Origin of the sequence: Bacteroides sp. D2 (assembly GCF_025147085.1) — a bacterium.
Lineage (GTDB): Bacteria > Bacteroidota > Bacteroidia > Bacteroidales > Bacteroidaceae > Bacteroides.
Window position 1 is genome coordinate 5478523 of sequence record NZ_CP102261.1, and the last position, 230686, is coordinate 5709208.

The 230686-nt window shown below is 42.2% G+C and carries 191 protein-coding genes and 2 pseudogenes (1 of these 193 cut by a window edge); 71 read left to right on the top strand and 122 right to left on the bottom strand.

Annotation, left to right across the window (positions count from 1 at the left end):
* The 9 genes from NQ505_RS20615 to NQ505_RS20655 form a co-directional block, all read left to right on the top strand.
* Positions 1–4746, top strand: partial view of a DEAD/DEAH box helicase gene (locus tag NQ505_RS20615; RefSeq protein WP_008998486.1) — the 3' portion only. The gene continues 1557 nt to the left of window position 1, outside the view; the window shows 4746 of its 6303 coding nt (coding positions 1558–6303); its start codon lies off the left edge, out of view; it ends in the stop codon at positions 4744–4746.
* A 78-nt stretch (positions 4747–4824) separates the two neighbouring features.
* On the top strand, positions 4825–5856 hold the full coding sequence (locus tag NQ505_RS20620) for a helix-turn-helix transcriptional regulator (RefSeq protein WP_008998487.1): 1032 nt from the start codon (positions 4825–4827) through the stop codon (positions 5854–5856).
* Between the two features lie 40 nt (positions 5857–5896).
* Entirely contained in the window at positions 5897–6649 is a 753-nt protein-coding gene (locus NQ505_RS20625; RefSeq protein ID WP_008998488.1) for a LemA family protein, read from the top strand.
* 10 nt (positions 6650–6659) lie between these two features.
* Positions 6660–8390 carry an NfeD family protein gene (locus NQ505_RS20630; RefSeq protein ID WP_008998489.1) on the top strand — a complete coding sequence of 577 codons (1731 nt, stop codon included), beginning with the start codon at positions 6660–6662 and terminating at the stop codon, positions 8388–8390.
* A 7-nt stretch (positions 8391–8397) separates the two neighbouring features.
* Positions 8398–9036, top strand: a complete 639-nt coding sequence (locus NQ505_RS20635; protein WP_008998490.1) for a hypothetical protein — start codon at positions 8398–8400, stop codon at positions 9034–9036.
* A 108-nt stretch (positions 9037–9144) separates the two neighbouring features.
* Positions 9145–11265 (top strand): AAA family ATPase, encoded by a 2121-nt coding sequence (locus NQ505_RS20640; protein WP_008998491.1) that lies wholly within the window; start codon positions 9145–9147, stop codon positions 11263–11265.
* Positions 11262–12575, top strand: a complete 1314-nt coding sequence (locus tag NQ505_RS20645) for a 5-methylcytosine restriction system specificity protein McrC (RefSeq protein ID WP_008998492.1) — start codon at positions 11262–11264, stop codon at positions 12573–12575. The genes NQ505_RS20640 and NQ505_RS20645 overlap by 4 nt, the downstream gene beginning before the upstream one ends.
* 87 nt (positions 12576–12662) lie before the next feature.
* A complete protein-coding gene (locus NQ505_RS20650; protein WP_008998493.1) occupies positions 12663–14126 on the top strand; it encodes an agmatine deiminase family protein in 1464 nt (487 codons plus the stop codon).
* Positions 14127–14131: 5 nt separating this feature from the next.
* A complete protein-coding gene (locus tag NQ505_RS20655; RefSeq protein WP_008998494.1) occupies positions 14132–14659 on the top strand; it encodes a hypothetical protein in 528 nt (175 codons plus the stop codon).
* A gap of 81 nt (positions 14660–14740) precedes the next feature.
* On the opposite strand, the gene NQ505_RS20660 is transcribed toward NQ505_RS20655, so the two are convergent.
* From NQ505_RS20660 to NQ505_RS20700, 9 genes are read right to left on the bottom strand one after another with little or no spacing between them, the layout of a single operon-like run.
* On the bottom strand, positions 14741–15418 hold the full coding sequence (locus tag NQ505_RS20660; protein WP_008998495.1) for a hypothetical protein: 678 nt from the start codon (positions 15416–15418) through the stop codon (positions 14741–14743).
* Entirely contained in the window at positions 15415–15978 is a 564-nt protein-coding gene (locus tag NQ505_RS20665; RefSeq protein ID WP_008998496.1) for a hypothetical protein, read from the bottom strand. Before NQ505_RS20665 ends, NQ505_RS20660 begins: the two co-directional genes overlap by 4 nt.
* Positions 15975–16520 (bottom strand): topoisomerase C-terminal repeat-containing protein, encoded by a 546-nt coding sequence (locus NQ505_RS20670; RefSeq protein ID WP_008998497.1) that lies wholly within the window; start codon positions 16518–16520, stop codon positions 15975–15977. Before NQ505_RS20670 ends, NQ505_RS20665 begins: the two co-directional genes overlap by 4 nt.
* 32 nt (positions 16521–16552) lie before the next feature.
* Entirely contained in the window at positions 16553–17272 is a 720-nt protein-coding gene (locus tag NQ505_RS20675) for a hypothetical protein (protein WP_008998498.1), read from the bottom strand.
* 35 nt (positions 17273–17307) lie between these two features.
* Positions 17308–18492, bottom strand: coding sequence for a toprim domain-containing protein (locus NQ505_RS20680; RefSeq protein ID WP_008998499.1), 1185 nt, complete (start codon positions 18490–18492; stop codon positions 17308–17310).
* Between the two features lie 27 nt (positions 18493–18519).
* Positions 18520–19848, bottom strand: a complete 1329-nt coding sequence (locus NQ505_RS20685) for an ArdC family protein (RefSeq protein ID WP_008998500.1) — start codon at positions 19846–19848, stop codon at positions 18520–18522.
* Positions 19832–20062, bottom strand: a complete 231-nt coding sequence (locus NQ505_RS20690; protein WP_008998501.1) for a hypothetical protein — start codon at positions 20060–20062, stop codon at positions 19832–19834. Before NQ505_RS20690 ends, NQ505_RS20685 begins: the two co-directional genes overlap by 17 nt.
* Positions 20063–20091: 29 nt before the next feature.
* On the bottom strand, positions 20092–21363 hold the full coding sequence (locus NQ505_RS20695; protein WP_008998502.1) for a DNA mismatch repair protein MutS: 1272 nt from the start codon (positions 21361–21363) through the stop codon (positions 20092–20094).
* Between the two features lie 12 nt (positions 21364–21375).
* Positions 21376–22161, bottom strand: a complete 786-nt coding sequence (locus tag NQ505_RS20700; RefSeq protein WP_198286886.1) for a DUF4099 domain-containing protein — start codon at positions 22159–22161, stop codon at positions 21376–21378.
* An 82-nt stretch (positions 22162–22243) separates the two neighbouring features.
* On the opposite strand from NQ505_RS20700, the gene NQ505_RS20705 reads away from it, so the two are divergent.
* Positions 22244–22852, top strand: a complete 609-nt coding sequence (locus NQ505_RS20705) for a glucosaminidase domain-containing protein (RefSeq protein ID WP_032853385.1) — start codon at positions 22244–22246, stop codon at positions 22850–22852.
* Here NQ505_RS20705 and NQ505_RS20710 read toward each other — a convergent pair whose 3' ends face one another.
* The 20 genes from NQ505_RS20710 to NQ505_RS20805 all read right to left on the bottom strand — a co-directional run bounded on the left by NQ505_RS20710 (position 22853) and on the right by NQ505_RS20805 (position 40981).
* Complete coding sequence (locus NQ505_RS20710; RefSeq protein WP_008998505.1) at positions 22853–23533, bottom strand: TraX family protein; 681 nt, start codon at positions 23531–23533, stop codon at positions 22853–22855.
* A gap of 2 nt (positions 23534–23535) precedes the next feature.
* A complete protein-coding gene (locus NQ505_RS20715) occupies positions 23536–25845 on the bottom strand; it encodes a type IV secretory system conjugative DNA transfer family protein (protein WP_008998506.1) in 2310 nt (769 codons plus the stop codon).
* A 29-nt stretch (positions 25846–25874) separates the two neighbouring features.
* Complete coding sequence (locus NQ505_RS20720) at positions 25875–26348, bottom strand: hypothetical protein (RefSeq protein WP_008998507.1); 474 nt, start codon at positions 26346–26348, stop codon at positions 25875–25877.
* A gap of 3 nt (positions 26349–26351) precedes the next feature.
* Positions 26352–27224: a conjugative transposon protein TraN gene (gene traN / locus NQ505_RS20725; protein ID WP_008998508.1), complete on the bottom strand. Its 873-nt coding sequence runs from the start codon at positions 27222–27224 to the stop codon at positions 26352–26354.
* 36 nt (positions 27225–27260) lie between these two features.
* Entirely contained in the window at positions 27261–28448 is a 1188-nt protein-coding gene (gene traM / locus NQ505_RS20730; RefSeq protein ID WP_008998509.1) for a conjugative transposon protein TraM, read from the bottom strand.
* Positions 28445–28936 (bottom strand): hypothetical protein, encoded by a 492-nt coding sequence (locus tag NQ505_RS20735; RefSeq protein WP_008998510.1) that lies wholly within the window; start codon positions 28934–28936, stop codon positions 28445–28447. The genes traM and NQ505_RS20735 overlap by 4 nt, the downstream gene beginning before the upstream one ends.
* A 22-nt stretch (positions 28937–28958) precedes the next feature.
* Positions 28959–29555 carry a conjugative transposon protein TraK gene (gene traK, locus NQ505_RS20740; RefSeq protein WP_008998511.1) on the bottom strand — a complete coding sequence of 199 codons (597 nt, stop codon included), beginning with the start codon at positions 29553–29555 and terminating at the stop codon, positions 28959–28961.
* 18 nt (positions 29556–29573) lie between these two features.
* Complete coding sequence (locus tag NQ505_RS20745) at positions 29574–30701, bottom strand: membrane protein (protein ID WP_008998512.1); 1128 nt, start codon at positions 30699–30701, stop codon at positions 29574–29576.
* A gap of 25 nt (positions 30702–30726) precedes the next feature.
* Positions 30727–31413, bottom strand: a complete 687-nt coding sequence (locus NQ505_RS20750) for a DUF5045 domain-containing protein (RefSeq protein ID WP_008998513.1) — start codon at positions 31411–31413, stop codon at positions 30727–30729.
* On the bottom strand, positions 31403–32071 hold the full coding sequence (locus NQ505_RS20755) for a hypothetical protein (protein WP_032853386.1): 669 nt from the start codon (positions 32069–32071) through the stop codon (positions 31403–31405). Before NQ505_RS20755 ends, NQ505_RS20750 begins: the two co-directional genes overlap by 11 nt.
* Positions 32072–32113: 42 nt before the next feature.
* Positions 32114–32854, bottom strand: coding sequence for a hypothetical protein (locus tag NQ505_RS20760; protein WP_008998515.1), 741 nt, complete (start codon positions 32852–32854; stop codon positions 32114–32116).
* Positions 32848–35682 carry a TraG family conjugative transposon ATPase gene (locus tag NQ505_RS20765; RefSeq protein ID WP_008998516.1) on the bottom strand — a complete coding sequence of 945 codons (2835 nt, stop codon included), beginning with the start codon at positions 35680–35682 and terminating at the stop codon, positions 32848–32850. Before NQ505_RS20765 ends, NQ505_RS20760 begins: the two co-directional genes overlap by 7 nt.
* 11 nt (positions 35683–35693) lie before the next feature.
* Positions 35694–35984 (bottom strand): DUF4133 domain-containing protein, encoded by a 291-nt coding sequence (locus tag NQ505_RS20770; protein ID WP_008998517.1) that lies wholly within the window; start codon positions 35982–35984, stop codon positions 35694–35696.
* A 20-nt stretch (positions 35985–36004) separates the two neighbouring features.
* Positions 36005–36361, bottom strand: a complete 357-nt coding sequence (locus tag NQ505_RS20775; RefSeq protein ID WP_008998518.1) for a DUF4134 domain-containing protein — start codon at positions 36359–36361, stop codon at positions 36005–36007.
* Between the two features lie 85 nt (positions 36362–36446).
* Complete coding sequence (locus tag NQ505_RS20780; RefSeq protein ID WP_008998519.1) at positions 36447–36896, bottom strand: hypothetical protein; 450 nt, start codon at positions 36894–36896, stop codon at positions 36447–36449.
* 8 nt (positions 36897–36904) lie between these two features.
* Positions 36905–37492: a MarR family transcriptional regulator gene (locus tag NQ505_RS20785; protein WP_198286883.1), complete on the bottom strand. Its 588-nt coding sequence runs from the start codon at positions 37490–37492 to the stop codon at positions 36905–36907.
* Between the two features lies 1 nt (position 37493).
* Positions 37494–37898, bottom strand: a complete 405-nt coding sequence (locus NQ505_RS20790; RefSeq protein WP_008998521.1) for a hypothetical protein — start codon at positions 37896–37898, stop codon at positions 37494–37496.
* A gap of 20 nt (positions 37899–37918) precedes the next feature.
* Entirely contained in the window at positions 37919–38791 is an 873-nt protein-coding gene (locus tag NQ505_RS20795; RefSeq protein ID WP_008998522.1) for a ParA family protein, read from the bottom strand.
* Positions 38792–38998: 207 nt separating this feature from the next.
* On the bottom strand, positions 38999–40564 hold the full coding sequence (locus NQ505_RS20800) for a relaxase/mobilization nuclease domain-containing protein (protein WP_008998523.1): 1566 nt from the start codon (positions 40562–40564) through the stop codon (positions 38999–39001).
* A 30-nt stretch (positions 40565–40594) separates the two neighbouring features.
* Positions 40595–40981, bottom strand: coding sequence for a plasmid mobilization protein (locus NQ505_RS20805; RefSeq protein ID WP_008998524.1), 387 nt, complete (start codon positions 40979–40981; stop codon positions 40595–40597).
* Positions 40982–41804: 823 nt separating this feature from the next.
* Between NQ505_RS20805 and NQ505_RS20810 the strand changes: the two genes are divergently transcribed.
* On the top strand, positions 41805–41978 hold the full coding sequence (locus tag NQ505_RS20810) for a hypothetical protein (protein ID WP_157179068.1): 174 nt from the start codon (positions 41805–41807) through the stop codon (positions 41976–41978).
* A 78-nt stretch (positions 41979–42056) separates the two neighbouring features.
* On the opposite strand, the gene NQ505_RS20815 is transcribed toward NQ505_RS20810, so the two are convergent.
* Positions 42057–43553 carry a tyrosine-type recombinase/integrase gene (locus NQ505_RS20815; RefSeq protein WP_008998525.1) on the bottom strand — a complete coding sequence of 499 codons (1497 nt, stop codon included), beginning with the start codon at positions 43551–43553 and terminating at the stop codon, positions 42057–42059.
* Between the two features lie 201 nt (positions 43554–43754).
* The gene (gene ppdK, locus NQ505_RS20820) at positions 43755–46475 is read right to left on the bottom strand and encodes a pyruvate, phosphate dikinase (RefSeq protein ID WP_008998526.1); all 2721 of its coding nucleotides are present in this window, start codon (positions 46473–46475) and stop codon (positions 43755–43757) included.
* Positions 46476–46722: 247 nt separating this feature from the next.
* Here ppdK and rlmD point away from each other — a divergent pair, with 247 nt between their 5' ends.
* Together rlmD and NQ505_RS20830 are read left to right on the top strand one after the other, a co-directional pair.
* Positions 46723–48093: a 23S rRNA (uracil(1939)-C(5))-methyltransferase RlmD gene (gene rlmD, locus NQ505_RS20825; protein WP_255344620.1), complete on the top strand. Its 1371-nt coding sequence runs from the start codon at positions 46723–46725 to the stop codon at positions 48091–48093.
* Positions 48094–48129: 36 nt separating this feature from the next.
* Positions 48130–49050 (top strand): RluA family pseudouridine synthase, encoded by a 921-nt coding sequence (locus NQ505_RS20830; protein ID WP_004303559.1) that lies wholly within the window; start codon positions 48130–48132, stop codon positions 49048–49050.
* A 74-nt stretch (positions 49051–49124) separates the two neighbouring features.
* On the opposite strand, the gene NQ505_RS20835 is transcribed toward NQ505_RS20830, so the two are convergent.
* Positions 49125–49523, bottom strand: a complete 399-nt coding sequence (locus NQ505_RS20835) for a hypothetical protein (RefSeq protein ID WP_008998528.1) — start codon at positions 49521–49523, stop codon at positions 49125–49127.
* A gap of 111 nt (positions 49524–49634) precedes the next feature.
* Between NQ505_RS20835 and NQ505_RS20840 the strand changes: the two genes are divergently transcribed.
* From NQ505_RS20840 to NQ505_RS20855, 4 genes are all read left to right on the top strand, one after another.
* Positions 49635–51275 carry a B12-binding domain-containing radical SAM protein gene (locus NQ505_RS20840; protein ID WP_008998529.1) on the top strand — a complete coding sequence of 547 codons (1641 nt, stop codon included), beginning with the start codon at positions 49635–49637 and terminating at the stop codon, positions 51273–51275.
* A gap of 111 nt (positions 51276–51386) precedes the next feature.
* Entirely contained in the window at positions 51387–52010 is a 624-nt protein-coding gene (locus NQ505_RS20845) for a DUF4858 domain-containing protein (RefSeq protein WP_008998530.1), read from the top strand.
* 100 nt (positions 52011–52110) lie between these two features.
* A complete protein-coding gene (gene map, locus NQ505_RS20850) occupies positions 52111–52965 on the top strand; it encodes a type I methionyl aminopeptidase (protein ID WP_004295607.1) in 855 nt (284 codons plus the stop codon).
* Positions 52965–54200: a DNA recombination protein RmuC gene (locus NQ505_RS20855; protein WP_008998531.1), complete on the top strand. Its 1236-nt coding sequence runs from the start codon at positions 52965–52967 to the stop codon at positions 54198–54200. The genes map and NQ505_RS20855 overlap by 1 nt, the downstream gene beginning before the upstream one ends.
* 155 nt (positions 54201–54355) lie before the next feature.
* On the opposite strand, the gene NQ505_RS20860 is transcribed toward NQ505_RS20855, so the two are convergent.
* From NQ505_RS20860 to NQ505_RS20875, 4 genes are all read right to left on the bottom strand, one after another.
* Positions 54356–55534 (bottom strand): hypothetical protein, encoded by a 1179-nt coding sequence (locus tag NQ505_RS20860; protein ID WP_008998532.1) that lies wholly within the window; start codon positions 55532–55534, stop codon positions 54356–54358.
* A 139-nt stretch (positions 55535–55673) separates the two neighbouring features.
* Positions 55674–57455: a translation elongation factor 4 gene (lepA, locus tag NQ505_RS20865; RefSeq protein ID WP_008998533.1), complete on the bottom strand. Its 1782-nt coding sequence runs from the start codon at positions 57453–57455 to the stop codon at positions 55674–55676.
* A gap of 128 nt (positions 57456–57583) precedes the next feature.
* Positions 57584–57784, bottom strand: a complete 201-nt coding sequence (locus NQ505_RS20870; RefSeq protein ID WP_004295603.1) for a winged helix-turn-helix domain-containing protein — start codon at positions 57782–57784, stop codon at positions 57584–57586.
* A 153-nt stretch (positions 57785–57937) separates the two neighbouring features.
* Positions 57938–58396, bottom strand: a complete 459-nt coding sequence (locus NQ505_RS20875; protein WP_008998535.1) for a C-GCAxxG-C-C family protein — start codon at positions 58394–58396, stop codon at positions 57938–57940.
* Between the two features lie 94 nt (positions 58397–58490).
* Between NQ505_RS20875 and NQ505_RS20880 the strand changes: the two genes are divergently transcribed.
* Complete coding sequence (locus NQ505_RS20880; protein ID WP_008998536.1) at positions 58491–58757, top strand: hypothetical protein; 267 nt, start codon at positions 58491–58493, stop codon at positions 58755–58757.
* Positions 58758–58768: 11 nt separating this feature from the next.
* On the top strand, positions 58769–59176 hold the full coding sequence (locus tag NQ505_RS20885) for a secondary thiamine-phosphate synthase enzyme YjbQ (RefSeq protein ID WP_004317958.1): 408 nt from the start codon (positions 58769–58771) through the stop codon (positions 59174–59176).
* Here the strand turns inward: NQ505_RS20885 and NQ505_RS20890 are convergent.
* The 6 genes from NQ505_RS20890 to dnaB form a co-directional block, all read right to left on the bottom strand.
* The gene (locus NQ505_RS20890) at positions 59171–59932 is read right to left on the bottom strand and encodes an exodeoxyribonuclease III (RefSeq protein ID WP_004303567.1); all 762 of its coding nucleotides are present in this window, start codon (positions 59930–59932) and stop codon (positions 59171–59173) included. The genes NQ505_RS20885 and NQ505_RS20890 overlap by 6 nt on opposite strands.
* A gap of 29 nt (positions 59933–59961) precedes the next feature.
* A complete protein-coding gene (locus NQ505_RS20895) occupies positions 59962–61215 on the bottom strand; it encodes an Nramp family divalent metal transporter (RefSeq protein ID WP_008998537.1) in 1254 nt (417 codons plus the stop codon).
* A 197-nt stretch (positions 61216–61412) separates the two neighbouring features.
* The gene (locus NQ505_RS20900) at positions 61413–61658 is read right to left on the bottom strand and encodes a TIGR03905 family TSCPD domain-containing protein (RefSeq protein WP_004295596.1); all 246 of its coding nucleotides are present in this window, start codon (positions 61656–61658) and stop codon (positions 61413–61415) included.
* Positions 61659–61667: 9 nt separating this feature from the next.
* Complete coding sequence (locus NQ505_RS20905; protein ID WP_004317957.1) at positions 61668–62408, bottom strand: YebC/PmpR family DNA-binding transcriptional regulator; 741 nt, start codon at positions 62406–62408, stop codon at positions 61668–61670.
* A 30-nt stretch (positions 62409–62438) separates the two neighbouring features.
* Positions 62439–64901: a phenylalanine--tRNA ligase subunit beta gene (pheT, locus tag NQ505_RS20910; protein ID WP_008998538.1), complete on the bottom strand. Its 2463-nt coding sequence runs from the start codon at positions 64899–64901 to the stop codon at positions 62439–62441.
* A 177-nt stretch (positions 64902–65078) separates the two neighbouring features.
* Complete coding sequence (gene dnaB / locus NQ505_RS20915) at positions 65079–66638, bottom strand: replicative DNA helicase (RefSeq protein WP_004295592.1); 1560 nt, start codon at positions 66636–66638, stop codon at positions 65079–65081.
* 238 nt (positions 66639–66876) lie between these two features.
* On the opposite strand from dnaB, the gene ispE reads away from it, so the two are divergent.
* Positions 66877–67707, top strand: a complete 831-nt coding sequence (gene ispE / locus NQ505_RS20920) for a 4-(cytidine 5'-diphospho)-2-C-methyl-D-erythritol kinase (RefSeq protein ID WP_004317955.1) — start codon at positions 66877–66879, stop codon at positions 67705–67707.
* A 32-nt stretch (positions 67708–67739) separates the two neighbouring features.
* Here ispE and NQ505_RS20925 read toward each other — a convergent pair whose 3' ends face one another.
* The 11 genes from NQ505_RS20925 to NQ505_RS20975 form a co-directional block, all read right to left on the bottom strand.
* Positions 67740–68102 carry a type II toxin-antitoxin system HigA family antitoxin gene (locus NQ505_RS20925; protein ID WP_008998539.1) on the bottom strand — a complete coding sequence of 121 codons (363 nt, stop codon included), beginning with the start codon at positions 68100–68102 and terminating at the stop codon, positions 67740–67742.
* Between the two features lie 10 nt (positions 68103–68112).
* Positions 68113–68412, bottom strand: a complete 300-nt coding sequence (locus NQ505_RS20930; protein ID WP_004295589.1) for a type II toxin-antitoxin system HigB family toxin — start codon at positions 68410–68412, stop codon at positions 68113–68115.
* A gap of 324 nt (positions 68413–68736) precedes the next feature.
* On the bottom strand, positions 68737–69771 hold the full coding sequence (galE, locus tag NQ505_RS20935) for a UDP-glucose 4-epimerase GalE (RefSeq protein ID WP_004325755.1): 1035 nt from the start codon (positions 69769–69771) through the stop codon (positions 68737–68739).
* 224 nt (positions 69772–69995) lie between these two features.
* Entirely contained in the window at positions 69996–70568 is a 573-nt protein-coding gene (gene rsxA, locus NQ505_RS20940; protein WP_004295587.1) for an electron transport complex subunit RsxA, read from the bottom strand.
* 96 nt (positions 70569–70664) lie between these two features.
* Entirely contained in the window at positions 70665–71252 is a 588-nt protein-coding gene (locus NQ505_RS20945) for an RnfABCDGE type electron transport complex subunit E (RefSeq protein WP_008998541.1), read from the bottom strand.
* Between the two features lie 14 nt (positions 71253–71266).
* Positions 71267–72013, bottom strand: a complete 747-nt coding sequence (locus tag NQ505_RS20950; RefSeq protein WP_004309218.1) for an RnfABCDGE type electron transport complex subunit G — start codon at positions 72011–72013, stop codon at positions 71267–71269.
* A complete protein-coding gene (locus tag NQ505_RS20955; RefSeq protein WP_004303572.1) occupies positions 72010–73002 on the bottom strand; it encodes an RnfABCDGE type electron transport complex subunit D in 993 nt (330 codons plus the stop codon). Before NQ505_RS20955 ends, NQ505_RS20950 begins: the two co-directional genes overlap by 4 nt.
* Positions 73003–73007: 5 nt before the next feature.
* Positions 73008–74345: an electron transport complex subunit RsxC gene (gene rsxC, locus NQ505_RS20960; RefSeq protein ID WP_008998542.1), complete on the bottom strand. Its 1338-nt coding sequence runs from the start codon at positions 74343–74345 to the stop codon at positions 73008–73010.
* Positions 74346–74358: 13 nt separating this feature from the next.
* Positions 74359–75324: a Fe-S cluster domain-containing protein gene (locus NQ505_RS20965; RefSeq protein ID WP_008998543.1), complete on the bottom strand. Its 966-nt coding sequence runs from the start codon at positions 75322–75324 to the stop codon at positions 74359–74361.
* Between the two features lie 7 nt (positions 75325–75331).
* Positions 75332–75757: a SoxR reducing system RseC family protein gene (locus NQ505_RS20970; RefSeq protein ID WP_004303573.1), complete on the bottom strand. Its 426-nt coding sequence runs from the start codon at positions 75755–75757 to the stop codon at positions 75332–75334.
* A gap of 372 nt (positions 75758–76129) precedes the next feature.
* Positions 76130–76270: a hypothetical protein gene (locus NQ505_RS20975; RefSeq protein WP_004295577.1), complete on the bottom strand. Its 141-nt coding sequence runs from the start codon at positions 76268–76270 to the stop codon at positions 76130–76132.
* A gap of 170 nt (positions 76271–76440) precedes the next feature.
* Here NQ505_RS20975 and NQ505_RS20980 point away from each other — a divergent pair, with 170 nt between their 5' ends.
* A complete protein-coding gene (locus tag NQ505_RS20980; protein WP_008998544.1) occupies positions 76441–77070 on the top strand; it encodes a BT4734/BF3469 family protein in 630 nt (209 codons plus the stop codon).
* Between the two features lie 27 nt (positions 77071–77097).
* Positions 77098–78969, top strand: a complete 1872-nt coding sequence (locus NQ505_RS20985) for a DUF3987 domain-containing protein (RefSeq protein WP_008998545.1) — start codon at positions 77098–77100, stop codon at positions 78967–78969.
* Positions 78970–79101: 132 nt separating this feature from the next.
* On the opposite strand, the gene NQ505_RS20990 is transcribed toward NQ505_RS20985, so the two are convergent.
* A complete protein-coding gene (locus tag NQ505_RS20990; protein WP_004295574.1) occupies positions 79102–79320 on the bottom strand; it encodes a DUF4248 domain-containing protein in 219 nt (72 codons plus the stop codon).
* Positions 79321–79539: 219 nt separating this feature from the next.
* On the opposite strand from NQ505_RS20990, the gene NQ505_RS20995 reads away from it, so the two are divergent.
* From NQ505_RS20995 to NQ505_RS21005, 3 genes are all read left to right on the top strand, one after another.
* A complete protein-coding gene (locus tag NQ505_RS20995; RefSeq protein ID WP_004303576.1) occupies positions 79540–80028 on the top strand; it encodes a DNA-binding protein in 489 nt (162 codons plus the stop codon).
* A gap of 187 nt (positions 80029–80215) precedes the next feature.
* The gene (locus tag NQ505_RS21000; RefSeq protein WP_004303578.1) at positions 80216–80323 is read left to right on the top strand and encodes a smalltalk protein; all 108 of its coding nucleotides are present in this window, start codon (positions 80216–80218) and stop codon (positions 80321–80323) included.
* 4 nt (positions 80324–80327) lie between these two features.
* Positions 80328–80756 carry an N-acetylmuramoyl-L-alanine amidase gene (locus tag NQ505_RS21005; RefSeq protein WP_008998546.1) on the top strand — a complete coding sequence of 143 codons (429 nt, stop codon included), beginning with the start codon at positions 80328–80330 and terminating at the stop codon, positions 80754–80756.
* Positions 80757–80968: 212 nt separating this feature from the next.
* On the opposite strand, the gene NQ505_RS21010 is transcribed toward NQ505_RS21005, so the two are convergent.
* The 25 genes and pseudogenes from NQ505_RS21010 to NQ505_RS21130 form a co-directional block, all read right to left on the bottom strand.
* A complete protein-coding gene (locus NQ505_RS21010; RefSeq protein WP_008998547.1) occupies positions 80969–81406 on the bottom strand; it encodes a WbuC family cupin fold metalloprotein in 438 nt (145 codons plus the stop codon).
* A gap of 5 nt (positions 81407–81411) precedes the next feature.
* Positions 81412–82401, bottom strand: coding sequence for an MraY family glycosyltransferase (locus tag NQ505_RS21015; protein ID WP_008998548.1), 990 nt, complete (start codon positions 82399–82401; stop codon positions 81412–81414).
* Between the two features lie 175 nt (positions 82402–82576).
* Positions 82577–83689, bottom strand: coding sequence for a glycosyltransferase family 4 protein (locus NQ505_RS21020; protein ID WP_008998549.1), 1113 nt, complete (start codon positions 83687–83689; stop codon positions 82577–82579).
* A gap of 14 nt (positions 83690–83703) precedes the next feature.
* Positions 83704–84759: an EpsG family protein gene (locus NQ505_RS21025; protein WP_008998550.1), complete on the bottom strand. Its 1056-nt coding sequence runs from the start codon at positions 84757–84759 to the stop codon at positions 83704–83706.
* Between the two features lie 15 nt (positions 84760–84774).
* Positions 84775–85908: a CapA family protein gene (locus NQ505_RS21030; RefSeq protein ID WP_008998551.1), complete on the bottom strand. Its 1134-nt coding sequence runs from the start codon at positions 85906–85908 to the stop codon at positions 84775–84777.
* 5 nt (positions 85909–85913) lie between these two features.
* The gene (locus tag NQ505_RS21035) at positions 85914–87050 is read right to left on the bottom strand and encodes a glycosyltransferase (RefSeq protein WP_008998552.1); all 1137 of its coding nucleotides are present in this window, start codon (positions 87048–87050) and stop codon (positions 85914–85916) included.
* Positions 87051–88076: a glycosyltransferase family 2 protein gene (locus tag NQ505_RS21040; RefSeq protein ID WP_008998553.1), complete on the bottom strand. Its 1026-nt coding sequence runs from the start codon at positions 88074–88076 to the stop codon at positions 87051–87053.
* Between the two features lie 4 nt (positions 88077–88080).
* A complete protein-coding gene (locus tag NQ505_RS21045; RefSeq protein WP_008998554.1) occupies positions 88081–88902 on the bottom strand; it encodes a glycosyltransferase family 2 protein in 822 nt (273 codons plus the stop codon).
* Positions 88903–88907: 5 nt separating this feature from the next.
* Complete coding sequence (locus NQ505_RS21050; RefSeq protein ID WP_157179070.1) at positions 88908–89831, bottom strand: ATP-grasp fold amidoligase family protein; 924 nt, start codon at positions 89829–89831, stop codon at positions 88908–88910.
* Positions 89832–90120: 289 nt separating this feature from the next.
* Positions 90121–90906, bottom strand: coding sequence for an acyltransferase family protein (locus NQ505_RS21055; protein ID WP_008998556.1), 786 nt, complete (start codon positions 90904–90906; stop codon positions 90121–90123).
* Entirely contained in the window at positions 90903–91901 is a 999-nt protein-coding gene (locus NQ505_RS21060; RefSeq protein ID WP_008998557.1) for a glycosyltransferase family 2 protein, read from the bottom strand. The genes NQ505_RS21055 and NQ505_RS21060 overlap by 4 nt, the downstream gene beginning before the upstream one ends.
* 149 nt (positions 91902–92050) lie before the next feature.
* A complete protein-coding gene (locus tag NQ505_RS21065) occupies positions 92051–93499 on the bottom strand; it encodes a lipopolysaccharide biosynthesis protein (protein WP_198286884.1) in 1449 nt (482 codons plus the stop codon).
* 161 nt (positions 93500–93660) lie between these two features.
* Positions 93661–94929, bottom strand: coding sequence for a nucleotide sugar dehydrogenase (locus NQ505_RS21070; RefSeq protein WP_008998560.1), 1269 nt, complete (start codon positions 94927–94929; stop codon positions 93661–93663).
* A 34-nt stretch (positions 94930–94963) separates the two neighbouring features.
* The gene (locus NQ505_RS21075; protein ID WP_008998561.1) at positions 94964–95938 is read right to left on the bottom strand and encodes an SDR family oxidoreductase; all 975 of its coding nucleotides are present in this window, start codon (positions 95936–95938) and stop codon (positions 94964–94966) included.
* Between the two features lie 17 nt (positions 95939–95955).
* Positions 95956–97035 carry an NAD-dependent epimerase/dehydratase family protein gene (locus NQ505_RS21080; protein ID WP_008998562.1) on the bottom strand — a complete coding sequence of 360 codons (1080 nt, stop codon included), beginning with the start codon at positions 97033–97035 and terminating at the stop codon, positions 95956–95958.
* 4 nt (positions 97036–97039) lie between these two features.
* Complete coding sequence (locus NQ505_RS21085) at positions 97040–98356, bottom strand: nucleotide sugar dehydrogenase (RefSeq protein ID WP_008998563.1); 1317 nt, start codon at positions 98354–98356, stop codon at positions 97040–97042.
* Between the two features lie 34 nt (positions 98357–98390).
* A pseudogene (locus NQ505_RS21090) lies at positions 98391–99812 on the bottom strand (UDP-N-acetylglucosamine 4,6-dehydratase family protein); the annotation flags it as partial.
* A 101-nt stretch (positions 99813–99913) separates the two neighbouring features.
* A complete protein-coding gene (gene tnpC / locus NQ505_RS21095; protein ID WP_008998565.1) occupies positions 99914–101689 on the bottom strand; it encodes an IS66 family transposase in 1776 nt (591 codons plus the stop codon).
* A gap of 77 nt (positions 101690–101766) precedes the next feature.
* The gene (gene tnpB / locus NQ505_RS21100) at positions 101767–102102 is read right to left on the bottom strand and encodes an IS66 family insertion sequence element accessory protein TnpB (protein WP_008998566.1); all 336 of its coding nucleotides are present in this window, start codon (positions 102100–102102) and stop codon (positions 101767–101769) included.
* On the bottom strand, positions 102096–102470 hold the full coding sequence (locus tag NQ505_RS21105) for a hypothetical protein (RefSeq protein WP_008998567.1): 375 nt from the start codon (positions 102468–102470) through the stop codon (positions 102096–102098). Before NQ505_RS21105 ends, tnpB begins: the two co-directional genes overlap by 7 nt.
* A 228-nt stretch (positions 102471–102698) precedes the next feature.
* Positions 102699–105113: a GumC family protein gene (locus NQ505_RS21110; protein WP_008998568.1), complete on the bottom strand. Its 2415-nt coding sequence runs from the start codon at positions 105111–105113 to the stop codon at positions 102699–102701.
* A 9-nt stretch (positions 105114–105122) separates the two neighbouring features.
* Positions 105123–105956 (bottom strand): polysaccharide biosynthesis/export family protein, encoded by an 834-nt coding sequence (locus NQ505_RS21115; RefSeq protein WP_008998569.1) that lies wholly within the window; start codon positions 105954–105956, stop codon positions 105123–105125.
* 16 nt (positions 105957–105972) lie between these two features.
* The gene (locus NQ505_RS21120; RefSeq protein WP_008998570.1) at positions 105973–107907 is read right to left on the bottom strand and encodes a polysaccharide biosynthesis protein; all 1935 of its coding nucleotides are present in this window, start codon (positions 107905–107907) and stop codon (positions 105973–105975) included.
* Positions 107908–108059: 152 nt separating this feature from the next.
* The gene (locus NQ505_RS21125) at positions 108060–108629 is read right to left on the bottom strand and encodes a UpxY family transcription antiterminator (RefSeq protein ID WP_008998571.1); all 570 of its coding nucleotides are present in this window, start codon (positions 108627–108629) and stop codon (positions 108060–108062) included.
* A gap of 259 nt (positions 108630–108888) precedes the next feature.
* On the bottom strand, positions 108889–110397 hold the full coding sequence (locus NQ505_RS21130) for a DUF3078 domain-containing protein (protein ID WP_008998572.1): 1509 nt from the start codon (positions 110395–110397) through the stop codon (positions 108889–108891).
* A gap of 188 nt (positions 110398–110585) precedes the next feature.
* Between NQ505_RS21130 and NQ505_RS21135 the strand changes: the two genes are divergently transcribed.
* The 4 genes from NQ505_RS21135 (at position 110586) to NQ505_RS21150 (ending at position 117689) form a co-directional block, all read left to right on the top strand.
* Positions 110586–112211 carry a CTP synthase gene (locus tag NQ505_RS21135; RefSeq protein ID WP_008998573.1) on the top strand — a complete coding sequence of 542 codons (1626 nt, stop codon included), beginning with the start codon at positions 110586–110588 and terminating at the stop codon, positions 112209–112211.
* Positions 112212–112269: 58 nt separating this feature from the next.
* Positions 112270–114123, top strand: coding sequence for a membrane protein insertase YidC (gene yidC / locus NQ505_RS21140; protein ID WP_008998574.1), 1854 nt, complete (start codon positions 112270–112272; stop codon positions 114121–114123).
* Positions 114124–114206: 83 nt separating this feature from the next.
* Positions 114207–115538 (top strand): multidrug efflux MATE transporter BexA, encoded by a 1332-nt coding sequence (gene bexA / locus NQ505_RS21145; RefSeq protein WP_004309255.1) that lies wholly within the window; start codon positions 114207–114209, stop codon positions 115536–115538.
* A gap of 48 nt (positions 115539–115586) precedes the next feature.
* Positions 115587–117689, top strand: coding sequence for an alpha/beta hydrolase family protein (locus NQ505_RS21150; RefSeq protein WP_008998575.1), 2103 nt, complete (start codon positions 115587–115589; stop codon positions 117687–117689).
* A 134-nt stretch (positions 117690–117823) separates the two neighbouring features.
* Here the strand turns inward: NQ505_RS21150 and NQ505_RS21155 are convergent, their stop codons facing one another.
* The 4 genes from NQ505_RS21155 to NQ505_RS21170 form a co-directional block, all read right to left on the bottom strand.
* A complete protein-coding gene (locus tag NQ505_RS21155; protein WP_008998576.1) occupies positions 117824–118330 on the bottom strand; it encodes a flavin reductase family protein in 507 nt (168 codons plus the stop codon).
* 24 nt (positions 118331–118354) lie between these two features.
* A complete protein-coding gene (locus NQ505_RS21160) occupies positions 118355–119353 on the bottom strand; it encodes an MBL fold metallo-hydrolase (protein ID WP_008998577.1) in 999 nt (332 codons plus the stop codon).
* A gap of 154 nt (positions 119354–119507) precedes the next feature.
* The gene (locus NQ505_RS21165) at positions 119508–120605 is read right to left on the bottom strand and encodes a PspC domain-containing protein (protein ID WP_008998578.1); all 1098 of its coding nucleotides are present in this window, start codon (positions 120603–120605) and stop codon (positions 119508–119510) included.
* Between the two features lie 21 nt (positions 120606–120626).
* On the bottom strand, positions 120627–120953 hold the full coding sequence (locus NQ505_RS21170; protein ID WP_004299980.1) for a PadR family transcriptional regulator: 327 nt from the start codon (positions 120951–120953) through the stop codon (positions 120627–120629).
* Positions 120954–121117: 164 nt separating this feature from the next.
* On the opposite strand from NQ505_RS21170, the gene NQ505_RS21175 reads away from it, so the two are divergent.
* Positions 121118–121615, top strand: coding sequence for a GNAT family N-acetyltransferase (locus NQ505_RS21175; RefSeq protein ID WP_008998579.1), 498 nt, complete (start codon positions 121118–121120; stop codon positions 121613–121615).
* A gap of 76 nt (positions 121616–121691) precedes the next feature.
* Here NQ505_RS21175 and NQ505_RS21180 read toward each other — a convergent pair whose 3' ends face one another.
* The 3 genes from NQ505_RS21180 to uvrA form a co-directional block, all read right to left on the bottom strand.
* The gene (locus NQ505_RS21180; protein WP_004299982.1) at positions 121692–123206 is read right to left on the bottom strand and encodes a peptide MFS transporter; all 1515 of its coding nucleotides are present in this window, start codon (positions 123204–123206) and stop codon (positions 121692–121694) included.
* A gap of 98 nt (positions 123207–123304) precedes the next feature.
* Positions 123305–123784 (bottom strand): Cys-tRNA(Pro) deacylase, encoded by a 480-nt coding sequence (gene ybaK / locus NQ505_RS21185; RefSeq protein ID WP_004309260.1) that lies wholly within the window; start codon positions 123782–123784, stop codon positions 123305–123307.
* 104 nt (positions 123785–123888) lie between these two features.
* The gene (uvrA, locus tag NQ505_RS21190) at positions 123889–126714 is read right to left on the bottom strand and encodes an excinuclease ABC subunit UvrA (protein WP_008998580.1); all 2826 of its coding nucleotides are present in this window, start codon (positions 126712–126714) and stop codon (positions 123889–123891) included.
* A 158-nt stretch (positions 126715–126872) separates the two neighbouring features.
* On the opposite strand from uvrA, the gene NQ505_RS21195 reads away from it, so the two are divergent.
* Positions 126873–128639, top strand: coding sequence for a LysM peptidoglycan-binding domain-containing protein (locus NQ505_RS21195; RefSeq protein WP_008998581.1), 1767 nt, complete (start codon positions 126873–126875; stop codon positions 128637–128639).
* Positions 128640–128646: 7 nt separating this feature from the next.
* Positions 128647–129381, top strand: a complete 735-nt coding sequence (locus NQ505_RS21200; RefSeq protein ID WP_008998582.1) for a porin family protein — start codon at positions 128647–128649, stop codon at positions 129379–129381.
* A gap of 132 nt (positions 129382–129513) precedes the next feature.
* On the opposite strand, the gene NQ505_RS21205 is transcribed toward NQ505_RS21200, so the two are convergent.
* The 5 genes from NQ505_RS21205 to NQ505_RS21225 form a co-directional block, all read right to left on the bottom strand.
* Positions 129514–129957 (bottom strand): DUF4293 domain-containing protein, encoded by a 444-nt coding sequence (locus tag NQ505_RS21205; protein WP_004299988.1) that lies wholly within the window; start codon positions 129955–129957, stop codon positions 129514–129516.
* A gap of 108 nt (positions 129958–130065) precedes the next feature.
* Positions 130066–130401: a DNA-directed RNA polymerase subunit omega gene (locus NQ505_RS21210; protein WP_004299989.1), complete on the bottom strand. Its 336-nt coding sequence runs from the start codon at positions 130399–130401 to the stop codon at positions 130066–130068.
* 14 nt (positions 130402–130415) lie between these two features.
* Entirely contained in the window at positions 130416–131219 is an 804-nt protein-coding gene (locus NQ505_RS21215) for an outer membrane protein assembly factor BamD (protein ID WP_004299990.1), read from the bottom strand.
* A gap of 329 nt (positions 131220–131548) precedes the next feature.
* Positions 131549–131974, bottom strand: a complete 426-nt coding sequence (locus tag NQ505_RS21220) for an amino acid-binding protein (RefSeq protein ID WP_004299992.1) — start codon at positions 131972–131974, stop codon at positions 131549–131551.
* A gap of 19 nt (positions 131975–131993) precedes the next feature.
* Positions 131994–133292, bottom strand: a complete 1299-nt coding sequence (locus NQ505_RS21225; RefSeq protein ID WP_008648218.1) for a phenylacetate--CoA ligase family protein — start codon at positions 133290–133292, stop codon at positions 131994–131996.
* A gap of 135 nt (positions 133293–133427) precedes the next feature.
* On the opposite strand from NQ505_RS21225, the gene uvrB reads away from it, so the two are divergent.
* On the top strand, positions 133428–135458 hold the full coding sequence (uvrB, locus tag NQ505_RS21230) for an excinuclease ABC subunit UvrB (protein WP_004303633.1): 2031 nt from the start codon (positions 133428–133430) through the stop codon (positions 135456–135458).
* A gap of 250 nt (positions 135459–135708) precedes the next feature.
* On the opposite strand, the gene NQ505_RS21235 is transcribed toward uvrB, so the two are convergent.
* Positions 135709–136458: a DeoR/GlpR family DNA-binding transcription regulator gene (locus NQ505_RS21235; protein WP_008998583.1), complete on the bottom strand. Its 750-nt coding sequence runs from the start codon at positions 136456–136458 to the stop codon at positions 135709–135711.
* 226 nt (positions 136459–136684) lie between these two features.
* On the opposite strand from NQ505_RS21235, the gene NQ505_RS21240 reads away from it, so the two are divergent.
* Complete coding sequence (locus NQ505_RS21240) at positions 136685–137194, top strand: 5' nucleotidase, NT5C type (protein WP_008998584.1); 510 nt, start codon at positions 136685–136687, stop codon at positions 137192–137194.
* A gap of 114 nt (positions 137195–137308) precedes the next feature.
* Here NQ505_RS21240 and NQ505_RS21245 read toward each other — a convergent pair whose 3' ends face one another.
* Positions 137309–138013, bottom strand: a complete 705-nt coding sequence (locus NQ505_RS21245) for an SGNH/GDSL hydrolase family protein (protein ID WP_008998585.1) — start codon at positions 138011–138013, stop codon at positions 137309–137311.
* 660 nt (positions 138014–138673) lie between these two features.
* Here NQ505_RS21245 and NQ505_RS21250 point away from each other — a divergent pair.
* The 6 genes and pseudogenes from NQ505_RS21250 (at position 138674) to NQ505_RS21275 (ending at position 145199) form a co-directional block, all read left to right on the top strand.
* The gene (locus tag NQ505_RS21250) at positions 138674–139618 is read left to right on the top strand and encodes a tyrosine-type recombinase/integrase (RefSeq protein ID WP_259826158.1); all 945 of its coding nucleotides are present in this window, start codon (positions 138674–138676) and stop codon (positions 139616–139618) included.
* 349 nt (positions 139619–139967) lie between these two features.
* Complete coding sequence (locus NQ505_RS21255; protein ID WP_008998590.1) at positions 139968–142325, top strand: PL29 family lyase N-terminal domain-containing protein; 2358 nt, start codon at positions 139968–139970, stop codon at positions 142323–142325.
* 471 nt (positions 142326–142796) lie between these two features.
* A complete protein-coding gene (locus NQ505_RS21260; RefSeq protein ID WP_008998591.1) occupies positions 142797–143432 on the top strand; it encodes a vancomycin high temperature exclusion protein in 636 nt (211 codons plus the stop codon).
* A gap of 108 nt (positions 143433–143540) precedes the next feature.
* A pseudogene (locus tag NQ505_RS21265) lies at positions 143541–143933 on the top strand (KilA-N domain-containing protein); the annotation flags it as partial.
* A gap of 89 nt (positions 143934–144022) precedes the next feature.
* Entirely contained in the window at positions 144023–144499 is a 477-nt protein-coding gene (locus NQ505_RS21270; protein ID WP_008998593.1) for a hypothetical protein, read from the top strand.
* 271 nt (positions 144500–144770) lie between these two features.
* Positions 144771–145199 (top strand): Hsp20/alpha crystallin family protein, encoded by a 429-nt coding sequence (locus NQ505_RS21275; protein WP_004300008.1) that lies wholly within the window; start codon positions 144771–144773, stop codon positions 145197–145199.
* 97 nt (positions 145200–145296) lie between these two features.
* Here NQ505_RS21275 and NQ505_RS21280 read toward each other — a convergent pair whose 3' ends face one another.
* From NQ505_RS21280 to NQ505_RS21300, 5 genes are all read right to left on the bottom strand, one after another.
* Positions 145297–146412 carry an ABC transporter permease gene (locus tag NQ505_RS21280; RefSeq protein ID WP_004303641.1) on the bottom strand — a complete coding sequence of 372 codons (1116 nt, stop codon included), beginning with the start codon at positions 146410–146412 and terminating at the stop codon, positions 145297–145299.
* A gap of 77 nt (positions 146413–146489) precedes the next feature.
* Positions 146490–147593 (bottom strand): ABC transporter permease, encoded by a 1104-nt coding sequence (locus NQ505_RS21285; RefSeq protein ID WP_004300010.1) that lies wholly within the window; start codon positions 147591–147593, stop codon positions 146490–146492.
* 2 nt (positions 147594–147595) lie between these two features.
* A complete protein-coding gene (locus NQ505_RS21290; RefSeq protein WP_008998594.1) occupies positions 147596–149065 on the bottom strand; it encodes an ATP-binding cassette domain-containing protein in 1470 nt (489 codons plus the stop codon).
* 24 nt (positions 149066–149089) lie between these two features.
* Positions 149090–149995, bottom strand: coding sequence for an HlyD family secretion protein (locus tag NQ505_RS21295; protein WP_008998595.1), 906 nt, complete (start codon positions 149993–149995; stop codon positions 149090–149092).
* A 16-nt stretch (positions 149996–150011) separates the two neighbouring features.
* Complete coding sequence (locus NQ505_RS21300) at positions 150012–151271, bottom strand: TolC family protein (RefSeq protein ID WP_004325719.1); 1260 nt, start codon at positions 151269–151271, stop codon at positions 150012–150014.
* A gap of 161 nt (positions 151272–151432) precedes the next feature.
* Between NQ505_RS21300 and NQ505_RS21305 the strand changes: the two genes are divergently transcribed.
* Positions 151433–152329 carry a helix-turn-helix domain-containing protein gene (locus tag NQ505_RS21305; RefSeq protein ID WP_004325718.1) on the top strand — a complete coding sequence of 299 codons (897 nt, stop codon included), beginning with the start codon at positions 151433–151435 and terminating at the stop codon, positions 152327–152329.
* 3 nt (positions 152330–152332) lie between these two features.
* On the opposite strand, the gene NQ505_RS21310 is transcribed toward NQ505_RS21305, so the two are convergent.
* From NQ505_RS21310 to glmS, 6 genes are all read right to left on the bottom strand, one after another.
* On the bottom strand, positions 152333–153379 hold the full coding sequence (locus NQ505_RS21310) for a mannose-1-phosphate guanylyltransferase (RefSeq protein WP_004325717.1): 1047 nt from the start codon (positions 153377–153379) through the stop codon (positions 152333–152335).
* 173 nt (positions 153380–153552) lie between these two features.
* Positions 153553–153954: a hypothetical protein gene (locus tag NQ505_RS21315; protein WP_229036750.1), complete on the bottom strand. Its 402-nt coding sequence runs from the start codon at positions 153952–153954 to the stop codon at positions 153553–153555.
* Positions 153955–153997: 43 nt separating this feature from the next.
* Positions 153998–157225, bottom strand: coding sequence for a carbamoyl-phosphate synthase (glutamine-hydrolyzing) large subunit (gene carB, locus NQ505_RS21320; protein WP_004325715.1), 3228 nt, complete (start codon positions 157223–157225; stop codon positions 153998–154000).
* A gap of 2 nt (positions 157226–157227) precedes the next feature.
* Entirely contained in the window at positions 157228–158373 is a 1146-nt protein-coding gene (carA, locus tag NQ505_RS21325; protein WP_004303689.1) for a glutamine-hydrolyzing carbamoyl-phosphate synthase small subunit, read from the bottom strand.
* A 27-nt stretch (positions 158374–158400) separates the two neighbouring features.
* Positions 158401–160284 (bottom strand): amidophosphoribosyltransferase, encoded by a 1884-nt coding sequence (locus tag NQ505_RS21330; protein WP_008998596.1) that lies wholly within the window; start codon positions 160282–160284, stop codon positions 158401–158403.
* 28 nt (positions 160285–160312) lie between these two features.
* Positions 160313–162157 carry a glutamine--fructose-6-phosphate transaminase (isomerizing) gene (gene glmS / locus NQ505_RS21335; protein ID WP_004325713.1) on the bottom strand — a complete coding sequence of 615 codons (1845 nt, stop codon included), beginning with the start codon at positions 162155–162157 and terminating at the stop codon, positions 160313–160315.
* 362 nt (positions 162158–162519) lie between these two features.
* Between glmS and gltB the strand changes: the two genes are divergently transcribed.
* From gltB to NQ505_RS21355, 4 genes are all read left to right on the top strand, one after another.
* Positions 162520–167070, top strand: a complete 4551-nt coding sequence (gltB, locus tag NQ505_RS21340) for a glutamate synthase large subunit (RefSeq protein WP_004325712.1) — start codon at positions 162520–162522, stop codon at positions 167068–167070.
* A 126-nt stretch (positions 167071–167196) separates the two neighbouring features.
* Positions 167197–168540, top strand: a complete 1344-nt coding sequence (locus NQ505_RS21345; protein ID WP_008998597.1) for a glutamate synthase subunit beta — start codon at positions 167197–167199, stop codon at positions 168538–168540.
* 39 nt (positions 168541–168579) lie between these two features.
* Positions 168580–170247, top strand: a complete 1668-nt coding sequence (gene asnB / locus NQ505_RS21350; RefSeq protein ID WP_008998598.1) for an asparagine synthase B — start codon at positions 168580–168582, stop codon at positions 170245–170247.
* Positions 170248–170418: 171 nt separating this feature from the next.
* On the top strand, positions 170419–171186 hold the full coding sequence (locus tag NQ505_RS21355; protein ID WP_004300081.1) for a glycerophosphodiester phosphodiesterase family protein: 768 nt from the start codon (positions 170419–170421) through the stop codon (positions 171184–171186).
* Positions 171187–171432: 246 nt separating this feature from the next.
* Here the strand turns inward: NQ505_RS21355 and NQ505_RS21360 are convergent, their stop codons facing one another.
* Positions 171433–171729 (bottom strand): thioredoxin family protein, encoded by a 297-nt coding sequence (locus NQ505_RS21360; RefSeq protein ID WP_004300083.1) that lies wholly within the window; start codon positions 171727–171729, stop codon positions 171433–171435.
* A gap of 414 nt (positions 171730–172143) precedes the next feature.
* Between NQ505_RS21360 and dapF the strand changes: the two genes are divergently transcribed.
* From dapF to NQ505_RS21390, 6 genes are all read left to right on the top strand, one after another.
* Entirely contained in the window at positions 172144–172953 is an 810-nt protein-coding gene (gene dapF / locus NQ505_RS21365; protein WP_008998600.1) for a diaminopimelate epimerase, read from the top strand.
* Positions 172954–173013: 60 nt separating this feature from the next.
* The gene (locus tag NQ505_RS21370) at positions 173014–174246 is read left to right on the top strand and encodes an LL-diaminopimelate aminotransferase (protein WP_004303699.1); all 1233 of its coding nucleotides are present in this window, start codon (positions 173014–173016) and stop codon (positions 174244–174246) included.
* A 72-nt stretch (positions 174247–174318) separates the two neighbouring features.
* A complete protein-coding gene (locus NQ505_RS21375) occupies positions 174319–175044 on the top strand; it encodes a hypothetical protein (RefSeq protein WP_008998601.1) in 726 nt (241 codons plus the stop codon).
* Positions 175045–175188: 144 nt separating this feature from the next.
* Complete coding sequence (locus NQ505_RS21380; RefSeq protein ID WP_004300089.1) at positions 175189–175545, top strand: P-II family nitrogen regulator; 357 nt, start codon at positions 175189–175191, stop codon at positions 175543–175545.
* Between the two features lie 48 nt (positions 175546–175593).
* Complete coding sequence (locus NQ505_RS21385; protein ID WP_008998602.1) at positions 175594–176982, top strand: ammonium transporter; 1389 nt, start codon at positions 175594–175596, stop codon at positions 176980–176982.
* A gap of 46 nt (positions 176983–177028) precedes the next feature.
* Positions 177029–179218 (top strand): glutamine synthetase III, encoded by a 2190-nt coding sequence (locus NQ505_RS21390; RefSeq protein ID WP_007761654.1) that lies wholly within the window; start codon positions 177029–177031, stop codon positions 179216–179218.
* A 79-nt stretch (positions 179219–179297) separates the two neighbouring features.
* On the opposite strand, the gene NQ505_RS21395 is transcribed toward NQ505_RS21390, so the two are convergent.
* On the bottom strand, positions 179298–179876 hold the full coding sequence (locus NQ505_RS21395) for an HdeD family acid-resistance protein (RefSeq protein WP_004303713.1): 579 nt from the start codon (positions 179874–179876) through the stop codon (positions 179298–179300).
* Between the two features lie 173 nt (positions 179877–180049).
* Between NQ505_RS21395 and NQ505_RS21400 the strand changes: the two genes are divergently transcribed.
* The 3 genes from NQ505_RS21400 to NQ505_RS21410 all read left to right on the top strand — a co-directional run bounded on the left by NQ505_RS21400 (position 180050) and on the right by NQ505_RS21410 (position 183844).
* Positions 180050–182119 (top strand): RNA degradosome polyphosphate kinase, encoded by a 2070-nt coding sequence (locus NQ505_RS21400; RefSeq protein ID WP_032853437.1) that lies wholly within the window; start codon positions 180050–180052, stop codon positions 182117–182119.
* A complete protein-coding gene (locus tag NQ505_RS21405) occupies positions 182116–183039 on the top strand; it encodes an exopolyphosphatase (RefSeq protein WP_004300094.1) in 924 nt (307 codons plus the stop codon). The genes NQ505_RS21400 and NQ505_RS21405 overlap by 4 nt, the downstream gene beginning before the upstream one ends.
* Positions 183040–183196: 157 nt before the next feature.
* Entirely contained in the window at positions 183197–183844 is a 648-nt protein-coding gene (locus NQ505_RS21410; protein WP_008998605.1) for a GNAT family N-acetyltransferase, read from the top strand.
* A gap of 2 nt (positions 183845–183846) precedes the next feature.
* Here NQ505_RS21410 and bglX read toward each other — a convergent pair whose 3' ends face one another.
* From bglX to NQ505_RS21465, 11 genes are all read right to left on the bottom strand, one after another.
* Complete coding sequence (bglX, locus tag NQ505_RS21415) at positions 183847–186138, bottom strand: beta-glucosidase BglX (protein WP_410492472.1); 2292 nt, start codon at positions 186136–186138, stop codon at positions 183847–183849.
* A gap of 26 nt (positions 186139–186164) precedes the next feature.
* Positions 186165–187691 carry a cellulase family glycosylhydrolase gene (locus tag NQ505_RS21420; protein WP_008999718.1) on the bottom strand — a complete coding sequence of 509 codons (1527 nt, stop codon included), beginning with the start codon at positions 187689–187691 and terminating at the stop codon, positions 186165–186167.
* Positions 187688–189535, bottom strand: a complete 1848-nt coding sequence (locus NQ505_RS21425) for a sialate O-acetylesterase (RefSeq protein WP_008999717.1) — start codon at positions 189533–189535, stop codon at positions 187688–187690. Before NQ505_RS21425 ends, NQ505_RS21420 begins: the two co-directional genes overlap by 4 nt.
* Before the next feature lie 8 nt (positions 189536–189543).
* On the bottom strand, positions 189544–191367 hold the full coding sequence (locus NQ505_RS21430; RefSeq protein WP_008999716.1) for a cellulase family glycosylhydrolase: 1824 nt from the start codon (positions 191365–191367) through the stop codon (positions 189544–189546).
* A gap of 12 nt (positions 191368–191379) precedes the next feature.
* Positions 191380–193002 (bottom strand): SusD/RagB family nutrient-binding outer membrane lipoprotein, encoded by a 1623-nt coding sequence (locus NQ505_RS21435; RefSeq protein ID WP_008999715.1) that lies wholly within the window; start codon positions 193000–193002, stop codon positions 191380–191382.
* Between the two features lie 11 nt (positions 193003–193013).
* On the bottom strand, positions 193014–196226 hold the full coding sequence (locus NQ505_RS21440) for a SusC/RagA family TonB-linked outer membrane protein (protein ID WP_008999714.1): 3213 nt from the start codon (positions 196224–196226) through the stop codon (positions 193014–193016).
* A 37-nt stretch (positions 196227–196263) separates the two neighbouring features.
* On the bottom strand, positions 196264–198081 hold the full coding sequence (locus NQ505_RS21445) for a glycoside hydrolase family 2 protein (RefSeq protein WP_008999713.1): 1818 nt from the start codon (positions 198079–198081) through the stop codon (positions 196264–196266).
* Positions 198082–198258: 177 nt separating this feature from the next.
* A complete protein-coding gene (locus NQ505_RS21450) occupies positions 198259–202224 on the bottom strand; it encodes a hybrid sensor histidine kinase/response regulator transcription factor (protein ID WP_008999712.1) in 3966 nt (1321 codons plus the stop codon).
* Positions 202225–202939: 715 nt separating this feature from the next.
* Complete coding sequence (locus tag NQ505_RS21455; protein WP_008999711.1) at positions 202940–203404, bottom strand: hypothetical protein; 465 nt, start codon at positions 203402–203404, stop codon at positions 202940–202942.
* A gap of 128 nt (positions 203405–203532) precedes the next feature.
* A complete protein-coding gene (locus tag NQ505_RS21460) occupies positions 203533–205872 on the bottom strand; it encodes an LruC domain-containing protein (RefSeq protein WP_008999710.1) in 2340 nt (779 codons plus the stop codon).
* 360 nt (positions 205873–206232) lie between these two features.
* Positions 206233–208092: an SLC13 family permease gene (locus NQ505_RS21465; protein WP_004300098.1), complete on the bottom strand. Its 1860-nt coding sequence runs from the start codon at positions 208090–208092 to the stop codon at positions 206233–206235.
* Positions 208093–208429: 337 nt separating this feature from the next.
* Here NQ505_RS21465 and NQ505_RS21470 point away from each other — a divergent pair, with 337 nt between their 5' ends.
* Complete coding sequence (locus NQ505_RS21470; RefSeq protein WP_032853665.1) at positions 208430–210055, top strand: ATP-binding protein; 1626 nt, start codon at positions 208430–208432, stop codon at positions 210053–210055.
* 76 nt (positions 210056–210131) lie between these two features.
* On the opposite strand, the gene NQ505_RS21475 is transcribed toward NQ505_RS21470, so the two are convergent.
* Both NQ505_RS21475 and NQ505_RS21480 read right to left on the bottom strand, forming a co-directional pair.
* A complete protein-coding gene (locus NQ505_RS21475; RefSeq protein ID WP_004300100.1) occupies positions 210132–211277 on the bottom strand; it encodes an iron-containing alcohol dehydrogenase in 1146 nt (381 codons plus the stop codon).
* A gap of 79 nt (positions 211278–211356) precedes the next feature.
* Positions 211357–211497 (bottom strand): hypothetical protein, encoded by a 141-nt coding sequence (locus NQ505_RS21480; RefSeq protein WP_004300101.1) that lies wholly within the window; start codon positions 211495–211497, stop codon positions 211357–211359.
* A 360-nt stretch (positions 211498–211857) separates the two neighbouring features.
* On the opposite strand from NQ505_RS21480, the gene trpB reads away from it, so the two are divergent.
* The 7 genes from trpB to trpA are packed head-to-tail and all read left to right on the top strand — an operon-like array spanning position 211858 to position 218382.
* Positions 211858–213045 carry a tryptophan synthase subunit beta gene (trpB, locus tag NQ505_RS21485; RefSeq protein WP_004303719.1) on the top strand — a complete coding sequence of 396 codons (1188 nt, stop codon included), beginning with the start codon at positions 211858–211860 and terminating at the stop codon, positions 213043–213045.
* A gap of 48 nt (positions 213046–213093) precedes the next feature.
* A complete protein-coding gene (locus NQ505_RS21490) occupies positions 213094–214500 on the top strand; it encodes an anthranilate synthase component I family protein (protein WP_004300104.1) in 1407 nt (468 codons plus the stop codon).
* Between the two features lie 45 nt (positions 214501–214545).
* Positions 214546–215112 carry an anthranilate synthase component II gene (locus NQ505_RS21495; protein WP_085938557.1) on the top strand — a complete coding sequence of 189 codons (567 nt, stop codon included), beginning with the start codon at positions 214546–214548 and terminating at the stop codon, positions 215110–215112.
* Between the two features lie 4 nt (positions 215113–215116).
* Positions 215117–216112 carry an anthranilate phosphoribosyltransferase gene (trpD, locus tag NQ505_RS21500; protein WP_004300106.1) on the top strand — a complete coding sequence of 332 codons (996 nt, stop codon included), beginning with the start codon at positions 215117–215119 and terminating at the stop codon, positions 216110–216112.
* Positions 216113–216160: 48 nt separating this feature from the next.
* A complete protein-coding gene (trpC, locus tag NQ505_RS21505; RefSeq protein ID WP_008999707.1) occupies positions 216161–216943 on the top strand; it encodes an indole-3-glycerol phosphate synthase TrpC in 783 nt (260 codons plus the stop codon).
* Positions 216944–216969: 26 nt separating this feature from the next.
* Positions 216970–217593: a phosphoribosylanthranilate isomerase gene (locus tag NQ505_RS21510; RefSeq protein ID WP_004300108.1), complete on the top strand. Its 624-nt coding sequence runs from the start codon at positions 216970–216972 to the stop codon at positions 217591–217593.
* Positions 217594–217611: 18 nt separating this feature from the next.
* Positions 217612–218382 carry a tryptophan synthase subunit alpha gene (trpA, locus tag NQ505_RS21515; RefSeq protein ID WP_004300109.1) on the top strand — a complete coding sequence of 257 codons (771 nt, stop codon included), beginning with the start codon at positions 217612–217614 and terminating at the stop codon, positions 218380–218382.
* Positions 218383–218566: 184 nt separating this feature from the next.
* Here the strand turns inward: trpA and NQ505_RS21520 are convergent, their stop codons facing one another.
* Positions 218567–218923, bottom strand: a complete 357-nt coding sequence (locus tag NQ505_RS21520) for a hypothetical protein (protein ID WP_008999706.1) — start codon at positions 218921–218923, stop codon at positions 218567–218569.
* 208 nt (positions 218924–219131) lie between these two features.
* Between NQ505_RS21520 and NQ505_RS21525 the strand changes: the two genes are divergently transcribed.
* The 6 genes from NQ505_RS21525 (at position 219132) to NQ505_RS21550 (ending at position 226131) form a co-directional block, all read left to right on the top strand.
* Positions 219132–220172 carry an asparaginase gene (locus tag NQ505_RS21525; RefSeq protein ID WP_004300111.1) on the top strand — a complete coding sequence of 347 codons (1041 nt, stop codon included), beginning with the start codon at positions 219132–219134 and terminating at the stop codon, positions 220170–220172.
* A gap of 241 nt (positions 220173–220413) precedes the next feature.
* Positions 220414–222798 (top strand): LruC domain-containing protein, encoded by a 2385-nt coding sequence (locus NQ505_RS21530; RefSeq protein ID WP_008999705.1) that lies wholly within the window; start codon positions 220414–220416, stop codon positions 222796–222798.
* A 234-nt stretch (positions 222799–223032) separates the two neighbouring features.
* Positions 223033–223398 (top strand): PleD family two-component system response regulator, encoded by a 366-nt coding sequence (locus NQ505_RS21535; RefSeq protein ID WP_004300114.1) that lies wholly within the window; start codon positions 223033–223035, stop codon positions 223396–223398.
* Between the two features lie 17 nt (positions 223399–223415).
* Positions 223416–224573, top strand: coding sequence for a sugar transferase (locus NQ505_RS21540; protein ID WP_004300115.1), 1158 nt, complete (start codon positions 223416–223418; stop codon positions 224571–224573).
* A gap of 11 nt (positions 224574–224584) precedes the next feature.
* A complete protein-coding gene (locus tag NQ505_RS21545; protein WP_008776583.1) occupies positions 224585–225532 on the top strand; it encodes a glycosyltransferase family 2 protein in 948 nt (315 codons plus the stop codon).
* Positions 225484–226131 (top strand): acyltransferase, encoded by a 648-nt coding sequence (locus tag NQ505_RS21550; protein WP_004303727.1) that lies wholly within the window; start codon positions 225484–225486, stop codon positions 226129–226131. Before NQ505_RS21545 ends, NQ505_RS21550 begins: the two co-directional genes overlap by 49 nt.
* A 543-nt stretch (positions 226132–226674) precedes the next feature.
* Here the strand turns inward: NQ505_RS21550 and NQ505_RS21555 are convergent.
* Both NQ505_RS21555 and NQ505_RS21560 read right to left on the bottom strand, forming a co-directional pair.
* On the bottom strand, positions 226675–227286 hold the full coding sequence (locus NQ505_RS21555) for a helix-turn-helix transcriptional regulator (protein ID WP_004300118.1): 612 nt from the start codon (positions 227284–227286) through the stop codon (positions 226675–226677).
* A complete protein-coding gene (locus NQ505_RS21560) occupies positions 227276–227980 on the bottom strand; it encodes a hemerythrin domain-containing protein (protein WP_008651739.1) in 705 nt (234 codons plus the stop codon). Before NQ505_RS21560 ends, NQ505_RS21555 begins: the two co-directional genes overlap by 11 nt.
* Positions 227981–228188: 208 nt before the next feature.
* Here NQ505_RS21560 and NQ505_RS21565 point away from each other — a divergent pair, with 208 nt between their 5' ends.
* From NQ505_RS21565 to NQ505_RS21575, 3 genes are all read left to right on the top strand, one after another.
* Complete coding sequence (locus tag NQ505_RS21565) at positions 228189–229364, top strand: phosphoribosylaminoimidazolecarboxamide formyltransferase (RefSeq protein WP_004303728.1); 1176 nt, start codon at positions 228189–228191, stop codon at positions 229362–229364.
* A 131-nt stretch (positions 229365–229495) separates the two neighbouring features.
* A complete protein-coding gene (fldA, locus tag NQ505_RS21570; protein ID WP_004311873.1) occupies positions 229496–230002 on the top strand; it encodes a flavodoxin FldA in 507 nt (168 codons plus the stop codon).
* A gap of 33 nt (positions 230003–230035) precedes the next feature.
* Positions 230036–230398 carry a DUF2023 family protein gene (locus tag NQ505_RS21575; protein WP_004300123.1) on the top strand — a complete coding sequence of 121 codons (363 nt, stop codon included), beginning with the start codon at positions 230036–230038 and terminating at the stop codon, positions 230396–230398.
* The last annotated feature ends 288 nt before the right edge of the window (positions 230399–230686 follow it).

The following is a 230686-nucleotide window of genomic DNA, read 5'->3' on the forward strand; positions in this document are numbered from 1 at the left end:
ATTGCTACTGGTGACAACAATACCTCTATGATGGTGGAGGGCAAGAAGTTAGTGCCCGCCAGTGCAGGAAGTGGCGCTTGGCATTTGGTAGTGAATACTCAGTGTAGTTGCCCATATTGTAATAGTAAGCTGGCTCATAAGAAAAATAATGAAGAGGAAGTAACAGCCGATGCGACTGAAGAGATGGAGAGTGCTTATCTCCAGAAGTTTCGAACTTCAGCCGACTTTATCTCTCGCCAGATGGCTCCTTCTGTTTTGAATCAGTTGGAAAAAGGTTCATCAAAGGACCCTGCCAAGATAATGCTGCATGATGGTCAGCAGTTTATCAGCTTTGCGGATAGCCGACAGTTGGCGGCCAAAGCAACTTTGAAACAAAATTTGGAACAAGAACGGCTGTGGGTCTATAGTACAATCTTCCATGCACTGTCAAAGCAAAAGGCAGAGAGTGGAACGGTACAGCAAGAAATCGATAAAGTATCTGCTGAATTAGTTGCTTTGGCCTTGAAAGGTGATACTGATCAATTGGCTGAAGCAAGCAAAAAAATACAAGCTCTGAAAGCCCAAATGAAAAAATATTTCACTTGGCAGGAAATTGCTGATTTACTTATGAAGAGTAAATATTGCACGGTGTTCTGTAGGCAGTTTGTGAAGCGTTCTGGTGATAGTGATGAGCTGGGTCAGGATGGCAATATCCCTAAGGGAGTGTTGGAGAAGTATGTTCACTCTCTGATGGTGATGTATCTATCTACCCGACCTGCATCGGCTGCAGCTCCTGAAACTATGGGATTATTCCATACCCATTACCCACAGTTGCAGGACATCGCATTACCAGAAGCAGTTGAAGCATTCAATCAAGTGCTGGACATAGAATCCAACCGTATTTCTCAAGAAGATTGGCATCACTTATTGCAAATCTTTATGGATTATACGGTGCGTTCTAACCAGTCTTTGTTTTTGAAGCTTTCTAATACCAATCCGATAGACATCTTTGCTTGTGAACGATTTGCGACAGAAAAACCTCGCCGTCGTCCTATCAAGAAACCTGTGGTAGAAGTCGGCAAGCCTTCTCATTCACGTATCGTTCGCTATCTGTGTGGCTTGATAAAACGCGAGAAACCTGAATTGAAGACGGGTGACGTGTATCGTCAATATTTCAACCAATTGGCAGCCGTGGTAGATGCTTTGTGGGAGGATGTAAATGCTCCTAAGAATCATCTATTGGAGGAATCTGTTCACTGGAATAGCTCCAACCAACAGTTTGAACGTGATAGCAACGAAGCCACTCGTTTCAATTTGGCTAACCTCTGCTTCAAGCTCTATGAGGATGTTTATCTGTGCGATACAAACTCAGATTCATCTACACGTCATACGGTATGTCTCCGCCCCATCGAGAATTATTTCAAGGGATTTGCTCCTTATCTGATTGGAAACGAGGTTGTAGAATTGTCTAACGACTTACATGAAGTTTGGGAGGTGTATCCATATTATGAAGGAACATCCGAAGAGGTAACTATTGAAAAGGTAGAAGCTTGGGCAGAAACGCATCGCTCACTCTTGTGGAACCATCACATTTGGGGTAAAGAAGGTGTATTTGGTAATCGCCTGACTGAAATTCACCAAGTACCTAATCTCTTCATTCAAGCTGAGCATACGGCACAAGTAGATAAGGAAGTATCTCGTTCCTTGCAGTCGGAATTCAAGGATCATGCCATTAACATCTTGGCTTGTTCTACAACTATGGAAATGGGTGTGGACTTGGGTAACTTGGAGGTTGTCATGCTGAGTAGTGTGCCACCACAACCATCTAATTATAAACAGCGTGCGGGTCGAAGCGGACGTAATAATAAGGTTTGCAGTGTCTGCATTACGCTCTGTGGAAGTGATGCCATCGGTTTGCGTACTTTGTTCAATCCGTTGGAGAATATCATCAATCGACCGGTACAAGTACCCATGGTGGACCTGATGAGTCCGCAGGTGGTACAGCGTCATGTCAATTCATACCTGGTAAGAGCCTTTGGCGTGTTCAAAGATGGTGATGAGGGTGGTAAACTGACTCAAAAGGTATTGAACTACTACACGAACTTCATCTTCATTCGTGAGGATAAGAAGACGGTAGTGGTGGATCCCGCAACCAATAGCACACAGGAACCAACCGCCAAGTTGGGTGACGAGACTGGTACCATGTATGCCAGATTCAACTTGATGTGTAGCCAGGCTTTGGACGAAACTGTACGTGACGAACTGAACCAGCTTTTGAAAGGTACTCTCTTTGAAGGACATCCCGACTTCGTAATCAGCAAAGCCAGAGAGAACAATGAACGCTGTTATGCTGAGTTGAATAACCGACTGGAAGATTACTGCATTGCTTTCAATAACTCCAACGCAAAGAAGTACCCCAAGTTCCGCAACCTGTTGAAGATGCAATACATGGAGGTGCTGAATGAACGATTGCTCAATTACTGGGCAACCAGCCGCTTCACACCCAATGCGAATATGCCTGTAAATGTGCTTACCTTGGATTTGAGTGACAGTGGACAGATTGATTTCTCTACACCTGCCACTTCTTCCAACCCATCGTATGGTCTGCGCGATGCCATTGCGCAATATGCACCCGGTAATAACATTGTGGTGGATGGAGTAGCCTATGTAGTGCGTGGCATTCAGTTCACTAATATGTATCAAGGAGTACGAGCCTTTAAACAGATATTCCGTAATTCTGATAAATGTGTGATTGATGATCCTTCTCTTGATGGTAAGATTCGTTGGGATGTGAATGACAAAGAATCGGTAGAATTGGTACAACCTGTAGGCTTTGTGCCGGACATGAACGACGGAAAAACGCGTATCATGGAGACCAATAGTTTCACTCGCGTAAGTGCACAACTGTTAGATACTACTGATTGGGACAATAACGTGACTGAGCCACACCTCTTCTCTGTTAGAAGCAACAGAGAAACCGGTAACGCCAAAATTCTTTACTACAACGAAGGATTAGGCTATGGTTACTGCTTCTGTAGTCGCTGTGGCCGCATGACGCTGGAGACAGGTGTTGCCGATGGGCCAAGTGTATTAGACAAACTACCTGATGATATGAATACCCTGAAGCCAAAAACAGAAGGTCGTCCCCGTTATCATCATGCGATAACCGGTAAGGAATTGCATTCAGCCTGCAGTGGGTCAAATAATAAGGATTGCATCCGTCGTAATGTAATTATCGGAGATTTGGTTCAAACAGACTACGCAGAGATTCGCATTCGACATAAAGGTGCCAAGCGTTGGATGAATAGTCGTTCTGAAGATAATTTACTCTTCACACTGGGTATCGTGTTTACTCAATCCTTACTTGATATCTTAGGTAAAGAAAGAGGCGCTATTGATTTTGCTGTGATGCCCAACGGTCATCTCTGCTTGTTCGATACGAATCCAGGTGGTGCAGGTTATGCCAATCAGATGGCAAGCGTACCCCTTATGAAGGATGTTATTACCGCCTCCAAGCAGATATTACTTCATGCCAAGGAACGCAACTCAAAGGATATGCTACTCGATAAATTCACGCTTCGCTTCATGAAGTACGTGGATATTGATGCTGCATTAGACTGGATTGAGGAAGAGGAAGTTTCACGAGGTGAGACGCCTGAGGAAATCGCGTTCGTATCTAAAGATGCGACTGAAACGGATATCGTGAATCTGGAGAGAGCCTTTGCAGCGTCTTCTGGTGAATCTATCTTGTTCGTAAACGACAGCTATGCTCATTGGAACTATAACGACTCGGAACACGGTTGGCGCACGCATTATCTACATTACTTTAATACCCATCAAGGTATGACCACTGTTTGTGTAGTTCGTACGAATCATGATGCCATGCCCGAACCTATATTGGATATGGTGCGTTCTATCAAGAGTGGATGGGCTAAGGATGTAGTCATGATGGACTCTCCGTATGGAGATAAGTCGGTCTATCCCATTGCCTATATTGATGGAAACCTGTATTTCACCAATAATGCTGAAAATGCGACATTAGATGATGCGTGGGGTAATAAGACGCTCTATTGTGCAAGAGTTGAGAATATATTGCTTCATGCCAAATCGATTGATTGCTCTTACAAAGATTCGACCAAGGTATTCATCTTGAGCGGTCATGATACGCAGTTGGTTAAGACCAAAGAACTGGGTGAAGTCATTCAAAACCACTCAGGCAACATCATCAATGGTTTTGTAGATTATTGCAAAAGCAATGGCGGAAAAATACACATCAGCTATCAAGATGAACATTTGAAAAGTGTCATGGGCATGGTGCTTACGCTACAAACAATAGGCCATCTGATAAAGCAAATTGGCAAAGAATTCGAATTAGAGTTCTTGGTTGAGCGATTTGAGGATAATTGCTATAAGGCAAGTATTATGGCCAATTTGAAAAATTCATCGGAACGCGATATGCGTCTGGGTGATTTGTGCGAAGGTTGGTTGGCTGATATGGAGCATAATGTTGGTGTCCACGGCGAACTTGTTCCCATTGAATCGCGTAAAGAAAGGAGTCTCACTCATTGGCGTGTTCTTTCATTCGAATGTGGAAACAAACGATTGCACATCTATCCTGATGGAGGCTTCGCTAATGGCTGGAATCTGCAACATGGTAAGGAAGTTCACAATAAGTTCTACACATTGGATAATACAGATACCAATGATAACATTGCCTTGGAACGAGCACAAGACATCAAGTTTGATGTGAGTGTGGAAGATATTTAATGGTTTTGTTTCATCTGTGCACAAAGACTGCACAGATGGAACTTTATTTTGTCCTATAATTTAAAAACAAGAAAGATTATGCCCATCAATAAGAATGCAATGATAAGGTATCAGGCCCTTGACAGATGCTTACAGAACCGCCAGAAGCGGTTTTATATGCAGGACTTGATTGATGCTTGTAATGAGGCATTGGCTGATGTTAATGGCAGCCGTGGTACAAAGGGAGCAGAAGGTGTCGGTCGCAGACAAGTTTACGATGACCTGAATTTTATGGAAGATCCTATGGGATTTGGAGTGACGATTGAGAAAGTGAAAGATGGTCGTAAGACCTACTATCGCTATGCTTATGACTCTAAGACTATCAAGGATCAGCCGATTAAGCAAGAGGAAATTGATATGATTCATGATGCACTGATGCTGCTGAAGCGATTTGACGGTGTGCCTCAGTTTGAATGGCTGAATAACGTAGAGACTTGTCTTTACACAACCAGCAAGTTAGGTAAAAACACAGAGTCTGTAGTTAGTTTCCAGCATAATCCTTACTTAAAGGGAATGAAATGGTATCAGCCTCTATTTGATCTGATTGTCAATCATCGAGTGATTGAACTTGAATATCAACCTTTTGGCAAAGAGGATAGAATCGTCAAAGTTAGTCCTTACTATTTGAAGCAATACAACAACCGCTGGTTCTTGATTGCTAGACGTGAGGGTTATACTTACTTGTCGAATTACGCTATTGACCGTATCGTCAATATCACTGAACTCGCTGACACATTTGTTCCTTTGGATGATGATTTCAGCTTTGAGGAATATTTCGGTGATGTGGTGGGTGTTTCAGTAACAAATTCTCCTGTTGAGGATGTTGTTCTTCATGTGACAGATAAAGCATTAGGATATATTGTAACCAAGCCTTTACATGAGTCACAAAGCACTCGTCCAGAACCTCTTGAAGATGGCAGATGGAAGATAACGCTCAAAGTGCAAGAAAACTATGAGCTGATGTCTCTCCTGCGTTCTTTTGGTGATGGAATTGAAGTCGTTCAGCCTCTTTCTCTGCGTGATAAGATGAAGGAGATGCTTCGTCGCATGACGGAAATATATGCAGATTAATGTTCCTATAATTATTTTATAACTAAATTTTGATACGAATATGGCAAATTTATTAGATGAAGTGACTAGGCCGGTCAATGATAATGGCCGTGACATCCACGTAATCGATCGTCAACTTCCCGTGAAGATTGGCATCGGTTCTACGATTTTTGAAATCGCACTTTGGGTAACTATTCCCGTGCTGGTATTGTTGTATGTACTCATCATGGGTGCTACACTTGAAAATGCATTGCTGGTAGGTGTTGTTGGTTGTTTGGCTGGCATCTTGCCAGGGGTGATTTTTATCTTCATGAAAATCTCAGCTCGCAACTATTTCCAACAGCTTGAGCAACGCATTCAGGCGGAAGCTTCTAACATCGACAACTTCTTGGAACAGCGTGTACAAATTCTTCAGAACGTGGTAGGACTTGTAGAACGCGCTATCGACTTGGACAAAGATGTGATGAAAGCCGTAGCAGCGCTTCGTGGCGGTGGTAGCATCAATGCTGAGAATCGTAATGAAAGGAGCCAACAAATCAATTCTGTTTGTGCTCATCTCTTTCCTCAAGTAGAAGCATACCCTGAGTTGAAAGCTCATAATGCGATTGCTGATGCTATGCAGCAGAACAGTTACCTTCAGCGTGAGATAACTGCTGCACGCACCGTTTATAACAGTCGTGTGACACAATGGAATACTGACATCTTCGCTTGGCCAACCAAAATGATTGTAGCAGCTCGACAGGGTTACACTACGCGCATACCATTTACAGCTTCGGTGGAGACTCGTGAGATGGCCAGAAGTAAGTTCTTTTAAGTAGAAAGCTATGTTGAAAGACATCTACGACCCACTAACAGAGTACATCAATGTGTTTCGTGACCGCTTCAAGGTTGTTTCAGAAGAGACGTTTGCTGAATTAGCAGCAGAGGCGAATGTGAACATTGAGGCAAATCATGAGACTTGCCGCCAGCTATATGCAACTGAAGATGTACTGTCTTCTGTAAAAACGTGTATTGGCTGGTGGACAGCTCTGTCTGTACTCTTATGGTTGGGCGTAGCGGCTGGTGTTGTTGCGGCTCTCTTCTTTCATCAAGAGCTGGAATCACAAGTTCTTGTTTGTATAGCGATAGCTGCACTGGTGGCCACCATATTTCTTTTTGTGAGTGTGCATCCTCGATTAAAGAAGCTGAAAGCTGAGCGTGATGATTTGGCTTCAAAAGCTGAGCAACTGAAAAATGAAGCTTGGGAACAGATGGCCCCACTCAATCGGTTGTATGATTGGGATGTGCTCACCCGCATGATGACTAAAACTGTACCTCGCTTAGAGTTTGACCCCTATTTCACTACGCAACGTCTGGCTGATTTAAAGATGACCTATAATTGGGATGACTCTTTCAATGCCGAACGCTCTGTGGTATATTCTCATTCAGGCTTAATTAATGGCAATCCGTTTGTGATATGCAGAACGAGGAAGATGGAAATGGGTTCCAAAACTTACTATGGTTCGAAGACTATCACATGGACTAGACGTGAGCGTGGTGCTGATGGGAAGTATCATACTGTGCGTCACTCTGAGGTTCTGACCGCAAGCGTCACCGCCCCTTATCCAGAGTATTTTGAGAAGACGCGCTTAATCTATGGCAATACAGCTGCTCCTGATTTAATATTCTATCGGAAGCAAAGCGGATTAGCTGGAAAGGAAGATTCGCTGTCTTTTAAATGGAAAAAGCATTCACTGCGTAGGAAGGCACGAAACCTAACAAATGCAGATTTTGCTATGATGACCAATGAAGAGTTTGAAGTAGCCTTTAATACAAGTAATCGTAACAACAATCAGCAGTTCGCCCTTCTGTTTACGCCCTTGGCTCAAGAGAGTATGCTCAAGCTATTGGAGGATAGAGAAGCTGGCTATGGTGATGATTTTGACTTTGATAAGAATAAGATGATTAACACCATCACTCCAAATCACATGCAAGAGTTGAATCTAGACATGAACCCTGATCAATATCGGCATTTCGATTATGATAAGGCCAAGGCCGACTTCTATACGATTAACGCCAGATATTTTCGTGCCATCTATTTCAGCTTAGCTCCTCTGCTGTGTGTGCCCATATACCAGCAGATACGGCCTTTGAGCGATATATATGGCCGTGACATGCAACGTCACAGTTCATTTTGGGAACATGAGGCCTTGGCTAACTTTTGGGGACAAGATCATTTCAAGCATCCAAGTTGTGTGACTGATTGCATCCTCAAAACAGAACAAACTCAAGGTAGAGATGATAGCTCTACCATTACCGTACATGCTTATGGTTATCGCTCTGTTCAAAGATTAACCTACATCAGCAAATGGGGTGGCGATGGACGCTCACACCGTGTTCCTGTCTATTGGGATGAATACCTTCCTGTAACTGGTCAGGGCAACATCTATATGAAGGAAGATAATGACTTTCAAGATGTTTCAATCACTCAACGTCAGCGTCTGAATCATATTAACAATGTGCTTGGACAGACAAATCTTGATTTGTACAGAAAGCATATTGCTTCCAAAATCTAATTATCATATGAGCAACTATTACGACGAAGATAACTATCGCGATTATCAAGACTATCATGAACAGGGACTTGAAGGCGAATATAAGGGTGATCCACCTCCCGGTTATGAGAGTTGGGCTGAATGGCACTATATACATGGTGACGAACTTCCAACAGATGCGGATTATGGCATATATGCTGATGACTATATTCCTGTGGAATCTAGTACCGATGAATATGTCTATGACCCGAATTCCGATACATACTATTGCCCAAGGACTCACAAAAGGCTGACCCAACGACAACTGGATGCTGAAGCCGAGCGAGAAACGGAAAAGATTAATGCCCTTGCTGCTCGGATTGAAGCTCAGAATAGACGACGAACCGAAAGCCGAAAACCAAAGTGGGACAAGAATGGTATGATGAAAGGTAATGAAGCACACCAAATTAGAAATTCAAAGGAATCAATTCTAAAACTTGCAGCTGAGCAAGGCGTTCATCCAGATATATTTTTTCGTACTGATGAGGATTGCAGTAAATGGGTACAAGATTATAATACGTGGCTTTACAAACACCCTCGCTTCTATACCATCTATAAATATACATGCCTATCAATAGGTTGCTTGTGTATAGTCATCTTCTTCCTGGTGATGTTGTTCGGGTGCTAATCGTATAACACAGCTACGAAAATTTCGTTAACAACTCGTCGGCCATCTAGCTATTAGAAAATAACATTCAAACTTACATATAATAAGAACCATAATCTCAATAATGATATGAACTATACATGGATACCATACTATCAAGAGTTCGCAGAAAAGCTCTTGCCCTTTCGTAATGACAGAAAGTCGTTGCTGAAGTTGATTTATGACCGACGAGAGGAACTTCTTGCCGGCTATCTGCATGATGAGGATGGTTATGACGATCTCTGTTCGGACATAGACCCTTTCACTACATTTGGACTCTTCAATAGAGGCATCAAATCTCAAAACAGAATTCATACGACCGAAGTGTTTAAAACACTACTAGGTATAAAAGCTGAAGTACCGAAAGACTTCAGAGGTATTCCTGTGCTCAACAATCAAAAATCTCATTTCTTTGGCTTTAGAAGCAAAAGAAAAGCCAATGACATCGAGAGCCTTTGGGCGCTATTTGAGAAGGTGGTAAAGAATGAAGGTTTTGAGGATGAATACAATGCAGTTGTAAGTCAATTCATTATCAATGTTAATGTCACAATGGCATTGTTTTGGATTCGTCCGAACGATTTCCTCGCTTTTGATAGTACTAACAGAGATTATCTCAAGAAGCAATATGGTATTGATTTACCCAAGAGAGTACCAGACTACAAAACGTATATGAGCTTGTTAAAGGGTATCAAGGAAAAGATTGCTTCTAAAGAAATCAAGGAAAAAGCATTCTATGAACTTTCTGCAAACGCAAATGAAGGTGAGCATACAACAGACAGAGATACCAATCACACATGGTATGACGATGTTGTACGCATTCTCAGCAGACGAAAGAATATCGTAATGTATGGCGCTCCTGGCACGGGCAAAACTTATGATGTTCCTGAAATTGCCGTAAGGCTTTGTGATCCTGATTTTGACTGCTCTTCAAGAGAAGATTTAATGAAACGCTATAACCAATTAAAGCATGATAAGCGCATTGCATTTACGACGTTCCACCAATCAATGGATTATGAAGACTGGATTGAAGGATTAAAGCCTATAGCAGACAACAATCAGGTGACCTATGAAATAGAATCCGGCATTTTCAAACAACTCTGTGAGGAAGCTGCACGTCCTATCGTGAAAGATAAGCACATTGGTATAGCTGACGATGCTGTTGTATGGAAGGTTTCTCTTTGTGGAACTGGTGATAATCCGGTACGCAAAGAATGTATGGATAATGGACACATACGTATTGGATGGGATGACTATGGCCCTGTCATTTCTGATGAAACCGATTGGAGTATCTACAACGGTGAAGGCAAACGTATCCTTGATGCCTTTCTGAACAGTATGAAGATTGGTGACATTGTAATGAGCTGTTATACTAATACTACCATTGATGCCATTGGTGTCGTTGTTGGTGATTACGAATTTATTGATTCATACCACGACTATAAGAGAGTTAGGAAGGTCAATTGGGTTCTAAAAGGTATCAATGAGAATATCGTTGAGATGAATGATGGCAAGACGATGACATTAAGTACTGTGTACCGTTTGAACTCCATCACTTTAGATAATGTGAAAGCGCTCTTAGATAAGTATCAGAAGCCAACCACGATGGAGGTCAATACTAAGCCCTATGTGATGGTTATTGACGAGCTTAACCGTGGTAACGTTTCAAAGATATTTGGCGAACTGATCACGCTGCTGGAAGCAGACAAACGCAAGGGAAGCAAAAATGCTGAGAGTGCGTTGCTTCCGTATTCGAAAAAGTCGTTTATGATTCCCAGCAACGTATTTATTATAGCCACGATGAATACGGCAGACCGCTCTTTGGGGACATTAGACTACGCCATCAGAAGACGATTTGCCTTTATCCCCTGGAAGCCTTATTCTCTTGAGGGTGAAGTAGAAGGATTTGATGAAGAGTTGTTCAAAGAAGTAAGTGCTTTATTTATTTCCAACTATGAGGACTATGAAGCAAGTGAATGGGATCCTAACTTTACTTTAGAACCAGCTGAAACTCTATCGGAAGAATACAAACCTGAAGATGTGTGGATTGGCCAAAGTTATTTCATAATGGAGGAAAATGGAGAATACATCACAAGTGATCGTATTCTCTATGACATCATTCCACTACTACAGGAGTATGTGCGCGATGGTGTACTTACCGAAGAGGCACAAGATACTATTGATAACTTATACCAAAAAGCAATCGAGCAATGACTATAATACAACTTCAAGAGCAAATACTGGAGAATACACCACTTCTTCGGCAAGATGCAGACTTCATCCTCCCATATCTGGAGGATGGAGAAGAAGTTGTGTACACTGTCAAAAGGGGACGTGAGGAAAAAACGCCTTGCCTATTGCTTAAACGTCAATCGGAACAGATTGCTGCAAGCGGTTCCTATTTTGTAGGAATAGACTGGCTTCGTGAAAACGAACTTGCCGTACAAGTAAGCCCCAAACTGAACAATGGTTTTGAGGTTGACTATGTGAGAATGCTCAATGATGCTCTTCTTGAACCTGAGAACTTTGAACATCTAACAGACTTGATTACAATCAGATTTGATAAACCATCGATAAAGGTAAGTCAACAGCAAGACATACTCAGTATATTTCTCATTACAGAATATCTGAGCATTTTGCATCGCATAGTAAGAAAGGGATTAAAGCGAAGTTACTACACAGTTGAAGAAAACCTTGCTAAAAAGGTTAAGGGTAAAATTATTATAGGAAAGAATATCCGTAAGAACCTTTCGAGAGGTAATATTACAGATAACGTCTGTCGCTATCAAGTTTATGATATTGATTCTCCAGAGAACCAAATTCTCAAAATGGCACTTAGGTTTTGCAGCAAGCAGCTTGAAATCTACAAAAATGCAGTCAATATAGAGCCCCTAAAGAAAAAAGTTCGCTTGATTGCGCCATACTTCGATAGTGTCAGTGATGAGATTAGCGTTAAGTCTATTAAAAGCTATAAAGGCAATCCTGTATTTAAGGAATACAACCAAGCAATAAAGTTTGCACAATTATTGCTACGCCGCTATAGCTATGATATTACAGTTGTTGGTAAGCATGAGATTCAGACACCACCCTTCTGGATTGATATGAGTAAGCTCTTTGAACTGTATGTTTTCCATCATCTGCGTCAGGTCTTCACAGTTAAGGGGGAGGTTCGTTATCATGTAAACGCATACTATCAAGAGCTGGACTACTTGCTGAATCCTGCAGAATGGCCAGAGCCCTATATTATCGATGCGAAATATAAGCCTCGGTATAAATCGTCAAAAGGAATATCCATCGATGATGCAAGAGAAGTTGGTGGATATGCGCGGCTTAGTAGCATCTACACCAAACTGGGCCTTGATGAGAATACAGCTCCACCCATAAAATGTCTGATAATCTATCCTGACCAAGAGCAGGAAGAGCGTTTCACATTCACTCGATACAAGGAACCTCAATTTGAAAAGGTGTGCGGATATGTAAGGTTTTATAAAGTTGGAATTAAATTGCCTGTAATCAATGAATAAAAGGAGAAATGATAGCATAAAAGCGCCTATAATTGCCATTGACCGATTACGGATTGAAATCAATTATTCCAATTAAAGGTATTAGCTATGATCAAACTTGAACAACGATTGAGAGGCTTTTCTCTAAGTGAATCCTCTCACCAAAACATAATCAGCGGAAGTTATGAAGCTCCCACAGAATTTGCGGCAATAGCCCAAACGACTTTGGCCGGACACTTTTGTGTCAAAGGCAAAGAAGGTAACGTTCTTGTACGCCCTACCTGCGTGGAGTTCTATTATCATGAAGAGGCCGAACACGGAATTAAGGATTATATTGTGTACCACCGCAATATGAAAGATAATCCCAAGCCTGCTTTCGATTTCGGAACTTTACATAATCATGTGTCTGGTATTGATATTGCCTTTGAAAAAGGTGACTCACCAGATAATGCCATTCGAGCTTCTATGCTAATTCGTGAGTTTGAAATTGACGGAAGGAATGACGACCGCTCAACGATGCTTTACGAAGCACTTTACCAGCAATCATCAGTATTTGAAGGCATTTCCGTACAGTGGGTTGATGGCAATGTGCCAGTTGAAGTTACTGCAGATGTTCGTAAGAATGTGGCTCTATTCGATACCAATGGAGAAAAGAAGAAAACTTCTGATTATCCGGAACTATTAGCTACAGAAGACAAGAAGTATGTACAAGACTTACGCAAATGGCAGTTCAAGCGCAAACAGATTGTAGACTCAGATACCAATAAAGTGTATATCTCTTCTTGGCTAAAAGACGAATGCCCAGATTTCTATGGGCGCTTTATCTCCTTGCTTCAAAATAATGGAATAGTATTTCAAGTAATGCAGTCAACCAATGATATATGGGCTCGTGATTACATGCCCATACAAATTTATGATGACCACTTCGTACAGTATTGTTATAATCCAGACTATCTGCAAAAGAGTGAAGAAGACAAAGAGAGCATTACTGATGTTGATTCTGTATGTAATGAGCTAGGCATACAAACTTATAAAACGGATTTGGTGATAGATGGTGGCAATGTGGTGAAAGCAGGGAAATACATCATTATGACGGAAAAGGTCTATGTTGAAAATAGCCATCTAAAGCCTGCTGAAGTTAGAGCACAACTTCGTTCAATCTTCCATCGTGATGTTATCATGCTGCCATGGGATATAAAAGAACATTATGGACATGCAGACGGAATCATTAAGGCTATCGACGACAACACAGTTCTTCTGACCAATTACGATGATTTTGATTTTCATTACGCAAAGAGGTTTGAAGAAATCTTGAGTAAATACTTCACAGTGAAAAAACTTAGCTACCATGTGGAGTATCCTAATAAGAATAACTGGGCTTACATCAACTTCTTGCGCATTGGTGATACGATTTTCATACCAGGATTAGGTGCAGAAGAAGATGAACAAGCACTTCAACAAATCAAAAGTTATTATCCTGAATGTAAAGTGCTACAGATAGAAGCTTCTGAAGTTGTCGAGAAAGGTGGCGCTTTGAATTGTATCACTTGGAATATCAAAGAGAAATTATAACGCTTATGTTAGACAATAAGAAACCACGTATCATCAATGTAACACGTAAACCCTCAAAATGTCCTGATTGTGGTAGTCAGGTGGTAGATATAATCTATGGCACAGGAGACATGACTGAGATTGAGTTTGTGCTGGAGTACCGAAAGGATGCCATCATGGGTGGTAATAATATACCTCGTCGGCCACCGATATGGAGCTGTTCTTGTGGTTGCAAGCGCTTTCGCAAAGTCAATCCAGATGGGTCTGATGCTGCTGTAAAGGTAAAAATGCTGAAGAATATGCGTAAGGCACCTGCCACTAAGATCAATTGGACTTCAGATTTGGCAAGTCGAGCATTGGAAGATAATCGACACGAAATCATGCACCACTATGAAATGGAGATTACTACAGAATTGGATGAACATGAGACTTTGAGCATTACAGCCGTCAGTGGTAGTGATGCAGAAGACCAAGCAACAGAATTGGTGGCAAAGGGATTTGTCGGACTTCGAGGACGTAAATGTGTGGCCATCGAAGTATTTGACGCTGAATAGACCGAATTGTAGTATTATAGTAAATCCATGCTGCAGATTGATGACGCGACTCATCTTCTGTCAGCATGGATTTGTCTATGCCTACTCCACATGATAGATGGAGATTATCGGTCTGAACCGATGCGCCTGATTCTTTGGCGTTTCCTGATAAGTACCAGACTGCATGGAGAACAACCAAGCCTTGTTTTCCGTTTGACCTTCCACTTCGGTAGATGACCATAACCAACAGTCGCCTGGCTCCAGACTGATGGGCTCGCCACCCACAGCCTTTATTCGTTCGTTCACAGCATATCTGACTGGAAAGAGGTAACTCAACTGGCGAATAGAAGGAACGAAGGCCGACTGGCCATAGCTCCACATGTCAAAGACCTTGATGGCCATTGAAGAAGAAACATCTTCGCAATGGTATAAGGCGTAAGTATTTGCATTACCATCCTCGTCAGTAAGTGAAGCAGATGTTTCCTGTTCCACACCGAGACTATCGGCAAAGGTTTGAGGAGCCATATCGTGGATGTAAACAGCATAACCGAGGCAGTTGATTTCAGAATTTTGGTTCACATGATATATGATGGCAACCGGTTCTTTGCCCGAGTTACTGAAATCTGTAGCGGAAATCACGGTACCATCGGCACACACCACATTCCCCACTTGAAGGGAAGAAGTAAAAGGTGTTACGATGTCATGGTTGCACTCACAAGAGGTAGTTACCCAAAGTGAGACCACCAGCATCAGCGATAAGATGATTTGATTTAGTCTCATAACAAGGGAATTTCAAATGATTTGACAACGAATTGGGCAGACTTATCGAGAATGAACCAATGTTCCGAACGGCACAGCTTCCCTTCAGCATTGGGTGCTTCAACTTCCACCTTGACCTTCCAACCTGAGAAGGGAGCTTGCGGTTTCTTCTGTCCATGTACCTCCGGTTGAATGTCCCCAAAGGCCACTAAGGCACGAAGTGTAGTCATGGCTTCCATTTGACGTTCCACCAACTCATTCATTTCCCTGTTGTCGGGATTGAAATCCTCGAAATTGTTCGTGGTTTTCATCACCTGCTCATTGATTTTCATCATCATTACGGAGAGTGCCATTCTCTCTTCCATGGTCACATAGTTCTTGCCAAAGACGGAATCTGCTTTGCTGAAACCCAGTATTTTGACCGATTCCGGATGATCCACGGTAGCCATCAAGGCTTTTTCAGCTACCTTTACCGCCAAGTCGTTCGGTTTTTCCGAACAACTGACACAAGCTACTAACATGCCGCCCCAAAAGAGAACGGCTGTGACCAAGATGATCACGATTTTCATACCCGGTCTCATATCTTCACGATTTGAAGTTTATCCGGAGAAAGGCCGAGACGTTTGCGATAGATGGCTCCATCCTCACGATACATCTCCAGTTCTGAATTCGTTATTTCCTTTTCACAGATTTCCTTGGCTTCGGCTAAGGTCAGCTGATGACCACCGATGTTTCGCCAGATGGAGAAGGTGCAGGGAGCTGACTGGTTGCTGTAGTTGGAACAGTTGAAGGCACGCGAACTGACACGGACATCACCACCGCAATGGGGACATTTGCCGATAACGTACAGCATGTTGATAGCCCCATCATTGGCCAGCTCCAGTACAGCAGGGAATGCTTTGCCTTCTTTGGTAGCGAAGCCATCCAAGAGGATGCTACGCTTCTCCAGGAGTTCAGTCACTTCCTCATCACCCATCTTCCGATTACCGATGATGCTATTGATATTGAGGGTACAAGTGGGTTGTTCACCCAAGTTATTCTCACAGCGATAACCCTTGCAGGTCTTCACTACGTTGCCGCCACACAAAGGGCAGCGACCGATTGTTTTCTTTTCTGTTTCCATTTTTCTAATGTTTTTGATTCTTGATTTGATTTTTACCATTTCAGCACGTACCCTTGGTTCCAGTCTGCGATGATGCCGCCAATGATGTTCTTACCAGACATTACGTTAGCCCATCCTTCAGGGTCAAGGGAGAACCAAAGGTCGTTCCAAGAGAGGGTACGGACTTGCCATGCCAAGATGAAGAGGTCTGTGTTAATGGCTTCGAGCCTTGTCACCACTTCATTGGCCACATAATAGCGTTCCGAAGAGTTGAGCAGGTTGACCTTGTGCTTCTCCTTATTGCCATCAGAGTTCGTCACATTGTAGCTACCCGAAGTCACCAACTGCTTCATGAAAGGGTAGAGAGCCGCCATTTGTGTAGCGGCATCGGTCAGTTCATCGGACACGATGGCCGCAATGGCCGTTCCTTTCAGGTTGCCACCTACAGACTTGGTCAGTAAAGAGATGTTCTGCGGTATCTCCTTTGTGACCAACTCTCCTGCCCGCTTGATTTGATACAGATTCTGCATGGCACCTTGCGCATTGGATAGGTACTCCAGCATTTTGTCTTCGACCCGATGTACCCGATCGAGGGCGATGCTTACGGCTGCTTCGGCTGCAATTATTCTCTCTTGCGTCTTCTTGCGCTTCTGATGAATGTCATTCAGCACCACCGTTTGCGCCACTACCTCAGCAGTTAGAGCTGGGTCGGTTTGTTGGGCAAGTACAGGAGTACCAGTAAACGCAAAGCTTAATGTAACCACCAGAGCCATTGCTTTTGTATGAATTGAGATTGCTTCCATATTCGTTAGATTTTGAGACCGGCATTTCTACGCTCTGCCAATTTTTGTTCACGTTCTTCCTTACGAGGAGTCATTATCACTTCCACGGGCTTATTCAACAGACAATCGTTCCAGTCTTTGAAAGCCTTGGGTGGTAACCGTTGTCCCATACGGTAACGAATGTGTAAGTGTTCACTCAACTGTGCAGTCAATGAACGGTCCTGACTCAAAGAGAATGCCTTTCCTTTGGCTTCCACCAGAATCCCCTCGTTGGTTTTATTGATTTTCATCGGTATCTCTTCCAATAAAGCCAACATACGAAGGCCATAGATACGTCCCGCTAAGTCGTTATCAAAACAGTCGTAGGCTTTGGCTTGCGGAAAGCGCTGCATCACGTTTGTTATCTGCTCATCAGAGAAAGTTCCGCCCAAGGACACCAAGGCTATATCAGTAGAGAGCTGCAAGCGATTTAGTTGATAGAAAGCCATGGCATCGAAAGCGGATTCGCAGAAGAAAACTTGTTTGACAGCATCGTGATTACCCCTTGAGAGGTCGGCTACCCATGCCGCAGAATTGGAATTACTTCCTGCGGCTTTGGATTTATAACCGCCATAGCCTCGTATCTCGTAACCCTTGACTGTGGTATCATCCCCTTGGGTATAAGGAAAGCCAATGTTGAAGCCCTCGAACTTCTCATTCTTCTTATCTCGTATCAAGGAGATAAAAGGAGAAAGTGCTTGGACTGTTTCTGCGGATAAGCCTCGCTGAGCGAACAAAGGAGGTAGCTTATTCGTATCAATCGGTTTCACCTCATACCTGGCGCTGTCAAAGACGGCATCCACTTTAGCAGACCTGACATACTCCCGGTCTTCATGATAATCAGGTTCAGGTGCGTTGGCAAATCTGGCCAGTACTTTAGCGATGCGGTGCCATTCGTCTTTGCCGGACACGTTGAATGCGTTCAGATTCTTGCGGATGAGGGTAACTACATCCCCTTTGGAGCCATCTCTGCGAAAGAAAGTCTGAGCAGCTTTGTTGTTGGGATTACTGATGATGATGGTGTCGCTTTTGGTTCTACCATCACTCAACACCAGCTCAATATAGCGGCCCACACCGGCTTTCTTATTCAGCTTGTACCCCAAATCATAAGCCACATCATCGATGCCTACCTTAGATTTCAGCTCCCTAAAGTTAATCTTGTAATCAGTCATAGTCTGCCGTCTATTAAAAGGTGAATATTAGATTCTTAATCCTGCGCTGGCCTTCTGCGTCTGACGCATCGTGGCCAGTTCCGGTCCGTAAGTCTTTTGGGCAGTCATCACCAAGAAAGCGTTCTTGTCCTTCATATCTGTGAGCTGGAAGTAAGTTCGAGCCGTTTCCTTCGATACCTTTTTCAAACCTAACTCCACGCCATCATAAGATGCACGAATGCCATAGTCTCCATTTCGAGTCTTGACAATCGCTGCATTCTTGAAAGGTAGTTCTACACCATCCAAAGGTGCCAGCGGATCGTTCTTGGCCAAGTACGGTTGCTTGTTCAGCTGTAGGCGTTGCTTATCTACATGGTCTAGGATTAGTTCCGAAGCCTTGTTGACATCCGCCATCACCGACACAATGAACTTAGGTTCCTTCTTCAGTACCCCAATCCAAGAATCCAGATAGGCTGCTGAGTTATCGGTTATCTTGGAGTCAAAGCCCATGGAGTGACTAATCATTGCAGCAGTCAACTCAGCTACCAACTCCTCTTTGGCATACAATGGATCACCGAATTTACCGCCAATCTCACGATTCAGTCGTTCCGGAGTCATGGTGGAGTGCGTCATCTCGTGCAGCATGGTGGAATAGTACTCCATACCGCCCCGATAGGTTTCATCGGGACTATTGCCAATATTAAATTGAGCCTTCATCGGAAGTACTACAATATCTTTACTGGGCGAATAGTAAGCACCATTCTCACGCTTATCAGCCTGAATGGGACAAAGCCAACCTTGCGTTTGAATCATGCGGTCAAGAGCAGCATGTTCGTACATGCCTTGCGTATCGCGAAGCTCAGGCATTTTGAACTTATCCAATAGCTTCTGCATCCGCTCGGGTTGCACTTCGGCCAGATTAGTCTGCGCCACATTATAGACCGGAAAAGCTTTGATGAACGGAATCGCTTCCAGTCCTTGCTTCTCGTCCTTACTCATGGCACGGTATTCCTCTGCACTGATACGTTGTCCATGTTGGTCTCTGACCAGCATATCCCAATAGACCACCGGAAACGCCTTCTCGCCTTTCAGCACATGCGCCTTGAGATTCTGCGCCTGCTTGAAGGTGAGATAGACCGGAAGTTGATAACCCATGGCAGCTGTCTGGAGTTGGAGGAAGAAAGAGTTGGAGCCGGAGTAGTTACGTCCCCCGACATTTTGAGGAAGACCGGCATAACCGGATGCTCCTCCTATCCAACCCTGCTTCCAATCCGCACTCTTCATCTGCTCCATACGGGCAATCATCATCTCGGCAAAGCGATCGATGGCCACCTGCCCTGCATTGCCGGTGGAGGAAGTATTAGTGCCATATGCCATACGCTTCGTCATTCATGACCTGACTGTCCATTTCAGCGATGTCGGTCTGTCCTACATAAAATTCTGCGGACTCATCGGTAGGGTCAGTACCATGCTTCTGGCACCAATCCAAATAATCCTGTGAGTTTTCTCCGTCCATAACGAAACGGAGATAGCCTATCTTACCGTCTTGCAGGAGTTCTACCAACTCCTCGTGATTCATTTTTGCTGACATAATCTTTGTTCTTTAAGTGGATAATGATATTACATCTTCATGGAGGCTGATTTCTCCATTTTGGCAGTGGGAGCTGCGAGTAGTCCGGTGATTTCTGTATGCAGGTACTTGGCTGCAATTTGCTCACGGGTAGCCGTTTTTGACTTGAAGAGCGAATAGCCATCGTCAAAGGATATCTCCTTCTTAGAGGTCTGACCTTTATCGCCCAAGTCCATAGATACTTTCCATTTGTTGTCGTTATGGTCTTTGGCTACTCGAATGCCGTTTGCATCGGCACCCTCAGGAAGTTGGTACTTCTCATAGGCAGACTTCAAGTGAAGTCGTTCGCCAAAATTTTTCTCTACCAGTTGTGTGGGGGCAATCGTTCGATCAAAGTAGGCATTCAAATCCTGACGAGAAGCTACAGCAGACATCTTGGTATCTCCTACCTCGACATAGAATTTGTATTTGCCAAAATCTGGACGTTGCTCATCTTTCTCCTTATAGACATTGAACTTGTCGATATTGATGGCACCATCGGGACCGGCTATCTGCTTCGGGAACTTGAAGGCTTCTTCAGATACTTTCGGTTGGAGCTTACTGGGATAGTAACGCTCCATCAGCTGGGGCACCGTCATCTCTTTCTTCTGATAAGCGGCCAGGTCGGCAGCATCCATCTTTTGTGGTTTCAGTTGTTGACCATCAATCTTAGCAGTGAAATACCATTCATTGGGATTGGTAGTGTTTTGGTAAGCATGACCATGCGTCACTTTCTCCCCATTGGCTGTTATCATCTGCGGTTCACGGGGTTTACGCTCCTGCTTGGCTTCAAATTGTTGCTCACTCTTGACATCTGCCTTAGTTTCCACTGTAGCTTCAGCCTTCGATTTCTTGGCAGGCTTTTCCTCTGCAGCACTTTTGACCGCCTGAGTAGGTTCTTCCTGCGTACCTTGTTCTTTCTTTTTCTTCGCCATAGTTTCGTTGTTTGAAAGGGTGGATTCTTTTTTGATTTGTTTAGGAGCTTCGAGCGCATCACAGATAGCCACTCGCATACCCGCTCGGATAAGTTTGGGTAAGTAGGCATCCAAAGCATGGTAAGGGAAAGAGGCGACTTTTATCGGCTCTTTCTCCATAGGGAAGATTCGATCAGCAATGGCAATAGCCAACACCGTTGCTGCCTTGACCGCATCTTGTTTGAAAGTCTCATAGAAGTCGCCATGACGGAAGAGGAGAACCGCATCCGGATGCTTCTTCTTCAAATTGTCGAACTGCTGGAGAATACCCACATCTTTGTCTTTCTCTGGAGGTGATTGTTTGGGCATAGCTGTAAAGGGTTAAAGTTTGAGAGATTGAGATTTCGATTCTTTCTGAGTGGATGACAGTCTCAAGGCTCGTTCTTGGGATTGCTTATCGACTACCTGCTGGTATTCCCATCGGTTCTTGTCCGTCATCACCAGGCCCAAGTATTCTGGGTGGAGGTCATCGTAGCGCAGTTTCTGCTGTCTGTCCCATTCCTTCATATCGCCCTGAATCACTTTGAATCCTTGCGGCTCTTTGAGGTCTATACCTACAGCCACCTTCTCGCCACCTACATTCAGTTCTACGGGCTTACCCTCACGAACCTGCTGCTTCTGTTGCATTCCCAACTCAATGTCGTTGACCTTCTCCATGTCCTTGAGTTGTTGCTCCAGTTTGATGTCCGTCACACGGCGATGGATAACCGACTTCGTTTCAGGGTCGAGTTGAAGGTATTGTTGTGTCTTCTCCCCATTCACATCCACCGCCTTCTGAATCACTTCCCCTTTCGTTAAACGCTCCGCTTCTTGCTCAGTGAGACGAAGCGCCTGATTGCGTTCCACTTCGAGGGCTGCACGGACGGGATAAGCCATCAGTGCCGGCGCGCCATTTTGGTCTGTAGTCAGCTGGAGTTTGAGGGGGATGGTGATTACGTCACCATTTTGGGCACTTATCGACACCTGCATAAGTGGTGTGACTTCACCAGCGACTAGCTTTTCCTTTACCTCAATGGGTAAACTATCAGCCTTTTCGCGGTCAATGCCCAATACTGCCAATTTCTCATAAGGCAGCATTTCTGATTGATTTCTGTTGTGCATTTCCATATCCATTTATTTAGGAGTTAATTTTGCGGTCGTAACCGCTTGTCCGTCACAAAAGTATGGGCGGAAGCCTACTCCTACAGAAATGCGCAACACTATTTTGATAGCATCACTCTTGATGCTCAACGCCCAGATGGTATCGGCTCAGTTCTATACCATCACCAAGGAAGCTGCCATCGAGGCGGTTTCCTCAAAGAATGTGGCTGTACATAAGGGAGAGAAAGATTCTTTAGCTCTTGAAATGGGCAAGAAGGTTGCTAACGATACACCAGCAGATACTTTGGTCAAAGTCCAAAAATGTGACCAAAGGGTGTCCCTCAATCAAGTAAAAGCGAAGGTTTCAAAGAAGGGGCAATTGAGAGGACTTTCTGAATTGACCATCCCTAATCTTTATGCGGAAATCAAGCGGCATGACATCCAACATCCAAAAATAGTCTTAGCACAAGCTATCTTGGAAACTGGATGGTTTACTTCACCTCTATGTCGGAATCGGCACAATCTATTTGGTCTGACTAATCCTCGAACGGGAGATTACTATGAGTTTAATCACTGGACGGAAAGCGTCCGTGCTTACTATACCAAGGTACAATACCGCTATAAAGGTGGCAACTACTTGGTATGGCTCAGAGATATAGGATATGCGCAAGATCCAAACTACATTCGGTCGGTGATTAAGGTGTTGAAGATGCTATAGTCAGCGTATAAGCCAGATAAGCAAGAAATGTACGGGATAAATGCCATAAAATCCATACTTGGCGACTCTCCCTTGTATAAATCCTCTGCTCTCATCATACATAAAAAGAACCAAGCAGGCAAGCATTGCTCCTACCATACCATAGTGCATCATCAAGGGGAAGGAAAATACTAGCTGAAGCACCCGACTAAAGGGTGAATGAGAAGCACCTTTACTCTTCAAAATAAAGAAGATAGCCATCATTAGCATACCTCTCCAATCATAATCTACCCCTAAGTAATAAGCAAGGTAAGCCATCACAAGCACTACCGAAATACTCAATGTTCGGTTACTCTTGATTAGCTTATCCAAGAATATCAGAGTAGTTACACCCAAAGCTAACGTGAACAATACATTATGTGTCCCATCGTTCCCATTGAGTAGTAACCAAGGAACTTCGCTTACTACGGCAAAACCCAGTAACGTGTGAAGATAATGCATTCGGTTCCTCGTATGCAGAAATCCTTCCACGGCCAAAAAGGCAAAAACAGGAAAGGCGATACGACCCAAACACCGCATCACCTCATACTGCCTCGTGTCTGACGTCATTAAGAAGTAGGCGCAATGGTCTATCACCATAGAGATTACGGCGATGGTCTTCAATGTGCTACCATTTAATGTTGGTAGTTTGAAAGTACTCATAATCAGCCAATACCCAATAATTCCTTGACAATATTTTCTACTTCTTGATTTACCCGCTTGAAATTGCGATTGAGCAAGACCTCCTTCTCTCGATCGTTCTTGAACTCATAGATTTTGGGAAGAGAAACATAGTGATTCTCTTCGTCCTTAATCTGCTTCATGTCGAAATGAGTTTTACAGAAGTACTTCGTCGTCTTGAACTCTTCAGACTGCTCAATGTCAAAGCGGTCGAGCATACTGTCATCGGTAGCGGTGAAGTCACGGGCAGTTTGACCGGCCAACCAGCCGGTGGCCATGTCGGCAATTTTGGCGGCTGGCACCAAGTAGTCCATCTTCTCTGAGATGGTGGTCGATACCTTTTGGTCGTTGATGGAGATAGAACGGGAAGTCTGCTTGGCTTTACCAAACACATCATTCTGCGCCCATTCCAGCGTTTCCTTGTTACGGGCTGCACCCATGAAGATGTTGCCACAGGTCGTGATAATCTTTTGCATGCCCACCTTGCCATAATCGGCCTCCAGCTGAGGAAGTTCCTGAAAGCCCAAGGTCACGGCCACCTTATTGGAACGTGCCGTACCAATCAAGCGGTCTATCTTATGGAAGTAGAGCGTAGGCAATTCATCTACGATGATGCTCACTGGAATGTTCCCTTTCGAGTTGACTCGTGTAATCAGACGGTTAAGCACCAACGCATTGAGTGAACCAATTACTTGCTCCTTCTCGGGGTCATTGGCAATGACCAAGTAGCTGGGATTGTTGCGGTCTGAAATTTTCAAATCGAAATCATCCCCGGTAAACACCCAATAAGCCTCTGGAGATACCAATCGGGCTGCATTCACACGAAGTGTACCCACCATACCTTCCAACTGATCGTTTGCTTTGTTCTCGTAAGCACTCTTGAATGGAGCCATCAGTGATGATATTTTGTCGTCTTGCATCAGGATATTGAACACCTGATCATAAGGTCTGCCCAAGAAAGAAAGTACATGAGGCATATCTGAATATTCACCCGTAATGGTATCGGGTTCTACCTCTTGACCATTCTCATCCTCATACCAGCATCGATCAATCTTGACTTCTTGGCCGTTACGGTCTTTGTAACGATAGCCATTCAAATCCACAAACATACGGTCTTCATCGGTAGAGACATCATTTCCATGCTCATCCACAAAGTCCAGAATCACGTAACCGTCCTTGTCGATGGCATTGAAGTCATCCCAATTACGAATCACAATTTCCAGTTTTTGTCCATTTACTGAAACAAACCGTTTCAGTTTCTTGCCGTTCCGGAAACCCACAGGATGGAAATTGACAAAGAAGTAGATGATGGCTGCCAAGAAATTCTCTGCTGAGTTGGTGAAGAATGCCTCTGAACCTCCTTTCTTCTCCCCACCTCCCTTATTAAGGGAAGCCAATAGTGTAGCTGCTGTTTCTGAAGCTGCTGCCAAATCCGGAATGTACTTCCGCTGAATCGGGTTGATACGATTGGAGTACTCTATATCGGTAAAATTGACAATGCGAAAGCCACAGTTGACAGGCAAGCGTCCAGCCTTGCGGTTCTTACAATACTGATAGAAAAGCGTCTTGGCAAGCGTTGGAAACTTAAAGTCATAGACCATAAGGGTAAACCCTTTGGCTGCATGTTGCCGAATGAACGGGTCGATGATGCCGAAGGACTTACCAGAGCCAGGCGTACCTAAGACGATCGTCGCTCTGAAGGGATTGATGATGTTGATCCACCCTTTGTGCATCTTCTGCTTCCAGTAGTAAATCATGGGGATATTCACGGAATAGTCGTTATTGACCAATACCTCAGACTGCTGAAACGACTCATTTTCGAAGTTGAAGCGGTCTTCGCCTACCTTGTAGTTGTAATACTTGGCGATGCCATCGAGGCCTTGATGCACCAGCATGGTACCCACTACGGAACAGACTGCATAGAGAATGCGATTGGCAGGGAAGCCCATCCAGCTAATGCCCATGCTCATGTTATGGAAGACAAAGCAAAGTCCCACTAAGGTCAGTCCGGCCAGTACAGGATAGACGACCATGGTCTTGAGATTGAATTTTAACGCCTTCTTAGCTTTAGTACCAATGCAGACTACACAGATACAAATCAGTTCGGTAATCTTGCAACCTGATACCGAATTGAAGACCTTGAACCGTCCCAGAAGGTCGATGATGAATTGCGTGATGCGATTATCCGCTGTCACTGGCAGATTCATCACAATCTCAATGATGAGAAAGATATAGATGCAGCTGCGGAAGTAGTTGTACATCTGCTGCTGTTCGCGAGTTTCTTCGAATGCCATAAGCAAAGTGGTTTATGTGAGTAAAGAGGTCAGAACGGTATCTTGAAACCTATCAACAAGCCATTGCGAAAGGTATCTCCATGCAGGAAGTTCACGTTATTCTTTTGGATCAAGGTGAACTCACATCCGTTTTGGAAAACATAGCTATATTCAAAGCCACCTTCCAATCCCATGAAGAACTTGCGCTGGACAGCACCGAACTGAGGGCCGAAACGGAAGCGAAGCATTCCATTCTTGTAACGAACCAGTCGATGCTTATAGACCAGTCCACCATCCCAATAGTAATCCTCCCAAAAGCGATGACAAGTAGGCGATTGCCAATGTGTACCCGCTTCGCCATACAGTTCAACTGCATTCCCATAGCTTAATGGGTATTCATAACCCACCATGGCATTTAACGTACTGGGGAACAGAAAGCCCGCATTCACAGTGAGTTTCTTATCTTGTGCAAATGTGCCCATAGCTGTAAAGGCACAAAGCATGAGTAGGATGATCTTCTTCATGGCTTAATCGGATATATAGTAATACGGATAGTAAGGAGTGAGCTTCATGAGGTTGGCATCAAAGCCATCAGCATTGAGGATGTCCTCGTATTCGATGGTCAGGATGATAACACGACCACTGATTTGGTTCTCGGAAATTTCCAAGCGCAATACTTTCTCTTCAGGAAAGGTGAGCTTGGGTAGCACCAGCACATTGCGATAGTTCTTCTTGAACTTCTTGACATGATTGAGCGAAAAGACCGGAGTCAGCTCGATGGTTTGTGAGTTAGTGGCCTTGGTCTCTTTCTTATCGGCCAACTTCACTCGTAATTCCTCGATGTCATAAGCAATCTTGGTTTTGTTCTGTAAAGAATAGTCAATAAAAAAGTAATCTCCGATGGAGTAGATATTGTTGACCACCGCCTTCATACCATGAGCTTTTGATACGACCTGATTGTACTTGCGTTCACTACCATAAATAGCCCAGGCATAGCGAGCCATTTCTGCCATGGGCATGGTTACTTCCGGATTGATGTAGGACTGCGTTTCACTATAGGCAACCCGATAGATGGAAGCTGCCATTTGCTGAGAGTGCGTATAGACGATGTCGTATTGAGCGATGCGTCGTTCACCAATCAAAGTTAGCGTCGCCAATAATTCGTTCTCCGCATAGGTACAGGTATGGGTTGAATCATTATCCTGAAAGGGCTTGATACGCACAATGTTATCAGCACATTGATTACCTATTACTTTAGGTGTAGAGATGTCCACCATCTTGATGTTTTCAGGCATCACGATATGGGTCGTCACTTCGCGGTTTACATAGATTTTCTCGTTGGCAACAGCAGATAGTGTGCAGAGAAAAGCGAATACGACTAAAAGAATCTTCGTGTTCATATATTCTAAATTTTAGGAGTTACAAATGGGATTGAGTTATCGGGCTTCTTCTGAGTTAATCAGATACACGATGGTGTTATACTTGATTTTGGCCTTGTTCTTCCTGATGTTGGAGGAGATAGCCGAGGAAGCGGAGTTGTACATATTTTGCAATGCTTGCAAGGCAATAGTTTCTCCGGATATTCCAGTCTCACCATTCTCAGAATCAAAGCTGATATTCTGTTGAACAGTGCTGGAACCGGCATCCTTGACAAAGTCACGGAAGGCAGACTCTGGCACATAGAAACCCTCCATACCATCGTTGTCGAAGACTGATAGCTTGACATTGATGAACTTATCGCCAATCAGAATGCTGGTAATGGTGGCACGTACCCGTTGCTGGCCAAATCCTGTTACCGTACCATAGAGATAGGTGCCTTTCTTAAGTTTAGTACCACTCACCGTTACATCATCGAGGAGTTTGAAGCGAAGACGGGTACCTTCTCTGGCTTTGGTCGTTTGGTCAATCATCGCCCTAATCAGTTTCGCTTCTACTGCTTCTTCATCACCCGAAACGGTATGGAACTTCTCTGCATTGGTATCTTTGGACTTCATCACCAGTTTAGGCCGATTACGTTCCTTCTCTTCCTGACGTACCTTGGCAATGGAATCCGCTCGCAACTTCTTTTCCCTCTCGTCGGCATCAGCTTGACCAAAGCCTAAGCCACTTTCAATGGCCTTCTGACGTTCATAGCTACGGCGCTGGATGTCTTCGAGGTCACGGGCGAAGTCATCGGTAGAATTAGATGAAGGATTGGAATTCTGATCACCTCCATAAGCATAAGAATTGATATGCTTCTTGGATTCAGCCAAAGAACGCTCCAGTTCTTCAAGTTCCTTTTGTTGACGAAGTCTTTCCGCTTCGGCTGCATCCAGACGATTCAGTTCCTCTTCGCTGTAGCCATGCTCCAGTTCTTCTTCCTCTTTCTTATCCTCACCAATACCACCCACGGCAGTAAAGGCATCTTCGTCACCAAAGCGTCGAGACATTTCATACATTTTGTCACCGGCTTCCTCGGCATTGGCCTTGGGAAGCTCCATATTGATGCGGTCGGTTGCTACGGCTTGTTGCTCGTCGCTACTCCCGCCAAAGGTCTGCATCACAAAGTATATCAAGGCGCATAGAGGGACGAAGATGACCAGCGGAAAGATATACTTGGGCTGTTTAAAGTTGATTTTCATCATGGGGTATCGTTGTTTTTGAGTGAATTGACTATGTTCTCCAATTGCCTATAGCTTTGGATAATACGGATAGAATCCATATGCGACTTATGCGGAATGGCTATCATGGAATCCAATTTTTGCCGTAACACTTGACCCTCTAAAGCCATATTCTGCAAGGTGTGTCGATGCACATCCTTATTGGCTTGAATGGTTCGAAAGCCTTCAAACATAGGTTCCATATTGGCAATCATACTGATATTAGGCCCATTTTCTTTGTCGGCATGTAGCTGATCCAAAGCTACGGTACTCAACAACAGGAGTGATAAAGAACTTACCACAGTGGCGAAAGTTCGTTTGGGATGCTTTCTTGCCCAGCAATTGGCCAAACGGATTCGGGCGGCCAATCGGTATCTTGTACCCAGTCGTCCCAACTTTGGTTGTAACCAACTTCGAATCTGTTCATGCGTCTTGAGCCGGTGCTCACGCAATGTCTTTCTGAATGATTTCATAAGCGTATATCCGTAATCCGTTTTAGTAATCCAAATCCTTGTTTTCCAGCGTTCTCCAGTTGGTAATCATCAACCCATGTGGATTGTTTCTCGTTCTCGGCACTGTTTCGATAAAGCCTGTAGTTACCATGGAACGTTTCAAATCCGTGGTACGACGCTTGATAAGCTGTGTACCATAATAAGTAAACCTCCGCTCCTGTTCATCAAACTGGATTGAATCGCAAATGATGGTACAGACTGCTGAGGAGGAAATTATATCTGAGTAGAAACCATTCTCATCCATAGCTTGCTTTTGCTTCAAAGCCGTACCATCGGCCATATACATCGCTTTGCCTAACGTCCACTTGATGTAATCGTTATCCGGTGGCAGGTTGAAGAAGTATTGATGAAAGAGTTGGATGTGAGCCTTGGCTTCCATCGTGAAGTTGGCCTCCAACTGGGCGCGTTGGGCTAAGAAAGGGATTTCACCATCCAAGATGTAAATCTGTTTCCTTTCTTGGGTGACCAACGAGATACAACACCATACGGTAAATCCACAGATGACCACACAACCACCGATGGTGGCCAAGACTGTCATCATGGCGAGTTTGGTTTTCTGAGCTAATGATTCTATAAGCATATCTTATCAGTTTTGAGATTATTTGAACGCTGATTTGACCATGGAACCCGTACTACCGACTACAGAACCAGCCGCACTGCCTGCCATCGCACCTGCAGTAGTAGCTATGCCCATTACGGTGGCACCTGCTGCTGAACCTGTACCGGAACTTACACCACCGGGAATCAACCAAGAGGCAACTTCGGGCACAAAACGGATGATGTAGGCACCCACTAACATACCCATGGCATACATGCAGTTGGATCCGATGCCTTGCAAACCCAAAGCCCCGATTTGTGACCACGAATTTACGGAACCATGCAGGAGGTGATTGTAGGCAACCATATCCTGTTGCAGGTTGTAGAGCAGAATGAAGTCGATGTAGTAGAGGCACATGTATGTCACAAAGCCCCATAACGAGAGGGAAAGGTATTTGGACATCCACTGGCTCCATGCGGAGTTCCATGGTGGTGCCAAGGAAAGGGCAAACATGATGGGACAAAAGATGACCATAATGGCCATGAAGATGCGTTGTGCCACCAGAATGCCATAGTAGGACATCTGAAAAATGAGTTCACCCACAAAGCGCACCACATCGTTGATCCATTCGCTCATCTTGGTTTCGGCTGCTACAGCTGCCCGTTGGGCGTAGTTATTGATAGTGTTACCCAGATTCTCTACGTTGTAAATGAGTTTGTCCCACCAAGCGGCATCCTGGCCAATGGCGGCTACTTGTTGAGCGGTGGAGATAGAATCTTGCACGGCTCTTAAACGGTCCAGATACTCACTCTGCTTCTGGGCTACCTTTAGCTCGAAAGCTGCTACTTCTCGGTTCTTGGCCTTGGCCATGGCATGAGTAGCGGATTCCAGTCCCTTGCCCGGGACCTGCAGGGCAGAACATATCCAAGAGGAAGAGGAAATGCAGATAGAAATGCCAATGATACGCAAGAGTTTCATCACATCCATCCCCCGACGGCCCAACATCATCATCCAACACTCATAGGAGCCTACACAAAGTGCTAGACACAGTCCCAACGCCCGAGCCATGCTGACAGCATCGCCTAGTACCGCAACATTCGGAAAGGTCTCCATGGCGACCAACAGTTTCTCCAGACTCTCGTCAATGGCAGGTAGGCCAATGGTCAGTATTACAGTTAATATGTTCATGCGTATATCTTTAATGATTAGTGATTCAATAATGGGTACTGGCTACGGCACAGAGGTGAGCCGTTCGGTCCACCAACTTACTCATCTTCTCTTTGGCTTCTTCGTAAGCCTGTTGGCGTTTGGCATTCTCAAGGCCATAGCCGATACCTGTCTTATGGATATAAGCGATGTCGGCACAGAGCACTTCGTTCTGACGACTCAGCTCATCCACTTGGTATTGGAGTTTGCCTTTACTTTTAGTCAAGCAGTAGAGTAGGCCCTCGGTGATGCAGTCCTGCATTCGATTGAACTCGCCTTTGTAGGTCGCATACATAAGGTCAACCGAACGATCAGCTTCACGTAGCAGTTCCTCTTTATAGAGTTCTTCGATGTAGGCTCGCTCCTCTTCTGCCTTTTTCATTTTCTGTCGTTGGGTTTCCTCCGCAGTTACACGTACCGGCATGATGCGTTTGACATTGGACTTGTGTTCCTTGAAACGTACCCGCCAGCCAGACTTGAATCCGGCCCATTTCCAATAGGTCTCAGCTCCAGAGTATTTCTTGTGGAAGAAATAGTAGAACCAGTCCGGGGCAAAGTCCCAAGGGCCATTTTCCATCGACTTCCATTGTTTCTCTTTCTCTTCATCATGCACCATAGCTTGTGCGCTTCCCTTGAGTGGAAAGCTTATGCTTATAATGGTCAGTAGAGCAATAATGATTGTCTTAACTTGCATATCCTTTGTTCCATTGATTGATTACACGATTGGCTATTTCATCAGTCACGTCTGAATTGAGTATCTCCCAGATATAGTCCGGCTTCCATCCGCAGTCGGTTATCAGGTAGCAATAGAGATTGGCATTGTCTATGATATACCTTGCACGGTCGATAGAGGCTTTGAGGGTCATCACAAGGTCTAGCTTCTCATCCATGGAGGCTTTCATCAGGTTAATACCGGAAGCAGCTACCGAAGCATAGAGTTTATAGCAATGCTTCACCTCTCGGGCGATAGCTAAATTGGCTTCGGTGTAGTACCAGGCAACAAATGGTTTCTGAGAAACATGTTTGAAGGTACTACCCGTGAAGTTCTTATAGTCCCTGATAAGCTGATAAAGCGAATTGGCCGTAGAGGAAACTGCACCTGCCAAGACCAAGTAGGAATTAGCATTACTGAGTTTGGTGTCCAAAGTGGTGCGCACCTCATTGAACTTATTCGCCCCTTTGGTAATCATCGATTGCTCTCCAAAGCTGGTGGTCACTCGTTGCAAAGCTTTATCTTCATCTTTCTTGATGGCCTTATGAAGATTGATAAGCGCTTCAATGGTAGGCAAATCATTGGGAATAGGTATGCCGCCTGCTGATAACTTGAGAGGTACGATGAAGACCATGACCATATAAAATGCGATTCTTCGTATCATTGTTTCCTATTTTTGAGGTTAGTAATTCGATGCCACCAGACCATTCCAGTCTTGAATCAAGCCGTTTACAGCACTTTTCATCGTCATGATATTGGCCCATCCTTCTGGATCAATGGCAAAAAAGAGGTCGTTGAGCGTGGCGTATTGTGCCATCATTATCATGCTGTCCACCTTGTAGCGTATCTCCATCAAATCGGTATAGATGCGGTTGGCCAAAGTGAGCCGTTCGTATCGATCCAGCAAGTTATAGCCATCATTCTTTTTCTCGGCTGTACCTTGACCTTTGAGAGGATTGGAGACTTTGGCATTGTTCACAATATTGACAAAGTTGCCGACCAACTGCTGCGTTTCCATCACCAGTCCACTTAGCTCCGTCAAACAATAGAGCTTATTGGTGAACTTCGCTTTGCTCACGGTCTTGACCAATTCAGGAACATTCTGCAGAATATCAAATGCACAGGATCCAATTTCTTTGTAGTAGATACTCTCGGTACCGAAGCCCTTAATATTCTCCATCGACATCTTGTAGAGTTCTTTGATGGTGGCCATGCTCACCGTATAAAGTTCTACTTTGCGCTGCTTCTCGGCTATCGAGTCCAAACGAGCATTGTGTTGGTCTTCGATGAGCTTTTGAGAAGCCATATTCGCTGACACGGCTGCCAAACTACGGCGGTCGATGACGATGCGCCATGCGGCATGTAGGTGTGTTGAAGTGACTGCCAATAGCGTCACCAGCAACAAGAAACGAAGCTTTACCATAACGACATTACTTTTTGTTGTTGATTGACTTTACGTGCAAACTCGAGATAGAAGTGATTGCCGTCTTTCTTGCGGTCTATCTCAATATGAGTGATGGCCTCCTGCATGGTGCCATAGTGTCGAAGATAAATCTTCAACGCTTCCTTCTCACTACGCTCTGTAGTATAGGCCCAGTAACATTCAGGGGCTTCTTCTACACCATAGACATCGGAGTTCTGACCTCTACATATCCAGACTTCTTTGAAGTAGCTGCGGTTCTCACGGTTGTTCAAGGCATTGATGGTGAAGATTTGCTGGCGCTGGATAGGTGTCAAGCCCAAGATGGCGGCAATATCCTCGTATCGGTCTTTGAACTTGGTTTGGTCAAGTAGGATCTTTACGTCTGAGTTATTGATGATAGCCTCCTTGACGATAGGTGAATCAATCACATCGTTGAGTTCCTGCGTTACTACACCGGCTATTCCATGGAATTTGCGAACTGTCTTGTATAGATATTTGATATACTCTGCCATGGTAGGTGAAGCAATCGCTTTCCAGGCTTCCTCAATAATGAGTGCTTTTCTACCTTTCTTGATACGCATCTTCTGAAGGAAAACGTCCATGATGATGAGCACCACAATGGGAAAGAGCACGGGATCATCCTTAATCTTGTCTATCTCAAACACGATGAATTGCTCATCGAAGAGGTTGACATCCAAATCGGAGTTCAACGTCACTTCCAACTCACCACCTCGATAGAATTGTTTGAGGATAGCCGCAAAATCACGGATATTGAATTGGATCTTCTCCAAGGTGGTTATTTGCGGAATACGCTCCAGAGCAAACTCATAATAAGAGTTGAAAGAAAGTTCTGATACTTTCAATCGCCTCTTCTGTTCCTCTATGTGATTGATTTGCTTATCTATCTTGATGAGCAAGGTGTCGTTGTACAACTCCTTTTTATGCGATTCGATGATGCGAAGGGCGCGTTCCTTTTCCGAAGCAGTAGCAGCTTCATCGTGAAGCAAAGCTGTGAGCGAACGACATTGGCGGATTAGTTTCAGGCGACGTACTTCTGAGGGAAGCAACAAGCTCTTTTCCTCGGCCTTTTCGCTTTTAGGTTCTTCATTGATTTGCTTATCAATGTCCTCCATCTGATGGGCAAAGGTCTCGTAATCATCTTCCATCTTGGCAGCAACCAATAGTTTCTGACGTAATCCTTCACGCTCCTTGTCTGAGAATGCTTCAAACGGGTGGAAGTAGGTTTCATAATACTCCACGATAGTCTGATTGATGAGCATATCCTCAATTTTCGAAGGAAAATCGTTGCCTTTATAGATAAGGAAGATGAGTGACTTCAAGAAATTCTTCTTCTCTCCAAAGTTCAGGTTGTATTCCTCTCTAGTTACTTTGAACGGATTCATCGAGATGGGTTTCTCCTTCGAATATGAAATGTAAGTGCCTTTGTAATAGCCACAAATACCCTCATACGAGTCACCCGTATCTACCATCACCACGTCCGTTTTTTGCTCCAAAAGTTGACGAACGACCGTATTCATGTGGAAGCTTTTCCCACTTCCCGAAGGCCCGATACAGAAAAAATTAGCGTTGTCAGTCATCTTTACTTTGCCTTCCTTGCCGGTGATGTCGATGCAGACGGGAAGTCCCTGACGGTCTGTATAGTAGGTCGTCAAAGGAGTATTCTCAGATGCTTTCAAATGCTCCTTGAAGAAAAAACACAAGGCGGCATCTGACAGGGTTAGGAAGAGGTCGTAATCGGGATTGAACGCATAGGCATTTCCGGGGAAGCTATCCGTAAAGAGTTCCAACTGGTTGTAAGCCGTACGTGAAGGCAAGATGCCACACTCATACAGTTTGGTTTCCAAATAGGAAGTCACGGGCGTTACCTGCTCGGGTAGGCAACTCACCAAGATATTGAAGTTGGTATAGACCAGCTGGGTACTATCAATCGCCAATCGGTTCAAGACTTCTTCGATGTCAGCCTTGGCAATCTTGTTGCTCGGATCCGGCATCGAGCCATGACGCTTGGCCTTGGTTTGCAACTTACGAAGAAGTTTGCGCTGATTCGGAATCTGCACCACTTGATTGAATACCACGCAATCGGCATGAGGTACACTTGCCAAGAAGGATAGTACATCGGTAGCAATGCCATAACCATTGATGCTCATCTGCGTATAGGGCTTTACCATCGTGGGCAGGTTAATCTCATCTATGTCCACCAGAGGATAAGAGCGAACCACACGGTCACCAATCTTCAAATACTCATCAGAGGCTTTGAAATTGGTCATGGAGAATGGCCCATGCCGGAACTGGAAAGCCATGAAACGGTGACAATATTCATTCACCTCTTTCTTAGTCAATTTCCGATGCTTAATACGTTTTTCTGTCAAAATATCATCCACCTTTGAGACCTTGGAATGGAAGTCCAACCAGGTTTTCGGGTCATACTGTACAAACTGGCTACGCACGGCTTCCTGCGTAATAATCAGGTAGGTGCGTATCTCGGTAAATTCTCTTCCCTCAAAGTACTTGAAGTAACTTCGGGTCAAGAACTCCGCATCTTTAGGTACCTCATGGTGGTAGGCTTGCTTACAGAAAACATCCTGCTTTTGCAAGGCATAGCCCTCGCCAAGTGTCTGTACTACATTGGAGAGCACATCCTGAAACAGTTGGTATTGCTCCGCATCTGTACAGAGTTGCTGTACGGGATTGGTTATCTCGAAGATGACAGACGGCTCACCTTTGGCTGAGAACAGCACAACATTGCCGTTGGTCTCTTCCAACTGCGCATAAAGCCCATCAAAGATTCGTTTCTTGTGGCGTGCCATAGATAGGAGAATTATGTTTGACGATGAATACTCTTGTAAATAAATATTCCTTTTGCTCTCTTCTTGTTATGAAGCCCGCCTCGTTGCTTGACATAGATAGTAATGAGGCCTGCTATCGCCATCACCAGCATGGCAATAAACCCAGCGAGTTTTCCCTGTGCAATGGAGAAGACGATAAAGCCGACGAAGGAGACACCGATGGCTGCCGCCGCCAAAGTGAGGAAGCGCCCTCGGATGCCCATGAACTCTAACGGTTTCTGCAATCCTTTGAAAACGGGATAGCCCTCTGGATTCATTGCCATAGCTGTAATATATGATGGTTTTACTTAAAGAAAAGCGGTAGAGCCTCTGAGAGTGCGATGAAAGCAATACAGCCACCAATGGTCAACATGATGGTCTTTTTCACATCCTGATCACCATTCTGCATCTTGAAATAGACGTTGAAAGCACCGACCAACACAATCACGGCGGCAATGGCCTTCATCAGGTTGGAGACCGGAGTTTGATAGGAACTGACTTCTTGCGTAGCCTTGGTAAAGCCGGCTGCACCTTTGCTGGCCGCCATCAGATTACCGACTGATAGCATCAGAGCTACCAAAAGCGTCATGCAGAATTGGGCCAATCGCGTACTCAAAAGACGATTCCAAGCTCGTTGGAATCCAGTTTTAATCTGTTGCATTGTTTTGAAATGATTTGAAAGGTTTCATCGCCAAAGGAACAGAGGTCGCTAAAGAAACGGTATAGAGTCTAATAAGCATTCCTGCTTATCGTGCGTGCTCACAGCTGAAGATGACAGCACCCAAATCGCAGGTGCCAGTTTCGGCCAGTTGGTTGACTTCATGAATGATTTTCTCGACTACGATACCATCAGTCATAATGGCTTCTCGGTAAATGATTCTGTCTTCAGTGGGTGTCTCAGGCTCAGGCTGTTGTTTTGGTGCTTGCTCAAGCTCAGCATCTCCATCATCTTCTCCGCTATCACCTCCAGCATCACCAACTTCATTTCCCTTTGGTTCCTTAGGAGGTTCATCACGGCTTACCTGAACAGGTTGGAAGCTCTGTGCTTCGTCTGTAATGTCTATATCTTCTTCGGAATGGAGATCATGCTCTGCGGCACGTGCTGCTTTCGCCTTACGAATATCCATGACGATGAGTGCTGCATAATAGCACATCATCACAATGAAGAGTAGAAATACGATTTGACTATACTGCATAGCTGTAGTTATATAGAGGTGGGTAATAGCGATGATTCACACTGAAAGGGTAAGAAACGTAGGCCTAACTTCATACCACGAGTTTCCAAATGATTCTTTCGTTCGACATCGCGGGTATAGAAGAGGACGTTGTGTTCTTCACTCACAATATAGCCCTTGGATTTCAATCGTGAGCGAAGGCGTACCTTAGCCCGATTGGAAACCACTTTGAGTTGTGTAATGGGTTCCAAGCCAAAGATAACCCGTCTCCGTTCCCGACGTATCATGTCCAAACGAATGCGAGAAGCTACTTGGTAGCTTTCTGCTTTGGTACGTGTCAGACCTAACTTGGCGGCAATGCGGCTAACGCTCATCTTGGTAATGCCTAATTGCTTGGCCATTTCAGAAAACGAACATTGATGAAAGTGGTTCTGTACATGCTCAGCACGTATCATCCACTTGGATTTAGCAATCTTGCTCAGGCCCAGTTTGCGAGCTTGATTCTTGACAGCAGTTTCACTCATTTGCAGACAGGCTGCGGTGTAGGATGTGGTCTCTACGGGATAGAGTTCCGAAAGAGCATTCAGCATCTTATCGGTCCATTTGGTCTTTCTCATGTCATTCGTCTTTGAGGTTCGTAAACAGGGATTTCTTCTCTCGTCGATATTGAGCTAACTGTTGAAGGTAGTTTTCGAAGAAGGATCGTACAATGGCATTTACTAAATCGCTGCGACATCGGTTGTGAATGTTGCAATCATCCAAGGAGTCAGCCAAGTCCCTGTCCAGTTTGCAAACCAAGCGGTCGCTCTTATCTTTCTGTTCGTCAGAAGACTCTAAGAAACCCATAAAAACGTTCCAACATTTGTCTGTAACTTCAGCTTCAGCTTCTCCTTCTTTAAGAGTTGGTTCGGTCTTCATTTGTTGGGCAGGCTCTTCAACATCTTCTTTGGGTTTGCCTAAGAAGAAATCGGAATCGTTGATACCTTTGGTAAGGTCGTCTATTTGAGGAATATCATTAGTCATCGCTGTTATTCGTTTGAGGGTTATGAATTTTGTGAATTATCGTGGGTAAGTTCATTGCCTGTTTCTTCTGAAGTCTCTTTGCTAACATCTTCCGTGTCGTCATCAGATTCTTCAGTTTCTATCGGTGACTCCTTTTTCTTCTTCTCTGGTTTAGTAATCACGTTTTCAGTAAGCTGTATGCCCGTAAGAGCTGTCTCTCGAATCGGATTGAGTGTATTGAACATACTGAGATAGATTTTATCAAACACCGGAGTCACAATGGTGGCTTGCATATCCAAAGCGGCCATGGTGCTGAATCTTTCCATATCAGCCCGCTTGGGTATCTTGGGAGTGACATAGCCATAATTGGAGAAGGTATCTCGGGTATTGTCCCAGATAACCAACTCTGAGCGTTTACCAACTCTGCCATCGTTCAAGTTGGGAATAATGAAGAGTTGGGCTTTCATCCGGTCGCCAACGGCTTTGCGTAGTCTATCCACAAACATGAGGAAACTAGCGGTGGATGGGACAGTCACAAGGTCATAATGAAACGGCACTACAATGATATCCGTGTTGACGAACATGGGAACCAGTCCTTCGGCTTTCAGACTACCTGGAGAATCCATTAGTACCACGTCGATTTCAGGATCATTGTGCAGTTTCTCCATCAAAGAGGTCATCATTTCCTTATCATTGGCTTCATAAGCCCATACTTCATAGGGCATCTGCTGTTCACCATATTTATTGATGTCTGCCGTACGGCATTTCATAATGGAGTGTTGGAAATCGCAATCAATCACCACTACACGCACGCCCTTCGTCACCAAGTAGTTGGCGAAGGTCACGCAGAGGGTTGTTTTACCGACACCTCCTTTCTGGTTGGCGAATGTTACGATAATTGGAGTCTGTATCATAGTTCCTCATTACATTTTGATTCACTGGCAAATATAGATGGGGAGCAACATGAGAAACGAAATACACAACACTTTTGTGTTTTGGGTTAAATCAACCTAAGATATAAGGGTGGTATTGACCAAGGATTGAAGGTTGATAAAAGCTGAAAAGGTTACAATAGAAAGTCCGTGACAACCTCTATTGCAACCTTTTCTATACTTGATGCTTTATCTCTTCAAGCTACGTTCATCATCAACGGTATCGTAATTTCCCTTTTGACCAACTTCCCATTCACGTTTTTCACTTTGACTACCACCACCGCCATCTTTGAACTTGGGTAAGTGGGGTAGCTTTGAACCAGCTTGATTCTTCGTCTGAGGAACAGGCTGGTTCTGTGTTTGTGGCTTCCACTTCAGGCGTTCCAGATTGAAGCCTTCTGTGGTTAAGTTGATGATGACATGCTCATGGAAGTTGATGGCATAGACAGCATCTTCCTCCTGACGAATGATAAAACCTTCGGCTCGAAGCTGGCTTCTGACTGAGGCGGTGGCTGTTTCATCCTCGAAGATTTCACGTAAGCGATTGACGCTTGGTTCGTAGTTCTTTGGCCATTCTGACGAGAGGGAAACAAGGTCAGGACGATTAACCTTGAAGATGCAGCAAAGCAAATCTCGTTCGGCTTCGGTAGTGGGTTTGAACTTCTCAACCCATTCAATACGGTTGTTATGGTCGATAGCTTCGGCCATAAAATCCTTGAGTGGCCGCGATTGGCCATCAAAGTAGACGACACCTTTCTTTATATAGGCACGCTGCTTTCTTAGTTTCTGATAAATCTCGCCTTGGGTAATCTTGGGATTGAGGGTAAGCAACTGGTCGATGTAGTTCTCGATACGATCAAAGCGTTGTTCGGGAGTGGCGAAATCAAGCAGTTCCTCCATGGAAAGGACTTTAGCTCCATGGATAACCGTCTTATTGGCATGATCCACAATCATATAACCAAAGGGAGCGTCTTTCTTACCGAAGAAGATGATGTCGATACCGAACTTACTCTTCAGTTCCTTCTGTAACCCTTCCTTGTTTGCACTTACATCCCGATACTTTTTGAGGATGCTACGTAGTTGGCGGCAACGTGCTCTCTCTCGACAACCGCTTTTGTACAAAGCTTCCAGCTCTGACAGAGGCATCATCTGTTGCACTTTGCCACCACGTTTAATGAATACCGTTCCTTCTTTCTGATAGGCCTCATAGCCCATAGACTGCATGATAGCCTTGTATTGGGCGAAAGAAGAGAAGGTGTATTCTTTGGCTACATCTATATCATTCTTCGTTGATTTCTTCCGGTCATTGCCCAAGATGCGGTCGATAATCTCTTGAGACCGTCTGCGTTCATGGTCGTGGGCTATCTTCTTGCCATCGGGAGCGACGCGTGAGGTGACGATGTGCAAGTGCGTATTGTCGGTATCATAGTGAGAGTAAACCAGCAGCGGTTGGCCATCTTCGCCATAGCCCATCTCGGACAAGTAGCGATGGGCAAAGTCCAGCACTTCTGTTTCTGACATCTCACGACCTTTGCAGGAAAAAGCCACATGAAACTGGGCTTTCCGGATTCTATCGTTTCGGGATGTATAATCCTGAAGATATTGAACCAATTCATCAGGGGTTGGTTTACCGAAGGTTCCAAGTGCTCCGAAATTCTGAATCTCGAGCAATCGGGCGACACCTTTCGCGACCTTTCGTTCATTGTAACCCACAGCATGGAAGTTCGAGCTACCTGGTAATATTGTCGCAATCATCTGAGTGTTCTTGGTAATTGAGTATTTGAGTCACTTGGACTTGATGGCCTTTTGTGTTACAGCATCAAGTCCTCGCTTTATCTCGTTTAAGGTTCTCTGAGTCTCCTGTATCTGAGGTATCAGGACCTCCTGAACATAGCTGGGCGCAAGTAACCCTGCAACCGAAAGTTCATTGGCTCGCCTGACCGATTGATTGAGGTTGCTGCCTATCCAGGATAACTCGTTCTGGTATTTACGGTAGAATGCACCAAGGTTATTGACGAGTTCGAGTCTTTGCTTGGCATTCACATGGGAGTATTCCGCTATCGCCGAGCGAATATAGTGGCTCACAGAGGAGTAATAGGCTGCTTTTTCCCTTATGTATTCGGCTTCCGCTGGGGTTAGTCGTAACTGAAAGTACTTGGTTCGTTGGTTCATCTTCTTCTGATTAGTGGGTGGACAAATATCCCGGACACCCTTTCGCAAAGCGAAACAAGATGCAATCGTCCCGCTGCGGTAGCAGTCGGCAAGTCACCTTTGGCATGGAGAAACGCAGTTTTGTAATGACAAAGGTACAACTTGCTTAGCAAATCCTGCAACGCAGTTCGATAGTATCCAGGAAGCTTTATAGCACCAAAGTTATCGAAAGAAACGCCTTGCGAAGAAATGGGCAACACAATAGTGATATAAACCAAGGTATCGAAGATTCAAGTAGCCAAAGTATAGAGAAGCAGGATTTCAAAGAATCAGATTGTAAATATCTTAGGATAATAGAATTATCAGTTATTCAAACGATAGCAACATGAACCAAGATACCCATAGTCCTAAAAAAATCGTACTAAGTATCTGAAATAACCAACGTTCCGATGATTTTGTGCCCCAATGATTAGTTACCAAGTAAACGAGTTCAGTTGGCCGTTTGATAATTAGGGTAAGTGATTCTGGTTATCAAGGTGGGTTTAATCAGATTCATTAGGCATCATGAATCCTTTTGCTCATGGTAAACCTCACCAAGATTATTCGGTTATAATATCCGAAACCTCAACATATCACATTTGCTAAATATTTGGAATAGTGGCACTTAGTCACTGAAAAATATGGCAAAATATTTCGTTATTTCGTTGAAAATCAGTATATTTGTATGGAGAAGTGCGACCTGATTGTTGAACGATGTACCTGAACTTATGTTGTACGGATTACTCTTATTTCTATACTTGCTTCCAGTATGTTTGGTGGCAATATTGCTTTTCAAATTTGTGTTATGGATTGTCTTGAGCACAATCAAACTGGCCATCAGATTGGTGAAGAATATCTTTGTGCTTTTGTGGAAAGGACTCTTATTGTCGTTTGCTATCGCATTGGGCAGGAGAACCTCTGGTTGAAACCTTATGACATCATCATCATAGAAGAAGGGCAAAAGCCGTATAAGTCATAGCGACCTATACGGCTTTTGTGCACCAACTAAGTTTTTCCCTCTACGTTGGGAAGTTTACTTGGGGGACTGTAAGGGAGATTAAAAGCCTTTGCCTTTGCTTCGTTCATATACGGCCTCACGTTGCGTATCACAATTGGTTAGACGGAATTGAACGTTGCAGCCGGTAGGGATGTCCTTGGGCAACTGATTTACCAATCTAGCTATCACCTCATCCACATTACTGAAACCGATGTCAGTCATCTCAGCTACCACTTTACCTTTGAAATAAGCTCGTCCGTAAATCATCTTCTTTTTTGTGATACGGAAAAGAACATCCTTAGGCTCATCCCAATCTCTGGCTTTACCTTGCTTGCTCTTCTGATCGCTGAAAAATATGAAGTCAATCACCTTAGCATTCAGCTCCCATGCTGGAGTGAAGTCTATCTTTACATAACCACGAGTAACATTGAATCCATGGCTATGGTTCATGCCAAAAGCAACTTCATACAGATTGGCATCGCAGTCATTTTGGGCGATAGTAGCCCATGTATGACGGAAGGTGTAGTAACAATACTTGTCCTCTTTAGCCATACCCATGTCCTCACAAATTTTTCGAATGCCGATATTGATGTTGGCATTGAAGCTATCCGAATTACTATAACGCTGATGAAAGTTAAACAGATACTCGTCCTTGCTATCCTTCGAAAGGTATTTCTCAAAGGTAGAGAGAATGAAAGGTTCAACTCTCATTTCCATATAAGCATCATCACTACGGCTATTGCGAGTCTTTGCTCGTTTATAGCCAATGATGCCATTTTTGTAGTCTTTCTTTTTGAGTTCATAGAGGTCAACCGAATTGATACCACCTAAGCAAAGCGAAAGAAGTGCCAGGTCTCTCCCCAGTTCAGGAAGGGGAGAAATCATCTTAGATACAGGAAGCGGACGATTAAAGAACTCGCGACATGCTTCTGCACTGATAGCTTTTTGTGCTCCTCGATCGGACTTCGGAATCGCTATCTTCAACCAAGGATTAAACTTGATACGAATTCGACCACGCTCCTCATCATTGAATTCTTTGATAGCCTTCTTGAAGATTTGACGGATGCAAGTAGGATACATTTCTTTAGCTCGGTTGGTCTGCGCAAGACTGTCTATCCATTTGGATAAAACGGCAGAAGTTAAAATGGGAAACATAATCTTGTTTGTACCCAAATAACGCTCTAGATGGTTCACGGCCAAACGGTAGTTCTTAGCATTACGCTCGTGCCCCTCATTTATCATGCGTGAAATAAATTGAGTAGCATAATCGCTGAAGCAAACTTCCTCCTCAGATTTGAGTAGAAAGTTGATGAGTTCAGTTATGGTATATTGCGACACATCATGACGATTAATCATGTCCATGTAATGCAATATTTCACGTGAGCAATACTCATTAACTACCGGATCTTTAATTTCTCCGGACTTTGAGAGCTGCTTCTCAGTTACGAACTTATCAGTCTTGATATAGCCTGATTTAGTACGATGGACGACTCGTATGTACACTTGGTAAAAGCCGTCAGTTCGCTTGTAACGAACCATAGTTTTAAAAGTTGCCATAATCAATTGATTTACAGTTATTTTCTTTTGTAAGTTCTTTGTAAGTGCACCCTCAAATTTTCGTAAGCTATTTGTAAGTTTTGCCGTTCATTTGGCTCATTTTCTGCGGTCAAATGCACGAACCGTCTAAAAATAGATTAGGCTGTAACGTCTGATTATCAGTCCATTACAGCCTAATTCAATAATTAGCTATATCTCTAATCATTCTTCAATGGCTGCCTGCGCCGCCGCCAATCTGGCAATCGGCACTCTGAATGGAGAACAACTAACGTAGTTCAAACCTACCCGGTGACAGAACTTCACTGAAGAAGGCTCACCACCATGTTCACCACAAATACCACATTTCAGATCCGGACGGATAGCACGGCCCTTTTCTGTAGCCATACGTACCAACTGTCCCACGCCATTCTGGTCGAGAACCTGGAACGGGTCTACTTTCAAAATCTTCTTTTCCAGATAAACAGGAAGGAAAGAAGCTATATCATCACGAGAATAACCGAAGGTCATCTGCGTTAAGTCATTTGTACCGAATGAGAAGAACTCGGCAGAAGAAGCGATACGGTCGGCAGTCAAAGCGGCACGCGGAATTTCGATCATTGTACCCACTTTGAAGTCAATGCTATCTCCTACTTCCTCAAACAACTTCTTAGCTTCCGCACGGATTACATTTTCCTGCTCCTTGAATTCATACAAGATACCAGTTAATGGAACCATGATTTCCGGATGAGTTTCCACTCCTTCTTTCTTCAATTCGAGTGCAGCACCCAAGATGGCACGTGTCTGCATCTGCGTAATTTCAGGATAAGTATTTCCCAGACGGCAACCACGGTGACCCAACATCGGGTTATGCTCACACAATGATTCTACACGTTGCTGGATATATTGCAGGCTCACACCCATAGTATCTGCCATTTCCTGCTGTCCCTTCAAATCATGAGGAACGAACTCATGCAAAGGAGGATCGAGCAAACGAACAGTTACCGGGCAACCAGCCATTGCTTTAAAGATGCCCTTAAAGTCTTCCTGTTGGTATGGAAGAATCTTAGCCAATGCTTTACGACGTCCTTCCGCATTTTCCGCCAGAATCATTTCACGCATTGCCTTGATCTTTTCACCTTCGAAGAACATGTGTTCCGTACGGCAAAGCCCAATACCTACTGCACCGAAGTTACGAGCCACTTCCGCATCATGAGGAGTATCCGCATTTGTACGTACCTGCAGACGAGTATACTTATCAGCCAGCGTCATTAATTCGGCAAAGTCACCGGAAAGTTCTGCAGCCTGTGTTTCTACCTTACCATTATAAACTACACCTGTACTTCCGTTCAGAGAAATATAATCGCCTTCTTTCAACACAACACCGTCAATTTCTACGGTACGGTTTTTATAATCGATATTCAATGCACCTGCACCCGATACACAACATTTACCCATACCACGAGCCACAACAGCAGCATGAGAAGTCATACCGCCACGAGCCGTAAGAATACCTTCGGCAACTGCCATACCGGCCAAGTCTTCCGGAGAAGTTTCGATACGAACCATTACCACACGTTTACCGGCAGCATGCCATTCAGCAGCGTCGTCAGCAAAGAACACCACCTGACCGGTTGCAGCACCCGGAGAAGCCGGAAGACCACGAGTCAACACTTTGGCTTTCTTCAAAGCATCCTTATCGAATACAGGGTGAAGCAATTCATCGAGTTTATTCGGTTCCACGCGCATCAAAGCAGTCTTTTCGTCAATCATGCCTTGACGGAGCAAGTCCATAGCAATCTTCACCATGGCAGCACCTGTACGTTTACCGTTACGTGTCTGAAGGAACCAGAGTTTACCTTCTTGTACGGTGAACTCCATGTCCTGCATATCTTTATAATGATTTTCCAGTTTAGTCTGGAGAGCATCTAATTCTTTATAGATTTCCGGCATTGCCTCTTCCATGGAAGGGAACTTTGCTGCGCGAACATCTTCGGTCACACCAGCCAATACAGCCCAACGTTGAGAACCAATCTTGGTGATCTGTTGCGGAGTACGGATACCGGCCACTACATCTTCACCTTGTGCGTTAATCAGATATTCACCATTGAAAAGGTCTTCACCCGTACCGGCATCACGTGAGAAACAAACACCAGTAGCCGAAGTTTCACCCATATTACCGAACACCATAGCCTGTACATTGACAGCTGTACCCCATTCATCAGGTATACTTTCCATCTTACGGTAAAGGATAGCGCGTTCATTCATCCATGAATCAAATACGGCACATATAGCTCCCCAAAGTTGTTCGTATGCACCAGTCGGGAAATCTTTTCCGGTCTGTTCCTTTACGGCAGCTTTAAATTTCTTTACGAGTTCCTGCAAGTCTTCCACTTTCAACTCGTTATCCAGTTCTACCCCTTTCTCTTTTTTCACCTCTTCGATGATTGCTTCGAAGGGGTCGATATCTTCTTTATTGGTAGGCTTCATGCCCAATACTACGTCAGCGTACATCTGCACAAAACGACGATAAGAGTCCCATGCAAAGCGTGCATTACCTGTCTTACGGATAATACCTTCTACCACTTCGTCATTCAATCCCAAGTTCAGAATCGTATCCATCATACCCGGCATAGATGCGCGCGCACCGGAACGTACAGACACCAACAAAGGATTTTCAACGTCACCGAATTTAGATTTCATCAACGTTTCCACGTGAGTGATTGCTTTTACCACTTCATCTTTCAGCAGCTCAACCACTTTATCACGTCCTAACGTATTGTATTCCGTACAAACATCTGTAGTTATTGTGAATCCGGGAGGGACAGGAATTCCGATTAAATTCATTTCTGCAAGGTTGGCTCCCTTACCACCGAGCAAATTCTTCATGTCAGCCTTTCCTTCTGCCTGACCATTACCAAAGGTATAAACTCTTTTTTTATCCATAATATTGTGTTTAAAGTTACATTATGATTTTTTTCTGTTCGCAAATCTAAGGATATTTCGCAAACTTGAAAACTTTTTGCGAAAAAACTTTCTATCAAAATGCAATTTCGACATTACAATCCGGAATATTTCTGTATACCCGAATTTTTTCCAAAAAAAATACCTACTTTTGCAAAGTAATTATTAGACTGGTGTAAAAGTGGCAAGAAAGAAAAAAGAGCTTCCCTTATTGGAGAAGGTAACAATCATGGATGTGGCTGCCGAAGGAAAAGCCATCGCAAAAGTAAACGACCTGGTGATTTTTGTTCCCTATGTAGTGCCGGGTGATGTCGTAGACCTGCAAATCAAGCGTAAAAAGAATAAATATGCCGAAGCTGAAGCGGTGAAGTTTCACGAGCTGTCGCCCAATCGTGCTGTTCCTTTCTGCCAACACTATGGCGTATGCGGTGGCTGCAAGTGGCAAGTGCTCCCCTATTCGGAGCAGATTAGATATAAGCAAAAGCAAGTGGAAGATAATTTGAGACGTATCGGAAAGATCGAACTTTCCGAAATTTCTCCGATTCTCGGTTCTGACAAGACGGAATTCTACAGGAACAAACTGGAATTCACCTTCTCAAATAAACGCTGGTTGACAAACGAAGAAGTTCGTCAGGATGTGAAGTATGACCAGATGAATGCGGTGGGTTTCCACATTCCGGGAGCCTTTGACAAGGTGCTGGCTATTGAGAAATGCTGGTTACAGGATGATATATCCAACCGTATCCGCAACGCTGTACGTGACTACGCTTACGAGCACGATTACTCTTTCATCAATCTGCGCACACAGGAAGGTATGCTGCGGAATATGATTGTACGCACCTCTTCAACTGGCGAACTGATGGTAATCGTCATTTGCAAGATTACAGAAGATCACGAAATGGAACTGTTCAAGCAGTTACTCCAATTCGTAGCGGACTCTTTCCCAGAAATCACTTCTCTTCTATACATTATTAATAATAAGTGCAATGACACAATCAATGATTTGGATGTGCATGTATTTAAAGGGAAAGATCACATCTTTGAAGAAATGGAGGGACTGCGTTTCAAAGTGGGACCGAAATCATTCTATCAGACCAACTCGGAACAGGCTTATAACTTATATAAAGTAGCCCGGGAATTTGCCGGATTAACAGGCAACGAACTGGTATATGACCTCTATACAGGAACGGGAACAATCGCCAACTTCGTATCACGCCAGGCTCGCCAGGTAATCGGTATCGAATATGTGCCGGAAGCTATCGAAGACGCAAAGATAAATGCAGAAATCAATGATATCAAGAATGCATTGTTTTATGCCGGTGATATGAAGGATATACTGACGCAGGATTTCATCAATCAGCATGGACGCCCGGATGTAATCATTACTGATCCTCCTCGTGCCGGTATGCACCAGGATGTAGTTGATGTCATCTTGTTTGCCGAACCGAAACGGATTGTGTATGTAAGTTGTAATCCTGCCACTCAAGCACGGGATTTGCAATTACTCGATGAGAAATACAAGGTGAAAGCCATTCAACCGGTAGATATGTTCCCTCACACCCACCACGTAGAAAATGTGGTGTTGCTGGAACTTCGATAATCCGTGGTGATAATAGAATTTCAAAAGAAAAAAGAAATGGGAAAAAGACCTAGAAGAACTCCTGCTGAAAAAGCACGTGCTCAATATACCAATTATGCAGTGAAAGAACCCATGGAACTAATGGAGTTTCTGGCTGCCAAAATGCCGGACGCAAGTCGTACGAAATTAAAATCGTTGCTAAGCAAACGGGTTGTATTTGTTGATAATGTGATAACCACACAATTCAACTTTCCTCTTGAAGCGGGCATGAAAGTGCAAATCAGCAAACAAAAGGGAAAGAAAGAATTTAATAACAGACTGCTGAAAATCGTGTATGAGGATGCCTATATCATTGTTGTCGAGAAGATGCAGGGACTTTTATCAGTCAATACAGAAAGACAGAAAGAGCGCACAGCCTATACAATACTTAACGAATACGTGCAACGTTCCGGACGTCAATTCCGTGTGTTTATCGTTCACCGCCTGGACAGGGACACTTCCGGCCTGATGATGTTTGCTAAAGACGAAAAAACACAGCGGACACTACGTGACAACTGGCACGATATCGTGACTGACCGTCGATATGTAGCTGTGGTGGAGGGAAGTATGGAAAAAGATTATGATACAGTCGTTTCCTGGCTGACTGATAAAACGCTTTATGTAAGTTCCAGTGAATATGATGACGGTGGATCAAAATCTATTACCCACTATAAGACCATCAAACGTGCCAACGGATATTCTCTGTTGGAACTCGATTTGGAAACCGGCCGAAAGAATCAGATTCGTGTACACATGCAAGATTTAGGACATCCTATTATCGGTGATGGAAGATATGGAAGAGAAGATGCTCCCAACCCTATCGGACGACTGGCACTCCATGCTTTCAAACTTTGTTTCTACCATCCGGTAACGGGAGATTTGATGGAGTTCGAGACGCCTTATCCGGCGGAGTTTAAGAAGTTGTTTCTGAAAAAATAAAGAAAATACGTTCAAAAAGAAAAGGAGTTAAATCAATTGATTTAACTCCTTTTCTTTTAAAATCATATCTTATTCTATTGCATCTGCAACTCAATATAATCAATATATTCTCCATCAAGATACAAGTCACCTTGCAAATAACGTCCTCTAACACGAACGCCTCTTATCTCACGTAAGGCAAAATCACGTCCATAATCAAGGTACAATGTGCCATAATCAACCCACCACCGAAAAGGCAAATCACCTGCAGGTCTACCATCATAATCATAAACCTGATAGTCTATTCCCAGTCCATTATTATCTAAGCGAATACGACTTTCTATCGGATTATAATCAGAACCGAACCACAAATCACCCACCCAGGTGCGTCCCATCAAATCATCATAAATATCTTCATCGTCTTCACACGAAGTAAAGCCAACCAATAAAGTCAGCATCATCAAGATACCTGCATATCTCTTTATCATTTTCATAATTCTCTAGTTTATTGCGTTTATTAATACAAAATTAGCATTTTATATTTACTATACATCACAAGCCACAAGTTTTTTGTACCTTTGCAAAGATAATATTAAATTTTCCACATGAAACTTCTTTGGCTTGATTTAAATAGTTCGTACGCTCATTCTTCGCTGGCATTGCCAGCCTTACATGCCCAGATAGCAAATAATACAGACATTGAATGGTGTACGGTCTCCGCCACTATCAATGAAAATACCGGTAGTGTCGTCAATCAAATCTACCGCCATCAACCGGACATCATTGCAGCTACCAACTGGCTATTTAATCACGAGCAACTCCTGCACATCGTTTCACGCGCAAAAGCGTTACTACCTCACTGCTGTGTTATACTCGGAGGTCCCGAGTTTTTAGGAGATAATGAAGCTTTCTTATATAAAAACAAATTTGTAAGCGGAGTGTTTCGCGGAGAAGGCGAAGAAGTATTTCCTTTATGGTTAAAAGTGTGGAATCAGCCAAGAAAAGAATGGAAATCAATCACAGGACTCTGCTATCTGGATGAATCGGAAGCATACCATGACAACGGGCTCGCCCGTGTCATGAACTTTTCCGAATTAGTCCCTCCTGAAGAGAGCCGTTTCTTCAATTGGAGCAAACCCTTTGTGCAATTAGAAACTACCCGCGGATGTTTTAACACCTGTGCCTTTTGTGTCAGTGGAGGTGAAAAACCGGTTCGCACCCTATCTCTTGAAGCAACCCGGAAACGTCTTGACGTGATACACCAACACAGAATCAAGAATGTACGGGTACTGGACCGCACTTTCAATTACAACAACAAACGGGCAAAAGAATTACTAAATCTATTCCGCGAATACCCGGATATCTGTTTTCATCTGGAAATTCATCCTGCACTCCTTTCTGATGAACTCAAACGGGAATTAGCCACCCTTCCTAAAGGACTGCTACACCTGGAAGCCGGAATCCAAAGCCTTCGGGAAAACGTGCTTGAACAAAGCCGGAGAATAGGAAAACTCTCCGATGCTCTGGCCGGACTCAAGTATCTATGTTCACTTGAAAACATGGAAACTCATGCCGACTTAATAGCAGGGCTCCCACTCTACCATCTATCAGAAATTTTCGATGATGTCCGTACTTTAGCAGAGTATGGCGCAGGAGAAATCCAACTGGAATCCCTCAAATTACTTCCGGGCACCGAAATGAAAAGAAGAGCGGACGAGTTAGGCATACAGTACTCTCCACTCCCTCCATACGAAGTTCTTCAAACTCGTGAGATCACCGTAGATGAATTACAGACAGCACATTATCTGTCCCGCCTGTTAGACGGTTTCTATAATACCCCAACTTGGCGAAGCATCACACGGATACTCATTCTCGAAAACCCTCATTTTATACATGAGTTACTCGATCATTTAGTTCAAACAGATGTGATTGACACCCCTCTTAGCCTGGAAAAAAGAGGATTAATCCTCTATGACTTCTGCAAGAATCATTATCCCGACTACCTGACACAAGTCAGCATTGCATGGATAGAAGCAGGTATGTCATTAAAAAAAGCTCCGGCAGAAAAAGTAAGAACCAAAAGACAGCTACCACCTGAAAGCTGGGAAATAGAATACGGAGCATATCGCGAGAATCTACGATTATGTTTCCTTCCCACCGATGAAGAAGGACATGGTTACTGGTTTGGTTTTGAGTCGGAGATTCAGAAGATACAACCGGTTTTCAAGGCTAAAAAACTATCATAAATAAAAGAAAAGTATTCTCATATTATGTGAAATTATTACCAGTCACTAATCGTTTAGAGCAGCATTTCCTGTTTTCCACCGTCCATACAATAAACTTTACTAGCACAGTGTATGGACATTCGAAAATATCAATTCAATATTTTTTGCCTATTATTGTTTCCCTTAGCCGCAACAGGACAAGAATGGAACAAACAGGATTCATTGAGACTTCAGCAAATGCTGGAATCCGATCAGGAGATCAAGATAAATAGAAAGTTTATCGAAAAAGTAGAGCAAAACATGTACTCTCGAAAACCATTCGTAGATTTTGATCCCACACTACCGACTTTAAAATCTTCCATGATTTTTTCGAAACCTTCCATTCGCACTTATCAGACATTCCTAAAACCGGGTTCCACCTTTTTACCCACTTACTCCTGGTTAAGAATAAACAAGAATCTTGTGCTGCACAGTAAAAGTAATTTTGCAGAAAATTCCAGTTGCTTTCATATCCAAAGCCAAATAGAATATAATTTATCTCCCAAATGGTCTCTCAACATATATGGCGTACAAAACCTTGATACCCGAAAACATCGGGGCCTCCCTTCCGAAGTGGAACCCACCCAATTGGGTAGTAATGTTGTTCTCAAAATAAATAAAAACTGGAAAATAAAAACAGGGGTACAATACCAATACAATGTCCTCCGCAAAAGATGGGAATGGATACCTCAAATTAGTGTTTCATACGAATGGTAACCCGTGCCGACAATCAGGAATCGAAAAGTTTTAGAAAACAAGAAAGCATATTTTCCATTTATTCTCGTACCTTTGTCATACGATTAAATATGCTATAATAATGAAGAACTTTATCAAGGGATTCCGGTTTACCCCCTCCAATTATCCGGCAGAAGTAGAAGCAAAAATACAGAAATACAGAAAGCAAGGTTATAAACTTCCACCGCGCAAAGTACTCCGTACTCCCGAGCAACTGGAAGGTATCCGGGAAAGTGCCAAAATCAATACTGCACTGCTGGACTATATTTCAGAGAATATCCGGGAAGGCATGTCCACCGAGGAGATTGATGTACTAGTGTATGATTTCACTACCAGTCACGGTGCCATCCCTGCCCCACTCAACTACGAAGGATTTCCCAAAAGTGTCTGTACCAGCATCAACGATGTAGTGTGCCACGGAATACCCAATAAAAATGAGATTCTGAAAAGCGGAGATATTATCAATGTGGACGTTTCCACCATCTACAAAGGATATTTTTCCGATGCATCCCGTATGTTTATGATTGGAGACGTCAATCCTGATATGCAAAAGTTAGTACAGGTAACCAAAGAATGTATGGAAATAGGAATTGCTGCCGCACAACCCTGGAAACAGCTGGGTGATGTAGGCGCCGCCATCCAGGAACATGCAGAAAAGAACGGATTCAGCGTAGTCCGTGATCTCTGCGGACATGGTGTAGGGATGCAATTCCATGAAGAACCGGACGTAGAACATTTCGGGCGCCGGGGCACAGGCATGATGATCGTTCCGGGCATGACCTTCACCATCGAACCCATGATTAATATGGGAACCTACGAAGTGTTTGTAGACGATGCCGACGGATGGACCGTCTGCACCGACGACGGACTGCCTTCCGCCCAATGGGAAAATATGATTCTGATAACTGAAACCGGAAACGAAATTCTGACATATTGATGGAACTGATTCTACTTATTGTTATTGCCGTGTTAGTGATAGTCCTACTTGTATTATCACTAACCAAAGGCAACAATCAAACTCAAGCAGAACAATTACAAATAGCCTTGCGCCAGCAAATGCAGGAAAACCGGGAAGAGCTGAACCGCAGCATCCGGGAACTTCGCATGGAAATGACGCAAACGCTGAACCAGAATATGCAACAGCTCCAAGATGTTCTGCACAAGAATATGATGACTACCGGAGAACTGCAACGACAGAAATTTGACATGATGGCCCGCCAGCAGGAAGCATTACTGAAATCCACCGAGAAACGACTGGATGATATGCGCCTGATGGTGGAAGAAAAGCTCCAGAAAACCCTGAATGAACGTATCGGCCAATCATTCGAAATCGTCCGTTCACAACTTGAGAACGTACAAAAAGGACTGGGAGAAATGAAATCTCTCGCCCAAGATGTCGGCGGACTAAAAAAGGTATTGAGCAACGTAAAGATGAGAGGAACGTTCGGCGAAGTCCAACTGGGTGCACTCTTAGAACAAATGATGAGCCCCGAACAGTACGACGCCAATGTCAAAACCAAAAAGAGCGGAACCGAATTTGTAGAATTTGCCATCAAACTTCCGGGAAAAGATGACGCCAACAGCACCGTCTACCTCCCCATCGACGCCAAATTTCCGAAAGATGTATACGAACAATATTATGACGCATTCGAAGCGGGAGACGCAGCATTGATGGAATCGTCCGGCAAACAATTGGAAAATACAATCAAAAAGATGGCAAAAGACATCCATGATAAATATGTAGACCCGCCTTTTACCACAGATTTTGCCATCATGTTCCTCCCGTTTGAAAGCATATATGCCGAAGTAATCCGACGCACCAGTCTCATCGAAACACTCCAAAAGGAGTATAAGATTGTAGTTACAGGTCCGACAACATTAGGCGCCATCCTCAACAGTCTCCAGATGGGATTCCGCACGCTTGCTATCCAAAAACGTACCGGAGAAGTCTGGACCGTATTGGGAGCTGTCAAAACAGAATTCAGTAAATTCGGAGGATTACTTGAAAAAGTACAAAAGAACTTGCAAAGCGCCGGTGACCAACTCGAAGAAGTCATGGGAAAACGAACACGTGCCATCGAACGCAAACTGCGGCAAGTGGAACAGTTGCCACACGAAGAAAGCCAAAAGATTCTCCCTATTGACGTAGAGGACGATTTGACAGATTACTAACTGATATTATTTAGGCACGGATTACACGATAAACACGGAAAGAAAATAAACTTATCCGTGCAATTCGTATAATCCGTGCCTAAAAAAATTAGAGAAAGTGTTTCGACACACCTCCACACTAAACAGAAAATGCTCTACAACATTTCCATATCACATCAATCCGCATAACTCCGCAAAACCAAATTCTTCACCCAAAGAACGAAGATACCCGTCAGAATCAGATTCAATACCAGAGTAAGCACTGAAATAACCAATGCCGGACCACCCAAGTTATATCCCAATGCAATGAAAATGATTCCGGCCCCTACCTCACCACGGGTAAACATACCGATGGAAAGAGCCAGTCGCTCACTTAATTTCCGGTCACGATAGAAGAACATCGGACAAAGCTTTCCTATATTCGACAATAAAGAGACAATCACCACATGAAACATAATCATTCCCCACGACATCATCTCCTGTGATCCCGTTACAGAATAAGAACCTGCATGAGTCTCCGCAAAGTTCACTCCGATAAAATGCGGCATACTCATTCCCACCAGAAACATGAAGAAAAATGAAATCCCGGTAGACACCTTTCGTTCCACAGGTGTGTCATGTTCCTTATGTTTCATAATCATACCCAGAACAAATGCCGGCAACAGGACTTCAATATGAATACTTCCCTCGTCCCCATACAATTCTTTACTCCCCAGATACAGTATTTGAGTAGCCAGAAATATAATCACTGAATAAAAGAGGATAGCCTTCCAATCCTGACGCCAATCATACTTATTCAATCTTTGCCAGCCGATCGACAATAACAAGAACACAATCACCACCACAATAATCAACTGCCAGCGCAGCCCGATCATCATAATCTGAAGAGGAATCATTAAAAGAATCGTATCCAAGTCATCGAAAATTGCCAATACCTGTATTTTCTTATAAATCCAACTGGACTTCAGTCCGATAGCCGCCAACATCGTAAACAGAATACCGGCTGATGTAGGTGCAGCAAAACGGCTTAACAATAAATTCTCCTTCCATGCTTCCCAACTATTCCAAAACTCGGGCGGAAGCAAAATAAACACATAATAAATAGCAATCATAAACCATGGTAAAGCAGCCGTAGCCATTGCAATAAAATAATCTTGAGCGTAACTTTTCCACCGCGTTTTATCAAGGACGAACTCACGGCCTACATTAATCATTATAAAACTAAGGCATACATAGAGTAGTACATTCGATATGGATTTAACAGCTCCATACCCATCTCCTGCCATCATCGGCAGGAATTGCGAAACCACGAGCCCCAACATCAGGAAGCCCGAAAAAGACAGAACTTTTCTCATATTTATAGTTGTTTGTTGCTAAAAAGTAATTGCCAAGGAAAGCTCTCCAGACAGAAGGCAATCACCTGGTGTATTAAAAACTAACCGCAAGTCAATTTGTTCAGAACAGATCTCTGAAAAATTGCTTGCGGCAGTATTTTTAATCCAGCTTCAGTACGGCGAGGAAGGCTTTTTGCGGCACTTCCACGTTACCGATTTGTTTCATTCGTTTTTTACCTTTTTTCTGCTTTTCAAGCAGTTTACGTTTACGGCTCACGTCACCACCATAACACTTCGCTGTCACATCCTTACGAACAGCCTTAATCGTTTCACGGGAAATAATCTTAGCCCCGATAGCTGCCTGAATGGCAATATCAAACTGCTGGCGCGGAATAAGCTCTTTCAGCTTCTCACACATCCGGCGTCCCATATCGTAAGCATTGTCAATATGTGTCAAAGTAGAAAGTGCATCCACAGGCTCACCGTTCAACAAAATATCCAGCTTCACCAGCTTCGAAGTACGGAAACCATTCGGATGATAATCAAACGACGCATACCCTTTAGAAATACTCTTCAACTTATCATAAAAGTCAATCACAATTTCTCCCAAAGGCATATTGTAATAGATTTCCACCCGGTTACCGGAGATATATTCCTGTTTAATCAATTCACCGCGTTTACCCAGACAAAGCGTCATAATCGAACCGATATAATCAGTCGTTGTAATAATAGACGCTTTGATATACGGTTCCTCGATATGGTCAATCATCGTCGGGTCGGGCATACCACCGGGGTTGTGCACCTCCTTCATATTGCCCTGCTTATCATATATATGGTAGGACACGTTCGGTACCGTAGTAATCACATTCATCTCAAACTCACGGTCCAGACGCTCCTGCACAATCTCCATGTGGAGCAATCCGAGGAAACCACAACGGAAACCAAAACCCAAAGCCAATGAAGACTCCGGCTGGAAAGTCAACGACGCATCATTCAGCTGCAACTTTTCCAAAGACGCGCGAAGATCTTCGAAATCTTCCGCCTCAATCGGGTACACTCCGGCAAACACCATCGGCTTCACCTCCTCAAACCCGGCAATAGCCTTGTCACACGGACGGGCAATATGTGTAATGGTATCTCCCACCTTCACCTCTTTGGAAGTTTTGATACCGGAAATTATATATCCTACATCCCCCGTACGAAGTTCGTTACGAGGCACCATATCCATTTTCAACACCCCTATTTCATCGGCATCATACTCTTTTCCCGTATTGAAAAACTTCACCTTGTCGCCCTTGCGAATCGTGCCGTTTTCAATCTTGAAATAAGCTATAATTCCACGGAAAGAGTTGAATACAGAGTCGAAAATCAAAGCCTGCAACGGCGCCTCTTCATTCCCTTCGGGATGAGGAATACGTTCAATCACAGCAGCCAGTATCTCTTCCACTCCCATACCCGTTTTACCGGATGCACGGATTACCTCCTCGCGCTTGCAACCCAACAGTTCAACGATTTCGTCCTCCACTTCTTCGGGATTGGCGCTCGCCATATCGCATTTATTGATAACCGGAATAATCTCAAGGTCGTGTTCAATGGCCATATACAGATTCGAGATCGTCTGCGCCTGCACTCCCTGCGAAGCATCGACAATCAGCAATGCCCCTTCACATGCAGCGATAGAACGTGACACCTCATACGAAAAGTCCACGTGTCCCGGAGTATCAATCAGGTTAAGGACATACTTCTCCCCCTGATAAGTATATTCCATCTGGATCGCATGGCTCTTGATAGTGATCCCTCTTTCTTTTTCCAGATCCATATTATCAAGCATCTGCCCTGAAGTCACCTGAATGGTGTTAGTAAACTCCAACAGACGGTCGGCCAACGTTGACTTACCGTGGTCAATATGAGCAATAATGCAAAAGTTGCGAATATTCTTCATTCTGAATTCTTATTATTTTAGCTTTTTGGTGTGCAAAGATACGTAAATGGCGGAATAAAAAAAAATGCGTTGATAACATTATGATCATGTACCAACGCATTTTTTTATTGCTTAAGTGAGTTACTCGCTTAGATCAATTTGATGAAGAGTTCACCTTCAACTTCTTCCACAGAGACTTTGTCTTCTCTCAATAACCAGCCAAGGCCGAGGAACAGATCTTTGTCAACCAATTTAGTTGCTTTTTTAAGCTGCTTGGCAGTCATTCCTTCTGTTTCGTTCAGTGCATTCCAGATAGTACCTGCAATTACACCAGCTTTTTCTTTCAACATTTGCTTTGCAATTTTAGTTAGACATGCTTAAAATCATCCGGTCAAAAAGACTTTCAGATTTTATTTCGGGGACAAAGATAGTTATTTTCATGTTATATAACACTTTATTGAGCACTTTTTTATCGTTTTTGTAATAAAAAAGCATTTTTTCTTTCATTTAGGATGCTTTTCGAGATATTCAGACCAAATTCTTGCCGCTTCTTCCACCATTTTAGCGCAGGGACGCTTGCTATAATATTGAGCAGTACGCTCTTCCGGAATCGTTGAAACGGAATCTTTTTTCTTTAATCCCAACAATTCGCCACAAATCAGCGAGCCGTTACGCTTCTTAAATTCAGCCGCCAGTTCTTGCACTACCGCATAATTGGCAGCTTTTCCTTCCCGGTCTGTCGCTTCCGTAGCGCCGGTTTCCAAGCCCGCCACCAAAAACATGCCGCAGGCAGCTCCACACGTTTCACGCATTCGCCCTATCCCCCCGCCAAAGGAAGCACCCATACGCAACGCCTGTTCCTGTGTAAATCCATACATATCCGCAAAGGCCGCTACTACCGACTGTGAGCAGTTGTATCCGCTCTTAAAAAGCTCCACTGCTTTCTGTATTCTATCTTCCATAAACTATTTTGCATTTTTATTTCGCACAAAAATATAAAAAAGTATCTTTGCATCGGATATTGTAGCAAAGATAAAAATCAAAACCCCGGAAAATATGAACAAAACAATTACTTATAAGGATTCGACTGCCCTCGCCATCCAAGCTATGATGAGCGCAGCCCGCAAAGACGAATACGCTGATAGAAAAAAAGGGAACAGTTTCCCTCAAAATAGAAAGAAACGTGATGTCACTCTCAAAGATGTACGTGAATGGAACAAGAGAAGAAATTATAAAGAGGATGCAGGAATTGCCGTCAATGCAATGATGGCGTCAGCTATCAACGACCCCTATGTGGACCTGAATCCACCCTCCAAATTCTAAGAGATAAAACAATGGCTACAACATTCGATATTCAACTCCCTCATTACTCGCGTGGATTTCATTTAATCACGCGTGATATCATTTCACAACTACCAGCACTTCCCGAAAGTGGCCTGCTGGTAATCTTTATCAAACACACCTCTGCCGGACTAACTATCAACGAAAATGCAGACCCGGACGTACGGCATGACTTCCAGACATTCTTTAATAAACTGGTTCCCGACGGTGCCCCCTATTTCATCCATACCCTCGAAGGCCCCGACGATATGAGCGCCCATATAAAAGCCTCCCTGATAGGAAGTTCGGTCACTATCCCCATCAAGAATCACCGCCTGAACCTGGGAACATGGCAAGGTGTCTACCTCTGCGAATTTCGCGACGGAGGAGACACCCGTAAATTGAGTATTACTATCCTATAATATTTCCAACGCCATCGGACAATGATCGGAATGTACGGCCTCATTCAGGATATACGCACGTTTCAACAGCGGGCGTACCGGCTCACTAACCATGCAATAGTCAATTCTCCAGCCCTTATTTTTGGCACGCGAATTAAAACGATAGCTCCACCAGGTATATTCCTGTTTTTCGGGACAAAGCGTACGGAAAGAATCAACATACCCCGCAGACAGGAAACGTGTCATCCACTCCCGTTCTTCAGGAAGGAAACCACTGTTTGTTGCATTCCGGACAGGATCATGAATGTCGATCGGCTCATGGCAGATATTATAATCGCCACAAAGAATCAAATTGGGACGGGACTTCTGCAACTCCATCACATACTTTTGAAAATCTTCCAGCCACACCATTTTAAAAGCCTGGCGTTCGTCCCCGCTCGTCCCCGAAGGGTGATAAACACTGACCACCGATAAGTCTCCGAAATCCGCCCGGATAAAACGTCCTTCATTATCATAAGCCTCCATTCCCATCCCATATTCCACATGGTCCGGTTCCTGCTTGGTAAGTATGGCCACTCCACTGTATCCTTTCTTCTGCGCCGAATACAAATAAGACTTGTAACCCAACGCTTCAAACACCTCTCCCGGATACTGGTCCGGTTGCAGTTTCGTCTCTTGCAGACAAAGAATATCAGGATTCTCCTGCGCCAGCCATTCCGGCAAACCTTTAGATACGGCGGCACGTAGTCCGTTCACATTATAAGTAATAATCTTCATCGATCTATATGTATTGATTTATATTCATTTTAAGAAAACAAAAGCATGATATTCAGTACCGAAACAATAATGGCAATCGAATACAACACAAACGTGCTCCAACGACTATTGACATAATCTCCCATCACCTTTCGGGAAGACGTCAGTCCCACCTGTAAAAATACCGTGAAAGGTAATTGAATACTAAGTATCATCTGCGAAATAATCAATCCTTTGAAAGGATCGCCAATAAAGAAAATCAGCAATAAGGCAATTCCCAGAGATAAAAGGACTCCTACCTGCGAGTGGCTGTCTTTGATATGATACGATTCACCGAAAATACCCGCAAAGATGGAACCTGCCGCCATTCCGCTCGTAATGGTGGATGAAATACCCGCCATCAGCAATGCCAGTGCAAATACGATGGCAGCATTACTTCCCAACAAAGGTTCGAGCAATGACTTAGCCTGTTGCAGTTCCTCTACCTGAATACCGCTTTTAAAGAAAGTAGCGGCAGCCAGAAGAATCATGGCACTGTTAATCGCCCAGCCGACAATCATAGAGAAAAGAGTATCAAACAACTCATATTTCAAAACCTTCTTAACAGAAGCATCATCTTTCTTATTATATTCGTGACTCTGTATCACCTCCGAATGAAGAAACAGATTATGAGGCATCACTACCGCTCCCAACACACTCATGATAATCAGCATACTTCCTTTCGGAAAAGAAGGAGTCACCCACCCTACTGTTGCAGCCGGCCAGTCTATTTCCACCAGAAACAGTTCGTAGATAAACGAAAGCCCGATAACGGAGACAAATGCAATGATGGAACGCTCTATCTTTTTATACGAATTAGTGAAAAGCATGATAGAGACAAAAAGCGTAGTCAACACAGCTCCCCATATAATAGGAATATCAAAGAGCATTTCCAACGCAATGGCACCTCCCAGAATTTCCGCTAAAGAAGTAGAAATCGACGCCAGTACCGCCGTACCAAGAATAGGTCGCGACACCCATTTGGGAGTGTATTTAGTGGCCGCCTCCGAAAGGCAAAGTCCGGTAACAATCCCCAGGTGGGCAACGTTGTGCTGAAGCACAATCAGCATAATAGTGGACAATGTAACCACCCAAAGTAAGGAATAGCCAAATTCGGAACCGGCGGCGAAGTTAGAAGCCCAGTTTCCCGGATCAATAAATCCTACCGTAACCAGAAGCCCCGGACCAATATATTTAAAAACATCCAGTCCACCCAGATAGCGTTTATGATCTTTGCGTTTTAAGTCTTGAAAAATATTCTTCATTTTTGCATAATAGTTTTAACCTTACAAATATACTTATAAATAACGAGTGAAGGTCAATTTTAGTTCAAAATACCGACAAGTAAGTAAACAACACCCGGATCCCCCCTCTATGGATTCCCGCAAAAAAAGACCCTCGACAAAATAAATTGCCGAAGGTCTTGAAAAATATCAAATTTTACAAAAATAAAAGAAGTCGATTAATATCCCATCTCATGTAATGCACGACACAATTGGTCAGGACATGAAGTCGGTCTGCCACCACAATGCACTCCTTCAAGTTTTGCGATAACATCCGCTACCTTCATTCCTCTCACAAGGCGGGAAATACCTTGAAGATTACCATTACATCCTCCCCAGAAAGCAACTTCTTTCACCACTCCATCTTCCACATTCAGTTCGATGTTGGTGCTGCAAGTTCCCTGGGTTCTATACACATATTCCATAACCTTGTCTTATTCTTCCTCTCCCTCTTCCGGCTGCATATTGGTATAAACAGTCTGCACGTCGTCAAATTCTTCCAAACGTTCGATCATCTTATCCAATGTTTCGCGCTGTTCCGGAGTCACCTCTTTCATGTCGTTCGGGATATAAGTGAAGTCTCCACCGACATCTTCAAAGCCACACTCCTCCAGGTGTTTCTGAATAGCGGCATAGCTCTTGGGATTACCATAGATAGTGATTGTTCCTTCTTCATCATCCTCTTCGTATTCATCTTCCACATCATAATCGATCAGATCCAGAATCAGTTCTTCCATATCCAATCCGTCTTTCTTCTTGAAAGTGAATACACATTTGTGGTCGAACAGGAACGCGAGAGATCCCATTGTACCGAGATTACCGCCAAACTTATTAAATACAGAACGAACGTCAGCCACCGTACGGGTTGTGTTATCTGTCAGCGTATCCACAAATACAGCAATACCGTGAGGACCGTATCCTTCGTAAGTCATGCTCTTGTAGTCGCTCTGGTCTTTACCCATTGCGTTTTTGATAGCACGTTCAATATTATCCTTCGGCATATTTTCACGCTTACAAGTAGCGATCACCGAACGTAAAGTCGGGTTATTTTCAGGTTCCGGACCGCCTGCCTTTACAGCTATCGCGATTTGTTTACCCAGTCTTGTAAATGTTTTAGCCATGTGGCCCCATCTTTTCAGTTTAGCGGCCTTTCTATATTCAAATGCTCTTCCCATTGGTTTATATTTTTAGATTGAAATTTTAAGTTATCTAAGTTTGGCACCCAGCTTATCTTCCAAGTTCTTCACCAGTTTCGACATGATCTTATCAATCATCTTATCATTCAAAGTCTGGCTCTCATCCTGAAGCAGGAAGCTCACCGCATACGACTTCTTGCCTGCTTCCAGATTCTTACCTTCGTACACATCGAAGAGTTCCACTTCTTTCAGCAGCTTCTTCTCTCTTTCGTAAGCAATCTTTTCAATTTCGGCAAACTGCACATTCTTGTCAAGCAACAATGCCAGGTCACGTTTCACAGCAGGGAACTTGGAGATTTCCTTGTAGCTGATCTTCACAGAACGGATAGCTTTCATCAGTTCCTTCCAGTTCAAGTCGGCAAAATACACTTCATTGTCGATATCAAATGCTTTCAATAGCTTCTTAGTCACGATACCGAAGGAAGCAAGACGCTTACCACCCTTCGTATTGATAGAAAGTGCGGCAGCAAAAATATCGTCCGTCAGATTACCGACAACCAGATTGTGCAAATCCAGTCCCAGACGCTTCAATATATTTTCTACATAAGCCTTCAATTCATATACCGAACTGTTCTCATCTGCATGTGCCCATGAATTGGAAACCTTCTTACCGGTTACCCACAAGCCCAAGTGATAATCTTCCGAGTAAGGAGCCAATACCTTCTCTTCATTCTTCTTGTCAGCATCGAAATGATAGCAATTACCGAATTCGAAGAACTTCAAATCAGCATTCTTACGATTTGCATTATGAGCAATACTTTCCAGTCCACCGAACAGCAAAGTCTGACGCATAGCGTTCAAATCCGCACTCAACGGATTCAATAACATCACCAGGTGGTTGGACGGATAAGTCTCCATGCCATCATAGTAAGCAGCACGCGTCAATGAGTTGTTCAGGATCTCATTAAATCCACAACCCACCAATTGCTCTGCAATCAGGTTCTGCAATTTATTCGATTTATCATGTTCACCTTTGGTAGTCAGGCTGGAGTTCAGTGTAGTCGGGATTTCAACATTATTATATCCGTAGATACGAAGAATATCTTCAATCACGTCACAATCACGCTGCACGTCTACACGATAAGGAGGAACAGCTAATGTCAGCCCTTCCGCCGTTTCATTAGTGATCTTCATTTCCAGGCTGGTCACAATGCTCTTGATTGTCTCTACCGGAATTACTTTTCCTACCAAAGAATGTACTTTTTCATAAGCCAGATCGACTATAAAATCCTGCGCAGGAGTAGTGAACACGTCTTTTATTTCAGAAGAAATCGTACCGCCGGCCAGTTCTTTGACCATCAAAGCAGCCAGTTTCAGGCAATAGATCACACTGTTCGGATCGATACCGCGTTCGAAACGGAAAGAAGCATCCGTATTCAAGCCATGACGGCGGGCTGTCTTACGCACCCATGTAGGATGGAAATAAGCACTTTCAATGAACACATCTGTCGTAGCTTCCGTAGAACCGGAGTCCAGTCCGCCGAATACACCGGCAATACACATGGCCTCTTCCTTGTTACAAATCATCAGGTCGCGTTCGTTCAATTTACGTTCCACCTCATCCAGCGTAACGAACGGGGTTCCTTCCGGCATTGTCTTTACAATTACTTCATTGCCTTTTATCTTTCCGGCATCGAAGCAATGCAACGGCTGACCGAAAGCATGAACGATATAATTAGTAATATCCACTACATTATTAATAGGACGCACCCCGATCAGACGCAATTTGTTTTGCAGCCATTCCGGGCTTTCCTTCACAGTGACACCTTTCACCGTAACACCGGCATAATGCGGACAAGCTTCGCTGTTTTCCACCTTCACTTCAATATTCAAGTCATGGTTTTCCACTTTAAAGCCGTCTACCGACGGACGTTGCAAAGTAGCCTGTTTGCCGTTCTGAATCAGATAAGCATACAAGTCACGAGCCACCCCATAGTGAGAGCAAGCATCCGCACGGTTAGGCGTGATGTCCACTTCAAGCACATAGTCGCTCTTGATATTATAATAATCCTTGGCAAGCGTACCCGGAACAGCATTTTCCGGCAATACGATAATACCTGCATGATCCGTACCGATACCGATTTCGTCTTCGGCACAAATCATACCAGTAGATTCCACCCCACGGATTTTTGATTTCTTGATGGTAAAACATTCGTCACCGTCATAAAGTTTTGTACCTAAAGTAGCTACCACCACTTTCTGTCCGGCAGCCACATTCGGGGCACCACAAACAATCTGTACCGGTTCACCGTCTCCCAGATTGACAGTAGTAATATGCAAATGGTCAGAATTAGGATGTTCCGTGCAGGTCAGCACTTCACCGATCACCAGTCCTTCCAAACCACCTTTAATGGTTTGCACTTCTTCTACACCACCTGTTTCCAAGCCAATAGACGTCAACGCAGCAGCCGTTTCATCGGGCGTCAGGTCGAAGTTGACATACTCTTTCAGCCAGTTATAAGAGATATTCATATATTTAATTTTTTATTGTTTCTCAAAAGATTTGCAAAGTTAATAAGATTTTTCGGTTGACCGAGAAGGTTAGATAAAAAAGTTTATAGTTGATAGTTACCATGCGGAATAACATACAGATAGAAGAAATGTTGCGCAGAGCATTTTCACTATCAGTTATCAACTATCAACTATTAACTAAAATGGTAACGGTCCATCTCCCGGTGCTCCGAATGGATTCTCCGTCTGCGGTGCAAAATCAGGTGCGGGAGGAGGTATGGAACCAGCATTACCTGTATTCATTTTCGATCCTAACATAGCTCCTGCAGGCTCGCCCGGCATCGGGATCACCATATCGTCCTCCGGATTAGAGAAACGGGTAAACTCACCCTTAAAGCGGAGCAACACCTCGCCTACCGCACCGTTACGATGCTTGGCGATTACAATTTCCGCCATACCGCGCAGGTCATTACCACGATCATCCTGAAATATCTTATAGTATTCCGGACGATGGATAAAGCACACCATATCGGCATCCTGCTCGATGGCTCCCGATTCACGAAGGTCACTCAACTGCGGTCGTTTACCATCAATACCTTCACGACTTTCCACACCACGATTCAACTGTGACAGTGCGATAATCGGAATACTCAACTCCTTCGCCAATCCTTTCAACGAACGGGAAATGGTACTAACCTCTTCCTGACGGCTACCAAACGCCATCCCACTCGCATTCATCAACTGAAGGTAGTCAATGATGATGATTCGCACCCCATGTTCGCGTACCAAACGACGCGCTTTGGTTCGAAGTTCAAACACAGACAGAGACGGCGTATCATCCACGTAAAGCGGTGCATCCATCAGATTCTTCAGTTTATAGTCCAGTTGTTGCCATTCATAATTTGCCAACTGCCCGCTTTTGATTTTCTCGCTCGGAATCTCGCAGACATTCGCAATCAAACGGTTCACCAGCTGAACGTTACTCATTTCAAGAGAGAACAACGCCACCGGGTTCCGGTAATCCACCGCAATATTCTTAGCCATTGAAAGAACGAAAGCAGTCTTACCCATAGCAGGACGGGCAGCTATAATAATAAGGTCGGAATTCTGCCAACCCGAAGTCATCTTATCAAGTTTCGTGAAACCACTCTCCAGACCACTCAAACCATCGGTTCGAGCCGCAGCTTTCTGAATTAGTTTATAGGCTTCGTCAATCACCGGATTGATCTGCGTATAATCTTTTTTCATATTCTGCTGTGAGATCTCGAAAAGCTTACCTTCCGCTTCCTGCATCAAGTCGTCCACATCCAGCGTTTCATCGAACGCTTTACTCTGAATATTACTCGTAAACGTTATCAGCTCACGCGCCAGCGATTTCTGTGCAATAATACGGGCATGGTATTCAATATGTGCGGATGAAGCCACCTTACTACTCAATTGAGTAATATAGAAGGGACCTCCCACCTCTTCCAAGTCTCCGCGTTTACTAAGTTGTTCCTTTACAGTCAGAATATCCACCGGTTTCTGGTTCACCGCAAGATCGACGATAGCAGAATAAATCAACTGATGCCGGCGTTCGTAAAAAGATTCGGGACGAAGAATTTCACTCACCAATGAATAAGCGTCCTTTTCAATCATTAAAGCTCCCAAAACTGCTTCTTCCAGTTCAGGCGCCTGCGGCTGAATACGACCATAATCATTTACCGGTTGTATTTTAGTAGACTTTGAATTGCGGGTATTTCTTTTCTGTTCGGCCATCGAGATATTTACTATTTTACGATTTACTATTTATTATTTTATGACTGGACAGACTCTATTATCACATTTATCACGGAATTCTTCCAGTCGAGACGACAAAGATAGAATATAATCACGAAGAATGAATAAGGAAAAATGAAGATTTTAGTAACTTTGCTCCCGATTCACATTATCCAGCTATGATTAATTGTAATGTGAAGCACTGTAAATAGTAAATAGTAAAATAGTAAATAGAAATATGATTGCTTTTCCCAATATCAAAATAAACCTGGGACTTTCCATCACGGAAAAACGCCCGGACGGATACCACAATCTGGAAACAGTTTTCTATCCGGTGGCTCTGGAAGACGCACTGGAAATCCGTACCTCCCCTAACGCTGACCGAAAATTCACTCTCCACCAACATGGAATGGAAATAGCCGGTAACCCTGAAGACAATCTGGTAGTAAAAGCCTATTTATTGATGGATAAGGAATTTCATCTCCCTCCTATCGAAATCCACTTATACAAGCACATCCCTTCAGGAGCCGGACTGGGAGGAGGATCATCGGATGCCGCTTTCATGCTAAAGTTGCTCAACGATCATTATCAGCTGGGAGTATCCGAAGAACAATTGGAAGTATACGCTGCCACTTTGGGAGCAGACTGCGCTTTCTTTATCAAAAACAGACCGATATTTGCCGAGGGAATTGGAAACATCTTCTCCCCGGTCGAACTTTCATTAAACGGCTACCAAATCATGATTATAAAACCGAATGTTTTTGTTTCCACCCGGGAAGCCTTTTCAAACATTCATCCCCATCGTCCGAAATATCCGGTTAGGGAGGCAATCCAGCGTCCTGTACAAGAATGGAAGGATACGTTAATCAATGATTTCGAAGCAAGTGTATTCCCGCAACATCCCGTCATTGGAGAAATCAAAGAAGAACTCTATCATCAAGGAGCAATCTACGCATCCATGAGCGGCTCCGGCTCATCCGTATTCGGGCTGTTTGCTCCCGGATTCGTCTTACCGGAAATTGATTGGGGAACTGACGTATTCTGCTTCAAAGGTACATTAAACAAATAAATCTCACTAACAATTATGTTTTGACTATTTTTTCAAAATCCCAACATGGCAGCGGGGTGTATATTGAGTACCCGGCAAAGCAAGCGAGCTATTTTTAAAGTAGGTTCCGAGCGACCCGAAATATAATCATTCACGCGTGAAGGGCTAACCCCTATTTCACAGGCAAGCTGTTTTTGTGTCATCCCCTTTTCTTCAAGGGACAATTCTATCAATTCTGCTACGGTTGGTTTTTCTATAGGAAAATGTTCCTTCTCATACGCAATCACTATATCAGACATAACAGAAAGCTCCACCATGCTCTTGTCATTTGCAGGAGTGCTGTCGTCCACCAAAGGCAGAAGTTCTTCGACTCTTGCCAATGCAAATTCGTATTGTTCTTTCGTTATTTTAGTCATATCTATTATATTATATAGTTGAACAATCTATTTTATCATACTCTTTATGAGTTCCCACCCAACGGACAAAAATGTATCCTACCGTAAATTTAACAACCACTACCAGCCGATAGTTGTTCCCTCTGATATTAAAAACATAGTGTTGATTGCCCACATAATCAGTCGATAGAAAATCCGCTTTTATATCAGACAAATTCCGCCATTCTGCTTTTTCCGCTATATCATACCAACGTTCTAAAGCAACACGTGAATCTTCACACCCTTTCGTCTCGTAGAAATCTTTCAATTTCTTATGTGATACTACTCTCATATCTTATTCATTTGATACAAAATTACAAAATAATTTTGGATAACAAAAGAATTAGTGCTAAATATTTTATAAAACAGAACATCCATGCTGGGCGTATCAAAAAAACGGTACCACGACTCACGTCGTAGTACCGTCACAACACAAACACAAAATAAAACACGACAAAACTACTATGCCATCTTTCCTGTCTATGCCGGGGAGGCATAAGTACTATCTACGTATATTCACATACTCATAAACAGCTTCAGGTCGATTAGCATCAATTAAACAAATCGCATGCACGATTTGTTTAAACTTTTATGTTATTTAAAACAAGTTTCTCTTTTATTGAATCCCTCTTTCACGGAGTTTCAGCTGCCAGTTCCATGCAGAGCGTAAAGTATCTTCTAAAGTTTCTACGGCTTTCCAACCCAGCTCTTTATTAGCAAAATCCGGGTTAGCCCAAACTTTTTCAATGTCACCTGCACGACGTCCGACAATCTGATAATTCAATTTTACGCCAGTGGCTTTTTCAAAGCCATTTATCAATTCCAATACAGAAACGCCACGTCCTGTACCAATATTAAATACTTCTACTTTTTCTTTTTGTGTCTTTTCCAAGATACGACGGATAGCAATCACGTGTGCTTTAGCCAAGTCAACGACATTGATAAAGTCACGGATACAAGAACCGTCCGGTGTATCATAATCGTCACCAAACACGCTAAGTTTCTCACGGATACCGATGGCTGTCTGGGTCAGATATGGAATCAGGTTTTGAGGAACCCCGTTAGGCAGTTCACCCAGCAATGCAGTAGGATGCGCGCCAATCGGGTTGAAATAGCGCAACATGATCGCATTGATCGGAGCACCTGAAGCTACCGTATCACGAATAATCTCTTCATTGATCTGTTTGGTATTTCCATAAGGTGATTCCGCTTTCTTGATCGGAGCCTTTTCCGTTACCGGCAGCTCGTCCGGCTGACCGTATACTGTACAAGAAGAAGAGAACACAATACCTTCTACTCCATGTTTTGGCATCAGTTCGAGAAGGTTAATCAAAGAAACCAGGTTATTACGGTAGTAAAGCAACGGTTTTTGTACCGACTCTCCTACTGCTTTGCTAGCTGCAAAGTGAATGATTGCCTTAATTCCTTTATATTTTGCAAATACTGCATCCAGACCGGCAAAGTCCAAACAGTCCAGCTTTTCAAAAACTGGGCGAATACCGGAAACTTTCTCTATATTGTCAACAACGTCGGCACTTGAATTTGATAAATTATCGATGATGATTACTTCATATCCACTGTTTTGTAGTTCTACAACAGTATGAGACCCAATGTATCCTGTCCCGCCTGTTACTAAAATTCTTTCTTTCATATACTTTATAAAAAATGGTTAGTTTCTCGGCTTATTATTGTTTGAGTTACAAATGTATGGAAATAAAATGGAATTGCAATAATCTGCCACAAATTTATTTGCTGAAAAGTAATTAAGGTACGATTTGGTAGCATTTAGGTATAAAAAAGAATTGGAAACTCTAACCTGTATGTCGCCACACAGCAGAGCTTCCAATCCTCTATTTAATTATCAACTGTAAATCCTTACACCACGCCGGAGAATCCCATGAATGCCATAGCAAGCAAACCGGCGGTAATCAAAGCAATCGGAGTTCCTTGCATTCCTTTCGGAATTTTCACAAGGCTCATCTGTTCGCGCAATCCGGCAAAAAGCACCAGTGCCAGACCGAAGCCGATAGCTGTAGAGAATGCGTATACAACACCTGTCAGCAGGTCATAGTCTTTCTGAATCACCAGGATAGCGACACCAAGAATACAACAGTTCGTTGTAATCAGCGGCAAGAACACACCCAACGCCTGATACAGGGCCGGAGATACCTTTTTCAGGATGATTTCCACCATCTGCACCAATCCGGCAATCACCAGGATAAATGTAATCGTCTGCAAGTATCCCAGTCCGAAAACATCCAGTACAAACTTCTGAATCAGGAAAGTGACGATGGTAGCGATGGTCAACACGAAAGCAACCGCAGCGCTCATACCCATCGCAGTTTCCACCTTCTTGGATACGCCCAGGAACGGACAGATACCCAGGAACTGCGACAACACGATGTTGTTTACAAAGATTGCCGAAATAAATATCAATATATATTCCATAGTTGTTAAATTGAAAATTGAGAATTAAAAATTAAAAAATCAGAGAATGTGAAAATGAAATTAAGAATATGGTTCATATCTATTATTTCTCAATTCTCAATTTTCAGTTCTCAATTTATTAATTATTGCAATGAGGTATCCCAAAGCGATGAAAGCACCCGGAGCCAATACGAATACCAACATTCCATATTCTTCCGGCATGATGGTCAGATCGAAGATTTTACCGGTTCCCAGAAACTCGCGGACAGCACCCAGCAAAGTCAGGGCGATGGTAAAGCCAAGCCCCATACCGATACCGTCGAACATAGAGGCAACTGCGTTATTCTTGGCAGCAAAGGCTTCGGCACGTCCCAACACAATACAGTTCACTACAATCAACGGAATGAAAAGACCGAGTGTAGCATACAGTCCCGGCACGTAAGCCTGCATCACCATTTGAAGCAAGGTCACGAAGGATGCGATCACCACAATAAACGATGGGATACGCACCATGTCCGGAATCAGGTTCTTTATTAAAGAAATCACCACATTCGAGCAGATCAATACGAACATGGTAGCCAGTCCCATACCCATACCATTGATAGCCGATGATGTAGTACCCAATGTAGGACACATACCGAGCAGGAGTACAAACGTAGGATTCTCTTTGATAATCCCGTTCATCATTACTTTAAAGTTATTCATATCTGTCTCCTTTCTTATTTAGCACTGACTGAATCAGTTAGTTCAACTTTGATCGTAGCTCCCGTAGCAGCGTCAGCAGCATCTGCGTCCGCGCCTTTCGCTTTTTGAGAAGCACCGGTTACACCATTCACTTCCCCGCCTTCGGCCTTATAGGCCTGATAAGCAGCATTCACGGCATTCAAAAAAGCGCGTGAAGTAATGGTAGAAGCTGTGATGGCATCCACTGCTCCCCCATCTTTACTGACGGTCAACGGAGCTTCACCCGGATTCATACCCAAAATAGATTTCGTACTCTCTTCGTGAGATACTGCCTTTTCTCCTTTCGCAGGATCATACGCTCCGAACCATTTGTCGGCTTTAGAGCCCAATCCCGGAGTTTCCGTGTGAGCCAACAGAGAGTAGTTATAGATTTTTCCTTCGGCATTAAAGCCTACCAGCACTTTCAGCTCACCGCCAAATCCCATTGATTTAGCTTCAACAGCCGTACCTACAAGTTCTTCACCGTTCTTAGCCGGATAAACGATAAAGTCAACATTCTTCTTTCCGTCTTTCTCACTGAAGATCGTATCGCTTTCCGCTACCGGATTATTGGTAAATTCGGGAAGAACCTTTTTCAAGGCCTCGTTCAGTGTCTTCGCGTTCGCTTCGGCAATGGGGCCTTTTGTCAGTTCATTTACATAAGCCAGCAACGCAACGGAAATAGCAGTCACTCCCGTAAGTACCAGCAACATATTCTTTAAAGATGATTCTAACTTTTTCATTTCTTCTTCGCTACCTCCCCAAAGCGTTTTGGTTTACAATAGGTGTTAATCAGCGGAGTGAACGCATTCATAATCAGGATGGCGAACGACATACCTTCGGGATAGGCGCCGAACAGACGGATAACTACCGTCAGCAGACCGATACATACACCATAGATCAGCATCCCTTTCTTACTCATCGGAGAAGTCACATAGTCGGTTGCCATAAAGACAGCACCCAGCATCAGACCACCGGAAAGCAACTGCAATACCGGAGAAACGTATTTTTCCGGATCTGCCAGGTGCATGATGCCTGCAAAGACAAACACAGTAGCCAGGATAGACACAGGAATATGCCAGGTGATGATTTTCTTCCAGAGCATATAAACGAGTCCGATCAGCAGAGCCAGTGCACTCACTTCACCCAAGCATCCGCCATTCTGTCCGATCAGCAAGGTCAATGCGTCCGGAATCTGGCTTAAAGCGGCAGTGTCACCGTAAATGGCTTGCTTCATCAAGGCCAGCGGAGTGGCACCGGTGGTAGCATCCGTATAAGCGGTCAACTGTCCGACTACCGGCCAGCTGGTCATCTGCACCGGGAAAGAAAGCAGCAGGAATACGCGGCCTGCCAATGCCGGGTTGAAAGGATTGCAGCCTAATCCGCCGAAAGACATCTTACCTACACCGATAGCAAACAGTGCACCGAGGATGATAATCCAGATAGGCAGGTTAGACGGTAAATTAAATGCCAGCAACACACCCGTGATGATGGCAGAGCCGTCGCAGATGGTGGTGGTCGGTTTCTTCATTAAATATTTTCCGATCGCCCATTCGAAGAACAAACAAGCCGCAACGGAAGTAGCCGTGACAATCAGGGCACCCAGTCCGAAGAAATAGAGAGACACCAGAAAAGCCGGAATCAGTGCAATCAGCACGCCATACATATTTTTCTGTACGCTGTCTCCGCCATGAACGTGGGGCGATAGTGATACGATTAATTTATTTTCCATATTCGTTATTTTTTAGCTTGACGTGCACGAATCATAGCTCCCACTTTGCCTTTACCCAGACGACAATAGTCGAGCAGCGGACGGTTGGCAGGACAAGTGAACTGGCAAGAGCCGCACTCGATGCAATCCATGATTCTTTCTTTTTCCATTGTTTCAAAATCTCCGTTTTCAGACAAGGCTCCGAGCAAGTACGGTTCCAGTCCCATCGGACAGGCACTCACGCACTTCGCGCAACGGATGCAGGTTTGAGCTTCACCACGTTTGGCTTCCTTCCGGTTCATAATCAGGATGCCGGAACTGCCCTTCGCAGTAGGAACCTCGATATTTACCAACGCCTTACCCATCATCGGACCGCCACCGATCACCTTACCCGTATCTTCGGGCAGACCACCGCAAGCGTCAATCAACTGTTTCATCGGTGTACCGATACGGGCCAGGAAGTTGGACGGCTTCGCAACCGACTTTCCCGTCACGGTAATCACCCGTTCAAACAACGGTTTATTCTTCTGCACAGCTTCATAAACGGCAAACGCCGTTCCCACGTTCTGCACGACTGCTCCCGTAGAGATAGGCAACGCACCGCTCGCCACCTGACGTTTGGTGATCGCATCGATCAGCTGCTTTTCACCTCCTTGCGGATATTTCACCTTCAAGGGAACGACTTCGATGCCTGCATAGCTGGAAGCTACTTTAGTCATCAGTTCGATAGCATCGGGCTTATTATTTTCGATTCCGATAAATGCCTTGTTCACTTTCACCGCTTTCATCAGGATAGAAACGCCTACCATGATTTCTTCCGCGTGTTCCAGCATCAGCTGATGGTCGGCAGTCAAATAAGGTTCACATTCTACGGCATTGATAATCACACATTCAGCTTTAAAAGAAGGAGGAGGACAAAGTTTCACCTGTGTAGGGAAACAAGCACCACCCAGACCAACGATTCCGGCATCGGCAATTTTCTTCACGATCTCTTCTGCGGAAAGCTCACATTCCTTCACCAGTGTGGCGCTACGGTCGATTGTTTCTTCCCATTCGTCGCCTTCCACATCGATAAAGATAGCAGGTTTCGCATAACCGCTGGCATCGACAATAGTATCAATCTTCGCCACTTTACCACTGACCGAAGAGTGAATTGCCGCCGAAACAAAGCCGGCAGGTTCAGCAATCTTAGTGCCTACCTTTACCACATCCCCTTTCGCTACAACCGGTTTTGCAGGCGCACCAATGTGCTGCCCCAGCAAAATAACAGCCTTTGCAGGAACTTCCGCTGTGATAATAGGTTGATGTGCCGACAATTTATTTTCGTGTGGATGAACTCCACCAATTGAAAATGTCTTTAACATACAGTTCTGTATTTTATTCTGTTATTATTCTGTTACTTTCGGAGCTTCTGTAGCCTTTTTCAGCAGGAGTTTCCACTTTTGCCGCCGGTGCAGGAGTTTCCACCGCTTCTTTAGAAACAGCAGCCGGTTTTGGAGCAGCCGGAGCTTCTTCTTTCGGTTTCCTCGGCGGGAAATTCAATTCGATAATGGTATTCTGCGGACAGACTTCCACACATTTGCGGCAAGATTTGCACTTGTGCGGATCGATGTAAGCCAAGTTGTTCTCCAACGTGATAGCTTCGAACGGACAAGTCTTCACGCATTTGCCACAGCCGATACAACTCACCGTACAAGCCTTGCGTGCCACAGCTCCCTTGTCTTTATTCACACAAGAGATATACACACGGCGTGATTTCTTTCCTTGCGGACGGATTTCGATGATCGCCTTCGGACAAGCCTTCACACAGGCACCGCAAGCGGTACATTTCGCTTCATCCACTTCCGGAAGTCCTGTTTCAGGATTCATGTGGATGGCATCGAACTGGCAGGCAGCCACACAGTCACCACACCCCAGACATCCGTAACTACAACCCGTTTCCCCACCATAGAGCGAAGCGGCAATAGCGCAACTCTTCGCACCGTCGTACTGATTAATACGCGGACGATTCATACACGTTCCGTTACATCTTACCACTGCTACCATCGGTTCAGCTTCTCCGGCTGCAAGCCCTAGGATATCAGCAATTTGTGCCATGACAGGCTGTCCGCCTACGGGGCAGAATTTACCATCCAGCGAACCGGCTTTGACGCAAGCGTCGGCAAAGCCGCTACAACCGGGATAGCCACATCCACCACAATTAGCCTGGGGAAGCACTTCTCCCACCTGGGCAATCCGCGGGTCTTCATACACGGCAAATTTCTTGGAAGCCACATAAAGAATAGCGGCCAGCACGAGCGCTATAGCTCCCAATGAAATCACTGCAATCAGAATCAAATTCATAATGTTTTTAGTTATTTATTGGTTTTATAGTAAATGAAAATTGTTGTTTGAGTCGCGTTTTGTTAAGCCATAAAACGAAATAATAAGGTATAAGGACAGCCAGAGAAAGAAGAGCCGCATACAGTTCATTCTCTATCAATGCCATCAAAAGAAACAACGAAAATATAAGAAGTACGAAAGGAAGTACGAAAGCCAACACTACCGCCATCATGCCCATCGACGTTTCGCCGACCACCATCACCTTCTCTCCCACCTGATAGGAAGAAGCTGCGGTATCTATGATATCTATGATTTTGTCCTTACTATCCGCCGAGGAACAATGCCCCTTTGCGCTACATGCCGCACAAGCCGATGTCTGGACAATCCTCACCGACAGATGAGAACCCTGTATGTTTTCCACAATACCTAGATGCTTTATAGTATTATTCGTCATTTTGCAAACTACGCATTACAAATCGCGGCAAATTTAATCATTATTTGTGAACTACGAAGCATTCCTCAAACTTTTTCTACCTAATAAAATGTTATTTTTTGTGTTTTCGTTATCGCACACGGAAAAGGTATGGCTACCATTTGATATTTCCCAAGAATGACAAATAGACATCCTAAACAAAAAAATCCCGGCCGTTTTTATTTATTCAGCCGGGATTTTCTATCAATTATTTCACGGATTACTCCACTATCCTCTTCTTGTAGTAGCGCAGATACATTCTCACCAACGTATTCAAAATCAGTTCAATCTCCTCTTCGTTGTAGGCATTCAAACAGAGATTCATTACTTTTATATAATCGTTCAATGGGAGATTTAGCCCTTTTTTATGCCATTCAAAACATCATGTCCCATACCCAGGGTCTCGCATACATACTCATTTTTCAATTTCGCACGTTTAAGCAACTCATTAATATAAGCTCCCAAATCACTGCAACAAACCGTTTTCTTTTTCATCTTTGTTTTTTGTTGTTAAATACACACTTTAATAATTAAATATTTTAACTTTTATCCTCACATATCAGGGTAGAGTCTATTTTGTTATTACTACCTTCATGCCGTGTTTTTGAAACACACTCATATTTTTTGCAAAAATAAACATTTTAACTTATAACAAAAAGAAAATGATGTCAAACAACTACAGAATGTCCTATTTTATGCCACCTATCGCTCCCATCAAAGACAAACAAGGCCGACTGATGACTCCTCCCACGCTTATCCCCTTCTGCGAAGTCTCCATCGAACAAGTTTTCCAAATGATTACTTGCAATGAGAATCTCAAAACCCTGACCGCACAAGTACGGAATGCCACAGATATACGAGCCGCCAAAGCATCATTGCTTCCGTATGTGACCCCTTGCGGCACATTCACCCGCCGTAGCTGTAAGGATTTCGTCTCCCCGTCTCATCTGGTGATAGTAGATGTGGACGGTCTCCACTCTTATCAGGAAGCAGTAGAAATGCGACGTATGCTCTATGACGATCCTCTCCTACAACCTGTACTCACCTTTATCAGCCCCAGCGGACTGGGTGTAAAGGCATTTGTTCCTTGCCATTATTCCTCCACGACAAATGATACAAAAAATATCACAGAAAACATGAGTTGGGCGATGCGGTACGTAGAGACGGCATACAATACGGTAACAGCGGTTTCTTCCGAAACAAAATCCAAAGTAGATTTCTCCGGCAAAGACCTCGTGAGATCCTGTTTCCTTAGTTACGACCCGGAAGCATTGTTCAGAACCACCAACGAATAAATCATAAATCAAAAATTATAAATCCAAATGACTGATATTGAATCTCTACGCCGTCTCACCGAAGCAGTCGAAACGGCAAGAGCGGACATTGCTCCCACTTATCTTGAATACGTACAATTGTCATTCGCCATTGCAACGGATTGCGGCGAAGCAGGACGTGACTTTTTTCATCGCCTGTGCCGGGTATCTCCCAAATATCAGCGCGAACATGCCGAACGGGTATTCTCCAACGCACTCCACACCCAACGTGGAGAAGTGCACCTGGGCACCGCTTTCCACCTGGCCGAAGCGACGGGAGTCGCCATCAGCTATGTGGAGACAGTGGGGACAGTAAGGACAACCCCTCAAACTCTCACACAGGCACGCGCGTATAATAAGGTGGCAAATGAGGAAACAGACGAAGAAACGATCACGGAAGAAAAAGAAGAACTGCTATCCGGTAGCGATCCGCAACACCCGCTCCCCACTCTGCCGGAAGCAAACTGGCCGAAACTCCTGCAGCGTATCATCAAAGTTGCGAAAAGTGAGATTCAATGCGACATCATGCTGATGGGAGCATTCACCGCGCTGGGAGCTTGCATGTCGCGCCACGTGCGATGCCTCTATGGCGGCAAATACTATTATCCCAGCCTCCAATGTTTCATCGTGGCGCCCTCTGCTTCCGGCAAAGGCATCCTCTCCTACCTCCGCCTGCTCGTGCAACCCATCCATGACGAGATTCGCGCGAAAGTGGCGGAGCAAATGAAGATCTATAAAAAAGAAAAAGCCGAATACGACGCGATGGGAAAAGAGCGGTCGAAAATGGAAGTCCCGCAAATGCCCCCTAACAAAATGTTCTTGATTTCGGGCAACAACACCGGCACAGGCATTCTACAAAACATTATGGACTCCGAAGGTACAGGACTTATCTTCGAGTCGGAAGCCGACACACTGTCCACCGCCATCGGATCGGAACACGGCCATTGGAGCGACACGCTGCGCAAAGCGTTCGACCACGACTTCTTGTCCTACAACCGTCGCGGTAACCAAGAATATCGGGAAACAAAAAAAGTCTGCCTTTCGCTCCTGATGTCGGGCACCCCACTCCAAGTGAAAGCCTTCATCCCGACAACGGAAGACGGAGGATCCTCCCGCCAGTTGTACTACTACATGTACGGAATCGACAAATGGGTCAGCCAGTTTGTAGACAACGAAACAGACTGGGAAGAGGTATTCAACGCTCTGGGACTGGAATGGAAAAAACAACTGGACGTGATAAAGAAGAATGGTATCCACACGCTGCAACTCACGAACGAGCAGAAAAGCGAAATTGACGCCGTCTTTTCGGAGTTGTTCGATCGTTCGAGCATAGCCAACGACAGAGAAATGTATAGCTTTGTGGCGCGTATGGCTATCAATTTGTGCAGGATCATGTCGGAAGTAGCCGTGTTGCGCGCGCTCGAACACCCGAATCCCTACAGCCTCCAAATTTCCTCCTCCTCCCCCTTCACACCCGACAAGTCTATTCCTTCGGACAACCGCAAGGACGGCATCGTCACCCGCTGGAACGTATCCATCTCGGCGGAAGACTTCCACGCCGTATTAAATTTGGCGGAACCTCTCTACTGTCACGCCATGCATATCCTGTCATTCCTCCCCAACACGGAAGTCAGCCACCGGCCCAATGCCGACCGGGATTTCCTCTTCCAGCAACTGGGTAAGGAATTTACCCGCACGGAGTTGCTGGAAAAAGCAACAGCTCTGGGTATCAACAAAAGCACCGCCATCACCTGGCTGAAACGTCTCACCCGACAAGGCAAGCTAATCAGTGTAGACGGCAAAGGAAGTTACGCGCGTGCGTGTGTGTGTATGAGTGAAACGGGGAAAGTGTCCCCACTGTCCCCGCCTTACTTACTGTAATCGTTTGGACTGGTACACTCATTTTGATTACCGCATCCGTTTTTACTGTATAAAGCATCGCTTTAGAAGGTGTAAAGCTAAGCTTTAGACATCGTAAAGCGGTGCTTTATGCATCATAAAGCGACGCTTTATTTAAGGCTCTCCCAGGGCATCCACAATCACTCTCACCTCCAATGGTGTAAATGAACGTCGCTTTGATTCGTAGCCTAAGTCGTACAGGCGTTGCAGAAGTCCGGGGCACAAAGAGATCCATTTCTTCATCTTTCGATAGGCAGCGATGTCAGTTAGTTGTGGAGAATAGAGTTGCGCCAGTTCCATGCGCCCGTAAGCACGTATTTTAAATTCACTCATGATGGATATATTTCTGATTTACTGTTACAAAAATAACAAAAAACGACTATATAACCAACGTTTTTCCATTGAATAACCGACTATAATGACAAATAACCGACCGCTACCAGACACAACCGTATACAGCTGATTTCCGGGAGATCCGGAGTAGTATTTTTGTATCGTCGAAAGGGAAAAGAATCCCCGGACAATATGTTTAACCCTTTAATTTATTGTTTTATGATTCGTTACAAAATTTATCAGAACCAGCAGAAGAAAGGCTTGAATGCGGGTAAGTGGTTCGCCCGTGCAGTAAGCGACGAGACGTTTGATTTGGCAAAGCTTGCCGAACACATGTCGAAGCACAATTCACCGTATTCCGGTGGTGTCATCAAAGGTGTGCTTTCGGATATGGTAGATTGCATCAAGGAATTGTTGCTGGACGGCAAATGTGTGAAAATTGATGATCTTGCCATTTTTGGTGTGGGTATTCGCAGTAAGGCAGCCGATACGCTGGAAGAGTTCTCGTTGGAGAAGAATATTAGCGGTATGCGTCTGAAAGCTCGTGCTACCGGTAATCTGTCGACCAATAATCTAAAACTCGACAGTCAGTTGAAGCAGCAGGCGGAATATCAGAAACCGACAACTGCCGGAGGAGGTTCTGATTCGGGTGACAACCCTGATCCGAAACCGGATGGAGGTGGTGAAGCGCCTGACCCGGCTGCCTAAAAGATTCACCACTGACTACACAGATTTCCACAGATTATATTGAATTGGTAGTTGCTAAAGTAGTCGATTATTTATCTGTGTGAGTCTGTGTAGATCTGTGGTAAACCTATGGTAAACCTACAGTAAATCTGTGGTAAATCTGTGGTAAAAGAAAACTATTATTAATTTATTTAAAACCTGTTATTGTATGAGTAAATCATCATCTCCCCGCTCTGTATGGAGCTTAGTTCTCAAAATCGTTATCACTGTAGCCACCGCCATCGGAGGTGTGTTCGGAATACAAAGTTGCATGTAACCCCATGCGGACTATTACATTAATTATCATTCATTGCAGTGCCACGCCGGAAGGAAAGTCCCTTTCGGCGGAGGCTTGCCGACAGGATCATATCTTGCACCGTGGTTTCCGTGATATTGGCTATCATTTCTACATCACTCGTGATGGGGAGATTCACCGGGGACGTGCGTTAGAAAAGATCGGGGCACACTGCCGTAATCATAATGCCCATTCGGTTGGTGTTTGTTATGAGGGAGGACTGGATGCGAACGGAAAACCGAAAGATACGCGTACACTGGAACAAAAAGGAGCTTTGCTTGCTTTGTTGAGGGAGTTGAAAAGGCAGTTTCCGAAAGCACTGGTCGTGGGACACCGGGACTTAAATCCGATGAAAGGATGTCCGTGTTTTGATGCGGTGAAAGAGTATTCCCAAATAATTTCTTATCAAAAGTAGCTTCTTTTAGATTTCCACCACGGCTTATTGTATAAAAAAATATCAACGATCTTCACAGACAGTTGGTATTTTTTGGAAATGCAGGGATTCATGTTTGTCACATGAATCTAGGGACCTACATTTTTCCATCTCATTGTAAATATTCAATTATAACATAACGTATTAAAAAGCACTTTCAGTACTTCCTATTCATTTCATCTGTTTTTCATCGTTTAACGAGCATAAGCTCCATCTTTAGCCTCAAAGATGACAGATGGTTCAATCACTTCCACAGTATGCCATGCACCCTTAGGTATCTGACAACCATATTGGGCTTCTGTAGGATTGAGATGGATACGCTGTACTTCCCGATACTCAACCTTACGAACTACATCTTGTACACTCATCCCCTTCTGAAAATCATCCGTATCCTTCTCATACGAAACTACTTCCTCATAAATTACTTCATCCAACTTACCACACAGGCAGATTATTGTTTCGGTAGTATCTTCATGTCGATGGATAGGCACCTTAGTTTCTGGCAACAATGCGTTTAGCATACGTTGACTGGTATCGGCAGATGAAGTGCGTAGGTCGAAGTTCTGACGCAAACGTGGATTCTCCATAGCTTGCTCAAATAACTTATCCAAAAATTCTTTATCAAATTCCATAATCATTATTGTTTCAATGATATAAGATATTCTTCATGTAAATGATAGTATTTTCTCATGAACAATATGTAAGCAATAGCCAATACAGCTGATACACCCACCAAATATAACCAATGAGCAAACACCGTATCGGGACAAAGATAGATAAATCCAAGAGAAATCACTAACTGCATAACCGTATACAGCAATGAAACTTTTACATGCCCCACTTTCAACTCATTAGCCATAATCTGATAAGCATGCTTACGATGTGCCTCGCCCAAGTTCTCGTGCAACATAATACGATGTACAATAGTCAGACAGCCATCCACACCATATACTAACAAGAATATCAGCCAAGTAATATCCGTTGTCCTGATCATCACATTACCTAACAGAAACAGTATAATAAAAGCAATACCAATAGAGCCGACATCCCCTGCAAAGCATTTCGCTTTACCCTTCGGACGGAAATTGAAAATACAAAATACCAATGAAGCAAGAATCGTTGATATGATCAAACTCTGTTCTACAAAAACACCATTTATATTCACCAGTGCCAACGGAATCAATACAGCCAAAGAGTAGCCTGCTGTGATACCATTGATTCCATCCATGAAGTTTATCACATTCGTGGCACCGACATAGACGATTAGTGCCAGTAATATTATCCACCACATTGACCAATGCAATATGCCGAGCTGATAGAATGCCATTGCGGCAGCTGTAAACTGGGCTATTAATCTTACAGAATCCGGCAATGAATGAATGTCATCTACAAAGCTAATGCCAGCTACTAATGTCAAGCCTGCCAAAAACCAAGGATATTGGAACCCGAAGAACGTACTCCAAACCCATATGCCAATCAAGAATATTATACCTCCACCACGCAAAGTAATCGTAGAATGTGATGACCGTTCATTGGGTTTATCAATGATATTACACTTATCCGCAATATGGAAATAGACGAGTTCTGCTATAAAAAGTAGAATGATAATAATAATGTATGTTGTCATAAGAATTAGTTATGTCTGAATAGCATTACATAGAAAACTGACCGTAGATTGTTTTTTTCATCTAAAAAATCGAATACAAATCCACTTCTTTTGCTGAGAAAAAGGGATGCATCTACCTCATGCCCTCAAATATTTTCTTTGAGCAATTCTATGAAGAGTCGACTTGTGTATATCATTATTTTACAACCTCCTGCAAATATCCATAGATAGTTTTTGCGATATTCTCACACTTATACTCATCCACATTGACATTTGCCAACCGATCATAAAGTTCCTTGTTATCCATCACCTCAAGTACTCTATTAGCCATAGCCTTTGAGTCGTTCATCGGCACAAGGAATCCATTTTCCCCATCCTTAATAATAGCTCTATGTCCACGGTTCGTGACAGCCACTACAGGCAGATGACAATACTGAGCTTCCACCAAATTTATACCAAAACCCTCACGAATACTCGATGCTACACACATATCCGATGCTGCCATCAATTGCCCGATATCGCTTCTCCATCCAAGGAACTTCACATAACCCTTCAATCCAAGATCCTCAGCCAACTTATAGAACTCGCTCTTGGAATGATCAGGTCCAGGAAGCAACAGATACATCTTGCGATCCTTGTCATGCAGTTCCTTCAGAGCATGTATCAGCATCTGCTGGTTCTTGTTCTTCAGGATTTCTGCTACATAAATCAGTACCTCCGCATCCTGCGGAATACGCATTTCCATTCTATATTTTTTTCTTATACCATCAAGATTATCGATGTTTAAACGGTCGAAGTTCACACCAATGCCGTGGATCATCTTCACCAGCATATTTTTATTAAAATATTTCTTGACTCTCTCATAATCTTCTGGGTTGATGGTGATAAACATATCCGTCATTTTCGCCATCCACTTCTCCATAGGATAGAACACTAGCCAGTTGACCAAAGGTGCACCATCAAAAAAGTGCAAGCCATGGGCGCAATACACCACCTTCGTCCCTTTCTTGCGTGCTGTTCTTGACGCTATACGAGCCACCAAACCACCAACTGGAGTATGGCAATATATGATGTCATAATCGTTTTCGACTATTAACTTCTTTAGTTCGCTAATACCTTTGAATGTTTTGGGTGTGAAAGGTGAACGCTTCCAACTCATGCTATAGATATGGTCAGCTGCAGGCACATCAGCATCCACAGAGCATGCCACATCCACCTGACAACCTTCTGACTTCAAATATTTTATAGTAGGCACGTGAAACTTGTTCACATGCTCCTTAGCCACATTGGCTACTAAGAGTACTTTCATCAATATTACTTGGACTAAAAAATAGTTGAGTTAAATGAATAAGGGACCAAACCAGCCATACGTGTACAGAAAATATAGAAGTACAATAAATGACCGACTATAATTACTACTGAAAAAACAGCGAAAGGTTTTGTTTTAGACTGATATATGTATGCCCATAAGAATACACTGGCTACTTGGAAGTAGGCAGCAAAACGAGTCAGCTCTACATACATATTATTCACCTGAACAACCATGAAAATCAACGTACCAAACAGCATCATACTCAGGAATACATCGTATTTAGGCAAGTACTCCAAATCAATCTTTTTGCGTCTGATAATAAAGAAGGCGGTTATCAGCATATAGAATACAGTCAACATCTCGCCTCCACCAGCTTGGGTGGAATATAGTTCATACCTTGCTTCATGTGTTCCTGCAAACGCCAAAAAACTTGGAAGAGCTGTACCCATGCCTATACCCAATACTGCAATTATGACCAACATCTTAGGTGAGTACTTCTGACGAAACAGGAAATACAGGGGTAAGGCAATAACCACAGTCTTATGAAACATAGCGGCAAGGAATACAAAGAGACAATATTTCAGAAACCCAGTTTTATGGTCTTCAAATAAAAACTTGAACGAAAGCATATATATTGCTACTGCTATACCTTGTCTGGCAGCATTAAACACAAAGGTGTAAAGACCTAAAGTAATGAATACAAACAATGGAATCACTATCTTTTCTGTCTCCCTCTTGATAGCAATAACAACACAGGAATATGTCAGTATGGCGATGCCTGTGAAGAGAACCCAGTACTGATTTGAAACCATTGAGAGAACTAACTTGAGATAATAGAAACCCGGTTCGTCTGTCAACTGTTCCTTCCAGTCACCTTCCATATCACCTATATCCGTAAAACTGCGTGCATAACTACCTGAGTCAGTACCTACTCCTGCACTTCTCAAGCCTGCAAACAAAACCATGATGGCAAGTGTCGCATACAGTGTGATTTTAAACTGGGGATTCTTACTATAAGCAGCAGCAAATATCATTGCGATTGCCAGAAATACATAATATTCAGTCATTATTCGAAATCTTCTTTACGAAAAATCCTTTTTTGACAACAAATTCTCTATCACCTCTCTGTGGGCCTCACAACGGATCAAGTTGTGAGTGTTATTATGCGCCAATCGGCCATAGAGCATTTTGATTAACGAATTACCTGTTCGGCGGTTGATAGCGATTAAAATTCTTGGCCAACCTAAAAGTAACGGCAAATGAATCTTGCCTAAGTTGGCACAAAATTTATCCCATTCTTTCTGAACCGCTAACCTGTCCTGCGATAATTGTTCACGAGTTCTTAATTCGTTACTCAAATCTTTGGAAGCATCTTCTGACATCCAGTGAAGACCATTAGGAGTAGCAACCATTCCTTTATAAGTAAACAATGAAGAAAATGAACTTCCAACCTTTTGAAACTCTACTTGTAGCAGCAGCCCCCTATTCCAACTATTATCTCCGTCACGATAACCGAACACACTATTACCCTGACCATAGACGATGGTGCTACCATTGTACTGCTCGATAGTGCCGATGCAATGCGAGTGCTGACAGCTGATTAAGTCGGCTCCGCAATCAACCATCTTACGACATTTGCGACTCAATTCCGGACTTGCATAAGGGAAATACTCAATACCACCGTGATATAGGATGATGAGATAATCTACCGTCTTGCGAAACTCGCAAATACGTTCGAAATCATCATACAGGTCCAGATAGCACGCTCCGGGGCGAATGTCAGATGCAATGTTGAACTCCTGTTCGGCAAACGACATCAAGCCTATCTTTATTCCGCACTTCTCTATCACCAGTGGCTTGCGTGCCTCCTGCATACTCTTACCAGCACCAAGAGTGCGAATACCCAGTTTTTTGCAGGTTTCCAAAGCCGTCATTACGCCCTCATCACCACAGTCACGGATGTGATTGTTAGCTATACTGAGTACATCAAAGTCTTTCAAGGTCTGTATGCTCTGGATACCAGTATAAAGCACAGGTCCTGCCTTTTGGATAGGCTTCGGCTGATCGGTAACGGCACACTCCAGATTACCGATCACAATGTCCGACGATTCGATTTCCCTAAATGTATCGCCGAAAATGGACCCACGGTCTCCCCTATCGAAAGCCGCCTGCGTGTCCTTAGTAGGGCAGATATCTCCAAATATTGTTATCTTCATGTCTTTCACCTTTTATACATTTCACTTATTTTTAGTGCATTCTCATTTGCATCAAAACCAAGTACACGAATAGCATTTAAAATCAAACCCTTCTCAACTTTGCAACTCTTAAGAACTGCCTGTATGGAATCAGCCCATGCCTTCGGGTTATAATCCTTGTGAAATGTTATTAAGCCTACATGCATATCCACCGTTTGAGGAAATCCTTGATATAACACACAAGGTACCGCTGCCGCCTGTGCCTCTACAGCCACAAGTCCAAAACCCTCACGTAATGCAGGTCCTACAAACACATCAAAAGTATGCATTACTATGGGAACATCTGAACGCTCTCCCAAGAAATGAATTTTGTCGGCTACCTTACATTCCTCAGCATGTGCCATCATCTCATTCACATATTCGCAGGCATCATTGCGACCTACCACAATAAAATGAGCATTAACTCCTCTATTCTTCAGTTCTGATAATACATCAACCATCTTAGCTATGCCCTTATGGGGCACTATGCGCCCTACATTACCCAACACAACTGCATCATCAGGCAAATTATAAGAATTCCGCAGAGCCTTATACTCTTCTTCTGAAACAGCAGAATAAGCAGCACATGAGATAGCATTGTTTATCACTACACTATTTCTGAAATGCCCCCCTCTATACAACCTCTTATTGGCTTCGATTGAACATCCCCAATAATCAGTGGCAAACCATCCTATCATCCATTTCTGAATCCACATCTCGAATTCACTAAATACCCGACTTGGCAGCGAACCACGAAATTTGATATCTGCATGGCAGTGGGCAATAATTTTTTCGACACCTGCCAAATGAGCTGCAAGAGCAATAAGACCACACTTGGCATTCAAATGAATATGAACCACATCAGGTTGTAGTTCCCTCACTATCTTTTTAAATTCACGAATATAGCGAATAGGACCGATTCTTAATTGTGTACCAATATGTCTAATTTGGCAACCATAGGAGAGTATTTCTTGGTCGAACGCACCCTCCTCTTTCAAATTACGAGGATCGTTATTTATCAGAAAGTCAAAATGAACGTCATCAGGTTTATTCCGGAGTATATCCATCAGCATAACCTCTGCCCCGCCGCGGTTCATTGTCCCCGTCACTTGTAGCACCTTCATTTATCTTAATCGGTTTATCAGATTGAGCATTAATGCCACTAAAATATAGCATCTATTCTTTATCAAAAAGAAGAAAACCTGCCAATGCATAGGCATATATGAGGTATCAAATTTTAAAAAAACGTCCTTGTACAATCTGTGATTCAATATCTCTTTTACCTTTTTTCTTTGTCTAAAAAAGTTCTTTGACACATTAACTTGATTCAAAGACAATCCTATCACACTCAATGCTTTTCGATTTCTATATGCTTCGTGTAGCATAGGCTTATCTTCCACCTGTTTCCAGAGAAGTGAATACAAACTATCCCATTGCTCCAAAAGTTGAGAATTATAAAATTTTGTAATAGATGCATTATTTCGTCTATAATAATATCCTTCAATAGGCAAACATAAAGCAGAATTGACATGCTGATAATAGCAAACGGAAAAGAGCATATCCTCTGCAGGTCCCACCTCATTCTTATGTCTAAAACAGAGATTATTCTCGTCAACAATAGTTTTTTTGATAAATTTAGTACAAACAGAAGATAATGAATCTATAATCTCCGGATGTGCTGTTTGTTCACCTATAGGTCCCAATACTCGTTGCCTAAGCCTATCTATATTAGTTTCATCATATCGAAACACTTTACTAAAAAGCCGAACATGCTCTTCTTGTTTTTCAGATGCTTTAATGTAGCCGCAAACAATTACATCTTCATCTTTGATTTCGGAAAGAACAGTTTCTATATAGTCAAGTTTAAGCCAGTCATCCGAATCAACAAAAGTAACGTATTTGCCTGTACTTAAAGACAAAGCCTTGTTTCTTACCCCTGAGAGTCCTGTATTTTCCTGATCAACAACAATGATTCTATCATCCTTCTCTGCATATTCACATAAAATCTGTAAGGTATTATCCTTGCTTCCATCATTAACACAGATAATCTCAAGGTTCTGATAAGTTTGTCCAATTAAACTATCAAGACATTGTTTTAGGAAAACTTCGGTGTTATAACAAGGTACTATTATCGAGATCTTCTCTTGCATACTTTCATTTCTTATTTTGAAGTTTCTTCTTATGAGCCCATGCACGCAATGAGGTCGGTAGCAATCCTATGAGGATACCCTTAAAAGCCCGAATACGCTTGTATAATGGTATGTTTAAATTACTCATTACCTCTAAATGAATTTTGGTACCATACAAATCATCCTTAAAAGTACGACGTTTAGCGGCATTCTTGTCGTCACGCATCTTGTAGTAGGGTGTCTGTAAATTATAACCCTTATATCCCATATGATAGAATTTATGCCAGAGATAGAAGTCTTGTCCTCTTCTCAACTCTTTCTTTACGGTATAGTTGCCTACCTCATTAAGAATCTTTCTTCTCATCATTACAGGAGCATGACAGAAGGGAGACGTATAAATAAAGTCACGTATACAAGGTTTCTCCGGCTTTGTCTGAATGCCCCAATCTCCATCCTTGTCAAAGTTTATCATACTACACGAAACAAGAGCATATTCAGGATGCGCATCAAGAAATGCTGCTTGAACAGCAAAGCGTTCAGGAATAGAAATATCATCCCCATCCATACGAGCGATATATTCAGATTCCGCATACTCCAAACAATGGTTAAGGGTAGCGGCCAAACGTGAATTGCATTTGTTGTTAATCAGCAGGAAATTATCATATCGATCCACATACTCTTGAGCTACCTCCATAGTGCTGTCAGTAGAACAGTCATCACACATAATCATTTCCCAGTCAGTATAAGTCTGTGCCAAGATACTATCCAATGCCTCTCGAAGAGTATCGGCACAATTGTAAATACCCATAATAATGGATATCTTCCTTTTCTTCTTGACGTATGCCATAGTCTTTAATGATTAGCCTTTGGTAATTTCAACATATCGCCCACAATCTTGTCATACTCTATCGGAATAAAGTCAGGCATACCAGAACACGGGAAGAAAGTAAATTCGCCAAAGTAGATTTTGTCATTTGCCTCATAAAAGTCCACTCGTACATATGGGAACGGTCTACTGAGTTCCCTAGCCAGCTGTATCATGTGCTGGAACTGTGATGGGCATTCAACCTCAATGTTTGGATTATGAGGCTGGCTCTTCCCGAATGGTATGAGCTTCCAATCAAGATCATAGTAATTCTGAGTGGCAGTAGATAAACCTCTATCCACATTTACTTGAAGAAACTTGGGTTCACCATCAAAGCAGAAAAACTTATAGTCCATCAGCCCACCACTCTTGTCCTCAAGATACTTCTCGCATACAATACGTGGAGTCATCTCACCATAGTGCCACTCACGTCCGTTCCATGCAATACCATGAGTAAGCCAGAATTTCATGTGCTTCTTCCAAATACGCCAATTTATTTTATCCTTGTCTTTAACAACCAAATTCCATCCACTGCTATGAGTTGCTTTAAGTACAAACTGTTTAGGAAGCTTATCTACCTCAAATTGTTCTATTGAATCATACACAGCGATCAGTTCATTAAGCAGCTCTGGGTGTCCAAGTTCCTCAAGATATTTACGAACTGTATATTTATCACCAACGATAGGCATCAACTCATTACGGTAATGCAGTTTCATCCATTGCATCTTCTCGCCAAAGCCTACTGGATTATCATAATTGGGATACTTGTGAACGTACGAACAATAGAGATTGTTAATGCACTCTTCATCTGAGAAGTTTGCCAATTCTTTCTTCTCCCTATGTTCCAGACTTAACAGCCATAGATACTTCAGATACGGATTTTCATTTTTCAGATCCGTAAGAAATCTCATTATTGGATTTTTCATATGAAAATTGAATTATTCTTCTAATTACTATTTTTTTTGCATCAAGCACTCCGATATTTTTCGATAGATTAAAGCCATTGTATATGACGCAATAAATACAGTCAACGTAATTGGAATGAACCAAACGGTAAACGAATTCTGATCCACATAAAACCACTTCATCACCTGTGGGTATATCAACTGGTCGCAGAGATAAGAAAAGAGGAACATCTCGTAGCTGATAAGCGATACTCTGGTTACTATCTTCCGAATAGTCTCGGTCTTAATTTTCACCTTATATAAACTGATAAATAGAAGTGTCATCGCTACATAATTTGGCAACGCATAATACGGTCCAAATGGGTTCGGCAGATTCTCCCCCCCCTATTATGCCTATTTTCAAGTAATTAACAATTGGATATTGCAAATATATTACGCAAATAACTAATGCTATCAAGACTTTGTGCCTGATCGCGGGCTGGAAAGATCGGATATATGCTCCTGTGAAATACAGTAATATCGGGAAACACATCTGCCAATAGTTGGGTACAATACGAAACTCTCCCCTATCCACTAGCGGAGGCAAACTAGTCATGAAAATCAGTACTACAAAAAGTCCGTATATTAACTTTTTATCATCTGAGTTGAACACCTTCTCCACCACCATATTCAAGAACGGTACACACAAATATAGACCAATGAACATCTCCACATACCAAGCATAACCGATAATCTTGTACCCTAAAGTAGCAAGAATCAACTCCTTAATAGAATGATTCGTTGACAGTACTGCCCATGTCAGAACGGAGATGATAGCATAAGGTATCAGAACTCGCTTGATGTTACTATAATATTTTGAAGAAAACTCCTTCTTGCAGTTGAAATACCCCGTAAGCATCAAGAATAAGGGTACACCCAGGTTGCAGAAGAATGCCTTTAGGCATCCTTGCAGCAGCATTCCTCCACCCTCAAATAGTACCTGATTGTAAGGCGTATTGACAGTGAAGAAATGACCACAAACCACACATACGATAGCCAACGTACGGATTATGTCAGGACCTATTTCTCGTTGTTTCATCATACTTTGATTTTTCGGTAAATTGTACGTACCAACATCAATCCATCGTATTGCAGTTTTGCGAACAGCTCTCCCATCATGTATCCCTTATAAAAAAGAATAGTTCGCTTGCTCAAAGCACATACAGGAGATTTGACATAAGCAATGGCATCAGCATCCAATCGCTCACGAATCATCTGTATGGCATTCGGTTGCAGTTCTGACTTAATATAATCGTACATACCTTGAAGTAATCCAAGTCGGCTTCTGAGATATTCATTCTTGTAAGTTTCATAAAGATTGTTCTCCTTCAAATACTCACCGGTGATATCCATTACGTATGCCAAAGAATATACACTTTTATCCTTTCGACTGGTAGTATTAAACTGATTTTGGCGATAATAAGACAAACGTTCAGGAAGAACTACGATCTTATTAAGAGTAGTAACCAAATGCCACCATACAGGAATATCTTGTTTAGTTAGCCCTTCAGGAAAATGCACACCTTGGTCACGAAGTATCTGCGTACGGATCAACTTCACCCACATAAAGGCAGGACATTTTAGAAGCGCAATCTTATCATTCGAGTCAAACCCGATAAGAACAGACGGTTTCTTGAGTAACCGAGGAAGTTCTTCATCTTTATAGAAAGTACAATAATCCCACACCACAAGATCAGCATCTGTTTCGGCAGCTTTCTTGTAAGCCTTCTCCACCATATCCAAGGCAAAAAGATCATCCCCATCAAGCATAAGTATATACTCACCTTGCGCCATCTCAATAGCACGATTTCTCGATACTGACAATCCTTGATTCTTTGGTTGTTTCACAACTCTGATACGACTGCACTTTTGAGCATACTCTTGTAGAATATCGTATGTCTTATCATTCGAGCAATCATCAATACAGAGTATCTCCAAATTTTGATATGTCTGGTTAACAATCGTTTCCAGCGACTGTCGCAAATATGGTTCTACATTATAAATCGATAATGCAATAGTTATTAAAGGAAAACGCATAATTTAAAATTTTCCCAAAAGATATGGGGCATATTAATTTATCTATGAAAGATTATTATCAGAGTCAATGCTACTGTAAGTATAATTTTGATCGGTTGTGGAAATACCGATGCCTTTAAGAAAATCAAACTGATTAAAACGTAATATTTTCATTTATGAAATTTTGAAAGAATTAGTTCCTTAATCATTATTCTTTCTGATTTTGAACAATCTATAAACAATATTGCCATTATTCCAACAACTAAAGTATAAAAACATAGGACTATAAAGTCTAACCAGCCGTCTGTTCCCCAACGATATAGTAACTGAGCTCCTAAAAGCAATATTAATGAGACTAAAAAAAGTCGAAATACCATAACAAAATAATTTCTAAGTGATAAATTTATCAATTTGTAGCACCGTTCTATAGTCAAAATCCAATATAATAAAGATGACACTATCAACACTATAAATGGCCAAAAACTATTATAATCCCATTTCAATATGAAATAAGAAAATGGTAAAACTAACATAAATATACAACCACTCAAAAATTGATACTTCGCTACCTTACCAGTAGCGTGTATGGCGGTCATTAGTGGATTTGCCAATACTATAAATAATTGGCTAATCAAGGCTAATCGGGTAAAAGTTATGGAATATTGAGGAATTTTCTCTAACCATATACTGAATATCAAGGGAGTTTTATAAAGAAATATTAAAGATACAAGAAACATCATATAGTACCCCAATCTAGTTGATATATTCAGCAATTTGAACATTTCTTCAGTTTCGTTAGCTGCATAAGATTTAATCAGTTGCGGACGCATAGCTGTATAAAAATTCTGAACTAATGTATTAACAGCTCCCTCTACTTGATATGCAATACCTCGGGATGCATTCACCATAGGACCGAAAAAAATATTAAGAAGAATGTTAATACCTTGACCTTTAAATATATTCGATAATGCTCCCCAAATACCCCAACCAGCGAAGCTACCAATTTCTCTTATCTTATTTTTATCAAATACATATCTATACTTAGTCTCCTCAAACTTCATTAAACAATAAAACATATAAAAAACAAATACCAATACAGATACCAACATCATAAAGAAACCATATATAATCAATTTATCTCCACCCAAAACCAAAATCGAATAAATCAAAGCCAACTTCAATAAGGATTCAGCAATCGAAACATAGGCATATACACCCATCTTTTCACGCGCAATGATAACTGCATTAAATGGGGAACTAAGAATAGTGCACAAAAAAGAAATAATAGAGAACTGATATATCCAATTAGCGGCTACTATTCGCTCATTAGGGATAACCAACTTATTGTTAACGAACCACAATCCCAAAATCTCTGCTAAAACCAATAATATAACACAAATCCCAATATACAAAGTCATACTGTTGCTAAAGATGGAATGAAGTTCCTTTTTATTTCCTTTTCCTAATTCGAATGATAAGAATCGTTGTGTGGCAGATGAAAGTGAATTATTTAAAAATGCAAGCATCGTCACCACTCCACCAATAACATTATAAATACCATAGTCTTCCTCGCCTAACGCATTTAAGACTATTCTCACAGAGAATAATCCTATAAACATAGTGAGAGCCATTCTGAAATACAGAAATGCTGTATTCTTCGCTATTCGTTTGTTATTTGATTGAGTATCTAGCATTATTATTAATGTAAAACGTAAACTCTTTCTTATTTGAAGTGCGTGATGAGACAATAGTCTCATCACGCACACCTTACTATTATCTCTTATAGACGAGCATCAATAATACTACGATCCAGTGTACACTTCACATCAAAAATGACATGTTTGTCCTTGAGGAGTGCAGGTACATCAAACCCTTCGAATACCTTGTGCGCAACGGCTACAACGGCTGCATCGAACTTTTCTGAAGGGAGTTCGTTTACTACCTCAATACCATACTCACGTTTTGTAATCACAGGATTAGCCCAAGGATCATAAACAGTTACATTGACATTATACTCTTTAAGAACACGATAGATGTCAATAACCTTAGTATTGCGAACGTCTGGGCAATTCTCTTTGAAAGTAAATCCGAGGATGATAATCCCAGAGTTAAGCACCTGAATACCTTTCTTGAGCATATGCTTAACAGTTTCTGTGGCTACATACTCGCCCATACCATCATTCATACGACGACCTGCGAGAATAATTTCCGGATTATAACCATGACGCTGAGCACACTGAGCCAAATAGTAAGGGTCCACACCAATGCAATGACCACCTACGAGTCCCGGACGGAATGGGAGAAAGTTCCACTTGGTACCTGCCGCATCAAGTACATCATGAGTATCTATGCCCATTTTGGTAAAAATATGAGACAATTCATTAACAAAGGCAATGTTGATATCACGTTGACTGTTTTCGATCACTTTAGCAGCCTCTGCTACCTTCATAGTAGGTGCAAGATGGGTGCCGGCAGCAATAACAGAAGCATAAATCTCATCCACATACCGACCAATCTCAGAAGTAGAACCTGAAGTTACCTTTTTAATATGCTCTACGGTATGTTGCTTGTCGCCCGGGTTGATGCGCTCAGGTGAGTAACCTGCAAAAAAGTCTTCGTTAAACTTCATTCCGCTGACTTTCTCCACTACAGGAATACACTCATCCTCGGTAACACCAGGATATACAGTAGATTCATAAACAACTACATCTCCCTTAGAGATCACCTTACCCACAGTAGTAGATGCACTATAGAGAGGGGTAAGATCGGGATTATTATTTTCATCTACTGGAGTAGGAACAGCTACTACATAAAAATTGCAGTCGCGGATCTGTTCGATGTCGGCTGTACACACAAAACCATGATTATTAATGGCATCCTGAAGAAGCTCGTCACTAACCTCGAGGGTAGCATCGTGACCTGCCATAAGTGCTTCGCAACGCTTTGCATTCATATCGAAGCCCACAGTCTTGTACCTAGTAGAAAACAAACGGGCTAATGGAAGACCTACGTATCCGAGGCCAATCACACAGATTTTCGTTTCTTTCATTTTGTTATGATGATTTATTATTTCTAATATCTACTTACAGATTCTCTTTATACCATTGGATTGCAGCCTCAATACCTCTCTCGAAACTCCAATTGGGTTCGTACCCCAAAAGTTCCTTTGCCTTGGAAATGTCGGCATGGGAATGCTTAATGTCACCTACACGGTCAGGACCAAACTCCGGCTCTATATCTACGCCAAGGGCTTTAGTTAGACCGTAGTAGATGTCAATGAGGTATTCGCGACCGCCATATGCAATATTAAATGCCTGACCGGCAGCCGATGATGGTGCGAGACATGCCTTAAGGTTAGCTTCAATGACATTCTCTATGTAGGTAAAATCACGTGATTGCTTACCATCACCATTGATACGGCACTTCTGTCCATTGATGAGAAGTTTAAGAAATTTTGGAATAACGGCAGCATAAGCTCCATCAGGGTCCTGACGACGACCGAAGACATTAAAATATCGCATCCCATAGGTATCGAGTCCGTAATGCCGCGTGTACTGCTTAGCCCACTCTTCGTCACAACACTTAGTTACTGCATAAGGGCTAAGGAGATTACCTTCAACCCCCTCTTTCTTCGGAAGATTTGGTTCATCACCATACACAGATGATGATGATGCATAAACAAACTTCTTCACTCCATTCTGTCGAGCAGCCTCAAGCATATTGAGAGTGCCTTGAATATTATTGAGAGAGTAAAATAATGGCATTTCGATAGAACGAGGAACAGATCCCCACGCAGCCTGATTGAGTATATAGTCTACATTTTCACAAGCAGTCATACAAGTATCGAGTTCCTTGATATCGCCCTTGATAAACTCGTAACGAGGATTGTCAAAAAACATGTCAATATTCTTCTGTTTGCCAGTAGAAAGATCATCGAGCGCACGCACACGATATCCCATCTCAAGAATTGCTTCACATAAGTTACTGCCAATGAAGCCTGCCGCTCCGGTAACGAGAAACAAAGAGTCCTCCGGAAATTTCAAATGTTTGTAAGCCATAAAAATTTTTATTTACTTTATGATTCTATATCCTTTTCATTGTTACCATAGTATTTAGCATACCACTCTGCAAACTTTCTCAATCCCACACGTAGTGATGTTGACGGTTTAAATCCAAAATCTTGTTCCAAAGGAGTCGTATCAGCATATGTCACAGGTACATCTCCGGGTTGCATCGATACTAGTTTTTTGTGGGATTCAAAATCATAGTCGTTGGGAAGTACACCTGCACGAATAAGTTCATCCTGAAGGATTGTTACAAAGTCTAAAAGATTTTCTGGAGAATTATTGCCGATATTATATACTTTATAAGGAGGAATTGGCAATCCATCATCACCATTTTTCTTTTCAGGAGCATGCTGCATGATACGGACAACGCCCTCTACAATGTCATCCACATAGGTGAAGTCACGTTTACAATTACCATAATTGAAAACCTGAATGGTCTCGCCCTTCAACAGTTTGTTAGTAAAACTAAAGTAAGCCATATCGGGACGTCCACAGGGACCATAGACAGTGAAAAATCGCAAACCAGTACTTGGTATATTGTAGAGCTTACTGTATGCATGAGCCATTAACTCATTGCTTTTTTTAGTAGCAGCGTAAAGTGATACAGGATTGTCTACCTTATCATCAGTGCTATAAGGCACTTTCTTATTGCTTCCATATACACTGCTTGAAGAAGCATATACTAAGTGCTCCACACCATAATGACGACAAGCCTCTAGAATGTTATAAAAACCAATAAGATTACTTTCAATATAGGCATCAGGGTTAGTAATACTATAGCGTACACCAGCTTGTGCTGCAAGGTTCACCACTACCTGCGGACGGTAATTAGTGAAGGCTGACTCTACGATTTCTTTCTTGGCAATATTGTCTTTTATGAAAACAAATCTGTCACCATAAACCGACAACTCCTCCAAGCGTTCATACTTTAAACGTACATCATAGTATTCGGTTATACTATCAATACCGATGACCTTTATACTGTCAAACTCAGCCAGCAAACGTTTCACCAGATTGGCTCCAATAAAACCGGCTGCACCGGTCACTAAAACCACTTTATTCTCCAGACTGACGTTGTATGTTACCATAAAATTAATCCCTTTGGAAAATGTCACGAGTATATACCTTATCCTTCACATCGTCAAGGCATGCGTCGTAACGGTTAGCGATGATGGCCCGACTGAGCTCCTTGAACTTAGTCAGGTTATTTACTACTTTTGAACCAAAGAATGATTCATCATCTTGCAATGTTGGCTCGTAAATAATAACCTCTGCACCTTTCGCCTTAATACGCTTCATAATCCCCTGAATGGCACTTTGACGGAAATTATCTGAATTTGACTTCATGGTCAGACGATATACACCGATCACTATATTTTGTTCTTTGTGAACATCCCATTGACTGGACGCAGTGTAATAACCAGCTTTAGACAGAACCTGATCAGCTATGAAATCTTTTCTTGTACGATTACTCTCTACAATAGCGCTCATCATGTTTTGAGGTACATCCTGATAGTTAGCCAATAGTTGTTTCGTGTCTTTCGGCAGACAATAACCACCATAACCAAAACTAGGATTATTATAGTGTGTGCCAATGCGAGGATCCAAACCAACACCCTGTATTATAGACTGAGAATCTAGCCCCTTCATCTCCGCATAAGTATCAAGTTCATTAAAATAGCTAACACGTAAAGCAAGATAGGTATTAGCAAACAGTTTAACAGCTTCCGCCTCCTTCAAACCCATAAAAAGGGTAGGAATATCTTCCTTAATTGCTCCTTCCTGAAGCAATGCGGCAAAAGTACGTGCAGCCTTCTCTAGGGCAGGAATATCCGCAACAGCCTTGATTGCTTCATTTTCCTCTTTAAATTGTTCGCTCTCTATAAATTTTGGATAACCAACAATAATACGACTTGGATATAAATTATCATAAAGAGCCATACTCTCACGAAGAAACTCCGGAGAAAAAAGCAAATTAAACTTCTTTACTCCTTTACGGGCATATTTCAAATAAAGTCCCCGACAATATCCTACAGGAATAGTAGACTTGATTACCATCACAGCATCAGGATTGACACTTAAAACAAGATCTATGACATCTTCGATATGATGAGTATCAAAATAATTCTTCACCGGATCATAATTAGTAGGAGCTGCTATGACTACAAAATCCGCATCACTGTATGCCTTGGCACCGTCAAGCGTAGCAGTTAGATTCAATGCCTTTTCGGACAAATACTTCTCTATATACTCATCCTGAATAGGGGATTGTTTACGATTAAGCATATCTACTTTTTCGGGAATCACATCGACTGCCGTCACCTGATGATGTTGCGACAAAAGCGTTGCTATGCTAAGACCAACATAGCCGGTACCTGCAACAGCAATTTTCAAATCTTTTGTATCCATTGTTGATTTATGTTAGTGTTATAGATTATTCTGGTCACTTATCCAGAACTTCAAATCGAGGTGAATTTTTAGATTTAAACTCAGGTACTACTTTCTTCATCAGCTTCACTGTATCCATAATCTTTACCGTACGGGATAGATTCTCAAATTCTGTATAAATATCAAGGATATCAGCATATTCATAGTGACGTACCTTAGCTATCATAATTTTCTTATTTTCAGTAGGAATCGTATTCTCCTTATCACTCAGGACTTCCTCATAAAGTTTCTCACCCGGACGTAATCCCGTAAACTCTATTTCAATATCTTCACCCGGACGATAACCGGCAAGTTCGATCATACGGGTAGCCAAGTCAACAATCTTCACAGCCTTGCCCATCTCAAAGACAAAAATCTCATTGCCCTCACCCATAGTAGCGGCCTCCATTACCAGCCGACAAGCTTCGGGAATAGTCATGAAGAAACGAATGATATCGGGATGAGTCACAGTGACAGGACCACCATTCTCGATCTGTTCCTTAAAACGGGGAATTACAGAGCCGTTACTACCCAAGACATTTCCAAAGCGGGTAGTGATAAATTTGGTATGGCCTTTCACTTTGCCCTCACGGATAGCACATCCCAGACTCTGCACATAGATTTCTGCCAAACGTTTCGAGCATCCCATGACATTAGTCGGATTCACAGCCTTATCGGTAGAAACCATGATCATCTTCTCAGCTCCGTATTCCACTGCCATATCGGCAACCTGACGGGAACTGACAACATTGACCAATACAGCTTCACAGGGATTTTCCTCCATTAACGGAACATGCTTATATGCAGCAGCGTGAAAGATTATCTGAGGCTGATAGATATCGAACACCATACGAAGACGTTCTTTCACGCGGACATCTCCAATGACGGGAACAAAATCAAGACCGGGATAATTCTTCTCAAATTCCAGACGGACATTATGCAGAGGTGACTCGGCGGAGTCAAACATAATCAGTTTCTTAATATTCATCTGAGCCAGTTGCCGGCAAAGCTCGCTACCAATACTACCGGCAGCTCCCGTTACCAACACGACCTTGCCACAGAACTCGGTCATCACTTCCTCCATATTAATATGAATTTCTGAGCGCCCCAGCAAGTCCTCAATTTTGATAGGGCGTACCCATTGGTGGAAACTTCCGTTTTCGTCAGCCTCACTAATACTCGGAGCTATCAATGTTTTCAACCCGTTTCTTTTACAATACTGAAGCAAACGTCCTTCCTCTTCACGGGTATTCTCATAGCGGGCAAACAAGATGCCTCCGATACATTTCTTATGAATAAGCTTGTTGAAGCACTCTTCATCTTTAAAAGAATAAACAGGAAGATCAGCCACACGCCGAATAGAATTACCTGTTCCGTAAATACAAAAGCCTACAACTTTATAATGAGAACTATTCAGTAACCGGACTTTCAATGCCACACGTTAGCGTCCAATTTTGACGTGTACCCCAAGGAAAGCCGCCACAAGGCGGTTCCCTCATAAATAACGTCAAAAAAGATACTGATTTTTAATATTTGTTATTACTCCAGTCCGATTGTCAAGGGTAACAAATGTTCATAATCCCTACGTCCTTTAACAATTTCGCTGAAAAATCTCTTGAAATAATCAAGCACAGACACACCCTGCATCTTACAGGTTGAGATGATGGTATGATATACCGCTGAAACGTGTGCCATCCTGTCACTTCCGAAGAATAACGAGTTCTTTCGCTCACCGGCCAAGGGACGGATAAAACGTTCGGCAATGGAATTGTCGATGGAATAAGAGCCGTCATTCAAGTAGGCGAACAGCTGAGTCCAAAAAGTATTCATATAATTTATTGCCTTCTCCATCAACTCTCCGCGGGGCGGATGACCGTCACTGAGCAAGACGTCAAGCTTACTGCGTAACTTTATGATTACTTCTTTGGTCTTTAAGTTATTCCGGCAAAGCTTTATCTGCTCGGGGGACAACTGCCCTTCTTCATACTCGCGTTCCAGCTTGTAAAGCTCACCGATCAATTCCAATATGAATGCCGCATCCTTATCATTACCCTGATCCAACGCATACTTGAACTTCGCACGGGCATGGGCCATGCAACAAAGATGTTCTATATCGACCATATGATCATCCAAATACAGATAGACATTGTAGCCATCTGACTGAAGAGCTTTCACCTGGCTGTCACCCAAGATATGCTTCAAGGCATCACGTCCTCTGGAACCATCCTCGTAGCAATAGATAACCACTTTTGACAGTTTGTTGACCAGACACCAGATGTATTTCTTCTTATAGCAGCCTTTACGCTTTACCCGGCACCAGGTCTCATCACAGTTCACGATGGAATCCTTTTCCAAACAAGTATTCTTAAGATAAGCAATCAAACCGCAGAAATGGGTAGAGCCTTTCTCCAACCAATTGGTCAGACTCATACGGCTCAAACGCATTGATTCACCTGATAATCTGTACATTTCACGATAAAGAGGGGTATCCAGAACATATTTGTTGAAAGCAAGATAAGCCAGAAAAGAACCGGAAGCGTGCGTTCCAGGAACCACGTCAATGATTTCAGGCTGCCCACTGAAAGGGAAATAGCCTTCATGAATTTTCCCGTCCGAAGTCTTATAGCGGATAACCTCGTAATCATGCTCGACAAGCTTGCTTACCTGTTCATAGGCATATTTACGGAAACGTTTGATGATTTTTGAACCTGCCGGCAGTTGGCGGATATCACTATTATGACAAACCGTATTGTCAGCGCTCATAGTGCGATAAGAAAGTCCTTGACGATAAAGACGGGCTTCTTTTGATTTTGATTCAAAATCCTCTTCCTGCGCATGAGCCTCACCAGATTGTGGCAAGCAGGAGCCGAGGGATTGGGGAGTGCCGTCGAAATCATCCTTGTCACGTGTATGGTCCTCTTCGACCTCACGCTTCTTTTTACGGATTCCCTTTTGGCTCTTACCATCATAAAGGTTTTTATTACGGACTTTAAGACGCTCTTCCAAAACTGTTATTTTAGACAACAGATTACCAACCATCTGCTTATAAGCGTCCCGCTCTTTTTCAGCTGCCATCGCGGCTTTCTGCAAAGACAATAGTTCATCAACCTTGGACAACAGTTCATCTATGCGGGCCTCGTCCCGTTGGATGCGTTCAGCGTCACGCTCACGGGAAGCCATCAGCGCGATTATCATTTTTGATTTTTCGTCAGGGGTCATATCTGAATAGGGGTCTTCAAAAGGTGCAGGAGTCTCCTCCCGTTCCTTCAACTTCCGTGCGGAAGAAAGCAGTTTAATTCTTTCCAACTCATTCATATTCAGCACCTTTGCTGCTTCAAAGATACAAAAAACGATGAAATAAAAGAATAATTTCGATACTTTTTTCTTGTTATTTATTTGATTATCAACTTTTTAATAACAGGAGATTCTAACAAGAGAATGACATCCTGCCAATGGATTGAATAAACACTTTCACCACCATTATAGGTTACCTGCATAAACTTGTAGCCGGGTCTGAAACGTTTCTCAAACATACTGTAAGACCGTCGGTCATAGCTGAACAAACGCACCAAACGTAAATCTTTAGACATCACGATAAATACATCACCATCCTCCGGTTCACGGTTCAACTGTTGATGGATGATGGATAGGACCTTATCATATTTACAGCGCATATCGTGGAAATCACGGACAAAGAAAAAGTGGTTTAGTCCTGTAATATTCAACATAAACCCTCCTGTTTCTCCACTAAGCTTTTCAAACCTGCGTAGCTTAAATTTTTCTGACTGATATGAACACCATTGCTCATACGGATATCCACCAAGATTCGAAGTTCGCTATGCGAAGAAAGCAGAGTATCCGCTTCCGGCTTTCGTTCCGGGATTGGGGAAGGACTTTCCTTCATTTCGGCCTCCGTTGAGGGAGCACCCAGAACCTGAACAGGAATTATCTTCTTGCGGGTATCCGTGTACCATTTGGCAAATAGGTTATAAGGCACTTTGTTAGACATACAAAATTTCTCAATAGAAACACCCGCAGGGATACCTTCCAATTTATAGCGCAAAAATAGACGCTCAAAATCATTGTAACTATACATAAACTTGGCTTTTGATTTAACGAAAGCAAAGATCTGGATTTTATATCGGTTATACTATACGGCATTTTTGGACGCTAACAACCTGACTCGGACATACGCCCAACCAAACAGGAACTAAACTAACCTATCAAATTGATAGAACCAAGCCAAACATACCGTTTAAAATATCTGTCAAGTTTCGTACTATCCTCTCCTTTTATATTTACATATACTCAATTAAGAGTCTTATCAATTTACTTTATGTTCTTCATAACCATAACCATAACCATAACGCTTTCCATAACCATAATACTTACCGTATTTACCATAACCATAGTAATAACCATACTTCTTTTTCTGTAAGTCCAAACCGTTAATAGCAATACAGAGATTAGTTAATTTATCGCTTTCAGCAAGCTCGTTGATCAAAGTAAATTCAGCCTTACGAGTGTAATCGGCACGACATACATAGACAGATAAATCTGCAATACGTCCTATAAGCAAAGTATCAGTTACCATACCTACCGGTGCCGTATCCAATATTACATAATCAAAATTCTTCTTCAACGTTTCGATAGCTTTTTCCAAGCCGTCACGGGCCAACAGTTCCGTTGGATTGGGAGGAACAGCTCCACCGGGAAGAATAAACAGATTCTTGTTGATATCAGAAGGCTGTACCAAATCCATCAGATTAACAGTTGGATTAGTCAAAAATTGAGTAATACCATGTTCTTTTCTGGAAAGATTGAATACTTTATTCAATCCCGGTTTACGAATGTCAAGACCTACTATCACAACCTTTTTCCCTAACAAAGAAAGACTAATAGCCAAATTAGATGATACAAAAGACTTACCTTCACCACTGATGGTAGAAGTCACCAAAATCACATTCTTGTCATTTTCAAGCATAAACTGAAGGTTAGTACGAACATTCCGGAAAGTCTCACTCATCAGATTATTCTGATTCTCAAATACAGCTATAGAACCAGACTTTTCATCTGCTAACGGAATATCACCAATGACAGGAAGCGAGGTTAACTTTTCAACATCAGCACGTCCCTCTATTTTGAATTTAGTCAATCCAATCAAATAAATGATACCTACCGGAAGACCTACCCCCAACAGCAAAGCGGCAAAATAGACTATCATTTTTTTAGGAGAAACCGGATTATTATCTGCTAACGCTTCATCAATAATCTTGGCATTATTTGCAGTAGCTGCCAAAGTGATAGCATTCTCCTCACGTTTTTGAAGTAACATCAAATATAGTCCTGCCTTGATTTCCTGTTGACGAGCGATACTCACAAACTGACGTTCTTGAGTCGGCGCATCGTTAATACGACGAGAATAACGACTAGCCTCACGGGCTAAATCTTCTTTGGTAATCTGCAATCCTTTCAATGTAGCATCCAACGTAGCCTGTACATTGCTCCGCATCGCACGGATACTGGTATCCAAATTTATGATCGTCGGGTTATTCTCGGTTGATGTACGAAGCAAGCGTTTCCTTTCAACCAACATTTCATTATATCTGTCTATTGCACCTGCTGATGCTGCATCTTGTAACCCAATATTACTTGGCAATACTTCATATTCATTACCCTTCATATAGCGTTGCAAATCCATAACCAGATTGATTTGGGTCTGGTTTTCCACACGCTTCTTTTCATATTCCGCATTACCAGTTAAGGCAATCTGTGCTTCACTACTCAAATCTGTAATTCCCGCACTACGTTTGAAATTCTCCAAATCTTGTTCCGTACTACCAAGTTCCTTTGAGATAATTCCAATACGTTCATTAATAAATTCTGCTGTTTTTTGAGCTACCTCATTTTTGTCATTATTGGCATTGATATTATACATCTCAAGTAACTTATTGATAAAATCCTTGCCACGCCGAGCATTGGAATTTTTCAATGATATAACCACAACAGAAGTCATCTTCGATGTAGGAGATATTGACAGAGAATTAGCATATCCTTTCGCTACAGAAGAAGGACTGTTAATAAAAGCCGTAATATGCCGTTCTTGTGTTACACTTTCCGGCCGAACTGACGATAGTGTATCATTATTTACAAAGAAAGCAACTGTACCTTCATCTGTTGGAAACACAGCGGGTAACTTCTCAAATTGTTTCCGATATTCCTTTTCCCCCATTATAATCTGTACATCCATCGCACCCGCAGGTTGCAAAGTCATATTTACCTTCATCGAATGCGGAAGCTTATCCGCTTCTTGCGGAGTCAAGCTCACCACTACAGGCGAAGTACGGTAAAGTTCCCTACTGGGAAACTCATCTTCATCCTTATAAGTCACAAACAAGCCTAAATGATCGACCACCTCTCTTGCTAACGACTTAGAACGTAAAACTTCTATTTCATTATCTACATTATTTGACGAAGAAACAAAACCATCCAGTCCCATTCTTTCCAATTCAGAGGACATACTTGCCCCACTGCCTTTCTTGTCATCTTTAATCAAAACAGTGGCAGAAATATTATAAACTGGTGTTGCTAGTCGCAAGTACCCACATGCACAGGCAATACAAATAACTACCGATACTACAAACCAAGGCCAATGAATCAGATAACGAAAAAGAATCTCCAGAATATTCACCTGCTCTTCTGATTGTTCACCTCGTTTTTCTCTTTTTTCCTCAATCATATGATACTACTATTTGAAGATTGTTACTAATAAACTCGCCAGTGATACCAGAATAGAAGTAGCGGAGAACCACAAACTAGTACTGTTACCGATATCGGAGTTACGTGCTTTTGCTTTATTAGGAGTCACATAAACAATGTCATTCTGTTGTAACCAGTAATATGGGGAAAGAATTGTCTCCGCTTTGTTTAAATCCAATGTCACAATCTCCTGTTTGCCATTAACACCCTCACGAATCAGTTTGACATTATCACGAACTCCCCAGACAGTCATATCACCTGCCATAGCAAGAGCTTCCAGCAGATTCACTTTTTCATTGCTGATCGTAAATGTACCGGGACGGGCAACTTCACCCAGTACAGAAATTTTGTAATTTACCATACGAACTGTTACGATCGGAGTTTCTTTGATATACGGTTTTAGTTTATCCACTATCAGTTGTTCAGCTTCTTTCTTCGTTAGTCCTCCTACATTCAATTCACCCAAAACAGGAAAATTAATATTTCCTTCATTATCCACCAAATAGGGCTGTAGGACGGACTGAGTTGTCAACTGTGTATTTCCAGTAGCCACACTAGCAGAACTAGCTACCGTCAGATTGAAAGGAACCGCCAGCTCCGGACTAGTACACGAAACTACAATAGTAAGTAGATCTTTAGGCATTATTTTGGCATCATACAAATTTTCCTGTTGAGCTGTCTGTTCCATAACTTCCACATCCTGCAAGTAAGGCACCTTTTTGTATGATTGACAAGACGCGAGTAAAAATATCGTAATCAGGCAGGTAAACACATTGCGTCTCATGCCTTGTACATTCATATACATATAAAATGATTTATTCATAAAATTATTAAGTTTTTTATTCTTTATCCAGCACCTCAAACTTCGGTGAATTCTTCGACTTAAACTCCGGAACCACTTCTTTCATCAATTTCACTGTATCCATAATCTCCACCGCACGAGACAGTGTCTCAAATTCCGCATACGTAGGAAGAATATCCGTATATTCATACCGACGTACTTTGGCGATCCTGATCTTTTTATTCTCAGTAGGAATTGTATTTTCTTTGTCGCTCAAGACTTCTTCGTAGAGTTTTTCACCCGGACGAAGCCCGGTAAACTTGATCTCTATGTCTTCACCCGGACGGTATCCCGCCAGTTCGATCATGCGAGTAGCTAAATCCACAATCTTCACCGCTTGTCCCATCTCGAACACAAAGATTTCATTGCCTTTGCCCATCGTAGCAGCTTCCATCACCAAACGACAAGCTTCGGGGATCGTCATAAAGAAGCGGGTAATTTTGGGATCGGTCACTGTAACAGGACCACCGGTCGCTATTTGTTTGCGGAAGTAAGGGATCACACTCCCATTGCTACCCAGTACATTACCGAAGCGGGTAGTCACAAATTTAGTAGTTCCGGAAACTTCTCCCCGTTCGATGGCCAAGCCTAAGCTCTGCACGTAAATTTCGGCCAGACGTTTGGAGGCACCCATGACGTTGGTAGGGTTGACAGCTTTGTCGGTGGAAATCATGATCATTTTCTCCACGTTGTATTCCACACAGAAGTCGGCTACCTGACGGGATCCTACTACATTGACAAGAACTGCTTCGCACGGATTTTCTTCCATCAAAGGTACGTGTTTGTAGGCTGCAGCGTGAAACACCACTTGCGGATGAAACTTCTCGAAAGCCATTCGTAGTCGTTCGCAGCTACGAACATCACCAATGAAAGGGGTAAAATGCAGTTCTGGGAATGATTTTTCTAGTTCCAAGCGGATTTCGTGCATGGGAGTTTCGGCATTGTCGAAGAGCACTAAGTGCTTCACTCCAAAAGTAGCAATCTGGCGGCATAGTTCGCTACCGATGCTGCCGGCAGCTCCTGTCACCATCACGACTTTGCCCGAGAAGTTATCTATAATCTCCTGCATATTGATTTTGATCTCTTCGCGACCCAGCAGGTCTTCGATCTTCACTTCGCGGATCGCCGTTTTCTTCAATCCACTGCCCACAATGTCAATGGGAGGAGAGACCAGATTCTTGATACCGATCTTCTGTCCATACCGGACGAGTGTTTCCGACTCACGCTGCACAGCTTCGTAGGAAGGAAAGATGATGCCTCCAATGGTGCGCTTACTCATGAAATGAGTGAAGTTTTCTTCGTTCTTGAAGCAATAGACAGGCAAGTCGGAGATTCGGTAGGACTTCAAACGTTGATTGGGATTGATGTATCCTACTACTTGATAATGCTTGCTGGTATACATGCGTTGTTGTAACGACACGCTTTTATCATCTGTTCCATAGATCAGTACATTCGTTTTTTTAACTCTTCCTATTTGAATCACCACAAGGTCATAGACTAATAGCAAGGTGACGCGGAAACCAACCAAAACGACAATAGATATCAACAAATCAATAAAGCAACAAGCCCAAAGATAGCGATACTCAATCCAATCACCTCCCAACAAGGAGACAATCAGTAAACCTACTTCTTTAAGCAGTAGAGCAAGTGTAATCTTACCAATGCTCTTGATTGAAGCATGGCGTATGATGTTTTTGTGGACATTGAAAAAATAGAAGAGCGTAAGGCTGAAAACTCCGGAACAAAGCAGGAGTATTAAGAAAGGCGTTTTGTTGATATGGACTATAAAACCTGAAATAAAAAGAATGGAAATTAATGTACTTATTGTGGACAAGAGAGTATCCAAAGAAAGTACGATCCAATAATTAACATACTTTCTCTTCAATCTCAATTCTTGATAGGCTCCAAAAACAGCTTTAAAGAAATCCCCCATGTATCTCATTTTTTATCCCCCCTGAAATTAATTAAAAGAATAGCAAACGAAAGCCGACCTGCATTTATAGCCAGCCCGAACAGGGCTACTCTACAAAACAGAGTATCCAACTTTTTTATTTATCTATGATTATTGATTGATTAGCGATGATTTTAGGCTAATACTTCTACACATCCTACTGGTATATCGACACATGCACATCCCAACATTGTCAATCGAACAGCAACTTTCGATTTCCCATTCACATGTACTAATTCCCCTTCCAATCCTGCCAATGGTCCCTTGATTACCCGTATTTTCTCTCCCGGAGCCAATGGTGATGTACTCAAACTAATCGTTTCGTCCGAATAGTCGAGCATGAATTTAAATCGCGACATTTGCTGGTCAGGAATAATAGCCGGGGTACTCTCCCCACGTAGTACCAAGTAACGGCTGATAGAAGATAAAGTCAGGACTTCTTTTTGTTCTTGCAGATCAACGTGAACGAAAATCATCATCGGAAGCAGTACCCGGTCGACAATTTTACGGCGGTCGCTCCATTGATGAACTTCTTGTTGAATTGGAAGGAAATTTTCGATCCCCATTTTCGTAAGCCGCTCACCCGTTTTTTTCTCGTGACAAATACGTACGATTGCCACCAACCAACGTTTTGAGCGCGCTACGCTGCTGCCAATCACATCTGTTGGCAGAAGATTTCGATCGTCATTTTTCTTAATGATCATGTATTTTTACCCCTCATTTTTCCATACCCCTTAGGCAATGGATTGAATTCGGTGACAAAGATAGATAAAATTATAAATAGTAAACAAGAAAAAACGCTTTCTTTTTTTACACACAAATAGAAATATACAGTTAAGACTATCTTGGACGTGAAGAATCCGCTATCACATTGGTTCTATTTTACCACCCATATTTTATACAACATCCCTAAACAAATCAGGCGCGGAATTTCCGCGCCTGATTTCTATTTCTTTGATTTACTTACCACTTATAATTGATACCGAAGCTAAGCAATTCTTTCAACTGGAAGAAGCTGTCTCCTTCAGTCGGTTTCGAGCTATCGTCAAAACGGGTATGTATATAGAGCTTGGTAGAAAGATAACGGTTCAAAACGAAGTTGAATGTATTTTCCCATTCTACACGTGCCCAATGATAGTTGGTCAGATAATTGAGACGAGACTCTAAAGTTACTGCAGAGATGATGGTCCAGTTCAATGTGGATTGCAACTGGGAACCAAAGTCGTTTTTAGAGCATTTTCCTTTGTCTAAGCCAAACTTTGTTTCGTCTACTTCAGAATTACCGATATAACGCAAGTTATAAGTCAACGGCGCCATAAACACAGAAAGATTAAATTTCTTCTTACTCAATTTATAATCCATACCGACACTGACCGCCAAATCTGCCGGAGACATGAAAGATGAAACCAATTCTTCGCTGTTAGCTTTATATCCATTGAAAAACTGTGTCTTAAACTCGGACGAAATGGTATAATACCAATTCTTGAAAGCTCTCAAACCTAATTTATTATACAAACGAAATTGGTCTGTATTGAACAGATATTTATGGTATTCATCTGACGGAGTGGAAGTCATACCTACTTTAGCTTCCAGCTGGTTCTCAAACAGCACCTTTTCATTGTCATTATAGTTGGCAAAAATCTGAAAAGTGACTAATCCGGAGAAGTTACTTTCACCTCCCTTATACCAGTTATCCGAAAGGTGGTTCTGGCTAATCTGCAACGATCCGTTACCTCCGGTCACCCACCAGTTCGGCCGACTAATCTTCATATTGGCTTTCCCTACATTATCATCCATATTTTCCGGTTGAAACAGATGGATAACTGTTGCTTTCGGAGATATCTTCGGCTTCACATCATGACGGAATACATCACGACTCATGATACGGTCTTCTGTAGTGACAACCAAGTTCGGACGTTCCAAATAAAGATCCATCAATGCACTATTCACTATTTTTTCGGCACGCTGGGTCTTGGTAAATGCCAGGGTATCATAAGGCAGAAGTTCCGCTGTCAGTTGAGGAGTGGTGTCCCATTGCATAGGTTTCCATTCCAATTTCGAATATTGTGCCATCGGAGCATAATAATATGCCAATGGTGTGAACAGACGAAAATAATCGGGATCAGACGGAATATAACGTGGCGGCACAGACAGATCGTTCAAATAATCTAATTGCGCGACATACTTATTATATAAATAAGAAACGGTATCCAGTTTCGGAGTCGGCCCCGACATATTCAGTTTGAGCATCAAATATTTCTGAAGCTCCGCCGAAAGCGTATCTGCTTTCACGACTCTGGCTTTTGCCACAACTGTTGAAGATTTAACCGTTTTGGCTGGTTTAATCACTTCAGGAGCAGGCTGCAGAGAGTCAGTCGGAAGTGAAGCGGATTCGACAGGTTCCTGCGCAAAAAGCGATAACGATAAGATTGACAGGATAAACGCTGAACATAAAGTAGTAATTCTCATCATATTTGTCTATGGTTTAGGCTGCAAAGCTACATTATTTTGTTTAGAAATCATAGGATTCTTTTAAAATTGCATTTTTTAATAAAATTGTGGAGACGAAAGACTGTAATCTTCCTCTTTTTTTATAATTTTGCGGTTTTTAAGTTCGTAAGAATACTACTAAGTAAACAATTATTAAAACAGTTATAGCTGTGGGAGAAACAAAGTATATTTTCGTCACCGGTGGTGTTGCCTCTTCTTTAGGAAAAGGGATCATCTCATCATCCATCGGTAAGTTGCTGCAAGCAAGAGGTTATAATGTAACCATCCAGAAGTTTGACCCGTATATCAACATCGACCCGGGAACATTGAATCCTTATGAGCACGGAGAGTGCTATGTAACCGTAGACGGACACGAAGCCGACCTCGACTTGGGACACTATGAGCGATTCCTGGGTATACAAACGACAAAGGCGAACAACATTACTACGGGACGTATCTACAAGAGCGTCATTGACAAGGAACGTCGTGGAGATTATCTGGGTAAAACGATCCAGGTGATTCCCCACATCACAGACGAGATCAAACGGAATGTAAAACTGCTTGGTAATAAATACAAGTTTGATTTTGTGATTACTGAAATCGGTGGTACGGTAGGTGACATCGAATCACTCCCCTACCTCGAAAGTATCCGTCAGTTGAAATGGGAACTCGGTAAGAACGCTCTTTGCGTACACTTGACCTATGTGCCTTATCTTGCTGCTGCCGGAGAATTGAAAACAAAACCGACGCAACATTCTGTAAAGGAACTCCAAAGTGTGGGTATTCAGCCGGATGTACTGGTACTGCGTGCCGAGCATCCGCTAAGTGACGGACTGCGTAAGAAAGTGGCACAATTCTGTAATGTAGACGATAAAGCCGTTGTGCAGTCTATCGACGCGGAAACAATCTACGAAGTACCTATCCTGATGCAGGCGCAAGGGCTGGACAGCACTATCCTCGAAAAGATGGGACTGCCGGTAGGAGAAACTCCGGGACTCGGCCCATGGCGTAAATTCCTGGAACGTCGTCACGCTGCAGAGACTAAAGAACCGATCAATATTGCACTGGTTGGAAAATACGATTTGCAGGATGCTTACAAGTCTATCCGTGAAGCTTTATCACAAGCAGGTACTTACAATGACCGCAAAGTGGAAGTTCATTTCGTAAACAGCGAAAAGCTGACAGATGAGAATGTAGCTGAAGCTTTGAAAGGTATGGCGGGCGTAATGATTGGTCCGGGATTCGGCCAACGGGGTATCGACGGCAAGTTTGTCGCTATTAAATATACACGTACGCATGACATCCCGACTTTCGGTATTTGTCTGGGTATGCAATGTATTGCTATTGAGTTTGCCCGCAACGTACTGGGATACACTGATGCCAACTCACGCGAAATGGATGAAAAAACTCCGCACAACGTGATTGATATCATGGAAGAACAGAAGGCAATCACCAACATGGGTGGTACGATGCGTCTGGGTGCTTACGAATGTGTATTGCAGAAAGGTTCGAAAGCATATCAGGCTTACGGACAGGAACATATTCAGGAACGTCACCGCCATCGCTATGAGTTCAACAATGATTATAAAGACCGATATGAAGCTGCCGGCATGAAATGTGTAGGTATCAACCCGGAATCGGATCTGGTAGAAATCGTTGAAATCCCGACTTTGAAATGGTTTGTCGGCACACAGTTCCATCCGGAATATGGCAGTACGGTACTGAACCCTCATCCGTTGTTCGTTGCATTTGTGAAAGCTGCCATCGAAAACGAAAAAGCAACGGTGAACGGCTAACGATACGTGGTAAACAACCGGTAGTTTGTAATTTATATAATTTGTAATTAAAATAAGAATGGATAAAAACACCATCACAGGTCTCGTTCTGATAGGTATATTATTGGTAGGATTCAGTTTTTTGAGCCGTCCAAGCGAGGAACAGATAGCTGCGCAAAAGAAATACTACGATTCTATTGCCGTGGTACAGCAGCAGGAGGAAGCGTTGAAGGCTAAAACGGAAGCTGCACTGGCTAACAGTCAAAAAGAGGTGGCATCGGCTGCCGATTCTTCTGCTTTGTTTTTCAATGCCTTGCATGGAACCGACTCTAAAATCAGCATCCAGAATAATGTAGCGGAAATCACTTTCACAACCAAAGGCGGACGTGTCTATTCAGCCATGCTGAAAGATTATATGGCACAGGACAAAAAAACGCCGGTCGTGTTGTTCGACGGTGACGATGCTTCGATGAACTTCAACTTTTACAACAAGGCAGGAGCCATCCAGACCAAAGATTATTTCTTTGAAGCTGTAAACAAGACGGACAGTAGTGTTACAATGCGTCTGGCTGCGGATAGCGCAAGCTATATCGATTTCATCTATACGCTGAAACCGGATAGCTACCTGATGAACTTTGAAATCAAAGCGACAGGCATGGAAGACAAGTTGGCTAGTACTAAGTATGTGGACATCGACTGGTCACAACGTGCCCGCCAACTGGAAAAAGGATTCACTTATGAGAATCGTCTGTCGGAACTGACTTATAAAGTAACAGGTGATAATGTAGACAACTTGTCTGCTGCCAAAGATGACAGTCAGAATTTGCCGGGACGCATTGATTGGGTAGCTTTCAAGAATCAGTTCTTCTCGTCTGTATTTATCGCTGAACAGGATTTCGACAAGGTTTCCGTTAAGTCAAAAATGGAACAACAGGGAAGCGGATATATCAAAGATTATTCTGCTGAAATGAATACTTTCTTTGATCCGACTGGCAAAGAACCGACAGAGATGTACTTCTACTTCGGTCCAAACCACTTCAAGACGTTGAAGGCGCTGGATAAAGAACGTGACGAGAAATGGGAGCTTCACCGACTGGTTTACCTGGGCTGGCCGCTGATTCGCTGGATTAACCAGTTTATCACAATCAACGTATTCGACTGGTTGTCTGGTTGGGGATTGAGCATGGGTATCGTACTGTTGATTCTGACCATCATGGTAAAAGTCGTGGTTTATCCGGCTACCTGGAAAACGTACATGTCTTCTGCCAAGATGCGTGTATTAAAACCGAAAATTGACGAAATCAACAAGAAATATCCGAAGCAGGAAGATGCAATGAAGAAACAGCAGGAGGTGATGGGCCTTTACAGCCAATACGGGGTAAGCCCGATGGGCGGCTGTCTGCCGATGTTATTGCAGTTCCCTATCCTGATGGCTTTGTTTATGTTCGTACCGAGTGCTATCGAGCTGCGTCAACAGAGTTTCTTGTGGGCGGACGACCTTTCTACTTATGATGCGTTCATCACATTCCCATTCCATATTCCGTTCCTGGGTAACCATCTTAGCTTGTTCTGCTTGCTGATGACGGTGACCAATATCCTGAATACAAAGTACACAATGTCTATGCAGGATACCGGAGCACAGCCACAAATGGCGGCCATGAAATGGATGATGTATCTGATGCCGATTATGTTCTTGTTCGTCTTGAATGATTATCCGTCAGGTTTGAACTATTACTACTTCGTGTCAACGCTGATTAGTGTGGGTACTATGATTCTGCTTCGTAGAACGACTGACGAAACCAAATTGCTGGCTATTCTTGAAGCGAAAAAGAAAGACCCGAAACAAATGAAAAAGACCGGATTTGCTGCCCGCCTGGAAGCAATGCAAAAGCAACAAGAGCAATTGCAGCAGCAAAGACAGAATAAAAAATAAGGAGTAATTCCCGAAATCTATTCTAAGAAAGCCGGACACCTATTTTGGTCGCCCGGCTTTCTTTCTCTAAAAAATAAAATAGGATGAAAACTAAATATTCTTATAAACAAATCTGGACAATCTCCTACCCTATCCTAATCAGTCTGATTATGGAACAGATGATTGGTATGACGGACACTGCTTTTCTGGGACGTGTCGGAGAAATCGAATTAGGTGCTTCCGCCATTGCAGGTGTATATTACCTTGCCATTTTCATGATGGCATTCGGTTTCAGCATCGGTGCCCAGATATTAATTGCGCGTCGCAATGGAGAAGGAAACTACAAGGAAATCGGACCCATTTTTTATCAGGGCATATATTTCCTGCTTGCCATGGCAGTGATTTTATTCACGTTCTCCATCGTATTCTCACCATATATCCTCAAGAATATCATTTCGTCTCCTCACATTTACGATGCAGCCGAGAGTTATATTCACTGGCGTGTGTACGGGTTCTTCTTCTCTTTTATCATGGTCATGTTCCGCGCCTTCTTTGTAGGTACGACACAAACCAAGACGCTGACTTTGAACTCTATTGTGATGGTACTTTCGAATGTGGTATTCAATTATATCCTGATTTTCGGTAAATTCGGTTTCCCGCAATTGGGAATTGCCGGTGCTGCTATCGGCTCTTCGCTGGCTGAAATGGTATCGGTGATTTTCTTTATCATCTATACCTGGAAACGGATTGACTGCAGGAAGTATGCATTGAATATACTGCCTAAGTTCCAAGGGAAAACACTGAAACGAATACTGAATGTTTCTGTGTGGACAATGATTCAGAACTTTGTTTCTTTGTCTACCTGGTTTATGTTCTTTCTATTTGTGGAACATTTGGGAGAGCGCTCTTTGGCAATCGCGAACATTATCCGAAACGTGTCAGGAATCCCGTTTATGATTGCAATGGCATTTGCATCCACCTGTGGTTCATTGGTCAGCAATCTGATCGGTGCAGGTGAACAGGATTGTGTACGGGGTACTATCAGGCAGCACATTCGCATCGGATATATATTTGTATTGCCAATTCTGATATTCTTCTGTCTATTTCCGGATCTGATCCTACGTATTTATACAGATATGCCGGATTTGAGAGCAGCATCCGTGCCTTCACTGTGGGTATTGTGTTCTGCCTATCTGGTGCTGGTGCCTGCCAATGTTTATTTCCAATCGGTATCAGGTACAGGGAATACGCGGACTGCACTGGCTATGGAACTTTGTGTATTGGCTATCTACGTCACATACTCTGCATATTTCATCATGTACCTGCGGATGGACGTCGCATTTGCCTGGACAACGGAATGCGTATATGGTATTTTCACGCTGATGTTCTGCTACTGGTATATGAAGAAAGGAAACTGGCAGAAAAAGAAGATTTAAATCCTTTTTTCACTATCTTCGCAAGAAAATAAACATTTTATAAAATATATGAGACAAGCTAATTTAATTATGATGTCGGCAGCAATGTTGTTAGCTGCCTGCGGAGGAACCAAAGACGCAGGCAAGACAGATCAGGTGCTTATCGAGAAATCGGATATTAAGATCGAAGGGAAGCGCATGACTCCCGAAGCACTTTGGGCTATGGGACGTATCGGCGGATTCGCCGTATCGCCCGACGGAAAGAAAATTGCGTATACGGTAGCGTATTACAGCGTACCGGAAAACAAGAGTAACCGCGAAGTTTTCGTGATGAACGCAGATGGAAGCGAAAATCAACAAATCACTCATACCCCGTATCAGGAAAATGAGGTGACTTGGATTAAGGGAGGCACTAAACTTGCATTCTTAAGTAATGACAACGGAAGCAGCCAGCTTTATGAAATGAATCCGGATGGTAGCGGACGCAAGCAGCTGACCAACTACGACGGAGATATCGAAGGATATTCCATCTCACCGGATGGCAAAAAACTGCTATTTATTTCACAAGTAAAGACGAAAGAAAGCACTGCTGATAAGTATCCGGACCTGCCGAAAGCTACCGGTATCATCGTTACCGACCTGATGTACAAACATTGGGATGAATGGGTGACGACCGCTCCGCATCCTTTTGTTGCCGACTTTGATGGTAACGGCATTTCCAATATCGTGGATATTCTGAACGACGAACCGTATGAAAGTCCGATGAAACCTTGGGGTGGCATTGAGCAACTTGCCTGGAATATGACTTCAGACAAAGTGGCTTATACTTGCCGCAAAAAGACGGGACTGGAATATGCAATTTCTACCAACTCGGATATTTATGTGTATGACCTGAACACCAAGAAAACGGAAAATATTACTGAAGAGAACAAAGGATACGATACCAACCCGCAATACTCACCGGACGGCAAGTATATTGCCTGGCAGAGCATGGAACGTGACGGATACGAAGCTGATCTGAACCGTCTGTTCATCATGAACCTGGAAACTGGCGAGAAGCGTTTTGTGAGTAAGACATTCGAATCGAATGTGGATGCTTTTGTCTGGGGAGCAGATGCTAAAGTGATCTATTTCACAGGTGTATGGCATGGAGAATCACAAATTTATGCGCTTGACCTGGCAAATGATTCGGTAAAGGCTATTACTTCAGGAATGTATGATTACGAAGGGGTAGCTCTTTTCGGAGATAAGCTGATTGCGAAACGTCATTCAATGAGTATGGGTGATGAGATTTACTCTGTGGCACTGGATGGTTCTACCACTCAACTGACACAGGAGAACAAACAAATCTATGACCAGTTGGAAATGGGTAAAGTGGAAGGTCGCTGGATGAAAACAACAGATGGTAAACAGATGTTGACATGGGTGATTTATCCTCCACAGTTTGATCCGAACAAGAAATATCCGACTTTACTGTTCTGCGAAGGAGGTCCGCAGAGTCCGGTAAGCCAGTTCTGGTCTTATCGCTGGAACTTCCAGATTATGGCAGCTAATGATTATATCATCGTTGCTCCGAACCGTCGCGGTTTGCCGGGATTCGGTGTGGAATGGAACGAACAGATTAGCGGCGATTACGGTGGCCAGTGTATGAAGGATTACTTCACTGCTATCGATGAAATGGCAAAAGAGCCGTATGTGGACAAAGATCGTCTGGGATGCGTAGGTGCCAGCTTCGGAGGATTCTCCGTATATTGGTTGGCCGGACATCACGACAAACGGTTCAAAGCGTTCATTGCTCATGATGGTATCTTCAACATGGAAATGCAATATCTGGAAACTGAAGAAAAATGGTTTGCCAACTGGGATATGGGAGGCGCATACTGGGAAAAACAGAATCCGGTGGCACAGCGTACGTTTGCCAACTCTCCTCACCTGTTCGTAGAGAAATGGGATACTCCTATTCTCTGTATTCATGGAGAAAAAGACTACCGCATTCTGGCTAATCAGGCAATGGCTGCTTTTGATGCTGCCGTGATGCGTGGTGTTCCTGCAGAGTTGCTGATTTATCCGGATGAAAACCACTGGGTATTGAAGCCACAGAATGGGGTTCTATGGCAACGCACATTCTTTGAATGGTTGGACAAATGGGTGAAGAAAGCTCCGTCTAAATAAAATTTTACGTTAATTACATAGTAGAATAAACATAGTAAACTAAAAGAAGCCCCTGTTCTCAATCTTTTGAGTTCAGGGGCTTCTCCATTGCATTCATCAAAAATCGGCTAAAATTATAAAAAAGTTCGCTAAATTTACTCCGAATAAATATTTTCAATTTCTACAATATACATCTTATGGAAACCTCCATGAGCACCACCGTACCACTTTTCTATTGATTCTTTATCCAGAAAACATTCCGGTTTGATAGTGTCAGCATAAAGTTTCTTACATTCCAGACTCAAACGTGCCTGCTCGAACAGGACATTTCCTTTTTCTGTAAATACAGGTTTCAATCCGGTTTCTTTTACTTTATCTATATTACGTCCCGACTTGGAACCACAAACAGCGTGAATTTTCTTATTTTCTTCTCCTAAGAAAGAAAGTGTCAGGTAATCGTTCTTCTCTACAAACTCGTATGTATACCGTTCGGGACGGATAAAAACGAAAGCAACCGGTTTATTCCACAACCAGCCAATGCCACCCCAACTTGCTGTCATGGTGTTAAACTTCTCTTTTGTTCCCGCCGTTACGAGCATCCACTCTTTTCCGATTGTTTCGAAAAAGTTTTCTTTCAGGTCTTTTACTTCTAATTTCTTCATCTCTTTATTCGTATCTAAGTATTCTTATTTCTGTTTCCTCAATTTCACGATCTCTCCCAAATAAGGAATTTCCACAGAGATCTTCCGTTTCTTTGCCTCTGTTGCAAAGACTTTCGGGGGATCATGCAAAGGCTCGTCAGACAAATCGAATGTGCCATAATGCATGGGGATAGTAAGTCCTGCATGCATTTCTTCGGCAGCAGTCAAAGACTCGTGAGGCGATATATGATTGGGACGCATAAACCAGCGAGGTTTATATGCCCCGATACCCAACAAAGCGTAATCCGGTGCTCCGAACAGATCGGGAATCTCACGAAAGTGGCTGGAATAACCTGTGTCACCACTGTAATAAAGGGAGATTCCATTTCCTTGCAGCATGAAAGCTCCCCACAGTCGCTGGCCACCATCACGTACGGAACGTTTGCTCCAGTGTTGTGCCGGTAGAAAAGTAATCTTCAATCCCTCATCTTCCATTTGTTGATACCATCCGGCTTCAATCACTTTCATTTCGGGAAACCATCCCTGAATCAGCTCACCGGTTCCCAAGCCGCAAAAGAGTTTCATTTGCGGGTTATTCTTCAATAGGCGTGCTATACTCTGTTTATCCAAATGATCGAAATGGTCATGGCTGACAAGTAGATAATCAATCCCCGTAAATATGTCAGGATTAGCGGGAAACTCGCTCTGTCTCTTCACAAAAGGAATACTGCCGAACACAGGATCGAACATGATTCGTTTACCAGCTAATTGCAGAAAGAAAGAATTATGTCCGAGCCATATCAGGGAATCTCCTACCACCGCATCCAATGAACGGAGATAACAAACTTTCGGATCCCATTTCACCGTTTTCTTCTCTTTGCGTTGGGGATTGGACGAAAGACGCCATTTCAGTACACTCCCCATCCCCGGACGGAAGCGATGCTGCCGATTAAAAAAACGCCCGCGCACCATCGGATTTCCTCTCCAATAAGGGTTGACTGTCGCTAAACGTTCGTTTCTCCTAAAACATATATGTTCACCCATTTTTATTTCCTGAATACGTATTTACAAACTTACTAAAAATTTCTCGATTTACGATGAATTAGAGTAAACAAAAAATGTACCCCGGACACACTATCGGGGTACATTTACTTATAAAGGAATAAATATTATCCTTTTTTAATAGAATGAGACTTCGTTAAGAGCAGTGCAAGCCATACAAAGGCAGTTGCCAGCCAAGAGCTGAAAGATTAATAATCATTATGACTGCACCCAATATCCATAGAATCAATAGCGACCATTTCAAGCCTGTTCCCATCGGTGACCAATGGAATAATTGCCGCAAGATAGTATACAAGAAAGCTCCTAACGGAATACCGATGAGGGCAACTCCGGCAATCGTACCTAGCAGTGTCATCATTGGAGATACGGAAGCAACCGGCATCCAGTCGATGGCAGGCAGCATCTCGTAAAGCAGTGCTCCTCCGCTAACTGCCACGGCAATTGCTGCAAACACCAGTGCTACCAGTACAACGGCCAGTACGAACAAGACAGGGCAGCAGAGAATGACAAGAGCTACCAGAAATATTTTAAAGAGAACAGCAGCAATGGAAACAAAAACATCGCCTATCTTTTGAAGAAAGGTACGAGGTTTGCCGGAATTCATATAGTTATTGACTCCGTCCGCTACGCGTTCGAAACCGTCTGTCACTGTTTTGCCAATATTCTCAATGGTCACTGCCTCTCCACGCATACTCAATTTTTCTGCGGCAGTACGGGCTTCCGGAATAACAAGCCATCCAATAATATAAAGTATAATCATCGGGCAATAAGGAACAAATACCAGGATAATCATCAATATACGTACCAATGTGATGTCCCAACCGAAATAAGCTGCCAATCCTGCCGCTACACCTCCCAACAATTTATTATCCGGATCACGGAACCAGCGGCGTTGAGCAGAGGTTTGTGTACTGCCTTGATTAGCGGACGATGTTTGTTCCGTTCTTTTCTGTGAGTCCATATCCTCATCAGCAATTCCAAAGTCTTCCGGTTTGCCGACGCGGGCGATGATTTCTTCTACATCCGAAACTGTGATGACCTGTTTTCCTTCAGTTACTTTCTCTGCAAACAGTTCGGCAATACGCATTTCAATATCGTTTACGATCTCTTCCGCACCCTCCTGTTTACGAAAGTAATGTTTGAGGTTAGACAGATAATTGTCTAACAGTCGGTAAGCATCGTCATCTATATGATAGACAATTCCTCCTAAATTTATGGTCAATGTCTTTTTCATTTTTATTTCTTCTTTTTCGGATTATCTATTGGCTATATGATTCACTGTATCGTTAAGTTCTTTCCAGGAAATTTCCAGCTCTCCCAAAAAGACTTCTCCTTGTTCAGTGAGTTTATAGTATTTGCGGGGAGGTCCCTGGGTAGATTCTACCCATTCATAACTTAACAGGTCGTCATTTTTCAGACGGGTAAGCAATGGATACAAGGTGCCTTCCACTACAATCAGTTGGGCTTCTTTCAATTTCTGAATAATATCAGAAGCATAAGCGGGCTCCTTGTGCAACAAAAGCATGATACAATATTCAAGCATGCCTTTCCTCATCTGTGATTTTACATTGTCTACTTTCATTATTCACTTCTTTTAGATGCACAAATATATGCATTACTTTAGTACCTTGCATTACAAAGTACTATAAATTAATAATAATTAAAACATTAGAGACTCTCCACCTTATTATAAAAAGAAATAATGGCTATATTTGTGCCCGTTAAACCAAGAAATAGAAAATACATATGTTTACAATTCGAAAAGCAACGGTAGCCGATTGCGAGCTTATTCATAAGATGGCAAAGGAGGTATTCCCCGCCACCTACAAGGAAATTTTATCTCCCGAACAACTGGATTATATGATGGACTGGATGTATGCACCTTCCAATGTGCGCAAACAAATGGAGGAAGAAGGACATGTGTACTCCATTGCTTATAAGGAGAATGAACCATGCGGATACGTTTCCATTCAACAACAGGAAAAGGATGTATTCCATCTTCAGAAGATATATGTCCTCCCCCGTTTTCAGGGCACGCATTGCGGCAGTTTTTTATTCAAGGAAGCAATCAGGTGTATCAAAGAAATACACCCGGGACCTTGTTTGATGGAGCTCAACGTAAATCGTAATAATAAGGCTTTGCAGTTTTACGAACATATGGGAATGAGAAAGTTGCAGGAAGGTGATTTCCCGATTGGTAACGGGTATTATATGAATGATTATATTATGGGACTGGATATTTGATATACAAACAAAATGCCCCGGAACATTTATGATACTTGTTCCGGGGCATTTTGTTTATTTAGTTAATGGCAAGATTTTATTTCGCTACACGTTCCAGCCATTTTAACATGAAAATCATTGTAAACATTGAAATTGTACAAGCTACAACAAACACAGTCCATGTCATCCAAATAGGAATTGATTCGTACAGGATAGCACCAATCACCAACAACTGATTACCCAGTGCTGTTGCTCCCAGCCATCCTCCTTGCATAATACCTTGATATTTAGGAGGAGCAACCTTAGATACAAATGAAATACCCAATGGAGAGATATACAGTTCAGCTACTGTCAAGATCAGATAGGTCAGCATTAATAAAAATGGAGTAACTTTCACTGGTGAAGTTCCAACAGCTACAATATCCTCATGCAACGGCAAATTAGCAAAATAAGATCCGACTGCCATTACAATAAATGCCAATGCAGCAATTCCCATACCGATGGCAATCTTTTTAGGAGTAGAAGGCTCTTTACCACGTCTACGCTGACTTGCAAAAATAGCCATAATCACCGGAGTCAGGAACACTACAAAAAATGGATTTAACGATTGGAAGAGCTCTGCTGAAATAGGCATACCAAACAGATTCAGATCAGTATATTCTTTCGCAAAATAAGTCAAAGTCAGACCATTTTGATGGAATGAAAACCAAAAGAAAATAACAACACCAAATACAGCAAACAGAGCATACATACGTTGTTTTACTTCCTGTGCACTCATTTCTACAACTGTAGAAGATGCTGAAGAAGCAACGGTCTTTTTGCTGGGATCCGGGAAGTTTTTCTTATTCAACCAATAAATGGTTAAAGAAATAGCCATAGCAATAATAGCTACCCCGAATGCATAATGGAATCCAGTAGTAAAGACATTCAAATAATCTGAAGCGAAAGCCGTATAGTCTTGTACAGGAGCAGTAGAAGCTTTGGTAACTAAGGTATGATAAGTTTCAGTAGCTTCAGGCGACAAAGTACCTGCCAATTGACCATGACACAAAGCAGGAAGATCAGCATCATAATTATAACCGAAAGTAGATAACCACCAGTTACGCACGCCTACAGCTGCAAACGGAGCAAAAATAGCACCGATATTAATAAACATATAAAATAAAGAGAAACCGGAGTCACGCATGTTGGCATATTGAGGATTGTCATACATCTGTCCTACCAATGCCTGCAAATTTCCTTTAAATAATCCGTTTCCAAATGCAATAACAAACAAACTAGCACAAGTAATAACCAGATAGAGCATCTTGTTATCTACCGGAGTCTTAGATGGAATAGCCAATAATAAATAACCAACTGCCATTAACACAATTCCTGTGAAAATAGTTCCTTTGTAGTTCCTCGTCTTATCGGCAATAATACCTCCGACCAACGCCAAAATGTAAATAGAAAAATAAAAAGTTGAGTAAATAAATCCTGCTTCTTTTCCATTCATTCCAAACTTGGCTTGCAAGAAAAGCACAAGGATAGCCATCATAGTATAAAAGCCAAAACGCTCACCTAGATTGGCTAAAGCGGCTGCTATCAGTCCTTTAGGGTGTTTGTTAAACATAGAATATAAATTATTAAATTAATGATTTAATGGTCGATACCACATATATTTTGCAAATATATACTTTTTCTCGAGTTTTTGCACAATGATTTGTTAAACTACTCCTCAAATAAACGACAAATTTCCGCCCTGGATTCACGAATCAAATCTTCCGGAGCTATTTTTATCTGAAGTCCCCGTACACCGGCACTTACATAAATATACGGAAATTGTTGGCTGGTTTCATGAATATAAGTAGGAAAATGCTTTTTCATACCGATCGGCGAACAACCTCCCCGGATATATCCGGTAAGTGGCAGAAGTTCTTTTACGGGAATCAACTCACACTTCTTGTTACCCGAGGCTTTAGCTGCCAGTTTCAAATCAACTTCATGTTCTCCCGGAATGACACAGACAAAATATCCGCTTTTATCGCCGTGCAGAACAAGCGTTTTAAAGACCTGCTCGATGTTCTCTCCTAAACTTGCTGCCACATGAACAGCACTCAAGTCGTTTTCATCTACTTCGTAGGGAATTAATTCATAGGCTATCTTAGCCTTATCTAACAGCCGTGCGGCATTTGTTTTATTGATTTTCATTTTCGTTGTATTTATAAATTCTGTATCTGATAAATAAAGAATATGATATGATAAGTGCCAACTCATCGAAGATTGTCCGATAAGTTGGCACTCTATGATTTAAATTAGAGACCCAGCTCTTCGCGAAGAAACTTAGGTGTATATCCTTTAGGGCTCTTCGCAACTTCTTCCGGTGTTCCGTAACTAAGGAGTTCTCCCCCGCCCTTACCACCTTCAGGGCCCATATCGATAATATAATCCGCCATTTTAATCACATCCAGATTGTGCTCGATGACGATAACAGTATTACCTTTATCTACAAGCTTATTCAATACTCCCATCAATACACGGATATCTTCAAAATGAAGTCCGGTAGTCGGTTCGTCAAGGATATAAAGAGTTTTGCCCGTATCTCTTTTCGATAGCTCCGTTGCCAGTTTCACACGCTGGCTTTCTCCGCCGGAAAGAGTGGTAGAAGATTGCCCCAGTTTTATATATCCGAGTCCGACATCCTGCAAGACTTTAATCTTATTCAAGATTTGCGGCACATTTTCAAAGAATTCCACAGCACGGTTGATCGTCATGTCAAGTACATCGGCAATTGATTTTCCCTTGAAACGTACTTCCAGTGTTTCCCGGTTATAACGTTTACCGTGACAAACCTCACAAGGCACATATACATCAGGAAGGAAATTCATTTCAATCGTCTTATAACCATTTCCCGTACATGCTTCACAACGCCCACCTGCAACATTAAAGGAGAAACGTCCCGGTTTATAACCACGAATCTTAGCTTCCGGCAGACCCACAAACAGGTTACGGATATCAGAAAACACACCGGTATAAGTCGCAGGATTGGAGCGTGGCGTACGTCCCAAAGGTGATTGATCCACATCTACTACCTTATCTATATTTTCCAACCCTTCAATCGAATCATATTCCAAAGGATCTTGTAAAGAACGATAGAATTTCTGTGAAAGAATCGGCTGCAAAGTTTCATTAATCAAGGTGGATTTTCCACTTCCTGATACACCAGTTACGCAAATCAGTTTACCCAACGGAAATTCAACATCTACATTCTTCAGGTTATTCCCCTTCGCTCCTTTCAGCCAGATAGATTTCCCATTTCCTTTTCTACGCTTGGCAGGGATTTCTATCTTCATCTTGCCATTCAGATATTGCGAAGTCATTGTATCTGTATTCAGCATCTCCTGCGGGGTTCCGGCGAAAACGACTTCGCCTCCGAGACGTCCGGCTTTCGGACCCATATCGATGACATAATCGGCAGCCAGCATCATATCCTTATCATGTTCCACTACAATCACGGAGTTCCCCATGTCGCGGAGTTCTTTCAACGAGTTGATAAGACGCAGATTATCACGCTGATGCAGACCGATACTCGGCTCGTCGAGAATATAAAGTACATTCACTAATTGCGAACCAATCTGTGTAGCCAAGCGGATACGCTGACTCTCACCACCGGAAAGACTAACAGAGCTACGATTCAATGCCAGATAATCCAGCCCCACGTCCAGCAAGAACTTCAAACGTGTGCGAATCTCTTTCAGAATCTCCACTGATATTTTCTTCTGCTTATCGGACAGGAACTCATCCACCTTCATCAACCAGTCGTACAACTCGTTGATGTCCATATTCGCCAACTCATTGATATTCTTATCATGGATACGAAAATGCAAAGCTTCTTTATTCAAACGAGCCCCTTTACATTCGGGACAAACCGTTGTTTTGGCAAATTGTTCCGCCCATTTCTGTGCTGTTGCAGAAGCATCCTTTTCCTGCAACATCTGAATATACTTCACCACTCCTTCGTAAGTAACAAAGTAATCGGAGGAAGTACCGATCAGCGAACTCTTGATTTTAATCCGTTCGTCAGAACCGTACAATACTTCATCAATCGCATCGTCCGGCAACTCCTTTATCGGAGTTTTCAGTGTTGCGTCGTACTTCTCGAGCAAAGCACCGATTTGCCAGAAAATTATCGCATTCTTATATTTTCCCAAAGGTGCTATCGCTCCTTCATAAATGGAAAGTTCACGATCGGGAATCACTTTGTCCACATCAATCTGATTGACTACTCCCAATCCCTTACACTTCGGACATGCTCCTTGCGGTGAATTGAATGAGAAGTTATGCGGAGCCGGCTCACGATAAGACAATCCGGTGACAGGACACATGAGCCGCTTACTATAATGACGGATGCTTTCAGACTGGGCATCCAGAATCATCATCAACCCATCTCCCTGGCGCATAGCGGTTGCCACACTCTGTTTCAAGCGCCGGTCATCTTTCTCCGCTACCACTAATTTATCAATAACCACTTCTACATCGTGATTTTTATAGCGGTCGAGTTTCATGCCATGCGTTATTTCACGCACTTCACCGTCCACCCGTACATACAGGTATCCTTTTTTACGTATTTGTTCGAAAAGTTCCCTGTAATGTCCCTTACGTGAACGAACTAGCGGAGCTAGCAGATATATTTTCTTTCCTTTATAATCTTTCAGAATCAAGTCCAGAATCTGCTCTTCGGTATATTTCACCATCTCCTCACCCGACAGATACGAATAAGCCACTCCCGCACGGGCATACAGCAAACGGAGATAATCATATATCTCCGTAGTCGTTCCTACGGTAGAACGGGGATTTTTATTCGTTGTTTTCTGTTCAATGGAGATAACCGGACTCAAACCAGTTATCTTATCGACATCCGGACGTTCCAGATTACCCAAGAAGTTACGGGCATACGCTGAAAAAGTTTCGATATAACGACGCTGTCCTTCGGCAAAAATCGTATCGAAGGCTAAAGAAGATTTTCCACTACCGCTCAATCCGGTGATAACAGTCAAACTGTTACGGGGAATTTCGGCATCAATATCCTTTAAATTGTGCACGCGCGCACCGTACACATTAATATATTCTGTTTCCTGCATATTCATATCCTTCCATAAATGTTGCAAAATTAATGTTTCCGCCCGAAATATGCTCCTAAAAAAGCACAATATTATTTTCTTAACTCAAATCTTATGAAGATATAGGGCATTATTTGTACCTTTGTTCCTTGATTTCAAGAACCAATAGTTATAATTTGATGAAACCGATAAACCGTATATTCTTATTTTTGCTTTTTATAAGCGTTTCATATGCTATCAGTTATGCACAAGAAAACCAATCATATTTCTTGCATACCATCGAAAAAGGACAAAGTTTATACTCCATCTCCAAGATGTATAATGTCACTACATCAGACATCATACGTCTGAATCCGGGCTGTGACGAAAAGATCTATGCCGGACAGACAATCAAAATTCCTACGGGAAAAGAGAGTCAGAAGGGAGAAACATTCCATACGATTCAGGCCGGAGAAACACTATACAAACTGACAACCATGTATAATGTATCCGCCAAAGATATTTGTGAAGCAAACCCCGGTTTGAGTGCCGAAAATTTCCGTATCGGACAGGTTATCCTGATTCCACAGAAAAAAGAAGAGCAAACTGCTACTGCAACTCAAACGCCTACCGAACAGACCACCATTCAAGGTCCTGTTGTTCCGAAATGCAAGGATATGCATAAGGTAAAACGCAAAGAGACTATTTTTAGCGTGAGCCGTGAATATGGAATCAGCGAGCAGGAGTTAATTGCAGCTAACCCGGAACTGAAAAAAGGCATGAAAAAGGGACAATTCCTTTGCATCCCTTACCCGGCAGCAACGACCGTGCAACCTATACAGAAGGAAGATCCTTACGCTATTCCTCCCAGCAATAGCGAGCTTTTCCGCAAAAGTAAAGAGACTCCCCAAAAGCTGTCTACCATTAAAGCAGCTTTATTGTTGCCTTTCCAGGAAGACAAACGCATGGTGGAATACTACGAAGGTTTCCTGATGGCAGTAGACAGTCTGAAACGTACAGGTATTTCTCTTGATCTATATGTATATGATTGTGGAAAAGATGTTTCTACATTAAATACAATTCTTGCCAAGAACGAGATGAAAAGTATGAATATCATCTTCGGTCCGATGCATCAGAATCAAATAAAGCCATTGTCCGACTTCGCAGAGAAGAACGACATACGCTTGGTGATTCCTTTCTCTCAAAAAGGAGAAGAGGTATTCAACAATCCGGCAGTTTATCAGATCAATACGCCTCAATCTTACTTATATTCAGAGGTTTATGAACACTTCACCCGTCAATTCCCCAATGCAAACGTTATCTTCATAGAACCGGCGAGCGTTGACAAGGAGAAAGCGGAATTTATCAGCGGCTTGAAACAAGAGTTGAAAAGCAAAGGCATCTCTATGAAAACTGTTGGCGAAAGCGCAACGAAAGAAACGTTGAAAGCAGCGCTCCGCAGTGATAAAGAAAACATCTTTATTCCGACATCAGGCAACAACGTCTTACTGATTAAGATACTTCCTCAACTGACGCTGTTAGTCAGAGAGAATCCTGCAGAGAATATTCATCTGTTCGGCTATCCGGAATGGCAGACCTATACCAGAGATCATCTGGAAAACTTCTTTGAATTGGATGTATATTTCTATTCTTCATTCTATACGAATACGTTGTTCCCGGCAGCTGTGCAGTTTACCAATGCTTACCATAAATGGTATAGCAAAGATTTGGCAAGCAAATACCCTAATTACGCAATGCTGGGTTTTGACACCGGCTTCTTCTTCCTGAAAGGATTATCGCTTTATGGCTCGGAACTGGAAAACAATCTGCCTAAAATGAACCTGACTCCTATCCAGACCGGATTCAAATTCGAGCGTGTAAACAACTGGGGAGGATTTATTAATAAAAAGGTGTTCTTCATACGTTTCACTAAGAATTTTGAATTAGTAAAACTTGACTTCGAATAATACGAAAATGATAAAGATAAAACCATTTTTGATCGCAACACTCCTACTTACAGGATTTGCCCTTCCTGCTGTCGCTCAAATCGGAGAAGCACGAAACAATTTATCGGTAGGTATCAATGGAGGTGTCAATTTAAATAGTGCTTCCTTTACTCCCACCATCAAGCAAAATAGCCTGATGGGAATTACCGGAGGTTTGACAGCACGTTATATATCCGAGAAGTATTTTGCCATGATTTGTGGCGCACAGGTCGAGTTGAATGTCTCGCAACGAGGCTGGGACCAATTATTTGAAACAATATCACTGGACGCCAACGGATATGAAGTCACTTCGAAGGACCTTACTAAAACTTACACTCGCAAAATGACTTATATAGATATTCCTTTCCTCGCTCACCTTGCTTTCGGACGAGACAGAGGATTGCAATTCTTTGTCCATGCAGGTCCTCAAATCAGCTTTCTAATCAGTGAATCGGAAACAATAAAAGGTATTGATATGAATAGCTTATCTGATACACAGAAAGCCCTGTACGGAGTTAAGATTCAAAATAAGTTTGACTATGGTATTGCCGGTGGCGGTGGTGTAGAACTTAGAACAAAGAAAGCTGGTAGCTTCATCGTTGAAGGCCGTTATTACTTTGCCCTGTCTGATTTCTACAGCACTACTAAGAAAGATTATTTCGCCCGTGCAGCGCATGGAACCATTACCATAAAGCTCACATATTTATTTGATTTGAAGAAATAACCCCTCTTTCAAGGAGGAAGAGATTAAAACCTCTTATTTATAAACAAAATCCCATTCATAACGAACTAAAAAATCCCCACTAACTCTAAACGAATTAGCGGGGATTTCTATTTCTGGGGACTTTAGTCCTTTTTATCGCAATCTATCCGCAGCTTTTACCATCACCTCATCCCGTCCGATAGCACGGATAGCCAGTATATTCAGGATGATGGAAACAAGCGGCAAACACAATGCCCAGCCTATACGGAACATATTTTCATCATTCTTCAATGCAAAATAAAAAGCAAGGGCAGCAATGTAATAACCTACTAATAATAAGCTATTGAAAATTGTCATGCGAATCTGCAACATACGGTTCTTATACAAAAAGATAGTAGCCACAGCCACGATAGTGCTAACCATCAGAATTCCGAATAAGCCCCATGTAGACTGAATAGCACCGTTTACTTCCAATCCTAATGCCTTAAAAGGATGTTCTCCCATCGCATCAATGAAGTAGCCCATCGGCAAACACATGGCTGTAATCAGCAATCCTACAACAATCAATAAATAAACAGTTTGAATTCGTTGAATCATAAGTATTCTAAATAGTAGTTGAGTTAAACAATAATAGCCAAGCAATAAGGAGCAGGGATCATCATCCCACTTACTACTTGACTATCAAATTCTTCGTCAGAAAATAAATTACTGAAGTTTTTCTTTCTCCTTAGCCGGATTTCTATAATATATTTTCCCTTCGATGTATTCTTGCGTAGCAATCAAGTCCGGTTTCGGCAATTTCTCATAATAACGAGAAATTTCGATTTGCTCTCTATTTTCAAACACTTCTTCCAAATTGTCATTGTAAGAAGCAAACTCTGCCAGTTTCTTAGAAAGATCGTTTTTGATTTCTACACTGATCTGATTAGCACGCTTACCAATAATGGCAACTGTTTCATAAACATTACCTGTATCAGCACAGAGTTCCATCATATCACGGGTTACTGTTGTAGCAGGAGCATTCGTTTTTTTGTAGTCCATAAATCTATTTAAATTTAGTCTTTAATTACTTTCTGTGATTCATTGAATATCTTCTCGGCTTCTTTCAAATATTTACTTTCAGGAAATTCATTCTTAAAAGCGTAATATTCATCAATCGTTTCGCGGTAACGATCCATCTTCTTGTCTTCAACGCTATAGATAGCCATTTCGTGTCTTGCACGCAGAACCAAAATGGAAAGTTCTTCACGATAATCAGTATAAGGATAATCCTTCAATGCATTTTGAGCTGTGATTACACAAGACTCATAGTTATTGCCCAAATAATTACCCAGATTATAATATAACCTTGCTGAATAAAGCTCTTTCAATACCAGTTTATCCTGTAAAGCAAAAATCATATCCTGTGCTTCCTGCTTCTTTGTGCTGTTCGGGAAATACTCCATGAACATCTGCAATTGCTGGATAGCCTGATAAGTGCTTGACTGATCCAAACGTGGTTCCGGAGTATCCAGGAATAAAGCCTTACCTGCATGGAAACGTGCCAGTTCAGTAAAAGTACCACGAGGATATGTATTGAAATAGGTGATAAATGTCTGGGCAGCTGTCTGATAATCTTTCTGATTATAGTAGCTCATTCCCAACATATACAAAGATTCTTCCGCTTTATCGGTTCCTTTCAGAATGGTTATCAACTCATTCAGCAACGTAGCTGAACGATTATACTGTCCCTTCGCAAAATAGTTTTTGGCGGCTTCGTACTTGTATTCGTAATCGGTGCTTTTCAGCAATTTATTGTACTCTCCACATGATGTAAGAGTAGCCGCCGCAAGCAAAGTTATAATGATATTTTTCTTCATCCTATTTAAAAATAATGCGCAAAGTTACTTATTCGCTGGGAATTTAGCAATTAATCTGTGTTTTTTAATACATAAAAGGCGTTAAACATCGACAAAAGGAGAGAAAATGACGTCGAAATACAAATGACAAACTATAAACTGCAGATTATAAACGAATCACAATAGTGACGGTATGTGTTCAGGATAGTGACGGTATCGTTGGCATATACCGTCACTATCTTCACCGGATAGCGTCACTATATTTATAGTAAAAACGGTAAGCAATTGCGCTGTCCTTGAATTGGATAACACAACTGTTTACCGTTCATTATTTATTGCTCACTGTATATTTACAGCTTATACAAGTCACTTGCAGCCAGTAGATCGACTTTCTTTTCTTTCAACACCTCGATACACTTATCCAGGTTGCTGGGGCGGATCACTACATTTGCAATATGGTTATTGGCAAACGAATACATATATTCAATAAATACGCCCTCTTCTGATAAATATCCCAGCACTTTTGCCAAAGCACCTGGTATATTGGGACAGCTTATACCTACCACATCAGTCACATTCACTGCAAAATGATTATCTTTTAAAGCTTTGTATGCTCTATCCGGATCGGATACAATTCCACGCAAAATACCAAAATCAGCATTTTCGGCAATGCACAAGGCAGAAAGATTGATATTTTCTTTCGCCAGCACTTCAGTCACTTCCGTCAAACGGCCTGACTTATTTTCCAAAAAAATAGAAAGTTGTTTTGCTACCATTATCGTAAAGTTTTAAGTATTAAATCTTTCTGTTATCAATCACACGTTTTGCTTTACCTACGCTGCGTTCAATGCTGCGAGGCTCTACCAGTTTCACGTTGACTCCCAGTCCGAGTACGCTTTGCAAACGTCCTCCCAGTTTCTTCTTCAAAGCCAGCATTTTGTTGATCTCATCCGAATAGAATTCCGGACGTACTTCAACCTGGAGTTCCATTGTATCGGTATTGTTTTCACGACCTACTATCAACAAATAATGCGGTTCAAACTCTTCCATTTCAAGAATGACTGATTCAATCTGCGTCGGGAATACATTCACACCGCGGATAATCAACATATCATCACTACGTCCCAAAATACGATCCATACGTACCAATGTACGGCCACAGGAACATTTATCATGATGCAAGGCCGTCAAATCACGCGTACGGTAACGAAGTAACGGCATACCCTCTTTGGTTAAATGAGTAAATACCAGTTCTCCCGTTTGACCGGATTCCACCGGTTGCAATGTATTCGGGTCGATGATTTCCGGGAAGTAATGGTCTTCATTCAAGTGAGTCCCGTGCTGACATTCGCACTCGTACCCGACACCCGGTCCGGCAATCTCACTCAAGCCATAAATATCGTATGCTTTGATTCCCAACTTTTCTTCTATCTCATGACGCATATTTTCCGTCCAGGGTTCTGCACCGAAAGCACCGACTTTCAGTCGGAATTCTTCACGCGGTAAACCGGAATCTTTGATTGCATCTGCCAGATAAAGCGCATAGGAAGGAGTACAACACAGCACGGTCGATCCGAAATCGTGCATCAAGGTTATCTGTTTTTCCGTGTTACCACTGGACATCGGAATAACAGAAGCACCGATATTTTCGGCTCCTGCATGTGCTCCCAATCCGCCCGTGAACAGTCCGTATCCATAAGATACCTGAAAAATATCAGAACGCCCCGCTCCATAAGCGGTAAAAGCACGTGATATACATTCCGCCCATGTAGACAAGTCCTTACGGGTATATCCGACAACCGTCGGTTTTCCGGTTGTTCCGGAAGAAGCATGAATACGTACAATTTGGCTCATCGGCACGGCACAAAGTCCGAACGGATAATTATCTCTTAAATCATGTTTCGTGGTAAACGGCAGTTTTACAATATCATCAATACTATTGATGTCATCGGGAGTAATCCCCATTTCCTGCATCTTCTTTCGATAGAAAGGCGTGTTGTGATAAACGTAATCTACAATTTTCTTGAGTCGTATGCTTTGAATCTTGCGAAGACTTTCGCGGTCCATACACTCAATGCTCTCATTCCAAATCATGTGTTTCTGGTATTACTAGTTGTATGAATCTGTTTTTTGATATTAATATGTTGCAAAGTAAAGGATTTATTTGGAAAAATGATTTGTTATCTCGATTATTTTACCGAATATTGCTCCACTTTTTAGGATTTAACTATGAATTATGAACTAACATCAGCTTATAAACCTACCGGAGATCAGCCGGAAGCTATAGCACAACTTACTGAAGGGGTCCTTCAGGGAGTTCCCGCACAGACTTTATTGGGAGTGACCGGGTCGGGAAAAACATTTACCATTGCCAATGTGATCGCCAATATCAATAAACCTACGTTGATTTTGAGCCATAACAAAACACTGGCTGCCCAGCTCTACAGTGAGTTTAAAGGTTTTTTCCCAAACAATGCGGTAGAATATTACGTTTCTTACTATGATTATTACCAGCCGGAAGCTTATCTGCCGAACAGTGATACATATATAGAGAAAGATCTCGCCATCAATGACGAAATCGACAAGCTCCGGCTCTCTGCCACTTCCGCCCTACTCTCCGGGCGAAAAGACGTGGTAGTGGTTTCTTCCGTATCTTGTATCTACGGTATGGGAAATCCTTCGGACTTCTACAAAAATGTCATCGAAATAGAACGGGGACGGATGATGGACCGCAATGTGTTTCTACGTCGTTTGGTAGACAGTTTGTATGTTCGCAATGATATCGACTTGAACCGTGGCAATTTCCGGGTCAAGGGCGACACGGTGGATATTTATCTGGCTTATACCGACAACCTGCTCCGCGTCACCTTCTGGGGGGATGAAATTGACGGCATCGAAGAGGTAGACCCTATCACAGGAGTCACTATCGCACCATTTGACGCCTATAAGATTTATCCGGCCAACCTGTTCATGACTACCAAAGAGGCTACTCTCCGTGCTATTCATGAAATAGAGGATGATTTGACCAAGCAAGTAGCTTTCTTCGAATCTATCGGCAAGGAATACGAGGCCAAACGATTGTATGAGCGAGTAACTTACGATATGGAAATGATTCGGGAATTGGGACATTGTTCCGGAATTGAGAATTATTCCCGTTATTTCGACGGCCGTGCTGCCGGTACCCGCCCCTATTGTTTGCTCGATTTCTTTCCGGATGATTTCCTGATCGTTATCGACGAAAGCCACGTAAGTGTACCCCAAATCCGTGCAATGTACGGAGGAGACCGTGCGCGAAAAATCAATCTTGTGGAATATGGTTTCCGATTGCCTGCCGCTATGGACAATCGCCCGTTGAAATTTGAAGAGTTTCAGGAGATGGCAAAACAAGTAATCTACGTCAGTGCTACACCGGCGGATTATGAATTGATTCAGTCGGAAGGAATCGTCGTGGAACAGGTGATTCGTCCTACCGGTCTGCTTGATCCTATCATCGAAGTACGTCCGAGTCTCAATCAGATTGACGATTTAATGGAAGAAATCCAGCTCCGTATTGAAAAGGAAGAACGCGTACTCGTCACTACACTAACCAAACGAATGGCAGAAGAACTGGCAGAATATCTTCTTAATAATAATGTGAGATGTACCTATATCCATAGTGATGTCGACACACTGGAACGTGTGAAGATTATGGATGATCTCCGGCAAGGAGTTTATGACGTACTTATCGGGGTGAACCTGCTTCGTGAGGGTCTCGACCTTCCGGAAGTGTCTCTCGTCGCTATTCTCGATGCAGACAAAGAAGGGTTCCTCCGCTCCCACCGTTCGTTGACACAAACTGCGGGACGTGCCGCGCGTAATGTGAACGGTAAGGTAATCATGTATGCTGATAAGATGACGGATAGCATGAAACTGACGATTGATGAAACGAACCGTCGTCGTGAAAAGCAGTTGGCATATAATGAGGCAAACGGAATTACTCCGCAACAGATTAAAAAGGCCAGAAACTTGTCTGTATTCGGCAATGCAAAAGAAGCCGATGAACTGTTGAAAGAAAGACATGCTTATGTAGAACCTTCTACTCCGAATATCGCAGCAGATCCGATAGTGCAGTATATGAGTAAAGCGCAAATGGAAAAGAGTATCGAGCGTACCCGCAAACTGATGCAGGAAGCAGCCAAGAAACTCGAATTTATCGAAGCCGCACAATATCGTGACGAATTATTGAAACTGGAGGACTTGATGAAAGAGAAATGGGGATAAAATTTCCCCATTGTTCACCTATCATAGCCTGATTGCTAAGGGTTGAAACTCTTAACAAACCTGTAACTTCGCATTTAGTCTATTAATTAGTGTTATAAAAACACCAATTAAGGGCAGATAATTTGCAAAGTTACCGGAATTCCGTATCTTTGCACTGTGTTTTTCATAGTATTAGATTTAAGGTTAACAAAGGTTGGAGCAAGGCGTTGCTCCTTTTTTTATGTCTATACGTCATCTTCACATTCAAATTCTATAAAATAACATAGGAGTGTTTTGGCCAATGTTCCATTATAGCTTCCACTTTTGAGTCTTCTGTAACTAGGTAGTCTATATCTCCCAAAGAAGCAATAATATAATCTTCCGCTTTATTTAATTTATGGCTGTCCGCCAAGACGATCTTCTTTTTGGCACGTTCCACCATCAAGCGCTTTACCATTGCTTCTTCACGATCCGGAGCTGTCAAACCTTGTTGGGGATGGACGCTGCAAACTCCCAACACCAGCCAGTCCGGCCGCACAGTCTGCAAAGCCTGATAAACAGAAATACCAACAGTTACTTGAGAAGAAGGAAATATCTTTCCTCCCAAAAAGATCAGTTCCAGCTTAGGATGATTCATCAAAACATTTACAATTGGAAAACTATTCGTATAAATTGTCAATTCCATATTCGTCGGAATTTGACGAGCTACTTCAAGGTTTGAAGTACCGCCATCTATCAGTACAATGTCACCCGGCTGAAACAAAGGAACCACCTTGGATGCTATTTCCTGCTTCTCTACAATTCCCAGATTGAGCCGGTCGACAAAAAGATGTGATATCCCCGACTTGGCAATAGCACCACCATGAACCTTAGTCAGCAACCCCTGTTCATCCAAATCGATGAGATCACGACGCAATGTATCATCAGATACTCCCAATTCTTGACTTAATGCCGTAATATAAACACGATAATTCTCATTTAAACGGTTTAATATATACTGATGTCTTTCTTCTTTTAGCATATTACGATTTCTCTAACTATTGCATATTACCGCAAATATACATATATTTCGGAAGATAAAAGAAATAATTTGAAGATTTATTCCAACTTTTGCGGTTTTATTTAAATCAAATTACCTCAAAAACAAGAAAATCGCAACGTTTGATGAAAGCCCGCAAAGAGAAAACGGAACGTAGTTTAATATATTTGACAACAAATAGAAATTCAAATCTTAATAATTCAAAAATATGAAGCAACAAGTATTAGTAGACATGGACGGAGTTCTGGCAGATGTATATACCCAATTCATTGATTGGGAATATAGAGAATCCGGCATCCAATTAGCAATCGAGAGTTTATATGGAAAGACAGAGAATGAGGCTTTTCCATCTTGCGACAAGCATGTACGGAGTACAGGGTTCTTTAGAACAGCACCTGTCATTCCGGGAAGTATTGAAGGATTGAAGTATCTCAATGAAAAATATAAAGTCCTGATCGTATCTTCAGCTACCGAATATCCTCAAAGTTTGATAGAGAAACAGGAATGGCTGAACGAATATTTCCCCTTTATCACTTGGGAACAAATGATATTTTGCGGACGCAAAGACAGTATCAAAGGAGATATAATGATTGACGACCATCCTAAAAATTTGAGTGTCTTTGATGGAGAAAGGTATATTTTCACTCAACCACATAATATGTTTATCACGGACTATATGCGAGTGAATAGCTGGAAAGATATAATAGACACTCTCTAATGCATAAATAAGGAGGATTGCAGATATAGACTGATCGTTCATTACGGCTGAATCTATTCATGCAATCCTCCCATTTCTTATAGTTGGATTATTCCTACTTCAAGCGATGATAAATCAAAGAGCCTTCTCTATGGCATTTTTAATCAACGGTTCCATAATATCATACCCCTCGCTCGTTGGATGAACTCCATCTTTAGTATATTGAGGATTCAAGGCCTGATTTTCGTCAACCACCATTGCCTTGTAATAATTAACAAACGGAATTTTATTTGCTTTTGCATAAGCCTCTATCCGGTCATTTAAAGATTTAATTTTCTGCGGAACATCTTTTATTTCCATTCTCCACTTAAATGCAGCAGCAGGCAATACGGAAGTCAAAATTACTTTTATTTTATTTGCTTTTGCCAGTTCCGCCATAGAAACGATGTTTCCGAATGTATAATCTTCATTATACGCTTGTGTATTTTCAGCGACATCATTTGTTCCGGCATTAATCACCACTAAAGCAGGAGAAAGATTAATCACATCTTCCCGAAAACGTAACAAGAATTGATAGGAAGTCTGCCCACTGATTCCACGGCCAATGTAACCATTTGATTTGAAAAAATCCGGATGAGTCCTTACCCATCCTTCCGTAATGGAATTTCCCATAAAAATAACCCGTTTGTCTTTCTTTGTCGCTTGTGGAAGTGCAGCATTTTCTTTTGAATAACGACGTAGATTAGCAAAATCATTTTTCTGTGCATAGCTTTCTCCTATCGAGAAACTCAAGGAAACAACAGCCAATAATATCCATTGGCCCCATCTTCTTTTATCCATGTTTATATTAAGTATTAGTAATATTATATTTCATGCAAAGATAAAAAGAAAAGTGATGCACTATACTTTGTGTGGCCATTTTTTTGTGCATTTCCATGCCATAATGTGCTGATAAATGTCAGACGGGAGAGATTTTTTCTGCATATTTGTTATTGTTTTCAGGTTTCCAGCAAAAATACGCCATACGCGGGGAGCTTCTAAATTTATCGGTTCTTTTCGGTTGGTTTCGGTTCTAAATAGTCGTATACGTTCGCACATTAATAGCCTTTCTTTGGAGAGGCAAAAGTTAGAGGCTTCATCTGCCTGAAATGAAGCCTCTGAATGTATCAAACAGAGGCTCTGCCGGATGGGTTTAGAGCCTCCATTTGGGGGATAAAAAAGCGCCTTTTTGCCGAACGCATAGTGGAACACTCTCCAAAGGCAGATAACTCGCTATATGGCAACCGGTTACACCTGCCTGAAAAAGTCCCCTTGAAACACTAAGCGTATTATTATAAATATATAAATAATAAACTATATATATTAAAATATATAGTTCGATTTTCCTATTTTTTGAATCTTTATAACGCAAATCGCATGTGCTAAAATTTATTTGTAGCTTTGCTTTTTTTGAATAAATTCGGCTGTTAAACCAGCTCATAGTAATTATTAAAAAAGTTGATGAAGAAAGAAGATTTGATTTCGTTTATGAAAGAAATCGCTGCCGAGTTGCAGCGAAGGGGAAATTTAGGGACTGCTCATGTGTACCGGAGCAGCTTGAATGCAATCCGCACCTTTCTGGGTTCGGACAAGATGCTGTTCCGGCAACTGACGCCCGAATGGTTGAAGCGTTTCGAAAACAGTCTGCGGGAACGTGGATGCAGTTGGAACACAGTGTCTACTTATCTGCGCACCTTGCGGGCGGTCTATAATCGTGCGGTTACTTTACGGAAAGCAACGTATGTGCCTCATTTGTTCCGTTCGGTTTACACGGGTACAAGGACAGACCGTCAGCGGGCATTGGACAATGAGGACATGAAGAAAGTGTTCACCCGTCTGGCTACACAATCCTCCGCCACTACTGCCATGCGCACTGCACAGGATTGGTTTATCCTGATGTTCCTGCTCCGCGGATTGCCGTTCGTCGATCTGGCTTATCTACGCAAGAATGATTTGAAGGAGAATGTAATCACGTATCGACGCAGAAAGACAGGCCGCACATTGTCCGTGACATTGACAACGGAAGCGATGTTTCTGTTGCAGCGCTATATGAATCGGGATGTCGCTTCTCCCTATCTGTTTCCCATCCTGCGGAGTGGTGAGGGAACGGAGGAGGCATACCGGGAATATCAGTTGGCATTGCGGGGATTCAATCACCAGCTGGCTTTGTTGGGTGAACTGTTGGGGATTAAGGGGCGATTAAGTTCTTATGCTGCACGTCATACGTGGGCTACGACTGCTTATTATTGCGAAATCCATCCGGGAGTGATCTCTGAAGCGATGGGACATTCGTCCATCACGGTAACAGAAACCTACCTGAAGCCATTTCACAGCAAGAAAATAGATGATGCGAACAGGAGGATTATTGATTTCGTAGAGCGGTCGATAGGGAAAGCAATCGCCTGACAAATAGAACGTTACTTTGTAGGTAACGGGATTTTGAATATGCAGCAAAAGTATGCATATTTACTAAAATAAGCAAACAGAAACAAACATTATTTCTAACAAATTACTCCAAAAGGGAAATAGCACGAGCAAAACATATCACTTCTTTGCATTAGAGCTTCATCGACATCTAAAATTTGCAAAAGACATTCTCCCCCTACCATTCTCCTGAAAAGCAGGGGTGGAGAGTTTGATTACTATTTTTTATTTTCCATGTATGATTTACCTTGCAACAGGCGTAAACAAAGGTTTTCCCGTTACCTACAAAGTAACGGGACGTACTCAAATTATTAACTAAAGCAACAAAACAATGAAGAAATTCAGACATTACGCCTTACTACTGGTTACGGCAATGGCAGTATTCGGTTGTTCAAAAGACTATGACGACACCGCTATCAAGAACGACATTAGCGATCTTCAGTCAAGAGTGGAAAAGTTGGAAACGTGGTGTACCACCGTCAATGGGCAAATCAGCGCCCTGCAAGGGTTGGTCACCGCATTGGAAGCGAAAGACTACGTGACAGGAGTTTCACCCGTGACCAATGGTTACACTATCAATTTCAGCAAGGGCGAATCCATCACCATCTACAACGGCAAGGATGGAGCCAAAGGAGCGGACGGTGTGACTCCTATTATCGGAGTAGACAAATTCGAAGGAGAGTATTACTGGACAGTAAAGATTGGTACTACTGCCGCCACTTGGATGCTCGATGCCGATGGCAAGAAGATTCGCACCACTGGCGATAAGGGTGTGGACGGAAGCGCAGGTATAAACGGTCAGTCTCCCGTATTAAGCGTAGCTACAGACACCGACGGTAAAGTTTATTGGAAAGTAAACGGTGAATGGTTGTTGAACAGCGGAAAGAAAGTACAAGCCACAGGTGATAAAGGCGACAAGGGTGAAACAGGTTCAGCAGGTGCTGCCGGAGCAGACGGTGCACAAGGCGATGCCGTATTTGCCGCAGACGGTGTAACGGTAGACAAAACCAAAGGTACAGTAACCTTTACCCTTGCAGGTGAAGGCGGTGCAACATTTACCCTGCCAATGGCAAGCGAAATGAAGATATTTGACAAGTTCGACGAGTTTAAAGTGAACAGCGAAAAACATGAACTCACACTGGCGCTTAACGTAAAAGACGGTGATTATGCCGCTATCAAAGCCGAACTGACCAGCAGTAAAGGAATGGAAGTAGCTATTGTAAAAGCTACCACTCGTGCAGCTTCTACTCCCTGGGGTGTAGAACTTACCAGCCCGACATTCAAAGAAGATAAGACGATTGATGTTAACGCTAAAGTAACTTTCACCCTGCCAGCAAATATTGAGAAAGGTGAGTTTGCTTTATTGAAAGTAACTGTTGTTGGCAAAGACGGAACGGAACATTCTGCTACTCGTGTTATCGTATATACTACGGACATCAGTGTAGAAAACGTTGCTCTTGCAGATAAGTCCGTACCGGAGGGTAGCACAGTGAAGTTGATTCCAACTTTCACTCCTGCTAATGCAACGAATCAGAATGTGACATGGACGAGCAGCGAACTCGGAGTTGCCACCATTGCTGCTGACGGTACAGTAACAGGTGTCGCCCAGGGAGGAACTACTATTATTACGGTAACTACCGAAGATGGTGGATTTACTGCTACTTGTACGGTGACAGTGACAGAGAAGTTGAAAGGTTATGGATGGTATTTAGCAGGCAAAGAAAGTGGTAATTTTGAAATTTCCACTTTGGAAGAATTAAAACAATTCGGATTACTGGTTAATGGTGATAGAAGCGCATTGACTTTCAACGGCCTATCTGCTGCTGTTGATTTCAGTGGCAAGACTATCACACTAAAAGACAATATCAATCTGAATAATGAAGAGTGGACTCCGATAGGAACATCTCGTCAACCATTTAAAGGGACTTTCGATGGCAATGGGAAGACTATTTCTGGACTGAAAGTGAGCAATACTATAGCCTATGCTGGTTTCTTGGGATATATAAGTGCAGCAACTGTAAAGAATATCAAAGTTTCTGATGGTATCGTTACTGGTACCTATGCTGGAGGTGTTGTAGGAAGTAGTAATAGTTCTACAATTGAAAAGTGCAGTAGTTCTGCTAGCATATCAGGTCAAATTGCAGGTGGTGTAGTTGGATGGGCACCTCTTAGTGTCATAAAGGCTTGTCATGCTACTGGGAATGTGACTGCTACAAAGAGTACTAATGATATAGTAACCGCAGGTGGAGTCGTTGGTTTTATCTCTATTAGTGGTAGTATACAGGCATGTTATTACACTACAGGTACAGTGACTGGTGGTGAAGGAGCATCTGGGAATAACTGTTGTACAGGGGGTGTTATTGGATCGTCAAAAAGAGACATAAAAGTATATAATTGTTATTCCACAGGTACAGTAGTCGCTGGTACAGGTCCGCAAGCATATAATGTTTATACTGGTGCAGTAATAGGTTATGCAGATGATGGTAATAATAACGGTTCCTTACTTTATGTTACAAGTAAAGGTGCAAACAGAGGTATAGGTGAAAAATCTAGTGACGATGCTTCAAAAGTAAAGAGCATTACTTCCGAATCTGACCTTTCTGCGAATATCAGTTTCCTGAATACCGGATTACCGGGTGAAGTAGGTTATCAGTTCAAAGCTGACGGCACACTTGAAAAAGTGCAGTAAAGAAGATGATAAGATAACCATATAGTCATATCCTTACATACAATCTGCCGGAATCCCCAAAATTCCGGCAGACTTTTTATTCCCTCAAATCAAGAAAAAACATCACTCCTAACCTATCGGGTAACAGAAATAATGGAAACAGGTTATCTATCCGCCACCTTTCGTCTGAACAATAAAAGATACTTATAGTATAACAGAAATGGAAGCATACGCATTTGTCTATCGTCCAAAACATCGAATAACCGTTAAGGAGAAGGTACTTTTTCTTAATCTATGTTATATAACATGCATTTTTTCTTGGATTATTTGCTAATTCCATAATAGTCCGTATCTTTGCACTGTGTTTTTCATAGTATTAGATTTAAGGTTAACAAAGGTTGGAGCAAGGCGTTGCTCCTTTTTTTATGTCTATATGCTTGATTTCCTAAAAAAGAATGGTATTTTTGTAAAGTCACAATTATTATCCGAAACATGAAACGCAAACTACTTTATACCACTCTAATAATAGCTATCCTGTGTGTAATCAGCATAATTGTATGTAACAGGACAATCAAGAAACACACAGTCTCCAAACTATATACGGAAGTAAATACTATCCCCTCCAACAATGTAGGATTACTTCTCGGAACATCTCCCAAGTTGAAAAATGGAAATAACAATTTATATTTCGATTATCGGATTCTTGCAACAGTAGAGTTATATAAAGCCGGGAAAATTAAATATATCCTCATCAGCGGCGATAACCGTAAAGAGGATTACAATGAACCGGAAGAAATGAAGAAAGCACTCATGCAAAAAGGTATTCCTGAAAAATCCATTTATTTAGATTATGCCGGATTCCGGACTCTCGACTCTGTTGTACGTGCCAAAGAAGTGTTTGGACAAAATCATCTGACCATCATCTCCCAACGTTTCCATAACGAACGAGCGATCTATCTTGCAGAGAAAAATGGAATAGACGCCATCGGGTACAACGCCCCAAATGTAAATGCTTATGCCGGACTGAAAACTAACATCCGGGAATTACTTGCAAGAGTCAAAATGTTTATAGATTTAGGTATAGATAAACAACCTCATTTCTTGGGAGAGAAAATAATAATTGAATAAGCGAGATATCCCCGATGCATGGAAGTGAGTTTAACATATCCTGAATAAAAAGTGATATACGTTTCTTTATTCCCAAATATAGCTCTACCTTTACTGAAAAATCAGAATATGGCAAAGATTACAGTTCAGAAAACAGATGTTACTATCCTAAAAATCAACGATACAGATTACATTTCCTTAACCGACATAGCTAAATACAAGACGACAGATGCCAATGCTGTTATTGCCAACTGGCTACGTAATAGAATGACCATTGAATATTTAGGATTATGGGAGATATTGTACAACCCCCATTTTAAACCCCTCGAATTCGAGGGGTTTAAAAAAGAAGCAGGACTAAATGCGTTTACTCTTTCCCCTCAAAAATGGATAGAAACCACCTGTGCTATTGGAATTATATCCAAATCAGGACGATATGGAGGCACTTTTGCTCACAAAGACATTGCATTCAAATTTGCAAGTTGGATTTCCGTTGAATTTGAATTATACATAGTTAAAGAAAGGATAGACTCATCAAATTAAATCAAATAGCAATTCAACAAATGAGCATATTAGAAGATATTAAAAATAAAAAGTTATTGAAATAATTTATGGAACAGCAAATTCAACTCAACGATCACAACAAGCAGGAATACCCTCCTATGCATACAGCAGAGCATTTACTCAATGCCACCATGGTGAAAACCTTTGGCTGCCCACGTTCTCGCAATGCCCACATCGAAAGGAAAAAAAGCAAATGTGACTATATACTTTCGTCATGTCCGACAGCGGAACAAATCCAATCTATTGAAGATAGAGTGAACGAGGTAATCAGTCAGAACCTACCTGTGACTGTTGAGTTTATGACTCATGAACAGGCCAAAGATATTGTAGATTTAAGTAAGCTACCTGCCGATGCAAGCGAAACTCTTCGCATTGTCCGCATTGGAGATTATGATGCCTGCGCCTGCATCGGATTGCATGTATCCAATACTTCTGAAGTGGATATCTTCAAAATCATTAGTTATGATTATGACGAAGAAAGGCAAACACTAAGAATAAGGTTCAAACTGATCGAGAAGAAGTAAACAGGTTATCAAATTAGTATCTATCTTATATAAAATAAATAAAAACAAGATACATTTTGTCATTTATATTGCAAAATTGACATTATAAAAATGACAAATAGACAATTTTAGTCTCTAAAATCTCTTGGCATAAGGTTTGCATTTATAGAAGCGAACAACGGTTCGAGAGCGGACGATGGAAGGCGGGATAACCTATACCATCGGAAGTGAAAACACCGAAGTTCTAAATTTATTAATTGAATGTTTAACTTAAAGATAGGAGACTAAAATTATGATGCCTGTTAGAAGAACTCAAAGTTGGTTACCAAGTATCTTTAATGATTTCTTTGATAACGATTGGATGGTAAAAGCAAATGCTACTGCACCTGCAATTAATGTTTTGGAAACAGAAAAAGAGTACAAAGTGGAATTGGCTGCTCCTGGTATGACGAAGGATGATTTCAATGTTCGCATTGATGAAGACAACAACCTCGTTATCAGCATGGAGAAAAAGACTGAAAACAAGGAGGAAAAGAAAGACGGTCGCTATCTGCGTCGCGAATTCTCATACTCTAAGTTCCAGCAAACAATGATTCTACCGGACAATGTGGACAAAGAAAAAATTGCTGCATCCGTAGAACATGGTGTTTTAAACATCGAACTTCCGAAACTCTCTGAAGAAGAAGTGAAGAAGCCAAATCGGCAAATCGAAATAAAGTAATACGGTAACCACTTGCTGTTCACCGGAAACGGTGATAAGAAGTAATAAAACAGCTCTTTCCCTGAAAGGGAAACGAGCTGTTTTTATATTATTATCCTTAGTTATTCTTCCGATAACTAATCACTGCCCAACTATTAAACACTACTGCAAAAAACAACAATACTCCAAACTGTGGCAGTAAATCAAAGAAACCACTCCCCTTTAAATACACCATTCGCATCACTTCCATAAAATACCTCAAAGGATTGAGCCTAGTAATTAGTTGAGCCCATTCCGGCATACTGCTAATGGGAGTAAACAAACCACTCATCAAAATTACAACCAACAAACAGAACCACATAACAAACATAGACTGTTGCATCGTTGCCGAGTAGTTGGAAATAACAAGTCCGAAACCGGACATTACCAGAACGAAAAGAACTGCGAAAAAGTAAATCAATAGAAAATGACCGACCGGCACTATGCCATAAATTAACCAAGCTAATATGAAACATACAGTCAGCACCACAAAACCAATCAACCAGTAAGGCAGGAGCTTTGCCAAAATAAAGATAAACTTCGGAACCGGCGTCACATTGATTTGCTCAATCGTTCCTACTTCCTTCTCGCTAACTATATTCAATGCAGGCAAGAAACCACAAATCAAAGTTAATAACATGACCATCAATGCCGGAATCATATAGAGTTTATAGTTCAGATTCGGATTAAACAACCCCTGTGTATCAATGCCTATCGAAGGGAAAGCACCGGAGACTGTAGCAGTTGCAGGATATTCCGAACGCAGCTCGGCTGCATAATCATTAATAATAGAAGATAGATAAGAACTCCCCAGCCCTCCTTTTGTCCCATTCACAGCATTGGCTGCTATCAGTATGTGGGTATCTTCTCCATTCATCCAATCCCGTTCCAGATGCCGCGGAATTTCCATCACAATATCCGCCGTTCCAATTTCAATATTCCGTAGGCCTTCTTCATACGAAGCCGGCACTTCCACCAGACGGAAATAGGTAGAGGCGGCAATCTTATTGACTAAACGTTGTGAAATAGCCGAATGGTCATTATCCACAATATTCAGCTGTATATTCTTGATTTCCAGATTTACCGCCCAAGGCATCAGCAGCATAATCATGCATGGAAATACAAGAATCAATTTCGGAAGAAACGAATTGCGAAGCAATTGTTTAAACTCTTTTTCTATCAGGAACTTTATCATAAATAATTCTTCCATTTATCAATCTGCCCATTAGCACACTGTATAGTATTCATGCAGCCAATTGGCATATCGACATATTATTCCAATCTATACTTAAATTTCTTGATACTGATCGTAATAAGTACCGTCGCCATCAATAACAAGATACCAATCTCTTTATACACCAATGCAACTGGTACTCCTTCAATCATCAGTTTACGCACAGCCTGTATATACCAACGTGCCGGAAGTATATCCGAGATCCATTGAAGTATCACCGGCATACTCTCTATAGGGAAAATCATGCCCGATAAAAGCATTGTGGGCATCATCAGCATCAATCCGGAAACCAGCATGGCCGCAACCTGTGTACGTGTGACTGATGAAATCAATAAGCCCAATGCCAATGATACGAAGATAAACAGCAAAGATACCGTGATTAACCAGAACAAACTTCCTACCACCGGAACATCCAACACAAAGACCGAAAGCAAAAGGATCGTTATCAGATTGACGAACGACAGCACAAAATAAGGTACAGCCTTTGCCAAAATAATAAATAGCGGCTTCACAGGTGAAACCAATAATACTTCCATCGTGCCTGTTTCTTTCTCACGAACAATGGAAATCGAGGTCATCATGGCGCAAATCAGCATCAGGATCAAGCCCATCACTCCCGGAACAAAGTTATAAGCACTCTTCATCTGCGGGTTGTAGAGCAATTTGATATCAGGAGTCAGGCGGGCAGCCGACATATTCGGGGGAATCATCTCCTGGCCTACCATAGAAACGATTCCTGTCGCATAATTAACTTGCGAAGTCGACATATTGGGATCTGTTGCATCTACTATCAGCTGTACACGAGCATCACCCGTATAGAGATCATCCGCAAACCGTTCGCTAAAGACAATCGCCATATCAACTTCATTCTTTAGGAAAGCAGCTTCCATTTCCTGGGGCGAATGAAAACGTGCAGTAACGGTGAAATACTCACTGGCATCCAAACGATCAATTATTTTTCGCGTTACCACATCATTAGAAGGATCGAGCACCGCCAACCGAACATTCTTCACTTCCGTGCTGATAGCAAAACCGAATAGAATAATTTGCACAACAGGCATCCCCAACAAAATCAGCATGGTTCGCCGGTCACGGAAAATATGATAAAACTCTTTCTTTATAAAAGCTATAAACTGTCTCATAATCAATCTGCTTTGCGCACCGCACCGCGGGCTAATTTCTGAAAAACGTCATCCATCGTTTCCGCACCGAATTGTTGTTTCAGACGGGCAGGTGTATCAAGTGCTTTTATCTGACCGTCCACCATGATAGATATCCGGTTGCAATATTCTGCTTCATCCATATAATGGGTAGTGACAAACACGGTAATACCCTGATCGGCTGCCTGATAGATCAATTCCCAGAACTGTCTTCTCGTAGCAGGATCTACTCCACCGGTCGGCTCATCCAGAAAAACGATTCTCGGTTCATGGAATATTGATACTGAAAAAGCCAATTTCTGTTTCCATCCCACCGGAAGGCTCTTCACCAGAGTATCCCGTTCGGCAGTAAGCCCCAAACGATCCAACAATTCTTCTGTCTTCCGTTCTATCTCTTGTTCCTTCATGCCATAAATTCCGGCAAACAGACGGATATTCTCCCACACTTTCAGGTCTTCATATAGCGAAAACTTTTGGCTCATATATCCGATATGTTTCTTAACTTGTTCGGCCTCCCGGTAAATATCATATCCTGCCACCTTCCCGATGCCTGATGTCGGTTTACTTAATCCGCAAAGCATACGCATAGCTGTCGTCTTTCCTGCTCCATTAGCACCCAGAAAGCCAAATATCTCGCCCCGGTTCACCAGAAAGGAGATATGATCTACTGCGGTAAAATCTCCAAAACACTTTGTCAACTGTTCCACTTCAATGACCGGAGCTACTTCATGCTTCACTTCCTCCCGTTCCAAGGAAGGAGGGCAAAGGATAGACGCAAATTGATGAAGAATACGTTCGGGAGTATCAATGCCATGAATCTGTCCATGATTGATGAAAGCAATCCGGTCACATTGCCGGGCCTCATCCATGATGGGAGTAGAAACAACAATGGTAATCCCCTGTTCCCGTAAGTTTCGGAGCATTTGCCAGAATTCCTTACGCGACACGGGGTCTACTCCGGTAGTGGGTTCATCCAGAAATAAAATATCCGGTTTATGAATCAAAGCGCAGCTCAATGCCAGTTTCTGCTTCATACCACCTGACAAAGCCCCTGCCCTTCTTTTCCTGAACGGTTCTATCTGTTGGTAGATATCTTTAATTAAATCATAATTCTCCTGAACTGTCGTATGGAACACGGTAGCAAAAAGCTCCAGATTCTCTTCTACCGAAAGATCCTGGTAAAGTGAAAAACGACCGGGCATATATCCCACTTTCGTACGAATCTGTTTATAATCCGTTACCACATCCAGCCCGGCAACCATGGCCGTTCCTTTATCCGCCAGCAACAAAGTAGTCAGAATACGGAATAAGGAACTCTTACCGGCACCATCAGGCCCTATCAGACCAAAGATTTCTCCCCGTTCCACAACGAAAGAAACTTCTTTCAGCGCCTCCACTGTTCCATAGTTCTTGCCGACTTCTTTCACAACCACTATGGGTTCTCCCTTTTCCATCTCCTCTCCTTTAATTTTTAATCATTAATTTTTCAATGTCACTCCTCCGTACATACCAATCTTCAATGCTCCGTCATTCTTCACGGCAATTTTCACTGCATATACCAGATTAGCACGTTCGTTTTTCGTCAAAATCGTTTTGGGAGTGAACTCCGAACGGTCGGAAATCCAGGTCACTACCCCCGGATAAGCTTTCTGCTCCGAGTTTCCATAATCAGCATACACAGTTACCTCATCTCCCAGTTTCACTTGCGACAACTGTTCGGAGGTAATGTAAGCCCTCAAATACATGCGATCCACTTCAGCCACTTTAAACAGCGGTTTACCTATCGCCGCCAATTCACCGGCTTCTGCATATTTTGCCAATACGGTACCTTCAATAGGCGACTGGACATGACATTTAGCTAATTGATCCTCCATCTGTGCAACTTGTATGGCAACCGAATTTCCTTGTTCTATCAGGCTGTTCGTACTATTCTGCAATGACGATTCCTGTGCGACAAGCTGCCTTTCAAGCAATTTGACTTGTGCGTCCCAGTCGTCCAACTGTTTCTGATTCGCCGCTCCAGCGGCAAGCAGGTTTTCCACGCGTTTCTTTTCACGTTCTGCTGTTGCTATTTGCTGTTTGGTAGCAGCTATCTGTTTAGCAAGATCCGGACGTTGGCTTTCCACTGATTTCATACTGGCCTCCAGTTGTAATTTCTTCAAATACAATTGCACCGTATCCACCAGCCCAATCTCCTCACCTGCTTTCAGTCTTGTTCCCTCTTCTACCTCCAGTCGCAACAGCTTTCCGGCAGCTTCGGCAGAGACTATCACTTCCGTGGCTTCAAACGTGCCGGTTGCATCATAGCCGGGTATTCCCTTACCACAAGCAGCCAACATAATCAATGCCACTCCAACCATTCCTATCTTTGTCATTCGTTCCATATCTAAAGAAGTTATATTAATCATTCGTAGTATATTTCAATTGATAAATTCCCATTAACCGTTGAATTTCATGCAGCGCTTTCGACTGACGTGCCAAACTCTCATTGGTCAATTCCCGAAGCATCTCGGTCACCGTCAATGTTCCATTCGCCACTTTGGCCTCTGCCGATTTGCGAATATTGGTACGCAAACGGATAATCTCATCATCATCCTGCATTTGCTTTTCCAATGATTGGATGGCCTGATCTTGTTGTGTCATCTCCAATCTTGTATTAAACAGAAACACATCCCGGTTATTATCCAATTGCCGGCGTTTATTTTCAATTACCTTCCGGTCATTCTTCAAGGTATACAAACTACCAAAATTCCATGAAAGGCGAACACCCGCAATATAGTAGGGAGAAAATTCATTTTTCAGCATATTCAATCCGGGGTTTCCATAAGCTCCCTGCACGAATAATCCGAACTGTGGAAGATGACGCACATTCAAAGCTTTCTCCTGTACTTGCAATCCTACTCCTTGCGCATTGAACAAAGATAATTCCGGACGACGAATCTCACCGACAGCCGAAATGTCATCTTGAGGAACAGGTTTCTCCAAAACCGTTTCCTGCGACAATTTCTCTCCTACCAAAAGTGAAAGCATCTTCAAATACGCCATACGCGATGAAACCAGTTCAACTCTTTTCTGCTTTGTGTTCAACTGCTCCACTTTCACAGCATCCAAATCGGCCTGATTGGCAATGCCATTTTCTACGTAAGCAGTAATCTGGCGATAATTTCTCTCCAGTTCATCTTGCAACAATGCATTCTGTTTCAGTTGCTCGTCCAACAAAAGAATCCCAAAATAAAGGTCATTTACACGACTATTTAGCGCATACATATCCACATTCAGTTTTTCTTTCTCTATCTCCGCTTCCGCAGTCGTTTGTTTCTTCTGCATCCGGATTCCTCCACCATCCCAGATTTTCTGTTGTAACTCCAACATCACCTGATACTGATCTTTCGGCACTCCTTTCAAATCCACTCCGGGAAGCTTCACCGGAATTTCCGTTACCTCACTCTGATAAGAAGCTTTAGCCGAAAGGGCAAACTGTGGCAAATATCCTTTTGCCGCATTCTCAAGATTATATTCCTTTGTTTTCTCCACCAAGCCATACTGATGTACCAACGGATAATTTTCTTGCGTCTTCCGTTGACATTCTTCCAACGTTATCTGCGCATTTATTCCCGATACAAACAATAAAAAGGAGAAACTGAAAACCATTCTTTTCATACACATCATTTCTTTAATTTCTTCAAAAGACAAAGATAGAGGTTTCAAAGATACGTTCACATTCCGATAGTTAGTAAAAATGTTCCAATAGTTCGATAAAGAGAAAGAATAAAAGGCTATTTGCTGATTTTTATTATCTTTGGCGGAAAAAACAGATAAAGATGGAAAAGAAAATACCATTAAATATAGGTCTCGAAATCTTAGAAAATCCGGATATCGTCCGATTTAACGAATTTCGTTTCATATCTCCGCATTTCGGATTCGTAAACAGCTTCGCCAAAATAGAATCCAATCTTATCACAATAGATCAACCTTATCGTATCAAAGAGGGACGTATCGCAGTTATCAAACAGGGATATGCACGCGTATTAATCAACCTGATAGAAGAAACTTTTCAGCCGGACAAGCTACTATTAATTGTTCCGAATTCCATTCTTCAGATTATAGAAGTCTCTCCGGATTTTGATATGCAGATGGTAGGCATGGACGCAGAATTTCTTTCTATAGCCGGAAAAGACAATTTCTTCACTCATCTTTCACAGTTACAGAAAAACCTCATATTATCTCTGACCTCACATGAATACGGCTTGTTTAAGAGCTACTTTGCTTTAATATGGAATATATTACAAGAACCAACGTTCCGACGGGAAGCTATTCAATATCTACTAATCAGTCTTTTGTGCAATATAGAGTATCTTGTCAAAAACAACAATCAAAAAGAACAGAGTTGTCAGACACATCAGGAAGAGATTTTCCAGCGTTTCATTTCTTTAGTCAATGCTTATAGTAAGAGAGAACGTAATGTTAGTTTTTATGCGGATAAGCTATGTCTCACTCCTCGTTATCTTAATACTATCATCCGCCAAACCAGTCAACAAACAGTAATGGACTGGATAAACCAGTCCATTATATTAGAAGCTAAAGTATTGCTAAAACATAGCAATCTGCTTGTTTATCAAATTTCTGATGAGTTGAACTTCCCTAATCCTTCTTTTTTCTCGAAGTTCTTTAAGCGAATGACAGGAATGACACCACATGAATATCAATTCTCGAAATAAAATTTATTTCGAGAATTCCTTAATTCTTTGCTCTTCTTCCAATTTGCAGATCAATAATGTGTTATCTTTCTCTGCAATGATATATCCATCCAAGCCTTGAATGACTACTCGTTTTTCTTCGCTGGCATGCACAATACAATTTTTGCTTTCGTACAAACGGATATCGGTTCCTACGGTTGCATTTCCAGACTTATCCTGTGGAAGCAAACCGCGAAGTGCTCCCCATGTACCCAGATCTGACCAGCCAAAAGAAGCGGGAAGTACATAAATCTCCTGTGCTTTCTCCATCACTGCATAGTCGATAGAAATGCTTTCGCAAGTAGGGAATAACTTCTTGATTGTTTCATTTTCTTTCTCTGTATAGAAATCGGGGAAAATGCGATCGAAAATTTGTGCGATGCCCGGAGCATATACACGCATCACGGAAGTAATAGTACGCACATTCCATACAAAGATTCCCGCATTCCAGAAGAAATTGCCTTCTGCCAGATACTTTTCGGCAGTCTCTTTATCCGGTTTTTCCTTAAATGCATCTACGGTGTAAATTTCTTTATCTGTCTGGAGCTGATCGGCAGCAGCAATATATCCGTATCCGGTTTCCGGACGAGTTGGCCGGATACCTATCGTTACAATGGCGCTGCCATCATCTGTGAAACGAAGGGCTTTCTCCATCACTCTACGGAATTCTCCCGTATCAATGACTAATGCATCCGAAGGAGTTACTACAATGTTAGCATTCGGATGTTTTTTCTTGATCTTCCAGCAAGCAAAAGCAATGCAGGGCGCAGTATTGCGCGCACAAGGCTCCGCCAAAATATTACTTTCCGGAATTTCCGGCAACTGCTCCCGAACAATATCAATGTATTTTTCAGAAGTTACGACCCACATATTTTCCCTAGGGCAAACACCGTCGAAACGGTCTGCCGTCAACTGAATCAGCGACCGGCCACATCCCATTACATCAATAAATTGTTTAGGACATTCCGGAGTGCTCATCGGCCAAAAGCGGCTCCCTATGCCACCAGCCATTATTACAACATGATTATCCATACCTGTTATTCTCCTGTTAAAAAAATATTCTTTGAAATAGGTGTGCAAGGTACTTCAAAATGTCCAAATCTACAAGAAAAACAGAACACTTTTGTCATAATTCGGTAGAATCTAGCATCCTGGCAGCCCCCTCTTCCACTTTTGTCTGCCTTCCTCTGCTTTTCTGATTCACATTACTTCTCCGGTTTCCAACTGAAATGCAGGCTTTCGGTTCGTGCCTTCATTGCTAATATTCGCAATTCTTCCACTTTTTGAGGATTCTCTTTCAATAAATCATGTTGCTCCCCTATGTCATCCGGAAGATAATATAACTCTTCTTTCAACTTTTCCGGTTTCGACATATTTAATCGAACCAGTTTCCACCCATCTTTCAGAATCGACTGCTTTCCTCCCTGTTCATAAAACTCATAGTATATATATTCATGGCTACGAGATACTTCACCGTTTCCTGTCAACAAAGGCAAATAAGAGATACCATCAATCCCTTTCACCATATCAGCTCCGACAAGTTCGGTTACAGTCCTACAACAACAAAGGCCGCTCCCGAATAACAGGAACGGCCTTACCATTTTCATTTCAATGTGATGTCAGCCTCTTTTCAAAAAGATGACATTCTGCTTATTTATACTCTGCCCAGCTCTTGATAGCTATATCATCCACACTCATCGTACAGAAGGCATTGATAAATGCACTAGCCAGACGGGCATTCGTAATCAACGGTATATTCAAGTCAATGGCAGCACGACGGATTTTATACCCATTACTTAATTCTCCGGCTGTCAGATTCTTCGGGATATTGACTACCATATCGATTTCCTTGCGATGAAGCATCTCCAATGCTTGCGGATGCCCCTCCTCACTCGGCCAATAGACATGAGTACTTTCAATTCCATTCTCTGCAAGCGTTTTGTGTGTACCACCCGTTGCAAAGAGTTTGTATCCCTTATTCACCAACATACGGGCCGCATCCATCATATCCGCTTTTTGCTTCATGGTACCTGTAGAAAGCAGGATATTCTTCTGCGGAATACGATAGCCTACAGAAAGCATAGCCTTCAATACAGCACATGAAGTATCCATACCGATACAACCTACTTCACCGGTAGAAGCCATATCTACTCCCAACACCGGATCGGCCTTCTGCAAGCGGTTGAAGGAAAATTGGGAGGCCTTGATTCCGACATAATCCAGTTCGAAGAGATTCTTTTCCGGTTTCTCCACAGGCAGACCGAGCATCACTTTCGTTGCCAGCTCGATAAAGTTGATCTTCAACACTTTGCTGACAAACGGGAAAGAACGACTGGCACGCAGATTACATTCAATCACCTTGATATCGTTGTCTTTCGCCAGATACTGAATATTAAACGGACCGGAGATATTCAAAGCCTTGGCAATCTCACGGCTGATACGCTTAATACGGCGAACAGTTTCTACATACAGCTTTTGCGGCGGGAACTGGATTGTTGCATCGCCGGAATGTACTCCCGCAAATTCGATATGCTCACTTATAGCGTATGCTACAATTTCTCCATTCTGCGCCACCGCATCCATTTCCACTTCCTTGGCGTGTTCGATAAACTGGCTTACTACCACCGGATGTTTCTTCGATACATTAGCTGCCAGTTTCAAGAAACGTTCCAATTCTTCCTGGTTGGAACAAACATTCATCGCAGCTCCCGAAAGCACATAAGACGGACGAACAAGTACGGGGAAACCTACCTCTTCAACGAACTCCTGAATGTCATCCATAGAAGTTAATTCACGCCAACGGGGCTGATCCACACCGATACGGTCAAGCATGGCAGAGAATTTCTCACGATCTTCGGCATTATCAATACTCTTGGCACTCGTACCTAGAATATTAATCTTCTGTGCATCCAGACGCAAAGCAAGGTTATTTGGAATCTGACCACCGGTAGATACAATTACCCCATGCGGATTTTCCAGTTCCAGAATATCCATCACACGTTCAAAAGTCAATTCATCAAAGTACAAACGGTCGCACATATCGTAATCCGTAGATACGGTTTCAGGATTATAGTTAATCATGACACTGCGCCATCCCTCTTTGCGAATGGTATTCAAAGCCTGTACGCCACACCAGTCGAATTCTACGGAAGAACCGATACGATAAGCACCGGAACCTAATACGACAATAGATTTATGGTCGCCCAGATAATGCACATCATTTGCTACACCGCTATAAGTAAGATACAGATAATTGGTTTGTGCCGGATACTCGGCTGCCAGTGTATCAATCTGTTTCACTACCGGAAGAATGCCTGCCTCTTTACGGTGTTTGCGGATATAAAGAATCCCATCTTCCATATCCCCTTCGTAACCGATGGCACGGGCAATCTGGAAATCGGAGAAACCTTGAACCTTAGCTTTACGAAGCAATTCGTTCGGCAAATCGGCAATCTGTTTGTGATTGTTTCCCCAACTATGCAGTTCTTCGGAAGTCTTCATAATATTCATTAACTTCTGCAAGAACCATTTATCAATCTTAGTCAATTCGTGCACCTGATCGATGGTGTAGCCGGCGCGAAACGCTTTCGAGATCACGAAAATACGTTTATCGGTCGGTTCGCGCAAGGCTTTATCAATGTCGGAAATAACCAATTCTTTGTTCTCCACAAAACCATGCATTCCCTGTCCGATCATACGAAGACCTTTCTGGATAGCTTCTTCAAAAGTGCGTCCGATAGCCATCACTTCACCCACAGATTTCATAGAAGAACCCAACTCTTTATCTACACCGTGGAATTTACCTAAATCCCAACGAGGAATCTTACATACGACATAATCCAGTGCCGGTTCAAAGAAAGCGGAAGTAGTCTTGGTTACAGAATTCTTCAGGTCGAAGAGTCCATAACCCAATCCCAATTTGGCAGCAACGAAAGCCAGCGGATAACCGGTTGCCTTAGATGCTAAAGCCGATGAACGGGAAAGGCGGGCATTTACTTCGATCACCCGGTAATCTTCGGATTCGGGATCGAAGGCATATTGTACGTTACATTCACCCACGATACCGATATGGCGGATGATACGTATTGCCAATTCCCGAAGTTTATGATACTCTTTATTGGTAAGCGTCTGTGAAGGAGCAATAACGATAGACTCACCGGTATGAATACCCAGCGGATCGAAGTTTTCCATATTACAAACGGTGATACAGTTATCGAAGCGGTCACGTACCACTTCATATTCCACTTCTTTCCAGCCGCGTAGTGATTTCTCCACCAATACCTGTGGGGAGAAAGAGAATGCTTTTTCTACCAGCACATCCAGTTGTTGTTCATTATCACAGAAACCGGACCCCAAGCCTCCTAACGCATAAGCAGCACGAACAATCACCGGATAGCCCAGTTCTTTTGCTGCGCGACGTGCATCTTCCGCATTTTCTACGGCTTCACTCTTGATGGTTTTTACATTGATCTCATTCAATTTCTGAACAAAAAGTTCACGGTCCTCGGTATCCATAATGGCCTGTACCGGAGTACCCAGCACTTTTACATTATATTTTTCAAGAATACCTTCTTTATACAATGCTACTCCACAGTTCAGAGCCGTCTGACCACCGAACGCCAGCATAATACCTTCCGGTTTTTCTTTCTGGATCACTTTCTCTACGAAGTACGGAGTCACCGGAAGAAAGTAAATCTGATCTGCCACTCCTTCGGAAGTCTGCACCGTAGCAATATTCGGATTGATAAGAATGGTTTCAATACCCTCTTCTTTCAAGGCTTTAAGTGCCTGTGAACCGGAATAGTCAAATTCACCAGCCTCACCGATTTTCAGGGCACCTGAACCTAATAGCAATACTTTCTTTATATTTTCTTTCATTGTTACAATAGTTTTACAAATTCGTCGAACAGGAATTCCGTATCCGTAGGTCCACTCGCAGCTTCCGGGTGGAATTGCGCAGAGAACCAGGGATTCTTTTTATGTTTGATTCCCTCGTTGGACCCATCGTTCATATTGATAAACAACGGTTCCCACTCTGCACTCAACGTATTATTGTCTACGGCATAACCATGATTTTGTGAAGTAATGAAACAACGTTCCGTACCTACCATACGCACCGGCTGATTGTGGCTACGATGTCCGTATTTCAATTTATAAATCTTGGCTCCGCCCGCTTTTGAAAGCAACTGGTTACCCATACAGATGCCGAAGATAGGCAGTTTCTCATTTACCATCGCCTTCCGTATATTCTGTACCGCAGCATCACAAGTATCCGGGTCACCCGGTCCGTTGGAGATAAACAACCCGTCAAATTCGAGTCCGCTATAATCATAATCCCAAGGTACACGGATCACTTCTACATTACGTTTCAGCAGACAACGAATAATATTTGTCTTTACACCGCAATCTACCAGGATAACCTTCTTAAATTGAGAATTGAAAGTTGAGAATTGAGAATTAAGCTGCGCATAGGAACTATTTACGGAGAAAGTTTGTGAAGTTCCGGCAGGAAGATAGCAAATAATCTCTTTGCAAGATACACGATCTACATAATTGACGCCTGCGTATACTGCTTCAGGCACATTATCCGGTTCATCATCGAAAACGATTTTTCCCATCATTACTCCATGTTCACGAAGAACCTTAGTCAGCTCGCGCGTATCAATGCCTGTGATACCGGGAATCTGCTCGCGTTTCAACCAGTCACCGAGACTTTCCACCGCATTCCAGTGGCTGTATTCATAAGAATAGTCACTTACGATAATCGCTTCCGCATGGATTTTCTCACTTTCCATGAAAGTGGCAAGTCCATTCGGTTCGATGGTAAAAGGAGGAACACCGTAGTTGCCTACCAGAGGATAGGTAAGCGTCATCAACTGTCCGGCATAGGAAGGGTCAGTAAGGCTCTCCGGGTATCCGGTCATGGCAGTATTAAAAACTACTTCGCCTGCCACCGGCTTCTCGTAGCCAAACGACTTACCGGAAAACCGGCTCCCGTCGTCAAGGATTAATGTCACATTTCTCATTCTTATTATTGAATCGTTGTATGGTTGTTAGAATTGATACATTTGTTCTATATAGTCGATGAACGCCCGGTTCACCATTTTCACACCTCCCGGTGTAGGGTAGTTACCGCTAAAATACCAGTCGCCTTTATGACGCGGACAAGCCTCGTGCAATCCCTCCAACGGTTGATAGACAATTTCCACTTTCGCCTTTGTTCCCTTGGGAGTCAGCAGTTCCACCATCTTGCCAGAGATTTCCTCATCGGTGAACGGAGCATAGATATCCTTCACATAGTTTATCATCTGCTCTTTCGGCAGTCCCACCTGATCTTTCGATTTACGGTAGGCAGCCGCAATCACATCTTTCATATCCCGCTCCTTTAAAAGTTCGACAGCAGCCCTGAAAGCGACAAACTCGCTCATCTTTGCCATATCGATACCGTAATAGTCAGGATAACGGACTTGCGGAGAGGAAGATACTATCACAATCTTCTTCGGACCGAGACGGTCGAGAATACCGATAATACTTTGTTTCAACGTAGTACCACGCACAATGCTGTCGTCAATAATCACCAGATTATCAACACCGGGTACCAGACTTCCGTATGTAATGTCATACACATGGGCTGCCAGATCATTACGACTGTTTCCTTCGGCAATAAACGTACGGAGTTTGATATCCTTGATCGCCACCTTTTCGCTACGGATACGGCGGGAAAGAATGACTTCCAGTTCCTCCATATCCGGATGATGCCCTAATGCAGCAATTTGCTGCACTTTCTCCTCATTCAAGTAATCGTCCAGTCCCTGCAACATTCCGTAGAAAGCCACCTCCGCAGTATTGGGAATAAAAGAAAAAACCGTATGATCGATGTCATTATTGATAGCTTTCAATATTCTCGGAACCAACTTTTCACCCAACCGTTTCCTTTCCTTATAAATATCGACATCACTCCCACGGGAGAAATAGATACGTTCGAAAGAACAGGCATGATTTTCGCGCGGCTTGTTAATTTGCGAAGTACGGATTTTACCTTCTTTGCTGATTAACAATGCTTGCCCCGGTTGCAATTCTTTGATTTCCTCAAACGGAACATTCAAAGCAGTCTGGATCACCGGACGTTCGGAAGCAAGAACAGCTATCTCATCATCCTGATACCAGAATGCAGGCCGGATTCCCCACGGGTCGCGGATGGCGAAGGACTCGCCGCTCCCGGTCAATCCGCAAATCACGTATCCCCCATCCCATTCGCGGCTGGAAGTGCGCAACACGTTTGCCAAATCAATATATTCTTCTATATAATGAGTGATTCCCATGCCCGTAAGCCCCTCGGCTTCGGCAAGATTGAATACACGCTCCACTTCACGGTCAAGACGGTGTCCCACCTGCTCCAACATGATATATGTATCGGCATATTTACGCGGATGCTGACCAATGGCAGTGATACGGGCAAATATCTCGTCCACATTTGTCATATTGAAATTTCCGCAGAGGGCCAGATTCTTGGCGCGCCAGTTATTTCTTCTTAAAAATGGATGCACATAAGAGATTCCGGATTTTCCCGTAGTAGAATAACGAAGATGTCCCATATATATTTCACCGGCAAAAGGTAAAGTTCGTTTGGCATACTCTGCATCGTGCAACTGTTCGGGAGTGAGATCCTTAAAATTATTTTGAATATTTTCAAAGATTTCCGTAATGGCTCCGGAACCTAAAGCGCGTTCACGAAACATATATTCTTCACCCGGATTTGCTTCCAGTTTCACACATGCCAGTCCCGCACCTTCCTGTCCACGATTATGCTGCTTCTCCATCAACAGGTAGAGTTTATTAAGACCATACATCCATGTCCCGTACTTTTTCTCGTAATACTCTAACGGTTTGAGCAAGCGTATCATGGCAACGCCACATTCATGTTTCAATTGTTCCATCTCTCTATATACTAGTTACTACTTAAAGTTACTCTACTGTTACCGACTTCGCCAGATTTCTCGGCTGATCCACATCCATCCCTTTGCATACCGCAATGTGGTAAGCAAGAAGTTGCAGAGGTACCGTAGTAATTAACGGATCGAGACATTCGATTGTTTCAGGAAGTTCGATACTACAGTCAGCGATTTTGCTGATAACGGTATCTCCTTTCGTCACAAATGCAATCACTTTTCCTTTCCGTGCCTTAATCTCCTGAATATTACTTAATACTTTCTCATACAACCCATTCTGCGTAGCAATCACCACTACCGGCATTTCCGCATCGATCAGGGCAATCGGTCCATGCTTCATCTCCGCAGCCGGATAACCTTCGGCGTGAATATACGATATTTCTTTCAATTTCAATGCACCTTCCAGAGCAACGGGATAACTATATCCGCGTCCCAGGTAAATAAAATTATGCGCATAAGTGAAAGTTTTCGATAACTCCGCCAAAGTATCATTCAATTCCAACACCTCTTTCATTTTTTCCGGAATATGATTTAACTCCTGTACGATTGAAAGATAATGCTGTTCGTCAATGGTTCCTTTCGCTTTGGCAAGTGTCAATGCCAGCATCGCCAATACAGTGACCTGTCCGGTAAATGCTTTGGTAGAAGCCACCCCGATTTCTGGACCCACATGAATATATGAACCGGTATGAGTGGCACGGGGAATAGAAGAGCCAATCGCATTGCAAATACCATATATAAATGCCCCGCGGCTTTTCGCCAATTCCACAGCAGCCAATGTATCTGCCGTCTCACCACTCTGGGAAATTGCTATCACCACATCCTGCCCGTCAATCACCGGATCACGGTAGCGGAATTCGGAAGCATACTCCACTTCCACCGGTATGCGACAGAAACTCTCAATCAGATGCTTACCAATCAGTCCGGCATGCCAGGAAGTTCCGCAAGCAACAATAATAAACCGTTTGGCATTCAGCAGCTTTTCCCGATGATCTATCACAGCAGAAAGCACCACATTATCAGCTTCCACATTGATACGTCCGCGCATGCAATCACGAATACAATCGGGCTGTTCGAAAATCTCTTTCAACATAAAGTGCGAATATCCCCCTTTTTCCAACTGACCGAGGTTGAGTTCCACCTTCTTTATTTCAGGTATCATTTCGACATTGTTCAAGTTGACTACCTTCAACTCCTTCCCCAGATTCAAAACAGCTATTTCCCCGTCTTCCAGATAAACCACTTTATCAGTATATTCTACAATCGGAGTAGCATCTGAAGCAAGAAAGAACTCATTCTCTCCAATCCCCACTACCAATGGACTGCTCTTACGGGCAGCAATAATCTCATCGGGATGCTCCTTATCAAGAATCGCAATCGCATAAGCACCAATTACCTCCCCTAACGCCAACTGAACAGCCGTCAACAGACTGACCTGATTAGTGACTTTCATGTATTCTATTAATTGAACGAGGACTTCGGTATCTGTACTACTTTTAAAAATATAGCCTTTGGCTTGAAGTTTTTCTTTAAGAACGGCGTAGTTTTCAATAATACCGTTATGAATGAGAGCGAGCTTTTCGGAAGAAGAGTAATGAGGGTGGGCGTTAACAGAACAAGGTTCCCCGTGAGTAGCCCAACGGGTATGGGCAATTCCGATTGTACCGGAAATATCTTTCTGTGTGACGAAATTTTCAAGATCAGAGACTTTTCCTTTCGTCTTATACACATTTAACTGTTGGTCATCACTAATGATTGCTACCCCCGCGCTGTCATATCCACGATACTCCAGTCGCTTCAGCCCTTTGATAAGGATAGGGTAGGCTTTTCGTTTACCAATATAGCCTACTATTCCACACATATTATGATATTTTTATTTCGCCTGCAAATATACACATTACAAATAACATAAAGACAACAAAAAGCATATTTATTTGACAGAAACGCATAAAAAAGTTGCAAACACATCAAAAAGTTAAATAATATATTATTTTTAGCTCAAAAAGAAACAAATTACAATCAGCTTCAAATAAGGATAAATAAGCTAACAAATTAAAAGCAAATTTCCTGTTTTTAATAACAAATTAAAAGAATAAAGATTCCTATTCTCATTTCGCGTCACACAAAAGCTAAATTTCACTATCATTTTGAAATTAAAATATTAACTTTGCCAAACAATTTGATACATCAAACAGGTATTATCATACAATAAAGCTAGTAAGAATGAAGAAACAAGAACTTTTTAACAACGTAACAGAAGGATTCCCTTACCAACGACAGCCCCAACAGGTGGGCTTGTACGATGCGGCATACGAACACGATGCCTGCGGTGTCGGTATGCTGGTTAACATTCATGGAGAAAAGTCACACGACATTGTTGAGTCGGCTTTAAAGGTATTAGAGAACATGCGCCATCGCGGTGCCGAGGGTGCGGATAACAAGACCGGTGACGGTGCAGGTATCATGCTTCAAATTCCGCATGAGTTTATTTTATTACAAGGCATTCCTGTCCCCGAAAAAGGACGGTACGGCACAGGATTATTGTTTTTACCGAAAAACGAAAAAGACCAGGCAGCTATTCTAAGTATTATTATTGAAGAAATTGAAAAAGAAGGACTCACATTGATGCATTTGCGCAATGTGCCCACCTGCCCCGAAATCCTGGGAGAATCGGCTCTGGCAAACGAACCGGACATCAAACAAGTGTTCATCACCGGATTTACGGAAACGGAAACTGCCGACCGGAAGTTATATCTGATCCGGAAAAGAATCGAAAATAAAGTCAGATTGTCATCTATTCCGGCAAAAGACGATTTTTATGTTGTGTCACTCTCTACCAAAAGCATTATATATAAAGGTATGCTTTCATCATTACAGCTGCGCAACTATTATCCGGACCTGACAAATAGCTATTTTACCAGCGGACTGGCATTGGTGCACTCTCGTTTCAGTACCAATACATTCCCTACATGGGGATTGGCACAGCCGTTCCGTCTGCTGGCACACAACGGTGAAATCAATACTATCCGTGGTAACCGAGGATGGATGGAAGCCCGTGAAAGTGTACTCTCCACTCCCACTTTAGGCGATATAAAAGAAATCCGCCCGATTATACAACCGGGCATGAGCGACAGTGCTTCTCTGGACAATGTACTGGAGTTCCTGGTGATGTCAGGATTGAGCCTGCCACATGCCATGGCTATGCTCGTGCCGGAATCTTTCAACGAGAAGAACCCGATCAGTGAAGATCTGAAATCATTCTACGAATACCACTCCATCCTGATGGAACCGTGGGACGGACCGGCCGCACTACTATTCAGCGACGGACGATTTGCCGGAGGTATGCTCGACCGCAATGGCCTGCGCCCTGCCCGTTATCTGATTACTAAAAACGATATGATGGTAGTGGCTTCGGAAGTCGGTGTGATGGATTTCGAACCGGGAGACATCAAAGAAAAGGGTCGCTTACAGCCCGGCAAAATCCTGCTGGTAGATACGGAAAAAGGCGAGATCTACTATGACGGCGAACTGAAAAAACAGTTGGCTGAAGCCAAGCCTTACCGCACCTGGCTATCTACCAACCGAATCGAACTGGATGAACTGAAAAGCGGGCGCAAAGTTCCTCATCACGTAGCAAACTACGACCGGATGCTTCGTACTTTCGGCTACTCCAAAGAGGACATCGAAAGGCTGATTATGCCGATGGCAAGCACCGGAGCAGAACCGATCCATTCAATGGGTAACGATACGCCACTCGCCGTACTTTCAGATAAACCACAGTTGCTTTACAACTATTTCCGTCAGCAATTTGCGCAGGTAACCAATCCGCCCATTGATCCACTTCGTGAAGAACTGGTGATGTCATTGACGGAATACATTGGAGCAGTCGGTATGAATATTCTGACGCCCAGTGAAAGTCATTGCAAAATGGTACGCCTGAATCATCCGATTTTAAGCAATACCCAACTGGATATTCTTTGTAATATCCGGTATAAAGGCTTCAAAACAGTCAAACTACCCATGTTGTTTGAGGTTGCAAAAGGGAAAGCCGGACTGCAGGAAGCACTGACCCATCTTTGTAAAATGGCGGAAGAATCCGTGACGGAAGGTGTAAACTACATTGTCCTGACCGACCGTGAGGTGGATATTACCCATGCTGCCATTCCATCATTGCTGGCAGTAAGCGCTGTTCATCACCACCTGATTTCAGTTGGTAAACGGGTGCAAACGGCATTGATCGTAGAAAGTGGTGAAATACGTGAAGTGATGCACGCCGCGTTATTGTTGGGTTTCGGAGCAAGTGCCCTGAATCCTTACATGGCATTCGCTGTCCTCGACCGACTGGTAAAAGACAAAGATATTCAGTTGGATTATACCACTGCTGAAAAGAACTATATCAAATCCATCTGTAAAGGCTTGTTTAAAATCATGAGTAAGATGGGTATCTCTACGATCCGCTCCTATCGTGGTGCTAAAATTTTCGAAGCTGTCGGTTTGAGTGAAGAATTGAGCAAGGCTTATTTTGGAGGACTCGGTTCACCGATCGGAGGTATCCGTCTGGAAGAAATAGCCAGAGATGCCATTGCTTTCCATAAAGAAGGATTTGAAAGTATTAAAAATGAAGAGTTATTAAAAAATAACGGTTTGTATGCTTTCCGTAAAGATGGAGAAAAGCACGCATGGAATCCGGAAACAATCAGCACTCTGCAATTGGCTACACGACTGGGGAGTTATAAAAAATTTAAAGAGTACACCCATCTGGTAGACGAAAAAGAGAAGCCTATTTTCCTTCGTGACTTTCTGGGATTCCGTCGTAATCCGATTTCAATCGATCAGGTAGAACCGGTGGAAAACATTCTGCATCGTTTCGTCACGGGGGCTATGTCTTTTGGTTCTATCAGCAAAGAGGCTCATGAGGCAATGGCTATTGCCATGAATAAAATTCACGGACGCAGTAATACCGGTGAAGGTGGCGAAGACGCTGCCCGTTTCCAACCGCTGCCCGATGGCAGTTCTTTACGAAGTGCAATCAAGCAGGTAGCTTCCGGTCGTTTCGGTGTAACGGCAGAATATCTGGTTAATGCGGACGAAATTCAAATCAAGATAGCACAGGGAGCCAAACCGGGTGAAGGCGGACAACTACCGGGATTTAAAGTGAACGATGTGATTGCGAAAACACGTCATTCCATTCCGGGAATTTCGCTGATTTCTCCTCCGCCTCATCATGATATTTATTCGATTGAGGATTTGGCACAATTAATCTTCGATTTGAAAAATGTAAATCCACAGGCCAAAATCAGTGTGAAACTGGTAGCAGAAAGCGGCGTCGGTACGATTGCTGCGGGTGTGGCAAAAGCAAAGGCGGACCTAATTGTCATCTCTGGTGCTGAAGGGGGAACAGGTGCTTCTCCGGCTTCTTCTATCCGCTATGCGGGTATCTCACCGGAATTGGGATTGAGCGAGACACAGCAAACACTGGTTCTGAACGGACTTCGTGGCCAAGTAGTTCTGCAAGCCGACGGACAACTGAAAACCGGACGTGACATCATCTTAATGGCACTAATGGGTGCCGAAGAATATGGCTTCGCCACCTCGGCATTGATTGTATTAGGGTGTGTAATGATGCGCAAATGCCATCAGAATACTTGTCCGGTGGGAGTTGCCACACAGAATGAAGAGTTACGTAAACGCTTTCATGGACGCAGTGAATATTTAGTAAACTTTTTCACATTCCTGGCACAGGAAGTCCGCGAGCATTTGGCCGAGATGGGATTCACCCGGATGGATGATATTATCGGGCGTACAGACTTAATCGAGCGCAAGTCCGATGCCAATGACCCAAATCCGAAACATGCTTTAATCGACTTCACCAAATTGCTGGCACGTGTTGACAACAGTGCGGCTATCCGTCATGTCATCGACCAAGATCATGGAATTTCTGCTGTAAAAGATGTAACCATCATCGATGCCGCACAAGAAGCTATCGAACATGAGAAAGAGATTTCTTTAGAATATACGATTGCCAATACAGACCGTGCAATAGGTGCTATGCTTTCCGGAGTAATCGCCAAGAAATATGGTGCCAAAGGATTGCCGGAACATACGCTGAATGTAAAATTCAAAGGTTCGGCAGGTCAATCTTTCGGAGCTTTTCTCGTACCGGGAGTTAACTTTAAACTGGAAGGTGAAGCGAATGATTACCTGGGTAAAGGATTGAGCGGCGGGCGTATCTCCGTATTGCCTCCTATCCGCAGCAATTTCGAAGCCGAAAAAAATACAATCGCCGGTAATACCTTGCTTTATGGCGCAACAAGCGGTGAAGTATATATCAACGGCCGTGTAGGAGAACGTTTCGCTGTTCGTAACTCCGGCGCAGTTGCCGTCGTAGAAGGCGTGGGTGACCATTGTTGCGAATACATGACCGGAGGTCGTGTGGTAGTCCTCGGACAAACCGGACGTAACTTTGCAGCCGGTATGAGTGGCGGTGTAGCTTATGTATGGAACAAAGACGGCAACTTCGATTATTTCTGTAACATGGAAATGGTGGAACTGTCACTCATCGAAGAAGCCAGCTACCGGAAAGAGTTGCACGAACTAATCCGCCAGCATTACCTCTACACAGGCTCGAAACTGGCACGCATCCTGCTCGACAACTGGAATCATTACGTAGATCAATTCATCCAAGTAGTGCCCATCGAATACAAAAAAGTACTGCAGGAAGAACAAATGAGAAAGTTACAACAAAAAATTGCAGATATGCAAAGAGACTATTAGATTTACAATTTGACTATTTACAATTTACTATTTGAATGTATAGTATAGTCTGTAAATAGTCAAATAGCAAATGATAAGATAGTCTAGAAATAGTAAATAGTAAATCGTCAAATAGTAAATAACAAGATGGGAGATCCTAAAGCATTTCTAAATATACCTCGACAAGAGGCGGGATACCGCCCTGTAAACGAGCGAATCGCTGACTATAGTCAGGTAGAACAGACTTTGAATACAAACAGCCGTAAATTGCAGGCGTCACGCTGTATGGATTGTGGTGTACCTTTCTGTCATTGGGCATGCCCGATAGGAAATAAACAACCGGAATGGCAGGATGCATTATACAGGGGAAAATGGAAGGAGGCATACGAAGTATTGTCGTCTACTTGCGATTTTCCTGAATTTACAGGACGTATTTGTCCTGCTCTTTGCGAGAAATCGTGTGTGTTGAAACTTTCGTGCGATCAGCCGGTAACCATTCGTGAGAATGAGGCGGCAATCGTGGAAGCGGCTTTTCGTGAAGGATATATACAGGTAAAGACTCCGGAAAGAAACGGAAAGAAAGTAGCGGTGATTGGTGCAGGTCCTGCCGGACTGGTAGTTGCCAATCAGTTAAATCTAAAAGGATATAGCGTTACTCTATTCGATAAGGATGAAGCTCCCGGAGGATTACTGCGATTTGGCATCCCTAATTTCAAACTGGACAAGAATGTAATCGACCGACGGATGAAGATATTGGCCGCAGAAGGAATCCGGTTTGAGATGGGAGTAGAAATAGATGTCAATCATTTACCGGAAGGATTCGATGCTTACTGCATCTGTACCGGAACACCGGCAGCACGTGACTTGAGTATTCCGGGACGTGAACTGAAAGGGATTCATTTCGCACTCGAAATGCTGGCACAACAGAACAGGATTCTGGCAGGACAGACTTTCCCGAAAGACAAGTTGGTAAATGCCAAAGGCAAAAAGGTTCTCGTGATAGGTGGCGGTGATACCGGTTCCGACTGTATCGGAACCAGCGTGCGACAAGGAGCCGTCAGTGTCACTCAAATAGAGATCATGCCGAAACCTCCTGTCGGATACAATCCGGCTACCCCATGGCCTCAATGGCCGGTAGTCTTCAAAACGACTTCCAGCCATGAAGAAGGTTGTACACGCCGTTGGTGTCTGGCTTCCAATCAGTTTCTCGGAAAGAATGGAAAAGTGACAGGCGTAGAAGTGGAAGAAGTGGAATGGATTCCGGCAACAGATGGCGGACGTTCCACGATGAAACCGACAGGAAAGAAGGAAGTCATCGAAGCGGACATGGTATTACTGGCGATGGGATTCCTGAAACCGGAACAGCCGAAGTTTGCCGAAAATGTATTCCTTGCCGGAGATGCGGATACAGGAGCCAGCCTCGTCGTACGTGCCATGGCAGGAGGACGAAAAGCGGCTGCAGAAATAGACACTTACTTGACGAAAGTGTAAACAATCAACATATTACATCACCCCCAAAAACTTAAAGTTATGTGTGGAATAGCAGGTATACTCAACATAAAGGTTCAAACGAAAGAACTAAGAGATAAAGCACTGAAGATGGCCCAGAAAATCCGTCATCGCGGACCGGACTGGAGTGGAATCTATGTAGGTGGAAGTGCCATCCTGGCACACGAACGCCTGTCAATCGTCGACCCGCAGAGCGGCGGACAACCGTTATACTCTCCTGACCGTAAACAGGTGCTTGCTGTAAACGGTGAGATCTACAACCACCGGGACATTCGTGCTCAATACACCGGAAAATATAACTTTCAGACAGGAAGTGACTGTGAGGTCATTCTTGCTCTTTACAAAGAGAAAGGCATCCACTTTCTGGAAGATATTAGCGGTATCTTTGCTTTTGTTCTTTATGATGAAGAAAAGGATGAATTTCTGATTGCCCGTGATCCGATAGGGGTTATTCCTTTATATATAGGGAAAGATAAAGAAGGAAGAATCTACTTCGGCAGCGAACTGAAAGCACTTGAAGGATTTTGCGACGAATATGAAGTATTCCTTCCCGGACATTATTTCCATAGCAAAGAAGGAAAAATGAAACGTTGGTATTCACGCGACTGGACAGCTTATGAAGCCGTCAAAGACAATGACGCACAAACCGGTGATGTAAAAACAGCATTAGAAGATGCCGTACATCGTCAGTTAATGAGTGACGTACCTTATGGAGTGCTTCTTTCGGGTGGGCTAGACAGTTCTGTTATCTCCGCTATTGCCAAAAAATATGCGGCAAAGCGTATAGAAACAGATGGAGCGAGTGATGCGTGGTGGCCTCAACTCCACTCCTTCGCTATCGGATTAAAAGGTGCTCCCGATTTGATTAAAGCACGTGAAGTGGCTGAATATATCGGTACTGTCCATCACGAAATAAACTATACTGTTCAGGAAGGTCTGGATGCCCTGCGTGATGTCATTTATTTCATCGAGACATACGATGTAACCACGGTACGCGCTTCCACTCCCATGTACCTACTGGCACGTGTCATCAAATCGATGGGGATTAAAATGGTGTTGAGCGGTGAAGGTGCCGATGAAGTTTTCGGAGGGTATCTATACTTCCACAAAGCCCCCACTCCACAGGCATTCCACGAAGAAACGGTACGTAAACTTTCAAAGTTACACATGTACGATTGTCTCCGTGCCAACAAAAGTCTATCAGCATGGGGCGTAGAGGGACGTGTTCCTTTCCTTGATAAAGAATTCCTCGACGTAGCCATGAACCTGAATCCGAAAGCTAAAATGTGCCCCGGAAAGGTAATTGAGAAACGGATTGTTCGCGAAGCCTTTGCCGATATGTTACCGGAAAGTGTGGCGTGGAGACAAAAAGAACAGTTCAGTGACGGTGTGGGATATTCATGGATCGATACTTTGAGAGAAATCACAGCGACTGCCGTAAGCGATGAGCAAATGGAACATGCTGCCGAACGCTTCCCCATCCATACTCCGCAAAACAAGGAAGAATACTATTATCGTAGTATCTTTGAAGAGCATTTCCCCAGTGAAAGTGCAGCACGCAGCGTACCGAGTGTTCCCAGTGTGGCCTGTTCCACAGCAGAAGCACTGACGTGGGATATTGCTTTCAGGAATCTGAATGAGCCTAGCGGACGTGCGGTGAGAGGAATACACGAAGAGGCCTATACTTAACTGATAAAAATAACGGAAAGAGCAGATTCTGTTATTCTTTTGTAGCATTTCTATTTTAAAATCCCAAGGATTAACGCAGATTAGCATATTATTGTCTGATTTGCGTTTTCTTTTTTATAATTTTGAGGCCAAACCCAATTAAATCTATCAAACTTTTAAAAGACCAAACAAATGAATTTAAAAAAAATGATGATGGCATCTGCCCTTCTAATGGTTGCTTGCTGTATGCAGGCACAGACAAAAGTGATAGCCCACCGTGGATTCTGGAAAACTCCGGGATCATCACAAAACAGTATTTCATCACTTCTAAAAGCAGATTCCATCGGTTGTTACGGTTCAGAATTTGACGTATGGATCGCTAAGGATAACAAGTTGGTGGTCAACCATGATCCTGTATACAAGATGAGACCGATGGAGTATTCCAAAGGTGACGCACTGACCGGACTTAAATTATCCAACGGAGAAAACTTACCCAGCCTGGAACAATATCTGGAAGCCGGGAAAAACTGTAATACCCGACTGATTCTCGAACTGAAAGCACATAGCAATAAGAAACGTGAAACCAAAGCCGTACAGGGAATCCTTGCCATGGTGAAGAAAATGGGACTGGAAAACCGCATGGAATATATCACGTTCTCCCTGCATGCCATGAAAGAGTTTATCCGCCTGGCTCCTGCCGGTACTCCGGTATTTTACCTTAACGGAGAACTGTCTCCCAAAGAATTAAAAGAACTCGGTGCTGCCGGTCTTGATTATCACATGGGAGTGATTAAGAAACACCCCGAATGGATCAAAGAAGCTCATGAACTCGGCTTGAAAGTAAATGTGTGGACTGTGGACGAAGTGGAAGATATGAAATCGCTGATCGAACAGAAAGTAGATTTCATTACCACCAACGAACCAGTCATCTTACAAGAAGAACTGAAAAAACATCAATAAGATAAAATCATTACAAAGTAAACTATTTAATATCCGTCTTTAAAGAAACAGCTCGTTCCTTTAAAAGAAACAGGATGTTTCTCGGTGTCGAACGGGTGGTTCCTTTTAAAGGAACCACCCGTTTCTTTTAAAGGAAAAATGAGCTTTCATAACAAACTAAATACCAGCATATTAAGAACACTCATTTTTTTCATCTGAAAAAGAAAAGGTCATTTTCATATATGCCAATAAAAGATTACAAACGATTTACTGGAAATCATCTAATACCTCTTTCAACTCTCCTACCGTAAGCTCTCCTACCTGTCTCCATAATTCATGTCCCTTATGCAATAAAAGAAAGGCGGGCACTGTTTCTACATTATGCGCATCGGCTATTGTTCTATTTTCTTCAGCATTCACTCTTATCAATTCTACAGTTCTCTTTTCGTAAGTCCGAAGCACAGGACCTATCCACTCATAATGAGGTGACCAGTCGGCATAAAATACTACCAACACCAAATGGTTGGTTTTAACTGCTGTTTCTAATTGTTTCTCTATATTCATATCTCTACGTTTTTATATTAATGATAGTGCTAAAACAATGAATACAGAAAAAGGTTCTTCAGAATATCCGGCGAGCAATATGATAGATAAATAGGGATTTTCACTTTCATATCGTCAAAAGGAAAAGGATATATTTCTTGTTTTTATAGCTGATTTCACCGATTATCAAGGCTAAATATTCTTCATATATTATGGAAGAATATGCAAAACAATTCATCCAAATAACAGTTTATTAATATATAAATAGGTATAATTTCAAATTATAACTAAATACAGCCGTATATAAAGTGATTATAAGTTTGGAGAAAATAAATAGATATTAGATATACTTTTTAGCAAAATATAAAGCAAAAAGTCATACCTTTGCATTGTAATAAAACAAAAGGCTACAACAACCAATAAATATCAATCAAAATGACAACAAAGATTAAGTTCACAAAAATGCATGGAGCTGGAAATGACTACATATATGTAGACACAACCCAATATCCGATAGCCGACCCTGCAAAGAAGGCAATCGAATGGAGCAAGTTTCATACAGGAATCGGAAGTGATGGACTTATATTGATTGGTGTCTCTGATAAAGCGGATTTCAGCATGCGTATTTTCAATGCGGACGGTTCGGAAGCTATGATGTGTGGCAACGGAAGCCGTTGTGTAGGCAAATATGTATATGAATACGGCTTGACTGACAAAACAGAAATTACGCTGGATACACGATCAGGAATAAAAATTCTGAAACTGCATGTAGAGGGAAAAACAGTCAGTGCAGTCACCGTAGATATGGGTAGCCCATTGGAAACAGAAGAGATTCAGTGGGGAGGAAAGTATCCTTTCCGGTCAACCAAAGTATCAATGGGTAATCCGCATCTCGTCACATTTGTTGAGGATATCACCCGGATTAATTTACCGAAAATCGGTCCTGAACTGGAGAATCATCCTCTTTTTCCCGATAGAACTAATGTGGAGTTTGCACAGATTGTCAGCAAAGACACCATACGGATGAGAGTGTGGGAAAGAGGATCGGGAATCACTCAAGCTTGCGGAACAGGTGCTTGTGCCACAGCAGTAGCCGCCTTCATCAACGGACTTACAGGAAGAAAAAGCGATGTAATCATGGATGGAGGGACAGTCACCATTGAATGGGATGAAATCTCCGGGCATATATTAATGACCGGACCGGCAACCAAAGTTTTCGATGGGGAGATTGAGGATAAGTATTAAAAAAGTATTAAGTATCAGGTATTGAGTATTAGATTTTGCAGAACTTAAAACAATAACAAGATGGCATTAGTAAACGAACATTTTTTGAAGTTACCGGGAAGCTATTTATTCTCGGACATAGCGAAAAAGGTAAATACCTTCAAGATAACACATCCTAAACAGGATATTATCCGGTTGGGTATCGGTGATGTCACCCAACCGCTTCCGAAAGCGTGTATCGAAGCCATGCACAAAGCGGTAGAAGAGCTGGCCAGCAAGGATACATTCCGCGGATATGGTCCTGAACAGGGATATGATTTTCTGATTGAAGCAATTATAAAAAATGACTTTATTCCACGTGGGATTCATTTCTCGGCATCCGAGATATTTGTCAGTGACGGTGCCAAAAGCGATACCGGAAATATAGGCGATATTCTTCGCCATGACAATAGCGTAGGTGTTACAGATCCCATCTATCCGGTTTATATAGACAGCAATGTCATGTGCGGACGCGCCGGAGTGTTGGAAGAAGAAACGGGTAAATGGAGTAATGTTACTTATATGCCTTGCACAAGTGAGAACAACTTTATTCCGGAAATTCCGGACAAACGGATAGACATTGTTTATCTCTGCTATCCGAACAACCCGACAGGAACGACCTTGACCAAACCGGAACTGAAGAAATGGGTGGACTATGCATTGGCAAACGATACATTGATTCTGTTCGATGCCGCTTATGAAGCATATATCCAGGACGAGAATGTCCCCCACTCTATCTATGAGATTAAGGGAGCTAAAAAGTGTGCGATCGAATTCCGTAGTTTTTCAAAAACGGCAGGATTTACCGGAGTACGCTGCGGATATACCGTAGTTCCGAAAGAGCTTACTGCCGCCACATTGGAAGGAGACCGCATCCCACTCAACAGATTGTGGAACCGCCGTCAGTGCACCAAGTTCAACGGTACTTCTTACATTACCCAACGGGCAGCAGAAGCCGTTTACAGTGCAGAAGGCAAAGCACAGATTAAAGAAACAATCGGCTATTATATGACCAACGCCAAAATTATGAAAGAGGGATTGGAAGCCACAGGACTGAAAGTGTATGGAGGAGTCAACGCTCCCTACTTGTGGGTGAAAACTCCGAACGGGCTTTCGTCATGGCGATTCTTCGAACAGATGTTGTATGAAGCCAATGTGGTCGGTACCCCCGGTGTAGGCTTCGGACCAAGCGGTGAAGGATATATCCGCCTGACTGCCTTTGGCGAACGCAACGACTGTATCGAAGCGATGAGAAGAATAAAAAACTGGCTATAAGATAGTATTTCGCGCGCTACTATATACATGGACCGTACATCCACATTTTTCTAACTTAAAGGTAAAAAGACGATGAAAACGACGATTAACAAAAAATGGGGAGTAATAATAGTAGCATTATTACTGACAGGGTTTGCTCCATCTGCAATGTTGGCGCAAGATAAAGTGGAAGCTTCCGTTGGAGCCGATCTGGTGAGTGGTTACATCTGGCGTGGCCAGGATTTAGGCGGAGTTAGTATTCAGCCTTCATTGGGAATCGCTTACAAGGGTTTCTCACTCGGAGCATGGGGATCGGTAGGGTTCGAATCGACAGATACGAAAGAGTTCGATTTAACTCTCGGTTATTCGACAGGTGGTTTTAGCGTTTCAGTGACGGATTATTGGTTTAATACCCAAGTAGCAACTAACAAGTATTTTAAATACGGAGCTCATTCAACGGCTCATGTATTTGAAGCACAAGTCGGATATGACTTCGGACCACTGGCAGTCAACTGGTATACAAATTTTGCAGGTGCCGACGGCGTGAAAGAAAATGGCAAAAGAGCTTATTCTTCTTACCTCGCACTTAGCGCACCATTCAAATTGGGAGGTCTCGACTGGGCAGTAGATTTAGGTATGGTTCCTTGGGAGACAACTTTCTACAATGGCTATACAAGTGGTTTCTGCATATCAGATGTAAGTCTCGGAGCTTCCAAGGATATCAAAATCACAGATTCCTTCTCCGTTCCGGCATTTGCCAAGGTATCTGTCAATCCACGGACAGAAGGAGCCTACTTCGCATTCGGATTAAGTTTTTAAGAGAGAGAATTTAGAATATCAAAGAGCGTATAGGGATCGGGTAGTTAGAGTTTAGATTTTATCGGTTTGTTGTATGGTAACCTACTATGGCTGCCACACCCTATACCTCTTTCTTTTACAGGTCAACACTAATATTTAAGGTATATGAAAAAGATTGAAGCTATTATCCGTAAAACCAAATTCGAGGACGTGAAAACAGCTCTCCTCGAAGCGGACATCGAATGGTTCTCTTACTACGACGTAAGAGGCATCGGAAAAGCCCGGGAAGCCCGTATCTATCGCGGTGTTATGTACGACACAAGTTCTATCGAACGTATCCTGATCTCTATTATAGTACGCGACAAGAATGCAGAAAAGACCGTACAAGCTATTCTAAAATCCGCACACACGGGAGAAATCGGAGACGGACGTATTTTCGTTATTCCTATTGAAGACGCCATCCGCATCCGTACCGGCGAGAGAGGAGATATCGCACTCTACAACGCAGAACAAGAAAGATAACTCTTTCTCCCCAACAGCTATCCGTATAACTAATAATGTAAAATCATCATGAGTAGACATATTATATATGCCATTTCCAAAATTGGAATCATGGCAGCCATCATTATGGCCTGTTTATTTGCTCCCAGTGCTTATGCACAAGACACTGTAAAGTTATCAGAAGAGATAACAATTGTAGAAGAAACTCCTGTTCTCAACAGCGGCAACACAGCTTGGCTTATCGTAGCTACCATTCTCGTTTTATTAATGAGTATTCCCGGTATCGCATTGTTCTATGGCGGATTGGTACGCCAGAAAAATATATTGAGTATCATCATGCAGACATTACTCATTGTCGGTGTAGTCAGTATATTATGGGTCGCTTTCGGCTATAGTTGGGCATTCGGTACCAGTTTTATGGAATCAGGCAATCCGTTGGGAGCCATTATAGGAGGATTCGACAAAGCATTCCTCCACGGAATCACCATCAATACGTTAACAACCGGGGATATTCCCGAACTGACATTCGTCATGTTCCAATGTATGTTCGCCATCATCACGCCTGCACTTATCCTGGGAGCATTTGCCGAAAGAATCAAATTCTCCGGATACATGGTATTTATTATCCTCTGGGTAATATTGGCTTACTTCCCGATGGCACATTGGGTATGGGGAGGCGGATTCCTTCAGCAAATGGGAGCCATCGATTTTGCCGGTGGTACGGTAGTGCATATCAATGCCGGAATTTCAGCCCTTGTTATGGCGATCATGCTGGGGAAAAGAGAGGATTACCGGATCGGTCACCCGATTACTCCGCATAACATCACCTTCGTATTCATGGGAACGTCTTTCCTGTGGTTGGGATGGTTTGGATTCAATGCAGGAAGTGGCTTGGCTGCCGACGGACTTGCAGCCAACGCTTTCATGGTAACGCATATTGCCACAGCTGTTGCAGCAGTCACTTGGATGCTTATTGACTGGTTCTGCAATAAAAAACCGACAACGGTAGGTGCATGTACAGGCGCAGTGGCCGGATTGGTTGCCATTACCCCGGCAGCGGGTACGGTAGATTTATTGGGTGCTTTCTTTATCGGTCTGATTACTCCGGTTATCTGCTTTTTCATGGTAGCGGTAGTGAAACCCAAATTCAAATACGACGACGCACTCGACGCGTTCGGGGTACACGGAATCGGTGGTATCGTAGGTTCTATCCTTACCGGAGTCTTTGCCACTCAATATATCACTGGTGAAGGCGGCGTAGAAGGAGCTCTTTATGGTGACTGGCATCAGTTGTGGGTGCAGATTGTCGCAACAGTAGTCTCTATCTTATTCAGTGCGGTCATCACTTTTGTTCTTTACAAAATGGTGGATTCACTCATCGGTATCCGCGTCGACAGACGGGTGGAAGAAGAGGGACTTGACATCTATGAACATGGAGAATCCGCATACAACAGTTAAAACAGAGAAACTCTAACATATTTAACAACAAATCAAATCAGGTATTATGTCAAAACTTAGATTCAGAGTAGTAGAGACAGCTTTCAAAAAGAAAGCTGTTGAGGTAGCAACCCCTGCCGAACGTCCTTCGGAATACTTCGGAAAGTATGTATTCAACAAGGAAAAAATGTTCAAATACCTTCCCAGTAAGGTATACAATGCACTGATTGATGCAATTGACAACGGTGCTCCGCTAGATCGCAGCATTGCCGACGAGGTAGCTGCCGGCATGAAGAAATGGGCTATCGAAATGGGTGTCACTCATTACACACACTGGTTTGCACCGCTGACCGAGGGTACGGCAGAAAAGCACGATGCTTTCGTCGAACATGACGGTAAAGGGGGCATGATGGAAGAATTTACAGGCAAACTGCTTGTGCAGCAGGAACCGGATGCTTCTTCTTTCCCGAATGGCGGAATCCGCAATACATTCGAAGCGCGTGGTTACAGTGCCTGGGATCCTTCATCACCTGCTTTTATTGTGGATGATACGCTTTGTATCCCAACCGTGTTTATCGCATATACCGGTGAGGCTCTCGACTATAAAGCACCTTTATTGAAGGCTTTACGCGCCGTAGATAAAGCAGCCGTAGACGTATGTCATTATTTCAATCCGGAAGTTAAGAAAGTGGTTGCTTATCTAGGCTGGGAACAGGAATATTTCCTGGTGGACGAAGGTTTATATGCCGCACGTCCGGACTTATTGCTGACCGGACGTACTTTGATGGGACATGACAGTGCCAAGAACCAACAGTTGGAAGACCACTACTTCGGTGCTATTCCCACCCGTGTGGCTGCCTTCATGAAAGACCTTGAAATTGAAGCTCTGAAACTGGGCATTCCTGTCAAGACCCGTCACAACGAAGTTGCTCCAAACCAGTTTGAGCTGGCTCCCATCTTTGAAGAATGTAACTTGGCCAACGACCATAACTTGCTGATTATGTCATTGATGCGTAAGGTGAGCCGTCGCCACGGTTTCCGCGTACTGCTTCATGAAAAGCCATTCAAAGGTGTCAATGGTTCGGGTAAACACAACAACTGGTCTTTGGGCACTGATACAGGTATCTTATTGATGGGACCGGGCAAGACTCCGGAAGACAATCTGCGTTTTGTTACATTCGTTGTCAATACATTGATGGCAGTTTATCATCATAACGGACTACTGAAAGCTTCTATCTCCAGTGCTACCAACGCCCACCGTCTGGGAGCGAATGAGGCACCTCCTGCAATTATCTCCTCTTTCCTTGGAAAACAGTTGTCGCAGGTATTGGATCATATCGAAAACAGTACGAAAGATGATTTAATCAGCCTTAGCGGTAAACAGGGAATGAAGTTGGATATTCCGCAGATTCCTGAATTACTGATCGATAATACAGACCGTAACCGTACTTCTCCATTTGCTTTCACTGGCAACCGCTTTGAGTTCCGTGCCGTAGGTTCCGAAGCAAACTGTGCTTCTGCCATGATTGCATTGAACTCGGCCGTAGCAAATCAATTGGTGAAGTTTAAAAAGGACGTGGATGCGTTGATTGAAAAGGGAGAACCCAAAGTTTCCGCCATTCTTGAAATCATCCGCGGATATATCAAAGAATGTAAAGCCATTCATTTCGACGGTAACGGTTACAGTGACGAATGGAAGAAAGAAGCTGCCCGTCGTGGACTGGATTGCGAAACCAGTGTTCCTGTTATCTTCGACAATTACCTGAAACCGGAAACAATTGCCATGTTCGAAGCTACCGGTGTAATGACCAAGAAAGAACTGGAAGCCCGTAACGAAGTGAAATGGGAAACTTATACGAAGAAGATTCAGATTGAGGCACGCGTATTGGGTGACTTGGCAATGAATCATATCATTCCGGTTGCCACTCAATACCAGACGGACTTAATTAATAATGTCTATAAGATGCAATCTCTTTTCCCGGCAGAAAAGGCAGCGAAATTGTCTGCTAAGAACCTGGAGCTTATTGAAGAGATTGCCGACCGTACTGCTTTCATCAAGGAGCATGTAGATGCAATGATTGAGGCTCGTAAGGTTGCAAACAAGATAGAAAGCGAACGGGAAAAAGCCATTGCCTACCACGACACGATTGTCCCGGCACTGGAAGAAATCCGTTATCACATCGACAAGTTGGAACTAATTGTTGACAATCAGATGTGGACGCTTCCAAAATACAGGGAACTGTTATTTGTGAGATAGAAAAAAAATTATCTATTTCTTTTGTTGGTTGTTTTAAGTTTGCGGGGAGGAGTGCTGTGAAGCAGTCCTCTTCTTTTTTTTATTCGATAATCTTTGCGTCTTCAATATCATCATCGTCATGCATAACCGGAGCCTTCGGGCGGCGACGGGCAAACTTGAACCAGTTTATCAATTCGGAAAGAGAATAAACCAAACTGCTGATACCAATAATTATAAATGCAGTATTACGCGCTCCTGTCGGATTGAACAAAGCGATGATACCCGCAATAAGAATCAGCGAAGGAATCAGATAAAAAGCTCCCGGAACGGGCATCCACCGACGAGCCATCGACAAAGAAGCAATCTGTTGCACTCCTCCCATAATCAGGATAAATCCCAATAAAAACATCAGAACGTCTGCAAAGAATTCAGGCATCACAATCAGCCAAAGTCCGAATAATAAGCTACCGATTCCTTCTATCGGAAAACGGGGAGCAGCTTCACCTTCCGGTCTTTTCCGGCCGAAATAGCCAAAAAGGCTGATAACACCGGGAATCAAGAAGGCAACACCTACCGTAATGACAATATAGCTGGCAGCCGCATTGGGCCAAATCACGAGTACCAATCCAATCACAAGTGCGAAGAGAATGCGAATAAGGGAATAATTCATTGTTTTCATAAATTCTATATTTTTTAACCGAGTCTGTTCCAATACTTTTGCGAATATAAGTGTTTCTACTGATATATAAAAATAACAAATAAACATTGTAATAAGTTCGTAATAATATCGTTATGACGATTACATCTCACATTGATATTTTTGCAGAAATTTTAAACAGTTCCTTTTTCACAATGAAACAAAGCGAAATAAAAAAGAAATACCCTTATGTAGAGCGTGACATCAGTTGGATGTACTTCAACCAACGTATTCTGCTGGAAGCTGCCCGCTCCGAAGTGCCACTATTGGAACGGCTCACTTTTCTTGGGATTTATTCAAATAACCTGGATGAGTTCTTTCGTGTCCGTGTAGCTACTCTGAACCGGATTATTGAATATGCTGATAAAAACATACAGGCAGAACAAGAAACTGCCGCCTGCACTCTGAAACAAATAGGGAAGCTGCACAATCGTTACTACAAGCAGTTTGAGGAAACATTCGCTTCCATTATGGAGGAATTGAAGAAAGAGAATATCTACGTTATCAAAGATACGGAAATGACAGACGAACAGAAAGCATTCGTCACTTCTTTCTATCGCAACAAACTGAATGGTTCTACCAACCCGCTTTTCCTCAATGGAACCCGCCCGCTGGACGATCAGACAGATGAGGATATTTACCTTGCCATCCGTCTGCTGCGCAAAGATGAAACGGGAAAGATAAAGGAGAAAGACTATGCAGTGATTGAACTGCCGACCGAAGACTTCGGCCGTTTTATTCAATTGCCTGATTCGGATGGAAAAACATATCTCATGTTTCTTGACGACGTGATCCGTTACTGTTTGCCGATGATTTTCGTCGGTATGAAGTATACAGATTATGAAGCGTACACTTTTAAATTCACGAAAGATGCTGAAATGGAGATCGACAGTGATTTACGGACAGGGGTACTCCAGAAGATTTCCAAAGGTGTGAAAAGCCGGAAGAAAGGGGAACCGATCCGTTTCGTCTATGACGAACAAATTCCTAAAGACTTGCTGAAAAAGTTGGCCGGTCGCCTGAACGTGGATAAGAATGACACGCGTGTAGCCGGAGGACGCTATCACAATTTCAAGGATTTAATGAAATTTCCGGTTTGCGGTCATCATGAACTGAAATATCCAGTTTGGGAACCTATTTTCAAGCCTGAACTGAATGGCATGGAAAGTCTGCTCACTTTGATTCGTCGGAAAGATCGTTCTTTACATTATCCTTATCATAGCTTCGATACTTTTATCCGTGTGTTGCGCGAAGCCGCTATCAGTAAAGAAGTAAAAAGCATCAAGATGACGCTTTATCGCTTGGCTAAAGAGTCCAAAGTGATAAAAGCTTTAATCTGTGCAGCCAGAAACGGGAAAAAAGTCACAGTAGTTATCGAACTGTTGGCACGTTTTGATGAAGCGTCTAATATCAACTGGAGCAAGAAAATGCAGGATGCGGGGATTCATGTTATTTTCGGAGTAGAGGGTTTGAAAATCCATTCTAAATTGCTGCATATCGGTACTCGGCACGGTGATATCGCCTGCATCAGTACAGGAAATTTCCATGAAGGAAATGCACGTATGTATACTGACTATACCATTATGACTGCTCACCGTCCCATTGTCCGGGAAGTCAATGCCGTATTCGATTTTATCGAAAAGCCTTATACTCCTGTTGATTTCAAAGAATTGCTCGTTTCTCCCAATGATATGCGTAAACGATTCATTGCGCTTATCAACAAAGAGATAAAAAATAAGGAACAGGGAAAAGAGGCTTATATCCTTGCTAAAGTAAATCATATTACTGACCGTGCACTTGTTGAAAAGCTATACGAAGCCTCAACAGCGGGTGTTCAAGTGGAACTGGTAGTACGCGGTAACTGTTCTTTAGTGACAGGCGTTCCGGGTATCAGCGAGAATATACACATCAATGGCATTATCGACCGTTATCTCGAACATTCGCGCATTTTCATCTTCGCCAATGGTGGAGAAGAAAAATACTACATTGGTTCTGCCGACTGGATGCCTCGCAACCTGGATAATCGTATTGAGGTGGCGGCACCGGTCTATGATAAAGAAATTCAGGCAGATTTAAAACGAATTGTCTGCTACGGATTCCGGGATACGGCAAAAGGAAGAATTGTAGATGGTACAGGTGAGAACCGGGAAAAAGAACGGGAAGAAAACAGTGTCCCATTCCGCTCACAAGAAGAATTATATAACGAATACAAGAATACATTATGATAAGTATGAAAAAAGTTAATTATGCAGCAATAGATATAGGCTCTAATGCGGTACGACTGCTGATAAAATGTGTAAACGAGGAGAATGCGCCCGAATTAATGAGTAAGGTGCAGCTCATCCGTATTCCGTTACGGTTGGGAGAAGACGCCTTTACTGTGGGGGTTATCTCTGCAGAAAAAGAGAAGAAACTGATTCGGCTGATGAAAGCCTACAAACAATTAATGAAGATATATGATGTGGTAGACTATCGTGCGTGTGCCACCTCTGCCATGCGTGATGCACGTAATGGTAAGGATATCGTTCAGCAGATCGTCAAAAAGACGGGTATCCGTGTAGAAATCATCGACGGGCAGGAAGAAGCGCATATTGTTTACGACAATCATATCGAACAGTTATTTGCTTCAGGGCAAAATTACCTGTATGCAGATGTGGGAGGTGGTAGTACGGAAATCAATCTTATCAGCAACGGTGAACTGAAAAATTCCCGTTCATATAATATAGGTACGGTACGTATGCTTAGCGGCATGGTAAAGGAAGAAGAAAAGGAAGCTTTGCGCACTGATCTGATAGGGCTTGCCACAGAATATGCCCCTATCAGTATCATCGGTTCGGGAGGAAATATTAATAAGTTATTTCGTTTAGCGGACAAGAAAGATAAAAAAGCGTCTCTCCTACCCATCGAATCACTGCAAGATATATATGAAACATTGAAAGCCCTCTCTACCGAACAACGTATTAAACAATATAAGTTGAAACCGGACCGGGCCGATGTTATTGTTCCTGCTGCAGAAATATTTCTCGAGATAGCTACTCATGTAAAAGCTACCGGAATTATTGTACCTACCATCGGACTGTCTGACGGTATTATAGATAGCTTATACACGCAGAACATGAACAGGTCTGATTCTCCGCAATCTTGATGAATGAATATATAAAAAAACTCCTGATACCAATATATCCAGACTTAGTATCGGGAGTTTTTGTCTCATCTTGCTATAATGTATAGATTCATCTTTAAAAGAGTTAGGTATTCGGATTTTGTTCTTTATATTTGTGCAACTATATATTTGAAACAATATGGATATAAAACTTAGAATTGAGCAATCTTCGGATTATCATGAAACCGAAAACATTACACGGGAAGCATTCTGGAATCATTATTCTCCGGGATGTAACGAACATTACCTCCTTCATATTATGCGTAACCATCCTAAGTTTGTGCCGGAGCTCGATATTGTTGCAGAACATAATAACAAGATTGTCGGTAATGTTGTCTGCCTCAAATCATTTATCATGGCAGATGACGGTAACCAATATGAGGTTTTGAGCCTGGGGCCCATTTCTGTCCTCCCCGAATACCAACAGCAAGGTATCGGAGGAAGAATGATTGCACTTACCAAAAAATTAGCTTCCGAAATGGGATTTCGTGCTATTTTACTTTGTGGTGACCCGGATTATTATCTCCGACAAGGATTCATTCCTGCCGAAACATTAGGGATTCGCACTGAAGATAATATGTATGCTACTGCTCTTCATGTTTATGAATTATATGATAATGCTTTAGCCAATGCAAAAGGCCGTTATATAGAAGATGAAATATATCAGATTGATAGATCTGCTGCTAATGAGTTCGACAAACAATTTCCTCCAAAAGAAATTGAGGTTGGCACTCCGTCACAAAAACGATTTGAGCAGCTGGTAGTAATGAGAAGAAAAGCGATTTAAGGTCATTCAACCTTAAACCGCTTGGTTTGTACATCACGGGAGTTCGATCCTACCATGACATCAAATTCTCCTGGTTCGTAGATATATTCCAAGCCGGAATTATAGAATTTCAGATCATTTTCCGTGATAACGAAGTTAATGTCACGACTTTCACCACTCTTCAGGAAAATACGTTCAAAGCCTTTCAACTCCTTCACCGGACGGGCAATCTCTGCATATATATCACGAAGATATAGCTGCACTGTCTCGTAACCGTCGTAGTTTCCTTTATTGGTAACAGTCACAGAAACCGTTAACTCACCGTTTTTAGGTAAAGTTTCCGAGCTAATCTGAAGATCACTATAAACAAAGTCTGTATAACTCAAACCATATCCGAACGGATACAGAGGCTCATTACTCTCATCCAGATAATTGCTGGCATAACGATTAAATATACGATTGTCAGGATCAGGACGACCGGTATTCAGATGATTGTAGAATAATGGCAACTGTCCCACCGAACGCGGGAAAGTCGTTGTCAGTTTACCGCTTGGAGCTACCTTGCCGAACAGTACGTCAGCAACCGCATCCCCCGTTTCACTACCTCCAAACCAGACATTCAAGATGGAATGTACATTTGTAGCCTCCCAGTTCAAAACCAAAGGACGACCCGTGAACAAAAGAAGTACGACAGGTTTGCCCGTCTTCACCAGAGCTTTTAATAAGTCCTGTTGAGCATCGGGTATCTCCAGATTGGTACGTGAAACCGATTCACCACTCATTTCCGCACACTCACCCAAAGCAGCTACAATCACATCAGCACGGGCAGCTATACGCAAAGCCTCATCCAATAACTGCCGGTTGTCTCCACATTCAAGCGGCCGAATACCTGTAGCAGCCTTTTCCGTTTCTGCATCATAATATATGTTACTGCCTTTCGCGTACAGTATTTCAGCCTTATCACCCGCTGCCGAACGGATTCCTTCCAGTAACGTTCCGTGCCGGGAAGGAGTACATGTCATACTCCACATTCCACACATATTATTACGTGCATCTGCCATCGGACCGATCAGGGCAATCTTTCCTTTTATGTCCAAAGGAAGCAGATGACGATCGTTCTTCAACAAAACAAAAGTTTCAGTTGCAATCGTACGGGCGGAAGAACGATGTTCGGCCGTATAAAGTTTTTCCCGGGTACGCAGAGTATCACAATATTTATACGGATCGGAGAATAACCCCAATTTATATTTAGCTTCCAGGACACGACGGCAGGCCGCATTTATCTGTTCTTCCGTCACTTTTCCTTCTTTCAGGGATTCTTCCAGTGTGTTCAGAAAACCACAGGAAACCATATCCATATCTGTCCCTGCCTGCAAAGCACGTATGGAAGCTTCTTTCAGAGGGGCGACACCGTGGGAGGACATTTCGGCTATCGAATTATAATCTGTCACCAATAGTCCCCCGAAACCCCATTCATCTCGAAGCAGATCGGTCAGTAACCATTTATTGGCCGTGGCAGGAATACCGTCAACGATATTAAAAGAACTCATGACACTACCTACACCGGCATCAACGGCAGCTTTATAAGGAGCCAGATATTCGTTATACATACGCAGGCGGCTCATATCCACCACATTATAATCACGTCCTGATTCAGACGCTCCATAAAGTGCAAAATGTTTCACACAGGCAAGTATTTCATCGTTGCCCTGCATATTGTTTCCCTGATAACCACGCACATACGCTTTAGCCATTAAAGAACCCAGGTAAGGATCTTCCCCACTCCCTTCTGCGATACGTCCCCAGCGGGCGTCACGACAAATATCGACCATCGGGCTGAATGTCCAGTTAATACCGTCTGCGCTGGCTTCAATGGCAGAGATGCGTGCCATACGTTCGACGGCCAGAGTGTCCCAACTGCAAGAAAGCGCCAATGGGATCGGGAAAATAGTTTCGTAACCGTGGATAACGTCTGCACCTACAAGTAGAGGTATTTTCAACCGGCTTTCTTCTACCGCAAGGTGTTGCAGGGCATTAATTTTCTGGATCCCCTTGACATTGAAGAAGCCGCCTATTTCCTGTTTGCGAATCATATCGCTAAGTTCACCGTTCATCACCGAACCTGTCACGAGATCACCGCCCGAAGGCAGGTTCAGTTGTCCGAGTTTCTCACGGAGAGTCATCCGCTCCATTAAGTCGGTAATGAAACAGTCCATTTCATTCTCGTAATGATTCTGTGATAACAGAGTCGGTATTAATAATATATTATATATAACTAAAAGACAACATCTTTTCATTCTTCTCATCATTGACATGAATACTTTAATTAATTACCTTACTTCTAATCAGTGACTTCTTTAAACAGTTCAAATTTATCCAAAATAGGTCCTCCATTCATTCCCGGAGTAATACACAAGACACTTTGTCCTTTGGGTAAATTGATATAGATTTCTGTTTCTTCAAATTTATCATACCAGCCACCTGTATTCGGACAACGGATGACCTGACGTGAATTCCCTATTTGCAAATTAAGACCCACATCTTCTTCGCTCGTATAGCGTATCTTAAATAAGTACTCACCAGCATTTTCAGTAACGACATTAAAGATCAAACTACAATTACCAAAGAAATCCTTCACCACCTCACCATTTGAAGCATAAGGGTTGGCTATAATAGAAAGAGAGCTTCCAATCATTTCGCATTTCTCTGCCTCAATCAAACTTTTTTGTTCCCAATCCCTAATATCCTTACCTTGCAGAATAGCGAGAAGAACACTATCTTTTATGGTTTTATCCGTGTTACAAAAACCAAAAATAGATTTGTAATCCCAGCATGCATAAGCAACTTTCTTTTTCTGAAATATGGAGATTAAATCTCTATACCAATTATAACGTGAAGCATGGTTTCCAAACGGTAGACAGCCGAATTCTCCACAATATAATCTTACTCCATTATCTTTAGCCACTTTTAATGCCTGTTCTATTTCATGGGCAATGGTCCTTTTACTATACATTCTTCTATAAGGAGCAACAATCTTTTTCTCTTCATCAGACAATTTCTCAAAATCCTTTTCATTAATTAAATCACCCGGATATGTCAATGCCATATCCAGTTTGGCAAAGTCTGTCCACGACGCACGATAATGGGTCAATAGATAAGGCTCATAACAATGGAATGTCAACATGATATTACGATCACCCTTAGGTATCTGCAAATCTTTTATCGTATTAACACTATTATAAGAATTAGATCCTAATATAAGCATACGCTTGGATGCTACTTCCCGTAACTCCTTTATCAGGCGCTTTGCCAGTTCATTCCAAACCCCATTTTCCGGAGCTACCGGCTCATTCAATAATTCATATGCCAGTAAACTCTCCGGATACTTTTCCAATTCCCTATTTATAAGTTTCCACAAATGAATAAACTTGTCCTGTTCAATGGGATCTGTCCATAGAGGTCTCTCATTGTTGCCAAAATGATGAGAACGAAGAATATGAAAATCAAAAATTATCCGCATTTGAAACTCACGGCACCAACTAATTGCCTGATGTATCAATTCCATCGTTTCTGTATCTATATCCCCTGAAGGAGTAAATAACTGTTCTTCATCAACCGGCAAACGTAAATGATCAAATCCCATCTTTTTAAGAAAAGCTACTTCGTCCCTGCCAAACTTACTTTTCCGCAACTCACCCCTATCTTTACTTTGAGAAAGCCAGTGGCTAATATTCACTCCCCTCGTAATTTCGAAATTTGACTGTAGACTCTCCATCCGGACATTTCCCCATATTGTATGGTTAGTCCACATCACCGCAACTATAATTAATAATACTGTAACTCTCATTCGAACAATCTGATTCATCATTTTCTTTCTATCTTTACAACATTTACTTTATCCAGGTTAGGTCCTCCATTGGCTTCTGGAGTTATCACGATAGTATTTTCCCCTTTTAATAGTGTCACTGTCATTCCTGCACATTGTAACTTATTCCACCAACTACCGGATGCAGAACAATTCAGATTCTGTTGTACTCCTCCATTTACTTGAATCCGGACGGCAGCATCCACCTCACTCATATAGTAGACACTCAATTCATATAAGCCTTCCTCTTCTACCACTAAATTCAAGTTCAAACGTGCATCTCCATAAAAATTAGTAAGAAGTCGCTCGCCTGAAGCATACGGATTATCGCTCAAAGCCACTGATGTGCCACTTGAAGTTCCACTTTCGACCTCAACCATATAAGTCCCTCCGATATTGCTCTCACCCCTAAAAGGAATCAAGGGTAACCCCGCCTTGTTTCGCATATATCCCAACATAAAATTACGGAAACAATAACGGATATACTTAGGAGCAGCAACCTTATCTGAAGAGACTGTGACTACATCACCATCCCCAAATGATATATCCGATGCCGGATAGAAAACATAACATCCATTGACCAGTGTTTTTCCATCTGACAGCTCGAAATTTTGAAGCACACTATTCTTATCAATGTCCATCCAGCCACCACCTACATTTTTAAAAGTTAGTAGAACTCTACCATCCTCCATACACATTCCCTCAAAAGAAGGACTGGCGGAGATTATTTCACCATGCTCATAAGTTTGGTTCAAAGCCAAATGTGCCAGACGCATACCTACTCCTTTTTTATTTGCCGGATGTATCTGATTCTCCTCTGATAATGCAACCAAATCATTTGTACAAACCATACCAGCCGGCATAATCTCTTTCTGAACTTCATATTGGACCTCACGCAAAAGAGCAGAAACAATTCCTGTGGCTCCATTATCTTCCGGCAAAGCATACGGTGCTATCTCGGCATAATAAAAAGGCATATTTTCACCCGTCCCCAAAGAGCCTTCCCACAATGAACGCCACGATTTTACCAACTCTTTCATATTCTTCTGATATTCATACCATTTCCAGACATTCGATTCTCCTTGATACCACAGAAATCCTTTAGCTGCATACTTATGGCATGGATAAAGCATACCATTATATTTATCTCCACCGGGTAGCCATGATTCTATATCAGAACCACCCCAGGCAGCAACCACCAGTCCAACAGGAACATTCAACTTCTCCTGTAGCTCCAATGCAAAATAATAAGCAACAGCACTAAATCTTTTTACTTGTCCGGAAGAAGCAACCAGCCAGTCTCCTTTCAATTCATTTTGGGACACAGTTGCACTGTTACTTTCAACCGTCAACATACGAATTTCCGAATGTTTATCAGCATTTGTCACAGCCTCCTCCATATTATCTACAGGACATCCCTCCCAGCCTCCTAAAGGCATCTCCATATTCGACTGTCCGGAACATATCCAAACTTCCCCGATCAATATATTCCGTACGATTAATGGGGCGGAAGCACCATCATCAAACGAAAGAGTCTGCGTTTCAGGACCACCGGCAGGCGTCATAATAGACGCCTGCCATTGCCCTTTACCATCAACATTCACTACTATATCCTGCTTTATCCAAGAAGCTGATATTGTAACTGCACATTTAGGTGTAGCTTCTCCCCACAAAATTACTTTTGAGTTTTGCTGCAATACCATGTTATCACTAATCAAATGAGGCAGCTTTATTGAAGTAGGAGCCTTACTCACAGGGATATCATCATTAACAGATGTCTCCGAATCTCCACACCCATAAGCGAAGCCAGCTATCCATAGAAAAAACAGAAATATATATTTTGCCATATACCTACTTACTTCTTTATTTTACAAACCTCAAATTTATCAAGGATAGGACTTCCCGTTGGTTCCGGAGTGAAAGATATTGTGTTTTTACCAGCCGAAAGATTTACGACAGTCTTTGCATCTGTAAATTCACTCCACCAACCTCCGGAGTTCGGACAAGGTATCATTTGCTTCACTCCGCCATTCACTTGGGAGTAAATCCACACGTCAGTACCACAAACATAACGAATCTTCAAATAATAAACTCCCGCCTCTTCAACAGTCACATCAAATTTTAAATTAGAATCTCCCCAAAAATGATTCACATGTTTTCCTCCTGAAGCCGCAGTGTTGTCTTCTATAATCATAGTGCCTCCGCCTTTTTCACAATCCTCTGCCTCAACAGTATAGATGGTAGTCAGTTCCGCTCCTTCTCTCCCTAACAATATGTCGACTAAAGTGGCATCCTTCAATCCTCCGTCAGGAGTACAGAAACCAAAGATCGCATTGTATTCCCATGCACCATACGAAATCTCGGTCTCATTAAAAATAGAAACTAAATCACGATACCACGCATAACGTGAAGTCAGATTAGAATAAGGCAGGCAACCAAATTCACCACAATACAATTTCACTCCCTTTGCCCGAGCAGCCGTAACAGCCACATTGATGTTATTCAAAATAGATTCACGGGTATATTCCTGTTTATAGGGACGCACAATCTCCTGTTGATCGGCAGGAAGATTATTGAAATCTTCATCTCTGACCAAAAGTCCCGGATAATTCAACGGTAAATTAAGATTGGCAAAGTCTGTCCAACTAGCATGATAGTGAGTCAACAAGTAAGGCTCATAATAATGGAAAGTCAACATTATATTTTTATCTTCACTTGGTATCTGCAAATCACTTATTGTAGACACGCTATTCCACAAGTTAGAACCAATTATCAACATTCTTGCCGGGGCAACTTCACGCAATTCTGTTATCAGGCGATTCACTAACGTATTCCAAATATCACTGCTGGGAGCTACAGGTTCATTCAGTAACTCATACGCTAACATATCATCAGGATATTGTTGAAGCTTGTCATGAATTGTTTTCCACATCCGTACAAACTTATCCTGCTCTTCCTTACTAGTCCATAGAGGTTTATTATCCGCTTCATAATTATGAGACCGCAGTATATGAAAATCAAAAATTAATCTCATATTATACAATTGGCACCAATCTGCAGTTTTATATATCAGATTCAAAGTTTCTTCATCGACTTCACCTGATTCTGTAAACAACTGCTCTTCATCCACCGGTAACCGCAAATGGTCAAATCCCTGTTGACTTAAAAATATAGCATCGGTTTCCTTAAACTTATTCTTCCTTTCTTCTCCTCTTGCACTACTTTGTGAGAGCCAATTACCAATATTCACTCCTTTGTGAATTTCAAAACCAGAAAACTCTCCGCCAGTACCCGTTGAATATACATTAAGATTCACTTCCCGAGTGGTTTCATAGCTGGTAGTACTTACAACCAACTTCAAATGATAAATTCCCGGAGTCTCATTACTGTATTTAAATTCATCTCCGGTTCCCTCTTGTACTCCATCCACATACCATACAGCTTCTGCATATTCAAAAGGAGTATAAATAGCCTTTATCGTAATTGTCTCCCCCTGCTTTACATTGAGCTTTCCCAATTCCCCATTTTCACCTTTCATCGGTAATGTAGGGCTTGTTGCAATGATGCGAGGATAATTATCTGCCGAAATAGATTCTTCTGCCGCATCATCATTGCACGCGGCTATTAGTACATAAATACTAATAAAGAAAATTGATTTTATAATATTCCATGTTTTCATAATCATAGTATTTTATTCTTTGTCCCACCAAATTCTACAATTCCAGTTATCTTCTCCTCCCATTCTTCCGACTGCTTCATAATATCCGGTCGGATTATAAGTTTGCTCAAATAACGGGTACTTCAATCTTCTGGGAATAGTACGGGAGTCTTTGACTGCTGCGCCATATTCTGTTGAAGGTTTCAATACAGGATATCCCGAACGTCTCCAGTTAGAATAAGCTTCTGACGGATTAATCAAATGTAAAATCCATAATTGCTCATTGATAAACTGTAATTGTCCATCTTTATCTGATGGTAGCGGATTCCGGGACAGATAACTGGCCATTTCCGTATTGGAGACTTCTTCTCCCAGATCAAAGTTTTTCAGTAATCCCATGGCCGCCTTTACTCCATTTGAATAATGAGTCTCTACTGTTTTACTGTCATTGATGGCCGGCCAGCGTAGTTTTGCTTCTGCCAGTAAAAGTTCAGTTTCTGCATAACTCATAAAGATGGCCGGAGAATCTCCCTTTATAAATCCCTTGTTCAGTTGTGGACGACATTCCTTTCCGTAATACGTATCTCCATCCATAAATCCAGCAGGCCAATTATCCCACCAGTAGAATCCCGGTTTTATTGCTTCTATTGATTCCAGTTGCTTCGGAGCCTTCTCTATAATAAAGTCCGTCAAATCTGTTCTTAAAAATGGATCTGTTGAATCTTCGGCATAACATCTTCCTAAAATCAACAGACGGGGATCATTGGTCGTTTTTAACTTATCCCACATCGTAGTACAGAAATAACACATAGGAGCATTCTCCCGGCTACGCCACAACTGCGCCAAGCCATTACGCCTGAACTCCGTTTCGTCCCAATCCAATAAATCCATATAATGAATTAATGCATCATCTCCAACTCCCAAAAGACCCGATTCAATATTACAAATAGCAGTCACCCATTCTTCTGCAAGCTCCGGAGCTACTTTAACCAATCTCATGGCAATACGAAAGTTTAAAGTATTGGCAAATTTTCTCCACTTCTTTAGATCACCACTATAAATTATATCACCGGTCAGTTTATCAGCTTTTTCATCCAGTTGCTCCTCCGCTTCCAGAAGTTCTTTATGCATGTCTTTATAAATCAGTTCCTGCTCATCAAACTTTGGGGTAACATTTCCTGTTATATACCCCTGCTCTGCCTCAAAATATGGAATATCACCATACATATCAGTCAGGATAAGAAAAAAGTAGCATTTCAGAATCCTGGCCACCGCATTTATATTTTTCTGTTCAACATCTGCCTCCGTTCTCCAAAGAATATCCGCCAGATTTTTCAGATGACAAGTATAAATACGCTCCCATGGTTGTTGAAACTGTGCATCATCAATCAGGTATTCGCCACCAAAATGCGTTGCCGACCAGTCACCTTGCAGTTGTTGAACAAAACCTGAATAATAATAGGCAAACGGTTGTTCCATCAGCCAATCACCACCCATACATAATTGTATGTAGGATAACTGTGAGTTCGGATCGATAGTCGTAGCCACTACTGGATTTTTATTAAAATCCTCATAGTCTATGCAACTACTAAATCCCATCAAAAGGACACTTAACAGCAAAGAGTGCATCCACTTTATATTCAATATTCTTTTCATAGTCGGACAATTTAAAATTTAATATTCACATTCAATCCAAAACTTCTTCTGGAAGGTAACGAACCATATTCCAAACCTATAGCAGAAGTATTATAATTTGAGTCCGGATCAATATTCGGTACATTCTTATAGATAATAAAAGGATTTCGCGCAACAAATGAAACACTTAACGACTCAACATAACGCTCTATCAACTTTTTGGGAAAGGTATATCCGAACGTTAGCTCACGCATCTTGACGTAACTATTATCATAGATAAAAGGCAAAGCTGTCTTATCACAGATATATCCCCAATAATCGTATGGAGCAATCGCTTTGGTATTTTTCACCCAAGATACATTGCCTGCGGCATCCACTTGCTTAACAACTCCTTCTGCAACATACCCACCGGTAGATTGCCAGTTTCCTTCAGCAACTCCAGCTTCCAAACGCTGTTCTTCCGATTTATGCCATTCGTCACGTCCCCTTACAGTATATGCTGCTTTACCTGATTTGGCCAAGCCACGCGCTGTCATAGAATAAATATCTGCTCCTACTTTAATATCAAAAATTGCCGATAAAGTAAATTGCTTATATCTGAAAGTAGTCGTTAGTCCCCCTGTCCAGTCCCAGGTTGCTTTCCCTAACTTTTTCATATCACTGGTTATTTCAGGCAAACCGGAATCAGCATTGATAATCACGTCTCCCTGTTCATTTCTCAAGAAGTCCTGTCCCATAATTACTCCGTATTCTTCTCCTGGAACAGCCAGTACTTTTACTCCCAGCCAACGGGCAGCTGCCAATTCCAGACTCTCGATTCCTGTTGACAAGGACTTCACTTTGTTACTATTCTTCGAAAAGTTAAAATTAAAATCCCAAGAAAAATCTTTCGTTTGAACCGGTGTCGTATTCAATGCAATCTCTACTCCCGAATTTTCTATTTCCCCTGCATTTATCAGTTTGGTACCATAACCTGATGTTACTGATGTGGCAACATTCATAATCTGGTTATTACTGTTTTGTTTATAGTAAGTAAAATCCAGTCCGATCCGGTTATTCAGAAACTTCAAATCCACTCCAATCTCAAAAGAATTGGTTTTGGATGGTTTCAAATCTTTATTAGGAATAGTACCCGTACTAATATATCCCGTAGAATAATTACCAAAGGTTTTATCCGTCATAATGTAGTTCAAATCCAACATGAAAGGGTCTGCATCACTACCGACTTGTGCCCAGGAAGCTCTTAATTTACCAAATGAAAGAATCGGATTCGGCTTAATCAATTCTGAAAACAAGAAGCTTCCACCAACTGAAGGATAAAAATAAACGTTATTGTTTACCGGCAGTGTGGACGACTGATCCCGTCTTAATGTCACATCTGCATACAATAAATCTTTCCAGGAAAGGTTTACCATTCCAAATAACGAATTAATCTCTTTACGCCAGCTACCTTCAGTAATCTCTTTTTGCAGGAAACTTTGCAGAGCCACCGTCTCATGCATTGACATATTTTTAGCTGTTATGGTATGCGACTTATTATCTACGTGATACACATTCCCTCCTAATGTAATTCCATAATTGAAGCGTTTGAAGCTATTTTGATAATTAGCTATAAACTCCACATTATAAGACTTATTTTCAAAAGTACTTTTTTGTAATTGTCCCAATAAAGTACTAGGGGTAGAATATGGAATATAATCCATAAATGAGAAGTTCACGTTCTCACCACCACCGGTCAATTTGAAATACAGATTCTTATTTACACTATATTTAAATGAAGCGACTGCAAAATACTGGTCTTTCTGTGTCGTATTCTTCATTGCATATTGCACCCAATAGGGGTTGATATTCCAGACATCTCCTCGATTCCAGTCGTAGTAGGTTCCATCCGAATGCATATAATTATCCTTCAACCATACCTGGTCAAAGTTTCCTGCCAGGTTCATCAGATTGTTAGCTACATTCGTTCTTGAGTCTGCTAATGCCGGACGGTTCTTTACATATTCATTTACGTAATTGACTTTGAAATCAACTTCCAGTTTCTCTGCAAGCTTAAAGAATGTTCTTAAATCAATCGTATTCCTGCTTATTTTGGCATTAGGCATAATATCCTTATTAGTCAGATTCGTATACGACAATCTTATGCTATTGTTCTCTTTGGCAGAACTTAGAATCAAAGAATTTGTGGCTGTAACACCTGTGTTAAAGAATCCCTTTATATTGTCTTTCCTGTATATAAAAGGACGAGTCACTCCGTCGAAATACTTAAAAGCAATTCCTTCATCGTATCTGGGTCCCCAACTGGCACAAGCCGATTTTGCATCATCATCATTCAGATTAATTCTTCCATCCCATCCCTGGCCAAATTCTGTCTGAACATCATCATATTCTGTAAGTTGCTTTTCAAAAGTAACGGTTGAGTTTACCTCCACTCCTATCGCCCTGCGATTCTGATTCTTTTGTGCCTTCTTGGTCGTTATAAGAATAACTCCATGTGCAGCACGACTACCGTACAAAGCAGAAGCAGCAGGACCTTTCAACACAGACATGGATTCAATATCATCGGGATTGATGGACGAGATTCCATCTCCCAAATCATATCCTCCATAAGCACCGGCCGAACCGAAATTAGAATTATCCAACGGTACGCCATCTACTACATAAAGAGGTTGGTTGCTACCAGTTAAAGAAGTATTACCTCTAATAATTACTCTCGTACTTCCGGCAGGACCACCAGCCGTTTGAGAAATGACCAATCCCGGAATCTTACCGGCCAATGCGTTTATAACATTGGTCTCTTTCGCTTTTTCGAGTTCTTTTCCTTTCACGTCACTGACGGCATATCCCAAAGCTTTCCTGTCACGTTTAATACCTAAAGCAGTCACTACCACTTCATCAAGTCCGGCAGTTTCCTCTTTCAATACAATATCATAGGTACGCTGTGAATTGATTTTCAGTTCTTGTTCTCTATAGCCGATATAACTTATAATGAGAACACCACCGGGAGGCAGCACGATCTCAAAATTACCATTAACATCGGTTACCGTACCATGTGTCGCATTCTTAATTTTCACAGTCGCCCCTATCAGTGCCTCTCCTTTCTCATCAGAGACTTTTCCTTTAATCTTCCAATATTGCTGTTGCTGGGAACTACCCGTGTTTTCCAGAGTAGTATTTGCATAACTTCCTTCAGACCAAAGAAAAGCCAGCAAGGCACAAGCCATTAAAAATCTTAATTTTTTCATATTGTATTAAATTTATAAGAGTTATTCTATTCTATCACTAACGTAATGCATTACATATCTTCTCATTAATTTTCCGTAAGCGTTCTTCATCAAGCTTTACAACCTTACGGTCATAAGTCAGTAAGCCATTTATTTCAATCTCAACATCAGAGGTTTGTGTGTAAACAGCAGCAGAAAAACCTCTCGGAATAAGTTTATACAGCATATCCGCATATTTCTGATATTCGTCAGTAGCCTCTTGAGAAGAATTGAATTGGACGTATCCCCAATTCTTATCCGGTTCCCACAGATGTTCTTTACAGATCATACCAATTCCACCGAACTCTCCTAAAACATTTGCTCTTTGGGCATCATAAAGATACATTTCAGGAGCCGGATAATTATGTAAGTCAAGCATGTCCCCACATGTATAATGGTTGCCGCCACTTGCCGGATTTACTAAACGAGACGGATCATATTGTTTGGTCCAAGCTGCAATCTCCGGTGTTTTAAACTGTCCCCAAGCCTCATTAAACGGAACCCAGACACCAATACAAGGATAAGAATATAAGTAATCAATGACTTCTTTCCATTCCTTACGATAAACCGCTTCCGATTCTGGAGAACGTTTAAAATCAATACCATCAAAATAAGTCCGGTTCTGCCATTCATAATTACGATCACCACTTGGCATATCCTGCCATACAACAATCCCTAACTGGTCGCAATGTGTATACCATCGGGCCGGTTCCACTTTGATGTGTTTACGAATCATGTTAAAGCCAAAGTCTTTTGTCTTTTGAACATCATAACGCAAAGCCGCATCACTGGGAGCTGTATAGAGTCCGTCAGGCCACCACCCCTGATCCAAAGGACCAAATTGAAATAAATCCTGATTGTTCAGCTGCAACCGTACTATGCCATCCTTATCCCGTCGGGTTGAATATTTCCGCATGGCAACGTAGCCATTCACTTTATCCACTATCTTGCCATTGTTCTCCAAAGTCACCTCTGTTTTATAAAGAAAAGGAGATTGAGGTGACCATAGTTTAGCATTTTCGGGCATTGTCAGTTCTATTGCCTGTTTGTTTACGGCCAGCCCTTCGGTAACCAGTTGTTCACCATCAAAAACTTTCACTCTTACCCGGTCGGTAAAGTTCTCACTAGTAGTAACGGTCACATTGATCCGGCGTAGATCAATATCAGGCGTAGTACGCACGTTTGTGATGTGACATACAGGCACAGGCTCCAACCAAACAGTCTGCCAAATACCTGTAACTGGAGTGTACCAAACACCTTTCGGACGTTCTACTTGCTTTCCACGTGGTTGTACTCCTTTATCTGTCGGATCCCAGACACGAACAGTCAGTTTATTTCCTCCCTTTTTCAAGGCGGAAGATATATTAAATGAGAAAGGAGTGTATCCACCTGTATGTTCTCCTACTTTCATGTCATTTACCCACACATCGGTTTTCCAATCTACAGCTCCAAAATGAAGAAGAACATTCATACCATTCCATTTCTCGGGTACATTAAATACACGGTTATACCATACTTCCTTTTCACCTCCCACTCTTTTCCCTACTCCGGACAGCGAGGATTCAACGGCAAAAGGGACTAATATCTTACCATCGTATACAGCAGGAGCTTCCATTCCTTTAGGAACAATAGCATAATCCCAACAACCGTTCAGGTTCATCCATTGGGTACGCTCCATGATGGGACGCGGATATTCCGGTAATACATTATTCGGGTCTATCTGCTCTCCCCATTGAGTTTTTATTTTATCGCCAGCCGGCGACCATTGCGCAAATGCCGCAACATTAAAAATCAATATAAATAAGAATAAAAGAATAGGCCGGATGAAGTTCTTCATAAATTGCTTCGTTTAAAGTTAATAATAGATTTGATACTTTGTTCACGTATCCAAAAGTAGCCACTACCCTCTAAATTCAGTAGAATTATTGAAGCTATTCATATAACAATCGAATCAAATGAAGATTTTGATTCGATAATTGCCTATGTAGAAAAGATAATTGCAGTGAAAGGTTGGTTACATCTCTACAAAATCCTTTGGAAGTACTCCAAATTGTTTTTGGAAGCACTTTGCAAAATAAGAAGGAGTACTAAAACCAACAGCATAGCAGACTTCATTTATCTTATAAGATTTATCTTTGAGAAGTACAGCCGCCTTCTTTAGGCGCTCTACCCGGATATAATCATTGGGAGTCATATCAAGTATTCCTCTGATTTTCCGGTTCAAACTCGAACGGCTCATATTCAGCAACTGTGCCATACTATCCAGATTAAAATCCGGATCTTGCAAATTATCATAAACAATCTTATTTAGTTCTTCCAGAAAAATCTTGTCGGCGTTCGTCTGTGCCATCGTTGCAGTAAATACAAAAGGAGAATGACAGAATGCCTGCCTTAGCTTCTCTCGGTTACAAAGTAAACTTTCAATGGTAGCTATCAAATATTCTACCGAGAAGGGCTTCTCAATATATGCATCTGCCGCCAGTTTCAATCCCTCAATCTTTGATTCAAGATTTGTTTTAGCCGTCAACAGCACTATAGGGATATGACTATATGTAAGGTCTGTCTTCAATCGATGACATAATTCCATCCCGTCCATCCGAGGCATCATAACATCACTGATTAATAAATCAATATTTGCATCTTCCAATATTTCAAGAGCCTCCACCCCATCTTTTGCTTTCAGAACACTATAAGCCGAAGATAATTGTTTGGCTATGAATGTCAACATATCCTGATTGTCTTCTACCACCAGAATAACAGGGAGATGAGTTCCTTTTTCCTGCTCTTCCGCCATCGGATTTTCAATGCCTGATATCTTATCTTCCTTTTCTGATACATTTTCTTGCAGTTCTTGCACCTCCTCTACATGAGTGACCGGAATTTCCAGTACAAAACAATTGACTCCTTGCATATCCTCAAGATACACGGTTCCATGATGCAACTCTGCCAAAGAACGTGCCAAGGCAAGGCCAAGGCCTGTACCGGAAGCATATTCTTCGTTATTCTGAACCTGAACAAAAGGTTGAAAGATTTCCTCCCTCATATTAACAGGAATAACAGACCCGTCATTACATACTTTTATTATAAAACTGCCCGTTGCCTCATTATATTTTACTGTTATAGTTATATAGGTAGCTGCATATTTTACTGCATTACTCAACAAATTACTTATAATTTTAATCAATGCTTCGCGATCGACGGCTGCAGAAATATCTTCCTCCGGCAGATCAATAGAAAGCTTTATATTTTTCTGTCGCGCCAGAGATGTAAAACGAATATAGACTCCAGATACTATTTCCTGAATATTACACTCTGATAAAATTAGTGTGAAACTATTATTGGCCGTTTTGCGGAAGTCGAGTAATTGATTGATAAGATTCAATAAGCGATCCGAATTTTGCCTCATAATAACCAGATCCTCCCGTACGTCATCCGCCAGAGGCTTATCTTTCAAAATACACTCCAAAGGACCTTTGATTAACGTCAGCGGAGTTCGTATTTCATGTGCTACATTCGTAAAAAAGTTTATCTTGGCAGAATAAAGCTCACGTTCTTTCCTTTGCTCAAACTTCTCCATCTGCCTCATGTGCTTGCGAGCCATACGACGTTTGGAATATCGTATAATAAAATAAAAAATGCACAATGATAAAAGAACATAAACAGCATAAGCCCATCCCGTCAAATAAAATGGCGGACGAATATAAATATGTAATTTTAAAGGTGCATCATTCCAGATTCCATCGCTATTCACTCCTTTCGCATAAAGGGTATATGAGCCATAAGGCAAATTAGAATAACTGATTAATGATCCTCTTGCTTCATACCACTCTTTATCAAATCCTTCCAACTTATATAATAGTTTATTCTGATCCAAAGTAGAATATCCCAGTGTTGCAAAGCGAAATGAGAAGGAATTTTGAGATGCGGTCAGTTCTATAGAATCTGACACCGTTATACTCTGTTTCAAAGGTGAATCTTTGGTATTCGGCACTACTTCTTTATTGAATATCATAAAATCCGTAATCACCAGAGGAGATACATAATCATTATCAATAAAAGTAGATGGATCAAAAGATATAAGCCCTGCAATACAACCAAAATAGATTCTTCCATCCACCGTTTGATGACTTGAACGATAATTAAATTGATTGCTCAATAGTCCATCGGCAATAGTAAAGTTTTTAATGACTTTTGTTTCCGGCTGAAAACGAACCAACCCTTTATTAGTAGTCAGCCAGAAAATGCCCCGCTTATCTTCTACAATCTGATGAACAACATCACTTGGTAATCCGATAGAATTCGAATCATAGTGTTCGAAAGTCCCGGAATCTGAAACTAACCGGCAGAATCCCCCACCTTCGGTAGTAAACCATAACTGGTGACGGCTATCCTCGAATATACTCAAAACTTTATCATAAGGTAAACTCAATGAGTCATTTTCCTTATGATAGAAATGAATACACTTTCGTTTCTCTGTTTCCAACTTATACACACCATTAAAAGTTGCCAGCCAAAGGTGTCCTTTTAAATCTTCATGCAAATCATAGATCAAAGTCGGTGGAACTGATTCAACTCGCGAAAAGCGGTCATTCTCATTATGATATTCAAATAGTCCGTCAGCAGTTCCCAAATATATTTTGCCGGACGCCGTACGTCGAATCACAAAAATATCATTGGAACTCAATCCGCAGGAATCTTTTTTCCGGTAAGTTTTCACTGTATTTGTCTGCAAATTGATTCGATTAAGTCCTCCTGAAAACGTACCTACCCATAAAAAGCCATTCTCCAGACATAATCCATGGACATTATGGTAAATAGACTGATGATGGAATGGTTTCAATTCCTTCGTCACGGGATTATAATGAAACAAGCCCTTATCCTCCGTACCGATCCATAAATTTCCTTTTTCATCTTCCACGATTTCACGAACACGTTCACCTAATTCTTCCATCCCTTTATGAGGATATATTTTCTCAAAGAACGTATATTGTTTAGGATAATAGTTTATTCCTCCAAAATAAGACCCAATCCACATTCCTCCTTCTTTATCTTTATATAAAGAATAGACAACATTATCCGATAATGCATAGGAAGTTCCCACCAAACTTTGGATATGGGTTATAGCACCATTCTTGATATTATAAGTATAAATACCGGATTCTGTACCAATCCATAACTCGTTTTCAGAGTAAAGTGCTATTTCCCGTACATAAATATCATCTCCTTTATCATCTACAGATAGTAAAGTGCGGACTTGCCGGGTTGCCAGGTTGATCTCTTTCAATCCTTTAGTCAAACCGACATATAACAGATTTTCTTCCCCTTTAATTATTTTATTGACTACTTCATTCTTAAAGGGCTGGGTACCATCTTGAGCAGCAAAAGGATATACCGTGTTGAAATCATCAAGAGTAAAATATAGATTGTCTGCATAAAAAGCTCCCCAACAAGTCCCTTGGTCGAACAAAAAGTTTTTCATACCGGCCCATGGTATTTTCAACTGTACCATTTTTTGTTGTTGTGGATGAAAGCAAAAAAATCCATCGGCAGAAGATATATAAATACACCCTTTATTCTCACCAATCATATATACAGAACGATTGATACCTAAACCATCAGCAGTTTTTACATCAAAAAAATATGAGTTTTCCCGGGAAATAGAATAGATATAAACTCCGGTATCGGTACCTATCCAAATAGATCCCTCCTTATCTTCATAGAGTGCAGTAACACAATTATTCCCCAGCATACCGTTAGCCTTACAATATACTTGAAAAGAAGTACCATCAAAGCGATTTAATCCGTCCTTGGTACCAAACCACATAAAGCCAAGATGATCTTGCAGAATAGCATATATACTATTTTGCGATAAACCATCGTTGATGTTCCATGAACGAAAATAATACTGATTACTAGTCATTAAATTAGCGAATAGCAATACCGGATAACTAATTAATACTAATAACAAAAGTCTTTTCATAATATTAGACATTTAAAAATAAGCCTCCATCGCATGGCGAAATCACTCTGCATAGTTAATCCCTCACCTTTACAAATATACAAAATATTAGTAACCGACAACTATTTCACTATTATTTCCTATTAAATAATTGGAGAACTCCTTTCCTTTTTTACAAAAAGTCACTACTGACACTTTGTAATTCTTACTCTATCAGGAATCGTTTCTTTCCACCCTTTATCTGGAAAGAATATTTTTCTGTCACTACAGAAGTATTTTTCCAAGTCATTATTCCAGGATCAAGCGTAACATATCAACATTATGATATATTATTTAGCCTTTATACAACCAAATCATCATCATTTACATTCATGAGACCTCTTTTTGTTCTTTTCTATTTGCTATTACCAAAGATAAAAATAGAGAAATCAAAGGAAGGAAAGTAGAAAATACCAACATTTTTTATAGCATAGCGACACTATCCTAATGGTTTACTTACTTTATCCATAGCTTTTGGTTACACTATCCGCAGCTTTTGCTTACTTTATCCTTATGTTTTTCACAAATATAACGGTGCTTTTTATACAAATATGCAGCGTTTTTGTAAAAAACAAGCATAATTTTTCAGTAATTCAAAGGTGTTTTCTTGCTAACAGAGGAAAATTATAAAACATACGAGATAGTGAATTTCTCAATTACATATACAAATATCAGGATAATCAGTTTTTTAGTAACTTTATGTTGAAAGCCAGCCCATCCCGATCAATACCCAGAGTTCCAATATACAAAGCGGAAACCACATTGAACATGCCAGCCACACCGGAATTCCTTTACACCATTCACTACGGCGATAATGAATCATAAGGGCAGAACGGCGTTGGGTTCGATAACGTAACATGCAAAATACGACCGGTGGGATAATACAAAGAAAGAACAGGCCAATGATATGCCAACCATCTGTACGTGATACTATTGAAACCGAAGAAAGGTACATACACAATGGCAGGATAATGCAAAAGCTCCAATATGAAAAGAGTACAATCATTCCGCTCGTCCTTGCTCCTTTTCCTTTCTCACTCCATTTCTCGCCACAATAATACATATAATCGAAGAAGTAATAATGGTACTTCTTTGGATGCAACTTTTTCTGTTGACGTTCAAAATAGTTTAATGGCTTTTTCTTAGGAGGGTAATATTTCATGTCCGTTCTATGTACAGTTTATATGATGTAAAAAAGACGATTAATATCGGGAAAATCCTTCGTATTAATCGTCTTTCTATATTCAGTAGAATTTATTATAGCAACTGATCTTTTATAAAATCAATGACTTAATACTTCATTACCTTATTACTGCTTACAGTATTATACCAGTCAGTATTTGTACTCTGATCGTGCGCCCAGTCGGCGAATTTAGAATATGCATTCGTTATCACTGTCGTCTCTGTAGGATAAGCAAACTTTTCAGGTACACAAAGAGCCCATGTATTATTAACGGCTTTAATTACCTCAAGCACTTCCTTATCAGCCAATTGGCCATTCGCTGTAGCCGAATTAAATTGATTCAGATGAATTTCTGTTCTCTTTTGAGCTCCCCCCTGATATGCAATAAAGAAGTCTAAGCCATCTGTCACACTAGGGATGGATATTGCATTCTTGAGTTTTATGTTCACTTCAAGAGTATATATGTCTGTAAGAGGAGTACTAGCATTCCCCGTATTCAACATAGGACGTTGTGATCCAGTATATCCATACACATAATGTGCATCTCCAAATAAAGGAATCACAAGTTCATTACCGTTCGTTTCATAAGATGCATTTTCAAATATACCAGAATTTAATGAGTTGGTACGTTGGGTAGCACCTGCACCAAAACTTACCTCTTCCACATTACTTTTATCGATTCCTCGTATTCTTAATCCAGCACCTAATTGCTTCACAGCACCAACCGCACGCAGGTTGACTGTATATTTCAATTCTTTCACATCATTACCAGCAGCAGGCAAATTGACATTCAACACAATATCATTGAAATCATAGTCCCCCGCTTGCGGATAATTGTCTTCAAAGGCATAAGAATAAACTGCATTTCGAATCTCTACATCATCCGGATTTTCATCAGAATTGTATCCTTCTTTGATACATTCACCGTCAGCAGGAAGTATAAAATCAGCCTTACCCGGATTGCAATAGGTAGCGCCTTGCTGCAATCCTTTATTTACTAGCCATGCAAAAGGAGACCAGTCATAGTGCGCTTCACCTTTATATGTCTGATCTGTTATTTCACAAATGATATTATTTGTTACTTTAGAATTAGATTGAGCCAAACCACTAAGATTAGCAATCTCATTAATTCTCAATAAAGCAGTACCCACAGTTGGACCGGTAACAGTTCTATATAAGCTAGCCTTACCTGTACAAGTCAACATGGATTGCGCCTCCATTACAATGTCGTTGTCATTACCATTATAACCAAGCTCCTCGCAAATAGCTTCGGAAGTATTCCCCATAACAAGTGTGCCAAATTGGAATTTACCGGTTTTCAAATAACAACCATTTTTAATATTGGTATTATTGTTACCATTGATACTTTCAGCCTCCATAGTACCATGATTCACCAGTTCCATTCCATTTGTTGAAGCTTCATAGCGTTCCAACTGAAGTAATCCATAATTATAAAAGACTCCCACACCACCGTTGAAATCTAATACAGAGCAATTAATAGTGCCCGCATTATAGTTTTTAAATCCACTAGAACCATTTGTTATTTGGATAGTTCCCTTACCCGTGATACTTCCGCCCGGCATTACTGTTAAATAAGACTTATTTGTCAACACCAAGCTCGCATTTTTAGCTATCTCTACTTTCCCACCATTCTCAACTATAATTTCTGTAATATCGCTAAATTGATAACTACTTTCAATAATCCATGTACTTCCTTGAGGAACGATTACTTTCACAGCCTGGGCTCCACCACTGGTTCCAGTAGTAGTAAATCCTTTATTAAAAGTACCACTCTGAATTTTAAACCAACGTTCTTTTTCTTTGAATACAGGTAATTTAGCATATTCAAACCATCCGAAACCTGCACCCAAATCCCAATCAGCTTGGACATCAGTAGCTATTGCTTTTTTACTACTAATATCATCAGCCGTATAAGGAGCTGCCATAGCCGGTATACCTGTCGTCGTTACAGCTCGTGACATAGAGCGTGTAGGCACATCCTTTTCATGTCCAAGTTGTGCGGTTACTTCTCCATTTTCAATAGCTACGGGCTGCACCATATAATGTCCATGATTGTCTATACATGCAACAAACACTTTATTGAGAGCTGTTGCACAGTCCATCACGACATTCAAAGTTGTACTTTGATTGGCAGTTCCTTCCGCTAAGATTTTTGCTGTACTTTCCGAGCTTAATGGGTCAGCATCGAATATCTGTATCTTATAATCTGTACCCAAATCTCCATTAACCGACACATGTGCCGTCACTTTATGCGACATGGTCCAATCTCCATTAGGATCGATGTTCTTTACAGGAAAGGTTTCTTCGTAAGTTTGCTTCAGTTGATCTGCATTAAACAGAGTTTTCTCATTATCAACGCAACTAGTAAAGCTGATGGAGGACGCCAACAACGAAAAAGTGAAGACTTTTGCAATGTTCTGTTTCATAATCTTTGAATGCTTAAGTTTGCTTTATTTGCACAAAATATAAATCACCACTAATCAACAATCAGTAATGAACACACAAAGATAGTTGTATTTATAGATAAAAGACAGTTAAAGTTGTATTTTTCGGTACATAGTTAACATCTTTTAAAAGATGGAAATCTAATTATTTCTATTGAAAGATAGGTGGCTACATCATTGAATATAAAAAACTTAGAAGTATAAACATTGCAGTATGCAGCAAAAAACAAAGAGTTGCATATTCTATGCAACTCTCAATTAAACGACAAAGATTCAGTACTACAGAGCACTACAAAATCCCGAGTTCTTTCATTTCCCTATTGAAAGGATAAAAACTAAAAATTAAAAGGGGAAAATCAGAGGCAAAACAAAAATCATCACAATCCCCATAATAATCTGCAATGGTAATCCTACTTTTACATAATCCATAAAAGTATATTGACCGGCAGGCATCACCAGGGCGTTAGGCGGTGTAGAGAATGGAGAAGCGAAACACATACTTGCACCTACCGTCACAGCAAACAAGAAGGGAACCGGACTTACTCCGATCTGTATGGCACTTTGCAGAGCAATCGGTGCGAGTAAGACAGCCGTAGCTGTATTGCTGATAAACATCGTCATCAACGAAGTCGTAAAGTAAATACCTGCCATCAACGCAACAGGTCCGTATGATCCCAAGCCGTTAACCAGCGTATTGGAAATGTATTCCGAAGCTCCCGTTTTCTCCAATGCCAGAGACATAGGAAGCATAGCTGCAATCAATACAATACTCTCCCAGTTGATCGTTTTATAAGCTGCTTCTACATTACGAAAACATCCGGTTAATACCATCAATATACCCGCTATCATAACAGCCGTAACCGGAGCAACCGGAATAAAATCGAATACCATCATTACTACCATTAATACCATAATAGCAGCCGCTACCGGAGCTTTATAATCTAATGTAACTTTAGCCGCTTCCGCCAAAGGTTGTCCCAAAACAACCCAATCAGAATCTTCCTTGCTAAGACGAGCTATATTATTCCACGTTCCCTGAACCAGAAGCACATCACCACTATGAATCCGCTCATTTCCCAAATCCTGCAACAAGTATTCCTTTTTACGACGGATTCCTAATACGTTCACATTAAACTTATCACGAAAACCGGCTTCCTTAATTGTTTGGTTTATCAAATTAGAAGCTGGCATCAACACTATTTCAGCAATACCGATGTCATAAAAATCCAGAGAGTTAGTTGCGCTTTGAGTTTCTTCCGTTGCATGGTCACCTAAAATCTCTAGCAGGAAATCTTCTGCAAAAAGCTGTACCTTATCAAATTCTCCTGTCACATACAAAATATCCTCGGCCTGCAACATCGTGTCCGGTGCAGCAAACTTCTGGGTAATCGTTTTCAGAAAACGATGTTGCGATGCATCACCACGACGTACTTCCATGATATTCAAACCATATTTGCGACGAATATCCAAGTCAATAATCGTCTTGCCCAAAAGCCGGGAATCTTTTATTACCTGCAAACGAAACAGATTGCTGGAAAGCCCATATTCATTTACCAACTGTTTCAGTGACTTACCCGAACGTTTATTATCATCTTTCTGGCCTTTTTTAGAAAGAAACCATTTGCTAAGTGGCATCAATACCAGCGTACCGACAATCACACAGACAATGCCGACAGGCAGGAAAGAGAAGAAGGAAAGCGGTTCAAGTCCGGCAGAAGTCAACGTATTTTGTATCACAAGGTTCGGCGGAGTACCAATTAAAGTCATCATACCTCCCATACTACTTGCAAAAGCCAACGGCATCAACAGCCTGCTCGGATTCATACCGGCACTCATTGCCAGACTGACAACAATAGGAAGCATCAGTGCCACCGTTCCTGTGTTACTGACAAACGCACCAATGGCCGAAGTCACCAACATCACCAACAGAAACAACCGGATCTCACTGGTTCCCGCAAGTTTAAGAATACGGGAACTAATCATCTTTGCCAATCCCGTTTGAAAGATAGCCCCTCCCACTACAAACAATCCGATCATCATAATGACTACCGAATTGGAAAAACCGGAAAGTGCTTCATCAGGAGTTAATATCTGAAAAATAAGTAAGGCTATCAGTGCACACAGTGCCACAATATCCGAACGAACCTTGCCGTTCACGAAAAAGACAGCCGAAAGAACGAGAATAATAATGGTTATTAGCATACGTAATTAAATGATTGTTTTATTTTGACTCTATCAAAACTTATTTAGGTGAACAAAAATAGAAAATACTCCAGCGTTATTAAAACAAATTAGAAATGATTTTAGTTCATGAGACATCATTTAATATTTTAATACATTTTCTCTCTGAAAAAAGACTCGAAATCAAGCAAAATATGATACCATACAAGAACTACAAGACACCATACCTCCACTATTTCTTCATCGCATATAATTACAGTCTCACAATATAATGTTGAAAGACAATATATTTATGTATTATTTTTTGAAAGTTAAAGAACAATTCATATCTTTACACCTCATTTATATCAAACATTTTATGGCAAACAATTATTTGTTAAATTATTGGATTAACGAAGTTCATTGGGGTTATAATTATTTACTAGTAGTTATTTTGCTCCTTGTCATCAGCATCTTACTATATAGAATCCGAAAATTGCAAAAAACGATTAAAAAGACCAATCATTCCTACCGTTTCTCCTTTGATATTCTCGATAACCTTCCTTTCCCCATCTTTGTAAAAGATATTACAAACGATTTCCGATACTATTACTGGAATAAAGAATCAGCCGCTCAATCCGGCATTAGCAGTGAAGAGGCCATCGGACATACTGATTATGAAATTTACGGAGAAGAAAGAGGTGAAAAATACCGGCATATCGACAAAGAACTCATACAAGCAGGCAAAGTATATCGCAAAGAAGAGAAATACACCACTCCCGATGGAATCACCCATGATACTATTGCCGTTAAATCTATTATTTCATGGGAAGGAGAAAAGAAATGGCTGTTGGCAACCCGGTGGGATATCACACAACTCAAGAATTATGAAAGAGAATTAGTTGCCGCCAAGGAAGAACTGGAAAAAGCATTGAAGAAGCAAAAACTAGCTCTAAAAAGTATCGACTTCGGCCTTATCTATATTGATAAAAATTACCGGGTACAATGGGAGGAAACAAGACAAATAGCCAGCCTGGTAAAAGGCAGACGATACATACCGGGAAAAATTTGCTATCAGACCAGTGCACTTCGTAATGAACCGTGTGGACAATGTGCTTTCAAGAAAGCTATCGAACAGGGCAAAATTATCCGGCATACCATCAGAGTAGACGATGTAGATTTTGAAGTGACCGCAACACCTGTATTCGGCGATGAAAAGGAAACTGAAATTATTGGAGGATTACTTCGTTTTGAAAACATCACTGAAAAATTAAAGATGGACAAAATGCTGCAGGAAGCAAAGGAAAAAGCCGAAGAATCCAATCGGCTCAAATCTGCCTTTCTCGCTAATATGAGCCATGAAATACGAACCCCGCTAAATGCGATTGTAGGATTCTCCGAAATGGTTTGCCAAACGGAGGAAGAGGAAGAGAGAAAAGAATTTGTAAAAATCATCTCCAGCAACAATATCTTATTATTGCAACTGATAGACGACATCCTCGATCTTTCTAAAATTGAAGCCGGTACTATGGAATTCACATTTGCACAGACTGATATCAATGAATTGATGGAAGGTATTTGCAGACAAATGCAAGAAAAGAATTCTTCCCCAGACGTTCAAATCTTATTCACAGAGAAAGCAGATCAATGCATGATGTATACCGACCGCATACGTCTATCACAGGTTATCATCAACTTTACAAATAATGCTTTGAAATTCACCCCTAAAGGTTCTATCGAAATGGGATACCGGATTGAAGAAGCCAAAGATGAAATATACTTTTATGTAAAAGATACAGGTATCGGAATTCCTGCTGACAAGATAGATAAAGTGTTTGAACGCTTCGTCAAACTGAACTCCTTTATTAAAGGGACAGGACTCGGACTAGCCATCTGCCGCGTCATAGTAGAAAGACTGGGCGGGGTTATCGGAGTGGAATCTAAAGAAGGAGAAGGCTCTCGCTTCTGGTTCAGAATTCCAAGGTCAGAGAAAATTGAGAAATAATAAAAAGAAAAGAGGATATGGTGAAAAGTATGTTCCAATATCCTCTTTATCCTATATTCTTAATGTAAGAGTATGCTTAAAGTGCAGTCTCTAATATCCTGCGGGCAACAGCACCCGTTACATTTCCATTCTCTCCATATTTAGCACCACGTTCATTGAATCGGCGTTCGATTTCCAGAATAGTATCCTGTCCGATGTTCTCCTCATGCAAACGTGTAGTCAGCCCAAGTGAACGGAAGAACTCTTCGGTATGACAAATCGCTTCATCAATCCGTTCTTCTCGCGTACCGGAAGTAATTCCCCAGACTCTTTCACCATACTGCAAAAGTTTATCTCCTTTTTCCTCATGAAGCACCTGTAAAGTGGCAGGAAGAACAATGGCTAACGTATGACCATGTGTCAATCCGTGCAAAGCAGTAATTTCATGGCCAATCATGTGAGTTGCCCAGTCTTGCGACACTCCCATAGCAATAAATCCATTCAATGCCATTGTAGCCGAAAGCATAAAATCAGCCATCAGTTGATAATCATGCTGGTTTTCACGGATTTTCGGAGCTATTTCTACCAAAGTTTGTAAAATCCCTTCCGCCCAACGATCCATAATGCGGCTCTGCCCGGGAGTAGTCATATATTGCTCCATCACATGAACAAAGGTATCAGCCAAACCACAGGCCACCTGATGAGGAGGCAAGGTAAAGGTTACTTCCGGGTCAAGAATAGAGAAGATTGGATAGTTAGCATAAAAAGGATATTTCTCTTTTGTTTCACGACGGGAAATAACTGCCCCGTTATTCATCTCCGAACCGGTAGCGGGCAAAGTCAATACAGTGGCAAGAGGTACAGTATGAGTGACTGGACGTCCGGCAAGTACTAAATCCCAGGCATCACCATCATACAGGATTCCTGCGGAAATCAATTTCGTACCGTCAATAACGGAACCACCACCAACAGCCAGCAGATAATCTACTTTCTCTTCTTTTCCCAAAGCAATAGCTTTACGGAGAGTTTCAATGGCAGGATTGGGTTCGATTCCCCAGAATTCTACTGTAAAATGATTCTTCAATGCTTCCTTTACCTGATCGTACACTCCGTTTTTCTTCACGCTTCCACCGCCAAAAGTAATCATAATACGCTTGTCGGACGGTATTTCTTTAGCCAGCCGGGCAATCATCCCTTTTCCCATTATCAGTTTCACGGGATTTTGAAAAATAAAATTTTCCATATCTTAGTCTATTGTTATTATTTTGGTTATTAGTCACTATCCTTGCAAAGATACATGATTTATCCGAACCCTGTCAGAATCAAGCGAAGAATTGTTGTGCCACGGAAGGAACCATAGCCGACAACCAAGGTTTCATATCCTCTGCTACCAATAACCAATACAATAATAATATAATGAAAATGGCAATAGCAATACCTACTAAAACTTTTCTCTGTTTCATAATTGTTTTTGTTTAAATATTCAATATTTATAAGAACAGTTCAGGTTGAAAATTGTTCTATATCAGAAAAATGAAGGCAAAAGAGAAAAAAAGTCATTTTTTGTTTGCTGTTTCAAACAAAGTGTCTATATTTGCCCCCATAAAATTACAAAAGACAATGAGAACAATGTTAGTAAATACATATTGGTGGTGGCACCCGTTACAACTCCGACAGTCGTAAGGGAGCAGTGCTCGTATGTATATACCTCATTAAAGATATAACAGATTTGAAAGAGCCCTGTCGCAACTTGCGGCAGGGCTCTTTTTATTTGCCCATTTTCGAACAGATTTAGATAATAACATAAAAAAATAGATAGGATTATGAAAAGTTTTTTAGTTGACCAGGATGGCTATTACGGAGAATTCGGTGGTGCTTATGTACCAGAAATCCTCCACAAATGTGTTGAGGAACTGACAAACAAGTACCTCGAAGTGATTGAAAGCGAAGAATTTAAAAAGGAATTTGAGCAGTTATTACGCGACTACGTAGGACGCCCTTCCCCACTCTATCTGGCAAAACGCCTTTCCGAAAAGTATGGTTGCAAGTTGTATCTGAAACGGGAAGACCTGAATCATACCGGTGCACACAAAATTAACAACACCATCGGACAAATCTTGCTGGCACGCCGCATGGGAAAGAAGCGCATCATCGCCGAAACCGGAGCCGGACAACATGGAGTAGCAACAGCTACCGTATGTGCATTGATGGATATGGAATGTATCGTTTATATGGGAAAAACGGATGTAGAACGCCAACACATCAATGTGGAGAAAATGAAAATGCTGGGAGCTACCGTTATTCCCGTTACTTCCGGAAACATGACCTTGAAAGACGCAACCAACGAAGCGATCCGCGACTGGTGTTGCCATCCTGCCGACACTTATTATATTATCGGCTCTACCGTAGGTCCTCATCCTTATCCTGATATGGTGGCACGCCTGCAATCTGTTATCAGCGAAGAAATAAAAAAACAACTGCAAGAAAAAGAAGGGCGTGACTATCCGGATTATCTGATAGCCTGCGTTGGAGGAGGAAGTAATGCTGCCGGAACGATTTATCATTATATCAATGATGAACGGGTAGGCATCATCCTGGCAGAAGCCGGAGGTAAAGGAATAGAAACCGGAATGACCGCCGCTACCATCCAACTCGGTAAAATGGGAATTATCCACGGAGCGCGTACTTACGTCATCCAAAACGAAGACGGACAGATTGAAGAGCCTTACTCGATTTCCGCCGGACTGGATTATCCGGGCATTGGTCCGATACACGCCAATCTTGCCGCACAAAGACGTGCCAACGTTTTGGCAATCAATGACGACGAAGCAATAGAAGCCGCTTACGAACTAACTAAACTCGAAGGTATTATCCCTGCACTGGAATCCGCCCATGCATTAGGAGCTTTGAGAAAATTGAAGTTCAAACCGGAAGATATCGTTGTATTGACTGTTTCAGGACGAGGAGACAAAGATATTGAAACCTATTTATCGTTTAATGAACAGCAATAAGTAATTAGTAAACCATCATTCGTAATCAATAATCAAGCAATTATAGAAATGAAAACATTTAATTATACAACTCATAGCAAACAAGTGCTCGGAGATATGCATACTCCCGTCAGCATTTACCTGAAAGTGCGCGACATGTATCCGCAATCTGCATTAATGGAAAGTTCCGACTATCATGCCGGAGAAAATTCCTTGTCATTTATAGCCCTCTGTCCCCTGGCAAGTATCGGTATAAACGGCGGTATTGTCACTGCCAACTATCCCGATAACAGCCGCACGGAAGAACCCCTGACAAAAACCTTCCATGTAGAAAAGGCCATGAACCGGTTTATCAATCAATTCCAGGTGACCGGGGATAATAAGAATGTATGTGGACTTTACGGATACACGACGTTTAACGCTGTGAAATACTTCGAGCACATCCCGGTGAAAGAAAGTCACGATGAGCAAAATGACGCTCCGGATTTGCTATACATATTATATAAGTATGTCATTGTTTTCAATCATTTCAAAAATGAATTGACACTCGTTGAAATGTTGTCCGAAGGAGAAGAAAGCGGCTTACCGGAACTGGAAGCAGCCATCGAAAACCGGAATTATGCTTCTTACAACTTCTCTGTAACAGGTCCCGTTACCAGCCCTATCACCGACGAGGAGCATAAAGCCAATGTCCGCAAAGGAATTGCGCACTGTATGCGTGGAGATGTTTTCCAAATCGTACTTTCCAGAAGATTTATCCAACCTTATGCCGGAGATGATTTCAAAGTGTACCGCGCACTCCGCAGCATCAATCCTTCTCCTTATCTTTTCTACTTCGATTTCGGAGGATACCGCATCTTCGGTTCTTCACCGGAAACACATTGCAAAATCGAAGATGGTCGTGCTTACATCGATCCGATTGCCGGAACTACCCGCCGTACCGGAGATGTAGTAAAAGACCGGGAACTGACAGAAGCTTTATTGGCCGACCCTAAAGAAAATGCAGAGCATGTCATGCTGGTTGATCTTGCCAGAAACGACCTTTCCCGTAATTGTCATGATGTACGCGTACTATTCTATAAGGAACCACAATATTATAGTCATGTCATTCACCTGGTAAGCCGTGTCAGCGGTGTGTTGAATGAGGGCGCAGATAAAATAAAAACGTTTATTGATACGTTTCCTGCCGGCACATTAAGCGGTGCTCCCAAAGTACGCGCTATGCAGTTAATCAGCGAAATCGAACCACATAATCGTGGAGCCTATGGTGGCTGTATCGGTTTTATCGGATTGAACGGCGAATTAAATCAGGCTATCACTATCCGTACTTTTGTAAGCCGAAACAATGAACTCTGGTTCCAAGCCGGAGGGGGTATTGTAGCCCGCAGTCAGGATGAATATGAACTGCAAGAGGTGAACAACAAACTGGGAGCACTGAAAAAGGCGATTGATTTAGCTGTTAAATTAAAAAATTGAAAGCAGAGATAGTATTTGAACAACCATTTTACAATGACAATAAAAATGAAAATATTACTTTTAGATAACTACGACTCTTTCACTTATAACCTACTGCACGCAGTGAAAGAATTAGGGACTACAGATGTAGAAGTAGTCCGCAACGACCAGATAGAGCTTGATGAAGTAGACCGATTTGATAAAATCATTCTGTCTCCCGGACCGGGCATACCCGAAGAAGCCGGACTGCTATTACCTATTATTAAAAGATATGCCCCGACCAAAAGTATTCTGGGTGTCTGCCTCGGTCATCAAGCCATCGGCGAAGCTTTCGGAGCACGCTTGGAAAATCTCAAAGAAGTATATCACGGGGTACAGACTCCGATTACCATCCTTCACCAGGATTTGCTTTTTGAAGGGTTGGGAAAAGAAATCCCTGTTGGAAGATACCATTCCTGGGTAGTCAGCCGGAAAGTTTTTCCCGATTGTCTGGAAATAACGGCAGAAAGTCAGGAAGGACAAATCATGGCAATCCGCCATAAGACCTACAATGTACATGGTATTCAGTTCCATCCCGAATCAGTATTAACTCCGCAAGGAAAAGAAATTATTAAAAACTTCTTAAACGATTAAACTTATGAAACAGATTCTATACAAACTTTTCGAACATCAATATCTGGGACGCGATGAGGCTCGCACCATTTTACAGAACATCGCACAAGGAAAATATAATGATGTACAGGTAGCCTCTTTAATTACCGTCTTTCTGATGCGTAATATCTCTGTGGAAGAATTATGCGGTTTCCGCGATGCATTGCTTGAAATGCGTATTCCGGTTGATTTAAGTGAATTTGCTCCGATAGATATCGTAGGAACCGGAGGTGATGGAAAAAATACATTTAATATTTCTACAGCTTCCTGTTTTACTGTTGCCGGAGCCGGTTTCCCGGTTGTGAAACATGGTAATTACGGAGCAACATCAGTCAGCGGTGCCAGTAATGTGATGGAGCAACACGGTGTAAAGTTCACCAGTGACGTCGATCAACTGCGCCGTAGCATGGAGAAATGTAATCTTGCCTATCTGCATGCTCCTTTATTCAATCCGGCATTAAAGGCAGTTGCTCCGGTTCGTAAAGGATTGGCAGTGCGCACTTTCTTTAATATGCTCGGTCCGTTGGTTAATCCGGTATTACCGGCCTATCAGCTTTTAGGAGTTTACAACCTCCCGTTACTTCGCCTCTATACCTATACTTATCAGGAAAGCAAGACGAAATTTGCCGTTGTTCATAGTCTCGACGGATATGACGAAATCTCTCTGACAAATGAGTTTAAAGTGGCGACCAGCGATCATGAAAAGATTTACGCTCCCGAGAGTCTCGGATTCTCCCGCTATAAGGAAACTGATCTGGATGGTGGACAAACACCGGAAGATGCAGCTAAGATTTTCGACCAGATCATGAATAACACGGCTACGGAAGCTCAAAAAAATGTAGTGGTAGTCAATTCAGCTTTCGCCATCCATGTGATTTGTCCGGAGAAGACTATTGAAGAATGTATTGCTCTCGCCAAAGAGTCATTGGAAAGTGGACGCGCATTAGCTACCCTAAAAAAATTCATTGAATTGAACAGTTAATGTTTTATTTTTGCAAATCCATCATTTACAATTAATAATCCCACATCAATGAAAGATATATTATCAGAGATTATAGCAAACAAACGATTTGAAGTTGACCTGCAAAAGCAGGCTATCTCCATCGAGCAATTACAGGAAGGCATTAGCGAGGTTCCGACCTCTCGTTCTATGAAGCAGGCATTAGCCTCGTCTGCATCGGGTATTATCGCTGAATTCAAGCGTCGGTCTCCATCCAAAGGATGGATAAAGGAAGAAGCATGCCCGGAAGAGATTGTTCCCTCCTATGCAGCAGCAGGAGCTTCTGCCCTTTCCATCCTCACCGACGAGAAGTTTTTCGGAGGAAGCCTGAAGGACATCCGCACTGCACGCCCTTTGGTAGAGATCCCCATTCTTAGGAAGGACTTCATCATTGACGAATACCAGCTTTATCAAGCCAAAATTGTCGGTGCCGATGCCGTACTTCTTATCGCAGCCGCATTAGAACCGGAGAAATGTAATGAACTTGCAGAAAAAGCTCATGAACTAGGTCTGGAAGTTCTTCTGGAGATTCATAGCTCCGAGGAATTAATATACATCGACAAGAAAATAGATATGATAGGAATCAACAATCGTAATCTGGGTACTTTCTTCACTGATGTAGAAAACTCTTTCCGCTTGGCCGGACAGCTTCCCCAAGATGCTGTATTGGTATCCGAAAGCGGCATCTCCGATCCGGAAATAGTAAAACGACTTCGGGCAGCCGGATTCCGTGGATTCCTGATCGGTGAAACATTTATGAAAACACAGCAACCGGGAGAAACTTTACAGAATTTCCTGCAAGCAATCCAATAAACTAATTATTCAAAACGGACAGCCCTATGATTAACGGAAAAATTATCAAAGTATGCGGTATGCGTGAAGCTGAAAACATACAGGACGTAGAGTCTATCGAAGGCATAGATATGCTGGGATTCATCTTCTATCCTAAATCTCCCCGATATGTCTACGAGCTTCCGGCTTACTTGCCCATTCATGCCCGGCGTGTCGGAGTTTTCGTCAACGAAGACAAGCAGACAATCAGCATGTATGCTGATCGTTTCGGACTGAATTATGTACAGCTCCACGGAAATGAATCACCGGAATACTGCCGGTCCTTACATTCCACTGGATTGAAAATCATCAAGGCCTTTTCAGTAGACCGTCCCAAAGATTTGAGAAAGGTATATGACTACGAAAAAGTCTGTGATCTTTTTCTGTTCGATACCAAATGCGAACAGTATGGTGGTTCGGGAAATCAATTCGACTGGAGTATTCTGGATATGTACAATGGACATGTCCCCTTCCTTTTGAGTGGAGGCATTAACTCATACAGTGCCAATGCCCTGAAAGAGTTCAAGCATCCCCGGCTTGCCGGATACGATCTCAACAGCCGTTTTGAATTGAAACCGGGAGAAAAGGATCCGGAGCGTATCCGGACATTTTTAAACGAATTAAAATCATAATCTAAAAATTCCAACGTCATGAATAGAATTAATCAACTTTTCAATAGCAACAAGAAAGACATACTTTCTATTTATTTTTGTGCCGGTACTCCTACTTTGGATGGTACCGCTGATGTAATCCGCACGCTCGAAAAGCACGGAGTGAGTATGATTGAAGTCGGCATTCCTTTCAGTGATCCGATGGCAGATGGCATTGTTATTCAGAATGCCGCAACCCAAGCATTACGCAACGGTATGTCTCTAAAACTTCTTTTTGAACAATTACGGGATATTCGCAAGGACGTAAAAATCCCACTTGTGCTTATGGGATATTTAAACCCAATCATGCAATTCGGATTTGAGAATTTCTGCCGTAAATGTGTGGAATGTGGTATCGACGGCGTCATCATCCCTGATCTCCCTTTCCGTGATTACCAAGAACATTATCGTATCATTGCCGAACGCTATAACATCAGAGTGATTATGCTCATCACACCGGAAACCAGCGAAGAACGGGTACGCGAGATAGATACACATACCGACGGATTTATTTATATGGTTTCATCAGCAGCAACCACCGGAGCGCAACAGGATTTCAACGAACAAAAACGGGCTTACTTCAAAAAGATTGAAGATATGCATCTGAACAATCCGTTGATGGTGGGATTTGGTATCTCCAATAAAGCAACATTCCAAGCAGCTTGCGAACACGCTTCCGGAGCTATCATCGGCAGTAAGTTCGTCACTCTGCTCGAAGAAGAAAAAGACCCGGAAAAGGCGATTACCAGACTGAAAGAAGCCCTGAAGTAAGAGCCTCGGATGAAAATCTCCGCAGGTCGCAGGGCTATTTCCGCAAACCGTGGGGCTATTTCTGCAAGCCGTGGGGAGGTCGTACTTCACCCGTGGGACGAGCAGAGACGAGCCGTGAGCTGAACAAAAACAAGACGTGGACTGAACAGGATCGAGGCGTGGGCTGACAATCTCGTTGCCCCTGTCATTCACCGAATCCGAAGTCCGAACAACAACAGCAGCAGTCTTCCTTTCCTCGCCAATATTGCTGCTGTTGTTTACAACAGTAGTAATATTTCTCTTCTACTCTACTCTCTTGGGTTTCATTCGGTTTTCGCCCTTTATCCATCGGCGTTTCAGAGGTTTTTTCCACTGCACTTTTTTCCACTGGTTTTTGCATACTATTAACCACTGATTTGCTGTAGTCATTCTTTGCACACAGATACAGCAACAACACATAAATCCCTACAAGTTGCACTCCCCCTATCTGATACATCATGACGCTCAAATTGTCGTCTGCCCCAAAACAGATTTCTAACAGAAAATACCGGTCATTTTTCATTTTCTCTTTCGTTTTTTATTTAAAGCCGGACACTTCGTCCAACCTGCCCCAAAGATGAGGACATTTTTTCATACTACATATCGCAAAAATGCAACATAGATATTTTTTATAGCCTTGTCCTTCCAACTTTATATAATTCGTCATTTACCACTCATTATTCGCATTTAATCCGTATCTTTGCCAATGTTTTAACAGTAATTCAACAATTATGAGAGCAGAAACTCCTTCCGTTTTGTTAATTTACACGGGTGGGACTATCGGAATGATAGAGAATCCGGAAACAGGTGCCTTAGAAAATTTCAACTTCGATCATTTGCTTAAGCACGTCCCCGAACTGAAAAGATTCAACTACCGCATTTCCTCCTACCAATTCGATCCCCCTCTCGACTCTTCGGACATGGAACCTGCTTACTGGGCAAAACTGGTAAAGATCATCAATTACAATTATGATTATTTCGATGGTTTCGTCATCCTTCACGGAACAGACACAATGGCTTACACTGCCTCTGCACTAAGTTTCATGCTCGAAAATCTAAGCAAACCTGTCATCCTCACAGGTTCCCAGCTCCCGATCGGGACTTTGCGCACAGACGGAAAGGAAAACCTCATCACAGCCATCGAAATTGCAGCAGCTAAAAATCCGGATGGTACAGCCATTGTTCCGGAGGTTTGTATTTTCTTTGAGAATCATTTGATGCGTGGTAACCGTACCACCAAAATCAATGCGGAGAATTTCAATGCTTTCCGCTCTTTCAATTATCCGCCATTGGCACGGGTAGGTATCCACATTAAATATGAGCCTAATCTCATTCGGAAACCAGACCCGACAAAACCGTTAAAACCGCATTACCTGTTTGACACCAATGTGGTTATTCTAACACTTTTTCCGGGCATTCAAGAGAGTATCGTGACTTCTCTGCTTCATGTTCCGGGATTGAAAGCGGTTGTCATGAAAACCTTCGGTTCGGGAAATGCTCCGCAAAAAGAATGGTTCATCCGCCAACTAAAGGAAGCTACCGATCGTGGAATTATCATTGTCAACATTACACAATGTGCCTCCGGAGCAGTAGAAATGGGACGTTACGAAACAGGAATGCATCTTCTGGAAGCAGGTGTAATCAGTGGATATGACAGTACCCCCGAATGTGCCATAACAAAGCTCATGTTTTTATTGGGACATGGATTACCCAACAAGGATATCCGATATAAAATGAACTCCTGCTTAATAGGAGAAATCACCAAGTCTTAAGTTAAATCCATTTATTGTAACCCCCTGATTTTCATTTTAAACAGTTGTATAAAAGTGAAAATCAGGGGATTTCTCTTCATCATCATCAAGGCCGAATCAAACCTAAAAGAGCCAAAGAAGAACCAAAACGGAAGTATAGTTGTTTTCACTCCATAAAATAACAGAAAAAACATTTCCAATAAAAGATATGCAGTTATTTTTGTGATGGATTTGGTTACAAACAATCAAGCAATAATACATTATGATGAAGAAAACAATTCAATTTGTACCCATCATTGCAATAGCGATGGCAGGTACTATGTCTAGTTGTGTTGACTCTGGAAAGGATCTCTATGATCCGTCTTACGAAACACCTAACCCGATGGGAGATGGCTTTGCTGCTCCCGATGATATCGATTGGAACATGATAACCACTAAAAATGTCTCGGTCGAAGTGAAAGATGAAGAAGGAGGGTTATTTGCTTATTTAGTTGAAATATATGCAGAAGATCCTTTGACTAATGAAAGCGCTTCCGTGCTCGCTGCAAGGACAGCTAATAAAGAAAACAACTTTAAATTTACAGCTGCTGTCAGTCTGCTCCCAACTCAAAAGGGCATTTATGTGAAACAAACCGACCCCAAAGGACGTGAACAGGTATATCAGTTCGATGTACCCGAAAACAGCGATAATATTACCTGTAAACTCTATTATGCAGAATCTGCAGCACAGAATAGAGCGTTAATGAGTCGTGGCGTTGCTACAAGGAGTCTTGCTTTTGAAAAACCTGATTACTCTTCCATACCAGCCGATGCTAAGGAAGTTACAGAAATGACCGGAACGACTTTACTGCGTAATGCTAATTACAAAATCACCTCTGACTATAACGGTACATTCAAATTTGACGGATATGACGGTGATATCGCAACCAGAGTTTATGTAGATGCCCAATGGACTATTCCTGCAACTTTCCAATTCCAAAACGGAATTGAAATCATTGTGATGAACAATGCAAAGATTAAAGCATCAGGAACCATGACGTTCATAAGAAACTCCATGCTGACTATCATGGAAACAGGAGAAGTAAATGCAGACGATGTATCATTCACCAATGGAGCACCTGCCGCATTTAGAAATTGGGGTACACTAACTGTTGCAAACAAAATGACGCTACACTCCGGCGCAACACTTTACAATGAAGGAACCATAACAAGCAAGGATATCTCAATCAATTCTAACACAAAAATTGTGAATGACAATAAGATTGAGTTGAAAGGCGAATTAAATCTGCCATCCAACTTCTCATTAGAAAATAATGGAGAGATTTATGGAGAGGCATTAATTGCAAATTCTGATGCTGTTGCTACTAATAACAACATCATGAGATTTACAACCATCAGTCTCACCAATACAACATTCAACAATGCTTGTAGCATGGAAGCCACTACTTCTTTCTATGCGAACGGAGCAACATTCAACTTTACCCAGGGATACCTAAAAGCTCCTAAGATGGAGTTTGTCAATGGAACAGTAAACTTAAGCAATGGTTCTATGCTGGATGCAACTGTAAGTATTTATATGAACACCGGTCATGCTAAGTTTTATGGAAAAGGCGAAAATACTTCCATGATAAAATCTCCGGTTATAACCGGACAAGGTTTCACGTATGATGGTAATTTAGTCATTGAATGCGATAATCATGTTGAAAAAAGCCCATATTGGAACAACTTCTACGTGCAGAATGGTGCATACTTTACTAAAATGGGAGAATCCAAAGTTACGATAGAAGTCTGCACGGGTAAAAAGAATAACGGAAATGAAGGAGGAGATCCTGAAGATCCTAAGTTCCCGATCATCATGGACGATAATCGCAATTATGCTTATCTGTTTGAAGACCAATGGCCTTTATATGGGGATTACGATATGAACGACCTTGTTCTGATTATCAAGGAAAGAAAGATCTCCATCAATAAGAGCAATAAGGCAGAAGAGTTCACGTTAAGTCTTGATTTATCGGCTGCCGGAGCTACCAAGAGTATTGGAGCTGCTATCATGCTGGACGGTGTTCCTGCCAGTGCTATCACACAGCCGGTGGAATTCAGTGACAACTCTCTTTTTAAAGGTTTCAATGTGAATAGTAATCTGATTGAGAACGGACAGGACTATGCGGTTATTCCATTATTTGACGATGCTCACAAAGCATTGGGAAGAGACCGTTACGAACAGATCAATACAATTGCAGGTCACTCTGCCAATACGAGTCCTAAAAATATCAGTTTCACTATAAAGTTCAGCAATCCTATCTCCGTGGATGAGCTTAATATCAATAAACTGAATGTTTTCATTTTCGTAGAAGGAAACAGAAACCAGCGTAAGGAGATTCATATTGTCGGTTATCAACCAACTAAGTTGGCAAATACAGACTTGTTCGGAGGAAACAACGACGATAGTTCTACTTCCCGCAAGAGATATTACATCAGCAAAGATAACCTGGCATGGGGAATCATGGTTCCGACAGACTTCAAATGGCCTTTGGAATATGTGAATATCAAATCTGCTTACTCGTTATTCGAAAGTTGGGTGACCAGTGGCGGTACTAAAAATGAAGAATGGTGGAAAACTTTTGATTCATCAAGAGTATATAAATAAGCCTAACAATTAATCTTTAACACGGATTCCAGTTTTTATGGAATCCGTGTTTTTTCATTAAGATGCTGTAAGTTGCAATTAATAGAAAAAAAAGATATATCACGAATTTTACTCTCCAGATTGGGGATTATTCTAAAATAATATCTATATTTGCAGTGTATCACAAATATTATGTGACAACAATCTTAATCTATAAATCAAATAACAAAGCAAGCGATAGAAAGGTCTATTCGTATGAAGAAAAAAATATTACTAGTCGATGATAAATCGACAATCGGAAAAGTGGCCGGTGTGTATCTAGGAAAAGAGTATGATTTTACCTATTTGGAAGATCCCATCAAAGCAATAGAATGGCTTAATGAAGGCAATGTACCTGACCTCATTATTTCAGACATTCGTATGCCTCTCATGATGGGGGATGAATTCTTAAGATACATGAAGAACAATGAATTATTCAAGTCAATTCCTATCGTTATGTTATCCAGTGAGGAAAGTACAACGGAAAGAATCAGACTATTGGAAGAGGGAGCAGAAGACTATATCCTGAAACCATTCAACCCTTTGGAACTCAAAATCCGAATCAAAAAGATTATTGACTAATACCGGGTCTTCTACACATGCAATATTTTGTTTATATAGGCAGAGATAGCAAAACAATAGAACTACTCTCCCGACTAAGTATTGGGGTATTCTATGCTGCACCCAATTGTAGCAAAGCTGTCAAAGTATTGGAGAAAATACGCGAAAAATATGACGCAGCTCTATTTTTCGAACAAGTGAACATATCCAAAGATATTGCAGATATCCAATACATGCGTAAAAAGTATCCGGGGCTTTATATGGTACTCGTTATCGACTCCTTATCTAAGGAAGAAGCATCTGAATATCTTAAAGCCGGTATCAACAATACGATAAAATATGAAACAAGCCAGGAGGCTTTAAAAGATTTATCAACTTTCCTTAAACGAAGAAAAGATCAGAAAATAAAGGCACTTCAACTTAAAGCACAAAATATAAATGCTTTCCGCCTGCCTTTATGGAAAAGAACTTTTGATATTTTCTTTTCAGGAATGGCGATATTATGTCTTTCTCCTCTCTTAATATTTACTGCACTAGCTATCCGGATAGAAAGTAAGGGTCCTATTATCTACAAATCCAAGCGCGTAGGGAGTAATTATCAGATATTCGACTTCCTCAAATTCCGTTCGATGTATACTGATGCCGACAAGCATTTAAAGGATTTCAATGCCCTTAACCAATATCAGCAGGAAGATGAGGATATTTGGGGAGAAGAACCGGAAGCGGAAGTGAATGAAGAAATCGATGAAGAAGAAATCCTCTTGATATCTGACGATTTTGTAATCTCCGAAGAAGACTACATTAACAAGAAGTCCAAGGAAAAAAGCAATGCTTTCGTTAAGCTGGAAAATGACCCTCGAATAACTAAGATTGGACGTATTATACGTAAATATAGTATTGACGAGTTACCCCAGCTTATTAATATTTTAAAAGGGGATATGTCAATAGTAGGCAACCGCCCTCTCCCACTCTATGAAGCCGAGTTGCTGACAAGCGATGAACACATCGACCGTTTCATGGGTCCGGCCGGATTGACCGGTTTATGGCAGGTAGAGAAAAGAGGCGAAGCCGGTAAACTTTCTGCTGAAGAACGCAAGCAATTGGATATCACCTATGCAAAGACATTCTCTTTCTGGTTGGATATAAAGATTATTCTGAAAACAGTTACTGCATTCATTCAAAAAGAGAACGTATAATCTCCTTCCAGATGATAGACTCTTATATCTACATAATAGATGATCTGGTATTCTTCTGTACAGGGCTTTTGCTCCTATACCTCTTTGTGATGGCCATAGCCTCACATTTCAAACATATCACCTACCCGAAGGCTCAAAAGGAATATGGTTGCGCCATTCTCGTTCCGGAGGGAAGTATTCTTCCGGATATGTATAAAGAAGAAGCGTACGAGTTTATCACATACAGCGATCTACATCAGACAATCAACAGTTTAGACCAGGAACGATACGACCTGGTTCTCTTCCTGTCCAATACAGCATGCGCTTTATCTCCGCAATTCCTGAATAAGATATATAATGCCTATGATGCCGGTGTACAAGCCATCCAACTACATACGATAGTAGAAAACCGCAAAGGCATCTGTAATCGCTTCCGGGCTATACGTGAGGAAATAAAAAACAGCCTCTGTAGAGCCGGCAATACACAATTCGGACTGTCATCCAATTTATTGGGGACTAATATGGCAATCGACCTAAAATGGCTACAAAAGAACATGAAAAGTTCTAAGACTAATATCGAACGAAAATTATTCCGACAGAATATATACATTGACTACTTGCCGGATGTGATTGTTTATTGCCAGTCCGCACCCGCCTGTCCTTACCGGAAACGTATCCGGAAAACAACTTCCTACTTACTCCCTTCCATATTTGAAGGAAACTGGAGTTTCTGCAACCGGATCGTACAACAATTAACGCCTTCTCCACTTAAATTATGTATCTTCGTAAGTATTTGGACTTCGTTGATTACCGTATATAATTGGACCTTATCATTCGGATGGTGGATTGCACTTTTCGGTCTATTAATCACTTATAGCCTGGCAATTCCTGATTATCTGGTAGAGGACAAAAAGAAGAAAAAACATTCAATATGGAGAAGAAAACACTTAAACAGCGAATTAAAGAAAACCCCGGCTTAAAACAGGCTGTACATCGTTTTATCATGCATCCCGTTAAAACTCGCCCTAATTGGTGGATACGGCTCTTCGATTTCATATACCTGAAACGCGGAAAGGGTTCTGTCATCTATCGGAGTGTACGCAAAGACCTCCCTCCTTTCAACCGATTCTCTTTGGGTAAATATTCTGTTGTCGAAGACTTCTCCTGTCTGAATAATGCAGTTGGCGACTTGACAATCGGAGATTATACACGCATCGGATTGAGAAACACAATCATAGGTCCGGTTAATATTGGCAATCATGTCAACCTGGCACAGAATGTAACGGTCACAGGACTCAACCATAATTATCAGGATGCAGAAAAGATGATTGACGAACAAGGTGTCAGCACACTGCCTGTTGTCATCGAAGATGATGTATGGGTAGGTGCCAATTCGGTCATTCTACCGGGAGTAACTTTAGGGAAACATTGCGTAGTGGCTGCCGGAAGTGTAGTCAGTCATTCCGTCCCACCCTATTCAATATGTGCCGGATGCCCTGCTAGAATCATAAAAACATACGATTTCGAGACTAAAGAGTGGAAAAAAGTAGAGAAAACACCTGCTACTAACCATAAATAGTGAGAATAGCTACAGAATATACCTCATAAAGGTGATTGTGACACATTCTGAAACGCATTATCTTTGCAGTATCAGAATTGAATTAATTAGTCATAATTTTATTACGTAGCCACATTTAAGTAAAAAATGAAATAGAGTCCCGCCGAAGCGATTTCGTCGGGATTTTGTTTTTTATTACCTTAATCCAATCCACAGACTTAAATCCCATATAAATAAAAAACGAGCTAATTCTTTTTATAGAACCACTCGCCACTGCATCAGAAAAGCCTAAAGGCTTTTCCATAGTACCTCAAATTTCCTGAAAACTAATCTTCTTTTTACCTAAAAACGTCTTACCTATTGTTATCCTTTTACCTTCTACTAAAAACTTATCCTATTGAACTAAACTAAAAAACTTTTAATACCTTAAACTGTCTAATCTAATACCTTATTTAATATTTTCTTTTACCTTATAAACTAACAGCAATTTCTCAACTGCTTTGCAAAGGTACGAATATTTTTCGTGTGCGCAAACGGTTTTATATTTTATAACACTTCCGCAGGCTATAAATCTTTCACATCGCTCAATGCAACCAGCTTATTTACAATAGCATAGATAGTCAAACCGGCAGCACTATGTATTTGCAATTTTTTGCTAATATTTCTTCGGTGTGTAATCACCGTATGAATCGACAAAAAAAGCTTTTCCGCTATTTCCTTATTTGTCATTCCCTTCACCACACAGATGACGATTTCTTTTTCCCGCTGGCTAAGCGTATCCTGATTATCCATCTCTTCTTCTTCGGAAACCACATTCAATAAACCTGCAATTTTCTTAGAAAGAGTTTCCAAATCATCGAATATCGAAATAGACTCATCATACTTACCCAATAATGAAGCATCTACGAAAGAAGTAACCAACGCTATTAAACGTATTCTTTTACCGGATATTTCTTCTCGAAACTTAGCTACATCAAAGTAATCACCAAAAGTAGGATTGACAATTAACATTTCGGGACATTGCGTTCGGACGCAATCGTGCAAAGCTTCAACAGACAGTAATTCTATTGGTTGTACTTTTACGTTAGAAAGACGCTTCAATGCAGCAGTCAACCCACCACGAATAATTACAGAGGTCTCTGCAATAGCTATTCGAACTACTTCGTTATTTTTCATTTTCCCTAATCCTCCTTTCCAAATTCAGAATAGCAGGAACAAAAATATAGTCCTCAACCTTGCAATGAGATTCCAGTCCGGCTTCGCAAGCATATATGTCGAAAAGAGCCGCGTTCAGAAGATTTTCATTTGCTTTGGCAGGGCAATATTTAATAATGATATTTTTCAGTTCTGTCAATTTCTCCCCTACCTGATCGTGATGCTTGGAAAATGTACTGATCTGATAGTTTTTGGGAGCAACTCCTTTAATCAATGAATCGACATACTTAAATACGGTTTTCTCTTCATAATCCATGTGCTTACGCACCTCTCGTGTATATTCATCGAAAAACTTAAGGATGAGAAAAGCAACATCGTCTTGCGAACAGTCGATTGCCTCGATCAATTTACGACGAATAGCGGGAAGAGAAAAATCCAGAAAATAAATATGTGCCTGCCGCAGATAATCAATCAATGCAGGTATGGAAATATCATCTTTATCTCCATCGAGCCGGGAAAAGCCTTCAGCCATAAAGTTGACTACAATCAGAAAGGTCCGGCAGTCTACTCCATTCAGTTCACACACCTCCTTGACTGTCTTGTCACCGAACCCCAACGAAAGCCCAAAACGACTCATCACTTGCAACAAAGAATAATTATCGCTGATGAGATCGATCATCTTATCAGTTGGCTTATATTTTTGTAAATTATCCATCATACCTATTTATATTAGAGACTGCAAAGGAACGGAATATTTTGCTGAAATGCAATCATCATTTATAGGTATTTTAATTCGCCGGAAATAGCCAAATACTAATTATATGCTACTATTTTGTAGCGTAACTTTAGGCAAGCTAGTCTTTTTTTAGTAATTTTGTCGCTATCAATTTGTAATTAGTAACTCGTAATTTGTAATTAATAAAATGGCAAACGAACTCGAACTGAAATACGGCTGCAACCCTAATCAAAAGCCTGCCCGTATCTTCATGAAAGAAGGCGAACTCCCCATCGAAGTATTGAATGGACGTCCCGGTTATATCAATCTATTGGATGCATTCAACAGTTGGCAACTAGTGAAAGAACTGAAAGAAGCTACCGGACTGCCGGCTGCCGCGTCTTTCAAACATGTCAGCCCTGCAGGTGCTGCTGTTGCGGTAGAAATGAGCGACACGCTGAAGAAGATTTATTTTGTCGATGACATGAAACTATCTCCATTGGCTACAGCATACGCCCGTGCACGTGGAGCAGACCGTATGTCGTCTTACGGAGACTTTATCGCATTATCCGACACTTGTGACGAAGAAACAGCACGCATCATCAACCGTGAAGTATCCGACGGAGTCATTGCTCCTGACTATACTCCCGAAGCACTGGAGATTCTAAAGAATAAAAGAAAAGGAACCTATAATGTAATAAAGATAGATCCTGCATACCGCCCGGCTCCTATCGAACATAAAGATGTATTCGGAGTAACTTTCGAACAAGGAAGAAACGAATTGAAGATCGATGAAAGTCTTTTGAAAGAGATGCCTACGCAGAACAAGGAAATCCCGGCTGATGCAAAACGCGACTTAATCATTGCCTTAATCACTTTAAAATATACACAATCCAATTCTGTATGTTATGCCAAAGACGGACAGGCAATCGGTATTGGCGCAGGCCAACAGTCACGTATTCACTGTACGCGCCTGGCAGGAAATAAAGCAGATATCTGGTATTTACGCCAACACCCGAAAGTGATGAACTTGCCGTGGATTGAAAAAATCCGTCGTGCAGACCGTGACAATACGATTGACGTTTACATTTCGGAAGATTATGACGACGTACTGGCAGACGGTATCTGGCAACAGTTCTTCACTGAAAAGCCGGAAATACTGACACGCGAAGAAAAACGGGCATGGTTGGATACGATGACAGGCGTAGCTTTAGGATCAGATGCATTCTTCCCATTCGGAGATAATATAGAACGCGCACACAAGAGTGGCGTCAGCTATATTGCACAACCGGGCGGATCAGTACGTGACGATCATGTGATTGGAACTTGCGACAAATACAATATGGCAATGGCATTTACAGGCATCCGCTTGTTCCACCATTAAAAAGATCGACCATTTTTCCATATATCCCCATTTATAATGAGAAGGAGACAAATCTTCCATTATAAATGGGGATTTCCTATTTCTTTAAGACCCTCTATCTTTGCAGCGTTACATTTAAAAACGAATCAAAGATGAATAAAATTGGTGTATTTTATGGTTCCACAACCGGAACAACAGAAGACCTTGCCCGTCGAATTGCAGAGAAATTAGATGTACCATCGGCAGATGTATTTGATGTATCCAAGCTAACAGAGGCATTAGTCAATGAATATGACGTATTGGTGCTCGGCTCTTCCACATGGGGAGCAGGCGAACTTCAAGACGACTGGTACGATGGAGTAAAAGTTTTAAAGAAGTGTGATTTATCCCACAAATCTGTAGCCCTGTTCGGTTGCGGCGACTCTGACTCGTATAGCGACACATTCTGTGACGCAATAGGTATTCTCTATGAAGATCTGAAAGATACCCACTGCAAATTCTGTGGAGCAACAGATACTGCAGGCTATACCTTCGATTCCTCCATTGCCGTCGTAGACGGTAAGTTTGTAGGTCTTCCACTTGACGAAGTCAACGAAGATAGCAAAACAGACGAACGTATCAGCGCATGGGCTGAACAAGTGAAACAAGAAATTAGCTAATTTTACCTTAACATAAAAAGAATACTTTGCATCATGGCAACTGAAAGAATCATCCCCGGCGAAATCCGAATTTTTCTTAATCATATTTATGAGTTTAAGAAAGGCGTACGCAACATGGTACTTTACACAATGAGTAAAGAGCACGAAGAATTTGCCATCCGCCGATTGAAAAATCAAAAGATCAGTTATATGATACAGGAAGTAGGTACCAATAAAATTAACCTATTTTTTGGAAAGGCAGAATGTATGGAAGCCATGCGGCACATCATCATCCGTCCTTTAAACCAACTGACTGCCGAAGAAGATTTTATTTTAGGAGCCATGCTGGGATATGACCTTTGCCAGCAATGCAAACGATATTGCAGTAAAAAAGAAGGTATAAAGATGGCAGTTTAAGCGATAACCTTAGCATAAGTTTAGCTTTGTTTGTATGTAGTTTGTCTGAGTTGAATCGTTTCTGAAAAGGTAGTTTCCTGATGGTAGATATACTCAAGGAAACTGGTTGTAGAAGAAACGATTCGCTCAATTACAAACAAAATCGGTGACGCTATGAAATAATAAAGACAACTCTACACACTAACAACAGACAAAGGTGTATATCAGTAAAAATTATCATACTGAAATACACCTTTGTCTGTTTTATTTCATCTACTACTATATTTTTTTTACTCTTTAGATTAAAAT

Bases quoted from the DNA above. Each gene is read 5' to 3' on its own strand.
- dnaB (WP_004295592.1), bottom strand. From the start codon at position 66,638: ATGGCCGAACAGAAAAGAAATACCCGCAATTCAAAGTCTACTAAAATA.
- NQ505_RS20860 (WP_008998532.1), bottom strand. From the start codon at position 55,534: ATGAGAAAAGTTCTGTCTTTTTCGGGCTTCCTGATGTTGGGGCTCGTG.
- NQ505_RS21060 (WP_008998557.1), bottom strand. From the start codon at position 91,901: ATGCGTTTTCCTTTAATAACTATTGCATTATCGATTTATAATGTAGAA.
- NQ505_RS21425 (WP_008999717.1), bottom strand. From the start codon at position 189,535: ATGGCAAAATATATATTTCTGTTTTTTCTATGGATAGCTGGCTTCGCT.
- NQ505_RS20695 (WP_008998502.1), bottom strand. From the start codon at position 21,363: ATGCCCAAACAATCACCTCCAGAGAAAGACAAAGATGTGGGTATTCTC.
- NQ505_RS20810 (WP_157179068.1), top strand. From the start codon at position 41,805: ATGGATTGTCTTGAGCACAATCAAACTGGCCATCAGATTGGTGAAGAA.
- NQ505_RS21260 (WP_008998591.1), top strand. From the start codon at position 142,797: ATGAAACGCAAACTACTTTATACCACTCTAATAATAGCTATCCTGTGT.
- NQ505_RS20620 (WP_008998487.1), top strand. From the start codon at position 4,825: ATGCCCATCAATAAGAATGCAATGATAAGGTATCAGGCCCTTGACAGA.
- carA (WP_004303689.1), bottom strand. From the start codon at position 158,373: ATGAGAAATGTGACATTAATCCTTGACGACGGGAGCCGGTTTTCCGGT.
- NQ505_RS20855 (WP_008998531.1), top strand. From the start codon at position 52,965: ATGGAACTGATTCTACTTATTGTTATTGCCGTGTTAGTGATAGTCCTA.
- NQ505_RS21215 (WP_004299990.1), bottom strand. From the start codon at position 131,219: ATGAAGAAAAATATCATTATAACTTTGCTTGCGGCGGCTACTCTTACA.
- NQ505_RS21110 (WP_008998568.1), bottom strand. From the start codon at position 105,113: ATGATTGAGGAAAAAAGAGAAAAACGAGGTGAACAATCAGAAGAGCAG.
- NQ505_RS20625 (WP_008998488.1), top strand. From the start codon at position 5,897: ATGGCAAATTTATTAGATGAAGTGACTAGGCCGGTCAATGATAATGGC.
- NQ505_RS21170 (WP_004299980.1), bottom strand. From the start codon at position 120,953: ATGAAAGTAGACAATGTAAAATCACAGATGAGGAAAGGCATGCTTGAA.
- rsxC (WP_008998542.1), bottom strand. From the start codon at position 74,345: ATGTTAAAGACATTTTCAATTGGTGGAGTTCATCCACACGAAAATAAA.
- NQ505_RS21435 (WP_008999715.1), bottom strand. From the start codon at position 193,002: ATGAAAAGAATATTGAATATAAAGTGGATGCACTCTTTGCTGTTAAGT.
- NQ505_RS21280 (WP_004303641.1), bottom strand. From the start codon at position 146,412: ATGATAAAGTTCCTGATAGAAAAAGAGTTTAAACAATTGCTTCGCAAT.
- NQ505_RS20765 (WP_008998516.1), bottom strand. From the start codon at position 35,682: ATGGCACGCCACAAGAAACGAATCTTTGATGGGCTTTATGCGCAGTTG.
- NQ505_RS20685 (WP_008998500.1), bottom strand. From the start codon at position 19,848: ATGGCATATGGCACTAATACTTCCTCCACCGGCAATGCAGGGCAGGTG.
- trpA (WP_004300109.1), top strand. From the start codon at position 217,612: ATGAATAGAATTAATCAACTTTTCAATAGCAACAAGAAAGACATACTT.
- NQ505_RS20760 (WP_008998515.1), bottom strand. From the start codon at position 32,854: ATGGTAAAGCTTCGTTTCTTGTTGCTGGTGACGCTATTGGCAGTCACT.
- NQ505_RS20710 (WP_008998505.1), bottom strand. From the start codon at position 23,533: ATGAGTACTTTCAAACTACCAACATTAAATGGTAGCACATTGAAGACC.
- NQ505_RS21405 (WP_004300094.1), top strand. From the start codon at position 182,116: ATGATAAGTATGAAAAAAGTTAATTATGCAGCAATAGATATAGGCTCT.
- NQ505_RS20745 (WP_008998512.1), bottom strand. From the start codon at position 30,701: ATGAACATATTAACTGTAATACTGACCATTGGCCTACCTGCCATTGAC.
- uvrB (WP_004303633.1), top strand. From the start codon at position 133,428: ATGAATTATGAACTAACATCAGCTTATAAACCTACCGGAGATCAGCCG.
- NQ505_RS21385 (WP_008998602.1), top strand. From the start codon at position 175,594: ATGAGTAGACATATTATATATGCCATTTCCAAAATTGGAATCATGGCA.
- NQ505_RS21240 (WP_008998584.1), top strand. From the start codon at position 136,685: ATGAAGCAACAAGTATTAGTAGACATGGACGGAGTTCTGGCAGATGTA.
- NQ505_RS21200 (WP_008998582.1), top strand. From the start codon at position 128,647: ATGATAAAGATAAAACCATTTTTGATCGCAACACTCCTACTTACAGGA.
- NQ505_RS20975 (WP_004295577.1), bottom strand. From the start codon at position 76,270: ATGAAAAAGAAAACGGTTTGTTGCAGTGATTTGGGAGCTTATATTAAT.
- rlmD (WP_255344620.1), top strand. From the start codon at position 46,723: ATGGATGTGGCTGCCGAAGGAAAAGCCATCGCAAAAGTAAACGACCTG.
- pheT (WP_008998538.1), bottom strand. From the start codon at position 64,901: ATGAATATCTCTTATAACTGGCTGAAAGAGTATGTCAACTTCGACCTG.
- NQ505_RS20905 (WP_004317957.1), bottom strand. From the start codon at position 62,408: ATGGGAAGAGCATTTGAATATAGAAAGGCCGCTAAACTGAAAAGATGG.
- NQ505_RS20945 (WP_008998541.1), bottom strand. From the start codon at position 71,252: ATGAATAACTTTAAAGTAATGATGAACGGGATTATCAAAGAGAATCCT.
- NQ505_RS21180 (WP_004299982.1), bottom strand. From the start codon at position 123,206: ATGTTTAACAAACACCCTAAAGGACTGATAGCAGCCGCTTTAGCCAAT.
- NQ505_RS20950 (WP_004309218.1), bottom strand. From the start codon at position 72,013: ATGAAAAAGTTAGAATCATCTTTAAAGAATATGTTGCTGGTACTTACG.
- NQ505_RS20795 (WP_008998522.1), bottom strand. From the start codon at position 38,791: ATGATACAGACTCCAATTATCGTAACATTCGCCAACCAGAAAGGAGGT.
- lepA (WP_008998533.1), bottom strand. From the start codon at position 57,455: ATGAAGAATATTCGCAACTTTTGCATTATTGCTCATATTGACCACGGT.
- NQ505_RS21495 (WP_085938557.1), top strand. From the start codon at position 214,546: ATGAAAATATTACTTTTAGATAACTACGACTCTTTCACTTATAACCTA.
- NQ505_RS20930 (WP_004295589.1), bottom strand. From the start codon at position 68,412: ATGAGAGTAGTATCACATAAGAAATTGAAAGATTTCTACGAGACGAAA.
- NQ505_RS21165 (WP_008998578.1), bottom strand. From the start codon at position 120,605: ATGAAAAAGACATTGACCATAAATTTAGGAGGAATTGTCTATCATATA.
- NQ505_RS21440 (WP_008999714.1), bottom strand. From the start codon at position 196,226: ATGAAAAAATTAAGATTTTTAATGGCTTGTGCCTTGCTGGCTTTTCTT.
- NQ505_RS21175 (WP_008998579.1), top strand. From the start codon at position 121,118: ATGTTTACAATTCGAAAAGCAACGGTAGCCGATTGCGAGCTTATTCAT.
- NQ505_RS20965 (WP_008998543.1), bottom strand. From the start codon at position 75,324: ATGAATTTGATTCTGATTGCAGTGATTTCATTGGGAGCTATAGCGCTC.
- rsxA (WP_004295587.1), bottom strand. From the start codon at position 70,568: ATGGAATATATATTGATATTTATTTCGGCAATCTTTGTAAACAACATC.
- NQ505_RS20720 (WP_008998507.1), bottom strand. From the start codon at position 26,348: ATGAAGAAGATCATCCTACTCATGCTTTGTGCCTTTACAGCTATGGGC.
- NQ505_RS21575 (WP_004300123.1), top strand. From the start codon at position 230,036: ATGGCAACTGAAAGAATCATCCCCGGCGAAATCCGAATTTTTCTTAAT.
- NQ505_RS20955 (WP_004303572.1), bottom strand. From the start codon at position 73,002: ATGGAAAATAAATTAATCGTATCACTATCGCCCCACGTTCATGGCGGA.
- bglX (WP_410492472.1), bottom strand. From the start codon at position 186,138: ATGTCAATGATGAGAAGAATGAAAAGATGTTGTCTTTTAGTTATATAT.
- NQ505_RS21070 (WP_008998560.1), bottom strand. From the start codon at position 94,929: ATGAAAGAAACGAAAATCTGTGTGATTGGCCTCGGATACGTAGGTCTT.
- NQ505_RS21460 (WP_008999710.1), bottom strand. From the start codon at position 205,872: ATGAAACAGAACATTGCAAAAGTCTTCACTTTTTCGTTGTTGGCGTCC.
- NQ505_RS21130 (WP_008998572.1), bottom strand. From the start codon at position 110,397: ATGATGAGAATTACTACTTTATGTTCAGCGTTTATCCTGTCAATCTTA.
- NQ505_RS21510 (WP_004300108.1), top strand. From the start codon at position 216,970: ATGATTAACGGAAAAATTATCAAAGTATGCGGTATGCGTGAAGCTGAA.
- traN (WP_008998508.1), bottom strand. From the start codon at position 27,224: ATGAACACGAAGATTCTTTTAGTCGTATTCGCTTTTCTCTGCACACTA.
- fldA (WP_004311873.1), top strand. From the start codon at position 229,496: ATGAATAAAATTGGTGTATTTTATGGTTCCACAACCGGAACAACAGAA.
- NQ505_RS21115 (WP_008998569.1), bottom strand. From the start codon at position 105,956: ATGAATAAATCATTTTATATGTATATGAATGTACAAGGCATGAGACGC.
- NQ505_RS21475 (WP_004300100.1), bottom strand. From the start codon at position 211,277: ATGGAAAATTTTATTTTTCAAAATCCCGTGAAACTGATAATGGGAAAA.
- NQ505_RS21375 (WP_008998601.1), top strand. From the start codon at position 174,319: ATGAAAACGACGATTAACAAAAAATGGGGAGTAATAATAGTAGCATTA.
- NQ505_RS20670 (WP_008998497.1), bottom strand. From the start codon at position 16,520: ATGGAAACAGAAAAGAAAACAATCGGTCGCTGCCCTTTGTGTGGCGGC.
- NQ505_RS20900 (WP_004295596.1), bottom strand. From the start codon at position 61,658: ATGGAATATGTGTATAGAACCCAGGGAACTTGCAGCACCAACATCGAA.
- yidC (WP_008998574.1), top strand. From the start codon at position 112,270: ATGGATAAAAACACCATCACAGGTCTCGTTCTGATAGGTATATTATTG.
- NQ505_RS21040 (WP_008998553.1), bottom strand. From the start codon at position 88,076: ATGCAAGAGAAGATCTCGATAATAGTACCTTGTTATAACACCGAAGTT.
- ppdK (WP_008998526.1), bottom strand. From the start codon at position 46,475: ATGGATAAAAAAAGAGTTTATACCTTTGGTAATGGTCAGGCAGAAGGA.
- traK (WP_008998511.1), bottom strand. From the start codon at position 29,555: ATGCTTATAGAATCATTAGCTCAGAAAACCAAACTCGCCATGATGACA.
- NQ505_RS21055 (WP_008998556.1), bottom strand. From the start codon at position 90,906: ATGATGAAACAACGAGAAATAGGTCCTGACATAATCCGTACGTTGGCT.
- map (WP_004295607.1), top strand. From the start codon at position 52,111: ATGAAGAACTTTATCAAGGGATTCCGGTTTACCCCCTCCAATTATCCG.
- NQ505_RS21330 (WP_008998596.1), bottom strand. From the start codon at position 160,284: ATGGAACAATTGAAACATGAATGTGGCGTTGCCATGATACGCTTGCTC.
- NQ505_RS21345 (WP_008998597.1), top strand. From the start codon at position 167,197: ATGGGAGATCCTAAAGCATTTCTAAATATACCTCGACAAGAGGCGGGA.
- NQ505_RS21295 (WP_008998595.1), bottom strand. From the start codon at position 149,995: ATGGAACGAATGACAAAGATAGGAATGGTTGGAGTGGCATTGATTATG.
- NQ505_RS21395 (WP_004303713.1), bottom strand. From the start codon at position 179,876: ATGAAAACAATGAATTATTCCCTTATTCGCATTCTCTTCGCACTTGTG.
- NQ505_RS20700 (WP_198286886.1), bottom strand. From the start codon at position 22,161: ATGGAAATGCACAACAGAAATCAATCAGAAATGCTGCCTTATGAGAAA.
- NQ505_RS21525 (WP_004300111.1), top strand. From the start codon at position 219,132: ATGAGAGCAGAAACTCCTTCCGTTTTGTTAATTTACACGGGTGGGACT.
- NQ505_RS20780 (WP_008998519.1), bottom strand. From the start codon at position 36,896: ATGCAGTATAGTCAAATCGTATTTCTACTCTTCATTGTGATGATGTGC.
- NQ505_RS21065 (WP_198286884.1), bottom strand. From the start codon at position 93,499: ATGTTTATAGGATTATTCTCTGTGAGAATAGTCTTAAATGCGTTAGGC.
- NQ505_RS20985 (WP_008998545.1), top strand. From the start codon at position 77,098: ATGACTGATATTGAATCTCTACGCCGTCTCACCGAAGCAGTCGAAACG.
- NQ505_RS21160 (WP_008998577.1), bottom strand. From the start codon at position 119,353: ATGGGTGAACATATATGTTTTAGGAGAAACGAACGTTTAGCGACAGTC.
- NQ505_RS21105 (WP_008998567.1), bottom strand. From the start codon at position 102,470: ATGTATAGTTACAATGATTTTGAGCGTCTATTTTTGCGCTATAAATTG.
- NQ505_RS20755 (WP_032853386.1), bottom strand. From the start codon at position 32,071: ATGGTCATGGTCTTCATCGTACCTCTCAAGTTATCAGCAGGCGGCATA.
- NQ505_RS21380 (WP_004300089.1), top strand. From the start codon at position 175,189: ATGAAAAAGATTGAAGCTATTATCCGTAAAACCAAATTCGAGGACGTG.
- NQ505_RS21020 (WP_008998549.1), bottom strand. From the start codon at position 83,689: ATGAAAGTACTCTTAGTAGCCAATGTGGCTAAGGAGCATGTGAACAAG.
- NQ505_RS20870 (WP_004295603.1), bottom strand. From the start codon at position 57,784: ATGTTGAAAGAAAAAGCTGGTGTAATTGCAGGTACTATCTGGAATGCA.
- NQ505_RS20735 (WP_008998510.1), bottom strand. From the start codon at position 28,936: ATGAAATCATTCAGAAAGACATTGCGTGAGCACCGGCTCAAGACGCAT.
- NQ505_RS21300 (WP_004325719.1), bottom strand. From the start codon at position 151,271: ATGAAAAGAATGGTTTTCAGTTTCTCCTTTTTATTGTTTGTATCGGGA.
- NQ505_RS21155 (WP_008998576.1), bottom strand. From the start codon at position 118,330: ATGAAGAAATTAGAAGTAAAAGACCTGAAAGAAAACTTTTTCGAAACA.
- NQ505_RS21045 (WP_008998554.1), bottom strand. From the start codon at position 88,902: ATGGCATACGTCAAGAAGAAAAGGAAGATATCCATTATTATGGGTATT.
- NQ505_RS21400 (WP_032853437.1), top strand. From the start codon at position 180,050: ATGAAACAAAGCGAAATAAAAAAGAAATACCCTTATGTAGAGCGTGAC.
- NQ505_RS20805 (WP_008998524.1), bottom strand. From the start codon at position 40,981: ATGAACCAACGAACCAAGTACTTTCAGTTACGACTAACCCCAGCGGAA.
- galE (WP_004325755.1), bottom strand. From the start codon at position 69,771: ATGAAAGAAAGAATTTTAGTAACAGGCGGGACAGGATACATTGGGTCT.
- NQ505_RS20925 (WP_008998539.1), bottom strand. From the start codon at position 68,102: ATGACTAAAATAACGAAAGAACAATACGAATTTGCATTGGCAAGAGTC.
- NQ505_RS20830 (WP_004303559.1), top strand. From the start codon at position 48,130: ATGGGAAAAAGACCTAGAAGAACTCCTGCTGAAAAAGCACGTGCTCAA.
- NQ505_RS21025 (WP_008998550.1), bottom strand. From the start codon at position 84,759: ATGACTGAATATTATGTATTTCTGGCAATCGCAATGATATTTGCTGCT.
- NQ505_RS20990 (WP_004295574.1), bottom strand. From the start codon at position 79,320: ATGAGTGAATTTAAAATACGTGCTTACGGGCGCATGGAACTGGCGCAA.
- NQ505_RS21275 (WP_004300008.1), top strand. From the start codon at position 144,771: ATGATGCCTGTTAGAAGAACTCAAAGTTGGTTACCAAGTATCTTTAAT.
- NQ505_RS21010 (WP_008998547.1), bottom strand. From the start codon at position 81,406: ATGGAATTTGATAAAGAATTTTTGGATAAGTTATTTGAGCAAGCTATG.
- NQ505_RS20690 (WP_008998501.1), bottom strand. From the start codon at position 20,062: ATGTCAGCAAAAATGAATCACGAGGAGTTGGTAGAACTCCTGCAAGAC.
- NQ505_RS21005 (WP_008998546.1), top strand. From the start codon at position 80,328: ATGCGGACTATTACATTAATTATCATTCATTGCAGTGCCACGCCGGAA.
- NQ505_RS20635 (WP_008998490.1), top strand. From the start codon at position 8,398: ATGAGCAACTATTACGACGAAGATAACTATCGCGATTATCAAGACTAT.
- NQ505_RS21205 (WP_004299988.1), bottom strand. From the start codon at position 129,957: ATGATTCAACGAATTCAAACTGTTTATTTATTGATTGTTGTAGGATTG.
- NQ505_RS21250 (WP_259826158.1), top strand. From the start codon at position 138,674: ATGAAGAAAGAAGATTTGATTTCGTTTATGAAAGAAATCGCTGCCGAG.
- NQ505_RS21410 (WP_008998605.1), top strand. From the start codon at position 183,197: ATGGATATAAAACTTAGAATTGAGCAATCTTCGGATTATCATGAAACC.
- NQ505_RS20665 (WP_008998496.1), bottom strand. From the start codon at position 15,978: ATGAGACCGGGTATGAAAATCGTGATCATCTTGGTCACAGCCGTTCTC.
- NQ505_RS21080 (WP_008998562.1), bottom strand. From the start codon at position 97,035: ATGGTAACATACAACGTCAGTCTGGAGAATAAAGTGGTTTTAGTGACC.
- NQ505_RS20800 (WP_008998523.1), bottom strand. From the start codon at position 40,564: ATGATTGCGACAATATTACCAGGTAGCTCGAACTTCCATGCTGTGGGT.
- NQ505_RS21220 (WP_004299992.1), bottom strand. From the start codon at position 131,974: ATGGTAGCAAAACAACTTTCTATTTTTTTGGAAAATAAGTCAGGCCGT.
- NQ505_RS20880 (WP_008998536.1), top strand. From the start codon at position 58,491: ATGAACAAAACAATTACTTATAAGGATTCGACTGCCCTCGCCATCCAA.
- NQ505_RS20995 (WP_004303576.1), top strand. From the start codon at position 79,540: ATGATTCGTTACAAAATTTATCAGAACCAGCAGAAGAAAGGCTTGAAT.
- NQ505_RS20750 (WP_008998513.1), bottom strand. From the start codon at position 31,413: ATGCAAGTTAAGACAATCATTATTGCTCTACTGACCATTATAAGCATA.
- NQ505_RS21535 (WP_004300114.1), top strand. From the start codon at position 223,033: ATGAAGAAAAAAATATTACTAGTCGATGATAAATCGACAATCGGAAAA.
- NQ505_RS20970 (WP_004303573.1), bottom strand. From the start codon at position 75,757: ATGACGAATAATACTATAAAGCATCTAGGTATTGTGGAAAACATACAG.
- NQ505_RS21545 (WP_008776583.1), top strand. From the start codon at position 224,585: ATGATAGACTCTTATATCTACATAATAGATGATCTGGTATTCTTCTGT.
- NQ505_RS20875 (WP_008998535.1), bottom strand. From the start codon at position 58,396: ATGGAAGATAGAATACAGAAAGCAGTGGAGCTTTTTAAGAGCGGATAC.
- NQ505_RS21035 (WP_008998552.1), bottom strand. From the start codon at position 87,050: ATGAAGGTGCTACAAGTGACGGGGACAATGAACCGCGGCGGGGCAGAG.
- NQ505_RS21560 (WP_008651739.1), bottom strand. From the start codon at position 227,980: ATGGATAATTTACAAAAATATAAGCCAACTGATAAGATGATCGATCTC.
- glmS (WP_004325713.1), bottom strand. From the start codon at position 162,157: ATGTGTGGAATAGTAGGCTATATTGGTAAACGAAAAGCCTACCCTATC.
- NQ505_RS21290 (WP_008998594.1), bottom strand. From the start codon at position 149,065: ATGGAAAAGGGAGAACCCATAGTGGTTGTGAAAGAAGTCGGCAAGAAC.
- gltB (WP_004325712.1), top strand. From the start codon at position 162,520: ATGAAGAAACAAGAACTTTTTAACAACGTAACAGAAGGATTCCCTTAC.
- NQ505_RS20885 (WP_004317958.1), top strand. From the start codon at position 58,769: ATGGCTACAACATTCGATATTCAACTCCCTCATTACTCGCGTGGATTT.
- NQ505_RS20980 (WP_008998544.1), top strand. From the start codon at position 76,441: ATGTCAAACAACTACAGAATGTCCTATTTTATGCCACCTATCGCTCCC.
- trpD (WP_004300106.1), top strand. From the start codon at position 215,117: ATGAAACAGATTCTATACAAACTTTTCGAACATCAATATCTGGGACGC.
- NQ505_RS21085 (WP_008998563.1), bottom strand. From the start codon at position 98,356: ATGGATACAAAAGATTTGAAAATTGCTGTTGCAGGTACCGGCTATGTT.
- NQ505_RS21225 (WP_008648218.1), bottom strand. From the start codon at position 133,292: ATGATTTGGAATGAGAGCATTGAGTGTATGGACCGCGAAAGTCTTCGC.
- NQ505_RS21455 (WP_008999711.1), bottom strand. From the start codon at position 203,404: ATGAAATATTACCCTCCTAAGAAAAAGCCATTAAACTATTTTGAACGT.
- NQ505_RS20790 (WP_008998521.1), bottom strand. From the start codon at position 37,898: ATGACTAATGATATTCCTCAAATAGACGACCTTACCAAAGGTATCAAC.
- NQ505_RS21125 (WP_008998571.1), bottom strand. From the start codon at position 108,629: ATGATCATTAAGAAAAATGACGATCGAAATCTTCTGCCAACAGATGTG.
- dapF (WP_008998600.1), top strand. From the start codon at position 172,144: ATGACAACAAAGATTAAGTTCACAAAAATGCATGGAGCTGGAAATGAC.
- NQ505_RS21430 (WP_008999716.1), bottom strand. From the start codon at position 191,367: ATGAAAACATGGAATATTATAAAATCAATTTTCTTTATTAGTATTTAT.
- NQ505_RS20650 (WP_008998493.1), top strand. From the start codon at position 12,663: ATGATCAAACTTGAACAACGATTGAGAGGCTTTTCTCTAAGTGAATCC.
- NQ505_RS20675 (WP_008998498.1), bottom strand. From the start codon at position 17,272: ATGGCTCTGGTGGTTACATTAAGCTTTGCGTTTACTGGTACTCCTGTA.
- NQ505_RS20705 (WP_032853385.1), top strand. From the start codon at position 22,244: ATGCGCAACACTATTTTGATAGCATCACTCTTGATGCTCAACGCCCAG.
- NQ505_RS21210 (WP_004299989.1), bottom strand. From the start codon at position 130,401: ATGGACTACAAAAAAACGAATGCTCCTGCTACAACAGTAACCCGTGAT.
- NQ505_RS20715 (WP_008998506.1), bottom strand. From the start codon at position 25,845: ATGGCATTCGAAGAAACTCGCGAACAGCAGCAGATGTACAACTACTTC.
- tnpC (WP_008998565.1), bottom strand. From the start codon at position 101,689: ATGAATGAGTTGGAAAGAATTAAACTGCTTTCTTCCGCACGGAAGTTG.
- trpB (WP_004303719.1), top strand. From the start codon at position 211,858: ATGAAAAGTTTTTTAGTTGACCAGGATGGCTATTACGGAGAATTCGGT.
- NQ505_RS21550 (WP_004303727.1), top strand. From the start codon at position 225,484: ATGGAGAAGAAAACACTTAAACAGCGAATTAAAGAAAACCCCGGCTTA.
- uvrA (WP_008998580.1), bottom strand. From the start codon at position 126,714: ATGCAGGAAACAGAATATATTAATGTGTACGGTGCGCGCGTGCACAAT.
- NQ505_RS21530 (WP_008999705.1), top strand. From the start codon at position 220,414: ATGATGAAGAAAACAATTCAATTTGTACCCATCATTGCAATAGCGATG.
- NQ505_RS21150 (WP_008998575.1), top strand. From the start codon at position 115,587: ATGAGACAAGCTAATTTAATTATGATGTCGGCAGCAATGTTGTTAGCT.
- NQ505_RS21000 (WP_004303578.1), top strand. From the start codon at position 80,216: ATGAGTAAATCATCATCTCCCCGCTCTGTATGGAGCTTAGTTCTCAAA.
- NQ505_RS21390 (WP_007761654.1), top strand. From the start codon at position 177,029: ATGTCAAAACTTAGATTCAGAGTAGTAGAGACAGCTTTCAAAAAGAAA.
- NQ505_RS21555 (WP_004300118.1), bottom strand. From the start codon at position 227,286: ATGAAAAATAACGAAGTAGTTCGAATAGCTATTGCAGAGACCTCTGTA.
- NQ505_RS21470 (WP_032853665.1), top strand. From the start codon at position 208,430: ATGGCAAACAATTATTTGTTAAATTATTGGATTAACGAAGTTCATTGG.
- NQ505_RS21120 (WP_008998570.1), bottom strand. From the start codon at position 107,907: ATGGGGGATTTCTTTAAAGCTGTTTTTGGAGCCTATCAAGAATTGAGA.
- NQ505_RS21370 (WP_004303699.1), top strand. From the start codon at position 173,014: ATGGCATTAGTAAACGAACATTTTTTGAAGTTACCGGGAAGCTATTTA.
- NQ505_RS21285 (WP_004300010.1), bottom strand. From the start codon at position 147,593: ATGAGACAGTTTATAGCTTTTATAAAGAAAGAGTTTTATCATATTTTC.
- NQ505_RS21450 (WP_008999712.1), bottom strand. From the start codon at position 202,224: ATGAAAAGACTTTTGTTATTAGTATTAATTAGTTATCCGGTATTGCTA.
- NQ505_RS20655 (WP_008998494.1), top strand. From the start codon at position 14,132: ATGTTAGACAATAAGAAACCACGTATCATCAATGTAACACGTAAACCC.
- NQ505_RS21195 (WP_008998581.1), top strand. From the start codon at position 126,873: ATGAAACCGATAAACCGTATATTCTTATTTTTGCTTTTTATAAGCGTT.
- ybaK (WP_004309260.1), bottom strand. From the start codon at position 123,784: ATGAAAATCAATAAAACAAATGCCGCACGGCTGTTAGATAAGGCTAAG.
- NQ505_RS21310 (WP_004325717.1), bottom strand. From the start codon at position 153,379: ATGGATAATCATGTTGTAATAATGGCTGGTGGCATAGGGAGCCGCTTT.
- traM (WP_008998509.1), bottom strand. From the start codon at position 28,448: ATGATGAAAATCAACTTTAAACAGCCCAAGTATATCTTTCCGCTGGTC.
- NQ505_RS20630 (WP_008998489.1), top strand. From the start codon at position 6,660: ATGTTGAAAGACATCTACGACCCACTAACAGAGTACATCAATGTGTTT.
- NQ505_RS20640 (WP_008998491.1), top strand. From the start codon at position 9,145: ATGAACTATACATGGATACCATACTATCAAGAGTTCGCAGAAAAGCTC.
- NQ505_RS21540 (WP_004300115.1), top strand. From the start codon at position 223,416: ATGCAATATTTTGTTTATATAGGCAGAGATAGCAAAACAATAGAACTA.
- NQ505_RS21355 (WP_004300081.1), top strand. From the start codon at position 170,419: ATGAATTTAAAAAAAATGATGATGGCATCTGCCCTTCTAATGGTTGCT.
- bexA (WP_004309255.1), top strand. From the start codon at position 114,207: ATGAAAACTAAATATTCTTATAAACAAATCTGGACAATCTCCTACCCT.
- NQ505_RS20815 (WP_008998525.1), bottom strand. From the start codon at position 43,553: ATGGCAACTTTTAAAACTATGGTTCGTTACAAGCGAACTGACGGCTTT.
- NQ505_RS21030 (WP_008998551.1), bottom strand. From the start codon at position 85,908: ATGAAGATAACAATATTTGGAGATATCTGCCCTACTAAGGACACGCAG.
- NQ505_RS21420 (WP_008999718.1), bottom strand. From the start codon at position 187,691: ATGATGAATCAGATTGTTCGAATGAGAGTTACAGTATTATTAATTATA.
- NQ505_RS21015 (WP_008998548.1), bottom strand. From the start codon at position 82,401: ATGACAACATACATTATTATTATCATTCTACTTTTTATAGCAGAACTC.
- NQ505_RS20770 (WP_008998517.1), bottom strand. From the start codon at position 35,984: ATGGCAATGAATCCAGAGGGCTATCCCGTTTTCAAAGGATTGCAGAAA.
- NQ505_RS20645 (WP_008998492.1), top strand. From the start codon at position 11,262: ATGACTATAATACAACTTCAAGAGCAAATACTGGAGAATACACCACTT.
- ispE (WP_004317955.1), top strand. From the start codon at position 66,877: ATGATTGCTTTTCCCAATATCAAAATAAACCTGGGACTTTCCATCACG.
- NQ505_RS20840 (WP_008998529.1), top strand. From the start codon at position 49,635: ATGAAACTTCTTTGGCTTGATTTAAATAGTTCGTACGCTCATTCTTCG.
- carB (WP_004325715.1), bottom strand. From the start codon at position 157,225: ATGAAAGAAAATATAAAGAAAGTATTGCTATTAGGTTCAGGTGCCCTG.
- NQ505_RS21245 (WP_008998585.1), bottom strand. From the start codon at position 138,013: ATGGATAAAAGAAGATGGGGCCAATGGATATTATTGGCTGTTGTTTCC.
- NQ505_RS21255 (WP_008998590.1), top strand. From the start codon at position 139,968: ATGAAGAAATTCAGACATTACGCCTTACTACTGGTTACGGCAATGGCA.
- NQ505_RS21520 (WP_008999706.1), bottom strand. From the start codon at position 218,923: ATGAAAAATGACCGGTATTTTCTGTTAGAAATCTGTTTTGGGGCAGAC.
- NQ505_RS21315 (WP_229036750.1), bottom strand. From the start codon at position 153,954: ATGAAAATGGTAAGGCCGTTCCTGTTATTCGGGAGCGGCCTTTGTTGT.
- tnpB (WP_008998566.1), bottom strand. From the start codon at position 102,102: ATGTTGAATATTACAGGACTAAACCACTTTTTCTTTGTCCGTGATTTC.
- NQ505_RS20845 (WP_008998530.1), top strand. From the start codon at position 51,387: ATGGACATTCGAAAATATCAATTCAATATTTTTTGCCTATTATTGTTT.
- NQ505_RS21235 (WP_008998583.1), bottom strand. From the start codon at position 136,458: ATGCTAAAAGAAGAAAGACATCAGTATATATTAAACCGTTTAAATGAG.
- NQ505_RS21270 (WP_008998593.1), top strand. From the start codon at position 144,023: ATGGAACAGCAAATTCAACTCAACGATCACAACAAGCAGGAATACCCT.
- NQ505_RS20775 (WP_008998518.1), bottom strand. From the start codon at position 36,361: ATGCAACAGATTAAAACTGGATTCCAACGAGCTTGGAATCGTCTTTTG.
- NQ505_RS20680 (WP_008998499.1), bottom strand. From the start codon at position 18,492: ATGACTGATTACAAGATTAACTTTAGGGAGCTGAAATCTAAGGTAGGC.
- NQ505_RS20785 (WP_198286883.1), bottom strand. From the start codon at position 37,492: ATGAGAAAGACCAAATGGACCGATAAGATGCTGAATGCTCTTTCGGAA.
- trpC (WP_008999707.1), top strand. From the start codon at position 216,161: ATGAAAGATATATTATCAGAGATTATAGCAAACAAACGATTTGAAGTT.
- NQ505_RS21360 (WP_004300083.1), bottom strand. From the start codon at position 171,729: ATGAATATAGAGAAACAATTAGAAACAGCAGTTAAAACCAACCATTTG.
- NQ505_RS20890 (WP_004303567.1), bottom strand. From the start codon at position 59,932: ATGAAGATTATTACTTATAATGTGAACGGACTACGTGCCGCCGTATCT.
- NQ505_RS21490 (WP_004300104.1), top strand. From the start codon at position 213,094: ATGAAAACATTTAATTATACAACTCATAGCAAACAAGTGCTCGGAGAT.
- NQ505_RS21050 (WP_157179070.1), bottom strand. From the start codon at position 89,831: ATGAGATTTCTTACGGATCTGAAAAATGAAAATCCGTATCTGAAGTAT.
- NQ505_RS21465 (WP_004300098.1), bottom strand. From the start codon at position 208,092: ATGCTAATAACCATTATTATTCTCGTTCTTTCGGCTGTCTTTTTCGTG.
- NQ505_RS20660 (WP_008998495.1), bottom strand. From the start codon at position 15,418: ATGAGACTAAATCAAATCATCTTATCGCTGATGCTGGTGGTCTCACTT.
- NQ505_RS20835 (WP_008998528.1), bottom strand. From the start codon at position 49,523: ATGAAAATGATAAAGAGATATGCAGGTATCTTGATGATGCTGACTTTA.
- NQ505_RS21075 (WP_008998561.1), bottom strand. From the start codon at position 95,938: ATGGCTTACAAACATTTGAAATTTCCGGAGGACTCTTTGTTTCTCGTT.
- asnB (WP_008998598.1), top strand. From the start codon at position 168,580: ATGTGTGGAATAGCAGGTATACTCAACATAAAGGTTCAAACGAAAGAA.
- NQ505_RS21305 (WP_004325718.1), top strand. From the start codon at position 151,433: ATGGAAAAGAAAATACCATTAAATATAGGTCTCGAAATCTTAGAAAAT.
- NQ505_RS21480 (WP_004300101.1), bottom strand. From the start codon at position 211,497: ATGAAACAGAGAAAAGTTTTAGTAGGTATTGCTATTGCCATTTTCATT.
- NQ505_RS21565 (WP_004303728.1), top strand. From the start codon at position 228,189: ATGGCAAACGAACTCGAACTGAAATACGGCTGCAACCCTAATCAAAAG.
- NQ505_RS21445 (WP_008999713.1), bottom strand. From the start codon at position 198,081: ATGAAGAACTTCATCCGGCCTATTCTTTTATTCTTATTTATATTGATT.
- NQ505_RS20895 (WP_008998537.1), bottom strand. From the start codon at position 61,215: ATGAAGAATATTTTTCAAGACTTAAAACGCAAAGATCATAAACGCTAT.